Here is a 229,304-nt window from a genome sequence, read left to right on the forward strand (position 1 = left end):
CCCCCCCCCCCCCCCCCCCCCCCCCCCCCCCCCCCCCCCCCCCCCCCCCCCCCCCCCCCCCCCCCCCCCCCCGCCCCCCCCCCCCCCCCCCCCCCCCCCCCCCCCCCCGCCCCCCCCCCCCCCCCCCCCCCCCCCCCCCCCCCCCCCCCCCCCCCCCCCCCCCCCCACCGCGGCCACGTGCCGTCCCCTGTGGCGTGGAGCGCGTCCGTCGTGCCTGCGCGGGACCCTCCGGGCCCCACTCGGCACGACCTTGCAGAAAGGGGCGCTCCGCGCATCGCGGAGCGCCCCTTCCCCTGGAGCCTTGTGTCAGCTGCCGGTGCCGGCGATGAAGCCCACGCGGCGCTGGTCGGCCTGCGCGATCTCCACGTAGGCGATCCGGTCGACGGGGACGAGGACCTGGCGGCCCCGCTCGTCGACCAGGGTGAGCAGGCCGTCCTTGGTCGAGCCCGACATGGCCTTGGCCACCTCGGCCGCGATCTCGTCAGGGGTCTTGGGGCTGTCGATGACCAGCTCCCGGGGCGAGTGCTGGACGCCGATCTTGACTTCCACGTGGGCGATGCCTCCTCGTTGCGCGACTGACCCCAACGCTAGTGCAGACGGCGGCGGCGGGACCGGCCGAGCGGGTGCGCCGTCAGCGAAAACGAGGACCGCCTGCCCTCACCACGCGCGAGCTCGCGGCGGGACCCTGCAGGGGGCCGCTCAAGAACTGGCGTCGCCGTCCACGCGCGGGAAGCCGGAGATGCCGCGCCAGGCCAGGGCGGACATGAGCGAGACCGCCTCGTCGCGGGAGACGGTGCCCTTGCGCGGCAGCCACCAGCGGGCGCTGCTCTCGGCCAGGCCGGAGAGCCCCGAGGCCAGCAGGAGGGCGCGCTCGGGGTCGGCGCCCGTGTCGGCGGCGATGACGCCCGCGATCGCCTCGACGCACAGGGCCGAGCCGCGGTCGACGATCGCGCGCACGTCGTCGTCGTTGCGCAGGTCGGACTCGAACACCAGCCGGAACGCCTCGCCGTCGGCGTCGATGAAGTCGAAATAGGCGCCGACGGCGGCGTCGACCCGCGCCCGGTTGTCGGCGGTGCGGCCCATCGCCTCGCCCACGCGGCGGGCGAGCTCGGAGACGTGCTCCTCGAGCAGCGCCAGGTAGAGCTCGCGCTTGCCCGGGAAGTGCTGGTACAGCACCGGCTTGCTGACCCCGGCGCGGACGGCGATCTCGTCCATGGCGGCGGCGTGGAAGCCGTGCGCCACGAAGACGTCCTGCGCCGCGCGCAGCAGCTGGAGCCGCCGCGCGCTGCGCGGCAGTCGGGACGTGCGCCGGTTGGCCGCGGCGGGGGATGAGGGCTGCATGGCAGGGGGATGCTACCGACGGCTGCCCAGGTCGTTCGATGGACGGTACGCAGAGTTACCGTCGAGGGCGATGTCCGAGGCCGAGCTCTCCGCGACCCCGCTGCCGGCGCTGGACCCCACCCTCCCCCCGTGGCCGGGGGAGGAGGTGCCGGTCCGCGGAGGCTCGGTCTTCGTGCGCCGCACCCCGTGGCGGGGGCCGGTCGAGGAGGGCGGGGAGGCGGGTGCGCCTCGCGAGCGGGCGCTGTACGTGCACGGCCTCGGCGGCGCCTCCACCAACTGGACCGATCTCGCGGCACTGCTCGCGGTGCGGTTCGACGGCTGGGCGGTCGACCTCCCCGGGTTCGGCCGGTCCCGCCCCCCGGCCCGCGCCCGGTACTCCGTCCGCGGCCACGTGCGGGCCGTCATCGAGGTCCTCGAGCACGTCGCCGCCCAGCCGGGCCCGGGCACCGGCGACCCGGTGCACCTGGTGGGCAACTCCCTCGGCGGCCTGGTGAGCCTGCTCGTCGCCGCCCTGCGCCCCGACCTCGTGGCGACGCTGACTCTGGTGTCGCCGGCCATGCCCGTGTACCGGGTGCCGCCGGCGTTCAGCCGGGCGCTGCTGCTCCTGCTGGTGCCCGGCGTGCCGACGCTGGCGGAGCGCCGGCTGGCCGCCGTCACCCCCGACGAGAACGTCCGGTCGATGGTGCGCATGTGCTTCGGGGACCCGTCCGCCGTGCCGCGCGAGCGCCTCGAGCAGGCGGTCCGGGAGATGCGCGAACGGGCCGAGCAGCCCTGGGCCGACCGGGCGCTGGCCCGGAGCATGCGCGGCCTGATCACGTCCTACCTCCGGGTCGGCCCCGCCAACGCCTGGCGGGCGGCCCGGGGGCTGCGGATGCCGGTCCTGGTGGTCTGGGGCGGGCGGGACCGGCTCGTCGACCCCGCGCTCGCCCCGCGCCTGGCCGCGACCGTGCCGGACGGGCGGCTCCTGCTCCTCGACGGCGTCGGGCACGTGGCCATGCTCGAGGCCGCGGAGCCGACCACGCGGGCGGTGCTCGGCATGGTCGAGGGCCGGACCGCCCGGCCGGGCGTGGCGGACGGGCAGGCTGTCGCCGACGAGCCACGCAGCGTGAGACCCTGAGCCCACCGGGGGCGGAGCGAGCGAGCGGAGGGCGACCGGTGGGAGGACGTCTGACCGACGGCCGTCCCGTGCCTCGTCCGGGCCCGCCCGCCGAGCGCGGTCCGGCCCGCCCCGGGCGGCGCGACCCGCGGCTCCGCGGCCGGGTGCGCCGGTTCGTCCGCCGCCACGGGTGGCGCGCCTACGCGATCCCGCTCCTCGCGATCGCCACGGTCGCCGTCCTCGTCGACCTCGTCCTCCACCCCCCGGGGACGACGCCGACCACCGCCGCCGCGGATCCCACGTCCGCGCCCGCGGTCGCCACCACCGCCGCCGAGCCACCGCCCGCGGCCGAGCCGGTGGCCCCGGCCGAGGGGGACGCCGGCCCGTCGGAGACCGCCCCGGCGGAGGCGGTGGCGGAGGAGTACGTGCAGCACGGCGCGGGCAGCCTCTCCCTCGTCGACGGCGGCTCCGAGGTGCTCGGCACCGGCCCGCTGCAGCGGTTCATCGTCGAGGTCGAGGACGGCATCGGCGTGGACGGCGCGGAGTTCGCCGACGCGGTGACGGCGACGCTCGGCGACCCGCGCTCGTGGGGGAACGGCGGGCGCCTCTCCTTCCAGCGGGTCGGCGCGGGCGCCGCGTTCGACTTCCGGGTGAGCCTCGTCAGCCCCGGCAGCATGGAGACCTACTGCCCGGGGGTGGGCACCGGCGGCTACACCTCCTGCCGCTACGGCGACCGCGCCGTCATCAACCTGGCCCGGTGGGCGACCGCCGTCCCGCACTACGAGGGCGACATCGCCACCTACCGGCGCTACGTGGTCAACCACGAGGTCGGCCACGTGCTCGGGAACGGCCACGTGCGGTGCCCCGGGCCCGGGCAGCCCGCGCCGGTGATGCAGCAGCAGACCCTCGACCTGCAGGGCTGCGTGCGGAACGCCTGGCCCTACCCCTGACCGCCCTCCGCCGGGATCAGGGGACCTGATCGTGGGGCGTCCTCCCGCACCGTCTGCGGTGAGGGAGGACGCGCTGCGGCGGGGGAGGACCGCGGGTCCGGCCCGCCGCGGGAACCGGCCGGGGGCCGTGGGAATCCCGTTGCGTGTCACGCTGTTGTCCGCGTGAACGCTGGTCCTCCGGGGCCGCAGTCGAGAAGACCCGAGGAGCATCCGTGTCCCTGCCACCCCTGGTGGAGCCCGCCGCCGACCTCTCCGTCGAGGAGGTCCGCCGCTACAGCCGCCACCTGATCATCCCCGACGTCGGGATGGACGGGCAGAAGCGACTGAAGAACGCCAAGGTGCTCGCCGTCGGCGCCGGCGGCCTGGGCTCGCCCGTGCTGATGTACCTGGCTGCGGCCGGGGTCGGCACGCTCGGCATCGTCGAGTTCGACACCGTCGACGAGTCCAATCTGCAGCGCCAGATCATCCACGGGCAGTCCGACGTCGGCCGGTCCAAGGCGGAGAGCGCGCGGGACTCGATCAAGGAGATCAACCCGCTCATCGACGTGCGCCTGCACGAGACGCGGCTGGACAGCGACAACGTGCTCGACATCTTCGGCCAGTACGACCTGATCGTCGACGGCACCGACAACTTCGCCACCCGCTACCTGGTCAACGACGCGTGCGTGCTGCTCGGCAAGCCCTACGTGTGGGGCTCGATCTACCGCTTCGACGGCCAGGTGTCGGTCTTCTGGAACGACCACGGCCCGAACTACCGCGACCTCTACCCGGTGCCCCCGCCGCCCGGCATGGTCCCCAGCTGCGCCGAGGGCGGCGTGCTCGGCGTGCTGTGCGCGACCGTCGGCGCGATCCAGGCCACCGAGGCGGTCAAGCTGATCACCGGCATCGGCGAGACGCTGCTCGGCCGGCTGATGGTCTACGACGCCCTGGAGATGACCTTCCGCGAGATCAAGGTCCGCAAGGACCCCGAGGGTGAGCCGATCACCGGCCTCATCGACTACGAGGCCTTCTGCGGCGTCGTCTCCGAGGAGGCCCAGCAGGCAGCCGCGGGCTCGACGATCACCGTCGACGAGCTCAAGGACATGATGGACGCCGGCAAGGACTTCGAGCTGATCGACGTCCGCGAGCCGAACGAGTACGAGATCGTCTCGATCCCCGGTGCGAAGCTGATCCCCAAGGACGAGATCCTCTCCGGCCGGGCGCTGGCGCAGCTGCCGCAGGACAAGCCGATCGTGCTCCACTGCAAGACCGGCGTCCGCTCCGCCGAGGCGCTGGCCGCGGTGAAGAACGCCGGCTTCAGGGACGCCGTCCACGTCCAGGGCGGCGTGACGGCGTGGGCCACCCGCATCGACAAGGCCCTGCCCACGTACTAGGGGCCCCGTCCCAGTGCGTCGCCCGGCCCGGCCCGTTCCCCTCGGGGAGCGGGCCGGGCCGTCGTCGTCTTCACTGACGTCCATGTCCGACTTCTCCCCGGCGGAGCTCCTCGAGCTCTTCCAGCGCGCGCAGAACCAGTTCACCGACCGGGTCGACGCGGTGGCGCCGGACCAGTGGGAGGACGAGTCGCTCCCCGGGTGGACGGTCGGCGACCTGGTCGCGCACCTGGTCAACGAGGCGCTGTGGGTGCCGCCGCTGCTGGCCGGCGAGCCGGTGGACATGATCGAGGGACGCTTCCCCGACGGCACCGACGACCTGCTCGGGGACGATCCGCTCCTCGGCTGGGAGTCCGCCGCCGACGCCGCGCTGGCCGCCTTCGCCGCGGACGACGCCCTCCGGCACACGGTCCACCTCACGCGCGGGCCGACGCCGGCGGCCGAGTACATCTTCGAGATGTCCACCGACCTCACCGTGCACGCCTGGGACCTCGCCCGGGCCACCGGCGGGGACACCGAGCTGGACGGCGAGCTGGTGACCGCCGCCCTCGTCTACGCCGAACGGCTGCCCGACGGCGGCGTCCCCGGGCTGTTCGACCCGCCGCTGGACGTCCCGCCGTCGGCCGATCCGCAGACCCGGCTGCTGGCCCGGTTCGGCCGGAGGGGCTGAGCCGCCCGGGCGGTGGCCCCTGGCGCACATCCCGCGGCTGCGGGTGCCCGGCTGGAGGGCGGCGCTTGCCATGATCGGCGGGTGACCCCGGACCCCAGGGACGTCGACGAGGCGGTGTTCGACGTCGTCGAGCAGATCCCGCCCGGCCGGGTCAGCAGCTACGGCGCGATCGGCCGGCTGGTGGGCGTCGGGCCCCGCCGGGTGGCCCGGGCGCTGGCGCTGGGCGGCGCCGCGGTGCCCTGGCACCGCGTCGTCCGGGCCGACGGCTCGGCCGCGGAGCCCGTCCGCGCCCGGCAGCTCGAGCTGCTGGCCGCCGAGGGGGTGCCGGCGCGGGACGGGAAGGTCGACCTCGCGGCCGTCGGCTGGCCCGACCGGGCGGCGCCCGCGCAGCGCCGTCCTCCCGCGGGATGATCACCGCGGGCGGCGAGATCGCCCTGCGGGGCGATGTGCGCTGACCGGGGCGCGCGGTGGGCTGACCCGGTGATCCCGCAGCTCCGGCAGCAGCCCCCGTCCCTCACCCCGGCCGCGTCCCGACCCGTCCGGTCGCGCGGGGCCCGCGTGCGGCGGGCCGGCCTCCGGCTGGTGGCGGGGCTGCTCGTCCTCCTGTGCGTGGCGTTCGCCGTCGGCTGGGCGGCGACCCCCGGGGTGGCCGACGCCGAGCAGCGGGTGGCCGCCCGGCTCGACGCGTTCGGTGGCACGCCGTCGACGGGGGAGGTGCCCCCGCGGATCGCCGCAGCCCTGCTGGCGACCGAGGACAGCCGCTTCGGCTCGCACCCGGGCATCGACTGGCGCGGGGCGCTGCGGGCGCCGCTCGGCCTGGTCGTCGGCCGCGACCTGGGAGGCTCGACCATCCAGCACCAGCTGGCCCGCGTGCTCTACGAGGACGGTGCGACCGACGCCGGCGCCCGGGCGCGCTCCGTGGTGCTGGCCCTGAAGCTCGACCGGGCGTGGTCCGGCGAGCAGCTGCTGCGCATGTACCTGGACGCCGTCTACTTCGGCCACGGGTTCTACGGGGTGCAGGCGGCGGCCGAGGGGTACTTCGGGCTGGCCCCCGACGAGCTGGACTGGGCACAGGCGACCGTGCTCGTCGGACTGGTGCAGGCGCCGAGCGCGTACGACCCGCTCGTGCACCCCGACCTCGCGGCCGAGCGGCAGGCGCACGTGCTCGACCGGCTGGTGGCCGAGGGCGCCCTCTCGCGCTCCGACGCCGACCGGATCGCCGAGGAGGAGTGGCACCTCACGGGCTGACGGCTCCAGTTCCCGCCCGGACGTGCCGAGGACAAGGGCATGAACACGATGGCGTGCCGGGCCGTGGCCCAGGCCGGGCTGGTCGCGGGGACCGCGTCGCTCGACCACGAGCGGGCCTTCCCGCTCCTCCTCGTCGCCGGCTGGCTGACCACCGCGGCCGACCTGATGCTCGAGCAGTCCCTGCTGGACTCCCTGGCCTGACCCTCCCGCGCCACCCGCCCCGTCCGTCGCGGGATCGTCGTACCCCCGTGCTTCCATCGAGGGGTGGCGCAGCGCGGGGGTGAGAGCGGTCCGGTCTACCGGCTGCTGCCGGGCGACCCACCGCGCACCACCGCGCCGGTGCTCGACCCGACGCAGCAGGCCGTCGTCGACCACCCGGGCGGGCCGCTGCTGGTGCTCGCCGGCCCCGGCACGGGCAAGACGACGACGATCGTCGAGGCCGTCGCCACCCGCATCGACGCGGGCGTCGACCCGGAGCAGATCCTCGTCCTGACCTTCAGCCGCAAGGCCGCCGCCGAGCTGCGCACCCGCATCACCTCGCGGGTCGCCCGCACCATCCGCGAGCCGCTGGCCCGCACCTTCCACTCCTACGCCTACGGCGTGCTCCGCCGGGCCGCGGTGCTGCGGGGCGACCCGCCGCCCCGGTTGCTCACCTCCGCCGAGCAGGACGCCGTCGTGGCCGAGCTGCTGCGCGGTGACGCCGAGGGGGTCGGCACCGTCCGCTGGCCCGAGGACCTCGCGCCGGCGCTGGGCACCGAGGGGTTCCGCGCCGAGCTCCGCGAACTGCTCCTGCGGGCGACCGAGCGCGGTGTCGACGCCGAGCGGCTGGCCGCGTGGGGCCGGGAGACCGGCAACGAGCACTGGGTGCACGCCGCGGCGTTCCAGCAGCAGTACGAGAACGTCAGCGACTTCTGGGTCGCCTCCCGCGGCGACGCCTCCGGCTACGACCCCGCGGAGCTCGTGCGCCAGGCCATCCTCGAGCTGACCGGCGACCCGGAGCTCCTGCGCCAGGAGCGCGAGCGCGCCCGCTGGCTCTTCGTCGACGAGTACCAGGACACCGACCCCGCGCAGGTGGAGCTGCTCGAGCTGCTGGCCGGGGGCGGGGGGAACCTGGTCGCGGTCGGCGACCCCGACCAGTCCATCTACGCGTTCCGCGGCGCCGAGCCGCGGGGCATCGTCGAGTTCACCGAACGGTTCCGGCACACCGGTGGGCGGGCCGCGTCGCGGGTCTCGCTGGGGGTCTGCCGCCGTTCGGGCGCGGAGCTGCTGCGGATCAGCCGGCAGGTGGCCGAGGGGCTGCCCGGCCCCTGGGAGCACCGCCGCCTGGCCGCCGGGGAGGGGACACCTCCCGGCGAGGCCGAGGTGCACGTCTTCGGCTCGGCCGCGGTCGAGGCCGCCTACGTCGCCGACGTGCTGCGCCGGGCGCACCTGCTCGACGGCGTCCCGTGGTCGGGGATGGCGGTCGTCGTGCGCACCGCCGCGGTGCTCGGCCCGTTCCGGCGGGCTCTCGCCTCGGCCGGGGTGCCGGTCGCCGTCTCCACCGACGAGCTGCCGCTGGCCGCCCAGCCCGCCGTCGCCCCGTTCCTGCGGTCGCTCTCCGCCCTGCTCCCCGGGCCGGACGGCGAGCCCGCAGGCCTGGACGAGCCGGGCGCCGAGGCGCTGCTCTCCTCGCCGCTGGGCGGGGCGACCGTGCTCGACCTCCGGCGGCTCCGCCGCGCCGTCCGCATCGCGCTGGCCAAGCAGGGCGTCGACGCCGCCGAGCGAGGCGCCCCGCTGGCCGCCGCGCTCACCGACGAGGCCCTGCTGGGGGCGCTGCCCGAGCACGTCGCCCGCCCGGCCGCGCGGGTGGCCGCGGTCCTCGACGCCGGCCGGTTCGCGCTGGCCCAGGACGGCACCGCCGAGGACGTGCTGTGGGCGATGTGGCAGCGCAGCGGCCTGGCCACGCGCTGGGCCCGGTCCAGCGCCGCGGGCGGCCCCTCCGGTGCGGTGGCCGATCGCGACCTCGACGCGGTGGTGGCGCTCTTCGACGCCGCCGCGGGCTTCGTCGACCGGCTGCCGTCGGCCGACGTGCGGGCCTTCGTCGAGCACCTCTCCGCGCAGGAGCTGCCCGGCGACACCGGTGCGGCGCGGGCGGTCGCCGGGGAGACGGTCCGGCTGCTCACCGCGCACGCCGCCAAGGGGCTGGAGTGGGACCTGGTCTGCGTCTCCGGGGTGCAGGAGGGGCTGTGGCCCGACCTGCGCGAGCGCGCCTCGCTGCTCGGTGCGGAGCTGCTGGTCGAGAAGGCGGCCGGCATGGACGGCGCCGGCACCGACCGCCGCGCCCTGGCGCTGGCCGAGGAGCGGCGGCTGTTCTACGTCGCCTGCACCCGGGCCCGGCGGAGGCTGGTGGTCACCGCCGTCGAGGGCGCCCTCGACGGCGCCGACGCCGGGGCGACCGCCTCCCGCTTCCTCGACCTGGTGTCCCCGCCGCCCCCTGACGGCCGGCCGCTCACCGAGCTACCGCGGGCGCTCACCCTGCCCGCCCTGGTGGCGGAGCTGCGGCGGGCGGTCGCCGACCCGCACACGCCCCCGGCCCGGCGGTCGGCCGCCGCGGCGCTGCTGCGCCGGCTCGCCGACGAGGGCGTCCCCGGCGCGGCACCGGCCCGGTGGTGGGGGCTGGCGCCGCTGTCGGACGACGCCCCGCTGGTCGACGAGGAGCTGCCCGTGCGGGTGCGCCCGTCGGCGATCGAGACCTTCCAGCGCTGCCCGCTGAGGTGGGTGCTCGGCGCCGTGGGGGCCGAGGCGTCGCCCGATGCCACCCGCACCGTGGGGTCGGCGGTCCACGCGGTCGCGCAGCAGGTGGCCGAGGGGCTGCCCGCGCCCGACGCGCGCACCGTGCTCGACGCCGAGCTCGACCAGCTCGACCTCGGTCCCGGCTGGGCCGACCAACGGCAGCGGGTGCACGCCCACGACATGCTCGACCGCTTCCTGCGCTGGCACGCCGCCAACCCGCGGGAGCTGGTCGGCGCCGAGGTGGACTTCGACGTGGTCGTGGGGCGGGCGCGCATCCGCGGCCAGGTCGACCGGCTCGAGCGGGACGCCGAGGGGCGCCTCGTGGTCGTGGACCTCAAGACCGGGAAGACCGCGGCCAAGAACACCGAGGAGCACGGGCAGCTCGCGGCCTACCAGGTGGCGGTCGCGGCCGGCGCGTTCGAGGAGCACGGCACCGCTCCCGGGGGCGCCGCGCTGCTGCAGGTCGGCACCGGCGCGAAGGCCAAGGAGCAGCACCAGGAACCACTGCCGGCCGACGTGCCGCTGGAGGGCACCTGGGCCGGCGAGCTGGTCGCGGAGGTGGGCACCGGCATGGGCGGGGCGACCTTCGAGGTGCGCACCGGCTCGCACTGCGCGCGCTGCCCGGCGCGGCGCAGCTGCCCGCTGCAGGAGCCCGGCCGGCAGGTGACCGCATGACCCCGCACGAGCGGCCGCGTCCAGAGGCTCGCCGCGAGCGTGCGAGCGGAGAGGAGGACGAGGTCCTTCCGGGGGTCCTTCAACTGTCCTTCGACGAGCTCCTGGCCGAGGCGGCCGCGCCGGAGCCCGCGCCCCGCAAGCTGCTCACGCCCGCCGAGGTCGCGGCGCGGTGCGGGCTGTCCTACGCACCCTCCGACGAGCAGGCCGGCGTCGTCTCCGCGCCGGCCGACCGGCCGCTGGTCGTCGTCGCCGGGGCGGGCTCGGGCAAGACCGAGACGATGGCCGCGCGGGTCTCCTACCTGGTGGCCAACCGCATCGTCGAGCCCGAGGCGGTCCTCGGCCTCACCTTCACCCGCAAGGCCGCCAGCGAGCTGAACGAGCGCATCCGGCTGCGCCTGGGTGCACTGGCCCGCCACCCCGAGACCGAGGACGACCTGCGCGAGCGGCTGGCGATCGCCCAGCCCACCGTCTCGACCTACCACGGCTACGCCGCCGCGCTGGTCGCCGAGCACGGGCTGCGCATCGGCGTGGAGCCCGGCGCCGGGGTGCTCGGCCCCGCCATGTGCTGGGGGCAGGCGGCCACCGTCGTCGCGGCCTGGACCGGCGACATGGCCGACGTGCCGCTCACCCTGCTCACCACCGTCGAGGACGTGCTGGCGCTGGCCGCGGAGATGGGCGAGCACGACGTGACGCCCGCGGCGCTGCGGGCCTGGACGGCGCGGCTGGAGGCGCAGATCGCGGGCTACGCGGACGCCCCCAGGAAGAAAGGCCCCTACGCCGCGGTCGCCGAGATGCTCGCCCGGCAGAGGGCCCGCGTGGCGCTGCTGCCGCTGGTCGAGACGTTCGAGGCGCGCAAGCGGGCGCTGGGCTCCATCGACTACGCCGACCAGGTGGCCCACGCCGCGCGCATCGCCGTCGCCGCGCCCGAGGTCGGCCGGCGGGAGCGGGCCCGCTGGAAGGTGGTGCTGCTCGACGAGTACCAGGACACCAGCGTCGGGCAGCTCCGCATGCTGGAGGCGCTCTTCGGCGGGGCGAGCGGCCACCCGGTGCTCGCCGTCGGGGACCCCCGGCAGTCCATCTACGGGTGGCGGGGGGCCTCGGCCGGCACGATCGAGCGATTCGCCCGGACGTTCCCCGGGGGTCCGGGCCGTGCGGCCCAGCGGCTGACGCTGGCCACCAGCTGGCGCAACGACGAAGCGGTGCTGGCGGTGGCCAACGCCGTCTCCGCGATGCTGCCCGAGCCGGCCCAGCCGCTGCCCGACCTCGCCCCAGCGCCGACCGCCGGCCGCGGCTCGGTCACCGTCGGGCTGTACGAGACCGTCGCCGAGGAGACCGCCGCCCTGGCCGACCGCCTGGCGGCCTGCTGGAAGGGCGAGGACGCCGCGGTGCCGGCGAAGGACGACGGGCGCCGGCCGTCGGTGGCGGTGCTGGTGCGCACCCGCAAGCAGCTGCCGGGCATCGCCGCGGCCCTGCGCGAGCGCGGGCTACCGGTCGAGGTCGTGGGGCTCGGCGGCCTGCTGGAGGTGCCGGAGGTCTCCGACGTCGTCGCGACCCTCACCGTGCTGGTCGACCCGACGGCCGGCGACGCGATGGGCCGGCTGCTCACCGGTGCCCGCTGGCGGATCGGCCCGCGCGACCTCGCCGCGCTGGAGGCCCGCGCCCGTGCCCTGGTGCACGCGCGCCGGCCGGCCCGCCCGGCCGGGGGCGAGGAGGCCGGGGCGGTGGAGGCCCCGCAGGAGCGCGGCAGCATCGTGGAGGCGCTCGACGACCTCGGCGACGCCGGGCAGTACTCGCCCACGGGGTACCGGCGGCTGCGCCGGCTGGGCGCCGAGCTCGCCCACCTCCGGGGCCGGATCGGGGAGTCGCTGCCCGACCTGGTCGACGAGGTGGCCCGCACCCTCGGCCTGGAGACCGAGCTGGCCAGCGCGCCGGGGGTCAGCCCGGCCGGTGCCCGCGCCCACCTCGACGCCCTGCACGGTGTCGCCGCCGAGTTCACCGAGCTGGCCGAGCTGCCGTCGCTGCCGGCGTTCCTGGGCTACCTGCGCGACGCCGAGGAGCGCGAGCGCGGCCTCGAACCCGGCGAGGTGGCGGTCAACCCGGAGGCGGTGCAGCTGCTCACCGGGCACTCGGCCAAGGGGCTGGAGTGGGACGTCGTCGCCGTGCCCGGCATGACCGCCGACCAGTTCCCGGCGCGCACCAACGCCAGCGACTCGTGGATCAAGGATCCCGGAGCCGTCCCGGCCGACCTCCGGCTCACCGACCGGGCGGAGCTGCCGCGGCTGACGCTCCCGGTGCCCGGCTCCGGTGACCAGGCCGCGGTGCGCGACGCGCTGGAGGACTACGTCCAGGACTGGAAGGACTTCGGCCGCGACGAGGAGATCCGGCTCGGCTACGTCGCCGTCACCCGCGCCAAGCGGCTGCTGCTCTGCTCGGGCAGCTGGTGGCGCGACGGCGTGAAGCCGTGCGGTCCCTCGTCGCTGCTGACCACCGCCAAGGAGGCGTGCGAGGCCGGCGCCGGCACGGTCGTGCGCTGGGCACCGGCGCCCGAGGACGGCGCGACCAACCCCGCCCTGGAGGAGTGGCCGGTCGGCGTGTGGCCGGCCGACCCGCTCTCCGAGCCGCGCCGGCGCGCGCTCACCGCCGCCGCGCAGCTGGTCGAGGGGGCGGCGCCCCACCCGCTGGACCCCGACCGGACCCTCGGCGGGGACGACGAGCTGGTCGACCAGTGGGTGCGCGACGCCGACCTGCTGCTGCGCGAGCGGGCGCGGCAGGACAGCCCCACCGTCGACGTCCCGCTGCCCTCCCACCTGTCGGTGTCGGCGCTGGTCACGCTCCGCCGCAACCCGGCCGAGCTGGCCCGCCGGCTCCGCCGCCCGATGCCGGCCGCGCCCGCGCCGCAGGCGCGCCGGGGCACCGCGTTCCACGCGTGGCTGGAGGAGCGGTTCGGCGCCGCGCGGCTGGTCGATCTCGACGAGCTGCCCGGCTCCGGCGACGAGCTGGCCGCGCCCGACGACGCCCTCGAGGAGCTGCGCGAGGCCTTCCTGGCCAGCGAGTGGGCCGATCGGCAGCCGGTCGAGGTCGAGGTGCCGTTCGAGACGCCGCTGGGCCCCATCACGCTGCGCGGCCGGATCGACGCGGTGTTCCAGCGGGAGGACGGCGGTTACGAGGTCATCGACTGGAAGACCGGACCGCCGCCGAGCGGCGGTGAACTGGCCGCCGTGGGCGTGCAGCTGGCCGCGTACCGGCTGGGCTGGTCACGGCTGACCGGGGTGCCGGTCGAGCAGGTCAGCGCGGGGTTCCACCACGTCGCCGCGAAGGAGACCCTGCGCCCGGTCGACCTGCTGGACGAGGCGGGTCTGCTCGCCCTGATCACCGGGACGAGCTGAACGTCCGGAGCGGGGCGGGCTCCGCCAGGGGATCCCCAGCGCGCCCGGCGCACTCGGACCAGGATGGCGCCATGGACGTCCTGAGCAGCCGCATCCTGCTCCGCCCGTCGGACGCCCGGAGGTCGCAGGCCTTCTACCGCGACGTCCTCGGGCTGGCGGTGCACCGCGAGTTCGGTCCCGCCGAGCACCCGGGAGTGGTCTTCTTCCTGGGCAACGGGCTGCTGGAGGTCTCCGGCCGGTCGGAGGAACGCCCGGTGGGCCTGGCCCTGTGGCTGCAGGTCCGGGACGTCTCCGCCGAGCACCGGCGACTGGCGGCAGCCGGCGTCCCGGTGACCCGGCCGCCCCGCCGGGAACCGTGGGGGCTGGTCGAGATGTGGATCGAGGACCCCGACGGCGTGCGGATCGTCCTGGTCGAGGTGCCCGACGAGCACCCCCTGCGCCGCGACCAGCGCTGACGTCCGCGCCCGCGCTCGACACGTCTCCGCGGGAACGCCGGCAGGAGGTCAGGTGCTGGCGACCCGGTCCAGGACCGCGCGGGCGAGCTCCTCGGGTGCCTGCTCCGGGATCCAGTGGGTGACGCCGGGCAGCTCCACGAAGCGGTAGTCGCCGGTGACGAACTCCGCGCACGCCTCCGCCGCCGTCCGCCCGATCGCGACGTCGCCGTCGCTCCACACGTAGGTCGTCGGCACCTCGACCTTGTCCACCCGGATGTCGGAGCTCATCGCCCGGTACCAGTTCAGCGCCGCGGTGAGCGCACCCGGCGCCGACAGCACCGCCACGTACTCGTCGGCCGCCTCCGGCGAGACCCCGGTGTCGCCGTCGGCGCCCAGCAGCATCCGGCGCAGCCGCCGCGCGTCGTCGGCGAGGAGCACCTCCTCGGCCTTGCCGGGCTGCCAGAACAGCCGGATGTACGCCGAGCGCTCCTTCTGCTCGGGGTCGATCCGGAAGGCGGCGGTGTAGGCGGCCGGGTGCGGGACGGAGACCGCGGTCAGCGACCGCACCCGGTCGGCGTGCCATGCGGCGAGGGTCCAGGCGACGTTGGCCCCCCAGTCGTGGCCCACGACGTCGGCGACCGGGACCTCCAGCGCGGTCATGAGGTCCGCGGTGACCTGGGCCAGGTTCTGCATCGCGTACGCCTCGACCTCGGACGGCCGGGCGCCGGGGGAGTAGCCCAGCTGGTCGGGCGCGTAGGTCCGCAGGCCGGCCTGGGTGAGCAGCGGCGTCACCGCGGCCCAGGACGCCGAGGTCTCGGGGAACCCGTGCAGCAGCAGCACCGGCCGGCCGTCCTCGGGTCCGTCGACGCGCACGTCGAAGGTCAGGTTGCCGACATCGGTCCGCAGCAGCTCTCCGGGCATGCCCCGGACGCTAACGCTCCGCCCCCCCCGGGAACGCCCCGGCGACCCCGCGTCGTTGGACCTCTCATGTCGCTGACCCGACGACAGTTCCTCGCGGCAGCCGCAGGCGTCGGCGGGGCGGCCCTCACCGGAGGGGTGCTCGCCGACCAGGTCTGGCCGCTGCTGAGCCGCGAGGACCTCGTCCCCGGCCGCACGCCCGAGCTGGTCCTGCCCCGGCAGGCCTGGACCACCACGCCCGACCGGCTCACCTTCGCCGCGGTCGGGGACACCGGCACGGGCGGCCGGCAGGCGATCGCCGTGGCCACGCGGATGGCCCAGGGCTACGAGGAGAACCCGTACGGGCTGATCACCCACCTCGGCGACATCTGCTACTACGGCCGGATCGAGGACCGCTTCGAGGACGTCTTCCTGCGCCCCTACGGCCCGCTCGTCGACGCCGGGGTCGACGTGGAGCTCGCCATCGGCAACCACGACGGCGAGGTGCACTTCAGCGACTCCCGGCTCGAGGAGATCGAGACCGAGCTCCGGCTGCTCGGTACGCCGGCCCGCTACTACCGCAGCACCCACGGCCCGGTGGACTTCTTCTACCTGGACTCGAGCATGCCGGGCCTGTTCGGCCCCGGGGCGTCCGACCAGATCGACTGGCTGGACGACGCGCTGGCGACCTCGGCGAGCCAGTGGAAGGTCGTCTGCCTGCACCACCCGCCGTACTCCTCGGGGCGGCACGGGGACACGCCGGGCGCCGAGGAGAAGCTCGTCCCGGTGCTCGAGCGGCACGCCGTCGACCTGGTGCTGGCCGGCCACGACCACAACTACGAGCGGACCGTCCCCCTGGACGGCATCACCTACGTGGTCAGCGGCGGCGGCGCCAAGCTGACGCCGGTGCGCCCGGGCCGGATCACCGCCGCCGCGGCCTCGGTGCTGCAGTACCTGCACGTCGAGGTCGACGGCGACCGGCTGACCGCCCGGTGCATCCGCCCCGACGGCGGGCTGGTCGACCGGTTCGCGCTGCGGGCCCGCGAGGGCCGGTGAGCACCCGGTTCCGGCCGGCGCGCGCGGTGCGGGAGGGTGCCGCGGCGCTCTACGGGCTGGCCGCCCTCGCCGTCGTCGTGGCCCCGGCGCTCATCATCGACTCGACCGCCACCGGCGGCGGGGTCGCGCCCACGTGGCAGGCGCTGGACCTGCTGGCGGTCAGCGCGGTGCTGGGCCTCGGCTACGGGATCGTCTGCTTCCGGCGGCTGCGCCGGCAGTCGACCGAGACCAGGTCGCGCCCGAACGCCTGGATCGCCGCCGGCCACGCCCTGGTGGCCCTCGCGCTGCTCTCGTCCCTGCTGCTGGCCGTGGTGCTGCACGAGCTCGGCTCGCTGCAGGCCCCGCTCGCCGGACAGGAGTGGAGCCTGCTCGCGCTCTGGGGCGGGGTGCAGCTGGTGGCGATCGTGGTGGCCGAGGCGGTCGAGCGCGGGGTGTTCCGCTGGCTGGTGGGCCCCGAGCGGCGGGCGCAGGCGGCGGCACCGGGCGGCGCGGCTACCGTCGGGGACCGTGACCAGCGCCGAACGTGACTTCGTCCTCGACCACCTCGACGACCTGCACGCCGATCTGGACGCCTGGCTGCGCATCCCGTCGATCTCGGCCGACCCCGCGCACTCCCGCGACGTCGCCGCCAGCGCCACGTGGCTGGCCGACGCGCTCCGCCGCGTGGGCTTCCCGACCGTGGAGATCTGGGAGACCCCCGGCGCCCCCACCGTCTTCGCGGAGTGGCCCAGCGCCGACGCCGGTGCCCCGGTCGCCCTCGTCTACGGCCACCACGACGTGCAGCCGGTGGACCCGCTGGAGCTGTGGGAGCACCCACCGTTCGAGCCCACCCGCGTCGAGGGCCCCGACGGCCCCGAGCTGCACGCCCGCGGCGCCATCGACGACAAGGGCAACGTCGCCTTCCACCTGCTCGGCCTCCGCGCGCACCTGGCCGCCACCGGCCGCGACACCCCCGCCGTCACGGTCAAGCTCCTGATCGAGGGCGAGGAGGAGTCCGGGTCCCCGCACTTCGAGGCGCTGCTGGCGGAGAAGCGCGACCGGCTCGCCTGTGACGTCGTCGTCGTCAGTGACACCGGCATGGCCGCGCCCGACGTCCCCAGCGCGGTGACGGCGATGCGCGGCCTGGCCGACGCCGAGATCACGCTGCGCGGCCCCGCCGTCGACCTGCACTCCGGCTCCTTCGGCGGCGCCGTCCCCAACCCCCTGCACGCGATGGCGGAGCTGCTCGCGAAGCTGCACGACGAGCAGGGCCGGGTGACCATCCCGGGCTTCTACGACCGGGTGCGCCCGCTGTCCGATCGCGAGCGCGAGCTGATGAGCCGCGTGCCGTTCGACGAGCAGGCGTGGCTCGCCGGCCCCGCCGCCTCGCGGGCCACCTACGGCGAGGCCGGCTTCACCACCCTGGAACGCACCGGCGCCCGGCCGACCGCCGAGGTGAACGGCATGTGGGGCGGCTACACCGGTCCCGGCCACAAGACGATCATCCCCGCCGAGGCGCACGCCAAGGTCACCTTCCGCCTGGTCTCCGACCAGCGGCCGCAGGACATCGGCCCCATGCTGCGCGCGTGGGTCGAGGCCACCGTCCCCGAGGGCATCGAGGCCGAGGTGCACACCCCGCCCGGCGGGGTCGCGCCGTGCGCCAGCGACCTGGACTCCCCGCACATGGCGGCGCTGCTCGCCGCCATCGGCCAGGCGTTCGACACCGACCCGGCCGACGTCCTCTTCACCCGCGAGGGCGGCAGCGGCCCGGAGGCGGCGATCGTCGAGGCCCTCGGGGCCCCGCTGCTCTTCCTCGGGGCCGGCCTGCCGACCGACCGCATCCACTCCCCGAACGAGCGGGTGCTGCTGCCGATGCTCTACCGCGGTGCGGAGGCGGCGGCCCACCTGTGGCGGGAGCTGGCCGCCCGCCGCGTCGGCTAGGGCCGGGTGCCGACGACGACCGTGGCCCCGCGGTCGTCGTCGGTGACCAGCCGGGCCGCCAGGCCGGCTGCGGCGACCAGGTCCAGCGCGGCGGCGACCTGCCCCTCGCCGCACTCGAACAGCACCGCGCCGCCCGGCGCCAGCCACCCCGGCGCCTCCGCGGCCATCCGGCGGGCGAGCGCCAGCCCGTCGGCGCCGCCGTCGAGCGCGGTGCGCGGTTCGTGCTCCCGGGCCTCCGGGGGCAGCAGCGCGATCGCGGCGGTCGGCACGTAGGGCACGTTGGCCGTCAGCACGTCGACGCGGCCGCGCAGGCCGGGGGGCAGGGCGTCGAAGAGGTCGCCCTCGTGCACGGGAGTGCCGGGGAGGTTCAGCCGGGCACACGCCACGGCCGCGGGGTCGACGTCGGCGGCGTGCACGTCGATGCCGGGCACGGCGGCGGCCAGCGCCGCGGCGACCGCGCCGGTGCCGCAGCACAGGTCGACGACGACGGCGCCCGGCCGCGCGAGCGCCGCGGCCTCGTCCACCACCAGCCCGGTCCGGCGCCGCGGCACGAAGACCCCCGGCGCGACGGTGATCCGCAGGCCGCAGAACTCCGCCCAGCCCAGCACCTGCTCCAGCGGTGCACCGGCCACCCGCCGCGCGACCAGCCGCGCCAGGTGCTCGGCGTCGCCGGCCGCCGACGTCAACAGGGCCGCCTCGTCCTCGGCGAAGACGCACCCGGCGTCGCGCAGCCGGCGCAGGACGGCCGCCTCGAGGGAGTGCACGGCAGCCTCCTTCGACGGGCGCGTGATGGCGGGGACGCCGCGGGGCACGCCCTACGCTGGCGGCGTGACGGGAGTGGGCCACGACGCGGCGCCGGGCTGGTACCCCGACCCGGCCGGCGCCCCCGGCATGGTGCGCTGGTGGAGCGGGACCGCGTGGTCCGACGTGATGATGCCCGCGGGTCCGGGCGTCGAGGTGCACCGGGTCGCCACACGGCCGGCCGGTCAGCAGCAACCCGCTGGGCCCGAGGTCCCGGCGGGGCCCACCCGCCGCCGCGCCGCGGCCCGGCTGTGGGTCGCCGCGGGCGCGGTGCTGGTGCTGCTCGTGGCCGCCGTCGTCGCCGTGCTGGGCTCTGGCGGGGACGACGACGCCGGCGCGGCCATCGCGGAGGCCCCGGGTGCGGCGCCCGCCCCGGGGCAGGCCTTCCCGCCGGGCACGGTGCGGATCATCGACGAGGCCGCCGGCATCTCCTACCCCTACCTGGGCGAGGGCTGGTCGGAGTTCGACCTGGGCCGGCAACTGGAGACCAGCGCGACCGCCGGTCAGTACTTCACGACCCAGGAGGCGACGCCCGACGGCGGCATCTTCATCTCCCAGTGCACCTCCGGTCCGGTGGCCGAGGGGTACGGGTGGGCCGGCCCGTCGACCTTGCAGGGCACGGTCACGACCCTGGCGGCCAGCGTCCGCGCCAACTACTACCCGGGGCCGAACTCGATCGAGATCCGCCGGGACGAGCCCCGCACCGTCGACGGGCGCCCCGCCCACCTGCTGGAGTTCCAGCTGTCGTGGGACGTCGAGGGCTACGACGCCTCCGGGGAGCGGGCGGCGCTGCTGCTGATCGACGTCGGCCGGCCGGCGCCGGCGCTGCTGTACGTCTCGATCCCGAACACCCACGCCGAGCTCTACGGCGTCATCGACCGGGTCCTCGCCGACGTCGACGTGCTGTGACACCGCAGAACTCCGGACTGCACCGCGACCACGTGCCGTCCCCCCGGGGGCCCTGAGCGGGTCCGCGTCCCTCCTCGGGGACCCTCCGGGCCCCGCTCGTCGGTCGGCACCGCGACTCACCATCGCTGGGGACGCCGTCCGCCCGCGGTGCCACCCGGAGGGTGACGTCGTCGTAGTGTCGGGTGCGTGACTGCAGCCGGTACCGAACTGACCCTGCGGCACCCGATCGAACGATTCACGCTGGACAACGGCCTGCGGGTGGTCCTCGCCCCCGACCGCAGCGTGCCCGTGGTGGCGGTGAGCGTCTACTACGACGTCGGGATGCGCAACGAACCCGAGGGGCGGACGGGGTTCGCCCACCTCTTCGAGCACATGATGTTCCAGGGGTCGGCGAACGTCGCGAAGATGGAGCACGCCCGGTTGGTGCAGGCCGCCGGCGGCACGTTCAACGGCTCCACGCACCAGGACTACACGAACTACTTCCAGGCGCTGCCCGCCGAGGCGCTCGAGCGTGCCCTCTTCCTCGAGGCCGACCGCATGGCGGCGCCGGCGATCACCGAGGAGAACCTCCGCAACCAGATCGACGTGGTCAAGGAGGAGATCCGGGTCAACGTGCTCAACCGCCCCTACGGCGCCTTCCCGTGGCTGCAGCTGCCGCAGGTCGCGTTCGAGAGCTTCGCCAACACCCACGACGGCTACGGATCGTTCGTGGACCTCGAGTCCTCGACCGTCGCCGACGCCACCGACTTCTTCGACAAGTACTACGCGCCCGGCAACGCCGTGCTCTGCATCGGCGGCGACCTGGACGTCGCGGAGACCGAGGAGCTGGTGCGCCGCTGGTTCGGCCCGATCCCCGGCCGCCACGTGCCGTCCCTGCCCTACACCGGCGAGCCTTCGCCGACCACCGTCCGCTCCGCCGTCGTCGAGGACCCCTTGGCCACCGCGCCGGCGCTCGCCCTCGGCTGGCGGGTGCCCGACCCGGTGGGCGACTTCGACACCTACCTGGGCAGCGTGCTGCTGGCCGAGCTGCTCAGCGAGGGCGACGCCTCCCGCCTGGAGCGTCGGCTGGTCCACGACGATCGGATCGCCATCGCCCAGAGCAGCTACGTGGGCCTGTTCGGCGACCCCTTCGACGTCCGGGACGCCACCCTGCTCACCACCCAGGTGCACCACCCGGCCGCCGTGCCGGCCGAGCGCGTGATGTCCGCCGTGCACGAGGAGGTGGCCCGCATCGCCACCGACGGCGTCGACGCCGACGAGCTGCGCCGGGTGCAGGCCCGCATCGAGGCCCAGCTGCTGCAGCAGGCGGACTCCGTGCTGGGGCGCACGCTCGCCTTCGCCGCCGCCGAGCTGGTGCACGGGCGGGCGGAGCTCGCCGGCGAGCTCGCCGCCCGGCTGGCCGCCGTGACCCCCGAGGCGGTGCAGGGCGCCGCCCGCGGGCTCGATCCCGGCACCGTCGCGGTGCTGGAGCTGCGACCGGCTGGAGGCTCCCGATGACCGCCGCCCTGATCCCCCCGCTCGGAGAGCCGCGCCCCCAGCCCGCGCCGGAGGCCGTGGAGACGACACTGCCCAACGGCCTCCGCGTCGTCGTGGTGCCGCGTCCCGGGGTCCCCCTGGTCGAGCTGCGCCTGCGGGTGCCGTTCGCCGCGGCCGGCGCGCGCAACGCCGGCGTGCACGCCGCCCGCGGCGCCGTCCTCTCCGGGGCCGTGCTGCTCGGCACGCAACGGCACGACCAGGCCGAGGTGGCCCAGCTGCTCCAGAGCCACGGCGCCGAGCTCTCGGTGAGCACCGACGCCGACCGCCTGGTCTTCGGGACCACGCTGCTCCCCGGCGGGCTCACCCCGGTGCTGGGGCTGCTCGCCGAGCTGCTCACCGGCGCCAGCTACCCGGCGGGTCGCGTCGACGGCGAGCGGGACCGGCTCGCCGAGCGGATCGCGATCGCCCGCACCCAGCCGGGCACCATCGCCCGGTCCGCGCTGGCCGCCCGCCGCTACGGCAGCCACCCGTACGCCGTCCAGCTGCCCGACGCCGAGCTGGTGTCCGCCGTGCGCGCGCCGGCCCTGCGACGGCTGCACCGCGAGCGGGTGCTGCCGACCGGGAGCATCCTGGTCCTGGTCGGCGACGTCGACCCGGCGGCCGCCACGGACACCGTCGCCGCCGCGCTCGAGGTCTGGACCGGCAGCGGCAAGGCGGTGGAGACCCCGCCGGTCACCGAGCAGCCGGCGCACGGCATCGAGCTGGTGCACCGGGCGGGCGCGGTGCAGTCCAACCTCCGCCTGGGCGGTCCGGCCCCCGCCCGGACCGATCCCGACCTCCCGGCGGCCCGGCTCGCGGCGATGGTGTTCGGCGGGTACTTCTCCTCCCGCCTGGTGGAGAACATCCGCGAGCGGCGCGGCTACAGCTACAGCCCGCGCAGCGCGATCGACCACCAGCGCGCGGCCTCGTCCTTCCTGGTGGAGGCCGACGTCGCGACCGAGGTCACCGGCCCGGCCCTGCTGGAGACGCTCTACGAGCTGGGGCGCATGGCGCTGACCCCGGTCACGGAGGCCGAGCTCGACGCGGCCCGCCGGTACGTCCTCGGCAGCATGGCGCTGTCGACCTCCACGCACGCCGGCCTGGCCAGCACGCTGTCGGCGCTGCTCGGGGTGGGCCTGCCGGCGGACTGGCTCAGCACCCACCAGCGTGACCTGACCGCGGTCACCGTGGAGCAGGTGCAGGCGGCGGCCACCCGGTACATGGCACCCGAGGCCCTCACCGCCGTCGTCGTGGGCGACGCCGACCGGGTGGCCGCCGAGCTCGGCACCCTGGCGCCGGTCTCCGTCACCGGGGGCGGCGGGCAGGCGTGACCGCGGGCCCCGCCACCGGCGACGGCGGTCCGCTGCTGTCGCGCTCCGGGCACGACCGCGCGCACCTCGCCCGGTCGCTGACCGACCCCACCGGCGGCCGCCCGGTGCGGGTGCTGACGGTCGACGCCGCCCGCGCCGTGCCGGTGGAGGAGGGGCCGACCGGTCCCCGCCTGGTGTGGGACGAGCGGCCGTCCCTGCCCGCGGGCGCGATCTTCCTGGGCGAGGCCAGCGGGGTGCCCTACGCGGCGGTGCGCGGTGAGCGGTCGCTGACGGTCAACGGCCGGGCGGTCGACCGGTGGGCCGGCCTGCGCGAGGTCGGCGCGGACCTCGACGACCTGGACGCCGGGCTGCTGGCCCAGGCCGTCGGCATCCTGGAGTGGCACGAGCGGAACCGGTTCAGCCCCCTCACCGGCGTCGCGACGACGGTCGAGCGGGCCGGCTGGTCGCAGCGCGATCCCAGCACGGGAACCGAGTTCTTCCCCCGCGTCGATCCCGCGGTGATCATGCTGGTCCACGACGGCGGCGACCGCGTCGTGCTGGGCCGGCAGGCGACGTGGCCCCCGGGGCGGTTCTCCATCCTGGCCGGCTTCGTCGAGCCGGGGGAGTCCGCCGAGGCGGCCGTGGCCCGGGAGGTCGAGGAGGAGGTCGGGCTGCGCGTCACCGACGTCCGCTACGTCGCCAGCCAGCCGTGGCCGTTCCCGCAGTCCCTCATGCTCGGCTTCGTGGCCCGGGCCGACGCCGACCAGCCGCTGCGCCTGGACCCCCACGAGATCGAGGAGGCGCGCTGGTTCACGCGTGATGAGCTGCGCAGGCCCGACGGGCAGCTGGTGGTGCCGCCGTCGATCTCGATCGCGCGGCACATCCTCGACCTTTGGTTGAAGGACGAGCTTCCCCCCACGCCTCGCTAGCTCGGCGCGGGCCCCTGAAGCCCGCCGTTCCAGCACGTCACCGGAGTCGCCCCTGGAGGACCAGTGCGGGGCGGTCGGGGTGGTCGGCGAGCACGACCGCGTCCGCCAGCGCCACGGGGTCGACCTCGTCGTCGTAGCGGTCGAACGCCGGTAGCTCCCACGCCTGCTGCGGCGGGGTGCGGCGACCGCGCGCGGCGGGGCTCATCCGCAGGTGCACGACGACGTCGAAGGCCAGGCCGACCCCCTGCAGCAGCGAGCCGGGCACGAGCAGCACGCCGCCGGCCGGCGCAGGCCGCCGCGTCTCCCGGGCAGAGCGGTCCCGCGCCAGGTCCCACAGCACCGGCAGGTACTCCCCGGCGCCGCCCGGCCCGACCGGTCCGAGGACCTCGCGGCCGAGCGCGCCGGCGTCGAGCCAGTCGGTGTAGCGGGCGTCGGGGTCGGTGCGGCCGTGCTCCAGCCGCAGCGACGCCGGCCGGTAGAAGCCGGTGGCCGGGACGACGACGGCGGCGCGGCCCAGCATCGGCAGCCGCTCGGCGATCGAGCCCGCCAGCGCCTCGGGGGCGGCCGGCTCGGGGCCGTCGACGGCGACGCGCAACGCGGTGGCACCGGGCTCCGCGGGGAGGTCCGCCAGCAGGCCGGCCAGACGATCGGCCAGGGCGTCGGGGGAGAGCGGTTCCGGACGGGTCAGGAGCGGCCGTCCGCGGTGGCGACGGCGCCGCTGGCCACCGGCTCGAGGCGCGGGGCGGGCGGGGTCGCGAGCGGGGCGGGGGAGCCCGGTGCGACGGCGGGCGCGACCGGATCGGGAGCGAGGCTCTCGAGCACCTCGCGGGCCAGCTCCACCACGGGGCGGCCCTGCGTGCGAGCCTCCCGGCGCAGCCCCTCGAACGCCGTGCGCGGGCTCGTGCCCTGCCGCTCGGCGAGCACCCCGATGGCCCGCTCCGTGGACACCCGCGCGGCGAGCGCGTGCTCGAGCTGGGCGACCGTGCGCTGCAGGGCGGCGATCCGCGCGTCCACCGGGCTGCTCTCGCCGGGGGCGGTCACCGGGCCGCGGGCCGAGCGCCGCGCGGAGCGGTCCGGCTCGGGCAGCCCGCCGAGCTCGTCGGCCACCAGGTCGGCCAGGGTCATGCCCTCGACGACGTCGGCGACGGGGTCTCCGTCGACCGGGCGGCCGGTCAGCGGCACGACGACCCAGCCACGCTCGCCGCGGGTCAGCGCGACGCGCGGGCGGTCGGCGGTCCCCGGGCAGCCCGGGACCTCGGGTCGGGACGACGCATCGGTGGACACGCGCCCGTCGAGCTCGTCGGAGGGCCTGGGACCGGGGACCACGGGTGCTCACGCCTCCGGGGTGTGTGCGAGCTGGGCCTTGACCGCGTCGATGCTCGGGTTGGTGAGCGCGGTGCCGTCGGGGAAGAGCAGCGTGGGGACGGTGCGGTTGCCCCCGTTGGCCTGCATGACCAGCTCCGCCGCCTGCGGGTCGGTCTCGATGTCGACCTCGGCGAACGCGATGCCCTCACGCTGCATCAGCTTCTTGAGCCGCACGCAGTACCCGCACCAGGTGGTGGTGTACATCGTGACGGCGGCGCCGGGGGTCGTGGTCATCGCGGGGAGTCTCCCTGTTCGTGCGTGGTCGGTCCAGCCCCGGGTCGGGGTGGTGTGCGTGCGTGCATGCCAACGAGCCGCCCCTGGGGATGCTTCCCGCCGTCCGTCGTCGCCGGCTGGGAGGATCGTGCCGGGAGCCGACGGCTCCCGGGGACGACCGGACGAGGAACGCGGAGGGACGCCGGCGATGGCGCATGCGGACGCGGAGGCCGTGCTCGACGGCCTCGACGACGAGCAGCGCGAGGCGGCCCAGGCGGTGTCCGGGCCGGTCTGCATCCTGGCCGGTGCCGGCACGGGGAAGACCCGCACGATCACCCACCGCATCGCCTACGGCGTGCACACCGGCAGCTACGTCCCCGAGCAGGTGCTGGCGGTCACCTTCACCGCGCGGGCCGCGGGTGAGCTGCGTGCCCGCCTCGCCGCCCTCGACGTGGGCGGGGTGCAGGCCCGCACCTTCCACGCCGCCGCGATGCGCCAGCTGCGCTACTTCGCCCCGCGGGTGCTCGGCGGCCCGATGCCCGGCCTCATCGAGAACAAGCTGCGGGTGGTCGCCTCCGCCGCCACCCGCAACCGGCTCACCACCGACCGGGCCAGCCTGCGCGACCTCGCCAGCGAGATCGAGTGGGCCAAGACCACCCTCGCGACGCCGGAGGACTATCCGGCCCGGGCGAAGGCGGCCGGCCGCGAGGCGCCGTTCGAGCCCGCCGCCGTCGCCGCCGTGTACGCCAGCTACGAGCAGGCCAAGCAGCGCGACGGGGCGCTGGACTTCGAGGACCTGCTGCTGGTCACCGCCTACGCGCTCGAGGAGCACCCCGACGTCGCCCGGCAGGTCCGCGCGCAGTACCGGCACTTCGTCGTCGACGAGTACCAGGACGTCAACCCGCTCCAGCAGCGGCTGCTCGACGCCTGGCTGGGCGGCCGAGCCGAGATCTGCGTGGTGGGCGATCCCAACCAGACCATCTACTCCTTCACCGGCGCCGACCCCGACTACCTGCTCGGCTTCGCCGACCGCTATCCCGACGCCGCCGTGGTCAAGCTCGAGCGCGACTACCGGTCGACCCCGCAGGTCGTGGGCCTGGCCAACCGGCTGATCGGGCAGGCGCCGCCACGCAAGGGGCTGCCGGGGCTCCGCCTCCTCGGCCAACGGCCGCAGGGGCCCGAGCCGCGGTTCGTCGAGCACCCCGACGAGCCGGCGGAGGCAGCCGCGGTCGCGGCCCGGTGCAAGGCGCTCATCGACGACGGGACGCCGGCCGCGGAGATCGCGGTCCTGTTCCGCATCAACGCGCAGTCGCAGGTGTACGAGTCCGCGCTCGCCGACGCCGGCGTCCCCTACGTCCTCAAGGGCGGTGAGCGGTTCTTCGAGCGGCCCGAGGTGCGCGAGGCGGTGCTGCTGCTGCGCGGGGCGGCCGCCGGGGGCAACGACCCCGGCATGCTCGTGCCCGCGGTCCGCGACGTGTTGGCGTCCACCGGCTGGGTGGAGCACCGCCCGCCGGCCGGTGGGGCGGCGCGGGACCGCTGGCAGTCCCTCGCCGCGCTCGTCGACCTCGCCGTCGACCTGGTGGCCGAGACCCCCTCGCTGGACCTCGCCGGCTTCGTCACCCACCTCGCCGAGCGCGCCGACGCCCAGCACGCACCCACCGTCCAGGGGGTCACGCTCGCCTCGATGCACGCGGCCAAGGGCCTGGAGTGGGACGTCGTCTTCGTCGTCGGCCTGGTCGACGGGGTGCTGCCGATCGCCCAGTCGCTGAGCCGCCCGGACGCGGTGGAGGAGGAGCGGCGGCTGCTGTACGTGGCGGTGACCCGCGCCCGCGAGCAGCTCACCCTGTCGTGGTCGCTGGCGCGCAATCCGGGTGGCCGCCGCTCCCGGCCGCGCAGCCGGTTCCTCGACGGCCTGGCGCCGGGCTCCTCGCCGACCGCGCCGCCGGCCCGCCGGCCGGCCAAGCGACCCAAGGTGGTCCTCGAGGGGGAGGCCGGCGAGCTCTTCGAGCGGCTGCGGGCCTGGCGCACCCAGGCCGCCCAGGACGCCTCCGTGCCGGCCTACGTCGTCTTCTCCGACGCCACGCTGCAGGCCATCGCCGAGAGCCGGCCCGCCAGCCTCCGGGAGCTGTCGGGGCTGCCGGGCATCGGGGCCCGGAAGCTGGAGCTCTACGGCGCCGACGTGCTGGCCACCGTCAGCGGCTGAACGGGTGAGGATGCCGTCGCCGAGGGCGACGGCAGGCGGTTCCGAGACGCGGTAGGACCCCCACGCGGAGGAACCGCGTCTAATTCGATTGACCCGGATTCCGGGGCGCCCCTAGTGTCCCGTTCCACACGAGCCGCACCCCGTGGCGAGCCCGGCCGACCGGCCGGCGCGCGAGAGAAGGAAGGAGGGGGCATCCCGATGATCGACAACACCTGGACCACCGCTGCTGCCTCCGCCGACCTCCTCGGCCTGGGCGGCGCCGACGTGCACGTGGGTGGCCTGGTCATGACCGGTGTCGCCGCCCAGCACGAGGGCACCGGTCTGCCCACCGCCGCCCGTACCGGCGGCGCGGCCACCGCGCTCCTCGGCGGAGCTCTCGGCGTCGGCACGCCGCGCGTCGCCCCCGCCCTGGACCGGCGCCCGAAGTCGCCCTGCACCGTCGAGCGCAGCTTCGTGCCCACCTACCTGCCCCAGAACGACGGCACCACCCTCGGGATCCGATCCCCGGGGAGACCCTTGAGCTAGCCGCTCACCGGTCCTCCTCGAGGCCGCGGAACCCGAACCCCGGGATCCGCGGCCTCTCTCGTTTTCCGCCTCCGCGGCGCCCGGCCCCCCGACTTCGGTCGGCGGACCCCCGCCGGCCGTACCCGACGAGTACGAGGAGGAGCGGCAGTGCAGCAGACGATCGACCGCCCGACGTCCCACCGCCGGTCCGGGCTCCCCAGGACCGGTGGCCCCACCCCGCGGCGGCCCCGCCCGACCCTGCCCCCCGGACCGGTGCGGCGCCCCCTGCCGTGCCGGGTCCAGGACCCCGAGCTGTGGTTCGCCGAGAGCCCGGCTCAGCTGGAGCTCGCCAAGAGCTTCTGCGGCGACTGCCCGGTGCGAGAGGCGTGCCTGGCCGGCGCGCTCTCCCGCGCCGAGCCGTGGGGCGTCTGGGGCGGCGAGATCTTCGACCGAGGCGCGGTGATCGCCCGCAAGCGGCCACGCGGCCGTCCCCGGAAGGTCGTCGCGGCGTGAGCCCGCGGCCATCCGCGCCCCGTAAGCACGTGACCAGCAGTTCCGAGCTCCCGAGCGGGAGCCGACCAGGAGGATCAGCGATGTACATGCTCGAGCACGACATGGCCCGCAGTCGCATGAGCGAGTTGCAGGCCGAGGCGATGGCCGCGTCCCGCGCCCGCCGTCTCTACCTGGCACGGCGGGCCTCCCGCCGCGCCGAGCGCGCGGTCCGCCGGGCCGCACGCGCCAGCGCCGCCGTCTACTAGAAGGACCCCGTCCTCCTCACCCCTCGCACGCTCGGGGCGAGCCTCGGGACGGGGCCGCCGTCCTCCTCACCCCTCGCACGCTCGGGGCGAGCCTCGGGACGGGGCCGCCGTCCTCCTCACCCCTCGCACGCTCGGGGCGAGCCTCGGGACGACCCCTCCGCTGTCGGGGGCCGGACGATCGTCGTCCGGCCCCCGACCGCTACTTCTTGAACCCGGGAAGCCACTCCTCGAGGATCGCGCGCCAGTCGGCGGCCGCGTCGAGCTGGCAGAGCACCCCGATGGAGCCCATCGAGACCCGGTGGATGAGCAGGTAGGCCGGTGGCAGGTTGAGCTGCCGGCCCAGCCGGTTGGCCTCGGTCCGCGGGTCGCCGATCCGCATGGCCTGCTCCTGCATCCAGGCCCGGGTGAAGTGGAAGTGGTGGCCGGCGATCGGCTCCAGCAGGGGGCGCAGGTAGTCGAGCACCGCCTGGGGGTCGACGTCCACGCTGGGCCGCACGAACCCCTCGGTGCGCAGGTCGGCGAGCACCTCCGCCGCGCGGCCGTCCAGCGCCCAGTTCAGCAGCCGCCCGATCGGTTCGGGGTGCCCGTCGGGCAGCCGGGCGATCGCGCCGAAGTCGATGACGCCGAGGCGGCCGTCGGGCAGGATCCGGAAGTTGCCCGGGTGCGGGTCGGCGTGCAGCAGCCTGGCGCGCTGCGGCGCGGAGAAGTGCAGGGTGGCCAGCAGCCGGCCGGCGCGGTCGCGCTGCTCCCGGCTGCCCGTGGCGATGATCCGGGAGAGCGGGGTGCCCTCGATCCACTCGGAGACGACGACCTTGGGAGCGCTGGCCACCACCCGGGGGACGGCGATCTCCGCATCCCCGGCGTAGGCGGCGGCGAACGCCCGCTGGGCGTCGGCCTCCAGGCCGTAGTCCAGCTCCTCCACCACGCGGGCCTTGAGCTCGGCGATGAGCGGCTTGACGTCGAGCCCGGGGAAGACGGCGGCGAACAGCCGGGCGAACCGGGCCAGCTGGTTGAGGTCGCTCATCAGCGCCGTCGCCGCGCCGGGGTACTGGATCTTCACCGCGACGTCACGGCCGTCCCGCCACGTGGCCCGGTGCACCTGCCCGATGCTGGCGGCCGCGGCCGGGGCGTCGTCGAACTCGGCGAACCGCTGGCGCCACGTGCCACCCAGCTGCTGGGCGAGGACCGCGTGCACGGTCCGCACCGGCATCGGGGGCGCCTCCTCCTGCAGCTTGGTGAGGGCTTCCCGGTACGGCGCCGCCATCTCCTCGGGCACCGCGGCCTCGAACACCGAGAGCGTCTGGCCGAGCTTCATGGCGCCGCCCTTGAGCTGCCCCAGCACGGCGAACAGCTGCTCGGCGGTGCGCTGCTGCAGCTCGGCGTTCACCGTGTCCGCCGACTGCCCGGACAGGCGCTTGCCGAACCCCATCGTGGCGCGGCCCGCGGCCCCCAGGGGGAGGGACGCCAGCCGTGCCGTTCGCCCGACCGACCCCCGGGGCATCACCGGTCGCTCGTCGCTCACGCGTCCTCCTCGCCGGCGGCCGGGCGGAACGGCGCCGTGTCGTGTCCGGTGAGCCCGAGAGCTCGCTCGGTGACCATTGTCGCCCGACCGGCCGGGGTCCCGCCGGGAGGGCGGCCCGCACCCTTCTCGGACGGGTCGTCCGCGGCCGCCGCCGCGCCGCAGCCGCAGTCCGGGTGCGGGGGCCACCGCCGCAGGTGGGGCACCAGGTCGGGCGGGTGCAGCTCGACCGTGCCCCCGAGGGTGACCGGTGTGCCGCGCCCGTCGACGCAGGCCAGCACCTGGCCGGCGGCCAGCACGGCCGTGAGCAGGCAGGTGAGCGTGGCACCGCTGGGCGGGGGCTCGGTCGCGGTCAGCTGGGCGGCGAGCCGGGGCCAGCGCGGGTCGGCGTCCCGGCGGTGCAGGTCGCCGCAGCGCAGGCAACTGCTGGCGCCGGGGAACACGAGCGGCCCGACGACGCCGGTCTCCCCGCGGACCGTGGCGACCAGGTGGGGCCCCGGCACCTCGGGGACCAGCGGGTCGGAGGCCGCCCACGGTCGGGTGAGGACGACGACGTCGGGGCGGAGGCCGGGTGGGAGCGGCCCCAGATCGGTCTGCGGGCTGGCGCGGCGGACCGCGTCGGCCGCCGCCACCGCTCGGGGCCGCCCCTCGTCGGCGGCGGTCAGGCCACCGACGACGGCGTCGGCAGCGGTGACGACACCCGGGTCGCGGACCACGACACGGCCGATCCCGCTCGCGGCCAGGACGGCGGCCAGCGGGGTGCCGACGCGCGTGGCGCCCTCGACCACCACGGTGGCGCGCCGCCGTGCGCGCCAGCCGGCCGCACCGGGGGAGGAACCCGCCGCGGGGAGCTCCACCGCCGCGCGTGCGGCCGCGGCCGGGCCGGCCCCGATCGCGAGCAGGTCGGCCGGGTCGAGGTCGCGGACCAGCCCGGCGGACCTCAGCGCATCGACCGCCGAGTCCACGAGCCCGGGCGGCAGGCCCTCGACGGCGGCCTCGGCACGGACGGCCCGCCGCGACCGCCGCCCGTCCAGGGCGCGGAGCGCGGGCGCCAGCCCCGCGGCCGGCTGGAGGAAGAGCAGACCGTCGGTGGAGTCGACCCCGCCGACCTGGACGCTCCCGGCGTCGCCGGCGAGCAGCGGGATCGCCGCGGGGAGGAGGGGATGGACGTTGTCGGTCACCCCGGCAGGGTGGCAGCCCTCGGGCGGGGCGGGCGCCGTCGTCCACAGGCCCCCGGACGACGACGGCGGCGCCCCGCCCCGGGGCGCCGCCGCGGATGCCTCAGGCCTTGCCGAGGATCCGGTTCATCTTGGTGCCGCAGACGGGGCAGGTGCCCTGGGCCATGCGCCGACCGGACTCGCTCACCTTGACCTCGCCGTCGAAGTCGCGCTTCTCCTTGCACTTCACGCAGTAGCCGTTGTAGCTCTCCGCCACGGGATCTCCTCGTCTCCGGGGCGCCTCGGCTCGCACGCCGGGCACCGTTGGGCGGGAACGCTACCCGTGGGCCGCCGGCGCGGACCGTCGGCGGGCCCTCCGCCGCGGGGGCCGGGGCGGTCGGTGGCAGCACGTTCCCCACAGCTGTGGACGACGCTGTGGATGCCATGGGGACGGTGTGGCGTGTCGCTGTGCGGAACCGGGGGACGGGTCGGGGACGGGCCACCCGCGGTGACGCCCGGCACCGCGCCCACCAGCGCAGACGTCCCCGTGCGGGTGTGGATCTCCCCCATCCGGCCGCCCTCGTCACCGGCTGGAGCGGTGCCGATGTCCACCGTCCGTGCGACCTGCACCCGAGAGGGTGGCTCCGCGCAGGCGTCACGCACTGCGGGTGTCCTACGGTCTCCTCGTGCCCCGAACGACTCCTCATGCGAGCGCCCTGCCTGAACCGGCGGACGGCGACGTCGTGGAGGTCCGGCGGAGCAGCCGCCGGCGGCGCACGGTGACCGCCTACCGGGAGCTCGGGCGCACCGTGGTGCTCATCCCGGCCGCCTTCAGCCCGGCCGAGGAGCAGCGCTGGGTGGCCCAGATGGTGGCCAAGCTGCGTACCCGCGAGGAGCGGCGCAAGCGCTCCCTCGGGGGTGACGCCGAGCTGCTGGCGCGGGCGCGCGCGCTCTCGGCCGCCCACCTCGACGGCCTCGCCGAGCCGGCGAGCGTGCGCTGGGTGGACAACCAGCACCGTCGCTGGGGCTCCTGCACGCCGGCCGACCGGACCATCCGGCTCTCCAGCCGGCTGCAGTCGATGCCCGACTACGTCGTCGACTACGTGCTCGTGCACGAACTGGTGCACCTGGTCGAGCCCGGGCACGACGAGCGCTTCTGGGCGCTGGTGGCGCAGTACCCCCGCGCCGAGCGGGCGCGCGGCTTCCTCGAGGGCGTCGAGCTGGCCGCGACCGCGGGTGCGGCCGGGGCCGAACCCCCGTCCGACGTCGACGGGTGAGCGGCTAGCCCTCGCCGCCCAGCTCCCGCCGGTCCTCGCCCTCGTCGTCGCCCGGCCGCCTCGGCGCCCGCTCGGCGTCGTCGGCGTTCAGCGCGGCGAGCTCGTCGTCGAGACCCTGGCGGGCGACGAAGTCCAGCGGCTCGTCCAGGTCCTCCGACGTCGGCAGGAGGTCGGGGTGGGACCACAGGCGGTCGCGGTCCGCGCTGCCGTGCTGCTGACCCATGGCGCCCCAGACGGTCGCCGCGTCGCGCAGCCGGCGCGGCCGCAGCTGCAGCCCGACCAGCGTGGCGAAGGTCTGCTCCGCCGGGCCGCCGGAGGCCCGGCGGCGGCGCATCGTCTCGGCCAGGGCGTCGTGCCCCGGCAGCCGGTCGGAGGCGGCGGCCGCGACGACCGCGTCCACCCAGCCCTCGACCAGGGCGAGCAGCGTCTCCAGGCGGCGCAGCGCCATCTGCTGCTCGGGGGTCTCCTCCGGCTCGAGCACTCCGCTGCCGAGCAGGCGCTGGATGCTTTCGGGGTCGCCGGGGTCCAGGCCCGCGCCCATGCCACCGGCCATGGCCTCGTTGATGCCCCGCTCGATCGCCTCGCGATCGATGGTGATGCCGCGGGCGTAGGCGTGCACGGCGTCCTGCAGCTGCTGGCGCAGCCACGGGACGTGGGCGAACAGCCGCTGGGAGGCCGCCTCCCGCAGCGCAACGAAGAGCCGGACCTCGTCGGCCGGGCGGTCGAGGCCCTCGGCGAACGCGGCCAGGTTCTGCGGCACGAGCACGCCGGTGCCGGGGGGCGCGAGCGGCAGGCCGACGTCGGTGCTGGTGAGCACCTCGCCGGCCAGCGAGCCGAGGGCCTGGCCCACCTGGGCGCCGAACATCATGCCGCCCATGCGGCCCATGATCCCGGCGATCGGACCGAAGGACATCGCCGCTTCCTGCGGGAGGGCGCTGGTCATCGCCGCCACCACCCGTTCGGCCAGCGGGTCGATGAGCGCCGCCCACGCGGGCTGGGTCTGCTCCACCCACTCGACCCGCGACCACGCGGCGGTGCGCTCGATGCCCGAGGGCAGCTCGGTGACCTGGTCCAGCCAGAGGTCGGCGAGCCGCAGCGACTCCGCGGTCGCGGCGCGCTCCTGCTCCGACGACGGCTGGTGCCCGGCCGCGAGCTGGCTGATCGCACCCTGCCGGGCGAGGTCCCAGTTGACCGGGCCACCCGACCAGTTCATGAGTTTCTGCAGCTCGGCGAAGAGCGGCATCTTGCCGAGCACGTCCTCGGGGGAGCCGCCGCCGGCCATGCCCCCGAACAGGGCGCCCAGGCCGAACGGGTCGCCACCCTGGTCGCCGCGGCCGGGCTCCCGGCGCTCGGGGTCGCGGTCAGGAGGGCCGAAGCCGAACGGGACGTCGCTCATGCGTCCACGGTAGACGTGCGATCTTCCGCCGGGGGACCCGTTCGCCCCGGGCGGATGGCTCCCGGGGCGGGGCTGCCGGAGGGGGTCGAGGGCCTCCGGGCCGACGGCGTCGTCCAGGCAGGGGTTCTAGGCTCGCCCCTCGTGACCCGTCGCAACGCCGTCCTGAGCGTGGGTGCCGTGCTCCTGCTGCTGTTCGGCGTGCTGGGCACCAGCGTGCCGGTGCCCTACGTCGCGCAGGTCCCGGGCCCCACGTTCGACACGCTCGGCGAGATCGACGGCGAGCCGATCATCGCGGTGGAGGGCCGGGAGCGCAACGACGTCGAGGGCGACCTGGCCCTGACCACCGTCGGCGTGAGCCGCGGCGGCTTGAGCCTCGTGCAGGCCGTGCGCGGCTGGTTCGACGACGAGGTGAGCGTCGTCCCCGAGGAGTCGGTGTACCCGCCCGACCGGAGCGAGGAGGAGACCCGGGAGGTCAACCGGCAGGCGTTCCTCACCTCCGAGGCGGCGGCGGAGAGCGTCGCCCTGGGCGAGCTCGGCTACCCGCAGAAGGTCGTGGTGCGGCAGGTGCCCGAGGGATCCCCGTCGGAGGGGGCGCTGGCGGAGGGCGACGCCCTGGAGACGGTCGACGGCCGTCCGGCACCCGACACCGAGGTGCTGGCCGACGTCCTCGCCGGCATCCCGCCCGGGACGCCGGTCACGGTCGGCTACACCCGCCTGGGCGAGCCGGGCACCGCGACGGTCACCACGCAGGCGGCCGAGGGGCGCGAGGGGTCGATGCTGGGCATCAGCGTGCTCGACCAGCCGTACGCGCCGTTCGACGTCGACATCCAGGTCGCCGACGTGGGCGGCCCCTCCGCCGGCCTCATGCTCACCCTCGGCATCCTCGAGCTGGTGGGGGAGGAGGACCTGACCGGCGGCGCGGTGATCGCGGGCACCGGCACGATCGACCTCGACGGGAACGTCGGCCCCATCGGCGGGATCCCGCTGAAGATGGTCGCCGCCCGCGAGATCGGTGCCGAGCTCTTCCTGGTCCCGGCCGCCAACTGCGCCGAGGCGCTGGCCGCCCCTGACGCCGGCGTGCCGATGGCCCGGGTCGCCACGCTGGACGACGCGCTGGCGGCCCTGGCCGACGTCCGCGCCGGCCGGACACCGGAGGGCTGCTGAACCGGGGCATCCTGGTCCGTGCCGCGACGCACGCCCGGGAACCCCGGGGCGTCCGGTGCGTTGTCCATGAGGCCGGGCATGCCCGGCGCCGCACAACCCGACCCCCCGCGGTCGATCACCGCGTGGCCGATGGCCACGCCTGCAACTGAAGGAGACCGCTCGTGGCCATGCGGCCCCCCGTGCCGGTACCGGCGCTGTCGCGGCGCGCGAAGCTGGTCATCGGCGCCATCGCCGTGCTGCTGGTGCTGTTCACCGCCGTCGGCACCCTCACCAACGTCTACGTCGACTACCTGTGGTTCGACGAGACCGGCTTCACCGAGGTGTTCTGGACCGAGCTCCAGTCCCGCGCGCTCCTCTTCGCCGTCGCGGGCGTGGCCACCGGTGGGCTCACCGCGCTGGCCATGTACCTGGCCTACCGCTTCCGCCCCACGTTCCGGCCGATGTCGCTCGAGCAGCAGAACCTCGAGCGCTACCGCCAGTCCCTCGAGCCGCGCCGCGGCCTGGTGCTCACCGGCATCGCCGTCGTCCTCGGGCTCTTCGCCGGGTTCACCGCGCAGAGCAGCTGGGAGACGTGGCTGTCGTTCCGCAACAGCACCGACTTCGGGCGCACCGACCCGCAGTTCGGCGTCGACCTGTCGTTCTTCGTCTTCGACTACCCCTTCTACCGGCTGCTGCTCGGCTTCGGGTTCGCGATCGTCATCCTCGCGCTCATCGGCTCGTTGCTGACCCACTACGTGTTCGGCGGGCTGCGGCTGCAGACCCCCGGCCAGAAGCTGACCGGCGCCGCACGGGTGCAGCTCTCGGTGCTGCTGGGCGTCTTCCTCGCCCTCAAGGCCGTCGCCTACTGGCTGGACCGGTACGGGCTGGTCTACTCCAACCGCGGTGACGTCTTCACCGGCGCCAGCTACACCGACGTGAACGCGCTGCTGACGCCCAAGACGATCCTGGTCTTCGTGGCGGCCGTCTGCGCCGTGGCGTTCTTCGCCAACATCGTCGTCCGCAACTTCCTGCTCCCGGCCGCCGCCCTGGTCCTGCTCCTGGTCTCCAGCCTGGTGATCGGCGTCGCGTACCCGGCGATCGTCCAGCAGTTCGTCGTCGGCCCCAGCGCCAACGAGAAGGAAGAGCCCTACATCGAGCGGGCCATCACGGCGACGCGGGACGCCTACGACCTCGCCGAGATCGACTACGTCGACTACGCGCAGGACGCGACCGGCGACGAGGTCGACCCCGAGGCGGCACTGGCCGACCTGCGGGCGGACTCCGAGACCATCCCGAACGCCCGCCTGCTGGACCCGAACGTCCTCTCCGACACGTTCACCGCACGGCAGCAGATCCGCAACGTGTACGGCTTCCCGGAGAAGCTGGACATCGACCGGTACACGATCGACGGCGAGACCCGCGACTACGTGGTGGCGGTCCGCGAGCTGAACAGCTCGGGGCTGTCGGAGAACCAGGACACCTGGATCAACCGGCACACCGTCTACACGCACGGCAACGGCTTCGTGGCGGCGCCGGCGAACGAGGTCGTCGCAGGCCAGGAGGGCGGCGAGCCCCGGTTCACCACCCGCGACCTGCCGACCCGCGGCAACATCGACGTCGAGCAGCCGCGCATCTACTACGGCGAGCTGATCCAGATCAACGGCCAGGACGTGTACTCGGTGGTGGGGGCCCCCGAGGGCGCCGAGCCGCGCGAGTTCGACCTGCCCGAGGGCGGGTCCGACGAGCGGCAGATCAACAACACCTACGACGGCGAAGGTGGCGTCGAGATCGGCAGCTTCTTCCGCCAGCTGGCCTTCGCCATCCACTACCGGGAGCGGAACTTCCTGCTCTCCAGCGCGGTCAACGAGGAGTCCAAGGTCCTCTACGTCCGCGACCCGCGGGAGCGGGTGCAGAAGGTCGCGCCGTTCCTCGAGATCGACGGCGACCCCTACCCGGCGGTCATCGACGGCGAGATCCAGTGGATCCTCGACGGCTACACGACGTCGGACTCCTACCCCTACGCCGAGCAGATGCAGCTGGGCGAGGCCGCGGCCGACGCCCTCACCGGCACCGGGACGACGGCTCTGCCGAACGAGACCTTCAACTACATCCGCAACTCCGTGAAGGCGACGGTCGACGCCTACGACGGCACGGTGCGGCTGTACGAGTGGGACACCGAGGACCCCGTCCTCAAGACCTTCATGAAGGCTTTCCCCGGTGTCGTGCTGCCCAGGGACGAGATGCCCGACGGGCTGGTGGACCACATCCGCTACCCCGAGGACCTGTTCAAGGTGCAGCGGGACATCCTGACGCGCTACCACGTCGACGACCCGCAGAACTTCTACAGCGGCAACGACCGCTGGCAGATCCCGGACGACCCGACGCAGAACACCGACCAGGCCCAGCCGCCGTACTACATCCTGGCGGAGCGGCCCGGCGAGGAGGGGGCGTCGTTCCAGCTGACGAGCGCGCTGAACGCCTTCAACCGGCAGAACCTCTCGGCGTTCGTCTCGGCGTCCAGCGACGCGGACACCTACGGGCAGCTGCAGGTGCTGAGGCTCCCGGGCAACACGCCCTTCCGCGGGCCCCAGCAGGTGCAGCAGTCGTTCAACACCAACGACGAGGTCGCGCGTGACCTGAACCTGTTCCGCAGCGCGGACTCCACACCGGTGTTCGGCAACCTGCTCACCCTGCCGATCGGCGACGGCGGCCTGCTCTACGTCGAGCCGCTCTACGTCGAGGGCACCGGGGAGAACTCCTTCCCGCTGCTCCGCAAGGTGCTGGTGAACTACGGCGACCGGGTGGGCTACGCCGACACCCTCGCCCAGGCGCTGGACCAGGTCTTCGGGCCGGGGGCCGGGGAATCGGCCACCGACAACGACGACACCGGTGCCGACGGCGACGCGTCCGGCGATCTGCCCGAGACGCCGGCACCGGAGGACCCGGCGCCGGCCGAGCCGCCGGCGAACGGCGGCGGGGACACCCCGAACGCCACGGTGCTGGCGGACGCGGTGGCGGACATGAACGCGGCCCTGGCCGCGCTCGCGGACGCCCAGCGGGCGGGTGACTTCGCCGGTCAGGGTCAGGCGCTCGAGGACCTGCAGGAGGCCGTGACCGCCTACCAGGAGGCCCAGGCCGCAGCCGACGCCGTCGACTGACCCCCGTCTCGCGGGTGGGTGGGTGCCCCCGGGCGCCCGCCCACCCCGGGAGCTGGTAGGCTGGCTCTACCGACGCGGGGTGGAGCAGCTCGGTAGCTCGCTGGGCTCATAACCCAGAGGTCGCAGGTTCGAATCCTGTCCCCGCTACCACCACGAAGGCCCGGTCCCCCAGGGACCGGGCCTTCGTCGTGCTCGGGGCGGGGCGCCGGTTCAGCGCGGGCCGAGGCGCTCCCCGACGTCGAGAGGTTCGCGCGACCGGTGGTCCTCCTGCCGGGGCGTCCGGCGGTACGGCGTGGGGCGCGGCCGGCGGGCCGCGCCTGCGTCGTGTGCCCGACCCGGCGTCGGGACGACGGGCTCGGCGGCCGGCGGCGTGACCGCGTGCGCGGGCGGGCGGGGCCGGGTGGTCAGCGCGGCGAGGAGCGTGTGCGGTCGGGTGCGGTCCTGGTCGGGGACGGGTGCCCCGGCGGGCAGCGGCCGGGCCGGCGCCGCCGGGAACGGCTCTCGCCGCGGCGGGTGTGCCGGGTCGGGCAGGCGCAGCTCGGCGAGGTCCTTCCACGTCGAGTGCCGCAGCCCGTCGACGGTGCAGCGCACGCGCGCGGAGACCCGGCCGTCGGGCGTGTGCCGCCAGCCGAGCAGCTCGCCGGAGTACCAGATCCCGCGGTGGTGGATCTCCACCGGCTGCGGGTCACCGACGAACCTGCTCGCCGCCCCGTTCCCCGCCACGAGCCGGACTGTAGGTGGGGCGCGAGCGGCGGAGCCGGAGGCGCGCACGGCCCCCGCCGCGGCCTGTCCCACCGTTCACACGGGTCCGCGCAGTCAGGTCTGCGTCGTCTGGCCCGCGCGCTGCGGGCGGCTCCTCGGGCGTGCCGCGCGGGCCTGGACCAGGCCGGTCAGGCGCCGCTCGCCGGGCAGGCGGGTCCGCCGCAGGGCCTGCGCCACGTACTCGCCGAGCAGCGACCCCGCCGCGAGGGCCAGACCGATGGTGATCGCCGTCCCCAGCAGGGTGATCCCGCCGATCGTGTCGCCCTCGGTCAGCCGGCGGAGGCCTCGGTAGATCACCAGCCCGGGCAGCAGGGGGATGATCCCGGCGGCGACGTAGACCAGCGCGGGGACGCGCTGCCGGCCGGCCAGGGCGAACGCGCCCAGGCCGATGACGACGGCGGCGGCCGCGGTCGCGATGGTGACCGAGAGCCGCAGCGCGTCCAGCCCGACGAAGACCGCCCAGCCGAGCGCGCCAGCGGCCGCGGCCGGGGGCAGGGTGCGCCGGGGGGCGTGGTTGGCGACGGCGAAGGAGGCCGAGATCGCGGCCGCGGCGGCGAGCTGCAGCGGTACGTCGCCGAGGCCGCCGGACGGCGGGTCCCACATCGCGACCGGGACGCCGAGCCGCACGCCGATCGACAGGCCGACCGCGACCCCGCTGATGATCCCGGCCGTGAGCAGGAACGTCTCGAAGGCCCGCGCGCTCGCCGTCACGTAGAAGCCGGTGATGGCGTCGTGCACCGCGCCGACGAGCGTGACACCGGGCAGCAGCAGGACTATCCCGCCGGCGACGACGAGCGACGGGCGGACGCCGATGTCGGCGGCGACCAGCGCCAGGGCGACCGCCGTGGCGATCAGGCCCCCGACGGCGTTGAGGAAGAAGGCGGGCAGCCCGCGGCGGCCCAGCCGGTCGATGGCGAGGTCGACGAGCACGGTCGCCCCGAACGCCGCCGCCGTCACCGCGGGACCGGCGCCGAGCAGGACGGCCACCGCGGCCGCCAGCAGCGCCCGGGCTCCCGTGACCACCCAGCGCCGGTAGGGCTGCGGGCTGGCGGCGACCCGCTCGAGCAGGCGGTCGGCCTCCGCGGGGGTGACCCGCCCCGCGGCGAGGTCGCCGACCACGTTGTGGACGGCGGTGGCGCGGGAGTAGTCCAGCTCGCGCTGCTGGACCAGGCGCAACCCGCTGACGGGTCCTGCGTCCTGCGCGGCGTGGCCGGAGACGGTGATCGAGGTGAAGGTGATGTCGCACTCCACCCGCCGGAGGCCGCAGGACCGGGCCACGACCGTGCAGGTCGCGGTGACCTCGGCGGCGCTGGCACCCGCGGACAGGAGCAGCTCGCCTGCCCGGAGGGCCAGGTCGACGGCGCGGTGGGCGTCGTGGGGTGCGAGGGGCTGCGGCGGCACCCGTCCACGATCCCCGACGCGCCCCGTCCCGCGCTGGTGGGACTCGTCACCCGCGGGAAGATGCGTTTCCCGGTGCTTGCTGCAACTCTGGATGATCGTGCTGCCCCGGGGGTACTCCCTGCCGGGCGGCGCGGCCGGTCGTCGACCGGCTGTCCCGTCCCCTACCGAAGGAACCGCCCCTCGTGCGAAGAACCTCCGTCGTCTTCTGGGCCTCGCTGGCTGTCGTGCTCCCGTTCGTCCTCTGGGGAGCACTGTCACCTGCGTCCCTTGACTCCGCGGCCACATCGGCGCGCACCTTCGTCGTCGACCGGTTCGGCTGGTTCTACCTGCTGACCGCGACGATCGTGCTGATCGCCGTGATCGCGCTGGCGGCCTCGCGGTGGGGGCGGGTGCGGCTGGGCAAGGACGACGACCGGCCGGAGTACAGCACCCGGGCGTGGTTCGCGATGCTCTTCAGCGCCGGGATGGGCATCGGGCTGGTGTTCTGGGGCGTGGCGGAACCGGTGTCGCACTTCATCACCCCGCCGACGGCCACCCCGGAGAGCACGGAGGCCGCCCGTGACGCCCTGCGGTACTCGTTCTTCCACTGGGGCCTGCACCCGTGGGGCATCTACGCCGTCCTGGCGCTGGCGCTGGCCTACGCCCGCTTCCGCCGCGGCTGGAAGGCCACCATCAGCGGGGCGCTGCGGCCGCTCCTCGGGGACCGCGTCGACGGCCCGTTGGGGGCCGCGGTCGACACGATCGCGGTGGTGGCCACCGTCTTCGGCGTCGCGACGTCGCTCGGCCTCGGGGCCGCCCAGATCAACGGCGGTCTGAACTCCCTCGACGACGGCATCGCGATCGGCTCCGGCGTGCAGCTGGCGATCATCGCGGTGGTCACCGTCCTCTTCCTGATCTCCGCGCTGTCCGGCATCAACCGCGGGATCAAGTGGTTGTCGACCGCCAACGTCGTGCTCGCGATCGCGCTCTTCGCCTTCGTGCTCTTCACCGCCTCGTCCGGCCGGCTCGTCGGCGCGTTCACCACGACCCTCGGCAGCTACTTCGCCGAGCTGCCCACGATGAGCCTGCAGACCGGTCCCTTCGACCCCCAGCGCTCGGAGTGGATCAACGGCTGGACGATCTTCTACTGGGCGTGGTGGATCTCCTGGTCGCCGTTCGTGGCGACCTTCATCGCGCGGATCTCGCGCGGCCGCACCATCCGCGAGTTCGTCATCGGAGTGCTGGCGGTGCCCACGCTGGTCAGCGGGCTGTGGTTCTCGGTGTTCGGCGGGGCCGGCATCCTCGCCGAGCAGGAGGGCGCCGGGCTCGCGGGCCAGGCGACCGAGCAGCAGCTGTTCGCGCTGCTGGACACCCTGCCGGGCGGCGTGATCGCCGGGATCGGGGCGATGATCCTCATCGTCACCTTCTTCGTCACCAGCGCCGACTCCGCCACCTTCGTCCTCGGCTCGCTGAGCAGCCGCGGCGGGCAGGACCCGGCGCGCGTCGTCAGCGTGATCTGGGGTCTGGTCATCTCGGCCTCCGCCGCCGTGCTGCTGGTCAGCGGGGGTCTGGGCGGGGTGCAGACCGCGTCCATCGTCGCCGCGTTCCCGTTCGCGGTGGTGCTGCTCCTGGTCCTCGTCGCGCTGGTCAAGGGGCTCGGGCAGGAACCGCGCATGCCGCGCCGGGCGCCGGAGGAGCCGCTGCCGCCGGTCGCGTCGGCACCGGCCGAGGGCAGCCGGGGCAACGGGGCCACGGCCGCGCCCGCGCCGACCGGCACCTCCTGAGGTCCGCCGGTCCCGCGGGTCGAGCACCGGCCGTGGGACCGGCAGCAGGCCACCGGCGCCGATGCCGATGTCGATGCCGATGCCGATGCCGATGCGTGGTGGCACAGCGCGGGGTGGAGCAGCTCGGTAGCTCGCTGGGCTCATAACCCAGAGGTCGCAGGTTCGAATCCTGTCCCCGCTACGACCGCGTGGCCGAGGCCTCGCCCGCTCCCGGCAAGGGGTGGGCGAGGCCTCTGTCCCAGGTGGGCGGATCCGCCCGGGTCAGGGCAGCCCCGGTCGCCACCGCAGCCGCCTCGGTGCTCTGGTGTGCGATGCCCTCGACCCCGGCCGCGCGCTGCGCTGCGGCGGACCTGCCGAGCAGCCAGACAATCAGCAGCACGGCGAAGACGATCACGATGACCCCGACGGCGAGCGCGGCGATCCGCCGTCGGGCCGGCTTTCCGCTCCCGACGCGGGCCTGGGGGTCGTGCGGTCGACCCTCGCCGCGGTGGTCTCCTCCTGCGCTCATCGGTCCTCCTGGGACGGCCGGTGCCGCGCCCGCGGCCACCGGGTGGGGGCGCGCCTCAGCGCGCGTCGGGGTCGATCAGGGCGAGGCCGGACGCGGGGTCGGGTCGGCGCCGCAGGTACGTCGGGCTCGTGGTCACGACCATCTCCAGGGTCGGCCGGGTCACCGCGCGCAACAGGTGCCCGCCGACCGTGGACCCGTCCCGCAGCCCGCAGACCACGTGACCGTGCACCAGCCACCCGCCGTCCCCGTCCAGCGTGATGTCACCGGCCAGCGTCAGCACCTCCGCCTGGCTGTCCACGGGGATCTCGAGGTATCGCTGCTCCTCGAGGTCGTAGAAGCCCAACGTCGCCTCGGCGAAGGCGCCGATCGCGGTGAAGGACGCGGCCGGCAGATCCGTGCTGCGCGCCCATTCGGTCAGGCTCGAGACCACCTCGTCACCGGTCGCGAACACGAGCACCTGCTGACGAGGCGGGCCGTCGGTGAGCGTGGTCGCCTTCATGTCGTCCTCCCGGGGGCCGACGTCTGGTTCGAGCTCGGGCGGTCCGGTCCCGGACGGGGGACACGGTCATCCGATCGTAAAGTCATGCCTCGGTTCCACCCCCGCCCGCCGGGTAGCGCGAAGGGCGACGGTGCAACCCAACGGGAGGATCTCCCATGAGCCAGACTGTCGCCGACGTGCTCCTGGACCGGCTCCGGGAATGGGACGTCACCAAGGTCTTCTCCTATCCCGGTGACGGGATCAACGGCATCCTCGAGGCCTTCGGCAAGCAGGACGGGCTGCAGTTCGTCCAGTCCCGCCACGAGGAGATGTCCGCCTTCGAGGCGGTCGGGTACGCCAAGTTCACCGGCCGGGTGGGTGTCTGCCTGGCCACCTCGGGCCCGGGTGCGATCCACCTGCTGAACGGTCTCTACGACGCCAAGCTCGACCACGTCCCGGTGGTCGCGGTCGTCGGCCAGACCGACCGGAGCGCCATGGGCGGCTCCTACCAGCAGGAGGTCGACCTGCTGTCGTTGTTCAAGGACGTCGCCCACCACTACGTCCACGTGGTCAACACGCCCGAGCAGCTGCCCAACGTGATCGACCGGGCCATGCGGATCGCCGCCGCGGAGCACGCGCCCACCGCCGTGATCATCCCGGCCGACGTGCAGGAGCTCGAGTACAGCCCGCCGACGCACGAGCACAAGATGGTGCCCTCCAGCAGCGTGCACACCTCGACGCCCACGGTGGTCCCGGACGACCCGTCGATCCGGGCGGCGGCCGATCTGCTCAACAGCGGGAGCAAGGTCGCGATGCTGATCGGGCAGGGGGCGCGCGGCGCCCGCGCCGAGGTCGTCCAGGTCGCCGACATCCTCGGCGCCGGCGTCGCCAAGGCGCTGCTCGGCAAGGACGTGCTCCCCGACGACCTGCCGTTCGTGACCGGGTCGATCGGCCTGCTGGGCACCCGCCCGACCTGGGAGATGATGGAGAACTGCGACACGCTGCTGACGGTCGGGTCGAACCTGCCCTACAGCGAGTTCTTCCCCGAGTACGGCCAGGCCCGGGGCGTCCAGATAGACCACGACGCGACGTTCATCGGGATGCGGTACCCGTACGAGCTGAACCTCGTGGGGGACGCCGCCACGACGCTCCGCGCGCTGATCCCCCTGCTGGAACGCAAGTCCGACCGTTCCTGGCGCGACGGGATCGAGGACGGGGTCCGGCGCTGGTGGGAGACCATCCACATGCGGGCCATGACCGATGCGGACCCGGTCAACCCGATGCGGCTGTTCTGGGAGCTCAACGACCGGATGCCCGGGAACGCCATCATCACGGCGGACTCCGGGTCGGCGGCCAACTGGTATGCCCGGCACCTGCGGTTCGGTCCCGACAACCGGGGTTCGTTGTCGGGCACCTTGGCCACGATGGGGCCGGGCGTGCCCTACGCCATCGGTGCGAAGTTCGGCCATCCGGACCGGCCGGCCATCGCCTTCGTCGGCGACGGGGCGATGCAGATGAACGGCATGGCCGAGCTCATCACCGTCTCCCGCTACTGGCAGGAGTGGACCGACCCGCGGCTGGTCGTGGCCGTCCTGCACAACAACGACCTCAACCAGGTGACCTGGGAGATGCGGGCCATGGGCGGCTTCCCGAAGCTCGCCGAGTCGCAGACCCTGCCCGACGTCTCCTTCGCGGACTTCGCGGCGGGGCTGGGGTTCGAGGCCATCACCGTCGACGACCCCGACCAGATCGGTCCCGCGTGGGACCGGGCCCTCGCGGCGGGCCGTCCGGCGGTGCTGGACGTGCACTGCGACGCCGACGTCCCGCCGATCCCGCCGCACGCGACCCTCGAGCAGATGACGGAGACCGCGAAGTCGTTGTTCAAGGGCGACGAGGACGCCTGGGGAGTGGTCAAGACGGGGGCCAAGACCAAGATCCAGGAGTTCCTCCCGCGTCGGAGCTGACCCATGGCGGTCACCGACCTCCCACCGCCGACCAGCCGACCGCCGGACCCGGCCGGGCCCGACCGGGTCGACGTGGCGGGCCTCGAGGCGGACCTGCGCCGCCGGGTCGACGGCGGCGTGCGCTTCGACGACGGCACCCGCGGCGCCTACTCCACCGACGCGTCGAACTACCGGATCCCACCACTGGGCGTCGTGGAGCCGCGCACGGTGGAGGCCGCGGTCGAGGCGGCGGCGGTCTGCCGGGAGCACGGCGTCCCGCTGCTGTCCCGCGGCGGCGGCACGAGCCTGGCCGGGCAGACGACGAACGCCGCCGTCGTCCTGGACTGGAGCCGGCACTGCGACCGGCTCGTCTCGGTCGACACCGGGCAGCGGACCTGCGTCGTGGAGCCGGGGATGGTGCTGGACCACCTCGACGCCGAGCTGGCCGAGCACGGGCTCACCTGGGGACCGCAGCCGGCCACCCACTGGGCGTGCACGGTCGGCGGCATGCTCGGGAACAACGCCTGCGGCGCCTCGGCGCAGGTGTACGGCAAGGCGGTGGACAGGGTCTCCCGGCTGGAGGTGCTGCTGGCCGACGGCACGCGGATGTGGGTCGGCCCGACCAGCGACGAGGAGTACGCCGAGATCCTGCGCGCCGGCGGCCGCCCGGCCGTGGTCCACCGGGGGCTGCGCGAGCTGAGGGACCGGTACCTGGCCGAGATCCGCACGGGGTTCCCCCGCATCCCGCGGCGGGTGTCCGGCTACAACCTCGACGCGCTGCTGCCCGAGAACGGCTTCGACGTCGCCCGGGCGCTGGTCGGCAGCGAGGGCACCCTCGTGACCCTGCTGCAGGCGGAGCTGCAGCTGTCGGAGCTGCCCCGCGCCCGGCAGCTGGCGGTGCTGGGCTACCCCGACGTCGTCGCCGCCGGTCGGGACGTGCCCCGGGTGCTCCGGCACCGGCCGCACCGGCTGGAGGGCGTCGACGAGGTGCTGCGCCGCAACCAGGACGAGCTCGGGATGAACCCGCGGGCGCTGGAGAAGCTGCCGGACGGCGGCGGCTGGCTGCTGGTCGAGCTCGCCGGCGACGAGGACGACCTGGCCGGGCGGATGGCGCGGCTGGTCGAGGACGTGCGGTCCGCGGACGAGCCGCCGGAGGTCCTGGTGCTCGACGACCCCGGGGACCAGGCTGACATGTGGGCCTTCCGCGAGTCCGGGCTCGGCGCCACCGCCCATCCGCCGGACGCGCCCGACACCTGGCCCGGCTGGGAGGACTCCGCCGTCGCGCCGGAGCGGCTGGGGGACTACCTGGCCGACCTCGCCGCGCTCCTCGACCGGCACCGCCTCACGCCGTCCTCGCTGTACGGCCACTTCGGTCACGGCTGCGTCCACCTCCGGATCCCCTTCCCGCTCGGCGCGCCCGGCGGGGAGGAGACCTACCGGTCGTTCCTGGAGGACGCGGCCGACCTGGTCACGCGGTACGGCGGCTCGATGTCCGGCGAGCACGGCGACGGCCAGGTGCGCGGCGAGCTGCTGGCACGGATGTTCTCGCCGGAGCTGGTGACGGCCTTCGGGAAGGTGAAGGCGTTGCTGGACCCCGACGACCGGATGAACCCGGGGAAGGTCGTGGCGCCCTATCCCCTCGACTCGTACCTGCGCATGACCGCGGACTACCCGGCCTGGGAGCCCGAGGTGGCCTTCGGCTACCCCGAGGACGACGGGTCCTTCGCTCACGCAGCCGCGCGCTGCGTCGGCGTCGGCAAGTGCCGGTCCTCGCTGGACGTCACCTCCGGGCAGGTGATGTGCCCGAGCTACCAGGTCACCGGGGACGAGAAGCACTCCACCCGGGGTCGCGCCCGCCTGCTGTTCGAGATGATGCGGGGTGAGCTGATCCCGGACCGCTGGCGCTCGACCGCCGTCCACGACGCGCTGGACCTGTGCCTGGCCTGCAAGGGCTGCCGCAGCGACTGCCCGGTCGACGTCGACATGGCGACGTACAAGGCGGAGTTCCTCTCCCACCACTACGCGGGCCGGCTCCGCCCGCGGACCCACTACTCCCTCGGCTGGCTGCCGCTGGTCACCCGGGTCGCCGCGCTGGCCCCGCGCGCGGCGAACGCGCTGACGCACGCGCCCGGCCTGCGGGCGCTGGCCAAGGCGGTGGGCGGGGTGACCCCGGAGCGCGAGCTGCCGCTGTTCGCCCCGCAGCGCTTCACGCACTGGTACCGCGAGCGGGGGCCGCGCGGGTCGGGGGAGCGCGGGGAGGTGCTCCTGTGGCCGGACACCTTCACCGAGTTCTTCCAGCCGCACGTCGGCCACGCGGCGGCGACGGTGCTGGAGGACGCCGGCTTCACCGTCCGGGTGCCGGACCAGGAGCTCTGCTGCGGGCTGACCCTCATCTCCACGGGGCAGCTGGCGACCGCCGCCCGCGTCCTGCGACGGACCGCACGGGCGCTCGGACCAGCGTTGGCGGACGGCATGCCGGTCGTGGCCCTGGAGCCCAGCTGCACCGCGGTCTTCCGCTCCGACGCCCCCGAGCTCCTCCCGGACGACGAGCACGTCCGTCTGCTGGCCGACCGCACCCGGACGCTGGCCGAGCTCCTGGAGGAGCGCGCACCCGACTGGACGCCACCCGCGGCGGACCGCGCCGCGATGGTGCAGACCCACTGCCACCACCACTCGATCATGGGGTTCGACGCGGATCGCCGGCTGCTGGCGAAGGCCGGTTTCGACGCCGACGTGCTCCACTCCGGCTGCTGCGGGCTGGCCGGCAACTTCGGGTTCGAGCGCGGCCACTACGAGGTGTCGATGGCCTGCGGCGAACAGGTCCTGCTGCCGGCGGTGCGGGCCGGCGACCCCCGGGCGGTCGTGCTCGCCGACGGCTTCAGCTGCCGCACCCAGGTCGAGCAGGGGGAGACCGGCCGCCGGGCCGTGCACGTCGTCGAGGCCCTGGCCGGGCTGGTCTCCGGTGCGCGGCTCGAGGACCACCCGGAGCGGGCGCTCGCACCGACGGCGCGGCCGCCTGGCCGGCTCGCGCAGGCGGCCACGCTGGCGGCGGTGGGCGGGGTCGCCGGTGGGGTCGTGGCCTCGGCCGTGCGGCGCGCGCGGGCAGGGGCGCGGCCGTGACGGTCGTCCCGGAGGTACCCGTGCAGGCGGTGGACGTCGCCGTCTACCGGCTGCCGACCGACCGACCCGAGGCCGACGGCACGCTGCAGTGGGACTCGACGACGGCGATCGTGGTGCGCGCGCGTGCGGGGGGCCGCACCGGGACCGGCTGGACCTACGCCGATGCGGCGGCCGCGGCGGTGGTCCGGGGGCTGCTGGGCGGCGTGGTGGAGGGCAGGTCGGCGCTGCACCCGCAGGCCGCCGCGCACGCGATGGCCCGTGCCGCCCGCAACGCAGGCGTGCGAGGGCTGGTCGCCATGGGCATCTCCGCGGTCGACGTCGCCCTTTGGGACCTCAAGGCGCGGCTGCTCGACGTGCCGCTGGCGGTCCTCCTCGGCGCCGTGCGGGAGGAGTCGCCGGTCTACGCGAGCGGAGGGTTCACCAGCTACGACGACGCCGCCACCCGCGAGCAGCTCGAGGGCTGGCTGGATCGCGGCTTCGACCGGGTGAAGATCAAGATCGGGGAGTCCTGGGGGGAAGCGGTCGCCCGCGACCTGGCGCGCACCCGGCTGGCCCGGCAGATGGTCGGGGACGAGGTGGCGCTGCTCGTCGACGCCAACGGGGGATACACCGTGAAGCAGGCGGTCCGGGTGGGCCGCGCGCTGGACGAGCTCGGCGTCGTGTGGTTCGAGGAGCCGGTCTCCTCGGACGACCCCGACGGGTTGGCGCTCGTGCGCCGCAGCCTGGACTGCGACGTCGCCGCCGGTGAGTACGCCGCCCGGATCGAGGACTTCACCGTGCTCTGCGGCGGCGCCGTCGACTGCCTGCAGGTGGACGCCAGCCGCTGCGGCGGGGTGACCGAGTGGCTGCGCGCGGCCGCGCTCGCCGGGGGGCACGGGCTCGAGGTCTCCGCGCACTGCGTTCCCGCGCTGCACGCCCACCTCGGCCTGGCGACTCCCAACCTGCGCCACCTGGAGTGGTTCCACGACCACGAGCGCTTCGAGGCGCGCCTGTTCGACGGCGCTCCCGAGCCCCGCCGGGGACGGGTCCGCCCCGACCCGGGCGCACCGGGGCTCGGCCTGGCCCTCCGCGAGGCCGACCTCGAGGAGCTCCGGATCGGCTGAGTCACCGGCCCGTCGAGTCCTCCGGCGAGCGGCTCAGGCCGGTAGCTGCCCGGACCGCCGACGGGCGTACCAGTACGCGAGGAGGGCGAGCACCGGTGGTGCGGCCACGAACGCCACCCGCAGGATGGCGATCACGGTGGTGACGGGTGCGCCGGTGATCTGGGCGAGCACGTCGCTGGCCGCGCCCAGCGAGGTCAGCACCGTGACGGTCGCGAGCAGCGTGACGAAGGCGACCCGGACGGGGGCGCGGAACGGGTGCTCGCTGAGGTCCTGCTCGGCGGAGGGGCGGGGCCGGAACAGGTGCTCCAGCAGCGGGTAGAGCACGGCTGCTCCGCCGAGGACCACCGGCAGCAGCACCCCGCCGAGCAGGGGGTTGGTGATCGTCGCCCCGAGCACGGTGACCTCGACGGCGGGGAGCAGCAGGATCGCCCCCTCCATCGGGAACAGGTACCAGTCGGGGTACATGTCATTGCCCGCGACGCCGGGGAGGAACGGGCCGATGTGCGTGACGTCGCCGAAGGGCACCAGCGTGGCCGCGAGGACCACGAGCGCGCAGACGAGCACCGCCAGGAGCCCCGCGCGCGACCGCAGCCCCGCACCGCTGGGCACGACCACCACCAGCCGGCCGTCGTCCCCCCTGCGCTGCGGCAGCACGGTGTGCCGGTGCCGGACGACCAGCCACAGGTGGAGGGCCAGACCGAGGAGGAAGGCCAGCGGCAGGAGCAGGACGTGCAGCCAGAACAACCGGCCGACGACGTCGTCGACGTCGGGCCCGGCGAACGCCAGGTCGGCCAGCTCGGTGCCGACGTAGGGGATGCTCGCCGCGATCGTGTAGCCGATCCGGACGCTGCTGCCGGTGACCACGTCGTAGACGAGGTTCTGACCGGTCCAGCCCAGGCCCAGGGCCAGGGCCAGCAGCACGAGCCCGACCAGGTAGTTCGTGAACCTGCGCCCCCGGAACGCGCCGGCGAGCAGCACGCGCAGCACGTGCAGCAGGAGCGCGGCCACGAACAGGTAGCTGGCCGCGCGGTGCACCCGCCGCAGCAGCAGCCCCCCGGGCACGTCCTCGCTGATCGTGACCACCGAGGAGAAGGCCGCGGGCAGCTCCCGGCCGGCGTACAGGGCGGCCGAGCCGTCGTACTCCACGAGCTCGGTGGAGGGCTGGTAGAAGAACGTCAGCACCAGGCCGGTGAGCAGCAGGACCACGAAGGAGACCACCGCGACCGGGCCGAGCAGGAACGACCAGTGCGTCGGGACGATGAGCTCGCGCAGCCACCGCGGCCGGGCGGGGCTCTCCTGCACGCTCATCCGCGCACCGGCCCGATCGGCGTCCGGAACCCGCTCGTCGCCACGAGGAAGCCGTCGTCGTCCACCCCGAGAGGGAGCTGGGGGAGGGGGCGGGAGGCCGGGCCGAACGTCGGCACCGCCCCCCGCGCCGCGTCGAACGTCGCCTGGTGGCACGGGCAGAACAGCGAGTCGCTGTCCTCCTGGTACAGGCCGACGGGGCAACCGGCGTGGGTGCAGATCTTCGAGTAGGCGACGAGGCGGTCACCGACCACCCACTCCAACACCGTGGGGGGCTCCGCCTCCTGCGTCGCCAGGCGGACCAGCACCACGGCCGACAGGTCGGCGCGGACCGCACCCTCCGGCCACACCGTGCCGAAGCCGCCCACCGGCACGTCGGCGGCGCGGATGCGTTGCCCCTCCGCGGTGACCAGGTGGACCCCGCGCCGCCAGGCCGTCCCCGGTCCCCGGTCCCGCCCGGACCAGGCGAGGAGCCCGACGCCGGCGAGGGCGGCGACCACCAGGGCCCCGAGACCGCCGAGGACCCGGCGCCGGCGCACCGGGGTGCTCACGGCGGCCCCCGCGGCGGCCGCCACCGGCGCAGCGCCCGGCCGGCGCTCGTCCGGCCAGGCGAGTTCCTGCGCCGCCGGACCGCCGACCTGGCCGAACAGCAGGGCCGCACCCAGCAGGGCACCGGTCAGCGTCAGGCCCAGCGCCGCCGTCGACCAGCCCAGGAACACCCCGGCGACGAAGGCGACGAGCAGGCCGGCGGCGACGGCGCCCACGCCGATCGGCACGGGGCGGCGCAGCCGGTCCCGGCCGGTGCCGGGCGGAGCCTCGGTACCGGTCACGGCCTGGGTCCCTCCGTCTCCTCCGTCTCGTCCACCGGTGGCCCCTCGGACCGCACGGCCGGCCGCCGGCCCCGCCGGGCGACGAGGAACAACGCCCCCACCGTCGCCAGGGCCAGCAGCGCGGTGAAGGCGGCGCCGTACACCCGCCCGATGTCGGACATGCCCAGCGGCGTGGTCTCCGCGTCGGACAGGTCCTGCACGTAGGCGGCGATGTCGGCGGCGTCCTGCTCGCTGAGCACCTCGTCGCCGAACCTCGGCATCTCGAACGGGCCCACCCGGAGGGCCTCGACGATCCCGGTGGGGTCGACGCCGGTCACCTCCGGGGCGATCGTCCCGTCGGCCGAGATGCCGCCGTTGCCCGCGGCGCTGTGGCAGGGCGCGCAGTTGGTCAGCCAGAGCGGCTGACCGCGGCCGGGGTCGCCGTCGCCCACCTCGGGGACCGCGCCCTCCAACCCGAACTCCTCGGTCATCCAGGCCACCACCGCGACCCGCTGGGCGTCGGTGAGCCGCTCCTCCACGGCCCCCACCTCGCGGTGCAGGATCGGCATCCGCCCGGTGCGGATGACCAGGTCGACGTAGGCCACCGGCAGCCCGCGGAGGTCGGGTCCGGCCTCCACCCCGGTCCCGGGGATGCCGGTCCCGTCGTTGTTGTGGCAGATCCCGCAGTACCGCTGGTAGATCGTGCCGCCCGCCGTGAGCTCCTCGGCCGGTGGCTCCGGGGCGGGGGCGGCCTCGACCGGCGCCGTGACCAGGGTCAGCGCGGCGCAGGTGAGGACCAGCGCCAGCACCAGCACCCAGCGCGCCGGGCGCCCCGGCGGGTGCGCCCTCACGGTGACCCCAGCGAGTACAGGTAGGCGACGATGTCCTCGACGTCGTCGTCGGTGACGCCGAGGTCGGGCATCAGGCTGTCCGGTTCGATCTCCTGCGGATCCTGGATCCAGGCCCGGAGGTTCTCCGGCGTGTGGGGGAGCGTCCCGGCGACGGTCCGCCGGTCGACGATGGTGCCCAGCGGGGGACCGACCCTTCCCTGCGGGCCCGCGACGCCCGGCACCTGGTGGCAGGCGACGCACCCGTACTCGCCGAGCAGGACGCGACCGGCCTCCACGGAGCCCTCGGCATCCCCGGTGGTGCCGGTGCACGCGCTGAGGGCGGCGACCGCGACCGCGAGCGCCCCCAGCCGCGAGCCCGGCCGCCGGTGGCCGCTCACCAGCACGGTCCGTACGCGAGGACGGGCGGCAGCGCCAGCGCGATGAGCCCGATCGCCAGCAGGTTCATGGTGAGGCCGGTGAGCGCCAGCATCCGGTTGCGCGCGGGGCCGGGCACCGGGTCCCAGGCGCCGGCCGGGGGCGCCTCCTCCGGGTCCCTCCGCCGCCTCCACGGCAGCAGCGGCCGGGGCTCGGGACCCGGGACCGCGGCGGACTCCGCCTGGGGCGGCAGATGCCGCATCGCCCACCACGATGCCCACGTCGCCGCCGCGGCCACCGCCGTCAGCACCACGGTGAGCACGACGAGGAAGAGGGGGAGCGCGAGGCCCTCGGTGGGGCAGGTCGCCTCGATGGACCAGTAGCCGACGAGCAGGTGCGCCAGCCAGGCTGCCGTACCGCCACCGACCCCGAACCAGAAGAGGGCCGGGCGGCCGGCGGCTCGCTTCGTCTCGGGGGTCGCGGCGGTCACCAGAACCTCGGCGTCAGGTAGAGGGTGGCGGCGACGACGATCCAGGACCAGACGACGAAGTACCAGTAGTGCGCGGCCGTCACCGTCATCTCCTGCTCCCGCGGCCGCATGCCGCCCGAGCGGACGCGCAGGAGCACGATGCCGAGGCCGAGCAGCGCCAGGGCGGCGTTGAGGTGGTGGAAGCCGGCGAGGGCGAGGAAGAGGGAGCCGTAGACGTCGCGCTGCGGGTCGACGTCGTTCGCGGAGTAGTCGGCGAACTGCACGACCAGGAACGCCACCCCCAGGACGACAGCGGTGGCGAGGGCGGCGGCGCCCCGGCCGTCGGCGCGACCGGCCCGCGCCGCCAGGTGGACCGCGGCCACCGGGACGGCGCTGAGGACCAGCAGCCCGGTGGCGACCGCGGTCAGCCCCAGCGCCGGGGCGGGGGTCGGGTCCGGCGGCCAGGTGTCGAACCCGTCGCGCAGGTAGAAGTAGGAGAACTCCAGCGCCGCCAGCATGGACACCAGGACGAGCTGGAGCAGCAGCATCCCCCACCACCCGGTGCCCCGCGCGATGTGCGGGGCCGGACGGGGAGCGGCCTCACCGGCGTGCCCGCTGGTCCTCACGGCTGGTCCTGCCTGTCCCACACCCAGACCACGCCGACGACGACGGCGGCGAGCACGCCGGTGAGGGCGACGGGGTAGACGTCGATCATGGTGCCGATGAGCGCGAGGGTGAGCGCGGAGGCCATCAGCAGCGGCCACCACGACTTCTGCGGCAGCGTGACCAGCTCCTCGGGTGCGGCGTCGAGGACGCTGGTCAGCACGACCTGCCGCACGGGGGCGCGGGGCTCGCGCAGCTCGTCCTGCCAGGTGGCCGGGTCGTACTTCGGCCGGAACGGCCGTGTGTCCCACAGCGGCGACCGGCTCGCTACCTCCGGTATGCCGCGGAAGTTGTAGGCGGGCGGGGGCGAGCTCGCGTACCAGTCCAGGGTCTCCCCACCCCACGGGTCGTCGCCGGCGCGCTCCCCGCCGCGCGCCGACACGACCACGTTCCCGAGCGTCATGAGCAGGCCCAGCGTGAGCACGACCGTGCCCCACGTGGCGATGGCCTGCGTGGTCTCCCACCCCGTGTTCTCGGCGTAGGTGTAGACGCGGCGCGGCATGCCCTGCAGCCCGGTGATGTGCAGGGGGAAGAACGTCACGTTGAAGCCGATGAAGGTCAGCCAGAACCCGACCTTGCCGATGCGCTCGTCGAGCAGCCGGCCGGTCATCTTGGGCACCCAGAAGTGGATGGCGGCCAGCACCGGGAAGAGGATCCCGCCGATGAGCACGTAGTGGAAGTGGGCGACGACGAAGTAGCTGTCGTGCGCCTGGGTGTCGAAGGGGACGGAGGCGACCATCACCCCGGTGACCCCGCCGAGGACGAAGATCACGATGAACCCGACCACGTACATCATCGGTGTCTTCCACACCGCCCGGCCCTGCCAGATGGTGGCGATCCACGCCGAGATCTGGATGGCGCTCGGGATGGGGATGAAGAGGCTCGCCAGCGAGAAGAAGGCCAGCCCGAGCTGTGGGATGCCGGTGACGAACATGTGGTGCACCCACACGCCGAACGACAGGACGCCGATGGCGACCGTCGAGACCGCGATCAGGCTGTAGCCGACCATCCGGCTGCGGGCGAAGACCGGCACGATCGTGGAGACGATGCCCAGCCCCGGCAGCAGGATGATGTAGACCTCGGGGTGGCCGAAGAACCAGAAGAGGTGCTGCCAGAGCAGCGACTCGCCGCCGGCCGCCGGGTCGTAGAAGTGCGTGCCGATCTTGCGGTCGAGCTCGAGCAGCACGCTGGCGATCACCAGCGGCGGGAACGCGAAGATGACGGCGATCCCGGTGACCAGCACGTTCCACGCCAGCAGCGGCATCTGGCTGATCTTCATGCCCGGCGCGCGGTTGCGGAGGATGAGGACGACCAGCTCGATCGCGCCCGCGATGGTGGCGATCTCGACGAACGTCACGCCGAGCAGCCAGAAGTCGATCGAGGCGCTCGGGGAGTACTCCGGCCCGGTCAGCGGGGTGTAGGCGAACCAGCCCCCGTCGGGGACCTGGCCGAACAGGAAGCTGCTGTAGAGGAAGATCCCGCCGAGCACGTAGATGTACCAGCCGAACGCGGTCAGCCGCGGGAAGGGCAGGTCGCGGGTGCCCAGCATCAGCGGCAGGAAGTACATCGCGAACGCTTCGCCCACGGGCACGGCGAACAGGAACATCATCGTCGTGCCGTGCATGGTGAACAGCTCGTTGTAGGTCTGCGCGTCGAGGAAGGTGCTCTCGGCGCTCCCGAGCTGCCAGCGCATCAGCACCGACTGGATGCCGCCCAGGCCGAAGAAGACGAACGCGGTGACCAGGAAGCGCTGGGCCACCTGCTTGTGGTTCAGCGCCGTGAACCAGCCGGCTGCCCCGGGGGGCGTGGCCCAGGTCGCGGCCAGCCGGTCCTCGGTGGCGGGGGGATCCTGCAGCGCGGTCACTCGAGGCTCTCCAGGTAGGCCAGCAGCGCCTGCAGGTCTGCGCCGGAGAGGTTGTTCGGCGGCATGCGCACGCCCGGCTTGAGGCCCTGGGGGTCGAGGATCCAGCCGGCCAGGTTGCCGCGGGTGTTCTCCAGCATCCCGGCGGCGATGGTGTCGCGCGTGGCCAGGTGGGTCAGGTCGGGCGCGAAGTCGGCACCTTCGCTGACGTCCTCGATCCGGTGGCACTGGCCGCAGCCCGCCGCCAGGTACACCTCGCGGCCGGCCTCCGCCAGCTCGCCGACCGGCTCGGCGGTGGTGGCCTGCAGCGCGCGGAGGTGCTCGGCGAACTCCTCGGCGGGCTGGGCGACGAGGACGAACTGCATGCGGGCGTGCTGGATGCCGCAGAACTCGGCGCACTCGCCCAGGTACCTGCCGGGCTCGTCGACCCGGAACGAGAGCGTGTTGGTCCGGCCCGGGAGCAGGTCCAGCTTGCCGGCGACCGGTGGGATCCAGAGGCTGTGGATCACGTCGGCCGACGTCATCTCCAGCCGGACGGGCCGGCCGACCGGCACGTGGATCTCGTTCGCCGTCACGACGTCGGCCTCGGGGTAGCGCACCTCCCACCAGAACTGGTGGCCGACGACCTCCACCGTCAGCTCCCCGGGGGGCGGCGGGCGGGAGATGTCCACGCCGACCACGAGGCTGTAGGCGAAGACGATCGGCAGGACGACGATCGGGACCACCACGCCCCAGACAGCGATGAACGACTTGGCGCCACGGTCCGAGGCGCGCGGTTCCCGGTGCGCGCGGTGCCGCAGGGCCAGCACGAGGAAGACGACGGTGAGCAGCCACAGCAGCCCGCCCAGGGTGATCATGAACCAGGTGAGGCCGGCGATCTGCGCCGCCTCGGGACCCACCGGATCGAGCACCGAGCCCGGCTCCGGTGCCGCCACCGGAGCGAGTTCGGCAGGCACCATCGCGGACCTCCGTGGCGGGTGGACGGGCACGCCCCCCGGGCGCCCCCGCTGCGGTCCTCCCCGACCCTAGCGGCTCGGCGACGCCGCACAACCGCAGCACCGCGGCCCCGGGAGCGGGCCCGGTGGCACGATCCTGGCCACGATGACCCAGTCGAGCACCGACGGCCCCGGCGGCGTGCACCCGCCCGCGCTCGCCCTCCACGAGGTGACCCGCCGCTACGGGGGCCGGACCGCGCTGGCCCCCCTGACGCTGCGGCTCGCGGCCGGGGCGGTCTGCGTCGTCGCCGGGGGGAACGGTGCGGGCAAGACCACCCTGCTGCGGATCGCGGCCGGGTTGGTCGAGCCGACGTCGGGCACCCGCTCGGTCACCGGGCGGGCGCTCTACCTGCGACCCGGTGCGGCGGCGCGCCGCCGGCAGCGGGCGCTGGAGGCCGTGGCCTTCGCCGGCGCCCTGGCCGGGCGGGCGGACCCGGCGACCTCCGCGGCGGGCGCTCTGACCGCCTGCGGCCTCCCCGAGGAGGTGTGGCACCACGAGACCGGCCGCCTCTCGGCGGGCCAGCGCGCGCGGGTCACCCTGGCCGTCGCCCGCGTCGCCGCCCCGGCGGTGGTGTGCCTCGACGAGCCGATGGAGCACCTCGACGCCGATGGCCGGGAGGCGGTGCGCCGGACCGTCGGGGCGCTGGCCGTCGAGGGGTCGGCGGTGCTCGTCGCGGGGGCCGACGTCGCCGCGCACCTCGGCCCGGTCGACGCCCGCCTGGTGCTCGTCGGCGGCGCCGCGACGGTGCTCGGGTGAGCGGCCGAAGCGGAGCGCGGCACCGGGTGCTCCCCGCCGGCGCGCTGCGCACCCTCGCCGTGCTGGTCCGGCGGGATGCCCGGGTCGCCCTGGGCGGGGTCGACGGCTTCGCGTCGGTGCTGCCGTTCGTGGCGGCCGGCGTCGTCCTGGGGGGCCTGGTGCTCGGCCCCGACCCCGCAGCGCTGCGGACGGCGGCCCCCGGGCTGGTCTGGCTCCTGGTGCTCACCGCCGCCGTCCCGCTGGCCCGGCTGGTCGCGGCGGCGGAACGGGACGAGGACTCCTGGGACCTGCTGCGCGGCCTCGTCCCGCCCGGGGTGCTGCTGCTGGCCAAGGCGACCGTCGTCTGGACGGCGCTGGCGGTCACCTGGGCCACGGGGACCCTCCTCGCCGTCCTGCTGCTCGACGGGACGGTGTCCGCCGCCGGGTGCGTCGCCGCGGTGCTCGGTCTGGCGGGGGTCGCGGCGAGCACCACCGTCTTCGGCGCCCTGCTGACGGCGTCGGCGCGCGGGGCAGGGTTGCTCGCCGCGCTGGTCCTCCCCGCCGGGCTCCCCGCGCTCCTGGCGGGGACGCAGGCCGGACTCGCCGCGGAGCCCCTCCCGTGGCTCGCCCTGCTCGTCGCCTACGACCTGGTCGCCGGCGCGACCGCCTGGGCCGTCTTCCCCTTCCTCCTCGAGGAGTGAGAGGCTGGCCGTCGTCCCCGCCGACCCAGCCGTTCCCGGGCCCGCCCGATCGGGAGCCGCTCGACAGGAGGAGCGCGCGTGCGCAGGACCACGGTGCCCGGCGACGGGCTCCTCTCCGCGGCCGCCGGCGGGACCACCGTGGCCGCCCTGGTCCTGGCGCTGGTCGTGGCCCCCGAGGACGCCGTCCAGGGCCCTGCCCAGCGGCTGATGTACGTGCACGTCCCCGCGGCCTGGGTCGCCTACCTGGCGTTCGCGACCGTCCTGGTCTGCAGCACCGCCTACCTGGTGCGCCGTGAGCTCCGCTGGGACCGGTACGCCCAGGCCGCCGCCGAGCTGGGGGTGGGGCTGACGGCGCTGGCGATCGCGCTCGGCATGCTCTGGGGCCGCCCGGTCTGGGGGGTCTGGTGGACGTGGGACGCCCGGCTCGTGACGACGGCGGTGCTGCTGCTGGTCTACGTGGCCTACCTGGGCGTGCGCCGCATGGCCGACGACCCGCACGTCGCCGCCCGCCGGTCCGCGGCCATCGGCGTCGTCGCCTTCCTCAACGTGCCCGTGGTGCACTTCTCCGTGGTGTGGTGGCGCACGCTGCACCAGCCGCCCACCGTGCTCGGCCCCGACGGCAGCCCGCCGATCGACCCGACGATGGCCTGGGCGCTGGCGGCCGGTGTCGCGGCCTTCACCCTGCTGGCGGTCCTGGTGGTACGCCGCCGGGTGGCGGGGTTGCGGGCGGGTGCCTCCGAGCCGGCGGCCGAGCCGGCCGGCGGGTCCGCCCCGGTGATCACCGTCGTCCCCGGGGGGCGGCGGTGACCGGCGAGCTGGCGGTGGTCCTCGGCTTCCTGCTGACCGTGCTCGTCTGGGCGGGGTACCTGTGGGCCACCCGCCCCGGGCGGGAGCGCCGGTGACCCGGCCGGCGGCGCGGCGGCGCGCCCTCTCGGTGCGGCTCCTCGTCGTGGTCGGGGCCGTGGCCGGCGCGCTGGCCCTGCTGGGGGTGAGCGGCCTCGCCGACACGCTCGTCTACTACCGCACGCCGGCCGAGGTGCTCGCGGAGCCGCCGCCGGAGGACGAGCGGCTGCGCCTGGGCGGCCTGGTGCAGGTGGGCAGCCTCGAGCGCGTCGGCGCGGAGGCCCGCTTCACGGTGACCGACGGCGTCGGCACCCTCCCCGTCGTGTACACCGGCGCCCTGCCGGCCGTCTTCGCCGAAGGGCAGGGCGCCGTGGTGGAGGGCTGGCTGCGGGGGGACGGCGTCTTCGTCGGCGACGTCGTCCTCGTCAAGCACTCCAACGAGTACCGGCCCGCCGGGGAGGCCGGGTGACGGCGCTGCTCGGGACCGCCTCGCTGGCCTCCGGGCTCGTCCTCGCGGCCACGTCCGTCGCGGCCTGGGTGGGCGTCGCCTCCGGCCGCGCGTCGGCCGGCTCCGCGCGGCGGCTGACCTACGCCGTGCTCGGCGCGGCACTGGCGGCCGCGGCGGTGCTCGAGTGGGCGCTGCTGACGCACGACTTCGGCGTGCGGTACGTGGCCGAGAACGGCGGCCGCGCCGTCCCGCTGTACTACACGGTGACCAGCCTGTGGTCGGCGCTGGAGGGGTCGCTGCTGCTCTGGCTGGTCGTGCTCGCCGGTTACGCCGCCGCCGTCGCGCGCCGCCCGGACGCCCGGGCCGCCCGTCACCACCCCTGGGTGCTCGTGACGCTCTCGGTGGTCGCCGTCTTCTTCTTCGCGCTGGCGCTCTTCGGGGGCAACGCGTTCGAGCGGGTGTCCCCGGCGCCGGCCGACGGCCCGGGCCCCAACCCGCTGCTGCAGGACAACCCGCTGATGGGGGCGCACCCCCCGCTGCTGTACCTGGGCTACGTCGGGCTCGCGGTGCCCTTCTCCTACGCGGTCGCGGCGCTGGTCACCGGCGACACCGGGCGCGGCTGGCTGCTGGCCGTCCGCCGCTGGACGCTGGTGGCCTGGACCTTCCTGACCCTGGGCATCGTCCTGGGCGCGTGGTGGTCCTACGCGGTGCTGGGCTGGGGCGGCTACTGGGCGTGGGACCCGGTGGAGAACGCCTCCCTGCTGCCCTGGCTGACCGCCACGGCGCTGCTGCACTCGGCGATGGTGCAGGAGCGCCGGGCCACCCTCCGCGTGTGGAACGTCTGCCTGGCGGTGGCCGGCTTCGTGCTCGTGCTGGTCGGCACGTTCCTCACCCGCAGCGGGATCGTGGACAGCGTGCACGCCTTCAGCCGGTCGTCCCTGGGCGCGCTGCTCCTGGGGTTCATCGGCGTCGTCCTGGTCACCGTCGCGGTGCTGCTCGTGTGGCGCGCCGACCGGCTCGGGCCCGACGGGACCCTGCACGCCCGGCTCTCCCGGGAGACGGTGTTCCTGGGCAACAACGTCCTGCTGGTCGGGCTGGCCTTCACGGTGCTCCTGGGCACGCTGTTCCCGGTGTTCGCCCAGCTCGCCGACGGCAGCCAGGTCTCGGTCGGCCCGCCGTACTTCAACCAGATGGCGGTGCCGGTCGCGCTCGTCGTCCTGCTCCTCATGGCCCTCGGGCCGCTGGTGTCGTGGGGCGGTGACTCGGTGCCGGCGCTCGCGCGGCGGGCGGCGGGCCCGGTCGCCGTCTCCGTCTCGTCCGTGGCGCTGCTCGTCGTGCTCGGCGTCCACGGGGCCGCGGCGCTGACCTCCTTCGGCCTGGCCGCCCTGGTGCTCACCACCTCGGTCCAGCTGGTGGCCCAGGGCGCCCGCGTCGCGCGACGGACCACCGGCCGGTCGTGGCCGGGCTCCCTCCTGGAGGCCGTGCGCCGCCGGCGGCGGCTGCACGGCGGGCTGGTCGTGCACGTCGGGGTGGCGCTGGCCGCGGTCGCCGTCGCGGCGTCCTCGTCCTTCGCGACCGCCACGGAGCAGCGTGTCGACGTGGGGGAGGCCGTGGCGGCGGCCGGGTGGACGGCGCGGCTGGAGTCGGTCGGGCGCGAGCGCACCGCGCAGGAGATGCGCGTGGTCGCCCGGGTGGCGCTGGCCGAGGACGGGACGGCCCGCGGCACGGCCGAGCCGGAGCTGCGGACCTTCCCGGCGCACTCGATCACCGTGGCCTCGCCGGCGGTCCGCTCCACGCCCGCCGGCGACGTCTACCTGACCGTCACCGAGGTCGATCCCGACGGCGGGTGGGCACTCCTGCGCATCGCGGTGAACCCGCTGGTCTCCTGGCTCTGGATCGCCGGCGCGGTGATGGCCCTCGGGGCCGTGATCGCCGGGTGGCCCGCCCGCCGGGCCCGGCGCGACCGCGCACCGTCGGAGGCCCCCGTGCCGAGCCTGCCGTCGGGTGAGCGGTGAGCGGCCGGCGGCGGTGGCTGCTGCTGGTCCCCGCCCTGCTGGTGGGCCTGGCGCTGCTGGTCCCGCTGGCCCTCGCGCTCGACCGCCCCCGGGGGGCGTCGGCCACGGCGATGGTCGGCGGCCCCGCCCCGGCGTTGTCGGGCGCCACGCTCGACGGCGGGCACCTCGACCTCGCGGAGCTGCGCGGCTCGGTCGTGCTCGTGAACGTGTGGGCGTCCTGGTGCGCCCCCTGCCGGGAGGAGATGCCCCTGCTGGTCGAGACGGCGCGGCAGTGGGGGCCGGAGGGCCTCCGGCTCGTCGGGATCGACGTGAACGACGACGGAGCCGCCGCGCGGGAGTTCCTCGCCGGTGTCGGGGGGACCTCCTTCCCGAGCGTGGCCGACCCGGACGGCCGGCTGGCGGTCGAGTGGGGGACGACGGGCGTGCCCGAGACCTTCGTGGTCGACCGCGACGGCACGGTCGTCGCGCGGCGGGTGGGCCCGGTCTCGCCCGAGTGGCTGGCGGAGGAAGTGCTGCCGCGGCTGGAGGAGGGGTGAGCGGCCGGCTGCGGGTCCTGGCCGTGGTGCTGGCCGCCCTCGCCCTTGTCGCCGCCCTGTGGTGGCGCCAGGAGCCGGCGGGGCGCGCCGACCCGGCGGCGACCGCGCGCGAGGTCGCGGCCGGGCTGCGCTGCCCCACCTGCGCCGGTGAGTCGGCGGCGGACTCGGCGGCGCCGGCGGCCCGCGGGATGCGCGCGGTCATCGCCGAGCAGGTGGCGGCCGGCCGGAGCCCCGAGGAGATCCGCGCGCACTTCGCGGCCCGCTACGGCGAGTGGATCCTGCTCGACCCGCCGCGGGAGGGGGTGGGCTGGGCGCTGGTCGTGCTTCCCGGGGCGGCCCTGCTCGGCGGGGCGGTCGCGGTCGGCGTCCTGGTCTCCCGCCGCCGGCCGGCCGGCCGGCCGGTGCTGACCGACGCGGAGCGGAGTGCGGCCGAGGCCGCGGAGACGGCGGCCCTGGCCCGCCGGGACCGGCTGACCGGCTCCGGTGACGACGAGCGGCTGGAGGCGGCCCTGCAGCTGCTCGACGACGTCCGGTCCGGGCCGCGGGGTGCGCATGCCCGCACCGCCGAGGACGAGCTGCTGGCGGAGGTGCTGCGGCTGGCCTCGCCCGGGCCCGAGCGGGCGCGTACCGCGGCCGCGGAGGACGACGCGGCGCCCGTCCCGGCGCCGGATCGGCGGGCGTGGCTGCCGCGCCCCGCGGTCCTCGTCCCGGTGGTCGCCGTCGCGGCGGTGGCAGCGGTCGCCGTGGTCGCCGTCCCGCGGGTGCTCGCACCCGCCGCCGCCGGGCCGCAGCAGGCAGCCGTGCCGTCCGCCCAGGAGGGCGCGGTCGCCGCCGACCTCGCCGACGAGCTGCTCCGGCAGGCGCGGGCGCTGGACGACGCGGGCCGGTTCGCCGAGGCGGCGACCGCGTACCGGGCGGTGCTCGAGGAGCGCCCGCAGGACCTCGCGGTGGTGCTGTCGCTGGCGTTCGCGCTCCTCCGCGACGAGCGGCCGGACGAGGCCGTCCCCTTGGTGCGGACCGTCCTGGCCGCGGCGCCCGAGCACCCGGAGGCGCTCCTGATGCTCGGGTCCGCCGAGCACGCCCTCGGGGATCCGGCGGCGGGCCCCACCCTGCGGCGCTTCCTGGAGCTGGCCCCCGAGCACCCGGCCGCCGACGCCGTGCGGGAACTGCTGGGGGAGCCGTGACCGCGCGCCCCGCACGAGCCCTGCTCCCGCTCGTGCTCCTGGCCGCCGTCACCGGGTGCACGGCCGACGCCCCGCCGGCGGCACCGGGTCCACCGGGGGCCGAGCAGCGGGTCGGGCTGACCGAGTGGGACGTCCTCACCGAGGGCCGCCCGCTGGCCGCGGGGGAGATCCGGCTCGTCGTGACCAACACCGGCGCCGCGCCGCACGACCTCGCCGTCCGCGTCGACGGCGACGAGCGGGCCGTCACCCCGGTGCTCGACCCCGGTGAGGCGCACGAGCTGACCTTCGCGGTGTCGGCCGACGACCGCGTCGAGCTCTGGTGCACGGTGACCGGGCACCACGCCGCAGGTATGCACACGGTCGTCGACGTCGTCGACACCGAGGGCGCGCGGTGAGCGGCGTCCCGCTCCCGGCGAGCACGCTCGCCCACCCGCTGGGCGGGGACGGCGGCTGGTCCTGGGCGACGATCGCGGTGCTGGGCCTGGCCGCCCTCGGCTACGCGTGCCTGCTCGCCTGGTCCGCCCCCCGCCGCCGCTCCCCGTGGGCGGTCGCCGGCCCGGGTGCCGCCTGGTTGCTCGGGCTGGCCGCGCTCGGTGCCGCCCTGGCGTCACCGCTGGAGCAGCTCGCCGAGGACTCCCTCGCCGCGCACATGGTGCAGCACCTGCTGCTGACCATCGTGGCCGCGCCGCTGCTGGTGCTCGCCGACCCGGTCCCGCGCGTGCTCGCGGCGCTGCCGCCCCCGGCGCGCGAGGTCGTCGCGGCACCGTGGGCGGCGGTGGTCCGGTGGGCGCGCCGCCCGGCCGTGGTGCTCGGCGTTGCTGGTGGCTACCTCACCGTGGTCCTGCTGTGGCACCTGCCCGGGGCCTACGAGGCGGCCGTCCGCTCGGAGGTCCTCCACGTCGCCGAGCACCTGACGTTCCTCACCGCGGCCGCCGTCTTCTGGTGGTGCGTGCTCCGGGTGCCGCGCCGGCGGCTCGGCCAGCTGGTGGCCGGGCTGGTCGCCGTCCTGGTGCCGGCGTTCGGCGAGGCGGTGCTCGGCGGGGTCATGATGCTCTCGTCCACCCCCTGGTACGGGGTGTACGTGGGGACGGCGGCCGAGCACGGCTTCGACCCCGTCGCCGACCAGCAGGTCGCCGGCGCCGTCCTGTGGGCCGCCGGCACGCCGGTCTACCTGCTGGCCGCCGTCCTGCTGCTGCTGCGCCTGCTCCGCTCCGCACCGGAGGAGGACGCGCCGCCGGTCCCGCCCGTGCCCGACCGGTCCCGGCCGGCCCTGGACGCCGCGGGCCGCTGAGGCGCCCCGGAGGCTCAGCCGGCCGGGGGGCGCTCGGTGGCCGTGGCGGCGCGGAGGTCCTCGCGGAGACTGTCCACCACCTCGTCGGGGACGAGCGGCCACGCCCGGCGGAGCTCCGCCAGGGCGCCGGCGGTCAGCGCGCCGGCGCCACCGGCGAGCAGCCCGGTCGTCAGCGCGGCGGAGGTCGTGGGGCTGACGGTCCGGTCCAGGAGGCGCAGCAGCAGGGCGGCCGAGCTGCCGACGGCCATCGCCCCGAGGACGCCGGCGGCCCCGAGGAGCGCGCCGGCGCGGCCGGCCTGCCGCGCCTTCCCCGCGAGTTCGGCCTGGGCGTGCTGCAGCTCCTGCCGGACGAGGGTCGAGAGTTCGGCGCTCAGGGACTGGAGCAGATCGCTGGTGGAGGTGTTCCGGTTCGGCTCGCTCATGGGGTGCTCCTCGCGCTCGGGCGGGTGGACCGGTGCGGCACCACGTCCGCTACCCGGCGTCCCCGGGCCCCGAACCCGGGGCACCGAGCCGGGCCGTCAGGCCGCGGGCGGTCGCAGCGGCGGGGCCGTCCGCACCCCGAAGACCTCCCGCAGCGCGACGCGGGCCGCGTTGTCCCCGCACATGCCGTGCACGGCGGGCCCGGGCGGGGTGGCCGCCGACGCGAGGTAGGTGCCGGGGACCGGGGTCCGGTAGGGGTTCCAGCGGGGCACGGGGCGGGCGAGCATCTGCCACAGGGACGCCAGCCCGTTGGAGATGTCGCCGCCGACGTCGTTGGGGTTGTGCGCCTCCAGCTCCCGCGGGCTCGTGGTGTGCCGGTCGAGGACCGTGTCCCGGAAGCCGGGGGCGAAGCGTTCGACCTGCGCCTCGATGCGCTCGGTCATGTCGACCTCCGAGCCCGGGGGCACGTGCACGTAGGCCCACAGCACGTGCCTGCCGGCGGGCGCGCGCGTCGGGTCGACGACGGTGGGCTGGGCGGCCAGCACGAACGGTCGCTCCACGTGCCGCCCCTCGGCCGGCGCCGACTCGGCGGCGACCGTCTCCTCGAGGGTGCCCGCCAGGTGCACGGTGCCGGCGCGCCGGACGTCGGGGTCGGTCCAGGGCACCGGCTCCGACAGCGCCCAGTCCACCTTGAACACCCCGGGGCCGCCGCGGTACCTGCCGACCCACCGCCGGTAGCCCTCGTGCACGCGGTCACCGGCCATGCGGACGAACGCCGACGGCGTGGTGTCGAGCAGGACGGCGGGCACGCCGTCGAACTCCCGCAGGTCGGTCACCTCGTGCCCGGTGACCAGCTCGCCTCCCTGCTCCTCCAGCGCGTTCACCATGGCGTCGGCGAGGCGCTGCGAGCCGCCCTCCACCAGCGGCCAGCCCCGGTGGTGGGCGAGCATGCCCAGCAGCAGCCCGAGCCCCCCGGTGATCATCCGGTCGAGCTCCAGCATCCCGTGGGCCGCGGCGCCGGCGAGCAGGGCCCGTGGCTCGTCCGTGCGGAACCAGAGCCGCGTGAGCCGGCCGATGTCCGGCAGCCCGTTGGCGGCGAACCAGGCCAGTGCCGGGATGCCCTGGGTGGGCACCCGGCGGAAGGCGCTGCCGAGGACGTAGTCGACGACGTCGTCCGCGTGCTCGACCAGGGGCTCCAGGAGGCGGCGGTAGGCGGGGCCGTCCGGTCCGAGACCCGCGGCGGTCTCCTGCAGCGACGGGTGGGCGACCGCGGCGCGCCCCCCGTCAAACGGGTGCGCGTAGGGGATCTCCGGCGAGAGCAGCCGCACCCCCCGGGCGGCGAGGTCGAACTCCCGGAAGAAGGGCGCCGCGGCGGCCATCGGGTGCACCGACGCGCACACGTCGTGGGCGAAGCCCGGCCGGGTCAGCTCGGCCGTGCGGAGCCCGCCACCGGGCCGCGGGTTCCGCTCGACGACCTGCACGCGGAGACCGGCGGCGGCCAGCCGCAGCGCCGCCGCCAGCCCGTTGGGCCCCGAACCGACGACGACGGCATCCGGCTTCCCGCTCACCGACCCCATGCTGGGGGAGGGCCCCGCCACCGGCCAGCCGGCGACGGCGGGAGGGCGCGCGGACGTGCAGGTCCACGGGCCGGTGGCTAGGGTCGGGAGCGGCAGCCGAACGGGCCGAGGTGTGCGACCGGAGACCGTGCCTGCACACCCCGGCACCCCGTCCGCCTCCGGCCGGACGGGCCCTGCAGGAGGTGCTCGTGAAGACCTGGCTCGACGCGTGGCCGGTGGTCCGGCAGCTCACCGGCGATGACCCCCTCGGTCGCGGGGACGCCGTGCGCAGCAGGCGGACCGACGCCCTCACCCCTCGCACGGCCACCGCGGACCGGGTCGTGCAGAGCGTCTGCCCCTACTGCGCGGTGGGCTGCAGCCAGCGGGTGTTCGTGGAGGACGAGAAGGTCACCCAGATCGAGGGCGACCCCGACTCGCCGATCAGCCGCGGCCGGCTCTGCCCCAAGGGCGCGGCCAGCAAGAGCCTGGTCACCAGCCCCACCCGCCAGACCACGGTCCGGTACCGCCGGCCGCACGCGACGGAGTGGGAGGATCTCGACCTCGACACGGCGATGGACATGATCGCCGACCGGGTGATCCGCACCCGCCGCGAGACCTGGCAGGACGAGGTCGACGGCAAGCGGGTCAACCGGACCATGGGGATAGCGAGCCTCGGAGGGGCGACCCTCGACAACGAGGAGAACTACCTCATGAAGAAGCTCTACACCGCGCTGGGCGCGGTGCAGGTCGAGAACCAGGCGCGCATATAGCACTCCTCCACGGTCCCCGGTCTGGGGACCACGTTCGGTCGCGGCGGGGCGACGATGCCGCAGCAGGACCTGGCCAACTCCGACTGCATCGTCATCCAGGGCTCCAACATGGCCGAGGCCCACCCGGTGGGCTTCCAGTGGGTGATGGAGGCCAAGGCGCGCGGCGCGACGGTCATCCACGTCGACCCGCGGTTCACCCGCACCAGCGCGCTGGCCGACCTGCACGTCCCCCTCCGGGCGGGCAGCGACATCGCCTTCCTCGGCGGGTTGATCAACCACGTCCTGCAGAACGGCCTGGAGTTCCGCGAGTACGTCGCCGCCTACACCAACGCGGCGGCCATCCTGCGGGAGGACTTCCAGGACACCGAGGACCTCGACGGGCTGTTCTCCGGCTACGACGCGGAGAACGGGCAGTACGACGAGACGACGTGGCAGTACGAGGGCACGTCCGTGACCGCTGCCGCGGGGCAGCGGCAGGCACCCAAGCCGGGGGCGTCGGGCGCGTCGGGCGGCGGGCAGGCCGACGCGCCGGACGCCGAGGAGCACTCCGAGGGCGGCTCGGAGCAGGCGGGGAGCGGCGGGATCCCCGTGGGCGGGAAGCCCCGCCGGGACGAGACCCTGCAGCACCCGAGGTGCGTCTTCCAGGTGCTCAAGCGCCACTACGCGCGCTACACCCCGGAGCTGGTCCACGAGGTGTGCGGCATCGAGCCGGCCGTCTTCCTGAAGGTCGCCGACGCGCTCACCAGCAACTCCGGGCGGGAGCGCACCAGCGCCTTCGTCTACTCGGTGGGCTGGACGCAGCACACCGTCGGCGTCCAGTACATCCGCGCGGCCGGCGTGCTGCAGGCGCTGCTGGGCAACATGGGCCGCCCGGGTGGCGGCATCCTGGCGCTGCGCGGGCACGCGAGCATCCAGGGGTCCACCGACATCCCCACCCTCTACAACATCCTCCCGGGCTACATCCCCATGCCCCACGCCCGCGAGGACCGCGACCTCGACGACTTCGTCGCGGAGGCCTCGGGCTCCGTCGGCTACTGGGGCAACATGCGGACGTACACGGTCAGCCTGCTGAAAGCCTGGTGGGGCGACGCCGCGCAGCCGGAGAACGACTTCTGCTTCGACCACCTGCCCCGGCTGACCGGCGACCACAGCAACTACACGACGATCGCCGAGCAGATCCAGGGCAGCGTGCCCGGCTACTTCCTGGTCGGGGAGAACCCCGTGGTCGGCAACGCCAACGGCAAGATGTCCCGTCTCGGCCTGGCCAACCTCGAGTGGCTCGTCGTCCGCGACCTGCAGATGATCGAGTCGGCGACGTTCTGGCAGAACGGCCCGGAGATCGAGACCGGTGAGCTGGTCACCGAGCAGATCCCGACCGAGGTCTTCTTCCTGCCCGCGGCGGCGCACGTGGAGAAGGACGGCTCGTTCACCAACACCCAGCGGCTGCTGCAGTGGCACTCCCAGGCCGTGGAGCCGCCGGGGGACTGCCGCAGCGACCTGTGGTTCTACTTCCACCTCGGCCGGATCATCCGCGAGAAGCTGGCCGGCTCCACCGACCCCCGGGACCGGCCGATCCTCGAGCTCACCTGGGACTACCCGACCCACGGACCGCTGGACGAGCCCAGCGCGCACGCGGTGCTCCGGGAGATCAGCGGCACCGGGCCGGACGGCACGGCGGTCTCCGGGTACACCGAGCTCGCGGACGACGGGTCGACCAGGTGCGGCTGCTGGATCTACTCCGGCGTCTTCGCCGACGAGGTGAACCAGGCCAACCGCAAGAAGCCGCACACGGAGCAGGACCTGGTGGCGCCGGAGTGGGGCTGGGCGTGGCCGATGAACCGCCGCGTGCTCTACAACCGCGCCTCCGCCGACCCCGAGGGCCGGCCCTGGAGCGAGCGCAAGAAGTACGTCTACTGGGACGAGGATGCGCAGGAGTGGACCGGCCCCGACGTCCCGGACTTCCAGGCCACCAAGCGGCCCGACTTCGTACCCGACGAGGGCGCCACGGCCGAGGACGCGCTGGCCGGCACCGACCCGTTCATCATGCAGGGCGACGGGAAGGCGTGGCTCTTCGTGCCGGCCGGGCTGGCCGACGGGCCGATGCCGACCCACTACGAGCCGGCCGAGTCGCCGGTGCCCAACCCCTTGTACGAGCAGCAGGCCAACCCGGCCCGCAAGGAGCTGCGGGGTGCCTGGAACCGCGCCAACCCGGCGCTGGACGAGACCTTCCCGTTCGTCGTCACCACCTACCGGCTCACCGAGCACCACACGGCGGGCGGGATGAGCCGCACGCTGCCCTACCTCGCCGAGCTGCAGCCCGAGTTCTTCTGCGAGGTCAGCCCCCAGCTGGCCGCGGAGCGCGGCCTCGAGCACATGGGGTGGGCGACGCTGGTGAGCGCGCGCAACGCCATCGAGGCGCGGGTGCTGGTCACCGAGCGGATGCGCCCGTTGCGGGTCGCCGGCCGCGAGGTCCACCAGATCGGGATCCCGTACCACTGGGGCCAGAACGGCATCACGACCGGCGACTCCGCCAACGAGCTGCTCGGTGTGGTGATGGACCCCAACGTGCACATCCAGGAGTCCAAGGTGGCCACCTGCGACATCCGGCCCGGTCGCCGGCCCCGCGGCCCCGCGCTGGTCGAGTTCGTCGAGGAGCACCGCCGCCGGGCCGGGGTGGCGAGCGGACGGCTCGGCCCCAACGGGCGGGCCCCGATCGAGGAGCGGTCATGACGACGATCAGCTCGGCCAGCACCGCGTTCTCCGGCGACGACCCGCACAACCGGCTCTTCGGGCCGGTGCCGGACGTCGCCGGCGAGCGCGGCTACGGCTCTGGTGACGGGGCCGACGACCACCCGCCGCGGGTCGGCTTCTTCACCGACACGTCGGTGTGCATCGGCTGCAAGGCCTGCGAGGTGGCGTGCAAGGAGTGGAACACGCTCCCGATGGACGACGCGGAGGGCAACCGCGCCGAGCTCGGGCTGACCGGGGCGTCGTACGACAACACCGGCATGCTGGGCGCCAACAGCTGGCGGCACGTCGCCTTCGTCGAGCAGAGCCGTGCGGTCGACCTCCCGATGCCGACGGTGGGGGCGCCGGGGACGGCCGGCGGTCAGCGGCCGCTGGAGGACCCACCCGTCGTCCACTCGCGGGTGCCCGCCTCGGCGACCACGGCCGAGCAGAGCGCACCGCAGCAGACGCCGTCGGCGGACCGGGAGATCCGGTGGCTGATGAGCTCCGACGTCTGCAAGCACTGCACCCACGCCGCCTGCCTGGACGTCTGCCCCACCGGCTCGCTGTTCCGCACCGAGTTCGGCACCGTGGTGGTGCAGGAGGACATCTGCAACGGCTGCGGCTACTGCGTGCCTGCCTGCCCCTACGGCGTCATCGACCAGCGGCAGGACGACGGCCGGGTGTTCAAGTGCACCCTCTGCTACGACCGGCTGACCGACGGCCTGCAGCCCGCGTGCGCCAGCGCCTGCCCGACCGAGTCGATCCAGTTCGGCGACCTCGACCAGCTCCGGGCCCGTGCCGACGCGCGGCTGGCGGCGCTCCAGGACAAGGGCGTCGAGGGTGCCCGGCTGTACGGGCACGACGACGCCGACGGGGTCGGGGGAGCGGGCGCCTTCTTCCTGCTCCTCGACGAGCCCGAGGTCTACGGGCTGCCACCGGATCCGGTGGTGACCACGCGCGACCTGCCGTCCATGTGGCGGCACGTCGCCGCGGGCGCGGCGATGGTCGTGGGACTGGTGGCCTCGGCCTTCGCGGGGCGACGCCGGTGACCGCGGCCGAGGGCGTCCCGGGGGAGGGCTGGCGCCGGGCGGACGGCCCACCGGCGCAGGACCGGGAGCGGCGGCGCCGTGCGGGCGGCCGCCCGCCGCGGCCCGGCGAGTCCGTGGTGGGGGAAGCGGAGTTCACCTCCTACTACGGGCGACCGGTGATCAAGCCGCCGGTGTGGAAGACCCCGGACGTGCCGCTGTACCTCTTCCTCGGTGGGGCGGCGGGGACCTCGGCCCTGCTGGGGACGATGGCCGAGCTGACCGGCCGGCCGGCCCTCTCGCGGGCCGCGCACCTGACCGCAGGCGGTGCGGCGCTCACCTCGGTGGGTTACCTGATCCACGACCTGGGGCGACCCGCGCGCTTCCTCAACATGCTGCGGGTCTTCAAGCCGACCTCGCCGCTGTCGGTGGGCTCCTGGGTGCTGGCGCCGTTCAGCGCGCTCGCCACAGCCACGGCCGGCGCGCACCTGCTGGACCGCTTCCCGCGTCTGCGGCTGCTCACCGGGGTGGGCGCGGCGGTGCTCGGCGGGCCGATGACGACCTACACCGCGGCGCTGCTCGCCGACACCGCGGTGCCCTCCTGGCACGAGGCGCACCGGGAGCTGCCGTTCGCGTTCGCCGGCTCGGCGATGGCTGCGGGCGGCGGGATCGCCGCCGCCCTCACCCCCGCGGAGGAGTCCGGGCCGGCCCGGCAGGTGGCCGTGACGGGGGCGGTGATCGAGCTGGCGGCGATGCACCGGGTGGAGCACGGGCACGGCGTGGTGAGCGAGCCGTACCGCACCGGCCGCGCGGGGCGGCTGCTGGAGGTCGCGCGCGCCTGCACGGTGACCGGGACGGCGCTGACGCTGGCCGCCGGCCGACGGCGGGTGCCGGCGGTGCTCGGTGGGGCACTCCTGGCGGCCGGCTCGGCGCTCACCCGGTTCGGCGTCTTCGACGCCGGCATGGCCAGCGCGAAGGACCCCCGGTACACCGTCGAGCCCCAGCGGGCGCGCGCGGCCGCCCGGGACGCCGCGGCCGCCGACGCCGGGTCCTGAGCGGCGCGGTCGCCCCCGGGGACGGCCGCCGGCCTACCCCATCCCGGTGGGGTGCCCGTCGGGCTCCTCGGCCGGGTGGGTGCCGCTGAGGTGGCGCGCGGCGTTGACCAGCCCGACGTGGCTGAACGCCTGCGGGGTGTTGCCCATGTGGCGGCCGCACGCGGTGTCGTACTCCTCGCTGAGCAGGCCCACGTCGTTGCGCAGCCCCAGCAGGCGCTCGAACAGCTGCTCGGCCTCCGCGCGGCGACCGATCCCGGCAAGGGCGTCGACGAGCCAGAAGCTGCAGGCGAGGAAGGTGCTCTCCGCGCCAGGCAGGCCGTCCACCCCGCCGTCGGTGCCGGTCCGGTAGCGCAGCAGGAGACCGTCCTCGGACAGTTCCCGCTGCACGGCCTCCACCGTGCCGACGACGCGGGGGTCACCCCAGTCCAGGAAACCGAACCGCGGGATGAGCAGCAGGGCCGCGTCGAGCCCGCGCGAGCCGTAGAACTGGGTGAACGTCCCCCGCTCGGCGTCGTACCCCCGGGCGCAGACGTCGGCGTGGATCTCCGCCCGGAGGGCCCGCCAGCGGTCCAGCGGCCCGTCGAGCCCGAGGTCCTGCACCGCGTGGACGGCCCGGTCGACACCTGCCCAGGCCATGACCTTGCTGTGCACGAAGTGGCGAGGCCGCCCCCGGACCTCCCAGAGGCTGTGGTCGGGCTCGTCCCAGTGGGACTCCAGGAAGTCCATCAGCCCGCGCTGCAGCGCCCAGGCGTCCTCCGTGCTGGGCAGCCCGGCCAACCGGCCGAGGTGCAGCCCGACGAGGACCTCCCCCCAGACGTCCAGCTGGAACTGGCCCGCGGCGGCGTTCCCGACGCGGACCGGCCGGGAGCCCTCGTACCCGGCCAGCCAGGTCAGCTCCTGCTCGGGCAGCCTCCGGGTGCCGTCCAGGGAGTACATGATGCGGAGTTCGGCGGGGTCGCCGGCCACGGCCCGCAGCAGCCAGTCGCGCCACGCCCTGGCCTCGGCGACGTACCCGCAGCCGAGGAGCGCCTGCAGCGTGAAGGTCGCGTCCCGGAGCCAGGTGAAGCGGTAGTCCCAGTTCCGCACGCCCCCGAGCTCCTCGGGCAGCGACGTGGTGGCCGCGGCCACGATGCCGCCGCTCGGTGCGTAGGTCAGCGCCTTGAGGGTGACCAGTGAACGGCGGACGGCCTCCCCCCAGCGGCCGGTGTAGTTCGAGCGGGCGACCCAGTCGGCCCAGAAGGCCTCGGTGTCGGCCAGGGCCCGGTCGGCCGCGACCGGACGGGGGCGCGGCCGGTACGAGGGGCCGTGGCTCAGGACGAACGGCACCCGGTCCCCGCCGGCGACCTCGAACTCGGCGATCGCCGTCCCGCCCCGCCGTTCCTGCGCGATCGGTGTCCGCAGCCACACCGCATCGGGCCCGGCGATCGCCACCAGGTCGCCGTCGTCGTCCTCGTGAACCCAGGGCCGCACGTGCCCGTAGTCGAACCGGGGGCGCAGCTCCGACCGCATGCGGACCCGGCCGGACCGCCCCTCGACGAGCCGGACGACCTCGGCCCCCTCGCCGCGGACAGGCATGAGGTCGACGACGCGGACCGTGCCCTCGGCGGTCTCCCACACGGTCTCCAGGATCAGCGAGTCACCGCGGTAGCGCCGGTGGGTGCACGGTGCCCCGTCGGCCGGGCCGAGCTGCCAGCGCCCCGCCCGCTCGTCGTCGAGCATCGCGGCGAAGCAGGCGGGTGAGTCGAACCGGGGCAGGCACAACCAGTCCATCGACCCGTCGCGGCCCACGAGCGCAGCGGTCTGCAGGTCACCGATGACCGCGTAGTCCTCGATCCGTGGCGCCATCGTCAGCGGGTACGGCGCCACGCGGCCAGCCCCGAGGCGACTGCCCCGGCGCCGAGCGCGGCCAGCGTGCCGTGGTGTCGGCCGGCCCAGATCTGCGGGTCCCAGGAGCGGGTCCGGTGGCGGAAGCTGCCCTGCGCCCCGAAGTCCCGCCCATCGCGCCCGTCGGCCGGCTCCCACAGGTTCACCGGGTCGTCGGGCGAGGCCTTCTCGCCCCGCTGCTGCCCGTCGTAGCCGTTGCGGGCCAGGTAGCGGTCCAGGAACTGCGGCCAGACCTTGTTGCCGAGGATCGTCCACACCGTCGGGTTGCCGACCCACCACGCGCGCCGCCGCGGGTGCTCGCTGGCGTGGACGATCGCCTCGGCCATCATGTCGACGGGGTAGATCGGCGGCACCGGCTGGGGACGCTCGGGAAGCTTGTTGAGCACCCAGTCGAACTGCGGGGTGTTGACGCCGGGCAGGTTCACCATCGTCACGTGCACGTTGCTGCCGTCGTGCCGGAGCTCGGTGAGCAGCGACTCGGTGAAGCCCTTGATGGCGTGCTTGGCGCCGCAGTAGACGCTCTGCAGGGGGATGCCGCGGTAGGCGAGCGCCGAGCCGGTCTGCACGATGACGCCGCGGTCGCGGGGCTTCATCCGCCGCAGCGCCGACATCGTCCCGTGCACGAAGCCCAGGTAGGTGACCTGGGTGACGCGCTCCCACTCGGCGGCGGTGATCTGCTCGAACGGCGCGAAGACCGTGCTGAACGCGACGTTGCACCAGACCTCGATCGGCCCGAGTTCGTGCTCGACCCGGCTCGCCGCGGCGTCCACGGCGGCCGCGTCGGCGACGTCGACCGGGATCACCAGCGGGGTCCCGCCGGCGGCCCGGACGTCCGCCGCGGCTCCGGCCAGGCCGGTCTCGCCCCGTGCCAGCAGGGCCACCCGGTCACCCCTCCGGGCGAAGGCGACCGCGGTGGCCCGGCCGATCCCACCGCTGGCCCCGGTCACGACGACGACCCGGCCGCCCCCGGCTGCTCCCGTTCCGCGCACGGCAGACACCTCCCGCGTTCGGCGCGGCGCGGGCCGGGCCCGGCCGCACGATGTCGGCGCAGCGCTCCGCGGCGCCGTCGGTCCCCCTCCGATGTGTTCGACGGGCTCCGGCGGCAAACCCCGTTCCGGGGGCTCGGAGGACCTCCGTCAGTCGCCGGCGGCCTCGTCGGGGGCGTGGTCGTTGCCGCCGAACACCCGGGCGGCGACCTCGCGCCGGGTCGCGGTCAGCCAGCTGTGCTGCCGGTTGGCCTGCTCCACCAGGCCGTCGAGCAGCTCCTTGTCCAGGCGCTCGTCGGCGTCGGCGACTTCCCGGAGGGTCTCGAAGCCGCTGCGCTTGGCCCGGACGGCGGAGGCGAGGAACTCGAACTCCACGAGGTCGCTGAGGGGGGACCGGGTGAGGACCCGGCCGTTGAGCTTCAGCCGGGACACCTTCTCGCCGAGCCACAGCGCGACCTGCTTGTGCCGCTGGACCGGCAGCCCGAGGGCCTCCATGATCCCGCGCAGCGCGGCCTTCTCCTCGTGGAGCTCGGTGAGCAGCTGTTCCAGCCTCGGCGCGTACTCGGTCCCCTCGTGCACGCCCAGCATCCGCCGGACCAGTTCGATGCCCCCGGTGGAGGCGGCCAGGTGGTCGTTGCAGTAGATCGCCAGCAGATCGAGGTTGTGCAGGCCGGCGGGGGGGTGGGACACGGGACCTCCAGGGACGAGCGGCTCCCCACAGTGTCGTCGCCGACGTGGTGCCGCGCGCGAGGTCGCCGCAGGCGGGCCGCGGAGGCGTGTATGGTGGTAGCTACCGACGCGGGGTGGAGCAGCTCGGTAGCTCGCTGGGCTCATAACCCAGAGGTCGCAGGTTCGAATCCTGTCCCCGCTACCACCACGAAGGCCCGGTCACCCTGGTGACCGGGCCTTCGCGCATCTGCCCGCGGCGGTCTCGCGGAGGTGTGTTGTGTGTCACCACGACTCTCTCTAACGTGCGAGGCACGAACGCCGCCCAGGGAGGACCGCTCGTGTCCGTCGACGCCGCACCAGCACCGGGAACCGCTCCGCAGCCGCGCAGGGTGGGCGCCGCCGACCTCGGCATCGACCTGTCCGACCGCGACTTCTGGTCGCGCCCGCCGACCGAGCGGCACGCCGTCTTCGACCGGCTCCGCGCCGAGCGGCCGTTCGCCTTCTTCGCCGAGCCGGAGATCCCGAACCTGGCCAGCGGCCCGGGCTACCACGCGATCACCCGCTACGCCGACCTCGAGGCGATCAGCTCCCAGCCCGCCGTCTTCTGCTCGGGCGAGGGGGCGGTGTCCATCCAGGACATCCCTGCCGACCTCAACGAGTTCTACGGCTCGCTGATCAGCATGGACGACCCGCGGCACGCCAAGATCCGCCGCATCGTGGCCAAGACGTTCACGCCCCGGATGCTGGAGCGGGTCGTCGACTCGGTGGCGGGCATCGTCGACGAGGTCCTGGCGCAGGTCCGGCGGAAGGCGGCCGCGGGCGACGGCACCTTCGACGTCGTCGCCGACCTCGCCGCACCCATCCCGCTGCGGGTCATCTGCGACATGATGGGCGTGCCCGAGCAGGACCGGGCGATGGTGCTGGCCAGGTCCAACGTCATCCTCTCCGGCGGCGACCCGGAGCTCGTGGAGGACGAGGACGACCCGCTCACCGGCGTCCTGATGGCCGGCATCGAGCTGGCCGCGCTCATGGAGCGGCTGGCCGCGGAACGGGTGGAGCAGCCCAGGGACGACCTCACGACGGCCCTGGTGACCACCGACGTCGACGGCGAGCGGCTGACCCACCAGGAGATCGCCTCGTTCTTCATCCTGCTGCTGGTGGCGGGCAACGAGACCACCCGCAACGCCATCTCGCAGGGGCTGCTGGCGCTGCAGGAGCACCCGGACCAGCGGGCCCGCTGGGTCGCCGACCCGGGCCTGACCCGCACCGCGGTCGAGGAGATCGTGCGCTGGACCAGCCCGATCACCTGGATGCGGCGCACCGCCACCCGCGACGGGGAGCTCAACGGCTACCGGTTCGCCGCGGGGGACAAGTTCCTCCTCTTCTACGCCGCCGCGAACCGCGACCCCGCGGTCTTCGCCGATCCGCACCGCTTCGACCTGGCACGCGACCCCAACCCGCACGTCGGGTTCGGGTCGAAGGGACCGCACTTCTGCCTGGGCGCGCACCTTGCCCGGCGGGAGCTGGCGGTCACCTTCGCCCGGGTCTTCGAGCAGCTGCCCGACCTCGAGGTCACCGGACCGCCCGCCCAGCTCCGGTCGTCGTTCGTCAACGGGCTCAAGCGGCTCCCGGCCCGGCTCACGGAGCGCCCGTGAGCCGCCTGGAGGCCGACCTGGAGCGCTGCGTGGGGGCCGGCGCCTGCGAGGCGCTGGCGCCGGACCTCTTCGAGGTGGGCGACGAGGGGACGGTGACGGTCCTGCGGCCGCACCCGGAGGGCAGTGAGCTGCGCGACGCCGAGGAGGCGGTGCGGCAGTGCCCGACCCGCGCCCTGCAGCTCGTGGCGGAACAGCCGGCTCCCGCCCGAGGTTGACCGCGGGCATGGAGACCACCGTCACCGACGTCCCCGAGTCCGACCGCTTCGAGATCCGCGACGGCGACCGCGTGCTGGGCCTGGCCGCCTACGAGCGCCGCGGCGACACCCTGGTGTTCACCCACACCGAGGTGGACCCGGACGCCGGGCAGTCCGGCCTGGGCAGCACGCTGGTCCGGGCCGCCCTCGACGAGGTGCGCTCACGCGGCGGGTCGGTGGTGCCGCGCTGCTCGTTCGTCGCCGGCTGGATCGAGCGGCACCCCGACTACGCCGACCTCGTCGCCGATCCGGAGCGCTGACGGCCCCGTCCCGAGGCTCGCCGCGAGCGGTGAGGAGGACGGGGTCCTCCTTCACAGGACCTTGGTGCCGTACATCTCCCCGAGCGGGTCGGCGATGAGCTCGATGCGGGCGCCGTCGGGGTCGCGGAAGTAGACCGACACCCCGCTGTGCACCTCGTGCTCGACGCCGGTCTCGGTGAGCCGGCCGACGAGCTCCTCCCAGCGCTGCGGGTCGACGCTGATCGCCATGTGGTGCAGGCCGCCCAGCACCTCCGCGTAGGGCCCGACGTCCAGGCCGGGGAAGTCGAAGAACGCCAGCAGGTTGCCGTTCCCGATGTCGAAGAAGAAGTGCGAGGACCCCGGGTAGTCGCGGTTCTCGATCAGCTCCGTCAGCGGGAAGCCGAGCACGTCCTGGTAGAAGCGCACGGTCCGCTCGACGTCGCTGCTGATGAGCGCCGTGTGGTGCAGGCCGCGGGCGGTGGAGGCCGGGCGGGATCCGGCCGGGCGCAGGTGTGCGGCGCGGATCCGGTCGCGCTCGGCCTCGAGGGCCGGTAGGTCGCGGTCGCGGTCGGTGGTGGTCACGGCGGCTCCTCGTGGGTCAGGGGTGACCGGCACAACCCCTCGGACCCGCTTCCCCTTCCCAGCGGGTGCCGGCCGGGCGCCCGGCTGCGAAGGTGGAGGTCGTGCGTGTTCTGGTGGCGGGTTGGTTCAGTTTCGACGAGGTGATCGCCACCGTCGGCGACGAGCTGGGAGCCGATGCCGTCACCGGTTGGCTGACCGAGCTCGGCGTCGACCACGACGTGGCCTGGGCGCCCTACCTGGAGCGGGGGGTGCACTGGCGGGACGTCGACCCGGCCGACTACACCCACCTGGTCTTCACGACCGGCCCCATCGGCGACCTGCCGCCCCTGCCGGAGCTCACCGCGGCGTTCGCGGGCGTCCGGCGCTGGGCGGTCAACGTCTCCGTCGTCGACGACTCGGCCGGCGAGATGTTCGACGCCGTCTGGGAACGCGACGCCGCGGGGGTGACCCGGCCGGACCTCGCGATCGAGGTCCCGGTGGCCGATGCCCCGGTGCTCGCGGTGGCGTTCGCCCCGGTGCAGGGGGAGTACGGCGAGCGCAGCCGGGCCGACCGGGTCCGCGGCGTGATCGAGGAGTGGCTCGCGGCCCGGGCCCTGCCGTGGTTCCCGATCGACACCGACCTGTACGACAAACCGCATCCCCGCCGCCCCGCCCAGGTGGAGGCCCTGCTGCGGCGGTGCGACGCCGTCGTCAGCATGCGGCTGCACGGCCTGGTCCTCGGGCTCAAGCACGACCGACCGGTCATCGCGTGCGACCCGATCGCCGGCGGTGCCAAGGTCACCGGCCAGGCGCGCGCGCTGGAGTGGCCGCTGGTGCTGGACGCCGAGGAGGTCACCGCCGAGGTCCTGGACGAGGCGCTGTCCCGCTGCCTGTCCGGCGAGCTCGCCGGAGCGGTGGCCCGGTCCCGGAGCCGTGGCGCCGCTGGGAGCGAGGACGCGCGGCGGTGGTTCACCGAGCGGCTGGGGCGCTGAGCGGCCGCTGCGCCAGGGCGAACCGCCGCTCCACCTCCGCCGGGACGGGCCGCCGCTGCCGCAGCGCAGCGGGCAGCCGGCGGGCCCAGCCGCGCAGCGCTGCCCGCGCCGCGGGATCCGACAGCGCCCGCCGCGCCAGCCGGCCCGTCGCGGCCAGCGCCACCGGCAGCGGGCGGCGCAGCCAGTCGACGAGCAGGTCGTTGCGGGTCTGCAGCGCCCACCGCTGCGGCGCGACGACCGGGGGACCGGCCGGGTCGTGCCAGGCGGCGACGTCGTCGGCGTAGCTCTGCTGCCAGCCCGTCGCCGCGAGGTCCAGCGCCAGCAGGTGCTCCTCGCCGCCGAAGAACAGCAGCGGCGAGAACCCGCCGACCGACAGGTACGCCTCCCGGCGGACGACCGTGGCGAAGGCCGGGTAGCTCAGCACGTCGGGCCCCGGGCTGCCGGGCGTCGTCCCCAGCACCGCGGCCCGGTGCTTGCGGGTGACCGCGTCGAGCGACCCGTCGGCGGCCATCCGCACGCGGCCGGCGATCAGGGCGACCCGGGGGTGGTCGTCGAGCAGGTCGGCGGCGCGGTCGAGGGCGCCCGGCTCCCACCAGGAGTCGTCGTCGGCGAAGGCGACGTAGGGGCTGCCGGCCCGCTGGACGCCGACGGTGCGGGCCACCGCCCCGCGGTTCTCCGGCAGCTCCACCACGGTCACGCCCGGGTGCCCGGCGCGCACGGCGGCCGCCGTGCCGTCGGAGGAGCCGTTGTCGACGACGACCACCGGGTGGGCGTCGCCGTCGAGGCGGGCGAGCGACCGGAGCAGGGAGCCCCGCCGGTTCCGGGTGGCGACGACGACGGTCAGGCGCGGGGAGGTCACCCGCTCCTCCGTACCGTGCCGGCGTCGTCCTCGAACGCCCCCGACGGCGTGGGCTGCGAGGGCGGCCACCGGTTGCCCCCGGGCCAGTCGGTCTGTGCCCCGCCGGCGTGGGCAGAGAGCGACCGCTCCGGAGGGGCCTCTGGGCTCCTCACCCCCGTCCGATGGCTCGCGCGCTGCGTGCGAGGGGGACGACCACGGGGTCCTCGCCATGCCGGGATAGCTTTGCCGGGAGCACCCGAGGAGGACCACCGTGATCGAACTCCGCACCCCAGGCGAGCTGGACGCGATGCGCGCCGCCGGCGCGGTCGTCGCCGACATGCACGCCGCGGTGCGGGCGATCGCGGCGCCGGGCGTGCGGCTGACCCAGCTCGACGCCGTGGCCCGCGACGTCCTGGCCGACGCCGGCGCCACCTCGCCCTTCCTGGGCTACGCACCGCTGTCCACCACCCCGCCGTTCCCCGGGGTGCTGTGCCTGTCGGTGAACGACGTCGCGCTGCACGGCATCCCGACCCCCGAGGTCCTCGAGGACGGCGACCTGCTCAGCGTGGACGCCGGTGCGGTGCTCGACGGCTGGGTCGGCGACGCCGCGATCACCTTCCCGGTGGGCACGCCGCGGCCCGAGGACCTCGCGCTGGTGGCCACGACCGAGCGGGCGCTGGAGGCCGGGATCGCGGCGGCCGTCGTCGGAAACCGCGTGGGCGACATCTCCGCCGCGATCGGCGCGGTCGGCCGGGCCGGCGGGTGCGGCATCAACACCGACCAGGGCGGGCACGGGGTGGGGCGCACCATGCACGAGGCGCCCTCGGTGCCCAACGAGGGCCGCGCCGGCCGGGGCGTGCCGCTGCGCGCGGGGCTGGTCATCGCGATCGAGCCCTGGTTCCTCGCCGGCGGCTCCGACGACTACACCGTGGACGCCGACGGCTGGACCCTGCGCAGCGCCGACGGCAGCCGGGCCGCGCACGTCGAGCACACGGTCGCGGTCACCGAGGACGGCCCCAGGATCCTCACCGCCCCGCGCTGAGAGCCGCCGCCGCGGCGCTCCAGCGGGCCGTACGGTGCAGGCCGTGATCCTCGAGCACGCAGAGCTGTCCGTGACCCCTGGCCGCGAGGACGAGTTCGAGGCGGCGTTCCGGTCCGCAGCCCCGATCATCTCCGCCACACCGGGCTTCCGGCGGCTGATGCTGTCCCGGTGCGTGGAGCGGGAGAACGTCTTCCTCCTGCTCGTCGAGTGGACCAGGATCGAGGACCACACCGAGGGCTTCCTCGGCTCGCCGGGATACCAGGAGTGGCGGCGCCTGCTGCACTCCTTCTACGACCCGTTCCCCGTGGTCGAGCACTTCCACCCGCTGTTCATCGTCGGGCCGACCGCACCGGGGTCCTGAGGGTCAGCCCAGCGCCTGCTCCAGGTCGGCCAGGAGGTCGTCGGCGTCCTCGATGCCGACCGAGAGCCGCACGAGGTCGGCCGGCACCTCCAGCGGGGACCCGGCGGCGCTGGCGTGGGTCATCCGGCCCGGGTGCTCGATCAGCGACTCGACGCCGCCCAGGGACTCGGCGAGCGTGAAGAGCCCGGTGCGCTCGCAGACGGCCAGCGCCGCCTCCTCGCCGTCCCGCAGCCGGAACGACAGCATCCCGCCGAAGCCCGACATCTGCTTCGCCGCGATCGCGTGGCCGGGGTGCTCGGGCAGGCCCGGGTAGAGCACGGAGGCGACCGCCGGGTGCCCGAGCAGGAAGTCGGCGATCCGCGCGGCGTTGGCGCAGTGCCGGTCCATCCGGACGCCGAGGGTCTTGATGCCACGCATGAGCAGCCAGGCGTCGAAGGGGCCGTTGACCGCGCCCATCGCGTTCTGGTTGTAGGCCAGCCGCTCGCCGAGCTCCGCGTCGCCGGTGACCAGCGCCCCGCCGACGACGTCGGAGTGACCACCCAGGTACTTGGTGGTCGAGTGCACGACGACGTCGGCGCCGAGGGTGAGCGGCTGCTGCAGGTAGGGCGAGGCGAAGGTGTTGTCGACGACGAGGACCGTGCCGGTCTCGCGCGCGATCCCCGCCAGTGCGGCGACGTCGGCGAGGTTGAGCAGCGGGTTGGTGGGCGTCTCGCACCAGATCACCCGGGTGGTCTGCGGCGCGCAGGCCTCCCGGACGGCGTCGAGGTCGCCGAGGTCCATCGGCCGGTAGCCGACTCCCCACGGCTCCAGCACCCGGGAGATGAGCCGGAAGGTCCCGCCGTAGGCGTCCCCGCCCAGGACGATCGAGTCACCGGGCCGGCACACCGTGCGCAGCAGGGCGTCCTCGGCGGCGAGGCCGGAGGCGAACGCCAGCGCCGTGGTGCCCTGCTCGAGCGCCGCGAGCTGCGCCTGGAGCGCGTCGCGGGTCGGGTTGCCGCTCCGGCTGTACTCGTAGCCGCCGCGCAGCCCGCCGACGCCGTCCTGCTTGTAGGTGGTCGTGAGGTGCAGCGGGGGGATCACCGCGCCGGTGGCCGGGTCGGGCTCCTGCCCGGCGTGGATGGCGCGGGTGTTGAAGCCGGTCATGGCCCGACCGTAGGGGTGATCCCCGCCAGGTGCCCGAGCACGTCCTGCCGGGTGACCACGCCTGCCGGCTTGCCGTCGACGTGCACCAGGAGCGCGTCGGCCGACCCCAGCTGGGCCACCGCGGCGCTGACCGCCTCGCCCGAGCCGACGATCGGCAGCGGCGGGCTCATGTGCTTCTCCACGCGGTCGGCGAGGGAGGCGTGGCCGGTGAAGAGCGCGTCGAGCAGCGTCTTCTCGTCGATGGAGCCGACGACCTCACCGGCGGTCACCGGCGGCTCGGCCCGGACCACGGGCAGCTGGCTGACCCCGTACTCGCGCAGGATGTCGATGGCGTCGCGGACGGTCTCGTTCGGGTGGGTGTGCACCAGCGTCGGCGTCTCGCCGGACTTGGTGTGCAGCAGCTCGCCGACGGTCTCCCCGCCGGTGGCCTCGACGAAGCCGTAGTCGGCCATCCAGGCGTCGTTGAAGATCTTGCCCAGGTAGCCCCGGCCGCCGTCGGGCAGCAGCACCACGAGGACGTCGTCCTTCGTGAGCCGCTCGGCCACGCGCAGTGCGGCGACCACGGCCATGCCGCAGGAGCCGCCGACCAGCAGCCCTTCCTCGCGGGCGAGCCGGCGGGTCATGGCGAAGGAGTCGCCGTCGGAGACCGCGACGATCTCGTCGGCGACCTCCCGGTCGTAGGTGCTGGGCCAGAAGTCCTCGCCGACGCCCTCGACCAGGTACGGACGGCCGGTGCCGCCGGAGTAGACCGAGCCCTCGGGGTCGGCGCCGACGACCTGCACCCGGCCCGCCGAGGCCTCCTTGAGGTAGCGGCCGACGCCGCTGATCGTGCCGCCGGTGCCGGCCCCGGTGACGAAGTGGGTGATGCGGCCGTCGGTCTGCGCCCAGATCTCCGGCCCGGTCGTCTCGTAGTGCGAGCGCGGGTTGTTCGGGTTGGAGTACTGGTCGGGCTTCCAGGCTCCGGGGGTCTCCCGGCTGAGCCGGTCGGACACCGAGTAGTACGAGCGCGGGTCGGCGGGGTCGACGGCGGTCGGGCAGACCACCACCTCGGCGCCGTAGGCCTTGAGCACGTTGATCTTCTCCTGCCCGACCTTGTCGGGGCAGACGAAGATGCAGCGGTAGCCGCGCTGCTGGGCGACCAGCGCCAGGCCGATGCCGGTGTTGCCGCTGGTCGGCTCCACGATCGTGCCGCCCGGCTTCAGCTCACCGCTGGCCTCGGCGGCGTCGACCATCCGCACGGCGATCCGGTCCTTCACCGAGCCGCCGGGGTTGAGGTACTCGACCTTGGCCAGCACCAGCGGCGCGTCGGGGCCCAGGCCGCGGGTCACCGACGACAGCCTGACCAGCGGGGTGTTGCCGACCAGGTCGACGACGGACTCGGCGTACTGCACGGTGGCGTCCTCCTCGGAGCCGGGCCGGCCGCGTCGCCGGCCCGGTCTGGCGTCCATCCCACCAGACGGGGCGGGGTCAGGGCTTGAGGACCACCTTGGTGCAGTCGTCCTCCTTGTCCCGGAACATCCGGTAGCCCCGCGGCGCCTGGTCCAGCGGCAGCGTGTGCGAGATGAGGAAGGTGGGGTCGATCTCGCCGTCGCGGATCTTCTCGTACAGCGGCTTCAGGTAGCGGTGCACGTGGGCCTGGCCGGTGCGCACGGTCAGCGACCGGTTCATGAGCGAGCCGACCGGGAACTTGTCCATCAGCCCGCCGTAGACCCCGATGATCGAGACGGTGCCGCCGTTGCGGCAGGCCATGATCGCCTCGCGCAGCGCGTGCGGCCGCTCGGTCTCGGCCATCACCGCCGTCTTCGCCCGGTCGTAGGCGTCGACCGCGGCGGTGGGGTGGGTGGCCTCCAGCCCGGCCGCGTCGATGCAGCCGTCGGGCCCGCGGCCTGCGGTGAGCTCGTTCAGCGCATCCAGGACGTCGACCTCCTCGTAGTTCAGGACGTCGGTGGCGCCGGCCTCGCGCGCCTTGTCGAGCCGGTAGTCGAAGCGGTCGATGGCGATGATCCGCTCGGCGCCCAGCATCTTCGCGCTGGCCACCGCGAACAGGCCGACGGGCCCGGCGCCCCACACCGCGACGACGTCGCCGCCGGAGATGTCGCACATCTCCGCGCCCATGTAGCCGGTGGGGAAGATGTCGGTGAGGAAGAGGACCTGCTCGTCGGTCAGGTCGTCCTCGACCTTCAGCGGGCCGACGTCGGCGAACGGCACGCGCGCGTACTCGGCCTGGCCACCCGGGTAGCCGCCCACCAGGTGCGAGTAGCCGAAGATGCCGCAGGGTGAGTGGCCCCAGAGCTTCTCGGCCATGCCCGCGTTCGGGTTGGAGTTCTCGCAGACGGAGAACAGTCCGCGCTCGCAGGCGTTGCACGCGCCGCAGGCGATGGGGAACGGCACGACGACGCGGTCGCCGACGCGCAGGTTCGAGACGCCCTTGCCGACCTCGACGACCTCGCCCATGAACTCGTGGCCGAGGATGTCGCCCTTCTTCATCGTGGGGATGAACCCGTCGTACAGGTGCAGGTCGGAGCCGCAGATCGCGGTGGAGGTGATCTTCACGATCGCGTCGCGGTCGTTGAGCAGTACGGGGTCGGGGACCTCGTTGACCTCGACGTGGTTCTTGCCCATCCACTGGGTGGCGCGCACGGGGGTGGTCCTTCCGGGAGTCGGCGGGGTCAGGAGCGGGGCGCGGCGGGCTGCTGCTTCGCCATCCGGCGGGCCAGCGGCCCCTCGGGGGTGCCCTCGGAGCGGACCACCTGCCCGGTCTCGAGGATCTGCTTGAAGCGCGCCAGGTCGTCGCGGATCTGCTGGTCGGGGGCCTCGCCGAACAGCTTCGCCACGGCCTTGCCCGCCTTGCCGCCGGGCTGCGCGTAGGCCAGCCGCACGCGCACCTCGGTGCCCTGGTCCCCGGGGGCCGGGCGGAACTCGACGACGCCGGCGTTCTCGATGTCCGCGCCGGGCAGCGAGCGCCAGCGGATCCGCTCGCCGGGGGACTCCTCGACCACCTCGGCCTCCCACTGCACGGTGCGCCGGCCCGGCGCCTCGGCCACCCAGCGCCAGCGCCCGACGCCGGTGGTGCTCACCTCGCGCACGTGCGCCATGAACTCGGGCAGCCGGGAGAAGTCGTGCCAGCGCGCGTAGACGTCGTGCGGCGGCTTGTTCACCGTGGTGGCCGCGGAGACGTCGATCGCGCTCTTCCACGGGGCCGAGGTCGGCAGCAGCTCGCGGGCGTCGGTGCGGCTGCCCCGCCGCTTCGCGCGCACGGCGGTGAGCAGGTCGAGGACGGCGAGCCCGGCGACGGCGACCGTGGCGTTGCGCAGCCGGCGCCCGCGCTCCCCACCGCGGTGCGAGAGGGCCACCCCCATCGCCGTGAGGTCGACGGCGTCGCCGGCCACCCGGGTCCAGGCCCAGCCCGGCCGGCCGGCGAGCAGCGGCAGGGCGTGCAGCAGCTCGCGGGCGCCGACGAGCGGGATCACCGAGAGCGCGGTCGCCGAGTCGTCGACCCCGGAGAACCGGGCGACGCCCTTCGGGTCGCGCAGCATCGCGACGCCCAGGCCGGTGCTGGCGAGGCCCAGGACGCGGGCGCTGCGGCGCGGACCGGGACGGGTGCGGCTGGAACTCATCGGGGTCCTCCGGTTCGATCGGTGCCCGCTCCGGCTACCCGTCGACCCGGCAAAGAAACGGCGGCGGTGGCGGGCGCGACCGCGGACGGGCCAGGATGCGGGGCATGCCCGCCGCCCCGCCCTCCGCCGTCCCCACCCGCACGCTCGGCCGTGACGGGCTTCCCGTCTCCGCTGTCGGTCTGGGCTGCATGGGCATGAGCCAGATGTACGGCGCCGCCGACCGCGCGGAGTCGATCGCCACCGTGCACCGGGCGCTCGAGCTCGGCGTGACCTTCCTCGACACCTCCGACGTCTACGGCAGCGGCCACAACGAGGAGCTGGTGGGGGAGGCGATCGCCGGGCGCCGGGACGAGGTCCAGCTGGCGACGAAGTTCTCCCTGTCGCGCACGCCGGACGGCGGAGTGCGGATCGACGGCCGCCCCGAGAACGTGCGGGCCTGCGCGGAGGCGAGCCTCCGCCGGCTCGGCGTCGAGGTGATCGACCTCTACTACCAGCACCGGGTGGACCCGCGGGTGCCGATCGAGGACACCGTCGGTGCGATGGCCGAGCTGGTCGCCGAGGGGAAGGTGCGCCACCTCGGGCTGTCGGAGGCCAGCGCCGCGTCGATCCGCCGGGCGGTCGCCGTGCACCCGATCGCGGCGCTGCAGAGCGAGTGGTCGCTGTGGACCCGCGACCTCGAGGAGGAGGTGCTCGGGGTCGTGCGGGAGCACGGCATCGGGATCGTGCCGTTCAGCCCGCTCGGCCGCGGCTTCCTGACCGGGGCGATCCGCAGCCCCGAGGACTTCGGCGCGGACGACTGGCGGCGCGGCCACCCGCGCTTCACCGGCGAGGCGTTCGCGGCGAACCTCCGGCTGGTCGACGCCGTCCGCGAGCTCGCAGCGGAGAAGGGGGTGACGGCCGGCCAGCTGGCGCTGGCCTGGGTCCTCGCGCAGGGCGACGACGTCGTGCCGATCCCCGGCACGAAGCGCCGGTCCTACCTGGAGGAGAACGTCGCCGCGGCCGCCGTCGAGCTCTCGGCCGGGGACCTGGCCCGGCTCGACGCGATAGCCCCGCCGGGCGCGGCCGTCGGCGGGCGGTACGTCGACAGCAGCTACGCCTACGGCGACAGCCCGGAGCGCTGACCGGCGCCGTGGGCGGGGTGTTCCTCGGCGCGGACCTCGGGACCAGCGGGCTGAAGCTCGTCGCGCTGGACGACGGCGGCGCGGTGGTGGCCGAGGCCGAGTTCCCGTACGGCTACGACCGGCCGGCCCCGGACCGCGCCGAGATCGACGTGGCGGTGTGGCGGCGCGCCCTGGACCGGGCGCTCGCCGAGCTCGCCCCGGCGCTCGGGGGCGCGCGGGTGCGGGCGCTGGGGTTGTCGGGCCAGATGCACGGCACCGTGCTGGTCGACGCCGCCGGTGCGCCGGTGCGGCCGGCGGTGCTCTGGCCGGACGCCCGGGCGAGCGGTGAGCTGGCCGCCTGGCGGGCGCTCCCCGCGGCCGACCGCGCCGCGCTGGCCAACCCGCTCGTACCGGGGATGACCGGGCCGGTGCTGGCCTGGCTCGCCCGCCACGAGCCCGAGGTCCTCGACCGCGCCGCAGTCGTGCTGCTGCCCAAGGACGCGCTGCGACTCAGGCTCCTGCCGGGCAGCCCGCCGGTCACCGACCGCAGCGACGCCTCCGGGACGCTGCTCTGGGACGTCCCCGCGGACGGCTGGTCGCCCTCGGCGACCGCGGCCGCGGGGGTGCCGCCGCGGCTGCTCCCCGCGGTACGGCCCGGCAGCGAGGTGGTGGGCGTCGCGGCGCTGCCGCTCGGGGAGGTGCCGGTCGTCGTCGGTGCGGCGGACACCCCGCTGGCCCTGCTCGCGGCGGGCACGGTCACGGGGCTCCTGGTGAACCTGGGCACCGGCGCGCAGGTGCTGCGCCCGGACTGGTCCCCGCGTCCGGTCGAGGAGCCGGCGGTGCACGGCTACGCCGACGCGCAGGGCGGCTGGTACGCGATGGCGGCGCTGCGCAACGGGGGCTCGGCCTGGGCCTGGGTGTGCGGCGTCCTCGGCCTCTCCTGGCCGGAGCTGTTCGCGGCCGCGGCGTCGGTGCCCGACGCGGGAGGTGCGGTCTTCCGGCCCTTCCTCACCGGCGAGCGCGGCGGCGTGGCCGGGCCCGGGGACCGGGCCGGGTGGGACGGCCTGCACCCGGGGACCACGCGGGCGCACCTGGCGCGGGCGGCGGTCGAGGGCGTCGTCCGGGCGGTGGGCGCCGCGACGGCGCTGCTCGGGCCGCCCGACGACGGCGTCCCGGTGGTGGTCACCGGTGGCGGCGCCCGGACCGGGCTCGTGCAGCAGCTGCTCGCCGACGAGCTGCGGCGCCCGGTGCGCGTGCTGCACCTGCGCAGCGCGTCGGCCGTCGGCGCGGCGCTGCTGGCCGCCCGAGGTGCCGGCGCGGATGTCGTCCCCGCACGCGTGGCCGGCCCGGTGGTGGAGCCGTCCCGCGCCTGATCAGGACGGCGGGACCGGCGGGGACGAGGTCAGCTGGTGGACCGTCTCGGTCTGCCCCAGCCGCTCCAGGGCGGCGTCGTGCAGCCGGCCGTTGGTGGCCAGGGCGCTGCCGCCGGCGGGCCCGGGGACGCCGGTGACGTCGGTGAACCGGCCACCGGCCTCCCGGACGATCACGTCCAGCGCCGCCAGGTCCCACAGCGACACCTCGGGCTCGCAGGCGATGTCGACCGCGCCCTCGGCCAGCAGCACGTAGCTCCAGAAGTCGCCGTAGGCGCGGGTGCGCCACACCGAGCGGGTGAGGTCGAGGAAGCCGTCGAACCCGCCGCGCTCCTCCCAGCCCGAGAGGCTGGAGTAGCTGAGGCTCGCGTCACCGAGCTGCGACACCTCCGACACCCGGCAGCGGGTGGCCGACTCCAGCCGGCGCCCGGTCCAGGCGCCGACGTCCTTGGCCGCCCACCACCGCTTGTTCAGCGCGGGCGCCGAGACCAGGCCGACCACCGCCTCGTCGCCGTCGAAGAGCGCGATGAGGGTGGCCCAGACCGGCACCCCGCGGACGAAGTTCTTCGTCCCGTCGATCGGGTCGAGCACCCACCGGCGCGACCCGTGGCCGGTCGTGCCGAACTCCTCGCCGAGGACCGCGTCCCGGGTGCGTGCGCGGCCGAGCGTGATGCGCAGCTGCTCCTCGACGGCCCGGTCGGCGTCGGTGACCGGCGTCAGGTCGGGCTTGGTGTCGACCGTGAGGTCCTGGGCCTTGAACCTGTCCATGCTGATCGAGTCGGCCTGGTCGGCCAGCACGTGTGCCAGCCGCATGTCCTCTGAGAAGCCCCGACCCGACGTCATGGGCACCCAACCTAGCGGTGCGTCAGTCGAAGACGGCGGAACTGACCCCGCTGGGCCCTTCGTACTCGCGGTCCTCGATCTTCCTGAGCGCGTCCACGACCTCGCCGTCGCCCCCGTGCTGCTCGGCGTGCTTGACGATGTCGTCCTTGCTCGCGGGGTAGTCGATGCCGGCCAGGGCCTTCTGGATGTCGATCGGGCTCACCATGCCCCGCTCCCTACCCGGCGGTCCGCCGCCGATGCACCGATTACCGTCGGGGCGTGGACGCGGCGACGATCGCGGGGCTGCTCGCGGACCCGGTGCGGCTCAAGGTGGTCGCGGCCCTGGCGCTCGGCGCCGGCACGATCGAGGAGGTCGCCGAGGCCACCGGGCTGGGGCTCAAGGACGTCGCGCTCGCGGCCCGTCGGCTGGCGCGCGCGGGGCTGGTGCACCGCGACGGCCACGCCCTGGCGCTGCGCACCGAGCGGTTCGGCGCCGCCGCGCGGGCCGCCGCCGAGGCCGCGCCCGCACCCCAGCCGCTGTCGGACGACCCGGCGGAGGACGCGGTCCTCTCGGCGTTCGTGCGCGACGGCCGACTGGTGTCGATCCCCTCGCAGCGGAGCAAGCGGCTGGTCGTCCTCGACCACCTGGTGCGGGTCTTCGAACCCGGGGTGCGCTACCCGGAGCGCGAGGTCAACGCGCTGCTCGCCGTCTGGCACCCGGACGTCGCGGCGCTGCGCCGGTACCTCGTCGACGAGCAGTTCCTCACCCGCGAGGCAGGGATCTACTGGCGCAGCGGCGGCCGGGTCGAGGTCTGACCCGCGGTCGACACCTCGACGGGTCGACAGGCGGTGGTGGTGACAAGTCGTTCGACGCCGGAGCCGATCGGGCAGCAGACTCCTCCGGTGCTCCGCCCGTCACCCGACACCTTCGCCGCCCTCGCGCGCTCCTCACCGTGGCGCTGGTCGACGCTGCGGTTCTCCGTCAGCTGGCCTGAGGACCGGTGGAAGCCCGGTGCCGTCCGGGCGTGGCTGCGCCGTCCCGACCTGCTCCGCGTCGAGACGGTCGACGGCGCGCCGCTGCAGGTGGTCCGGGAGCCGGCGCGGGAGGCGGAACCGCGGCCCCGGCTCCGGCCGGACGGGCTGGTGGCGGAGCGGCGCGAGGCGTGGGACCACGCCCTCGACGACCCGATGCACCAGGACTACCACTGGGTGGCGATGCTCGACCCGGCGGAGCTCGCCGACGGTCGTGATCGGGACACCGACGCGCTGGTGGCTGCCCTGGACGTGCTGTCCCTGGCGGAGGTCGAGCACGCCGGGCGGGCGGCCTGGGAGGCCGTCGTCCGGCCGACCGACGCCTACGAGCCGCGCTGCGGCTGCTGCCCGTTGCTCCGCTCGCGGGAGGTGGACCTGGACGAGTACCGCGACCACCCGGAGCACATCCTGGACGAGTACCCGGGCGCCTACCGGGTGCGGCTGGACGTGCAGACCGGCGTCTGCGTGCTGACCGAGGCCCTCGGCGGCGACAACGCGGGACGGGGCCACGACCTGCGGATCGAGGCGGTCGACGAGCCGATGGCCGACGACCTGTTCGTCGAGCCCCGCCGGCGGCGCTGGTGACGTGCTGGAACGGCCGGCCTTCAGGGGCCCGTGCTGGAACGGCCCCGTCCGGAGGCTCGCGCCGAGCGGAGCGAGGGGTGAGGGGGACGGGGTCCTTTCAGTAGCCGGGGCCGACCTGGCCCACGGCGCCGAGCAGGACCCGCAGGGCGGCCAGCTGCTGCTCCCGGGCGGGCGGTCCCGCGGCCGCCCAGGCGTCCAGCGCGCAGTCCGGGTCCTCGGCGGTGTGCCCGCACCCGGGCGGGCACTCGGTCGCGGCCTCGGCGATGTCCTCGAAGGCGGAGAGGACGTCGTCGGCGGTGACGTGGGCCAGGCCGAAGGAGCGGATGCCGGGGGTGTCGATGACCGTCCCGCCGCCGGGCAGGTCGAACAGCACCGCCGACGACGACGTGTGCCGGCCCTTGCCGATCTTGCTGACGTCGCCGGTCGCCCGCAGCGCGTCGGGCACCAGCCGGTTGACCAGCGTGGACTTGCCGACACCGGACTGGCCGACGAAGACGCTCATCCGGTCGCGCAGCCGGCCGACGAGGTCCTCCAGCGGGAGCTCCCGGGACATCGGCACCGCGTCCAGGCTCAGCCCGGCGTAGCGGTCCAGCAGCGGCTCCGCCGACGCGAGGTCGGTCTTGGTGAGGCACAGCAGCGGCTCGAGCCCGCCGGCGTAGGCGGCCACCAGGCAGCGGTCGAGGAAGCCGTAAGCCGGCTCGGGGTCGGTGACCGAGGTGACGACGACCAGCAGGTCGGCGTTGGCCACGACCACGCGCTCGGTGGGATCGGTGTCGTCGGCGGTGCGGCGCAGCGACGTCGCCCGCTCCTCGATGACCACGATCCGGGCGAGGGTGTCCGTGCGCCCGCTGGTGTCGCCCACCACCCGCACCCGGTCGCCGACGACGACGCCGTGCCGGCCGAGCTCGCGGGCGCGCATCGCCGTGACGTCGACCGGCGCGCCGTCGGGCCCCTCGACCCGCACCGTCATCCGCCCGCGGTCGACCGCGATCACCAGGCCGGGGACGGCGTCGGCGTGCGTGGGCCGGGTGCGCGTGCGCGGGCGCGAGCCGCGAGGGCTGGGCCTGACCCGGACGTCGTCCTCGTCCATGCGCCGGGCCCCGCGCTGCGCGCTCAGGAGAGGGCCCCGATCGGCTCGCCCAGCAGGCCGGCCCAGCGTTCCCGGAAGTCGGGGAGGGTCTTGGTGACCGCGTCCGGGCCGGTGACCGCGACGCCCTCGACCGCCAGGCCGAGGACGGCGGCGGCCATGACCATGCGGTGGTCGGCGTAGGAGTCGAGCACCGCGGCCCGCGGGGGCCCGGGCTCGATCTCCAGCCCGTCGGGCAGTTGCCGCACCCGCGCGCCGACGGCGGTGAGGACCTCGTCGAGCGCCTGCAGGCGGTCGGTCTCGTGCCCCCGCAGGTGGGCGATCCCGGTGAGCCGGGACGGGCCGTCGGCGAGCGCGCACAGCGCCGCGAGCACCGGGGTGAGCTCTCCGACCTCGCCCAGGTCCGCGACCAGCGGCCGGATCGCCCCGGTGCCGGTGACCCGCAGGCCCTCGGGGGTCCGGGTCACCTCGGCTCCCATCGCCGGGAGCAGCCGGTCCAGGTGGGCGCCCGGCTGGGTGGTGACGTCGGGCCAGTCGCGCACGGTCACCCGCCCGCCGGTCACCAGCGCCGCGGCGAGGAACGGGGCGGCGTTGGAGAGGTCGGGCTCGACGACGCGGTCGAGGGCGGCGACGGTCCCGGGCGCGACGCGCCAGCCGCGGTCGGTGGCGGCGACGTCGACGCCGTGCTCGCGCAGCGTGGCCACCGTCATCTCGACGTGCGGCATCGAGGGCACCCCGCCGGTCAGCGCGAGGTCCAGGCCCTCGTCGAAGCGGGCCGCGGCCAGCAGCAGCCCCGAGACGATCTGCGAGGACTCGCCGGCGTCGACCTCGACCGGGCCGCCGCGCACCCGGCCGGTGCCGTGCACGGTGAACGGGGCGCGGCCGCGGCCGTCGTCGTCGACCCGCACGCCCAGGTCGCGCAGCGCGGTGATCAGCCCGCCGTTCGGCCGCTCGTGCAGCCGCGGGTCGCCGTCCACGCGGACCGCGCCGTCGGCCAGCGCCGCCACCGGCGGCAGGAACCGCAGGATCGTGCCGGCGAGCCCGGCGTCGACCGTGGCCGGGCCCCGCAGGGTGCCGGGGGTGACGACGACGTCCTCGCCGTCGTCGTCGACCCGCACCCCGAGGGCCCGCAGCGCCGCGGCCATGAGATCGGTGTCGCGCGCCCGCAGCGGGCGCACCAGCCGGCTCGGGCCGTCGGCGAGCGCCGCCAGCACGAGCGCGCGGGCGGTCAGCGACTTCGACCCCGGCAGGGTGACGACGGCGTCGACGGGGGACGGGTGGTGCGGCGCCGCCCAGGCATCGGTCACGAGGACCATCCTGCCCGGTCGCCCGCAACGCACCACCCGGCCCCGTTCGACGGCCCCCTGCAGGGTCCCGCCGCGAGCTTGCGAGTGGCGGGGGGCAGGGGTCCTTTCTCAGCCGGCCTGCGGCTTCTCGGCCTTCTTCACCGGCACCGTGCGGACCAGCCGCCGGTTGGCGAACTCGAACATGGCCAGCTCGGAGAGCTCGCGGCCGTAGCCGGAGCGCTTCACGCCGCCGAAGGGCAGCTCGGGGGAGGAGCCGGTGGGCTGGTTGATCCACACCATCCCGGCCTCGAGGCGGTCCGCCACCGACCGGGCGCGGTCCAGGTCACCGCTCATGACGGTGGCGCCCAGCCCGTAGGCGCTGGAGTTGGCCAGCTCGACCGCCTCCTCGGCGTCCTTCACCTTGTAGACGACGGCGGCGGGGCCGAAGAGCTCCTCGTGGTAGGCCCGCATCTCCGGGGTGACGTCGGTGAGGATCGTCGCCTCGACGAACGCGCCCGGGTGCTCGGGCCGCTTCCCGCCGGCGACCACGGTGGCGCCCTTGTCGATCGCGTCCTGGATCTGCGCGTGCAGGTCCTGGGCGGCCCGCTCGCTGGACAGCGGGGCCAGGGACGTCGACGGGTCGGCGGGGTCGCCGGGGGAGAACGTGGAGAAGGCCTGCTTGAGGCCCTCGACGAAGGGCTCGTAGAGCTCCTCGGTGACGATGAGCCGCTTGGAGGCGGTGCACGCCTGACCGGTGTTCTGCATCCGGCCCATGGTGGCGGCCTTGATCGTGGCGCCGAGGTCCTCGGCGTCGAGGACGATGAACGGGTCGCTGCCGCCGAGCTCGAGCACCGACTTCTTCAGGTGCTTGCCGGCCAGGGCGGCCACGGCGCTGCCGGCCCGCTCGCTGCCGGTCAGGGTCACGCCCTGGATGCGGGGGTCGGCGATGACCTGCTCGACGTCGGAGATGCGCAGGAAGGTGTTGGTGAAGACCCCTTCGGGGGCCCCGGCGTCGGCGAAGAGCTGCTCGATCGCCACCGCGCACTGCGGGGTGATCTCGGAGTGCTTCAGGATGACGGTGTTGCCCAGCACCAGGTTCGGGCCTGCGACGCGGACCACCTGGTAGAAGGGGTAGTTCCACGGCTCGATGGCCAGCAGGACCCCGACCGGCTGGGTCTCCACGACCGCCTCGCCCTTGCCCATCAGCGGCGTGATGGACGTCGGCTCGAGGAAGCCGGGGCCGTTGTCGGCGTAGTACTTGAGGATCATCGAGCACAGGTAGAGCTCGCCGCTGGCCTCGTCCCGGCGCTTGCCCATCTCCTGCGTGATGAGCGCGGCGAGCTCGTCGCGGCGCTCGTCCATGAGCTCGGCGGCGCGCCGGACGACGGCGGCGCGCTCCTCGACCGGCCGCCGGCGCCACTCCTGGTAGGCGGCGTGGGCGCGCTCGACGATCCCGTCGATGGCCTCGGTCGGGGTGAAGTCGAACTCCTTCTCCGTCTCACCGGTGAAGGGGTTGACCGTGGCGTAGCGCCGGTCGGCGCTGTCGCTGGCGGTCTTCGGGTGGTCGGTCGGTGGGGTCTGCGTCGCGGTCACGCGGTGATCCTCGTCTCTCGTCGGGCGTTGCGACAGTGGGCCCTACCCGGGGACCGCGCCCGCACGCGCGGGCACCGACCCGTCGGTGGGCGCACCTAGAGTGCGTGGGGAACAGCCCCGTGCCCTCGAGGAGGCGCCATGTGCGGTCGCTACGCGGCCAGCCGCAAGCCCGAGGACCTCGCCCTCGAGTTCGAGGCGGTCCCCGCCGGCGGGCAGCCCCCGCTGGCCGCCGACTACAACGTGGCGCCGACCAAGGACGTCTACGTGGTGCGGCACGCCCGGGAGCGCGACGCCGAGGGGGTGCCCACCGGCGGTGGCCACCGCGAGCTCCGGTCGGTGCGCTGGGGGCTGGTCCCCTCGTGGGCCAAGGACGTGTCGGTCGGCAACCGGATGCTCAACGCACGGGCGGAGTCGCTGACGGAGAAGCCCGCCTTCCGCAGCGCGGCGCGTTCCCGGCGGTGCCTGGTCCCGGCCGACGGCTGGTACGAGTGGGCCAAGCGCCTGGACTCCCCGGCCAAGCAGCCCTACTTCATCACCCCCGAGGACGGCTCGGTGCTGGCCATGGCCGGGCTCTGGGAGGTCTGGGGCACCGGCGAGGACCGGCTCTACACCTGCACCGTCGTCACCGCCCCGGCGACCGGTGCCCTCACGGAGATCCACGACCGGATGCCGCTGGTGCTGCCGCGGGAGCGCTGGGCCGAGTGGCTGGACCCGGCCCGCGAGGACGTCGCGGAGCTGGCCCGCCCCACCCCACCGGAGCTCGTCGAGGGCCTGGAGCTGCGGCCGGTGAGCCCGGCGGTGAACAGCGTCCGCAACAACGGCCCTGAGCTGCTGGCGCGTGCCGACGGCGTGGACGCGCCCGCCGACCAGCCCGCGCTCTTCTGACGTGGCAGCGGACGACGCCCGTACCACCGCCCCGGTCGACGCACCGCCGCCGGCCCCGCCGCCCGGCGGTGCGCTCCCGGCGTGGGTGGCCGCGGCGCTGACCTTCCTGAGCTCGGGCGCCGTCCTGGTGCTGGAGATCGTCGGCCTCCGGCTGATCGCGCCCTACGTCGGCGTCACGGTGCAGACGAGCACCGCGGTGATCGGGTTCGCCCTCGCGGCGATCGCCGTCGGCGCGTGGCTGGGCGGGGCGACGGCCGACCGGACCGACCCGCGCCGGCTGCTGGCGCCGCTGCTGGTGGCCGGCGGCGCGCTCATCGTGGCCGTGCTGCCGCTGGTCCGCTTCACCGGCTCGCTGCTCAGCGGCGCCGACGCGGGCGGGGTGCTGCTGCTGGCCGCGGTGGCGGTGGTCGTGCCGGCGGCGTTGCTGTCGGCCGTCCCGCCCATGGTGGTGAAGCTGCAGCTGGCCAGCCTCGACGAGACCGGCGCCGTCGTCGGCCGGCTCTCGGGCATCGGCACGCTGGGTGGCATCGCGGCGACGTTCGCCACCGGATTCGTGCTGGTCGCGCTGTTGCCGAGCAGCGTCATCCTGGTGGCCACCGGTGCGGTCACCGTGCTCACCGGGCTGGCGGTGGGCGTGGTCCTGCGGCGCGGCGGCGGGCCCCGGACCGTTCCGGCCGGGCTGCTCGTCCTGACCGTGGTGGGGGGCGGCCTCGCCGCGCTCGCCCCCACGCCCTGCGAGGAGGAGACCGCCTACCACTGCGCGCGGGTGGTGGCCGATCCGGAGCGGCCCTCCGGCCGGGTGCTGATGCTCGACACGCTGCGGCACTCCTACGTCGACCTCGCCGACCCCACCCACCTGGAGTTCGCCTACGTGCGGGCGATCGCCGCGGTCGCCGACGCCGCCTTCCCCCCGGGCGAGCCGGTCTCGGCGCTGCACGTGGGCGGTGGTGGGCTCACCCTGCCGCGGTACCTGGCCGAGGTGCGGCCGGGGACGGAGAGCCTCGTGGTCGAGGTCGACCCCGAGGTGGTGGACATGGACCGCGAGCAGCTCGGGCTGGAGACCTCGGAGCAGCTGCAGGTGCGGGTGGCCGACGGCCGGGTGGGGCTCGCCGAGGAGCCGGTGGGGGAGCGCGACCTCGTCGTCGGGGACGCCTTCGGCGGGCTCTCGGTGCCCTGGCAGCTCACGACCCGGGAGGCGCTCGAGCTGGTGGACCGGGCGCTGGCCGACGACGGTGTCTACGCGGTCAACCTGATCGACCACCCGCCGCTGTCCTTCGTCCGCGCGGAGCTGGCCACGATGCGCGAGGTGTTCGGCCACGTGGCCCTGCTGGCCCGCGCGCCGGTGCTGGCCGGGGAGGACGGCGGCAACGTGATCGCGGTGGCGTCGCAGCAGCCCCTCCCGGTGGAGGAGATAGCCGCGGCGCTGAGCGACCGGGAGCTGGTCTGGCAGGTCGCCGAGGGGGAGGAGCTCACCCGCTTCATCGGTGACGCCCCCCTGCTGACCGACGACTTCGCCCCCGTCGACCAGCTCCTCACGCCGTACGGCGCGCCCTGAGCTCAGCGCCCGATCGCAGCCGTCCGGGCCCGGGTCAGGCGCACCAGCTCGGCCGGGGGCAGCTCCAGCTGCAGCCCGCGCTTGCCGGCGCTGACCAGCACGGTGGGGAAGTCCAGCGCCGAGGAGTCCACCACGGTGGGCAGCAGCTTGCGCTGGCCCAGCGGGCTGATGCCGCCCAGCACGTAGCCGGTGGCGCGCTCCGCGTCGGCCGGCTCGGCCATCGCTGCTCTCCGCCCGCCGGCGGCCGCCGCCAGCGCCTTGAGGTCCAGGGTGCCGCTGACCGGCACGACCGCCACGGTGAGCGCGCCGTCGACGCGGGTGACCAGCGTCTTGAACACCTGGTGGGGATCGGCGCCCAGCGCGGCCACCGCCGCCTCGCCGTGCCCCTGGTCCGACGGGTGCTCAGGGTCGTAGGGGTGCAGGGAGTGGGCCACCTTCGCCTGCTCGAGGACCCGCACCGCCGGGGTTGCCGCCACGGCGGGGGAGCCTAGCGAGATCCGTCGCCCGGGAATGCGGTCGGCGGGCGGCGCCGTTGGACCGGCCGTGAGCAGCACCCTCTCCCCCCCTCGCGCCAGGGCCGCGCACCGACGTCCCCCGGGCCGTCCGGACGCCGCGCGGCTAGGATCGACCGATGTGGCGCCCCGCGTCCGGGGGCCCCAGAGAGGACGGTCGGTGCCTGAGGAGTCCGCGGTCGAGAACACCGGTCAGCTGCCCGAGGTGACCCCGGCGGAGGTGCCGGAGGCGCGGGAGGGCGGCAGCCGCACCGAGCTCGCCGAGACCCGCGCCGAGCGGGACGCCCGGTTCGAGCGGGACGCGCTGCCCTTCCTGGACCAGCTCTACCCGGCGGCCCTGCGGATGACCCGCAACCCGGCCGACGCCGAGGACCTGGTGCAGGAGACGTTCGTCAAGGCCTACTCCGCGTTCCACCAGTTCGCCGAGGGCACGAACCTCAAGGCGTGGCTGTACCGGATCCTCACGAACACCTACATCAACAGCTACCGCAAGAAGCAGCGGCAGCCGCAGCAGTACCCCACCGACCAGGTGCAGGACTGGCAGCTGTACGCCGCCGAGGAGCACACCTCCTCCGGCCTGCGGTCGGCCGAGATCGAGGCGCTGGACCACCTGCCCGACTCCGACATCAAGGAAGCGCTGCAGCAGCTCCCGGAGGACTTCCGGCTGGCGGTCTACCTGGCCGACGTCGAGGGCTTCGCCTACAAGGAGATCGCCGAGATCATGGGCACGCCCATCGGCACGGTGATGTCCCGGCTGCACCGCGGTCGACGCGGGCTGCAGAAGCTGCTGGCCGACTACGCCCGCGAGCGCGGATTCGTCCGCGCCGGGGCCGGTGAGGAGGCGACCCGCCCGTGAGCGACGAGCACGGGGCCGGCGAGCCCCTCGACATCAACTCGTGCGACGACGTCCTCACCCACGTCTTCGAGTTCCTCGACCACGAGACCTCCGACGAGCGCCGTGGCGTCATCGCCGAGCACCTCGACGAGTGCTCCCCCTGCCTGCGCCAGTTCGGCATCGAGCAGGAGTTCAAGGCGCTGGTGCGCCGGCGGTGCGGGGGCGACAAGCCGCCGACGGGCCTTCGGGACCGGATCAAGATGCAGCTGACCAGCGTCTCCTTCGAGGAGGACGGCACCCAGGTCAGCGTCGAGCGGTTGACGATCGAGCGCTCGCAGGAGCGCCCGATCGCCTAGCACCTGCAGACGCCAGAGGCCCAGAACCCGACGGGTTCTGGGCCTCTGGCACATGGCCCCCTGCAGGGTCCCGGCGCGAGCGTGCGAGCGACGGGGGGCAGGGGGTCCTTTCAGGCGTTGGGGCGCTTGCCGTGGTTGGCCTTGTTCCCCTTGCGGGAGCGACGCTTGCGTCCGCGCTTGGACATCGCTGCCCTCCTCTCATACTGCTGGTGGGCCGGGCGGCCCAGGATCGGTGCGGGGCCCGTGACCGGCGCACGCGGGGTGCGCGGCGCCGATGGACCCGCCAAGCTGACCCGACAAGCCTCTCACGGGAGGTCCCGGCCGTGCGCCGGGCAGGGCGAGCGCAGGAGGAGCAGCAGTGCCGCAGCTGGGGATCGAGACCGTCCTCGTCGCCGGACGGGGGCCGGCGGGGTGCGCCGCGATCCGCGCGTGCCAGCGGCTCGGTCTCAAGGCCGTGGCGGTGCACAGCGAGACGGAGCGCTCGGCCCGGCACGTCCGCCTGGCCGACGACGGTGTGCTGCTGGGTCCCGCGCCGGCCGCGGAGTCCTACCTGGCCGTCGACCGCATCGTCGAGGCGGCCCGGCGCCGCGGCGCGGACACGGTGCTGCCCGTTCCGCCGGCGCTCGCCGGCAACGCCCGCCTGGCCGGCGCGGTCATCGGTGCGGGGCTGCGCTGGGCCGGCCCCGACCCGGAGGTTCTCGAGCGGCTGGGCGGGGACGGCGTGGAGCCGGCCAGCGAGCGCGGCTTCCTGGCCTGGGTGACCGCCGAAGGGTTGCGGTTCACCACCCCGGTGGCCCGGGACCGCGCCGCGGGCATCGCGCGGGTGTCCTGGACCCCCCGCGAGCCCGGCCGGCTCCCGGTGGCGGCGCACCGCCTCGCCGAGGTCGGCTGGCGGGGGCCGGTCACCGTCGGGATCGCGCCCGACGGCGAGCTGGCCGAGGTCGCCGCCGGCTTCTCGCTGGACATGGCGGTGCTCGAGCGGTCGCACGGCGTGGACGCCGTCGAGCTCGCGCTGCGCAGCGCGGCCGGCCCCCGGGACGACGACCCGGGCCCCGACGCCCGCCCCGCGCCCCGGGCGGCGGTGGTCGCGCAGCTGCGGTCCACGCTGCCGCCGGGGACCGCCGGGCGGATCAGCGGTCGCCTTCCGGGATCCGGCCGGGCCCCGGTGGCCGAGGGCGGTGCCGAACTCGCCGCGGTCAGCGGCTACGACCCCGGCGACCGGCTGGACGGCTGGTACGACGCGTTGCTGGCCACCGTCAGCGCCGGGGCGGACGACGTGGCCGCGGCCGCCGGCCTCGTCCGGTCGGCGCTCTCCGGTCTGCCGGAGACCGGCGTGCCGCACGACGGGTCGGAGGTGTGCGCGGTGCTCAGCCGGCTCGCCGAGGGTCGTGCCGTCCCGGCGTCCTGACGTCCGCGCCGCGTGCTTGGATGGGCCCTCACGGTCGAACGGGCGCGGGAGGTACCGGTGGCGGTGGAGGAGATCCACGCGGAGATGGTCTCCAGTGTCTGGAAGGTGCTCGTGCAGCCCGGTGCGCAGGTGTCCGCCGGTGACACGCTGGTGATCCTGGAGTCCATGAAGATGGAGATCCCCGTGCTCAGCGAGCACGCGGGCACCGTGCAGGAGCTCCACGTGGTGGAGGGCGAGGTGCTGCAGGAGGGCGACCTCATCGCGATCGTCGCCCAGTCCTGAGGAAGGACCCCGTCCCTCCACCCCTCGCAGGCTCGGGACCGGTCCCCTGGACGGGGCCTCACACCTCGCGGGCGTAGACCAGCAGGTCGATGCCGGGGACGGGCGTCCAGTCCCGCTCCGGCAGGCGGGTGAAGCCCAGCCGCTCGTACAGCCGGTGCGCCGCGGTCATGCGGGTGCCGGTGGAGATGACCACGCGCCGCCGGCCGGCCGCGCGGGCCCGGGCGAGGCACTCCTCCACCAGAGCCGCGCCGACCCCGCGCCCCTGCGCCCGCGGGTCGACCACCAGCATGCGGAATCCGGCCTCGTCGGGGGACTCGAGCACCTCGCCGAACTCGCCGCCCGGCACGAACGCCACGCTGCCGACCAGCCGGCCGGCCCCGTCCCGGGCGACCAGCAGGTCGGCCACCCGGGCGCGACCGGCGACGTCGGCCAGTTCGGCCGCGTAGCCCGCCGACGCCAGCCCGCCGTCGACGTATACCTGCACGGTCAGCGCGGCGATCCGGTCGTGGTCGGCGGGGACGGCCGGCTCGATGCGCACGGCGGGGAGGGAGAGCACGGGCACCAGGCTAGGGACCGGACGGCGTCCCCCTCGCCCGCCGGGGGCGGGGCCCGGGCCGCGTCCTAGGCTCGGGCCACCATGAGCAGCCTCTCCGAGCGCCTCACCCGCGGAACGGCGTCGAGCCCCGCGAAGATCGACCACGCGCGGCGCCTGGTGGCCGACTGGCAACTGCTCGCCGACCTGGCCTTCGCCGACCTCACGCTGTGGGTGCCGCTGTCCTCGGGGTCGTGGTGGTGCGTGGCCCAGGTCCGGCCGCTCACCGCACCGACCAGCCGGCCGGAGGACATGGTCGGCGTCGAGGTGGGCGCCGAGACCGCGGGCCCGTTCGTCGTGGCGCTCCGCGAGGGCCGGCCAGTGACCGACGGGGACCCCGACTGGTCGGGCCCCACGCCGCGCCGCCGCGAGGTCATCCCGGTGCGGCACGAGGGCGTCGGCGTCGCGGTGCTGGCCAAGGAGACCAACCTCGCGGTGACGAGGTCGCCGTCCACGCTCGAGCTCACCTACCTCGACATCGCCGCCGACCTCTGCCTCATGGTGTCGGCGGGGACCTTCCCGCCGGCCAAGCTGCAGGACGCGGAGATGAGCCCGCGCGTCGGGGACGGGCTGGTCCGCCTGGACAAGGCCGGGCGGGTGACCTATGCCAGCCCGAACGCCCTCTCCGCGTACCGCCGCATCGGCGTGGTCGGCGACCTCGCCGGGGCCGTCCTCGCGGAGGTGACGTGCCGCGCGGTCACCGACCGCGTCGCGGGGGAGGCGGCGGCCGCGGGCATCACCGCGGCGCTCGGCGGGCGCCACCTCGACCCCGTGGACGTCGAGGGCGCCAGCGCGACGCTGCTGCTGCGGGCCCTGCCGCTGGAGCCACCCGGCGCCGAGCACGGCGCGCTGGTGCTGGTCCGCGACGTGACCGACGTGCGGCGGCGGGACCGGGCGCTGCTCACCAAGGACGCGACCATCCGGGAGATCCACCACCGGGTGAAGAACAACCTGCAGACGGTCGCGGCGCTGCTGCGTCTGCAGGCCCGCAGGATGACCGAGCCCGCGGCCCGGGCGGCGCTGGAGGAGTCGGTGCGCCGGGTGACCTCGATCGCCGTGGTCCACGAGACCCTCGCGGGCAGCCGGGAGGACGTCGTCGACGTCGACGACGTCCTGGACCAGGTGCTCCCGATGCTCGGCGACCTGACGAGCGTGGGGCCGGCGGCCCGCACGCGGCGGACCGGCTCGTTCGGGGAGCTCCCCGCGGTGGCGGCGACCCCGCTGGTCCTCGCGGTGACCGAGCTGCTGCACAACGCGGCGGAGCACGCCTTCCCCGAGGGGGAGCTGGGCGTGATCGAGCTGGTCGCCGAGCGGGACGGGGACGACCTGCGGGTGCTGGTCCGCGACGACGGCCAGGGGCTGCCCCCCGACTTCGACCCCGCGGCGAGCGACGGGCTGGGCCTGCAGATCGTCCGCACACTGGTCATCAGCGAGCTGGGCGGGAGCCTGGCGATGGGCCCGCTGGAGGGCCGGTCGGGTACCGAGGTCGTGCTGACGCTGCCCGGGAGCGCCTGGCCGCGCCGCTGACCCGCACCGGCCCCGGACGCCGCCGAGGCCGGCCCGGGAGGTCCCGGACCGGCCTCGTGGCGGTCGGTGCGACAGCGGTGGTGCGGTCGCCGCCGGGTGTGCCGGCGGCGCGGTCGTGCCCGGTCGTCAGGCGGTGGTGACCCGGGTGCGAGCCTGGCGCCGCTTCAGCGCGCGCCGCTCGTCCTCGGAGAGCCCACCCCAGACACCGGAGTCCTGGCCGGAGCGCAGGGCCCAGTCCAGGCACGACGAGACCACCGGGCAGCGCTGGCACACGGCCTTGGCCTGCTCGATCTGGACGAGCGCGGGGCCGGTCGTCCCGATCGGGAAGAACAGCTCCGGGTCCTCGTCCCGGCAGAGCGCGCGGTGGCGCCAGTCCATGGCGTTGTACTCCTCGATGTCGTCTGCGGTCGGTACGTCAGTCGCATGTGCTCGGTCGGCCATCGCCGAGCCCCACACCGGTCACCCAGCGCCACGGCGGCAGCGACTATCTGCTTTGTTACCGGCAGGTTGCGTTCCAGCAGCGATGTTTTCACGTGCCGGACGCCTGTCAAGCGATTCGGGGTCGACGCTGACCCCCGCGTGAGCAACCTCACCACGGCCGTGCTAGGCCCGCCACCCGGCAGGAGGAAAACGTCGCGCGGATGCTCAAGAAAGGTGTGTCACGCGATGACGCGCAGCGCGTCGGGGACGTTCCGGATCCGGACCCCCGTGGCGGTTCCCAGGTGGTCGCCGTCGACCTGCCATCCCTGCGGCCGGACGGCGGTCACGGTGAGCTGCTGGAGGTCGTGCCACCGGTGCAGGCCGCGCCCACGCAGGTCCGGCTCCGGGCGCATGGTCTGGCGCAGGGCGCGCAGCATCCGCCCGGTGGTGGTGCGGCCGAGGGCGAAGACGTCCAGCCCGCTGTCGAAGGACGCCTGCGGCGTCGGGTTCACCGGCCGGGCGCCCAGGTAGGTCCAGGGGCTGACGTTGGACACCAGGCAGAGGAACAGCCCTTCGACGGGCGGTTCTCCCGGCACGTGGACGGTCATGGCCGGGCGGCGCCGCTCCCGGCCGAAGAGGAACGCGTTCGTCCCCTCCCGGACGTACAGCGCGCCGGTCGACCGCCGCCCCCGGGACCGGTGGGCCTCGACCCGGGCGATCACCTCGGCGTCGAACCCGAAGCCGGCGGCGAACACGAACCACCGGGGGGCGCTCCACCCCGGGCCGTCGGCGTCGGCCTCGGCCCGGGCGACCGCCTCGGCCGCCGCCGGCGCGACCCCGGTCACCGCCGCGGTGCTGGTGCCGGTGGCGCTCGCGGTGCCGAGCGACACCGAGCGGGTCCGCCCCGCGCGCAACGAGGCGAGGATCTCCGCCGTCGCCTCCACCGGGTCCCGCGAGCGGCCCAGCGCCCGGGAGAAGACGTTGGTCGACCCGCCGGGCACCACGGCCAGCGCGGGCACACCCGGTCCGGGTCCGTCGGCGAGCAGGCCGTCGACCACCTCGTTGACGGTGCCGTCGCCGCCCAGCGCGACGACCACGTCGATGCCGTCGGCGGTGGCCCGGGCGCCGAGTTCCCGGCCGTGCCCGCGGTGCGTGGTCTCGGCGACGTCGACCTTGAGCTCGCTGGCCAGCGCGCCCACCAGCACGTTGCGCGTCTTGGCGGTGGTCGTCGTCGCCGCAGGGTTGACCACCACGAGCGCGCGCATGCCGCCAGGCTAACCAGCGGGTCGCGGCGCACGGGGGAGGGAGCCGGTGCGGACCGGGGGGGACGGCCGGCCGCGTAGTCTCGCCGTCGTGACCGAGGACTGCGGCACGCCCACCCCGCCGCCCCGTCGCCTCGCCGACCGGCTGTTCGGCGCCACGGCGGCGCAGCCCGCGCCGCGCCCCGCCGGGCCGGTGACGCACGCGCCGCCGTCGTTGCGCCGGGCGGCGCTCGTGGTGGCCCTGGAGGGGGCGATCCTCGGCGTCCTCGCGCTGGTGCTGCTCTACCTCACGCTGACCGGCGACCCGGACAGCGTCGCCCGGGCCCTCGCCGAGGTGGTGCTGGCGACGCTGGCCGCGGGGGTGCTCCTCGCCGGCGCGCGCGGGCTCTGGCGGGTGGCTGCCTGGGCCCGCGCGCCGGTGATCGCCCTGCAGCTGTTCCTGGGGCTGACCGGCTTCACCTTCGCCTTCTCGGCCCAGCAGCCGCTGATCGGGCTGCCGATCCTCGCGATGGTGGTCGCGGTGCTCTACCTGCTGGCCGCCCCCGACTCGCGGCTGGCCTACGAGGACAGCTGAGCGAGGACCGGCCCGCTCACACCAGGTCGATCACGTCGGCGATCGAGTCGCAGACCCGGCTCGGCCGGAACGGGAAGCGGCTGACCTCGCTCGCCGCGGTGGAGCCGGAGAGCACCAGCACCGTCTCCAGGCCGGCCTCGATGCCGGCGACGACGTCGGTGTCCATCCGGTCCCCGATCATCATCGTGGACTCCGAATGGGCCTCGATCCGGTTCATCGCGCTCCGGAACATCATCGGGTTGGGCTTCCCGACGAAGTAGGGCTTCGCGCCGGTCGCCGCGGTGATCATCGCGGCCACCGAACCGGTCGCCGGGAGCGGGCCCTCGGGGGAGGGGCCGGTGACGTCGGGGTTGGTCGCGATGAACCGGGCGCCGTTGCCCACCAGCCGGATCGCCCGGGTGATCGCCTCGAAGGAGTACGTGCGCGTCTCGCCGAGGACGACGTAGTCGGGGTCGGTGTCGGTGAGGGTGTAGCCCGCCTCGTAGAGCGCCGTGGTGAGCCCGGCCTCACCGATGACGTACGCCGAGCCGCCCGGCAGCTGCGTGGTGAGGAAGTCCGCCGTCGCCAGCGCCGAGGTCCAGATCGCCTGCTCGGGGACCAGCAGGCCGCTGCGGCTCAGCCGGGCCGCCAGGTCGCGCGGCGTGAAGATGGAGTTGTTGGTCAGGACGAGGAAGCGCCGCCGCCGCTCGACCAGCCGGTCGAGGAACTCCTTGGCCCCGGGCAGGGCGTTCCCCTCGTGGACGAGGACGCCGTCCATGTCGGTCAGCCAGCACTCGATCGGTCCGCGCTCGGTGGTCACGGGGAGAACGCTAGCGGCGCGGTCCCGATCGGTCATCCGAGGCGAACGACGCGAGCGCGTCGTCGGTCAGGCGGAAGACGGTCCACTCGTCCATGGGGACGGCGCCGGCGGCCGCGTAGAACGCGATCGACGGGGTGTTCCAGTCCAGGACGGACCACTCCAGCCGCGAGTAGCCGCGGTCGACGCAGACCTGGGCGAGCGTCCGCAGCAGCTCCCTGCCGAGGCCCGTGCCCCGGTGCCGGGGCTGCACGTAGAGGTCCTCGAGGTAGATGCCGTGGGTGCCCCGCCAGGTCGAGAAGTTGAGGAACCACAGCGCGGTGCCGACCACCTCGCCCCCGACCTCGGCGACGTGGCCGAAGAGGGCGGGGGAGTCGCCGAAAAGGCAGGCGGTGAGCTGCTCCTCGGTGAGCCGCACCTCGTGCAGGGCCTTCTCGTACTCGGCGAGCTCCCGCACCAGGCCGACGACGGCGGGCACGTCCTCGGGTCGGATCGGCCGCACGCTCACGACAGCCCCCGTTCGCTACCGCGGGACGCTCCGCTCCTCGGTCGCTGTCCCCCGCAAGCGGGAGGTGCCTCCAGCCTGCGGCGATGCTCACGTCCCTGTCCGCTCACGACAGCGCCTCCTTCAGGCGGTCCGGCACCAGCCGGCTCAGCGGCGAGAGCACCGGCACCAGCACGGGGGCGAGCAGGTAGCCGTAGGCGAGCACGCAGCCGGTCACGACGGGGGCCACCGCGAAGCCGATCACCAGCAGCACGGCGGTGGCGACCAGCCCGTAGGGGCGCCCGCTCCTGGGGCTGACCAGCGACCGGAAGGAGCGGAACCGGATGTTGGTCACCATCAGCACCGCCGGGACGGCGACGACGAGCAGCACCCAGAGCCGGTCGCGGCCCTGCATGTCGTCGCCGAAGGCGAACACCGAGGCCAGCACGACCCCCGCTGCACCGGGGCTGGGCATGCCGGTGAAGTACCGCTTGTCGGCGGTCGGGTCGATCGTGGTGTTGAAGCGCGCCAGCCGGATCGCCGCGCACGCCACCCACAGGAAGCAGACGACCCAGCCCAGCGGGTCCCACTCGTCGCGGCCCTCGGAGAAGAGGGTGAAGGCCAGCAGCGCCGGGGCCAGGCCGAAGGAGACGAGGTCGGCCAGCGAGTCGAACTGCAGGCCGAAGGGCGTCACCGCCCCGACCAGGCGGGCGACGGCGCCGTCGGTGATGTCGAACAGCACCGACAGGCCGATCAGCACCGCGGCCAGGGTGTACTGGCCCCGGATGGACACGAGGATCGCGGCGAAGCCGCAGAGCATGTTGGCGAGCGTGAACAGGCTCGGCAGCGTCGCCAGCGCCCGGCGCCGGGAGCCCCGGACCGAGCCCCGGACGAACTCCACGGTGGCCGTGCGGCGGGTCTGGGGCGGGCGTTCACCGGATGCGGAGCTGGGCACGGAGCCTCCCTCAGCGGGCCGAGGGCCAGCGGGCGATGACGGTCTCGCCGCCGCGCACGCGCTGCCCCTCGGTCACGGTGATCGTGCACTCGCGCGGCACGAACACGTCCATGCGGGAGCCGAACTTCATCAGACCCATCCGCTGGCCGGTGGCGAGGTGCTGCCCGGGGCCGGTCCGGGTGACGATCCGCCGCGCGAGCACGCCGACGATCTGGCGGAAGACGACCGTGCGCTCGCCGTTGCGCAGCCACAGCTCGCTGCGCTCGTTCCGGTGCGCCGACTCCTTGCGGTAGGCCGCGAGGAAGCTGCCCTTGGTGTAGGAGCTCTGCACGACCTCCCCGGAGTACGGCGAGCGGTTGACGTGCACGTCGACCACCGAGAGGAAGACGCTCACCTGCTGCCAGTCGCCCTCGGGGGCGACCCCCTCCTGCGGCTCGCCGGCGACCATCACCACGCCGTCGGCGGGCGAGAGGACCTCGTCGGGCGACGGCGGCGCGGTGTCGCAGCGCCGGTCGGGGTCGCGGAAGAACAGCGCCATGTACGCCGAGACGGCCAGGAACGGCCAGACGGCCCGTCGGCGTCCGGCCACGCCCAGGGCAGCGGCGGGGAATAGGGGTCCGGTGATGAAAGGCCACCCGGCCCGGTCGATGCGCATCGTGTCCGAACGGTACCGGGCCACCCTGGACCGCCCGGGTCAGGCGGGCGGGGAGGCGCGGTCGGGGTCGGCGCCGAAGGCGGTGGTGCGTACGCGGGGAGGGCCGCCGTACCAGTCCAGGCACACCATCGTGGCGTCGTCGCGCAGGTCACCGCCGGTGGCCCTCAGCACTGCGGCGCCCAGCTCCTGGACGACCTCGCGGGGGTGCAGGGCCGCGCTGCCGGCCAGAGCGGCCGCGACGTCGAGGGAGGCGGCGTTGCGCTCCAGCATCCCGTCGGTCAGGAAGACGATCCGGTCGCCGGGCTCGAGCGGGAAGGACTGCACGGTGAAGGCCCTGCCCGGGACCACGCCGAACGGCGGCTCCACGGCCAGCTCGACCTCCGTCACCTGCCCGCCGCGGAGGCGCAGGGGGAGCGTGTGCCCGGCGTTGACGATCGCCGCGGCACCGGTGTCGAGCTCCACCCGCAGGAGCTGCCCGGTGACGAACTGCCCCGGGTCGAAGCTCTCGGCGAGCGACTCGTTGGCGTACCGAGCCTGGCCCGCCAGGTCCAGGCCCCTGCGGCGCCCGTTCCGGAGCGCCCCGACCAGCAGGGTCGCCAGGAGCGCGGCCTCGACCTGGTGCCCGACCGCGTCGGTGATGGACAGCTGCAGGAAGTGCCGGTCCAGCGTGTAGTCGAAGGTGTCGCCACCCACCGAGCTGGCCGGCTCGAGCCACCCGGCGAGGGTGAACTGGCCCGCCTCGCAGGTGTAGGAGGCCGGCAGCAGCCGGCGCTGGATCTCCGCGGCGAGCGCGAAGGGCGTGGAGCGCTGTCCCCACTCGAAGACGTCGGTGTGCCGGCGCGCGGCGATGAGCACGTAGGCCAGGGCGTGGGCGGCGCTGCTGATGTCGGCGACCTCGTCGCTCGACGGGTACCGCGGGACGTCGAGCTCCAGCAGACCGATGGCGTCGCCCCGATCGGTCACCGGGACGATCAACCGGGCCCCGTCGTCCATCGGCTCGACGTCGGCCAGCTGGGTGCGCAGCACCCGCTCGTACCGCGTGCCGGGCAGCGGTAGCGTCTCGGCCTGCTCCGCGCCGTGGCTGCGGGCGCCCTCGACCCGGCCGGCCGCCGTGAGGCGGACGACGGCCCGTCCGCTGACGTCGGCCAGGAGGAGCGCCACCGCACTCGCGTCGACCATCTCGCCCAGCTCGGCGGCGACCACCTCGACGGCCTCGATGGGGGCTGCCGCCTCCACCTTCTGCAGCACCGCGCCGACGTCGATCACAGAGCCTCCTGGTGTCGGCGGTGGACCAACCCGTTCGTTCGTCCACCGCTGATCGTCTGTGCCCCGCGGCTCCCCGGAGCGAACGTGCTGCTCACCACGGGCGCCGGGCCGCCCGGCGACCCCGTCGGGGGGCGCCCCGGACGACGGACGGCGCCGGCCGACGGGTGTCGACCGGCGCCGTCCGAGGCGGTGGGGGGTCAGGCAGCGGCCTTGGTCTCCCAGAAGATCTTGTCGATCTCGGCGATGTAGTCGAGCAGCTTCTGACCCTCGGCGGGGTCCATGCTGCCCTTGCCGCCGGCCGCGCCCGCCTGCTTGGTGGCCTTGTTGAACAGCTCGTGCAGGTGCGGGTACTTCTCGAAGTGCGGGGGCTTGAAGTAGTCGGTCCACAGCACCCACAGGTGGTGCTTGACCAGGTCGGCGCGGGCTTCCTTGATCAGGACGCACCGCTGGCGGAAGACCGGGTCCTCGTTGCCCTGGTACTTCTCCTGGATGGCCTTGACCGACTCGGCCTCGATCCGGGCCTGGGCCGGGTCGTACACGCCGCAGGGGAGGTCGCAGTGCGCGGTGGCCTCCACGGCGGAGAACATGCGGAACAGACGCATGGGGGTGCCTCCGGTGTCGTGGGGTGGTGTCGTCTGCGACCCTACTCGCGGTGATCGACGGCGACAGTTCGGGAGAGATCGCAGCTCCGCTGCCCAGCGCCTGGGTCCTGGTGCGGGTCAGCGGCCCCTCGATGTCGCCCACCCTCCGCGACGGCGACCGGCTGCTGGCCCGGCGGGTGCCGCCGGGCGGGCACGTCCGTCCGGGTGACGTCGTCCTCGCGCGCTTCCCCGCCCGCCCGGAGCTGCTGACTGTCAAGCGGGCCCGGCGGGCGGTCGACGGCGGGCACTGGGTCGAGGGCGACAACCCGTTCCTGACCGACGACAGCCGCGCCTTCGGGGCCGCCGTCGTCGTGGGCCGGGTGCTGGGGCGGCTGTGGCCGCGCCCCGGCCGGCTGGCCCTTCCCCCGGACCTCGGCTCAGGCCCCGCGTAGCTGCGCGTACCGCTCCACGTGGGCAGCAGCGCGGGACCTGTCGTGGACGGCGAGCCAGCGGATCGCCACGTGCGCACCGCAGCGGCCGACCGCGGTCGGGCCGGGTTTACGCTGCTGTGCCCATGAGCGGAAATGCGGCCACCGGGGACCACGTCGGCACCGACCGGTTCGCCTCCGACCCGGCGTTCGCGGTGCACGAGGGCGGCAAGCTCTCGATGTCCTCGACCCGCTCCATCGGCTCCACCGCCGACCTCGCCCTCACGTACACCCCGGGGGTCGCCCGGGTGTCGAGCGCGATCGCCGCCGAGCCGGAGCTCGCCCGGCGGTTCACCTGGGCGCCCCGCGTCGTCGCCGTCGTCTCCGACGGCACCGCCGTGCTCGGCCTGGGCGACATCGGTCCGGTCGCCTCGCTCCCGGTCATGGAGGGCAAGGCCTGCCTCTTCAGCGAGTTCGCCGGGCTCTCCTCGGTGCCGATCGTCCTCTCCACCACCGACGTCGACGAGATCGTCGAGACGGTGGCGGCGATCGCGCCGTCGTTCGGGGGGATCAACCTCGAGGACATCAGCGCGCCGCGCTGCTTCGAGATCGAGGCGCGGCTGCGCGAGCGCCTCGACATCCCTGTCATGCACGACGACCAGCACGGGACGGCGATCGTCGTCCTCGCCGCGCTGCGCAACGCCGCGACGGTGGTCGGCCGCGAGCTGGGGGACCTGCGGGTGGTCGTCTCCGGCGCGGGCGCCGCCGGCGTCGCCTGCACCAAGATCCTGCTCGAGGCGGGCGTCGGGGAGATCGCCGTCGCCGACTCCCGGGGGGTCCTGCACACCGGTCGGGAGGGGCTGACCGGTACCAAGCGCTGGCTGGCGGAGAACACCAACGCCTCGGGCTTCGCCGGCTCGATGGTGTCGGCGCTGCGCGGGGCCGACGTCTACCTGGGGGTCTCCGGGGGATCGGTGCCCGAGGCGGCGATCGCGTCGATGGCCGAGGACTGCATCGTCTTCTCGCTCGCCAACCCGACGCCCGAGGTGGACCCGGAGATGGCGGCGAGATACGCCGCGGTCGTCGCCACCGGCCGCAGCGACCTGCCCAACCAGATCAACAACGTGCTGGCGTTCCCCGGCGTCTTCCGCGGCGCCATCGACGCCGGCGCGAGGCGCATCACCGAGGAGATGAAGCTGGCCGCGGCGACCGCGATCGCCGGCGTCGTCGGTGACGAGGTGCGGGCCGACTACATCGTGCCCAGCCCCCTGGACCGCCGCGTCGCGACCGCCGTCGCCGAGGCCGTGGCCGCCTGCGCGAGGGAGCAGGGCGTCACCCGCTGATCGTGGGCCGGTAGACCCGGCCCAGCACGCCGGCGAGCAGCCGCTCGGCGACCGGCCGGGGGAGCGCGGCGACGAGGGCGTGCACCGGCGCCATGCGCACGGGCAGCGATCCGCCGGAGACCCCCGCCAGCTCCAGCAGCGCCTCGACCTCGGCGACCGTCAGCGCCGCCGGGTCGATCGTGGCCGCCGCGGCCACCAGCCCGGGGTCGGGCACCGGTGGGGGCAGCGCGGCGGCGGCGCGCGCGGCGTCGCGGAGGTCGGCGAGCAGGGCCTCCACCCGGTCGGCGGCGGCCGCCGTCACGGTGAGGTGCAGGGTGGCGGGCAGGTCGCCGCCGTCCTGGGCGAAGGGCGGCTGCGGCTGCAGCAGCCAGCCGCGCGCCGTCATCTCGTCGGCGAGGTGGAGGACGTCCACGCCGTCGGGGCCGTCCGTGGCCAGGGCGACCAGCGTCGCGACCGGCCGGCCGACCACCCGGAGACCGTCGACCGCGGCGGCACCGTCGGCGAGCCGCAGCGCGGCCTCCCGCGCCCGGCGGGCCAGCTCCCGGTACCCGTCGGTGCCCAGCCAGCGGTGCACCGCCCAGGCGGCCGCCATCGCCCCCGCGGGACGGGTGCCGGCCAGCGTCGGGTTCACCACCGGGTATCCCGGCCAGCCGGCGGTGCTGAACCAGTGCGCGTGCCGCAGCTCCGGGGTGGCGGTGAGCAGCACCGAGACGCCCTTGGGCGCGTAGCCGTACTTGTGCAGGTCCACCGACAGCGACGTCACCCCCGGCACGGAGAGGTCGAAGGGCTCGGGGACGTCGTCGAGGTAGGGGAGCACCCACCCGCCGATGCAGGCGTCCACGTGGCAGGGGACACCGGCCGCGGCCGCGAGCCCCGCGATCCGGCCCACCGGGTCGAGCACCCCGTGCGGGTAGGAGGGCGCGCTGACGACCACCAGGACCGTCCGCTCGTCCAGCTGCCGCTCCACCGCCGACGGCTCCGCCCGGCAGGTCTCCGGATCGACGGGGAGGTCCACGACCTCGACGCCGAACAGGTGCGCGGCCTTGCGGAAGGCCGCGTGCGCGGTGACCGGCAGGAGGAGCCGCGGCCGCCCCGAACCGCCGCGGGCGCGCCACTGCTCGCGGGCGGCGAGGACGGCGAGCGCGCAGCTCTCGGTGCCGCCGCTGGTCAGCGTCCCCACCGCGTCCGGACCGCCGCCGAGCAGCCCGAGCGCGGCGCCGACGAGGTCGTTCTCGATGCGGGCCACGCTGGGGAAGGCGGTGGGGTCGAGGGCGTTGGTCCACTGGAACGCCGCCTGCGCGGCGGCGGCGAGCTCGTCGACCTCGGCGCGGCCGGAGTCGTAGACGTAGGCCATGGTGGCGCCGCCGTGGGTGGGCACGTCCCCGGCCTGCAGCGCGGCGAGCTCGGCGAGCACCTCGGTCGGGTTCACGCGGGGACCTCCTGGGTCGGGACGGCGTCGAGCCGGTAGCGGGCGAGCACGGGGACGCTGGCCAGGACGAGCAGTGCAGGCACGACGGTGAAGCCGAGCCGGACGGCGAGGACGGCGCCGCTGGACTGCGCGACGACCTGGTCCCCGGTGGAGGAGACGTAGCCGGCGACCGCGAGCAGGCCCCCGAGCAGGCCGGGGCCGACGGCCAGGCCGAGGGTCTCGGCCGCGGTCCAGACGCCGGTGAACACCCCCGCCCGGCGCTCGCCGGAGGACGCCTCGTCGACGGCGATGACGTCGGGGAGCATCGCCAGCGGGAACATCTGCATCCCCGCGTAGCCGATGCCGACCAGCACCACCAGTGCGACCGCCGCGTCCGTGCCGCCCTCGGGGACGACGGCGAGCGCGGCCGCGGCGCAGGCGAACAGCAGCGACGCGGCCAGCAGCGCGGTGCGCTTGCCGACCCGGCGGCCGACCCGCAGCCACACCGGCATGACCAGGATCGCCGGGCCCACCAGCGCGGCGAACAGCAGCGTCCCGGCGGCGGGGTCGCCCAGCACCTGCTCGGAGAAGTAGGGGACGCCGGCCAGCATGACCCCGATGCCCAGCGCCTGGACGACGAAGCCGGTGAGCAGCACCCGGAACGGTCGCGCCCGCCACGCCAGCCGGAGCGTGGCGAGCAGCCGGCCCTCGCTGCGCACCCGGGTCAGCGTCGGCGCGTTGCTGGTGCCGACGACGGCGCCGAGCATCCCGAGGGCGAGCAGGACCGCGACGAACACCGCCATGGCCAGGTAGCCGCCGCGGCCGTCGCCGAAGGCGTCGACGACGGCGGGCGCGCCCGCGCCGGCCAGCAGGATGCCGAGCGCGAGCGCCGCGACGCGCCAGGACATCAGCGTCGACCGCTCGTCGGGGTCATCGGTGATCTCGGCCGGCTGGGCCACGTAGGGCACCTGGAAGCAGCCGTAGGCGGTGGCGGCGAGCAGGAAGGTGACCGCCACCCACGCCGCTGCCGCCGCCGGCGGGGCGCCGGGCCCGGCGAAGACGAGCACGAAGAGCGGGGGCAGGGCGACCCCGCCGGCCAGCATCCACGGTCGGCGGGGCCCCCAGCGACTGCTCGTCCGGTCCGAGCGGCTGCCGATCCAGGGGTTGAGCAGCACGTCCCACGCCTTGGGTGCGAAGACCACGAGGCCGGCGATCCCGGCGGCCACGCCGAGCACGTCGGTCAGGTAGTACAGGAGCAGCAGCCCGGGCACGGTGCCGAACGCGGCCGTCGCGATCGAGCCCGTGGCGTAGCCCAGGTGGGTGCCCCGGGAGAGCCGGGACCTCGATGAGACGGCGGTCACAAGATCAGGACCGTAGCGGTTCAGTCGCCCTTCACGTTCACCAGCTGGCGCAGCGTGTGCCGAACCTCGACCAGGTCGGCGGCGTCGGCCATGACGACGTCCACGTCCTTGTAGGCGGCGGGGATCTCGTCGAGGAACGCGTCGCTGTGCCGCCACTCGATGCCGCGCATCGACTCCTCGAGCTGGGCGCGGGTGAAGGTCCGGCGGGCCTTGCTCCGCGAGTAGACCCGGCCGGCGCCGTGCGGCGAGCTGTTCAGCGACTCCGGGTTGCCGAGGCCGGTGACGACGTAGCTCGCCGTCCCCATCGACCCGGGGATCAGCCCGGCCTGCCCCCTCCTGGCCTCGATCGCGCCCTTCCGGGACACCCACAGCTCTTCGCCGACGTGCCGCTCGTGCTGGCTGAAGTTGTGGTGGGCGTTGATCCGTTCGAGCTCGGGGGTGGCGTCGGCGCGCATGTGCCGGGCCAGGGCGTCGGCGACCCGGTCCATCATCTCCTCGCGGTTGAGGAGCGCGAAGTGCTGGGCCCACCGGAGCTCGGCGATGTACCGGTCGAACTCCGGGGTGCCCTCGTCCAGCCAGGCGAGGTCGCGGTCGGGTAGGTCGAGACCGTCGCGCCGCGCCCGCTCCTGGGCGATCGCGATGTGCTTCTGGGCGATCTTGTTGCCCACCCCGCGGCTGCCCGAGTGCAGGAAGAGCCACACCTGGTCGCGCTCGTCGGCGGTCACCTCGATGAAGTGGTTGCCGGATCCCAGGCTGCCCAGCTGCAGCGCCCAGTTCGGCGCCGTCGTCGTCACCGAGTGCAGCACGCGGTCGCCGAGCTCCTCGGCCGTCGCCTCGAGCTCGGCGACCCGGCGGCGGGCGGTCGCGGTCAGCTTCTTGTTGTACCGGCCGGCCGACAGCGGGACGGCCCGCTCGATGTCGCCGCGCAGCGGTGCCAGGGGGCCGCGCGCCCGCACCTCGTCCACCGACCACGGCGTGCGGACGGCGATCATGCCGCAGCCGATGTCGACGCCCACCGCGGCCGGGATGATCGCGGCCCGCGTCGGGAGCACGGAGCCCACGGTGGCCCCCTTGCCCAGGTGCGCGTCGGGCATCAGCGCCACGTGCGGGTGCACGATGTCGAGGGAGGCGGTGCGCTCGGCCTGCCGGCGGGTCTCGTCGTCGAGGATGCTGGCCCAGTTCAGCAGCTTCTCCGCAAGTCTCTCCACCCCTGGATTCTGCGGGGACCGGTGACCTCCGGCGACCTGTTTGCCGCACCCCCGGTCCGCGGGTACCTGCTCCCCATGGCGAGCGTTGCGGCGACGGGTCAGTGGGTCGACCCCGACGACGGCATCCGGTACCCCGCCGGGGAGGTCCACGCCTGGGAGCGCGGGCGCAACGAGACCGTGTGCGGGCTGGCGCTCAGCCGGTCGAGGCTCGCCCGCTTCCCGCACGTCGGTTGGCCCGACGTGCAGCCGGAGTCCGGCCGGCACGCCGAGGAGGTGCAGTCGGTGTGCCGCCGCTGCCGGGCCGGTCAGGGCGCCCGGCGCGACGACCGCGGCTGGACGCGGACCAACCCGCGCCCGTGAGGGCGCGGCTCAGCCGGAGGTGAGCAGCCGGTCGACCACCGGGGCGAGCGCCGTGTGCAGCCCGGTGTTGCTGTACGAGAACACCACCGTGGCGACGACGAACAGCGGCACGAGGGCGACCTTCTCGATCGTGGCCCCGGTGCGGATGGGGGAGAGGGCCAGCCGCCTGCGCTTGACCAGCCACAGGAGCGGCACGGGCACCCCCGCGGTGGTGATCGCGTCGCCCAGCACGTGGGTCAGCACGCCCGCCGCGACGGCCCACGGCAGCCAGGCCGGCGGTGCCATGTGCCCGAGCAGCAGCCAGGCGCCGCCCCAGGAGAGCAGCAGGTTGCCCAGGATGGTCGTCTCGGTGCGGCCCGGGATGACGAAGTGCAGCGCCCGCAGCGCCAGCCCGATCCCCAGCGCCATCAGCAGCAGGCTCGACCAGTAGGCGCCGGCCGCGGCGAGGGCCAGCGCCCCGAACGCCAGCGGCGCGAGGACCGCGTCGTGCGTGCCCCAGCGGTGGCCGCCGGCGAGCGCGCCGATCGCCCCCGCCGGCACGTCGGTGACCGGGCCCCACATGTCGGAGACGGTGGAGCTGCGGTGGTCGAGGTCGGGCAGCATCGCGAACCCGCCGACGGCAGCGATCCAGGCGCCCTGGGCGACGGGGCCCTGCACGGGTGCCCAGGGCAGGGTGGCGGCGCCGACGGCGAGTCCGGAGAGCGCGTGCGAGTGACCGAGCACCTACGGAGGGTGCCTGGCGAGCGGGGTGCAGCGGCGCAGGCTCGCGGAGGGGCCGGCGGAACCGGCCCGCTGCGACGAATTCGTGGGATCAGCGGGTGGTGGCCACGAGTGCGTCGCGCTCGGCGCGCGAGCTCCCCGTCCGTCGTCCCTCAGTCGTCCAGGTCGTCGTCGTCCGTGCCCCCGCGGGCCAGCCAGGTGGCCAGCCGCTCGACGGGGACCTCGAAGTCGGGGTGCTGGTCCACGAACGCCTGCATCTGGTCGGCCAGCCAGGCCAGGGTGACCTGCTCGGTGCCGCGCCGCTCGGCCAGTTCCTCCAGGCCCCGGTCGGTGAAGTACATGCCGGAGAACCTACGACGCCCGGCCCCCGTGGTGTTCGGGGGCCGGGCGCGGAAGGGGGACGCGAGCGTCCGCGGGGTCAGTCGGCGAAGGCCTCGGCGACCAGCTTGCGCTGCTCGACCTCGTGGACCTTGGCCGAGCCGACGGCGGGGCTGGCCGACGCGCGGCGGCTGACCCGCCGGAGCGTGCGGCCCTCGGGCAGCTCCTCGGGCAGGTTGACCGCCATGAACTGCCAGGCGCCCATGTTCGCCGGCTCCTCCTGCACCCAGACCACGTCCGTGGCCTCCGGGTAGCGCTCGAGCTCCGCCCGGATCTGCTCGGCCGGCAGCGGGTAGAGCTGCTCGACGCGGACGATCGCGGTGTCAGCGGTGCCCTCGTTCTCCCGCTGCGCCATCAGGTCGTAGGCGACCTTGCCGCTGCAGAGCAGCACCCGGCGCACCGCCGAGGCCTCCAGCGGCTCGCCACCCACCCCGGTGTCGGGGAGCACCGGCCGGAAGTTCTCCTCGGTGAAGTCCTCCACGGGGCTGACCGCAGCCTTCGCCCGCAGGAGCGACTTCGGCGTGAACACCACCAGCGGGCGGTGCACGTCGGAGAGCGCCTGGCGCCGCAGCAGGTGGAAGTAGTTGCCGGGGGTGGTGCAGTTGGCGACGGTCATGTTGTTCTCCGCCGACAGCTGCAGGAACCGCTCGATCCGACCGCTGGAGTGGTCCGGGCCCTGGCCCTCCATGCCGTGCGGCAGGAGCAGGACGACGCCGGAGCGCTGGCCCCACTTCGCCTCACCGGAGCTGATGAACTCGTCGATGACCATCTGCGCCCCGTCGACGAAGTCGCCGAACTGGGCCTCCCACAGCACGAGCGCCTTGGGGTTGGCCACGGAGTAGCCGTACTCGAAGCCGAGCGCGGCGTACTCGCTGAGCAGCGAGTCGTAGACGAAGAACTTCGCCTGCTCCTCGGTCAGGTTGGCCAGCGGCGTGTACTCGGCGCCGTTCTCCCGGTCGATAAGGACCGAGTGGCGCTGCACGAAGGTGCCGCGGCGGGAGTCCTGGCCGGCCAGCCGCACCGGCACCCCCTCCATGAGCAGCGACCCGAACGCCAGCAGCTCACCCATGGCCCAGTCGATGCCGCCCTCGCTGGCCATCGCGGCCCGCCGCTCGAGCATCTTCTGCAGCTTCGGGTGGGGCGTGAAGTCCGTCGGGAAGGAGACGTGCGCGTCGCCGATGGTCTTGAGGACCTCCTGCGTGATCGCCGTCTGCACCGTGGACTCCTGCGGCGTGCGCGGGTCCATGACCGGCTCGGGCTTCGAGGAGTCCTGCGCGTCGTGGGTCTCGGCGAAGGCGCGCTCGAGCTGGCCGCGGTAGTCCTTGAGGGCCTCCTCGGCCTCCTCGAGCGTGATGTCGCCGCGACCCACCAGCGCCTCGGTGTACAGCTTCCGCACCGAGCGCTTGCGGTCGATGATGTCGTACATCTGCGGCTGGGTCATCGAGGGGTCGTCGCCCTCGTTGTGGCCGCGGCGGCGGTAGCAGACGAGGTCGATGACGACGTCCTTCTTGAACGTCTGCCGGTACTCGACCGCCAGCCGGGCCACCCGGACGCAGGCCTCCGGGTCGTCGCCGTTGACGTGGAAGATCGGCGCGTTGACCATCCGCGCGACGTCGGTGGAGTACAGCGTCGAGCGCGCCGAACCGGGGCTGGTGGTGAAGCCGACCTGGTTGTTGATGACGACGTGCACGGTGCCGCCGGTGCGGTAGCCGCGCAGCTGGGAGAGGTTCAGCGTCTCCTGGACCACGCCCTGGCCGGCGAACGCCGAGTCCCCGTGCAGCAGGACGGGGAGGACGGTGAAGCCCTGCTCGCCCTTGTCGATCATGTCCTGCTTGGCGCGGACGATGCCCTCGAGGACGGGGTTGACCGTCTCCAGGTGGCTGGGGTTGCTGGCCAGGGAGACGGCGATCTCCGCGTCCTCGCGGAACGGGTTGCGGAACGTGCCCGTGGCCCCGAGGTGGTACTTCACGTCGCCGGAGCCCTGGACGGTGCCCGGGTCGATGTTGCCCTCGAACTCGCCGAAGATCTTGGCGTAGCTCTTGCCGAGCACGTTGGCCAGGACGTTGAGCCGGCCGCGGTGGGCCATGCCGATCGCGACCTCGTCCAGGCCGTGGTCCGTGCCGGCGATGAGCACCTCGTCGAGGATCGGGATGACCGACTCCCCGCCCTCGAGGCTGAACCGCTTCTGCCCGACGTACTTGGTCTGCAGGAAGGTCTCGAACGCCTCCGCGGCGTTGAGCCGGCCGAGCACGTGCTTCTGCTTCTCGCGGTCGGGTTGCGCGTGCTTGAGCTCGATCCGCTGCTGGAGCCACTCGCGCTCCTCGGGATCGGTGATGTGCATGTACTCCACGCCGACCGTGCGGCAGTAGGAGTTGCGCAGCACGCCGAGGATGTCCCGCAGCGGCATGAGGCGCTCACCGGCGAAGCCGCCGACCGGGAACTTCCGGTCGAGGTCCCACAGGGTCAGCCCGTGCTGGAGGATGTCCAGGTCGGGGTGGGTGCGGACCTTGAACTCGAGCGGGTCGGTGTCGGCCATGAGGTGGCCGTTGCGCCGGTAGGACTCGATGACCTCGATGACCCGGGCTTCCTTGTCGATCTGCCCCTCGCGCGTGACCCGCACGTCCGGCATCCAGCGCACCGGCTCGTAGGGGATCCGCAGCGAGCGGAAGACCTCGTCGTAGAAGCCGTCCTCGCCCAGCAGCAGCGAGTGCAGCTTGCGCAGGAAGTCGCCCGACTCCGCGCCCTGGATGATCCGGTGGTCGTAGGTGGAGGTGAGCGTGATGATCTTCGAGACGCCCATCTCGGTGAGCACCTCGGGGCTCATCCCCTGGAACTCGGCGGGGTACTCCATCGCGCCCACGCCGATGATCGCGCCCTGCCCGGCGGTCAGCCGCGGCACCGAGTGGTTGGTGCCGATGGTGCCGGGGTTGGTCAGGCTGATCGTGGTGCCGGAGAAGTCCTCCATCGTCAGCTTGTTGTTCCGGGCGCGGCGGATGATGTCCTCGTAGGCGGCCCAGAAGCCGGCGAAGTCCAGCTCCTCGGCGCCCTTGATGGAGGCCACGACCAGCGACCGCGAGCCGTCGGGCTTGGGCAGGTCGATCGCCAGCCCGAAGTTGACGTGCTCGGGCGCCACCAGCACCGGCTTGCCGTCGATCTCGGCGAAGGCGCTGTTCATGTTGGGGAACGAGTCCAGCGCCCGGACCAGCGCGTAGCCGATCAGGTGCGTGAAGGAGATCTTGCCGCCACGCGCGCGGGCCAGGTGGTTGTTGATGACGATCCGGTTGTCGACCAGCAGCTTGGCCGGCACCGCCCGCACGCTCGTCGCCGTGGGCACGGTCAGCGAGGCGTTCATGTTCTTGACCACCGCCGCGGCGGCGCCCCGCAGCGGGGACTGCTTGCCCTCGCCCGCCGGCGGCTTGGGTGCGGGGGGAGCGGCCTTGGCGGTGGCAGGAGCGGCCTTGGCGGCGGGGGGAGCGGCCTTGGCGGCGGCAGGGGCGGCGGGCTGGTCGGTCTTCTGCACGGGCGGGCTCCCCGTCGGCTGGGACCCGGCGGCCGGGCGCTGGACGTCGGGCTTCTTGGCGGCGGGGGCCGCGGGCGCGGGGGAGGCCGGGGCCTCGGCGGGGGCCGCCTCCTTCGCGGCCGGCGCCGCGTTCCCCGACGGCGCGTGCTCCCGGTCGCCACCGGCCGGCGGACCGGGACGGTAGTCGGCGAAGAACTCGTGCCACGCCTGATCGACGCTGGACGGGTCGGCGAGGAACTGCTGGTACATCTCCTCGACCAGCCACTCGTTGGTGCCGAAACCGGCGACCGGGGACGAGTTGGACGACGGTCGGGATGAACTCACGCTTGACACGGGGTCGAGTGCCTTCTTCGTCTCGGGGCTGCGTCTGAGGGGCGCGTCGCTGGACCGGGTGTCGAGTCTACGCCCGTCCCCGGTCGCCGACCGGGTGCAGAGCCGGATCCGCGCGCCCGTCCCACGTCGGGGTCAGTGGGTGGCGCCGTGGGCGACCAGGAGATCGACCAGGGCGTCGTTGCCACTGGCCTGGTCGTCGTCCTCCTGCCGGTGCCTGGCCGCCGCCACGCGGCTGATGTCGAGCGCGCTGGCACCGTCGTGCGTGGTGGCGTTGACGTCGGCCCCCGCGTCCAGCAGAGCCCGGACGATCTCCGGTGCGTCCCCCGTCGCGCCCGCCGCCACGGCGGTGTGCAGCGGGGTGCGCCCGGTGTCGGGATCCCGGCGGTCCACGTCGGCGCCGGCGTCCAGGAGCAGGCGCACCAGCTCCGCGCTGCCGCCGGCGGCCGCGGCGTGCAGCGCGCCCCCGTCGGCGTCGGCCCCGCGCGCCAGCAGCAGCCGCGCGGCGCCCGCGGCGCCCCCGTACGCGGCCCAGGCCAGCAGGTCGACCCCCGTGGCCGGGTCGGTCAGCGCCGCCCCGCCGTCCAGCTCCGCGGTGAGCCGGTCGACGTCGTCGAGGTAGGCGGCGCTGGGGGCGTCGACGACCGCCCCGAGCTCCACCAGCACCGGGACCAGATCGGGCGCGTGCTCCAGCGCCACGTGCAGCGGTGTGCGGTGCTGGTCCGTGCGCGCGGCGAGGTCCGCCCCGGCCGAGGCGAGGACGCGGACGACCTCGACCCGGTCGCAGGCGACCGCCAGGTGCAGGGGGGTCCAGCCGTCCTGGCCGTCCCGTTCGACGGAGCCCTCGAGCAGCTGGGGCGAGTCGGCGACCGCCGACCGGACGGCATCGGTCTCGCCGTCGGCGATCAGCCGGCCGAGTCGTTGGACGGTCATGCGAGTGGTCACGCGTTCTCCGTTCTGCGTTCGCGGCTGCCCGGCGCGTGCTCTCGACCGGGGCGGGGGCGTGGGACGAGCCCCCGGCCGTCTCAGGCGATGTCGCGGCGGACGGCCAGGAAGGTGCCCAGCAGGGCCGCCACGAGACCGTAACCGAGCAGCAGGAGACCGCCCTGCCACGCCTCCAGGAGCTCGGGGCCCTGGAAGGTCGCGGTGAGCGCCTCCAACGCACCTCCCGGCATCCACTTGTACGCCCCCGAGGTGGCCGGGATCGACCGGATGATCGGCTCGATGACGAACAGGTAGACCAGCCCGCCGACGATCGCCCCGACCTGGTTGCGCAGCAGAGCACCGAGCCCCACGCCGATGACCGCGTAGATGATCAGCGCCAGCCCGGAGCTGCCCAGCGTGCCGAGGTTGTCCGCGTCCAGCGCCGGCGCCGCGCCGCGCGCCCCGGCGTGGATCGCGACGGTCGCGTAGTTGACGACCAGCACGACCAGCGCGAACAGCGTCGCCGCCAGCGCGTAGGCCAGCAGCTTGGCGATCACGACGCGGCCGCGGCGCGGGGTGGTCAGGAACGTCGGCGTCGCCGTCCGGTGCCGGTACTCCTGGGTCATCCCGATGATGCCGACGATGAGGAAGAGGACGTTGACGTTCACGGCGTTCGCCATCGCCAGCGCTTCGTAGATCGGCGTGCCCACGGCCGGGATGCCCGACTCGGGGTTGCCGGCGAAGGAGGTGAGCAGGACGGCGAAGCCGATCACCATGACGCAGGCGCCCAGCAGCAGGCCCAGCCACACCCTGGTCGTGAACAGCTTGGTCCACTCGGCGCGGATCAGGTGGGTCATCGCGAGAGCTCCGGGGTCGTCGCGCCGGCGGCGTACTGCTCCTGGCCGGCGGTGAGCTGGAAGTAGATCTCCTCCAGGCCGCTGGTGCGCGAGCGCAGCTCGTGCAGCTCCACCCCGGCGGTGAAGGCGCGGGCGCCGACCTCGGCGGTGGTGCGGCCGGTGACGGTCAGGGAGTCGCCGTCGAGCGTGACGGACGTGCCGTCGGCGCGCAGCGAGTCGGCCAGCCGGGTCGCCTCGGGACTGCGCACCAGCACCGAGCCGGCGCCGTCGGCCCCGGCGCGCAGCTGCGCCATCGAGCCCTCGCGGACCAGCCGGCCGGCGCCGACGATGACGACGCGGTCGACGGTCTGCTCCACCTCCGAGAGCAGGTGGCTGGAGACCAGCACCGTGCGGCCCTGGTCGTGGGCGAGGTGGCGGAGGAAGCCTCGCAGCCACTGGATGCCCTCGGGGTCCAGGCCGTTGGCCGGCTCGTCGAGCACCAGCACGGAGGGATCGCCGAGCAGCGCCGTGGCCAGCCCGAGCCGCTGGCGCATCCCGAGGGAGTAGCCGCCGGCGCGCCGTCCCCCGGCGTCGGCCAGCCCGACCTGGGCCAGCACCGCGTCGGCGCGCTCGACCGGCAGCCCGGCCGCGCGGCAGTAGACGCGCAGGTGGTTGCGGCCGGACCGGGCCGGGTGGAAGGCGGTCTCCAGGACCGCGCCGACGGTGCGGACCGGCTCCCGCAGCGCCGTGTACGGGGTGCCGTCGAACGTGGCGGTGCCCGCGTCGGGGCGGACCAGCCCGAGCAGCATGCGCAGCGTGGTGGTCTTGCCCGCGCCGTTGGGGCCGAGGAACCCGGTGACCGTGCCCGGCTCGACGGTGAAGCCCAGGTCGCTCACCGCCCGGACGGAGCCGAAGGACTTGGTGAGCCCCCGGACCTCGACCCGCACGGGGTCGGTCACGGGGGAGTGGGGGGTGGCGATGTCGCGCCTCCGATCTGGTGGCCCGTGTCCCGCCCATCCAAGCGCACCGGCACGACGTTCCGGCACCCCGCGGGCACGTTTTCCACCGCTCCGTTGCCCGCGCGCCCGGTGTGCGTGACCCCGGGCACACGGCCGCGCGCCGTCCCTTAGAGTGCGCGCCGTGAGCGAGCCCGCGAACGCCTACACCACGGTCGTCGTCGGAACCGACGGGTCGGAGTCCTCGCTGCGCGCGGTCGCCCGGGCCGGGGCACTGGCCGGCGCCTGCGGCGCGACGCTGGTGGTCGCCTGCGCCTACCTCCCCACGGAGACCGACGACCGGGAGCTCGCCCGGGCGCAGGACGTGCTGGGGGACGAGGCCTACCAGGTGGTCGGGTCCCACCCCGCCGAGGAGACCGTGCGCACCGCCGCCGAGCGCGCACTGGCATCCGGCGCCTGCGACGTGCGCACCGTGGCGGTGATGGGATCACCGGTCGAGACGCTGCTGGAGGTCGTCCGCCGGGAGAAGGCGGACCTGCTCGTCGTCGGCAACCGGGGCCTCAACAGCATCAAGGGCCGGCTGCTGGGCTCGGTCCCGGCCGACGCCACCCGCCGGTCGGGGTGCGACGTGCTGGTCGTCCACACCACGGACTGAGGTCCGGGGCGCATGGACGACGCCGGGGCGGGTCCTGAGCCGGGCGCCCGCGAGGCGCTGGAGCGGCTGCTGCTCGGCGGCCCCCGGCGCTACACCCGCCTGGACGTCGGCCGGATGGCCGGCATGCCACCGGAGCGGACGCAGCGGCTGTGGCGGGCGCTCGGCTTCCCCGACGCCGCCGACGACGACCCCGCTTTCACCGACGCCGACATCGCCGCGCTGGGCGTCCTCTCGACCCTGATCGACTCCGGCTTCGTCGACACGGAGAGCGAGGCCTCCATCGCCCGGGCGATGGGGCAGTCGCTCTCCCGGTTGGCCGACTGGCAGACCGACATGCTGGCCGACGCGCTGCTGCGCGGGGCGCGGGCCGACGAGGACCCGGCCGCGACCACGGAGCGGGCGGTGGCCGCCGCCCAGGCGCTCCTGCCCCGGCTGCGCGAGGTGCAGGACTACGTCTGGCGCCGGCACCTGGTGGCCAACGTCGACCGCCTGCTGGCCGCGACCGGGCCCGGCGACCGCCGGGAGCTGGCGGTGGGCTTCGCCGACCTCGTCGGCTACACCTCGCGCAGCCGCGGCATGGGTGGCCGCGAGCTCGGCGCGATGGTCGAGGACTTCGAAAGCACCGCCGCCGAGGTGATCGCCCGGCACCACGGCCGGGTGGTGAAGACCGTCGGCGACGGCGTCCTCTTCACCGCGTGGTCGGCGACGGACGCCGCGGACATCGGCCTGGAGCTCCCCGACGCCTGGGCGGCCGACGACCGCCCGCCCCTGCGGGTCGGCGCCGCCTACGGCGCGGTCCTCACCCGGCTCGGCGACGTGTACTCGCCGGTGGTCAACCTCGCCAGCCGGCTGACGTCGCTGGCCCGACCGGGCGCCCTGCTGGTCGACCGGGACCTCGCCGACCGGTTGCGCGCGGTGGGCGACTACCGGGTCCGGCCGCTGCGGCGGGTGTCGGTGCGCGGCTACGACCACCTGCAGCCGTGGCTCGTGCGGCGGGCGAGGGTGGTCGCGGAGGACGCCGGCAGCGGCTACGGGGAGGACGCCTTCGACGTCGACGACGACCCGTCGGCGAGCCGGGACTGAGCGCCTCGCGGGCGCTTGGCAGGCTGCAGGGGTGAGCGCCACCCTCGTCGCCCGCGGACTGGCAGCCGGTCACGGCGCCCGCGTGCTCTTCGCCGACCTCGATCTCGTCGTCGCCCCGGGCGACGTCGTCGGCCTGGTCGGGGTGAACGGCGCCGGCAAGTCGACCCTGCTGCGCACGCTGGCCGGGGAGCTCCCTGCCGAGTCCGGGAGCATCTCCCTCAGCCCGCCGACGGCGACGCTCGGCTACCTGCCGCAGGAGCACGAGCGCCGCCCGGGGGAGACGGTCCTCGCCGCGCTGGCGCGCCGCACCGGTGTCGCCTCGGCGCAGGCGGAGCTCGACGCCGCCACCGAGGCGCTCGCGGCGGGGCAGGCCGGCGCCGACGACGCGTACGGCGACGCCCTGGAGCGCTGGCTGGCCCTGGGCGGGGCCGACCTCGACGAGCGGGCCGCCGAGGTCGTCGCCGAGGTGGCGCCGGGGGTCGCGCTCCACGCGCCGACCACCGGGTTGTCCGGTGGCCAGGCCGCCCGCGTCGGGCTGGCCGCGCTGCTGCTGAGCCGCTACGACGTCCTGCTCCTCGACGAGCCGACCAACGACCTCGACCTCGCCGGCCTGGACCAGCTGGAGCGGTTCGTCGCCGGCTCCCGGTCCGGCGTGGTCGTGGTCAGCCACGACCGCGAGTTCCTCGCCCGCACGGCCACCCGGATCGTCGAGCTGGACCTGGCCCAGCAGCTCGTGCGGGTGCACGACGGCGGTTACGAGGCCTACCTGGTGGAGCGCGAGATCGCCCGGCGGCACGCGCGCGAGGAGTTCGAGGAGTTCGCCGACACGAAGGCCGGGCTCGAGGCGCGCGCGCGGATGCAGCGCAACTGGATGGCCAAGGGCGTCCGCGACGCGGTCAAGAAGTCGAAGGACCCCGACAAGCACATCAAGAACTTCAACCGGGCGTCGGCAGAGAAGCAGGCCGCGAAGGCGAAGCAGACGGAGCGGCTGATCGAGCGGCTCGACGTGGTCGAGGAGCCGCGCAAGGAGTGGGAGCTCCGCATGGAGATCGCCGCCGCCCCCCGCGCGGGGGCCGTCGTGGCGACCCTGCGCGGTGCGGTCGTGCGGAGGGGTCCCTTCACCCTCGGGCCGGTGGACCTCCAGGTGGACTGGGGTGACCGCATCGCCATCACCGGCGCCAACGGCTCCGGCAAGTCGACGCTGCTGGCGGCGCTCCTCGGCCGCCTGCCGCTGGACGAGGGCGCGGCGTCGCTGGGGCCGTCGGTCCGCATCGGCGAGATCGACCAGGCCCGCGGGCGGTTCCTCGGCACCGAGCAGTTGCTGGACGCCTTCGGCGCGGAGGTGCCCGACTGGCCGACGGCGGAGGTGCGCACGTTGCTGGCCAAGTTCGGGCTCACCGCCGACCACGTCACGCGCCCCGCGGTCACCCTCTCGCCGGGGGAGCGGACGCGCGCGGCGCTGGCGCTGCTGCAGGCGCGTGGGATCAACGTCCTCGTGCTCGACGAGCCGACCAACCACCTGGACCTGCCGGCGATCGAGCAGCTGGAGCAGGCGCTCGCCGGCTACTCCGGCACCCTGCTGCTGGTCACCCACGACCGGCGGATGCTCGCCGCCGTCGCCACCGACCGGCTGCTCGAGGTCGACGGCGGACGCGTCACCGAGCGCTGACCCGGGGCCTCAGCCGGCCGGCGCCCCCAGCTCGTCGGCGATGCCGACGGTGTCCATGCCCGACCAGGTGTCGGAGACGTGGTGGGCCAGCACCATGAGGTCGCGCAGCTCGCCGTCGCGGTCGCGGATGTGGTCGCGCAGGAGCGCCTCCCCGGAGAAGCCGAGGTCGCTGAAGAGCGCCAGCGCCGACCCCTGCTCGGCGACGACCTCCACGACCAGCTTGGACAGCCCGGAGGAGACCGCGCCGACCAGCGCCTGCCGGGCCAGCGCACGCCCGAGCCCGCTGCCGCGGCGGGACGGCGCGACGACCAGGCGCACCTCACCCACGTGGTCCGACCAGCCCGGGAGCGGCCGGACGGCGACGTAGCCGGTCACGTCGTCGCCCTCGACCGCCACCCAGCGACCGCCCGACGACTCGCCGCTGGCCCACGAGCGCACCGTCTCGGGGTCGGTGACCTCCTCCTTGATGAACGTCAGGTCACCGGCGGGCAGGTCGCCGAAGAAGCGGAGCAGCGCGTCGCAGCGCTCCGGTCCCAGTTCCACCACCGTCACGTCAGGCCTCCCGGCTGGTCTCGTCGGCGTCGATCGCGTCGCTGCGCCGGCGGACGAAGTCGATGATCGTGGGCACCGTCGTCTTCGCCGCGGTGCGCCCCACCACGAGCCCCATGTGGCCGGCGTCGAGGCACAGCTCGTGCTTGTCGGGGGACCCGACCAGGTCGATCAGCGGCGCCGTCGCGTCCGGCGGCACGATGTGGTCGCGGTTGGCGCGCACGGTCAGGAACGGCACCTGAATGTCGGAGAGGTGAACCGGGTCCCCGCCCACGGAGAGCCGGTCGTTGACCATGCCGTTGGCCCGCACGAGCATCTCCGCCGTCTGCCGTGCCGCGACGCCGGGGAAGGGCACGTGGTCGTCCGACCAGCCGGTCATGGCCTGGTAGGACGCGACGTACTCGTCGTTCCAGAGCCGCTCCCAGAGGGTGACGTACCGGGTGACCTCCGCCGTGGGGGTCAGCGCGCGGAAGCCCTGGACGACGACCGAGGGCGGGACGTTGCCGTCCGGACCGAGGACCGAGCCGACGTCCATGCCCCCGACGGCGAAGATGTCGGCGAGCGGGCCCATGTGCCGGAAGTCCACGGGCGTGGCCAGCACGGTGAGGCTGCGCAGCGGCGCGTCGGGGTGGTGCGCGGCGTAGAGCAGCGCGAGGTTCCCGCCGAAGCAGTAGCCGAACAGGTTGACCTCGTCGGCGCCGGAGAGCTCCAGGACCCGGTCGACCCCGGCGGGGATGTAGTCGTCGGCGTAGTCCTCGAGCCCGTTGCCCGCATCGCGCTCGTCGGGCTCGCCCCAATCGAGCATGTAGACGTCGAAGCCGGCCTCGAGCAGTTGCTCCACGAAGCTGTTGCCCGGCGTCAGGTCGAGGATGTAGCTCTTGCTCACGAGGCTGAAGACGATGAGCAGCGGCGGGCCGTAGCGGACGCCCCCGTAGGTGTCGGGGTCGTTGCGGTAGTGCCAGAGCTGGGTGCGGCCGCGCTGCCAGACGACGTCCTTGGGGGTCTGCCCGACGCCGGGCCGGTCGACGCCGGCGACGAGCTTGATGCCGTTACGGGCGCGCAGGGTGTTGCGCTCGACGTCGCGCCGGACGCGGTCGAGCACCGTCTGCGGGCTGGGCACCGTCGGCATCGCTGTCCTCCGTGGTCGGGGCGGTGGTCGGTCGAGGGCGGTCCGGGCGGGACGCGGAGCTGCGTCGCCGTTCCTTCTCCAGCTGGATGGTCAGCCGGCGCACCTCGCGGTCGAGCGAGCCGATCTGCGCGCGCAGGCGGCTGACGTCGCTGCCGGCGGGCAGGTTGAGCAGGTGCCAGGCGCGGGCGCTGAGCCCCTGCGCCGAGCTGCCCGCCACGGTCTGCGCGCGCCGCAGCAGAGCGGTGGCCAGCGCGAAGTACTCGCTGCGCACCACGTCCTCGGCGCGGGGCGCGATCGCCCGCTCGGCGGCGTCGAAGGCCTGCCGCCACAGCGGCGGCGACGGCGGTGCCTTGCGGGGCGCGGGGGGCTGGCTCATCGGGCCCCCACCTCCTGCGGGATCTCCACGGCGCGGCGCAGGATCTTCCCGGTCGGGCCCTTCGGCAGACTGTCCACCAGCCAGAGGTGGCGGGGGTACTTGTAGGCGGCCACCCGCGCCTTGACGAACTCGCGCAGCTCCTCGACCTCGGCGGTCATGCCGGGCTTGAGGGCGACCGCCGCGGCCACCTCCTCGCCGAGGTCGGGGTGCGCGACCCCCACGACAGCGGCCTCGGCCACCGCCGGGTGCTCGTACAGCGCCTCCTCGATCTCCCGCGGGTAGACGTTGTAGCCGCCGCGGATGATCATCTCCTTCTTGCGGTCGACGATGAAGAAGTAGCCGTCCTCGTCGGTGCGGGCGAGATCGCCGGTGCGGAACCAGCCGTCGGGGATCGCCTTCGCCGTCTCCTCCGGCCGCTCCCAGTAACCGCGCATCACGTTCTCGCCGCGGATGGCGATCTCGCCGACCTCGCCGCCGCCCACCTCGTTGCCGTCGTCGTCGACCAGGCGCATCTCCACACCGCGGATCGGGGTCCCGATCGAGCCGGGCTTGCGCTCCGCGTGCGGGTGGTTGAACGAGGCGACCGGCGAGGTCTCCGACAGACCGTAGCCCTCGAGGATCATGCAACCGAAGCGCTCCTCGAAGGAGCGCATGATCTCGACCGGCATCGCCGAGCCGCCGGAGACGCACAGCCGGAGGCTCGAGAGGTCGTGCCGGTCGGCGTCGGGCTGGTGCAGCATCGCGGCGAACATCGTCGGGACGCCTTCGAAGATGGTGACCCGGTCTCGCTCGATCACCTCCAGCGCCTTCGCGCCGTCGAACCGGGGGACGAGCGTGAGCAGGGAGCCCCGCACGACGGCGGTGTTGAGGCCGCAGGTCAGACCGAAGACGTGGAACAGCGGCAGGCAGCCCATGATCACGTCGTCGGCGGTGTTCTCGGCGAGCGTCTCGGCGGTGGTGAGCGCGTTGCGGCCCATGTTCGCGTGGGTCAGCTCGGCGCCCTTGGGCTGCCCGGTCGTCCCCGAGGTGTAGAGGACGACGGCCAGGTCGTCGTCGGACCGCTCCACCGCCGCGCCGAGCGGCTCGGCGGTCATGAGCTCGTCGGGGGAGGCGGGCCCCACCACGACGGCCTCGGCGCCGACCACGTCCGCCGCCTCGCGCACCGGCCCGGCCGTGCTCTCCAGCGTGACGACGACCCGCGCGCCGGAGTCCTCGAGGAAGTACTGCACCTCCCGCGCCTTGAGCAGCGGGTTCATCGGCACGACGGCGGCACCGGCGAGCAGGGCCCCGTAGAAGACGACCGGGAACGAGAGGACGTTGGGCAGCACCAGCCCGACGCGGTCGCCCGGCCGCACGCCGCGGGCCTGCAGCGAGGCGGCGACGCGGAGCGCGGCGTCGCGGAACCCGCCGTAGGTGAGCTCGGCGTCGTCCATCCGCAGCGCGGGACGGTCGGCGCCCTCGTCGGCGGAGTCGAGCAGGTTCTGCGCGAGGTTGGTCACGGTCGTCCCCCTGGTCCCCGTTGGCTGGACCCGGGGCCCCTACCCGGCTCGATCGGTGATCTACCGCACAGGGCCGATACGGTGGCCCGACAGCCCGCCGAACCCGAGGAGAACCCCGCTCATGCCCGACCGCTCGATCCTCGACCTGTTCCGCCTCGACGACCGCGTCGCCATCGTCACCGGGGCCTCCTCCGGCCTGGGCGCCGTCTTCGCCCGCACCCTGGCCGAGGCCGGCTGCGACGTCGTCCTGGGTGCCCGCCGGGTCGACCGCCTGGCCGAGACCCAGCGTGCGGTGGAGGAGGCCGGGCGGCGGGCGATCAGCGTGGCCACCGACGTCTCCCGGCCCGAGGACTGCCAGGCGCTCGTCGACGCCGCCATGGCCGAGTTCGGCAAGGTCGACGTCCTGGTCAACAACGCCGGGGTCGGCACCGCCGCGCCGGCCACCCGGGAGACGCCCGAGCAGTTCCGGCAGGTCATCGACGTCAACCTCAACGGCTGCTACTGGATGGCGCAGGCCTGCGGCCGGGTCATGCAGCCGGGCAGCTCGATCGTGAACATCTCCAGCGTGCTCGGGCTGACGACGGCCGGCCTGCCGCAGGCCGCCTACGCCGCCAGCAAGGCGGGGCTGATCGGGCTGACCCGCGACCTCGCCCAGCAGTGGACCGGGCGCAAGGGGATACGGGTCAACGCCCTGGCGCCCGGCTTCTTCACCTCCGAGATGACCGACCAGTACCCCGAGGGCTACCTGGAGTCGCAGCTGTCCCGGGTCCTCGTGGGGCGGAAGGGCGAGCCCGAGGAGCTCGCCGCCGCCCTGGTCTTCCTGGTCAGCGACGCGGGCGGCTACGTCACCGGCACGACCATCCCCGTCGAGGGCGGGATGCTCACCAGCTGAGCGAACCGTCGATGGTGGCGCGGTCGGTCCGTGCGATGCGCATCCGCACCCGGCCGGCCTCGTCCGGGACCGGCCGCGCCCCATCGCGCGGAGGGTGCCGTCGACGGGGCTGGCGGCTGCCGCCTGCCGCCGCCGTGGGGGTGGACCAGGACGCCGTCCACCGGGTCGGGGGCGGCGTCGTGATCAGCTCGGAGGCCACGAGCGATGGCCTGCCCCCGGACGGCCCGCCGGGGTGGCCGTGACGCTGGGCGCCCGGCCCCCTCGCTCCGTGGGCAACGGGGTCAGAGGTCCCGGCGCAGGTTCTCGCCGCGGTCCTCGACCGCGCCGTGGCGCATCAGGCTGGCGACGGCCAGCGCGAGGCCGCCCCAGATGACGAGCATCGCCACCACCATCATCGCGATCGCCTCGGCGCTCATCGCCGGCCTCCCTCGTCGTTCCCGGTGACCGGACGGCCTCCGGGGGTCGGTCCCGCGGCAGCGGGGGCGTGCAGCGGCGCCGTCGGATCGGAGCCGGGTGGCGGCCCGTCCAGGTGGGTGCCGGCACGCCACGGCAGCCGGGCGATCAGGAACCCGGCGACGGGCAGCGCCACCACCAGCAGCCAGCCCAGCGACACCAGCAGCCAGGTGGGGTAGTCCCCGTAGGGCGCGTCCAGGTCGTCCCGCAACGCGAGGACGAGCACGATCGCCAGACCCGCCGGGGCGACGACGCTCGTCAGCAGCCGCCAGGCCGTGCCGAGCCTCGGCCGGCCGTGGACGTTGAGGTGGTCGGCGAGCCGGGGCAGGGCCCGGAGCCCCCACGCGACGACCAGCATGCTCAGCAGCGCCACGACGAGGATGCCGTACTGGTTGACGAAGTGGTCGACCACGTCGAGGACGTAGATGCCGCTGGTCGTGCTGAAGAGGACCAGGCTCAGCACCGCGGTGGGCACGACGACCGCGAGGGTCGCGGTGAGCCGGCCGGTGTCCAGCTTGTCGCGGACCGCGGAGATCACCACCTCGATCACGCTGATCAGCGAGGTGATCCCGGCGATCACCAGCGACCCGAAGAACAGGACGCCGAGGAGCGTGCCCCCCGGGGCCTGGCTGATGATCGTCGGGAAGGCGATGAACGCCAGGCCGATCCCGTCGCTGGCGACCTCGTCGACGGCGACCCCGCCGGCCTGGGCCATGAAGCCGAGAGCGGCGAAGACGCCGATGCCGGCGAGCAGTTCGAAGCTGGAGTTCGAGAAGCCGACGACGAGGCCGGAGCCGGTCATGTCCTCGCGGCGGCTCACGTACGAGGCGTAGGTGATCATGATGCCGAAGCCGATCGACAGCGAGAAGAAGATCTGGCCGAACGCGGCGGCCCAGACCGAGGGCACGGCGAGGGCCGACCAGTCGGGTGTGAACAGCGCGTCGAGGCCGGCACCCGCTCCCGGCAGCAGCAGCGCCTGCACCACCAGTGCGGCGAAGGCGAGCACGAGCACCGGGATGAAGACCAGCGAGACCACGCCGATCCCGCGCTGCACGCCGAGCGCCATGACCGCCAGGACGGCCAGCCAGACGAACGCGAGCGGCACGAGCACCCCGGGCACCACGTCCGCGGTGACCTCGACGTCACCGGCCTGCAGGTACTCGCCGAAGAAGAAGCCCTCGGGGTCGGCGCCCCAGGCCTGGTCGAACGAGAAGAAGGTGTAGCTCAGCGCCCAGGCGAGCACCGCCGCGTAGTAGACGGCGATGACGAAGCAGATGGCCACCTGCCACCAGCCGAGCCCCTCGACCCCGCGGCGCAGCCGGGCGAAGGAGAGGGGTGCCGAGCCGCGGTGGCGGTGGCCGATCGCGTAGTCCAGCAGGAGGAAGGGGATGCCGGCGGTCAGCAGCGCGACCAGGTAGGGCACCACGAAGGCGCCGCCGCCGTTCTCGTACGCGACGTAGGGGAACCGCCAGATGTTGCCGAGGCCGACCGCCGAGCCGATGGCCGCCAGGATGAAGACGCGGCGGGAGCTGAAGCCGCCCCGCCGGCTCTCCGCGTGGGCCTGCGCGCCCTCTGCCGTGCTCATCCGACCTCCCGCGCCGTGGTCCGCCGGCCCCGCGAGCACCCCGAGCACCGGACCGCGACGGGCCGTCGATGGAAACGTGCCAGAACTCACGCCATGTCGCACGCCCGGCGGGCACGCTGCGTCCCCCGGATGCGCGACAGGCCCCGTCGGCACCCGGTGAGCGGCCACGGGGCCTGGCATGAGCCGGGGGGCCCGCAGGGGGACCGGGACGCGGCTCGTGGTGGTGCCCCCGGCAGGATTCGAACCTGCGCACCCGCCTCCGGAGGGCGGTGCTCTATCCCCTGAGCTACGGGGGCTCGGTGGTGGGGCAGGGAAGAAACTACCAGCCCCCCGCCGCGGCCCGGGATGCGGCTCCCGGGCCGCGGGTCACGGCTCCGGGAGGGGGGTCCCGCCCCGGGCGGCGAGCATCGCGGTCATCGTCTCGACCTCCGCGCCCTGCGACCGCACCATCGACCGCGCGAGGTCCCGCACGGCCTGCACCTCGGCGTTCTCGGCCGCGTAGGCGGCCATGTCGAAGCCGCCCTGGTGGTGCCGGATCATCAGCCGGAGGAACTCCACGTCGAAGGCGGTGCCCGAGAGGCTCCGCAGCTCCGCGAGCTCGTCGTCGGTGGCCATACCGGGCATCAGCGCGCCCGCGGCCATCTCCGTGCCGGCCATGTCGTGCCCGGCGTGGGCGTCCGCCCCGGCCATCCAGGCCATGGTGTCGCCGCCCGAGACGGGGATGTCCCAGAGCGCCAGCCAGCCCTGCATGCGCCCGGCCTGGTTGGTCTGGGTGGCGGAGATGTCGAACGCCAGCTGCTCGACCTCCGGGTCGTCGCTGCGCTCGGCGACCAGGTTGGCCATCTCGACGCCCTGCAGGTGGTGGCGGGACATGTCCCGGGCGAAGCCGGCGTCGACGGAGTCGGCCGTGGGCTGGGCGTCCCGGCCGATGCCCAGCGCGACGGCCAGCCCCCCGCCGAGGACGAGCAGCCCGACGCCGATGACCGCGAGCAGGGCGGTGCGCAGCGGGCTGTGCCGGGACGCACTGCCTGCGGTCACGAGGTCACCTCCCGGGAGACGGTCCTCACTGGGTGACGGGGGCGTCGTCGCTCTCGAGCGGCGGGTCGGCCAGGAAGGTCGGGCTCTCGCACGTGGCGCCGGGCTCCGGGAAGCTGTCGGCCTTGTAGGTCATGAGGTCGGCGAACTGCTTGATCCGCTCGTCCTCGGCGCTGTCCACCTTCAGCTGCTCGCCCCACGACTGGACGCTGATGGGGGAGTCCTGGCCCTCGTACGGGGAGAGCATGCGGCCGGAGACACCCTCGACCAGCCCGGCGAGGGTCTCGACGTCGGCGTCGGAGACCTCGTCGGGGTTGTAGGTGATCCAGACGGCGCCGTGCTCCAGGCTGTGCACCGCGTTCTCGTGCCGGATGTCGACGTCGTACACCGTGCCGGTGCAGTCGGCCCACAGGTTGGCGTGCTCACCGCCGACCGGCGGGGACTCGGTGTACTCGATCGGGCCGTCGTCGTGCAGGCCGCCCTCGTACTCGAAGGTCTGCGCGCCGGCGATCTCGTCGATCGACTCCACCCGCGAGGCGTCGGCCGCCCGCACCTGCGCCACGGCGTAGGTGATGACCGCCGCGGCGAAGACGACGACGGCCACGGCGGCGGCGATCAGGCCCCAGGGCCGCTGCTGCGCCACGACCTGCGTCGGAGGCCGGGTGCGCCCTCCCGTCGCCCGCCCGCCGGACCGGGTGGCCCCACCGCCGGTGGCTCGGCTCTTGTCGGGCTTGCGGTCCTTGGCCAAGGCCTCTCCTCGTTCACGGGGGCGCGTCCGCGCCGCTGCGGTGGGGGCCGGGCGGGCCCCGCTCACCGGGAGCGAGTCTAGGTCGGCTCCCTGTACGGGAGCTGGGAGCCGGGCGGGGGCGGCGGGTGGCTGCACCGCGATCAGTACGCTCGCCCGGTGACACCGGAGCAGCTCCAGGACCTCGTCCGCACCGCCGTGGCCGCGGTCGTCGAGCGAGGCGCGCTGCCCGTCGAGGTACCTGCGGACGTCGTCGTCGAACGGCCGAAGAACCCCGAGCACGGCGACTACGCGACCAACGTGGCCCTCCGCCTGGCCAAGCCCGCCGGCCGGCCGCCGCGCGAGGTGGCCGGGCTGCTGGCCGAGGAGCTGCGCGCCCACCCGGGGGTCGCGCGGGTCGACATCGCCGGGCCCGGCTTCCTCAACGTCACCCTCGCGCAGGGCGCGCTCGGCAAGATCGCCGTCGACGCCGTCACGGCGGCGGAGGCCTACGGGCGCACCGCCACCCTGGCCGGGCAGCGGCTCAACCTGGAGTTCGTCTCGGCCAACCCCACCGGCCCGGTGCACATCGGCGGCACCCGCTGGGCCGCTGTCGGCGACGCCATCGCCCGGCTGCTCCAGGCCAGCGGCGCCGACGTCACCCGCGAGTACTACCTGAACGACGCCGGGGCGCAGATCGACCGGTTCGCCCGGAGCCTGCTCGCCGCCGCGAACGGCCGCGAGGTGCCCGAGGACGGCTACGCCGGCAGCTACATCGGTGACATCGCGGCGCAGGTCGTGGCCGCCGAGCCGGGCCTGCTCGACCGCCCCGAGGACGAGCAGCTGCCGGTGTTCCGCGCCCGGGGCGTGGAGCTCATGGTCGACGAGATCCGCAGCACGATGGAGGCGTTCGGCGTCCACTTCGACGTCTGGTTCTCCGAGACGTCGCTGCACCGGGCCGGGGCCCTCGAGAAGGCCGTGGCGCGGCTGCGCGAGCAGGGGCACGTGTACGAGTCCGAGGGCGCGGTGTGGCTGCGCACGACGACCTTCGGCGACGACAAGGACCGGGTGCTGGTCAAGGCCGACGGCGAGCCCACCTACTTCGCCGCCGACTGCGCCTACTACCTGGACAAGCGCGAGCGCGGCTTCGACAAGGTCGTGATCATGCTCGGGGCCGACCACTCCGGCTACGTCGGGCGGTACAAGGCCCTGGTGGCCGCCGCCGGTGACGACCCCGCGGTGCACCTGCAGATCCTGCTCGGCCAGCTGGTGAACCTCCTGCGCAACGGCGAGCCGGTGCGGATGAGCAAGCGCGCCGGCACCGTGGTCAACCTGGAGGACCTCGTCGACGCGATCGGCGCGGACGCAGCCCGGTACGCCCTGGCCCGGGCCTCGGTCGACCAGCAGATCGACATCGACATCGACCTCTGGACGCGGAAGACCAACGACAACCCGGTCTTCTACGTCCAGTACGCGCACGCCCGCATCTCGTCGGTGCTGCGCAACGCCGCCGACCTCGGGATCGGGCTGGGCGAGGCCGCCGGCGTCGACGTCGGCGCGCTGGTGCACGAGCGCGAGAACGACCTGCTGCGGGCGATCGGGGAGTTCCCGCGGGTGCTCACCTCGGCCGCCGAGCTGCGCGCCCCGCACCGGGTGGCCCGCTACCTCGAGGAGCTGGCCGGGACCTACCACCGCTTCTACGACGCCTGCCGGGTGCTGCCCCGCGGCGACGAGGAGACCACGCCGCTCACCACCGCCCGGCTCTGGCTGTGCGCCGCGACCGCGGTGGTGCTCCGCAACGGCCTCGGGGTCCTCGGTGTGACCGCGCCGGAGCGGATGTGAGGGCGCACCCCGCGGGGCCGCTGCACGGCACGATCACCCCGCCCACGGCCGCCGGAGCCCCGCCGGAGGAGCTCGGGGCGCTCGACCCGCACGTCTGGCCGCGTTCGGCCACCCGCGTGGACGGTGAGCTCCACCTGGGCGGCCGCGCGGTGACCGACCTGGCGCGCGCGCACGGCACCCCGTTGTTCGTGCTCGACGAGGAGGACTTCCGCGGACGGGCCGCGGAGTTCGCCCTGGCCTTCGCCGACGCCGACGTGCACTACGCCTCCAAGGCGTTCCTCTGCGGCCAGGTGGCCCGGTGGATCGCCGACGACGGCCTGCACCTGGACGCGTGCAGCGGCAACGAGCTGGCCCTCGCACTGGCGGCCGGGTTCCCGGCGGAGCGGATCGCGCTGCACGGCAACAACAAGTCGCTCGTCGAGCTGCAGCTGGCCGTCGACTCGGGCATCGGCCACGTCGTGCTGGACTCCTTCGACGAGATCGAGCGGCTCGTCCCGATGGCCGAGAAGCGGGTCGCCGACGGCGGGTCGCCGGTGCCGGTGCTCATCCGCGCGACCGTGGGCATCGAGGCGCACACCCACGAGTTCATCGCCACCGCGCACGAGGACCAGAAGTTCGGCTTCTCGCTGGCCACCGGTGACGCGCTGACCGCCGCCGTGCGGGTCATCCGCGAGCCCGCGTTGCGGCTGGCCGGGCTGCACAGCCACATCGGCTCGCAGATCTTCGACACGGCCGGCTTCGAGGCCGCCGCGCACCGCGTCGTCGGGCTCCTGGGCCAGGTGCACCAGGCCACCGGGGAGGTGCTGCCCGAGCTCAACCTGGGCGGCGGCTTCGGCATTGCCTACCTGTCCGAGGACGACCCGGTGAGCCCGGCGGACGTCGCCACGCGGCTGCGCGCCGTCGTCGCCGCCGAGTGCGCGCAGCTGGGCCTGCCCGTGCCGCGCCTGGCGGTCGAGCCCGGCCGCGCCATCGCCGGGCCGGGCACGGTGACGCTCTACGAGATCGGCACGATCAAGCCGGTGCGGCTGGGCGCCAGCGGTGCGCCCGGCACCCCGATGGTGCGCAACTACGTCTCGGTCGACGGCGGGATGAGCGACAACATCCGCACCGCCCTCTACGACGCCGCCTACACCTGCGTGCTGGCCAACCGCGTCTCCCAGGCCCCGCCGGCGCTGTGCCGGGTCGTCGGCAAGCACTGCGAGAGCGGCGACATCCTGGTGCGCGACCTGTGGCTGCCCTCGGACGTGCAGCCGGGCGACCTGCTCGCCGTCGCCGCCACCGGCGCCTACTGCTGGTCGATGGCGAGCAACTACAACTACCTGCTCAAGCCCCCGGTGGTCGCCGTCCGGGACGGCGCCGCCAGGGAGATCGTGCGACGGCAGACCCTGTCGGACGTGTTCGCCCTCGACGCGGTCCTCGCCGACCGACCCGCCCCCTCGCCGGCCATCGACCAGCCGGCGCCCGAGCACCCCGCGGGAGCGACCTCGTGAACCGACCCCTCAAGGTGGCGCTGCTCGGCTGCGGCACCGTCGGCAGCGCGGTGCTGCGCGCGCTGCAGGAGCAGGCCGACGACCTCGGCGCCCGCGTCGGCCGCGCCGTGGAGGTGGCGGGCGTCGCCGTCCGCCGCCCGGACCACCACCCGGACGTGCCCCCGGACCTGCTCACCACCGACGCGCACGCCCTGGTCACCCGGGACGACGTCGACCTCGTCGTCGAGGTGATCGGCGGCATCGAGCCCGCACGGTCCCTGATGCTCGCCGCCTTCGAGACGGGCAAGTCGGTGGTCAGCGCCAACAAGGCGCTGCTCGCCGAGGACGGCGTGGCCCTGCACGCGGCGGCGGCCAAGGCCGGTGTGGACCTGTACTACGAGGCGGCCGTCGCCGGGGCGATCCCGATCCTGCGCCCGCTCCGCGAGTCGCTGGTCGGCGACCAGCTGTCCCGCATCGTGGGCATCGTCAACGGCACCACCAACTACATCCTGTCGCGGATGGCCGAGACCGGCGCCGGCTTCGGCGAGGCCCTGGCCGAGGCCACGGAGCTGGGGTACGCCGAGGCCGACCCCACCGCCGACGTCGACGGCTTCGACGCCGCCGCCAAGGCCGCCATCCTCGCCTCCCTGGCGTTCCACACGCCGGTCTCGGCTGCCGACGTGCACCGGGAGGGCATCTCCACGGTGACCGCCACCGACGTCGCCCGGGCCGCGGAGATCGGCTGCACGGTGAAGCTGCTGGCCATCTGCGAGCGGGTGGACGGGAACGGGGACGGCGACTCGGTCTCCGTGCGGGTGCACCCGGCGATGATCCCGACGACCCACCCGCTGGCGTCGGTCGGCGGGGCCTTCAACGCCGTCTTCGTCGAGGCCGAGGCCGCCGGGCAGCTGATGTTCTACGGCCAGGGCGCCGGGGGGGAACCCACCGCGAGCGCCGTCCTGGGCGACCTGGTGGCGGTCGCCCGCAATCGGGTGGCCGGCGCCGCCGGGCAGGGCCCCACGGGCTACGCCGACCTCGCCGTCCGGCCCATGGCCGAGACCCCGACGCGGTACCACGTGAGCCTCGACGTCGCCGACAAGCCCGGTGTGCTCGCCGCCGTCGCGCAGGAGTTCGCGCAGCACGGCGTGAGCATCTCCACGGTCCGCCAGACCGGCCGCGGCGACGCCGCCACGCTGGTCATCGTGACCCACAGCGCCCCGGACGCGGCGCTGTCGGCCACCATTGCCGCACTGCGGGAGATGCCCGCCGTCCGGGGAGTCACCAGCGTGCTGCGCGTGGAGGGTCTGCAATGACGGTCTCGTCGGTCGTGTCCCCGGGCTGGCCCGGCCTCATCGAGGCCTACCGGTCCCGCCTGCCGGTCTCGGACACCACCCCGGTGGTCACGCTGCAGGAGGGCGCCACCCCGCTGGTGCCCGCGCGGGAGCTCTCCCGGCGCACCGGCTGCGAGGTCTACCTCAAGGTCGAGGGCGCCAACCCGACCGGGTCGTTCAAGGACCGCGGCATGACGATGGCCATCACCAAGGCCCTGGAGGAGGGTGCGCAGGCGGTCATCTGCGCCTCCACCGGGAACACCAGCGCCAGCGCCGCGGCCTACGCCGCCCGCGCAGGCATGACCTGCGCCGTCCTCGTCCCCCAGGGCAAGATCGCGATGGGCAAGCTGGCCCAGGCGCTCGTGCACGGCGCCAAGCTGCTGCAGGTCGACGGCAACTTCGACGACTGCCTCGCGCTGGCCAGCAAGCTGGCCATCGACTACCCGGTCAGCCTGGTCAACAGCGTGAACCAGTTCCGCATCGAGGGGCAGAAGACCGCCTCGTTCGAGATCGTCGACGTGCTCGGCGACGCCCCCGACGTGCACTGCCTCCCCGTGGGCAACGCCGGCAACATCACCGCCTACTGGCAGGGCTACCGCGAGTACGCCGCCGACGGCACCGCCTCGCGCACCCCGCGCATGTTCGGCTTCCAGGCCGCCGGCGCCGCCCCGATCGTCAGCGGTCAGGTGGTGGAGAACCCGAGCACGATCGCCACCGCCATCCGCATCGGCAACCCCGCGTCCTGGACCAAGGCGCTCGCCGCCCGCGACGAGTCGGGCGGGCGCATCGACGCGGTCACCGACCGGGCGATCCTCTCGGCCTACCGGCTGCTGGCCCGCAGCGAGGCGGTCTTCGTCGAGCCGGCCTCGGCGGCCTCGGTCGCCGGCCTGCTGCAGGTCGCCGACGCCGGCGAGCTCGAGCCCGGCCAGCGGATCGTCTGCACCGTCACGGGAAACGGCCTCAAGGACCCGGAGTGGGCGATCTCCGGCGCGCCGGCGCCGCTGACCATCCCGGTCGACGCGGCCGCGGCCGCAGCGCAGCTCGGCCTGTGACCGGGGTCGTCCGGATCCGGGTCCCCGCCACGAGCGCCAACCTGGGCCCTGCCTTCGACTGCGCCGGGCTCGCGCTCGCGTGCCACGACGTCCTCGAGTTCTCGCTGGTCGAACGCGGGTCGACGGAGATCGTCGTGCGCGGGGAGGGCGCCGGCACGCTGGCCGCCGACGAGTCGCACCTGGTGGCGCGGGCCTTCCGTGCCGGGGCCGCGGAACTGGGGTGGGACGCTCCGGGGCTTCGCATCGAGGCGGACAACGGCATCCCCCAGGGGCGCGGGATGGGGTCCTCGGCGGCCGCGGTCATCGCCGGGCTCCTCGCCGCCTGGTCGCTGTGCCCCGACGTCGATGCGATCGACGGCGACGCGGTCCTGCGGCTCGCCGACGCCCTGGAAGGGCATCCCGACAACGTCGCCCCGTGCCTCCTGGGCGGTGCCACCCTCTCGTGGTCGACGGCGGGTGGTGCCCGGGCCGACCGGCTGGACGTGTCCGACGAGGTGCTCGCGGTGGTGGTCGTGCCGGAGACCGTGCTCCCCACCCACGTGGCCCGCACCCTCCTGCCGGAGTCGGTGCCCCACGGCGACGCCGCCTTCAACGCCGGTCGCGCCGCTCTCCTGGTGCACGCGCTCACCCGGGAGCCGGGGCTGCTCCTCGAGGCCACCGAGGACCGGCTGCACCAGCGGCAGCGCGCCGCGGCGATGCCGGAGTCGCTGGCCCTGGTCGACCGGCTGCGCGACGCGGGCCACGCGGCCGTCGTCTCCGGGGCCGGTCCGAGCGTCCTCGTGCTGACGCGACGGCATCCCGACGACCCGTCCGGTGACCTCGCCGCCGCGGTGCGGGTGCGGGAGGTCGCTGGCCTGGTGCCGGCCGGCTGGCGCGTGCTCCCGCTGCCGATCGACCAGGGCGGGGCCCGGGTGCTGCCCGCCCGCCAGGTATCGTCTCGGTAACGGGGAACACGCCGAGATCATCCGGTGTTGTCGTGTCCGTGAGCTGCGACTAGGCTCACGGCGTAGCCGCCCACTCGGGCGAGCCTCGCGCGGGGCCGAAGCAGATGTCCGAACCTCTTCGCCGCTGATCCGCCTCGCACCTCTCGACCTGTCTCCTGACGCGCATCCGCCCTCCGGGCCGGTCCGCCGGGGACCGGGCACCCCCTGCGCTGAGACGCGCAGGTCACCGCAGGGAAGGACCTGTACGTGAGCGAAACCACCGACCTCGGCCGGAACGGCGCGCCCGATGCCGCCGCAACCGCCGAGGGCACTGCCGCTTCTGGGCAGGCTGGGCGTCCCCGCCGCCGCGGCAACGGGCTGTCGGGCATGCTCCTGCCCGAACTCCAGCGCCTGGCCGGCGAGCTGGGCATCCCCGGCACCGGCCGGATGCGCAAGAGCGACCTGGTCGCGGCCATCTCCGAACGCCAGGTGGGCGCCGGCTCCGAGGGTGGCGCACCCGCGCCGCGCGCGGAGAACGGCTCCACCGGGGGCGCCGAGGCCGCGCGCGGCGTCGCCGCGTCGGCCGCACCCCTCGAGGCGCCCGTCAGCGGGGGCGCGAACGGCGGCCCGCTGACCGGTGAGGCACCCGTGCGCACCCGCCGGGCGGCGAGCCGACCGGCCGGCTCGCCGGGCGCCGCCACCGAGAGCACTCCGGCGGCGGCCGCCGCCCCGGCTGAGGCCCCTGCCCAGGAGCAGGCCCCCGCGCAGGAGCAGGCCCCCGCGCAGGACACCGCCCCCGCCGAGCCGCGCGAGGACGAGCAGCGCGGTGGCGACCGGCCGCAGCGCGGCCGCGACCGCAACCGCAACCGCGGTGAGCGGGACGGCAACCGTGACGGCGGCGAGCGCGCCGAGCGGGGCACCCCGCGCGACGGCGGCGAGCGCACCGACCGCAGCGGGACCCAGGACGGCGGCGAACGCGCCGAGCGGGGGAACCGCGACGGCGGCGCCCGTGACGGGGCCGGCCGTGACGGCAACCGCGGCCCCGACCGGGACCGCAACGACCGCGGCGGCCGTCCGGACAACCGGAACGACAACCGCACCGACAACCGCACCGACGGCGGTCGGAACGACCGCCCCGCCGAGGAGGACGACGACGACTTCGAGGGCGGCCGCGGCCGCCGGGGGCGTCGCTACCGCGACCGCAACAAGCGGGGCGGGAACACCCGGGACCGCTTCGAGCCGAGCGAGCCGACCGTCAGCGAGGACGACGTCCTGCTGCCCGTCGCCGGCATCCTCGACGTCCTGGACAACTACGCCTTCGTCCGCACCTCGGGCTACCTGACCGGGCCGAACGACGTCTACGTGTCGCTGTCGCAGGTGCGCCGCTACGGCCTGCGCCGCGGTGACGCCATCACGGGCGCCGTCCGGCAGCCGCGCGAGGGCGAGCGCAAGGACAAGTACAACGCACTCGTCCGCCTCGACACGGTCAACGGCCTGGACCCCGAGCAGGCGCGCAACCGGCCGGAGTTCACCAAGCTGACCCCGCTCTACCCGCAGGACCGCCTGCGGCTGGAGACCGAGTCGCACCTGCTGACCACCCGCGTCATCGACCTGGTCATGCCGATCGGCAAGGGGCAGCGCGCGCTCATCGTCAGCCCGCCCAAGGCCGGCAAGACGATGGTGCTGCAGTCGATCGCCAACGCGATCACGACGAACAACCCCGAGTGCCACCTCATGGTCGTCCTCGTCGACGAGCGCCCCGAAGAGGTCACCGACATGCAGCGCTCGGTGAAGGGCGAGGTCATCGCCTCGACCTTCGACCGGCCGCCGGCCGATCACACCACGGTCGCCGAGCTCTCCATCGAGCGGGCCAAGCGCCTGGTCGAGATGGGCCACGACGTCGTCGTCCTGCTGGACTCGATCACCCGCCTGGGCCGCGCCTACAACCTGGCGGCCCCCGCCAGCGGGCGCATCCTCTCCGGCGGTGTCGACTCCACGGCGCTGTACCCGCCCAAGCGCTTCCTCGGCGCGGCCCGCAACATCGAGAACGGGGGCTCGCTCACGATCATCGCCTCGGCGCTGGTCGAGACCGGTTCCACGATGGACACGGTGATCTTCGAGGAGTTCAAGGGCACCGGGAACGCGGAGATCAAGCTGGACCGCCGGCTGGCGGACAAGCGGGTCTTCCCGGCCGTCGACGTCAACGCGTCGGGCACGCGCAAGGAGGAGATCCTCATGTCGCCCGACGAGTTGGCCATCGTCATCAAGCTGCGCCGGGTGCTCGCCGCGCTCGAGCCGCAGCAGGCGCTGGAACTTCTGCTCGACAAGCTGAAGAAGACCCGCAACAACGTCGAGTTCCTCATGCAGATCCAGAAGACGACGCTGGGCCCCGGCCAGGACTAGGAGGACCCCGCTGCCCCGGCCCTCGCTGTCCCCCGCCAGCGGGAGGTGCCCCCAGCTCGGGCCGGGACCCTGCAGCGGGGCCGTTCCAGCCCCTCATCGGGGGCCGTTCCAGCACCTCCCGACCGATCTGGGAGACTGGTCGGCCGAGGCCCGCTGGCGCGGCCGGAAATAGTCGTCCGGCCCCCGGCGTTCTGACCGACTGAACGACACAGACTTCGTAGAAGAGGCAGCAGCCATGAAGCCCGACATCCACCCGGCCTACAACGTCACCACCGTGACCTGCGGCTGCGGCAACACCTTCACGACCCGCAGCACCGCCCCGAACGGTCAGCTGACCGTCGAGACCTGCTCCGCCTGCCACCCCTTCTACACCGGCAAGCAGCGCATCCTCGACACCGGCGGCCGCGTCGCCCGCTTCGAGAAGCGGTTCGGCAAGCGCAGCACGGGCGCCTCGACCGACGCCCAGTAGCACCCCCGACGGCGCCCGTCCCACCCTCGCGGTGGGGCGGGCGCCGTCGTCATGTCCGGCCCCGAAGCCCCGCAGGAGAGAGCGATGAGCAGCACCGAGACGTCGGCGCCCGACCGGCTGGCCGGGCTGCTCGCCGAGCACGCCCGCCTGGAGCAGGAGCTGGCCGACCCCGCCGTGCATGCAGACCAGGCGCGCGCCCGCCGCATGGGTCGCCGCTACGCCCAGCTGGCGCCGCTGGTGGAGACCGCGCGGGCGCTCGACCAGGCCCGGGACGACCTCAGCGCCGCCCGGGAGCTCGCCGCGGAGGACGCCTCCTTCGCCGCGGAGGCCACCGCGCTCGAGCAGCGGATCGCCGAGCTGACCGACCGGCTCCGCGAGCAGCTGCTGCCCAAGGACCCCGACGACGACAAGGACGTCATCCTCGAGATCAAGGCCGGGGAGGGCGGCGCGGAATCCGCCCTCTTCGCCGGCGACCTGCTGCGCATGTACCTGCGCTACGCCGAGCGGCGCGGCTGGGCGACGGAGGTCCTCGACGCCGTCGACGCCGAGCTCGGTGGGTACAAGGACGTCGCCGTCGCGATCAAGTCGCGCACCGACGAGGGGATCTGGTCGCGGCTGAAGTTCGAGGGCGGCGTGCACCGGGTGCAGCGGGTGCCGGCGACGGAGAGCCAGGGCCGCATCCACACGTCGGCCGCCGGCGTCCTGGTGCTCCCCGAGGCCGAGGAGGTCGACGTCACCGTCGACCCGAACGACCTGCGGATCGACGTCTTCCGCTCGTCCGGGCCGGGCGGGCAGAGCGTCAACACGACCGACTCGGCCGTCCGCATCACCCACCTGCCCAGCGGCATCGTCGTCAGCTCGCAGAACGAGAAGAGCCAGCTGCAGAACCGCGAGTCGGCGCTGCGCGTGCTCCGTTCCCGGTTGCTGGCCGCCGCCCGCGAGGAGGCCGCGGCGACCGCGAGCGACCAGCGGCGCAGCCAGGTCCGCACGGTGGACCGCAGCGAGCGGGTGCGCACCTACAACTTCCCGGAGAACCGGATCTCCGACCACCGCGTCGGCTACAAGTCGCACAACCTCGACCAGGTGCTGGACGGCGAGCTCGACGGCGTCATCGACGCGCTGGTCGCCGCGCACACCGCCGAGCTGCTGGCGGCCGGCTCCTGATCGCGCGGCTCCTCCTGAGGGGGGCGGTCACCCGCCTCGCCGAGGCCGGCGTCGAGAGCCCGCGGGTGGACGCCGAGCTCCTGCTGGCCCACGCCCTCGGCGTCCCGCGCGCCCGGCTGCTCACCCTCGACGTGGTCGACGACGCGGCCGCCACCCGGTTCGAGCAGCTGGTCGCCCAGCGCGCCGACCGGGTGCCGCTGCAGCACCTCACCGGCCGCGCCCCCTTCCGGTACCTGGAGCTGGCGGTAGGCCCGGGGGTGTTCGTGCCCCGCCCGGAGACCGAGCAGCTGGCGGGCTGGGCCCTCGAGCGGCTGGCCGGCATCGCGGAGCCCGTCGTGGTCGACCTCGGCTCGGGCTCCGGGGCCATCGCGCTCTCCCTCGCGCACGAGCACCCCGGGGCGCGGGTGACGGCGGTGGAGCGCGATCCCGGCGCCATCGAGTGGACCCGGCACAACGCGGCCGCCCGCGCCGCCGCGGGGGACACCCCGGTCGACGTCGTCGCGGGCGACATGACCGACCCGGCGCTGCTGCGGGAGCTCGACGGCGGCGTCGACCTCGTGGTCAGCAACCCGCCCTACGTGCCCGACGGCGCCCGGGTGCCCCGCGAGGTCGCCGACCACGATCCGCCGCTCGCGCTCTGGGGCGGACCGGACGGGCTGGACGTCGTGCGCGGGCTGCTGGTGACCGCCGCCCGGCTGCTGCGACCCGGCGGCGGCCTGGGCATCGAGCACGCCGACCAGCAGGGGGAGTCCCTGCCCGCCGTCGTCCGCGCGCACGGCGGGTTCACCGCTGTCGACGACCACCGGGACCTCGCCGGACGACCCCGCTACACCACCGCCCGCCGCTGCGGTTGAGCCCTGCGGAAGACTGCTCCTCCGTGGCCGACTTCTACGACTGCTCCGACGCCGAGACGCGCGCCGCCGGACTCGACGCCGCGGCGGCGGCGATCGGCCGGGGTGAGCTGGTGCTGCTCCCGACCGACACCGTCTACGGCGTGGCCGCCGACGCCTTCTCGCCCGCCGCGGTCGCCCGCCTGCTGGAGGCCAAGAACCGCGGCCGGGCGATGCCGGTGCCGGTGCTCGTCGGCGAGGCCTCGACGCTGGCCGGCCTCGTCCTGCAGACCCCTGCGGTCGCGACGCAACTCGCGCAGGAGTTCTGGCCCGGCGGCCTCACCCTCGTGGTCGAGCACGCGCCGTCGCTGGCCTGGGACCTCGGCGACGCGCAGGGCACGGTGGCCGTCCGGCTGCCCGACGACGAGCTGGCCCGCGACCTGCTGCGCCGTACCGGGCCGCTGGCGGTCTCGAGCGCCAACCGATCCGGGCGGCAGGCGGCGACCACCGCGGAGCAGGCGGTGCAGCAGCTCGGTATGCATGCCGCCGTCGTCCTGGACGGCGGCCCGCGCACGAGCTCGGCGGCGAGCACCATCGTCGACTGCACCGGGCGCCCACCGCGGGTGCTCCGGGTGGGTGCCGTGCCGGTCGAGCGGCTCCGCGAGGTCGTCCCCGAGCTCAGCGACTGACGAAGGACCCCGTCCTCCCACCGTCCGCACGCTCAGGGCGGGCTCCGGGACGGGGCTGCTCCTCGGGTCCCCTCTCCGCCCGGCCCGGAGCGATACCGTGGGCCCCTGACCGCCGCGCGCCCGGACACGGGTACCGCGGGCGCCCGCACGGATCTGGAGCGCGACGAGATGAGCACGCCCTACTGGGGACCGGACTTCGCGGCCCTCGCCGCCTTCGATCCCGACATCGCCGGCGTGGTCACCGGGGAGCTCGACCGGCTGCGCGGCGGGCTGCAGCTGATCGCCAGCGAGAACTTCACGAGCCCCGCCGTCCTCGCCGCGCTGGGCAGCACGCTGTCGAACAAGTACGCCGAGGGGTACCCGGGCCGGCGCTACTACGGCGGCTGCGAGGTCGTCGACCGCGCCGAGGAGATCGGCATCGAGCGGGCCAAGGAGCTCTTCGGCGCGGAGCACGCCAACCTCCAGCCGCACTCCGGGGCGAACGCCAACCTGGCCGCCTACGGCGCCTTCCTCTCGCCGGGCGACACCTTCCTGGGCATGGCGCTGCCGCACGGCGGCCACCTCACGCACGGCACGAAGGTGAGCTTCAGCGGCAAGTGGTTCCAGGCCGTGCAGTACGGCGTCGACCCGCGGACCGAGCACATCGACTACGACCAGGTGCGCGACCTCGCCCGCGAGCACCGGCCCAAGCTCATCGTCGCCGGGGGGTCGGCCATCCCGCGGCTGATCGACTTCGCCGCCTTCCGCCGGATCGCCGACGAGGTGGGCGCGATCTTCATGGTCGACGCCGCGCACTTCATCGGCCTGGTCGCCGGCAAGGCGATCCCGAGCCCCGTGCCGCACGCCGACGTGGTCACCTTCACCACGCACAAGGTCCTGCGCGGCCCGCGCGGTGGGGCGATCGTCTGCAGGGCCGAGCACGCCAAGGCCATCGACAAGGCCACCTTCCCGATGATGCAGGGCGGCCCGCTCATGCACGCCGTCGCCGCCAAGGCGGTGAACTTCAAGGAGTGCCTCCAGCCGGAGTACCAGGACTACGCCCGCCAGGTCGTCGCCAACGCGCAGGCGCTGACCGAGGGGCTGGCCGCCGAGGGGCTGCGGCCGGTCGCCGGCGGCACGGACACCCACCTCGCCCTGCTCGACCTGCAGGGGACCGGCGTGACCGGTGCCGACGCCGAGAAGCGGTGCGACGCCGCGGGCATCGTGCTCAACAAGAACGCGATCCCGTTCGACCCCCAACCGGCCTCCGTGGCCTCCGGCATCCGGGTCGGCAGCCCCGCCGTCACCACCCAGGGCATGGCCGAGCCGGAGATGCGGTCGATCGCCTCGCTCATCGGCGCCGCCATCCGCGACGCCGACGGCAGCCGCACCGCCGAGGTCGCCGCGGCCGTCCGCGACCTGGTGTCCGCGCACCCCGCTTACCCCCACCCGACCCGGCCGACTGCCCACCCCCAGCCGGCGCGGACCGCCTGATCCCGTGCGCGAGTACGTCGTCGTCCTGCTCACCGCCGCGCTGGTCACCTTCCTGGCCACGCCGGTGGTGCGGATGATGGCGATCCGGCTGCGGATGATGGCCGCGCCGCGGGAGCGCGACGTGCACGTCATCCCGACCCCGCGGGGAGGCGGCGTCGCCATGTACCTGGGGGTGGTCGCGGCCGTCCTGGTGGCCTCCCGGCTGCCCGCCCTGCAGCGGACGTTCGACGACACGCAGGTCTACGCGGTGCTGGTCGCCGGCGGGCTCATCTGCCTGCTGGGGGTGCTCGACGACAAGTGGGGCCTGGACGCGCTGACGAAACTCACCGGGCAGATCGCCGCGGCCGGCGTCATGGCGCTGCTCGGGGTCCAGCTGGCGTTCCTGTTCCTCCCGGTCGCCGACATCGGGACGGTCTCGCTCGGCCCGGACGTCGGCGTGCCGCTGACCATCCTGCTGACCGTGTTCGCGGTCAACGCGCTCAACTTCATCGACGGGCTCGACGGGCTGGCCGCCGGCGTCTCGGCGATCGCCGCCCTGGCCTTCTTCGCCTACAGCTTCCACCTGGGGCTCACCGGCTACGTGGCCACCGCCAGCGCCCCGGCGCTGATCACCGCTGTCCTCGCCGGAGCCTGCTTGGGCTTCCTGCCGCACAACTTCAGCCCGGCGCGGATCTTCATGGGCGACTCGGGCTCCATGCTCGTCGGGCTCATGCTCTCGGCCGCCGCGGTGACCGCGACCGGGGGAGTGGACGCCCAGACCTTCGACTCGGCGGCCAGCCTGCTGCCGCTGACGCTGCCGCTGCTCGTGCCGATCGCGATCCTGTTCATCCCGTTCACCGACCTGGTGCTGGCCGTCGTCCGGCGGACGAGGAAGGGGCAGTCCCCGTTCTCGCCGGACAAGATGCACCTGCACCACCGGCTGCTCTCCATCGGGCACTCGCACAAGCGCGCGGTCCTGGTCATGTACTTCTGGGCGGCGCTGCTCTCCTTCGGCGCGGTGGGGTTCTCGATCACCGGCGGGCGGGTCGAGCTCGTCGTGGCGGTCGGGGTGCTGCTCGTCGTCGGTGTCGTCGTGGTGCTCAGCCCGCGGGCACGCCGGGCGGCGCGGGAGGCGCGCGCCGCGGAGCTGGAGGCGCAGCGCCTGCGCAGCCGCGCCGACCACCCCACGGCGCGGGGGCACCGCACCGGGAGCCAGGAGCCGGCGCCGCCGCCTGCGGGTGCCGAGCGCGTCCCGCTCTGACCGGGCCCCGTGCCGGTAGGGCGGCAGGGTCCTTCCAGGTACCGTGAGGCGTGCATTCGCAAGGAGAACCGGCCACGAGACCCGATCCCTACGGCGCCATGCTCCGCGGTGGGCTGGTCCCCGCGACCGTCGTCGGAGTCGTCGCGTTCGCCGTCTTCACGGCGGTCGACGGCGCGCTCGGCGCGGCGGGCAGCGCCCTGGCCGTCGCCGTCGTCCTGGTGAGCACCGTCTCCACCCTGGTGCTCCTGCGCAGGATGGCCGGCCTCGACCCGCGCGTGGTCTTCATGGGTGCCCTCGTCGGCTACTTCTTCAAGGTCATGCTGCTCGGGGTCTTCCTCGTGCTGTTCCGCGACGCGGAGTGGCTCTCCCCGATCGCCTTCGCCGTCACCGCGATCGTCGTGTCGCTGGCCGGCACCATCGGTGAGGTCGTCGCCTTCACCCGGGTCAAGACCTACATCTACGACGAGCCGGGGGCGGCGTCCGGGGCGGCGCGTTGACCGAGCCCGGCGGCACCGAGCGGCCGGCGCCGGTCCACCACCAGATGGTGGCGGGCGCCCACCTGCGCGAGGCGTGGGACGCGCTCGGCATGCTCCTGTCCGGCGTGCTGGTCTTCGGGCTGCCGGCGTGGTGGCTCAGCGAGGCCATCGACCAGGTCTGGGTGCTGCCCGTGGCCCTCGTCCTGGGGATGGCCGCTTCGATCTCCGCGATCTGGGTCCGCTACGCTCACCACGGCCCGTGAGGCGTGCCACGCCGCAGATGCGGAAGGCGGCCCCCCGGGCCGCAGTACGAAACCACCCAGAAGTTCGTGACGGAGGCTGAGTAGTGACGACCGTGGTCTCGGCCGCCGAGGAGTTCGTACCGCCGAGTGCGCCGGACTTCTGGCAGCCGCTCGTCGGCGACGGCGCCTTCGCCATCACGCGTTCGATGATCGTGATGGTCCTGGTGACCATCGGTCTCGCGGTCGTCATGATGCTGGCCACGCGTCGCCTGTCGGTGGTCCCCGGGCGCGGGCAGTACCGGCTCGAGGGCGTGTACGGCCTGGTCCGCAACTCGATCGGCCGGGACATCATCGGCTCGGACCACTTCCGGCCCTACGTCCCGCTGCTGTTCACCCTGTTCACGCTCATCCTGGTGAACAACCTGATGGGCATCATCCCGCCCGTCCAGTTCCCCACGATGAGCCGGATCGGCTTCCCCCTCGCCCTGGCGCTCGGGGTCTACGTCGTCTACCTGGTCGCCGGCGTCCGCCGTCGCGGGCTGGGTGGCTTCCTCAAGAACCTGGTGCCCAGCGGTCTGCCCTTCTGGGTGGTCCCGGTCGTCTTCGTCCTGGAGCTGGTGACGTTCCTCGTCACCCGTCCGGTCACGCTCACGCTGCGGCTCTTCGGCAACATGTTCGCGGGCCACATCCTGCTGCTGCTGTTCGCGCTGGGCGGGGAGTACCTGCTGCTCCACGGCGAGGGTCTGCTGAAGCTGGTCTCGATCCCGGCCTTCGTGATGTTCTTCCTGTTCAGCGCGTTCGAGATCCTGATCGCGTTCCTGCAGGCCTACGTCTTCATCCTGCTGGCCTCTGTCTACATCGCAGAGATCTACGCGGACGACCACTGACGTCCGCGGAGCACCGGCTCCGAGCTGTACCACCGATGTGCGCCACCCGGTAGCACAGACCGACTGAGAGGAACGGACACACCCAATGGAAGGCAATCTCGCGATCATCGGCTACGGCCTGTCGGCCATCGGGCCGGGTGTGGGCATCGGCCTGATCTTCGCTGCCTACGTGGCCGGCGTGGCCCGTCAGCCCGAGGTCCGCGGTGTGCTGCAGACCATCGCCATCCTCGGCTTCGTGCTCTGCGAGCAGCTGGCCATCTTCGGCATCGCCCTCGCCTTCGTCTTCTCGGGCTGACCGAGGACCGGAAGGAGCACACGTGATGGGCGCGATCGACAACGCGGCCGACGTCCTGGCCGCCGAGAGCGGCGAGGGCGGCTTCTGGGAGGACGCCTACCCGGTCATCCCGCACCCGGGTGAGCTGATCGTCGGCATCATCTCGTTCGCCATCCTGTACCTCCTCTACAAGCGCTTCGTCGTGCCGCGGCTCGAGGCGATGCTGGCCGAGCGCCAGCGCGCCATCGAGGGCGGCATCGAGCGCGCCGAGGCCATGCAGGCCGAGGCCAAGGCGGCGCTCGAGCAGTACCGCGCGCAGCTGGCCGAGGCCCGCAACGAGGCCGCGCAGATCCGTGACCAGGCCCGCGCCGAGGGTCAGCGGATCCTCGAGGACCTGCGGGCCCAGGCGCAGGAGGAGTCGGCGCGGATCGTCGCCCGTGGCGAGGAGCAGATCGTTGCTGCCCGCCAGCAGGTGGTCAACGAGCTGCGCGGGCAGGTCGGTGGCCTCGCCGTCGAGCTCGCGGGCCGGGTCGTCGGGGAGTCCCTCGCCGACGAGGCCCGCCGGCAGGGGACGGTGGACCGCTTCCTCGACGAGCTCGACCAGATGGCCGCCGGCGCCCCCGACGGTCGGAGCGGCAGCACCGTCGCCGGAGGCACCCGCTGATGGATGCCTCGAGCCGCGCGGCGCTCCTCGCCGCCCGGGAACGGCTGGACGAGCTGACCCGGGACCCCTCCGGGTTCCTGGGCAAGGCCAAGGACAAGCTGACCGGTCAGGCCCGCGCCACCGCCGCCGAGGACCAGCTCGCGCTGGCCGAGGAGCTGTTCGCGGTGGCGCGGCTGCTGGACGCCCAGCCCTCGCTGCGCCGGGCGCTCACCGATCCGTCGGGCAAGCCCGAGGAGCGGGCGGCGCTGGCGCAGCGGCTGTTCGGCAGCCGCCTCTCCGCGGTCGCGCTCGACATCGTCGAGTTCAGCGTCCGGCAGCGCTGGTCGCGGCCGTTCGACCTGATCGAGGCCGCGACGTCCCTGGCCACCGAGGCGGCTCTCGACGCCGCGGGTGCCCGCGGTGAGCTGGACGGCGTGGAGGACGAGCTCTTCCGCTTCGGCCGGATCATCGAGGGCGACCGGGAGCTGTCCCGGATCCTCAGCGACCGCAAGGCCCCGGCCGCGGGCAAGGCGGCGCTGCTCGACCAGCTGCTGTCGGGCCGGGTCAGCCCGGTGACCGAGCTCCTGCTGCGCAACGTGCTCACCACGTCCCACGCCGGTACGGCGGGGGTCGCGGTCGAGCGGCTCTCGGACGTCGCCAGCCGTCGCCGGGGCCAGTACGTGGCCCGGGTGACGACGGCGGCGCCGCTCACCGCAGCCCAGGAGCAGCGCCTGGTCGACGTGCTCACCCGCCTCTACGGGCGGACCATCGGGTTGCAGGTCACCGTCGACCCGACGGTGCTCGGCGGTCTCCTCGTCCAGGTGGGCGACGAGGTCATCGACGGCAGCATCGCCCACCGGCTGGAAGCCGCCCGACGGCAGCTCGCCGGCTGACCCGCCCACCACCACAGATCACGACCCCGCAGGGAAGAGGACTCAGAGCCATGGCCGAGCTGACGATCTCCGCAGAAGAGATCCGCAGTGCCATCCAGAACTACGTCACCGAGTACTCGCCTGACGTGTCCCGCGAAGAGGTCGGGATCGTCACCGAGGCCGGCGACGGCATCGCCCGGGTCGAGGGCCTGCCCTCGGTCATGACCAACGAGCTGCTCGAGTTCGAGAGCGGTGTCCGTGGTCTGGCGCTGAACCTGGACGTCCGCGAGGTCGGTGTGGTCGTCCTGGGTGACTACTCCGGCATCGAGGAGGGCCAGCAGGTGCGGCGCACCGGCGAGGTCCTCTCGGTCCCCGTCGGCGACGGCTACCTCGGCCGCGTCGTGGACCCGCTGGGCAACCCGATCGACGGCGCGGGCCCGATCGAGACCACCGGACGCCGCGCGCTCGAGCTGCAGGCGCCCACGGTGGTCCAGCGGCAGTCGGTGCACGAGCCGCTGCAGACCGGCATCAAGGCCATCGACGCCATGACGCCGATCGGCCGCGGCCAGCGCCAGCTGGTCATCGGTGACCGGCAGACCGGCAAGACCGCGATCGTGACCGACACGATCATCAACCAGAAGGAAGCCTGGGCGACCGGCGACCCGCAGCAGCAGGTGCGCTGCATCTACGTCGCCGTCGGCCAGAAGGGGTCGACGATCGCCGCGATCCGCTCCGCCCTCGAGGACGCCGGCGCGATGGAGTACACGACCATCGTCGCCGCCCCGGCATCCGAGGCCGCCGGCTTCAAGTACATCGCCCCCTACACCGGCTCGGCCATCGGCCAGCACTGGATGTACGAGGGCAAGCACGTCCTCATCGTCTTCGACGACCTGTCCAAGCAGGCCGAGGCCTACCGCGCCGTCTCCCTGCTGCTGCGCCGCCCGCCGGGCCGCGAGGCCTACCCGGGCGACGTCTTCTACCTCCACTCCCGCCTGCTGGAGCGCTGCGCGAAGCTCTCCGACGAGCTCGGCGCGGGCTCGATGACCGGCCTGCCGCTCATCGAGACCAAGGGCAACGACGTGTCGGCCTACATCCCGACCAACGTCATCTCGATCACCGACGGGCAGATCTTCCTCGAGACGGGTCTGTTCAACTCCGGTGTCCGCCCCGCCATCAACGTCGGCATCTCGGTGTCCCGAGTGGGTGGGTCCGCCCAGATCAAGGCGATGAAGTCGGTCGCCGGCCGCCTGCGCCTGGACCTGGCCCAGTACCGCGAGCTCGAGGCGTTCGCCTCGTTCTCCTCCGACCTGGACGCCTCCAGCCGCGCGACGCTGGAGCGCGGTCAGCGCCTGGTCGAGCTGCTCAAGCAGGGCCAGTACTCGCCGTACTCCGTGGAGCGCGAGGTCGTCTCGCTGTGGCTCGGCACCACCGGCAAGCTCGACGTCGTCCCGGTGAGCGACGTGCGCCGCTTCGAGTCGGAGTTCCTCGACTACGTGTCCCGGAGCCACGGCGGCATCTTCGACACCATCCGGACGTCGAAGAAGCTCGAGGACGACACGGTGCGGAACCTGGAGCAGGCGGTCGACGCCTTCTACGGCCAGTTCACCACCGGCGACGGTGAGTCGCTCAAGGTGAACGAGCCCGAGGTCGAGGCCATGGACGCCTCGGAGCGGGGTCAGGAGCGCGTCCAGGTCAAGAAGAAGGGCTGAGGCGATGGCTGCCTCTCTCCGCGCGCTGCGGCGCCGCATCCGCTCCACGCAGTCGACGAAGAAGATCTTCTCGGCGCAGGAGCTGATCGCCGGTGCCCGCATCGTGCGCGCCCAGGCCCGGGTGGAGGCGTCCAAGCCCTACGCCCGGGAGATCACCCGCGTCCTGTCGGCGCTGGCGTCCTCGGCGTCCCTGGACCACCCGCTCCTGACCGAGCGGGAGAGCGCGCGGCGGGCCGCCGTCCTGGTGATCACCTCCGACCGCGGTTTCGCCGGCTCGTACAACGTCAACGTGCTCCGGCGGACCGAGGAGCTGCTCTCCCTGCTCCGGCAGGAGGGCAAGGAGCCGGTCCTCTACGTCGTCGGCCGGAAGGGGGAGACCTACTACTCCTTCCGCAACCGCGAGATGGCTGACACCTTCACGGGCTTCTCCGAGCAGCCCAAGTACTCCGACGCCCAGAGCGTGGGCGAGGAGCTGATCGCGGCCTTCACCGCCGGTCAGGACGACGACGAGAGCGGGTCGGGCGCCGACGGCGTCCTCGGGGTCGACGAGCTGCACATCGTCTACACCGAGTTCCGCTCCCTGCTCTCGCAGATCCCCGTCGCCAAGCGGATGGCTCCGCTGGAGGTCGAGGAGGTCGAGGAGTTCGACTACGAGCGGGAGGACCGGGAGCAGGGCACCGCTGCCGACAACGGTCTCCCGACCGCGTACGAGTTCGAGCCCTCGGCGGAGGGGCTGCTCGACGCGCTGCTGCCGAAGTACATCACCACGCGCATCTACGCGGCGATGCTCGAGGCGGCCGCGTCCGAGTCGGCCTCGCGCCGCCGGGCGATGAAGTCGGCGTCCGACAACGCCGAGGAGCTGGCGAAGAACCTCTCGCGGCAGGCCAACCAGGCCCGCCAGGCGGAGATCACCCAGGAGATCAGCGAGATCGTCGGTGGCGCCGACGCGCTGGTCTCGGCCGGCTCGAACGACTGACCCACCGAACAGCAGACCACCGAGCCCCAGGGCAGGAGAGCAGTACAGATGACCGTCACCGAGGACCGTCCGACCACCTCGCAGACCACCGGCTCCGGCCGCGTCGTGCGGGTCACCGGGCCGGTCGTCGACGTCGAGTTCCCGCGCGACGCGATGCCCGACCTGTTCAACGCCCTGAAGGTCGACGTCACGCTCGCCGACCTCGGCAAGACCCTCACCCTCGAGGTCGCCCAGCACCTGGGTGAGAACGTCGTGCGCACCATCTCGATGGCGCCGACCGACGGTCTCGTCCGCGGCGCCGAGGTCACCGACACCGGGAACCCGATCATGGTCCCCGTCGGCGACGTCACCAAGGGTCACGTCTTCAACGCCCTCGGGGAGTGCCTGGACACCCCCGGCTATGCCGAGGACGCCACCCGCTGGTCCATCCACCGGCACGCGCCGCGGTTCGACCAGCTCGAGGGCCGCACCGAGATGCTGGAGACCGGCATCAAGGTCATCGACCTGCTGACCCCCTACGTGGCCGGCGGGAAGATCGGTCTGTTCGGCGGTGCCGGCGTCGGCAAGACCGTGCTGATCCAGGAGATGATCCGCCGCGTCGCCCAGGAGTTCGGTGGTGTGTCGGTGTTCGCCGGTGTCGGCGAGCGCACCCGTGAGGGCAACGACCTCATCACGGAGATGACCGAGTCCGGCGTCATCGAGTCGACCGCGCTGGTCTTCGGCCAGATGGACGAGCCGCCGGGCACCCGCCTGCGCGTCGCCCTCTCGGCCCTGACGATGGCCGAGTACTTCCGCGACGAGCAGAACCAGGACGTGCTGCTCTTCATCGACAACATCTTCCGGTTCACGCAGGCCGGCTCCGAGGTCTCCACGCTGCTGGGCCGCATGCCCTCGGCCGTGGGGTACCAGCCGACCCTGGCCGACGAGATGGGCGAGCTGCAGGAGCGGATCACCTCGACCCGTGGCCGCTCGATCACCTCGCTGCAGGCGATCTACGTGCCCGCCGACGACATCACCGACCCGGCGCCGCACACCACGTTCGCCCACCTCGACGCGACGACCGTGCTCTCGCGGCCGATCTCGGAGAAGGGCATCTACCCGGCCGTGGACCCGCTGGACTCCACCAGCCGGATCCTCGACCCGCAGTACGTGGGCCAGGAGCACTACGACATCGCCCAGCGGGTGAAGCAGGTGCTGCAGCGCTACCAGGAGCTGCAGGACATCATCGCGATCCTCGGCATCGACGAGCTCTCCGAGGAGGACAAGGTCACGGTCAACCGGGCCCGTCGCGTCGAGCGCTTCCTCTCGCAGAACATGTTCGTCGCCGAGGCCTTCACCGGGCAGCCGGGGTCGTTCGTGCCCCTGGCGGAGACCCTCCAGGCGTTCAAGGCCATCACCGAGGGCGAGTACGACAACGTCCCCGAGCAGGCCTTCTTCATGTGCGGTGGCCTCGAGGACCTCGAGAAGAACGCCTCGAAGCTCAAGAAGTAGAAGGACCCCGCTGCCCCCGCGCCGCGCACGCTCGGCGCGGGGCTCTGCAGCGAGGCCACCCCGGGACGTTCCGTCGGCCGGGTCTCCGCGAGGAGGCCCGGCCTTCGGCGATCCGGGGATCTCGTCCGATCGGGTGAATCGGGGCCACCGGCTCTGCGGGCCGGGGGCGGAGCTGTCGACCATTGCTCCAGGCGCGCCCGGGAGACGGGTGCCGGCGCGAGGGGCGAGCGTGGAACGGGACGGCGCGGTACCGCGGTCCGCAGACCGGGTCGCGGACTGGACGTGGCCGCCGCTGGCCCCCGTGGACGTGCGGGTCGCCGACTTCGACACCGAGCGCTGGGCGTCGGCCACCTGCGTGCGCCACCCCTGGGTCCGCGTGGGGCGCTGGACCCTGCCATACCGCCGCGCGGCCTGAAAGAGGGCCACCCTTCCCTCCCATGCCCCGCACGCTCGGCGCGGGCCCCTGAAGGGTGGCCGTTCCAGCTCGTCGCTGCGTGGCTAGAGTGAGGGTTCCGTTCCGTGGACCCCGAGGAGTGTCGTGGCGACCCTGCAGGTCGAGTTGGTGGCCGTCGAGCGCAAGATCTGGTCCGGCGAGGCCACGAGCGTCATCGCCCGCACCACGGAGGGCGAGCTCGGTGTCCTGCCGGGGCACACCCCCCTGCTGGGTCAGCTGGCCGACGGCGGCGTCGTGACGATCCACACCGAGTCCGGCGAGGACATGGTCATCGCCGCCCACGGCGGCTTCCTCTCCGTCACCGAGCGAGGCGTCTCGATCCTCGCCGAGACGGCGGAGATCTCCACGGAGATCGACGTCGAGCGGGCCCGGGAGGCCCTGCGCCGCGCCGAGAGCGAGGGCGACGACCCCGAGGCGGTCGCCGCCGCACGCCGCGCCCAGTCGCGGCTGAGGGCGGCCGGCGCGAGCGACTGACGGGGCCGGCGAGCGCGCGGGATGACCACCGCCCTGTGGGTGCTGATCGGCGTCCTGCTGCTGCTCGTCGTCGTGGTCTTCCTGCTGCGCCGCCGGTTCCTGCTCTCGGGGCTCGGCGCGGTGACGATGTGGCTGCGCCCGGAGGGCGCGCCCCGCTGGTCGGTGGGCGTCGCCTGGTACGGCGGTGACGTCCTGCTCTGGTACCGCGCGCTGTCGCTGTCGGTGCGCCCGCAGCAGCGGCTGACCCGCGCCGGGTTCCGCGTGCTGGCCCAGCGCCCGCCCGGGCGGGATGACCTCGCGCTGCCCGGTGACGTCCACGTCCTGGAGTGCAGCACCGCCCAGGGGCGGCGCGAGCTGGCCATGGACCGCTCGACGGTGACCGGTTTCCTGTCCTGGGTGGAGTCGGCGCCGCCGGGCAGCTGAGGCCGCCGGGCTCAGCCGTCCCGGCGAGCGGCCGCGCGCTGGGCGTGGACGCCGCTGTGCGCGCCGGGCTCCCAGAGGATGTCGCCGCCGGGGTTGGCGACCCGCCCGAGGATGAACACCAGGTCCGACAGGCGGTTCAGGTAGCGGGCCGTCTCCGGGTTGGTGCGCTCGGCGTCGCTCTCTAGCAGCGCCCAGACGCTGCGCTCGGCCCGGCGGACGATCACCCGCACCTGGTGCAGCAGCGCCGCGAGCGGGGTGCCGCCGGGGAGGATGAAGCTGTCGAGCTTGGGCAGCGTCTCGTTGTAGGCGTCGCAGGCCGCCTCGAGCCGCTCGGTGTAGGCGGCCGTCACCCGCAGCGGCGGGTACTCCGGCTCCGGGACGATCGGCGTGCACAGGTCGGCGCCCACGTCGAACAGGTCGTTCTGGATGCTGCGGAGCAGGTCGGCCAGCGACGGCTCGGGGGCGCCGAGGGCGATCGCGACGCCGATCGCGCTGTTGGCCTCGTCCACGTCGGCGTAGGCGACGAGCCGCGCGTCGGTCTTGGCCACCCGGCTCATGTTGCCCAGGTGGGTCTGACCGGCGTCGCCGGTCTTCGTGTAGATGCGGGTGAGCCGGACCGTCATGCCCGAAGCCTAGGAGAAGGACCCTCCTGCCCCCCACTCCTCGCTGCGCTCGGAGCGGGTCCCTGCAGGAGGGCCGTTCCAGCGCGTCACGGGGCGCGCGGCGGGTTCGTGCAGCGGGGCCGTCGCCAGATGCGGTCCGCCGTAGGCTGCCCCGGTGGAGTGCTTCGAGGTGGCCGGGGGAGCGAGGCTCGCGGGCCGGGTGCGGGTCACCGGTGCCAAGAACAGCGCGTTGAAGCTGATGGCGGCGACGCTGCTCGCCTCCGGGCGGTCGACGATCGACGAGGTCCCCGACATCCTCGACGTCGCCATCATGGGCGAGGTGCTGCGCCGGCTGGGCTGCGCCGTCTCCTACGAGCGGACCCCCGGCAGCGGGGGTGGCGGCCGGCTGACCATCGACGTCCCGGAGGCGCCCTCCACCGAGACCGACTACGACCTGGTCCGCCGCATGCGCGCCTCGATCAGCGTGCTGGGCCCGCTGGTCGCCCGCTGCGGCAGCGCGCGCGTGGCGCTCCCGGGCGGGGACGCCATCGGCTCGCGCGGACTGGACATGCACATCTCCGGCCTGGAGCGGCTGGGCGCCACCATCATCAGCGAGCACGGCTTCCTCGTCGCGACCGCCCCGCGGCTGACCGGCACCTCGATCTGGCTGGACTTCCCCTCGGTCGGTGCCACGGAGAACCTCGTCATGGCGGCGGTCCTCGCCAGGGGCACCACGGTCGTCGACAACGCGGCGCGCGAGCCCGAGATCGTCGACCTCTGCCGGATGCTGGGCGAGATGGGGGCCCGCATCGAGGGCGCCGGGACCTCCACGATCACCGTCGAGGGCGTGGACGCGCTGCAGCCGGTCGAGTACACGACGGTCCCCGACCGCATCGTGACCGGCACCTGGGCCATCGGCGCGGTGATGACCCGGGGGGACGTCGTCATCGAGCGGGGCGTCGCCGAGCACCTCACGGTGGCCCTGGACAAGCTGACCGACGCCGGGGCCGTCGTCGAGTCGCTGCCCGACGGCCTCCGGGTGGCCATGGAGGGCCGCCCGCGCTGCGTCGACGTCGTCACCCTGCCCTTCCCCGGGTTCCCGACCGACCTGCAGCCGATGGCGGTGGCGCTGGCCGCGGTCTCCACCGGGACCGCGCTGATCACGGAGAACGTGTTCGAGGGCCGGTTCATGTTCGTCAACGAGCTCGTGCGGCTGGGGGCCGACGTCCGCATCGACGGGCACCACGCCGTGGTCCGCGGCCGCGAGCGGTTCTCCAGCGCTCCCGTGCTGGCCACCGACATCCGCGCCGGAGCCGGGCTCGTGCTGGCCGGCCTGTGCTCCGACGGGGTGACGGAGGTGCAGGACGTGCACCACGTCGACCGCGGCTACCCCGACTTCGTCGACCAGCTCCGTGGCCTGGGCGCCGACGTCCGGCGCACGGAGCGCCCGGACTAGGGCGGCCCGCCGCCGAACGACGCGGCCAGCTGCCGCGCACGGTCGGCGTCCTCCGGGAACACCAGCACCTCGGCGCGGTAGGCCTCCGGGAAGCGCACCGTGGACCGGATCCCGGCGTCGGACAGCACCGCCCGCAGGGCCAGGGCCGACTCGCGGCGGCTCAGCGTGGCCACGTGGGTGAGCAGCCCGTCCTCGATCGGCCCGCCGCGCCGGCGCCCGCCGTCGCTGCCGAAGGCCCAGCGGGTGAAGAGCGCCAGCAGCGCGAACGCCGCCAGGGCCACCACCGGCCCCCCGGCGTGCAGCAGGCTGTCCGCGACCGCCACGGCTCTCCTCCTCCCGGGTTCACCCTTGGCGAGTGTCCCACCGCACACCTTCCCGGGCGGGGCTGCTACCGGCGGGTAACCGCCCTACACTCCGCCGGTATGCCGTTCCCGCAGAAGCCGACGGAGCGCGACCGACCCTGGGTCATGCGCACCTACGCCGGCCACTCCTCGCCGGCCGAGTCCAACGCCCTCTACCGCCGCAACCTGGCGAAGGGCCAGACCGGTCTCTCGGTGGCCTTCGACCTGCCGACGCAGACCGGCTACGACCCCGACGACGAGCTCGCCCGCGGGGAGGTCGGGAAGGTCGGCGTGCCGGTGACCCACATCGGTGACATGCGTGCCCTCTTCGACGGCATCCCGCTCGACGAGATGAACACGTCCATGACGATCAACGCCACCGCCATGTGGCTGCTCGCGCTCTACCAGGCGGTCGCCGAGGAGCAGGGGCACGACGTCGCCACGCTGGCCGGGACGACGCAGAACGACATCATCAAGGAGTACCTCTCGCGGGGGACCTACGTCTTCCCGCCGGCGCCCTCGATGCGGCTGATCACCGACATGGTCGCCTACACGGTGACGGCGATGCCCAAGTGGAACCCGATCAACATCTGCAGCTACCACCTGCAGGAGGCCGGGGCCACGCCGGTGCAGGAGATCGCCTACGCCATGAGCACGGCGATCGCGGTCCTGGACTCCGTGCGCGACTCCGGCCAGGTGCCGGAGGAGCGCTTCGGCGAGGTCGTCGCGCGCATCTCCTTCTTCGTCAACGCCGGGGTCCGGTTCGTCGAGGAGATGTGCAAGATGCGGGCCTTCACCCAGCTCTGGGACGAGCTGACCGAGGAGCGCTACGGCGTGCAGGACCCCAAGCACCGCCGCTTCCGCTACGGCGTCCAGGTCAACTCCCTGGGCCTCACCGAGGCGCAGCCGGAGAACAACGTCCAGCGCATCGTCCTCGAGATGCTCGCCGTGACCCTGTCCAAGGACGCCCGCGCCCGCGCCGTGCAGCTGCCGGCGTGGAACGAGGCACTCGGGCTGCCCCGGCCGTGGGACCAGCAGTGGTCGCTGCGGCTGCAGCAGGTGCTCGCCTACGAGACCGACCTGCTGGAGTACGACGACCTGTTCACCGGCTCGGTCGTCGTCGAGAAGAAGGTGGCCGAGCTCGTCGATGGCGCCCGCGCCGAGATCGCCCGTGTGCAGCAGATGGGCGGGGCCGTCGCGGCCGTCGAGTCCGGCTACATGAAGGGCGAGCTGGTGGCCTCCCTGGCCGAGCGCCGGCGCCGGATGGAGAGCGGCGAGGACGTCGTCGTCGGCGTCAACAGGTTCGACACCACCGAGCCGAACCCGCTGACCGCCGACCTCGACGCCGCCATCATGGTCGTGGACCCGGCGGTCGAGAACGCCGCGCAGGAGGCCGTCCGGAAGTGGCGGGCCGAGCGGGACCAGGAGGCGGCCGACAAGGCCCTGGACGCCCTCCGTGAGGCCGCGTCCTCCGACGTGAACCTGATGCCGGCCACCCTCGACTGCGCCCGCGCCGGCGTGACCACAGGGGAGTGGGCCGGCGTGCTGCGCGAGGTCTTCGGGGAGTACCGGGCCCCCACCGGCGTCGCCGCCGCCAGCGGGGGCGGGGAGGCCGACGAGGCCCTCACCGAGGTCCGGGAGCGGGTGCGCGCCACCGGTGCGGAGCTCGGTGGCCGGCTGCGCTTCCTCGTCGGCAAGCCGGGGCTCGACGGCCACTCCAACGGCGCCGAGCAGATCGCCGTGCGCGCCCGCGACGCCGGGTTCGAGGTGATCTACCAGGGCATCCGGCTGACGCCGGCCCAGATCGTGAGCGCCGCCGTGGAGGAGGACGTGCACGTCGTCGGCCTGTCGGTGCTCTCCGGCTCCCACCTGCAGGTGGTGCCGGCGGTCCTGCAGGGGCTCCGCGAGGCCGGGCTGGACGACGTGCCGGTCGTGGTCGGCGGGATCATCCCCGACAGCGACGCCCGGCGGCTGCGCGAGCAGGGCGTGGCCCGCGTCTTCACCCCGAAGGACTTCGGGTTGAACGACATCATGGGGCAGGTCGTCGACGTGGTCCGCGAGGCCAACGGCCTCCCGGACCGGGTCCCCGCCCCGGCGTGACCACCGGGCCGAACCGGACGTCGACGCCGGGGGAGAACAGGACGCTGTCCGGCGGGCCCGGCAGGTCGGCCAGGCCGGCGGCGGCGAGCAGGGAGTCGTCGAGCTCGGCGACCTCCGCCCGGTGCAGCGGCCACTCCGGGTGCTCGTTGGGCCAGTACGCCGGACCGCCTCGTCCGGGCCGGTGCAGCCCCCACCGGGCGGTCAGGAAGTGCTCCAACGGGCCCGGCCGGTCCAGCCGGCGGCCCACGTCGACGGTGAGCGTGCTGCGCGCACCGGCGGGGCCGGGCCAGCGCCGGCGGCAGCGGTAGGTGACGCGGTCGCCGGCGCGGTCGATCCGCATGTGCGACCACGCGTACGGCAGCCGTGCCACCCAGCGCGCGGTCACCACGGGGAGCAGGCGCTCGGCGTCCAGCGACCGGAAGACGACGCCCCGCCGGCCCTGGGCGTCCACCGAGTAGAGCCGCACGTTCGTCTCGGCGAACGAGCCGAGGTAGGGGATGCCCGGCGTCCCGAACAGCCCGATCCGCACCATGCGGAACGGGATGAGCCCGACGTAGGTGGCGCCGTCCAGCACGTCGGGGCGGGTCCCGGCCGGGAGCAGCGGAGCGACCCGCGCGGGGTCCACCGCCCAGTGGAGGAACGCGACGTCGCGCCAGCCCTGGGTGAACACGGTACGGCCGGCCGGTCGCGGCGCGGTCGGGCTGAGCGGTTCGACGTCGGGCACGGACCCAGCGTCCCCCCTCGCGCGGCGATCGTCGTTGCCGACCGGGGCCGGGCATGGTGGGGTCGGGGCATGGCTGACGGTGCACCCCGGGTCGAGCGCGACGGCGACGTCGTCCGCATCACGATGACGCGCGCGGGGAAGCGCAACGCGCTCTCCCGCGAGCACCTCACGCAGCTGCTCGCCGCGGTCACCGAGGCGGGCGAGAGCGACGCCGCGGCCGTCGTGCTCGGCGCCGAGGGTCCGGTGTTCAGCGCGGGCCACGACTTCGCCGACGTCGCCGGGGCCTCGCTGCCCGAGGTGCGCAGCCTGCTGCAGCTGTGCACCGAGCTGATGCAGACCGTCCAAGACGTGCCGCAGGTCGTCGTGGCGCGGGTGCACGCCCTCGCGACGGCGGCCGGCTGCCAGCTGGTGGCCTCGTGCGACCTCGCCGTCGCCGCAGAATCCGCGGGCTTCGCCGCCCCCGGCGGCAAGGGCGGCTGGTTCTGCCACACGCCCATGGTGGCGATCGCCCGCAACGTCGGCCGCAAGCGCGCCATGGAGCTGGCGCTGACCGGCGACGTCATCGACGCCGCGACGGCGCTGGACTGGGGGCTGGTGAACCGCGTGGTGCCCGACGCCGAGCTGGACGCCGCCGTCGACGAGCTGGTGGAGCGGGCCACCCGTGGCTCGCGGGCGAGCAAGGCCTGGGGCAAGCAGACGATGTACGCCCAGCTGGACCGCCCCGAGCGCGACGCCTACGCGACCGCGATCGAGGTCATGGCGGCGGCGAGCCAGCTGCCCGGCGCGCGCGAGGGCATGGCCTCCTTCCTGGAGAAGCGCCGCCCCGTCTGGCCGGACTGAAGAAGGACCACGGTGAAGCCGGCCACAGCGCGGAATGCGCGGGCGCCGGGAAGCCCTGACCCACGCGTGCAGAACATCTGGTGCCTGACGCGGCGGCGGACCGTCGACTTCGGCCGCGTGACGGTGGACCGCTGTCGGGGCTGACGCGCCCCGCCCGGTCATCTCTCATCCAGAACGGAAACACCCCCGTGCTCGCTCGTCTCCGCCGCGTGCCCTTCGCGGCGCAGGTCCTCCTCGCCCTGGTCGTGGGCGTCGCCCTCGGCTTCGTCGCCCGTGAGATCGGTCCCGTCGCCGACGGCTCGCCCAACTGGCTCACCAGCACCCTCCAGACCATCGGCGGCACCTTCGTCACGCTGCTGAAGACCCTCGTCCCGCCGCTGATCGTCACCGCGGTGATCGTCAGCATCGCGAACCTCAAGCAGGTCTCCAACGCCGCGAGGCTCGCCGCCCAGACGCTGCTCTGGTTCGCGATCACCGCGCTGATCGCCGTCGCCATCGGGATCGGGCTCGGCCTGCTCACCCAGCCCGGCCGCAACAGCTCGGTCGACGCCGCGGCGCAGGCCGACCCCGGCCGCACCGGCTCCTGGTTCGACTTCCTCAACGGCATCGTCCCCGGCAACATCCTGGGCCTGCAGGGCTCCGCGGAGGGTGCCCTGTCGTTCAACGTCCTCCAGCTGATCGTCATCGCCGCCGTCATCGGCATCGCGGTGCTCAAGGTCGGCGAGGCAGCCGAGCCCTTCCTCGGCGTCGTCCGATCGGCGCTCGCCGTCGTCCAGAAGGTGCTGTGGTGGGTCATCCTCCTGGCGCCGCTGGGCACCGTCGGCCTGATCGGCAACGCCGTCGCCAGCTACGGCTGGGAGTCCCTGGGCTCGCTCGGCGTCTTCGCCGGGGCCGTCTACGCGGGTCTGGCGATCGTGCTCTTCGTCGTCTACCCGGTGCTCCTGCGCGCCCACGGCCTCTCGCCGCTGCGCTGGTTCGCGGGCGCCTGGCCGGCGATCCAGCTGGCCTTCGTCTCGCGCTCCTCGATCGGCACGCTGCCGGTGACCGAGCGGGTGACCGAGCAGAACCTCGGCGTCCCGCGGTCCTACGCCTCGTTCGCCGTCCCGCTGGGCGCGACGACGAAGATGGACGGCTGCGCGGCGATCTACCCCGCGCTCGCGGCGATCTTCGTCGCCCAGTTCTTCGGGGTGGACCTGGGCCTCACCGACTACCTGCTCATCGCCCTGGTGTCGGTCATCGGCTCGGCCGCCACCGCGGGCGTCACCGGCGCGGTGGTCATGCTGACCCTCACGCTCTCCACCCTCGGCCTGCCCCTGGCCGGCGTGGGCCTGCTGCTGGCCGTCGACCCGATCCTCGACATGGGGCGCACCGCGGTCAACGTCGCCGGTCAGGCGCTGGTGCCCACGATCGTGGCCCGGCGGGAGGGCATCCTCGACCTCGAGCGCTACCGCTCGACGAGGACGGTCGACCCGCTGGCCCCGGCCGAGGAGCGCGGCGGCGTCGACGCCGACCTGCGGGAGCCCGCGACCGCCTGAGAACACTCCTGCACGGGCCCGGACCTCCCAGGAGGTCCGGGCCCGTCGCTCATCCCTCGGTCAGGTCCGCGCAGCCGGACTCGTGCGGCAGCAGCGGCCGCAGCTGCGCCGACCACCGCGACCCGTCGTCCCCGACCCACGGGGTGGCCGAGCTGCCCTCCGCCGCCGCCTCGAGCACCGCCTGCGCCTGCTCGCCGGTGGCCGTCACGCAGGTGATGCCCGGCCCGATCGGCTCGCCCGGGAGCTCCGGCCCCGGCCACGGCAGCTCCGGCTGGGCCGGGTCCACGTCGACGTAGGGGCTCACCACCGCCGCGACGGCGTCGGGCTGGTACGGCTCGGGGCCGGACACCCGGTCGGCACCCAGCGCGGCGACCGGGTCGCGCAGCGCCTCGGCGAGCTCCGCGAGCCGGGCGCGCGCGGCCGCCTGCTCCTCGGTGATCCCGGTGTCGAACCCGGTCGGCAGCCCGCCGTCCGGCTCCCGCTCGGGCCCCACGCCGAGGGCGTACACCTCGCGGGTGACCGTCTCCCCGCCGGTGCGGACGGTGAACCGGGTGCTGGTCACGTCCGCGACCGGCGGGCTGCCGAGGTCGCCGGTCTCGGTGACACCGGCGGCCACCGCCCGGTCGACGAGGTCGCGCACCCCGCCGTCCCCGAGCCGGTACACCTGCAGGTTGGGCAGCGCCGGGGCGGGCCAGATGGCGATGACCGGCCCGTCGGTGATGAGCCGGCCGTCGGCGTAGAGGGTCGCCGACGGCAGTCGGCCGGCCAGCATGGCCGGCGTGGTGAAGCCACCGACCTCGCTCACCTGCAGCACGACGGTGGCGTCCTCCTCCGCGGGGGACGGCGACGGATCGGCGGCGGGCGCACCGCCGGCGCCACCGCCCGCGGCGTCGGCGCAGGCGCTCAGGAGCAGGGCCAGGACCAGCAAGGTGACGGCGCGCAGGGGACGGGTGCTCATACCGCGTACGACGGGTAGGGGCGCCCGGGAGGTTCCGCGTGGGGGTTCACGCCGGGAGGCTCTGGAGGACCTCGGCCGCCGGTCGAACAGGTGGCCCTGCCCGTAGCGGACCCCGCGGGTGACCAGGGCATTGCGCTCGGCGGCGTGCTCGACGCCCTCGGCGGCCGCGTAGTCGTCGACCGCTCGGTGAAGAGCCAGACCCACGCGACCTCCGTGCCCAGGCGGGCGCGAGCGGCGTCAGGAGCCAGTGCACCCAGTCGCCGGCGGTGGTCTGCTCACGGGCGGCACCCGCCCATTCTCCATCGGTGCGCCCCGTGCCAGCGCGAGATCGGCCCGCCCATCCCCGTGACTGCCGACGGCGGCGCCGGCGCGGGCCGGTACCGTCGGCGCCCGTGCGTCTGGTCATCGCCCGCTGCTCCGTCGACTACGTCGGCCGGCTCACCGCCCACCTGCCCATGGCGACCCGCCTCCTCCTGGTCAAGGCCGACGGCTCGGTGTCGGTGCACGCCGACGACCGCGCCTACAAGCCGCTGAACTGGATGAGCCCGCCGTGCCGGCTGGACGAGGCGCTCTCCGACGGCGCGGGCACCTGGACGGTGACGAACAAGGCGGGCGAGCAGCTGATCATCAGCATCGACGAGGTGCTGCACGACCACGCCCAGGAGCTCGGCGTCGACCCCGGGCTGCAGAAGGACGGCGTCGAGGCCGAGCTGCAGCGGCTGCTGGCACTGCACGTGGAGACCTTCGGGCAGGGCTGGACCCTGGTGCGGCGGGAGTACCCGACGGCGATCGGCCCGGTGGACCTGCTCTGCCGGGACGCCGACGGCGGGGTCGTCGCGGTGGAGGTCAAGCGGCGGGGCGAGATCGACGGCGTCGAGCAGCTCACCCGCTACCTGGACCTGCTCAACCGCGACCCGCTGCTGGCCCCGGTGAAGGGCGTCTTCGCCGCGCAGGAGATCAAGCCGCAGGCGCGCGTGCTGGCGCAGGACCGGGGGATCGACTGCGTCACCGTGGACTACGCCGTCCTCAAGGGCACCGACGACCCCTCCCAGCGGCTGTTCTGACCGGGGCCCCTCCGCCCCCACCGAGCCGGAGCAGAGGGGCCGGGGAGCGCTGGTCGTCGTGATGAGAGACTTCCCGCGATCACCGGCGATGGGAGACGGCAACGTGGCCAGGGAACTGAACGAGGTCGGCGTCGTGGGGCTGGGCACCATGGGTGCCGGCATCACCGAGGTGCTGGCACGGGCGGGGCTGTCGGTCACCGCCGTCGAGGTCACCGACGAGGCGCTCGAGCGCGGTCGCGGGCACCTGGAGCAGTCGACCGACCGGGCGGTCGCCCGCGGCAAGCTCGACCCGGCCGACCGCGACGCCATCTTCGAGCGCATCCGCTTCTCCACCTCGCTGGAGGACCTCGCGACCGCGGAGCTGGTGATCGAGGCCATCCCCGAGCGCATGGAGCTCAAGGCCGACACCTTCGCCAAGCTGGACAAGATCTGCCCGCCGGACACGATCCTGGCGACCAACACGTCCAGCCTCTCGGTGACCGAGCTCTCGGTGGTCACCGGCCGGCCGAGCAAGGTCATCGGGATGCACTTCTTCAACCCTGCCCCGGTGATGAAGCTCGTCGAGGTCGTCCGCACCGTGGTCACCGAGCCCGAGGTCGTCGAGACCGTCGAGGCGCTGGCCGAGCGACTGGGCAAGGTCGACGTCACCATCGGCGACAAGGCCGGGTTCATCGCCAACGCGCTGCTGTTCGGCTACCTCAACCACGCGGTCTCGATGTACGAGAACCGCTACGCCTCCCGCGAGGACATCGACGCCGCGATGCGCCTGGGCTGCGGGCTCCCCATGGGGCCGCTCTCGCTCATGGACCTGATCGGCATCGACACCGCCTACGAGATCCTCGACACGATGTACAAGCAGTCGCGGAACCGGCTGCACGCGCCCAGCCCGGTCATCAAGCAGATGATGACCGCGGGGCTGCTGGGCCGGAAGTCCGGTCGCGGCTTCTACACCTACGCAGAGCCCGGTTCGGCCGAGGTCGTCGCGGACGCGCAGACCCCGACGCCGGGCGGCGCCGCTGCGGGCGCCCGCGACGTGCGGACCGTAGGCGTCGTCGGCTCGGGCACGATGGCCACCGGCATCATCGAGGTCGTCGCCAAGGGCGGCTACGACGTGCGCTTCGTCGCCCGCTCGCCCGAGAAGGTCGAGGGCGTCACGAAGGCGCTCACCAAGTCCCTGGACAAGCAGGTCGTGCGCGGCCGCCTCGAGGAGGCGGCCAAGGAGGAGATCCTCGGCCGGGTCACCGGGACGACGTCGCTGGACGACCTCGCCGACCGCGACCTGGTCATCGAGGCCGTGATCGAGTCGCTGCCGGTGAAGGAGGCGCTCTTCGCCAACCTCGGCGAGATCGCCAAGCCCGGCGCGGTGCTCGCCACCACCACCTCGAGCCTGCCGGTCATCGAGTGCGCCAAGGCCAGCGGCCGCCCGGCCGACGTGGTGGGCATGCACTTCTTCAACCCCGCGCAGGTCATGAAGCTGGTCGAGGTGGTCTCGACGATCTCCACCGCTCCCGACGCGGCCGCGACGATCCACGCGGTGTCGGCGAAGCTCGGCAAGCACGCCGTCTCCTGCACCGACCGCGCCGGGTTCATCGTGAACGCGCTGCTCTTCCCGTACCTGAACGACGCGGTGAAGATGCTGGAGGCGCACTACGCCACCGCCGACGACATCGACGCCGCCATGAAGGTCGGCTGCGGTTACCCGATGGGTCCCTTCGAGCTGCTGGACGTCGTCGGCCTCGACGTCTCGCTCGCGATCGAGCGGGAGCTCTACACCGAGTTCCGGGAGCCCGGGTTCGCGCCGGCGCCCCTGCTGGAGCACCTGGTCACCGCCGGATACCTCGGCCGCAAGACCGGTCGCGGGTTCCGGGACTACGCCGCCCGCTGACGGGTGCCCCGTCGCCGTCCACGGACCGGGTCGCGTCCTCCGGGACGCGACCCGGTCCGTCGTTCCGAGCAGGTCGAGGAGGCCTCCGACGGCGACTGGGTCGTCCGGGCCATCACCGGCGCCGCCACCGGGAAGTCCTACCGCTGCCCGGGCTGCGACCAGGAGATCCGCCCCGGCACGCCGCACGTGGTGACCTGGCCCGCCTTCGTCCGGGACTCCGACCTCGAGCCCTGGGACGTCGACTCGGCGGCCGACCGGCGCCGGCACTGGCACACGGCCTGCTGGCGCTCCCGCACCCGCCGCCGCTGAAGAAGGACCCCCCCACGCTCGCGAGCTCGGCGCGGGCCCCTGCAGCGAGGCCGTTCCATCAGGTCACGAGCTCGGCCGAGACCACCACGTTGTCGAGGTAGCTCCCCGCCGCCGCGTCGAACGCGCCGCCGCAGGTGATCAACCGGAGCTCCGCGGCCGGGGTCGGCGCGTAGACGGTCGTCCCCGGGAAGGCCGCCTTGGCGTACCGCTCGGTGGCGGTGACGCGGAAGCGGGCCACGCTGCCGTCGGCCCGGTCGACGAGCACCTCGTCGCCGGGGGAGAGCCCGGCGAGCGCGCCCAGCGCCCCCGCGCGCCCGCCGCCGTCCACGTGCCCGGCGAGGACCGCGGGACCGGGGGAGCCCGGGACGGGGCCGCCGGTGAACCAGCCGACCCTCGAGGGGTCCGCCGGCGGGACGAGGGCGCCCGCGTCGTCGAGGCCGGCGCCGACCACGGGCGCCTCGATGCCCGCGGCGGGGACGCGCAGGCGCACGGGAGCGGCGGTCGGCAGCCGCTCGACGGCGAGCCGCGGGGCCGCCGTCGCGACGGCGACCGCGCGGGGCAGCCAGCCGGTGAGGAGCCCGGCCGGGCCGCCCCCGGCCTCCACCGCACCCACGGGCCGGACGGCGGGCCCCGAGGCGTCGGCCACCACCCGCAGCTCCACGCCGCCCCCGGGGCGCTCCAGGGCGAGCACCGTGCGCACCGAGCCGGCGGGCAGGTCGAGCTCGGCCTCGTCGCCGGTCGTCGGCACGAGGGCTCGGTAGCGACCGCCGGGGACGGTCACGGCGGGGCCGGCGCCGGGCGAGGCGAGCCCGGCCGAGAGCCGCGGCCCACCGGGCACCAGGACGTCGAGCGGGCCGGCGGCGGGTGCGGCCGCGAGCACCCGGACGCGGGCCTCCCCGGCCGGTGGGGCGCTCAGGTCGTCCTCGACCGGTTGCAGGGCGAGGTCGGCGAAGGCGCCGGCGAGCACGACGGTCCGCGCCTGCCCGGGGGAGAGGTCGAGGCGTGTGGAGAGCACCGGCGGGGTGGACGCCGGTGCGCCGGCGGCCCGGATGCTGACCGCGTAGGCGCCCGAGGGCAGCTGCGTGTACGCGTCCACCTCGCCGTACCGCAGCCCGGGCGCGACCACCGGGCCCGGGTCGGTGAGGACCTCCCCGGGCGGCGCGGCGGGGGTCAGCGCGACATCCACCGCGGGAGTGTCGGGGGAGAGGTGGGCGACCCGCAGCAGCCCCTCGCCGGGCTCCTCGGCCGCGGCGCGTACCGGCGCGGCGAGGAGGCCCAGCAGCAGCGCGAGGGTCAGGGCCACGACGGGCCAGAGCCCGCGCCGGCCCCCCGGGCTCAGGAGCGGCCCACCGGCTCGTCCACCGACTCCGTCGTCGACTCGTCCTGCGCGGCCGGGGTTCCGCCCGTGGTGGGCCGCGGCGGCAGCGGCAGCGCCCGGGTGGTCGGCTCGGCGCGCTGGACCGCCGGGAAGGTGGCGGTCACCGGGTCGATGCGGGTGGGCTGGCGGGCCGCCGCGGCCTCGCCCTCGCCCCGGGCGACGGCCGGCTGCTGACCCGTCTGGGGGCCGGCGACCTGGGCGGGGGACTGATCAGCGGTCGCCTCCGGGCGGTCGGCCTGCGCGGCCGGAGCCGTCTGCGGGGCGGTCGTCGGCTGGGCCGGGGCCTGCTGCGGTGCCGCCTGCTGCGGCCGGTCGCCCGGCCGGGCGGGCTGCTGGGGAGCGGCCTCGGCGGTGCGCGCGGTCGGCTGCGGGCGGCGCTCGGCCTCGGCGTCGTCACGGGACTGCTGGGCCCGGTCGCCCAGGTCGGGCAGGCTGTCGAGCAGGCGGCGGGCCTGCACGAGCCGGCTGGTCAGCTCGTCGCGGACCTCGCGGATGGCCTCGGCGCGGGCCTCGGCGTCGGCGACCAGCTGCGCGGCGTGCTGCTCGGCGGCGGAGATCCGCTGGCGGGCGGCCTGGGTGGAGACGCGCTCGCGCTCCTCCTCGACCCGCGCGGCCTCGGCCCGGCGGGCGCGCTGCGCGATGTCGAAGTCCTCCTCGACCTTGGCGCGGCGGGCCTGGGACTCGGCGTCGAGCCGGGCGACCCGCTCCTGGGCCTTGGCGACCAGCTCGTCGGCCCGCTGCTGGGCCTTCTGCGCGATCTGCTCGGCGCTGTGCCGCGCCTCGGCGATCATCCGCTCGACCTCGGCCTGCCCGGCGGCGTGGCGCTCCAGCAGCGCCCGCTCCTCGGCGGCGGTCTGCTCGCGCACGGCCATCGCGTCGACCTCGGCGGCGCGGCGGATCTCGCCCGCCTCCTCCTCGGCCAGCTGCAGCATGTGCTGGATGCGCTCGCTGATGTTCTCGAACGTGGGAGCGGCGGCGCTGGCGGCCTTGCGGCGCAGCGACTCGATCTCGCCGTGGAGCGCCGAGAGCTGGCTGGCCAGGTCGCTGGAGCGGGCGACGGCGGCGTCGCGGTCGGCGAGCGCGATGCGGAAGTCCGCCTCCAGCCGCTCGATCGTGTCGGCGACCTGGCTGCGGTCGTACCCCCGCAGGACCACGTCGAACGAGTGCTGGGCCTCGTGCATCGGCATATCACGGCGGGGGTCGCTCATGGGTTCATCCTCGCAGAAGGGCAGGGGCACGTCATCGTCCTGGGCCTGGTGCGCCACAGGTGTCCCGGCGGCCCGGGTGACACGCCGGGTGACGCGCAGGGGGCCGGGCCGCAGCGCGGCCCGGCCCCAGGCGACCGGAACGGCCCCGTCCAGAGGCTCACCCCGAGCCTGCGAGGGGTGAGGGGGACGGGGTCCTTCGTCAGACCCCGCGGAAGCGGTTGATCGCGTCGATGTGCTTGGCGCGCTTCTCGGCGTCCTTGACCCCGAGCCCTTCCTGGGGGGCGAGGGTCAGGACGCCGACCTTGCCCTGGTGGGCGTTGCGGTGGACGTCGAGGGCGGCCTGGCCGACCTCCTCCATCGGGTAGACCTTCGACAGGGTGGGGTGGATGAGGCCCTTGTCGATGAGCCGGTTGGCCTCCCACGCCTCCTTGTAGTTGGCGAAGTGCGAGCTCAGGATCTTCTTGAGATTCATCCACAGGTACCGGTTGTCGTACTCGTGCATGTATCCCGTGGTCGAGGCGCAGGTGATGATCGTCCCGCCCTTCTTGGCCACGTAGACGCTGGCGCCGAAGGTCTCCCGGCCCGGGTGCTCGAAGACGATGTCGACGTCCTCACCACCGGTCAGCTCACGGATCCTCTTCCCGAAGCGCTGCCACTCCTTGGGGTCCTGGGTGTCGTCGTCCTTCCAGAACTGGTAGCCCTCGGCGGATCGGTCGATCACCAGCTCGGCGCCCATCTTCCGGACGATCTCGGCCTTCTCCGGGCTGCTGACCACGCACACCGGGATCGCGCCGCCGTTGAGCGCCATCTGGGTGGCGTAGGACCCCAGGCCGCCCGAGGCGCCCCAGATGAGCACGGTGTCGCCCTGCTTCATGTTGGCGCCGTTCTTGCTCACCAGCTGGCGGTAGGCGGTCGAGTTGACCAGGCCGGGGCTGGCGGCCTCCTCCCAGGAGAGGTGGGCGGGCTTGGGCATGAGCTGGTTGCTCTTGACCAGGGCCAGCTCGGCGAGACCGCCGAAGTTGGTCTCGAAGCCCCAGATGCGCTGCTGCGGGTCCATCATCGTGTCGTCGTGGCCGGCCGGGTCCTCGAGCTCCACGGAGAGGCAGTGCGCGACGACCTCGTCGCCCGGCTTCCACTTGTTCACGCCGGGGCCCACGCGCAGGACGACGCCGGCCAGGTCGGAGCCGACCACGTGGTAGGGCAGGTCGTGCCGCTTGGTGAGCTCGGAGACGCGGCCGTAGCGCTCGAGGAAGCCGAAGGTGGAGACCGGCTCGAAGATCGACGTCCAGACGGTGTTGTAGTTCACCGAGGACGCCATGACGGCCACGATCGCCTCGCCCGGGCCGAGCTCCGGGGTGGCGACCTCCTCGACGTGGAGGGACTTGCGCGGGTCCTTCTCCTTCGTGGTCAGGCCCACGAACATGTCCTGCTCGTCCTTGCGGACCAGCACGGCGCGGTAGGACTCCGGCACGGCCAGGCCGCCGAGGGCGTCCAGCTGGTCGGCGAGGATGGCGTCCCTGATCTCGTTCACGCGAACTCCTGGGTCATAGGTGGCCGTCGTCGGCCAGGCTCGGAGGGCGGTGCGGGTGCGGAGAGGTTACCGATGGGTAACCGGGCGGCTCGGGGTGGTCAGCGCGCGGAGGTCGGGGCCGGCTCGACGAGCTCGACGAGGACGCCGCCGGCGTCCTTGGGGTGGACGAAGTTCACGCGGCTGTCCGACGTGCCGCGCTTGGGCGTGTCGTAGAGCAGCCGCAGTCCGCGCTCGCGCAGCGTGGCGCTCACCGCCTCGACGTCGTCGACCCGGAAGGCCAGCTGCTGCAGGCCGGGGCCGGAGCGGCCGATGAACTTGGCGATGGTGGAGTCCGGGGTCAGCGGCGCGAGCAGCTGGATCCTGGTCTCGCCGGTGCCGACGGCGAGCATGGCCTCGCGCACGCCCTGCTCCTCGTTCGTCTCCTCGTGCACCGAGTGCACCCCGAAGGCGCGGGCGTAGAAGGCGATCGCCTCGTCCAGGTCGGGGACGGCGATGCCCACGTGGTCGATGGTCGTCAGCAGGCCCTCGGGCAGGCCGGGGCGGGCGGCGTCGTTGCTCACCCGACGCATATTGCCGCCAAGACGTCTGAGACGACAGGTCGATGTGGCGCGCCTCACCCCGGGGACGTGACCGCGGCCACTCGTCCGGCCCTGCCGCCGGTCCGGCGCCCGTCCTATCCTTCCCGGGAGGCCCGACGCCGCGCCGGTACCACCGTCGCGGTGCGTCCCGACAACGTGGTCGCCACCGGCGGCGGCCCGGCACTGGAGGCAGCATGTCCCGCTCGGTCATCGTCAGCGGCGCCCGCACCCCGATGGGGCGGCTCCTCGGCTCGCTCAAGGACTTCTCGGCGGCCGACCTCGGCGGTGTCGCCATCAAGGCCGCGCTCGAGCGCGCCGGCATCTCCGGCGACCAGGTCGACTACGTGATCATGGGTCAGGTCATCCAGGCCGGCGCCGGGCAGAACCCCGCCCGCCCGGCGGCGGTGGCCGGCGGCATCCCCATGTCGGTGCCGTCGCTGACCATCAACAAGGTCTGCCTCTCCGGCATGAACGCCATCGCGCTGGCCGACCAGCTCATCCGCGCCGGTGAGTACGACGTGGTCGTCGCCGGTGGCATGGAGTCGATGACGCAGGCCCCGCACCTGCTGGCGGGCTCCCGCACGGGCACCAAGTACGGCGACACGACGCTCATCGACTCGATGGCCCACGACGGCCTCTCGGACACCTTCGACCAGGTGGCGATGGGCGCGCTCACCGAGCAGGCGAACAGCCGCTACGACCTGACCCGCGAGGAGCAGGACGAGTTCGCCGCGGCGAGCCACCAGAAGGCCGCCCGCGCCGCGAAGGACGGCATCTTCGACGAGGAGATCACCCCCGTCCTCATCCCGCAGCGCAAGGGCGACCCGATCGAGTTCCGCGAGGACGAGGGCATCCGCCCGGACACCACCGCGGAGAGCCTCTCCAAGCTCAAGCCGGCCTTCGCGAAGGACGGCACGATCACGGCCGGCACCGCCTCGCAGATCTCCGACGGCGCCTGCGCGGTCGTGGTCATGAGCGCCGAGAAGGCCGCCGAGCTCGGTTGCACCGTGATCGCCGAGATCGGTGCGCACGGCGTCGTCGCCGGGCCGGACGCCACGCTGCAGAGCCAGCCGTCGCGGGCGATCCAGAAGGCCTGCGAGCGCGAGGGCATCGACCCGAAGTCCCTCGACCTGGTCGAGCTGAACGAGGCCTTCGCGGCCGTCGGCATCGTCTCGACCCGCGAGCTCGGCATCGACCCGGAGAAGGTGAACCCCAACGGTGGTGCCATCGCCCTGGGCCACCCGATCGGCATGAGCGGCGCCCGGATCGTCCTGGACCTCGCGCTGGAGCTGCGCCGCCGCGGTGGCGGCGTCGGCGCGGCCGCGCTCTGCGGTGGCGGTGGCCAGGGCGACGCGCTGATCCTGCACGTGCCCGCGAAGGCGTGACGACAGAGGGGACCGCGGTCCAGACGCCGGCTCCGGGCGCCCCTCGCGGGCGCCGCTCCCGGCGGTCCACCGACGTCCCGACCCTGGTCGAGCGCGCCCGCGAGGGCGACGCCCGGTCGGTGGCCCGGCTGATCTCCCTGGTGGAGGACGCGAGCCCTGCGCTGCGCGAGGTGGCCGCCGCGCTGACCCCGCACACCGGCCACGCGCAGGTCATCGGGCTCACCGGGTCCCCGGGCGTCGGCAAGTCGACGTCGACCACCGCGCTGGTCCGCGCGCTGCGGCAGGCCGGCAAGCGGGTCGGGGTCCTCGCCGTCGACCCGTCGTCCCCCTTCTCCGGGGGCGCGCTGCTCGGCGACCGCGTGCGCATGCAGGACCACGCCGGCGACAGCGGCGTCTTCATCCGCTCGATGGCCTCCCGCGGCCACCTCGGCGGGCTGTCGTGGGCCACCCCGCAGGCGCTGCGGGTCCTCGACGCGGCCGGCTGCGACGTCGTGCTCGTCGAGACCGTGGGCGTCGGCCAGTCCGAGCTGGAGATCGCCTCGCTCGCCGACACCACGCTCGTGCTCGTCGCGCCGGGCATGGGCGACGGCATCCAGGCCGCGAAGGCCGGCATCCTCGAGGTCGCCGACGTCTTCGTGGTGAACAAGGCCGACCGGGACGGCGCGGACCAGACCGTCCGCGACCTGCGCTACATGCTCTCCCTCGGCGGGCGGCACTCCGAGGCCGGGCACTGGCGCCCGCCGATCTGCCGCACGGTGGCCGCCCGCGACACCGACAACGGCATCGACGAGGTCCTGGTGAGGATCGAGGAGCACCGGCAGTGGCTGGAGTCCTCGGGCGAGGGGCACCGCCGGCGCAGCGAGCGGGCCGCCCGCGAGATCGAGGCGATCGCGCTGGCCACCCTGCGGGAGCGGATGGGCGACGTGCGCGGCTCGGCGGCGCTCGGCGCCCTGGCCGACGCGGTGGTCGGCGGCGGGACCGACCCGTACCGCGCCGCGGACGAGCTGCTCGGCCAGCTGTAGCCGCTGACCGGGCGGCTCCGACGCGGGGCGGCCAGGATGGACGGGTGAACGGGAAGCCGGACGCCGTCGTCGTCGGAGCGGGACCCAACGGCCTGGCCGCGGCGCTCCGGCTGGCAGCCGCGGGCCTGCGGGTGCAGGTGGTGGACGCGGGCGAGCGCCCCGGCGGCGGCATGCGCACCGAGGAGCTCATGCGCCCGGGCTTCCACCACGACGTCTGCTCGACGGTGCAGCCGCTGGCCGTCGCGGCGCCCTTCTTCCGCGAGTTCGACCTGCCGTCGCGCGGGGTGCGCCTCGTGCACCCGGAGGTCAACTACGCCCACCCCCTGGACGGCGGGCGGGCGGCGGTCTCGCACCGCTCCCTGGAGGAGACCGCAGCCGGCCTCGGCGTGGACGCGGCGGCCTACCGGCGGCTGTTCGAGCCGCTGGTGGAGCACGGCACCGACGTCGTCGACTTCTTCCTCACCAGCCGGCTGCGGAGCCTGCCGACCCGCAGCGTGCCGCAGATCGCGCGGTTCGGGCTGACCGGCCTGCCGAACGTGAGCTGGCTGGCGCACCGGTACTTCGAGACCGACGAGGGGCGAGCGCTGCTCGGGGGCGCCGCCGCCCACGGCATGCTCGACCTCAGCCAGCCGCTCACCTCGGCCCTGGGCATGCTGCTGACGATGCTGTCCCACCACGTCGGCTGGCCGCTGATCGAGGGTGGGTCGCAGCGGCTCGCCGACGCCATGGTGACGGCGCTCGAGGAGCAGGGCGGCGAGGTGGTCACCAGGCACCTGGTCACCGACCTGCGCGAGTTCGAGGACGTGCCCGCCGTCCTTCTGGACACCACCCCCGAGGCGTTCGTCCGCATGGCCGGCGACCGGGTGCACGAGGGCTACCGACGCTGGGTGCGGCGCTACCGGCACGGACCGGGGGTGTTCAAGATCGACTGGATCCTCTCGGAGCCGGTGCCGTGGACCAACCCCGACGTCCGGCGGGCCGGGACGATCCACGTCGCCGGCGACCTCGAGGAGACGATCGCGGGGGAGCGGGCGCCCAACGAGGGCCGGCTCACCGACCGCCCCTACGTGCTCGCCGTGCAGCCGACCGTGCCGGATCCCAGCCGTGCGCCCGAGGGCGGGCACATCTTCTGGGCCTACGTGCACGTGCCGCACGCCTCCGACGCCGACATGACGGAGGCGATCGAGCGGCAGGTGGAGCGGTTCGCACCCGGGTTCCGGGACACCGTCGTCGAGCGCGCCACCAAGACCGCCGTGCAGATGGAGCGGTGGAACCCCACCTACCGGGGCGGCGACATCTCCAACGGCCAGGCCACCCTGCGCCAGATGCTGGCCCGCCCGGTGCCGCGCTGGAACACCTACAAGACGCCGGTGCGCGGGGTGTACCTCGCGTCGTCGGCCACCCCGCCCGGGCCCGCCGTCCACGGGGCCTGCGGCGACAACGCCGCCCGCGTGGCGCTGCGCGAGGTGTTCGGCGTGCGGCACGTCCCGCCGCTGCGCCCACCGCTGCGCTGATCGAGGCAGCGGTGGGCCACAGCCGCCGGACCCCGCCACCGGCGGCCCCCAGGGGTCCGCCGCGTGGCTGCCCCGGTCGCCGACGGGTCCGTCGGGTGACTACTTGCGCACGGTGACCGTCGACTGCATCCACGGATGGATGAGGCACTCGAACTTGTGCACCCCGGGCTCCAGGTGCTCGACCACGTGGTGCCCGCCCGGTGGCACGCCGGTCTCGACGAAGCCGCGGGGAACGGACACCCCGGGCTGCACTTCCACGAGGTCGGCGCACTCGGCGACGGGGGTGAGTCCCAGCAGCGCGTTGACGTCGTCCACGCAGCCCCCGCCGAAGCGCTCGACCTCGGTGAAGGTGTGGAACTCCCCGCCGACGCCCACGACGTGCAGCGAATCGCCGTGGCGCACCGTGGTCCGGTCCGGGTGGAACCGCCACTTCCCGTGCTCGCCGTCGTCGAGCAGTTCCTCGACGAACTCGTCGAACGTGGTGTCGCCGTCACCGACGCAGGTGCCTGGTCCCACCGCCTCGTCGAAGCTGGCCGGGTCGCAGTCGTCCTGCGCTTCGATCACTTCCACGTGGCCGCCGCCGTGGCCGCCGCCGTGGGCGCCTGCCGTCGCCGGTACCGCCAGCAGGCCCGCGGCGCTCAGAGCCACCGCGCCTGTCAACAGCTTGGACCTCATCGAAGCCTCCCGGGGTGGGTGTCCCCCCGCGGAGAGGAAACCTAGGGACTCGGCGTGCCCCTGGGCCGGGTCGCCGGCGCGGCGCGCGTCGCCGGTCTCGGCGATGCGGAGGGTCGCCACCGTGCGCAACCCTCGCGCACTGGCGGCGGTGACGGGGAGCCGTCGGGCCACGCCGGGATCCCCGCCCATCGAGCGGTACCGTGCGCCGCATGGTCCGACCGCTGGGGCTGCCGTTCGACCCGATCGAACGCGCCGGGGAGAGGTGGGAGGAGCACTTCGGCCCGTCGTCGGCGATGCGGGCGGCGACGTCGGTGTTCCGCGTCCAGCAGATCCTGCTCGCCCGCTTCGACGCGGTCCTGCGACCGCTGGAGCTGACCTTCGCCCGCTACGAGGTGCTCGTGCTCCTCACCTTCAGCCGGTCGGGGGAGCTGCCGCTGAAGGTGATCGGCAGCCGGCTGATGGTCCACCCGACCAGCGTCACGAACGCCATCGACCGGCTGGTGGCCGCCGGGTACGTCGACCGCCGCCCCAACCCCGCGGACGGCCGCGGTGTCCTCGCGGCGATCACCGCACGCGGCCGCGCCGTCGTGGAGGACGGGACGCGGGCGCTGACCGATCTCGAGTTCGGGCTGGGGGACCTCGCGGAGGAGGAGCACGAGGTGCTGTTCACGACGTTGCGCCGGGTACGGCTCGGGGCCGGGGACGTCGCGGACGACGCGCCGTGACGCTCGACACACGATAGTTGGACGTCCTAGCATCTCGGCATGAGCGACGACGCCCGGCAGCGGTGGCAGCAGCGGTACGACGCGGCGCTCGCCGCGGGGCGGGTCCGGGACGCGGACTTCACCACGCTCTCCGGCGTCGAGGTCGACCCGGTGTACGGCCCGGCCGACGAGAGCGCCGTCGAGGGGTTCGAGCGGATCGGCTACCCGGGGGAGTTCCCCTTCACCCGGGGGCTGCACGCCACCGGCTACCGCGGCCGGGCCTGGACCATCCGGCAGTTCGCGGGGTTCGGGAACGCCCAGCAGACCAACGAGCGCTACAAGATGATCCTGGCCGAGGGCGGCGGCGGCCTGTCCGTGGCCTTCGACATGCCCACGCTCATGGGCCGCGACTCCGACGACCCCCGCAGCCTCGGCGAGGTCGGGCACTGCGGCGTCGCCGTGGACTCCGCCGTCGACATGGACGCGCTCTTCGACGGCATCGACCTCGAGGCGACGACGACGTCGATGACCATCAGCGGCCCCGCCGTCCCGGTTTTCTGCATGTACCTGGTGGCCGCCGAGCGCCAGGGGGCCGACATCGGCCGGCTCAACGGCACGCTGCAGACCGACATCTTCAAGGAGTACATCGCGCAGAAGGAGTGGCTCTTCCCCCCGGAGCCGCACCTGCGCCTGATCGGCGACCTCATGGAGTACTGCGCCGAGCACATCCCGGCGTACAAGCCGATCAGCGTCTCGGGCTACCACATCCGCGAAGCCGGCTCGACCGCCGCGCAGGAGCTCGCCTACACGCTGGCCGACGGCTTCGCCTACGTGGAGCTGGGCCTGGACCGGGGGCTGGACATCGAGACCTTCGCGCCCGGCCTCTCCTTCTTCTTCGACGCGCACATCGACTTCTTCGAGGAAATCGCCAAGTTCCGGGCCGCCCGCCGCATCTGGGCGCGCTGGCTGCGCGACGTCTACGGCGCACGGACGGAGAAGGCTCAGCAACTGCGCTTCCACACCCAGACGGCGGGGGTGAGCCTGACCGCGCAGCAGCCGGACAACAACATCACCCGGACGGCGGTGGAGGCGCTCGCGGCCGTCCTCGGGGGCACGCAGTCGCTGCACACCAACGCCCTCGACGAGGTGCTCGCGCTGCCCAGCGCCAAGGCGGCGCAGATCGCGCTGCGCACCCAGCAGGTGATCGCCGAGGAGACCGGCGTCATGAACGTCGCCGACCCGCTCGGCGGGTCCTGGTACGTCGAGGCGCTCACCGACGACCTCGAGCGGCAGGCCGAGGAGATCTTCGCCCGCATCCGCGACATGGGCACCGACGGGACGATCACCTCGGGCATCCTGCGCGGCATCGAGGACGGCTGGTTCACCGGCGAGATCGCCGAGGCGGCGTTCGTCTACCAGCGGGCGCTGGAGAAGGGCGACAAGAAGGTGGTCGGCGTGAACACGCTCACCGGCTCCGTCGATGCCCACGACAAGCTGGACATCCTGCGGGTCAGCCACGAGGTGGAGGTCGAGCAGAAGGCCGAGCTGGCCGGCCGCCGGCGGCAGCGGGACGACGACGCCGCCCGCGCGGCCGTCGCGCGGATGGTCGAGGTGTCGCGGACGGAGGCGAACATGGTCCCCGCGATGCTCGACGCCGCGCGCGCGGAGGCGACGCTCGGCGAGATCTGCGACGCCCTGCGCGCCGAGTGGGGTGGCTACACCGAGCCCGCCCGGTTCTGACGAGCGGGGCCCGGAGCGTCCCCGAGGAAGAACCGGGGGCCGCTCCGCGAGGGTCGTCCCGCGGGGCCGGGCCGGAGTCTCCCCGCGTGGGGCGACGGGACGGCTCCACGCAGGTCCGGAGGGCACCTGGCCGCGGTCGGCGCCCGAAGGGCGACAATAGGTGCATGCAGCCCACCCGCCCCGGACGTCCCGACCCGCGCGCGCAGGCACAGCAGGCCCAGATGGCCGCCGCCATGGCCGGCGCCGTCGACCTCGCCGCCGTCAAGGCCCGCTCGGAGGCCGCGGCGCGCGCCCAGGCCGCCCCGCCGCCGAGCGCCGCCGCCCCGGCGGGCGCACCGGGCGGTGCGGTCGTCGACGTCACCGAGGCCACCTTCCAGGCCGAGGTGCTGGACCGGTCGTTCCAGGTGCCGGTCGTGCTCGACCTGTGGGCCGAGTGGTGCGGGCCGTGCAAGCAGCTCTCCCCGGTGCTCGAGCGGCTGGCCGTCGAGGGTGGCGGCTCCTGGGTGCTGGCGAAGGTCGACGTCGAGGCCAACCCGGCGCTGGCGCAGGGGCTGCGCGTCCAGGGGATCCCCGCCGTCAAGGCGGTGTGGCAGGGGCAGCTGGTCGCCGAGTTCACCGGCGCGATCCCCGAGGAGCAGGCCCGCCAGTTCGTCACCGAGCTGGTGCAGGCCACCACCGGGGGCGCGGTCCCCGGCGCCGAGGCGCAGGAGGAGGCGGAGGACCCGCGACTGGACGCCGCCGAGGCCGCCCTCGAGCGCGGAGACCTCGCCGCGGCCGAGGCCGCCTACGAGGCGATCCTGGCCGAGGAGCCCGAACACCCCGACGCCGGCATCGCGCTGCGCCAGGTGCAGCTGTTCCGCCGGGCCGAGGAAGCGGGCCCGGACGCGCTGGCCGCCGCTGACGCCGCGCCCGACGACGTCGCCGCGCAGACCCGGGCCGCCGACTTCCTCCTGGGCACCGGCAACATCGAGGCGGCCTTCGACCGGCTGCTCGACGTGGTCCGCCGCACCGGGGGCGAGGACCGGGACGCGGCGCGCAAGCACCTGGTCGAGCTCTTCGCCGTCGTCGGCGACGCCGACCCCCGCGTCGCGTCGGCCCGCCGTCAGCTCACCGCCGCGCTCTTCTGACGGCGGGGCTCAGCCCGCGATCCCGCAGGCCCCGCCGCCCTCCAGGAAGCCGGACCGGAAGGCGCCGACCAGCTCGAACCCCGAGGCGTCGGCGTCGGGGAAGACCTGCTCCTCGACGCCGTACCGCAGCAGGAACTGGACGGCCTCGTCGAGGTCGCCGGGGCTGATCTCGGCCTCGACGACGTCGACGAACTCGGCGTTGTACCACTGCGCCTGGTACCAGCCGGTGAGGCAGACCGCCGACCGGGTCGCCTCGGCGTCGTCGACCGAGAGCCCGGCCTGCTCCCGCACCGCCATCGCGTAGGGCAGCGCCATGGCGGTGGCCAGGGCGAAGTCGCCGATCTCGTCGTAGGCCGGCACTGCCAGGTCGCTCTCGCTGATGTAGACGGTGAGCTCCTCGGCGCAGTAGCCCAGGTCCCGGTCGCGGAGCCCGTCGCAGCCCGGCGCCCGGCCGTCGAACCCGGCGATCGCGGGCTCCTGGAACTCCTCGCCGAAGGCGGTGGGGAAGACCTCGCCCCAGAAGGCGGGCAGGGTGGCGCCGACCCAGTCGACGATGTCGGCGAACTCCGCGTTCCCCTGGTTGAGGTCCGTCGGGGTGAACTCGGCGGCGGTGAACAGCCGGTCCTCGCCGAAGGCGTCGCGGCAGACACCCAGGCCGCTCTCGAACCCGTCGTAGAACGCCGAGACCCGGTCGAAGTACGAGCCGTGCGCCTCGACGTCGTCGGGGTCGCTGCCCACGTCGTCGCGGAGCAGGAGGAACCCCCGGACGACGTCGTCGAGCTCCGGCTCGCGCAGCGAGAGGTGGTCCGCCTCCCCCTCGGCGACCCAGCGCGTCCACGCACCGGCCAGGCAGTCGGCCTGGGTCTCGTCCTGGATGCTCCGGCCGGACTCGGCGAACCCGAACCGCCCCTGCATCGCGTGCCCGAACTCGTGGGCCATGATCACCGGCACGAGGAAGCGGCCGTAGTCGTCGGAGAGCTCCTGCAGCAGCGCGCGGTCGTAGGCGATCACGTCGCAGACCGGGTCGTAGAAGGCGTTGCCGGCCACGTCCTCCGGCGCGGTGTACGAGCCCTCGCAGCCGATGCCGGTCTCCGGGTAGGCGCTCTCGTCGAGGTTCTCGGAGTCGACCGAGAAGTAGCCGCCCTCCAGCGGCGTGTACTCCCCGCCGAAGTACTCGGGGTAGGCCTGCGTCCAGAAGGTCTCGAGGTCGGCGAGGGCGTTGCGGGCGAACTGGTCGATCGGCTGCTCGCCCACCCCGGTGATCGGGAACTCGTCGGCGCCAGCGTCGGTCGGGGCACCGCCCGGGGGCATCGCCTGACCGCGCACCGTGCCGGTGGCGCAACCGGTGAGCACGAGCCCCGCGACGACCACAGGGGCCACCCGGTGCAGCAGCCGTCTCATCCGGTGCTTCCTCCAGGTGCCCTGTGCTCGCGCGTCCGGGAGGCCGCGCGAGCACAGCATGCCCCGTGACGTTCTGAAGGGTGGTCCTTCTACTCGTGCAGGAACCAGACGGTGCCCAGCGGGGGAGCGGCGATCGTCGCCGAGTAGGGCTGGCCGTGCCACGGCTCCGGCTCGGCCTCCACGCCGCCGTAGTTGCCGACGCCGGAGCCGCCGTAGCCCTCGGCGTCGGTGTTGAGCACCTCGCGCCACTGGCCCGGGCGGGGCAGCCCGATGCGGTACTCGTGGTGCGGGGCCCCGGAGAAGTTGACGACGCAGGCCAGCGCCGACCCCTGCGGCGGGCTCCCCGCCGTCTCCTCGCCACCGTCCCCGGCGGGGACGGTGCCCTGCGGCGCGGCCCCGTACCGCAGGAAGGAGAGCACATTGCCCGAGGCGTCGTTGGCGTCGATCCACTGGAACCCGGCCGGGTCGACGTCCTGGGACCAGAGGGCGTCGCACTCCTTGTACCGGCCGTTGAGGTCGGTGACCAGCTGCAGGATGCCGCGGTGCGCGGGGTCGTCGAGGTGCCACCAGTCCAGCGAGCGGCTCTCGGCCCACTCCGCGTCCTGCGCGAACTCCGACCCCATGAACAGCAGCTGCTTGCCCGGGTGGGCCCACATGTAGGCCAGGTAGGCGCGCAGGTTGGCCAGCTGCTGCCAGCGGTCGCCGGGCATCTTCCGCAGCATCGAGCCCTTGCCGTACACGACCTCGTCGTGGCTGATCGGCAGGACGTAGTTCTCGGTGTAGGCGTAGTGCATCGAGAACGTGAGCTGACCGTGGTGGTAGCTGCGGTAGATCGGCTCGCGCTCGACGTAGGCCAGCGAGTCGTGCATCCAGCCCATGTTCCACTTGAACCCGAAGCCCAGGCCGCCGAGGTGGGTGGGCCGGGTGACCCCCGGCCAGGCGGTGGACTCCTCGGCGATCGTCATGACGCCGGGGACCTCGCGGTAGACCGTCGCGTTGAACTCCTGCAGGAAGGCGACGGCCTCCAGGTTCTCCCGCCCGCCGTACTTGTTGGGCAGCCACTCGCTGCGGGAGTAGTCCAGGTAGAGCATCGAGGCCACCGCGTCGACGCGGATGCCGTCGACGTGGAACTCCTTGCACCAGTACAGGGCGTTGGCGACCAGGAAGTTGCGGACCTCGGACCGGCCGAAGTCGAAGACGAGGGTGCCCCAGTCCAGCTGCTCGCCCCGGCGCGGGTCACCGTGCTCGTAGAGCGGCGTGCCGTCGAAGCGGGCCAGCGCCCACTCGTCCTTGGGGAAGTGGGCGGGCACCCAGTCGACGATGACCCCGATGCCGGCCTGGTGCGCCCGGTCGATCAGGTAGCGCAGGTCGTCCGGGCTCCCGTAGCGGGACGTCGGCGCGTAGTACGAGGTGACCTGGTAGCCCCAGGAGCCGCCGAACGGGTGCTCGGCCAGCGGCATGAACTCGATGTGGGTGAACCCGGCGTCGCGGACGTAGTCGACGAGCTCGTCGGCCATCTCGCGGTAGGACAGCCCCTGCCGCCATGAGCCGGCGTGCACCTCGTAGACGCTCATCGGGCGCTGGTGCCAGCCGGCCTCCGCCCGCTGCTCGAGCCAGGTGTCGTCGGCCCACTCGTAGGTGGACTCGGTGACCACGGAGGCGTTCAGCGGCGGCACCTCGGTGGCGAAGGCGAGCGGGTCGGACTTCTCGCGCCAGGTGCCGTCCGCGCCGAGCACGTGGTACCGGTACCGCGTCCCGACCTGCACGCCCGGGATGAAGATCTCCCAGACGCCGGAGGACCCGAGCATGCGCATCGGGTAGGCCCGGGCCTGCCAGTAGTCGAAGTCGCCGGTGACCTTCACGCCCTGGGCGCTGGGTGCCCAGACGGCGAACGAGACGCCCTCGACCGTGCCGCGCGGCGTCTCGTAACGGCGGACGTGCGCGCCGAGCACCTCCCACAGCCGCTCGTGGCGTCCCTCGCGGATGAGGTGCTCGTCCAGGGACCCGAGCGTGGGCAGCCAGCGGAAGGGGTCGTCGACGGTGTGTGTGGTCGTCCCGCCCTCGCCGCCGCCGTAGACGACCTCGATCCGGTAGTCCCCGGGCTGCCGGGGGAGCACCGCCTCGTAGATGCCGCCGGCGTGCAGGGGCGCGGCCTCGTACCGGCTGCCGTCCTCGTCGAGGACGGCGACGCTGACGGCGTCCGGGCGCAGCGTCCGCACGGCCCAGCCCTCGGCGGTGCGGTGCGCGCCGAGGATCCGGTGCGGGTCGCGCGACCAGCCCTCGGCGATCGCCCGCAGGTCGTCCTCCGCGAACTCCTCGATCGCGGCATCCTCCGCGACGCCGGCGGTGGTGCCGCCCGCGGGGGAGCCGTCGTCGGAGGTTGCGCTGTCGGCAGGGGATGCGTCGGCCCTCGGGACCGGCGCCGCGGGCTCCGCGGAGCCGTCGGAGCCCGCCCGGTCCTCGGTCGGGGCCTGCGGGGTGGGCGGCGTCGCCGGGTCGGGGTCGGGCGCCTCCGGCTGACCGGCCGGCGCACCGGAGGGGGAGCCGGGCTCGGCGATCGGCGCGGGGGCGACCACCGGGTTGGCGGTCACCTCGGTCTCCTCGCTGCCCGGCTCCGGGGTGGCCTCGGTGGCCGTGGGCGCCGCGGCGACCTTCTTGGCGGTCGCCCGCTTCGCGGCGGCGGGCTTGCTGTCGCCGGAGGGCTCGCTGTCAGCGGCAGCCTTCGCCGGCGCAGCCTTCTTCGCCGGGGCGGCCTTCTTGGCGGCCGGGGCCTTCTTCGCCGGCGCAGCCTTCTTCGCCGCGGCCCGCTTGGTGCTCTTCCTGGCCGGCTCGGCGTTCACCGGCGGCTCGCTACCGGCGGCCGCCTCCGCCTGCGCCACCCGTTCCTCCACGGCGCGCTGCAGATCGTCCTTGCCGGCCACGGGGCTCTCGCCTCGGTCGTCGGTCGTCATGGTCTCGCCGTCCTCGTCCGTTCTCGGTGCTCTGGTCCGTCGGTTCGGGAGCTCAGTCGCGACCGGCGAGCCGGGCGATCGACTGGAGCGGGATCATCAGCCAGTGCGGACGGTTCCTCGCCTCGTAGACGCATTCGTAAACCGCCTTGTCGGCCTCGAACGCCCGAAGGAGTGGTGAGTCCCCGCACGGGTCCATCCCGCTGGCCTCGGAGTACCCGGCGCAGAAGGCGGCGCGGTTGCGCGCCGCCCACTCCTGGGCGCGGTACTCGCGCTGGGTGTCCTCGGGCTGCTCGACGAGCAGGTGCCGGGCGGCGTAGTCGAAGCTCCGCAGCATGCCGGCGACGTCCCGCAGCGGGCTGTCGAGCTCGCGACGGGCGGCCAGCGGGCGGGCCGGCTCGCCCTCGAAGTCGAGGATGATCCAGCCGGTGGCCGTGCGCAGCACCTGACCCAGGTGGAGGTCACCGTGCACCCGCTGGCGCACGACCGGCTCCTCGCTCTCGCTCACCGCGGTGTACACCTCCCGCAGCGCCTCGGCGTGCTCCTGCAGCTGCGGCACGATCTCGATGGCGGCGTCCAGACGTTCCGACATCTGCCGGGCGACGTTGGCCAGCCACCCGGGGTCGGCCTGTTCCGTGGGCAGGACCGCGGCCAGGTCGGCGTGCACCGACGCGGTCGCCGCCCCCAGCCGCTCGCTGTCGGCGGCGAAGTCGCCCCCGACCTCGTCGGCGTGCAGGTCGCCCTCGGCGTAGAGGTCGCGGACGCTGGCGGTGGCCAGCCGCCAGCCGTCGCTGGCGTTGGGGACGAAGGTCTGCAGCATCGCGACGGTGGCGGGGGCGTCGCCCTGCGGGTCGTCAATCTCGATGTGGCCCAGCAGCGCGGCGATGTGCGGGTTGTCCGCCCGGCGCAGCGCGTCGTGAATCTCGACGTCGGGGTTGAGCCCCGGCTCCAGCCGGCGGAAGAGCTTGAGGATCGCCTCCTGGCCGTAGACCAGGGAGGTGTTGCTCTGCTCGGTGGAGACGATGTCGCCGGGCAGCCCCTCGGGGATGTCCCCCTCGCCGGCGGGGGAGAAGCGCATCGGCCCGATCGACGAGCCCTGGGCCAGGTGGATCAGCCAGGGCGCGGTGGACTCGCGGTCGCGCATCGCGTCGTAGGCGTAGGTCTCCCGGCCCTCGTTGGACACTGCGCCGACGAGCGCGGTCTCCAGGTCCTCGGCCGGGTGGTCCCGCCACGACAGCGGGACCAGGTAGGTCTCGGTCACGTCGTCGGCGTACCGGATGCGGACCCGGTGCACGGAGAGGACGGGGTTCCCGCGGTCGAGGAAGAAGCCGTCCTCGGTCACCTCGGCCCACTCGCGGCCCTTGCCGCCGAACCAGCGCTGGTGGGGGATCCAGTCGCGGAACAGCTCCGTCAGTGCGCTCATCGGGGGTCTCCGGACTCGTCGGACGGCTCGTCGGCGGCGCTGACCACGCCGGCGGCCAGCAGGGAGTCGGCCACGGCGCTGGACGTGGCGCTGGCCCAGTCCTCGTGCTCGTCGGGGACCGGCTCGTTCGGCTTGGAGAGCTCGAACCAGTAGAAGCCGTGCCCGGCGAGCGTGAGCATGTACGGCAGGACGCCGATCTGCGGGAACTCGACCCGCCCGGTGAGCTCGATCGGCGTGTAGCCCTCGAACTCGCGCAGGTCCAGCTCCACCGGCTGCGGGAAGCGCGAGAGGTTGTTGACGCACAGCACGACGTCGTCCCCGAACCGGCGGACGAACGACAGCACCGTCGGGTTGCGGGAGCCGACCTCCTCGAAGGTGCCCAGGCCGAACGTCGGGTGCTGCCCGCGGACCTGGATCATCCGCCGCAGCCACTGCAGCAGCGAGTTGGTGTTGCGCAGCTGCGACTCCACGTTGGTGACCTGGTACCCGTAGACGGGGTCCTGGTTGAGCGGCAGGTACATGCGCTGCGGGTCGGCGGTGGAGAAGCCGCCGTTGCGGTCGGGGGTCCACTGCATCGGCGTGCGGACGCCGTCCCGGTCACCGAGCCAGATGTTGTCGCCCATGCCGATCTCGTCGCCGTAGTACAGGACCGGCGAGCCCGGCAGCGACAGCAGCAGCGCGTTGAACAGCTCGAGGGTGTTGACGTCGTTGTCCAGCAGCGGGGCCAGCCGCCGGCGGATGCCGATGTTGGCCTTCATGCGGGGGTCCTTGGCGTACTCGCCCCACATGTAGTCGCGTTCCTCGTCGGTGACCATCTCGAGCGTCAGCTCGTCGTGGTTGCGGAGGAAGACCCCCCACTGGCAGTTGTCCGGGATGTCGGGCGTCTGCGCCATGATCTCCGAGATCGGGAACCGCTGCTCCCGGCGCACCGCCATGAACAGGCGCGGCATGACCGGGAAGTGGAACGCCATCTGGCACTCGTCGCCGTCCTCGCCGAAGTACTCCACGACGTCGGCCGGCCACTGGTTCGCCTCGCACAGCAGCACCCGGTCGGGGTAGTCCGCATCGACGACCTTGCGCACCTCCTTGAGGAACTCGTGGGTGCGCGGCAGGTTCTCGCAGTTGGTGCCCTCCTCCTCGAAGAGGTAGGGCACCGCGTCGAGCCGGAAGCCGTCGATGCCCAGGTCCAGCCAGAAGCGGAGGGCGTCGATGATCGCCTCACGCACCTTCGGGTTCTCGAAGTTGAGGTCGGGCTGGTGGGAGAAGAAGCGGTGCCAGAAGTACTGCTTGCGCACCGGGTCGAAGGTCCAGTTGGAGCTCTCGGTGTCGACGAAGATGATCCGCGCGTCGGCGTAGCCGGTGTCGTCGTCGGCCCAGACGTAGAAGTCGCCGTACGGGCCCTCCGGGTCGCTGCGGCTGGCCTGGAACCAGGGGTGCTGGTCCGAGGTGTGGTTCATGACGAAGTCGATGATCACGCGCATGCCACGGGCGTGGGCCTCGTCGAGGAACTCCTTGAAGTCCTCGATCGTGCCGAACTCGGGCAGCACCGCGGTGTAGTCGCTGACGTCGTAGCCGCCGTCGCGCAGCGGGGAGGCGAAGAACGGCGGGAGCCAGAGGCAGTCGACGCCGAGCCACTGCAGGTAGTCGAGCTTGTCGCGCATGCCGCGGAGGTCGCCGACGCCGTCGGCGTTGCTGTCGGCGAAGCCGCGGACGAGGACCTCGTAGAAGACCGCGCGCTTGTACCACTCGGGATCGGTGCCCGGCGGCGGCAGGGCGGAGCGGTGCGCGGGTGCGTCGGGGACGGGAACGGTCATCGGGAGCGGGTTCCCCTCTCGGGAGAAGGACCCCGTCCTCCCCACCCTTCGCAGGCTCAGGGCGGGACCCGGGACGGGGCCGGAGATCGATCTCTTCAGGAGACGGGCGGGGGGAACTGCACGGATCGCGGGAAGCTCAGCGCGAACACGTGGGCCGGCTCCCGGTGGGGGTCGAGCTCCACGTAGTTGAACTGGCCCCAGTCGTAGCGGGCACCGGTGAGCTCGTCGGTGACCCCGAAGCGCTCGTGCCAGTCCAGCCCGAGGGCGGGCAGGTCCAGCGCCGTCGTCCCGATCTGTGTGTCCCGGCTGGACAGGTTCACGACGACGAGGACGGCGTCGTCGGACCCCGGGTCGGTCTTGGTGAAGCAGAGCAGGTTCGGGTTGTCGACCTGGTGGAAGCGCAGCGTGCGCAGCTGCTGCAGCGCCGGGTGGGCGCGCCGCACCTCGTTGAGCCGCCGCAGGTAGGGCGCCAGGCTCCGCCCGGACGCCTCGGCGCCGGCCCAGTCGCGGGGGCGCAGCACGTACTTCTCGCTGTCCAGGTACTCCTCGCTGCCCGGCTTCACCGCCACGTGCTCGAACAGCTCGAAGCCGGAGTAGACGCCCCAGGTCGGGCTCATCATCGCGGCGAGCACGGCCCGGATCTTGAACATCGGCGGGCCGCCGAACTGCAGCGACTCGTGGAGGATGTCCGGGGTGTTCACGAAGAAGTTCGGCCGCATGTAGTGGCTGTTGGCGGCCAGCTCGCGGCCGTACTCCTCGAGCTCCTCGCGCCCGGTCCGCCAGGTGAAGTACGTGTAGGACTGGGTGAAGCCGAGCCGGGCGAGCTGGTGCATCATCGCCGGCCGGGTGAACGCCTCCGCGAGGAAGAGCACGTCCGGGTCGGTCTTCTTGACCTCCCAGATCAGCCAGTGCCAGAAGTTCAGCGGCTTGGTGTGCGGGTTGTCGACGCGGAAGATGCGGACGCCGGCGTCCATCCAGACCCGGACCACCCGCAGGCACTCGGCGTAGATGCCCTCGGGGTCGTTGTCGAAGTTGACCGGGTAGATGTCCTGGTACTTCTTCGGCGGGTTCTCCGCGTACGCGATCGTCCCGTCGGGCTTGGTGGTGAACCACTCCGGGTGCTCCTTCACCCACGGGTGGTCGGGGGCGGCCTGGAGCGCGAAGTCGAGGGCCACCTCCATGCCCAGCTCACGGGTGCGGGCGACGAAGGCCCGGAAGTCCTCCATCGTGCCCAGCTGCGGGTGGACGGCGTCGTGCCCGCCCTCGTCGCTTCCGATCGCCCACGGCGAGCCCACGTCGTCCGGCCCCACGTCGTGCGGGTTGCCGCCGGGGAACTGGCTCGAGTTCGGGCCCTTGCGGTTCACCTTGCCGATCGGGTGGATCGGCGGCAGGTAGACGACGTCGAAGCCCATGTCCGCGACCGCGGGCAGCCGGTCGGCGGCCGTGGTGAAGGTGCCGTGGGTGGGCGCCCCGGCGACCACCGGGCCCTCCGACCGCGGGAAGAACTCGTACCAGGAGCCGAACAGGGCCTCCTTGCGGTCGACCCACACCTCGTACCGCGGGGAACGGGTGACCAGCTCGCGCACCGGGTGCTCGTGCAGGTAGCGCTGCAGGCCGGCGGCCAGGGCCGGGGCGATCCGGACGGTGAGCTCCTGCGAGGTGTCCCGCAGGGCGGCGGCCGCGGCCTCGACGCGCCCGCGCCAGTCCTCCTCGGCCTCGGCGGCCACCCGGTCGAGCAGCCGGGCGCCCTCCTCCAGGTCGTTGGCGAGCTCGTCGGCCCCCTGGCCGGCCTCGACCTTGACCTCGACGTGGTGCCGCCAGGTGGCCAGCGGGTCGCTCCACGCCTCGACGCAGAAGGTCCACCGCCCCTCGCGGTCGGGCACGACCGTGGTCAGCCACCGGTCGGGCTCCGGTGGCAGCTTCGCCATGCGCAGGAAGGGCGCGCTCGCGTCGTCGCCGTCCGGGGGCGTCCAGACGACGTTCGCGGCGACGGCGTCGTGGCCCTCGCGGAAGACGGTGGCGGTGACGGGTACGTGCTCCCCGACCACCGCGCGGGCCGAGAAGGACCCGCAGGACACGACGGGGGCGACATCGGTGATGCCGAGGCGGAGATCAGGGCGGCCAGTCATCGCCGACCACGCTACTGAGCTGCCGCCTCACCAGCATCTCGGCAGGCGTTCTGCGCTCGGCGGCTCACCCGTCCGGGCCGGGTGCTCCTGGTGGTCACCGCGCGGAGCCCTGCCCGGGGGCCCCGGAGTCGATAGGCTCCCCGGGTGCGAGCACTCCGTCGGTTCACCGTCCGCGCGGCTCTGCCGGAGCCGCTCCTGCCCCTCTCCCAGCTGGTGATGAACCTCCGCTGGTCCTGGCACGCCGAGTCCCGCGACCTCTTCGAGGCGCTCGACCCCGATCTCTGGCAGCGCTGCGGAGGGGACCCGGTGCGCGCCCTCGGTGAGGTGTCGGCCGAGCGGCTGGCCACCCTCGCCAAGGACCGGCGCTTCGTCCGGCGGCTGACCGACGCCGTCGACGACCTGGAGGAGTACCTCGGCACCCCGCGCTGGTACCAGTCGCTGGGCGACGAGGCGCCGCGCAGCATCGCCTACTTCTCCGCCGAGTTCGGCATCAGCGAGGTCCTCCCGCAGTACTCCGGGGGCCTGGGCATCCTCGCCGGCGACCACCTGAAGGCCGCCTCCGACCTCGGCGTCCCGCTGATCGGCGTGGGGCTGCTCTACCGCGCCGGCTACTTCAGCCAGGGCCTGTCCGCCGACGGCTGGCAGCTCGAGCGCTACCCCTCGCTCGACCCGCACGGCCTGCCCATCAAGCTGCTGCGCCGGTCCGACGGCTCCGCCGTCGTCATCACCGTGCCGCTGCCCGAGGGACGCAGCCTGCACGCCCACGTCTGGCGCGCCCAGGTGGGCCGGGTCTCGCTGCTGCTGCTCGACAGCGACATCGAGGAGAACGCCCCCGGCGAGCGGCTGGTCACCGACCGGCTGTACGGCGGCGACGAGGACCACCGCCTCCGCCAGGAGATGCTCCTGGGCATCGGCGGTGTGCGGGCCGTGCGCGCCTACTGCTCGCTGACCGGCACCCCCCAGCCGGAGGTCTTCCACGCCAACGAGGGGCACGCCGGCTTCCAGGGCGTCGAGCGCATCCGAGAGCTCACCGAGGCGCACGGCCTCACCTTCCCCGAGGCGCTGCAGGCGGTGCGCGCGGGCACCGTCTTCACCACGCACACCCCCGTGCCGGCCGGTATCGACCGGTTCCCCAAGGCGCTCATCGAGCGCTACTTCGCCGGCTTCGGCGTGCCGATGGACCAGCTGCTGCCGCTGGGCGCCGAGGAGGACCCGGCGAAGTTCAACATGGCCCACATGGGCCTGCGCCTCGGGCAGCGGGCCAACGGCGTGAGCCAGCTGCACGGGCACGTCAGCCGGGGGATGTTCAAGGGCCTGTGGCCGGGCTTCGACGAGGCCGACGTGCCCATCGGCTCGATCACCAACGGGGTGCACGCGCCGACCTGGACCGCCCGCGAGCTGGTCGAGATGGGCACCCAGTCCTCCAGCCAGGGCGACCCGGTCGAGGTCGACGGCGACGTCCACTTCGACGGCGTCGACCGCATCCCGGCCGCCGAGCTGTGGGGGACCAGGCGCGTGCTGCGCGCCCGCCTGGTCGAGGAGGTGCGCCGGCGGGTCCGCGAGACGGCGCTCTCGCGCGGGGCCACCGAGGCCGAGGTGGGCTGGACCGACGGCGTCTTCGACCCCGACGTCCTCACCATCGGTTTCGCCCGCCGCGTGCCCTCCTACAAGCGGCTCACCCTGATGCTGCGCGACCCGGAGCGGCTCAAGGCGCTGCTGCTGGACCCCGAGCGGCCGATCCAGCTGGTCATCGCCGGCAAGAGCCACCCGGCCGACGACGGCGGGAAGAAGCTGATCCAGCAGATGGTGGCTTTCGCGGACGACCCGGAGATCCGGCACCGCATCGCGTTCCTGCCCGGCTACGACATCGGGATGGCGCGGTACCTCTACTGGGGCTGCGACGTCTGGCTGAACAACCCCCTGCGCCCGCTGGAGGCCTGCGGCACGTCGGGGATGAAGGCGGCGCTCAACGGCGGGCTGAACCTCTCCATCCGGGACGGCTGGTGGGACGAGTGGTTCGACGGCCAGAACGGCTGGGCGATCCCGACCGCCGACGGCGTCGCCGACCCCGACCGCCGCGACGAGGTCGAGGCGCGGGCGATCTACGACCTCCTCGAGAACCAGGTGCTGCCGCGGTTCTACGAGACCGACCGCGACGGCATCCCGGGCCGGTGGGTGGAGATGGTGCGGCACACGTTGCGCGAGACCGGCCCCAAGGTGCTGGCCACCCGGATGGTCCGCGACTACGTCCGCGCCCTCTACGTCCCGGCCGCGGGGTCGGCCCGCGCGATGGCCGCCGACGGCTACGCGCCGGCGCGCAGCGAGGCCTCCTGGCGCTCGCAGGTGCTGCACCACTGGCACGACGTCCGGGTGGCCCACGTCGAGGCGACCGGCGCCGGGGACACCCCGGAGATCGGGTCGACGCTGGCGCTGCGCGCCGAGGTGGAGCTGCCCGGGCTGCAGCCCGGTGACGTCGAGGTGCAGGCCGCCTACGGCCGGGTCGACGACGCCGACGGGCTGCACGAGGTGACCACCGTGCCGATGGCGCACGAGCACACCGACGGGTCGCGGCACTGGTTCACCGCCACCGTGCCGCTGGAGCGCACGGGCGCCTTCGGCTACACGGTGCGCGTGCTGCCGCACTCGGAGCACCTCGCCGATCCGGCGGAGCTCGGCGTGGTGAGCACGGCCTGACGGTGAACCAGCGGGCACTCGGGCCACGCCGGCCACAGTGACCTCGTGTGACGTCGTCACGCCCCGGCGTGGCGGCGGCCCGCGGCCAGCCAGAACGCTCGCCCTTCACTAGGCTGGACGCCATGCCCGACCGCTGTGAAGTGCTCCCCGGAGATGCCGTCGTCGCCCGCCGTGGCGGCGGCCTGCTGTGGGTCGACGCTCCCGGCTCGCCCGCCCTCGTGTCGGCTCTGCACGCCTGCCTGGGCGTGACGGGCCCCGGCGCCGACCGCGTGCTGGCCGCCGTGGCCGGTGAGGTGAGCTCCCTGGCCTCCGGTGGCGTCTCGTTCGCCCTCGTCGTCACCGGCGACGCCGGTAACGGCGTCGCGCTCTGGGCGGGCAAGGGTCAGCCGGCCGTCGACGGCGTCCCGCTCTCCGGCTCGTCCGTCGAGGGGGGCACGCTCGCCTCCGGCTTCTCGCCGGGGCAGTCGCTGTACGTGGGCCCCGGCCAGTCCGCGCCGCGCACACCGCCGGGCGTGAGCTACGACCTGGTCGAGGGCACCGTGCCCGGTGGCGGCGCCACGCTGCACCTGGCCGGGGCGGCCCCGGCCGCCGCGGCCCCGGTGGCGGCGGCGTCGTCCTTCGCGGCGAGCACGGACTCCGGCTTCGGCGCCGGCCGCGGCTCCTCCGCGTCGGCGGCCCAGCCCGACTCGGGCGAGCAGACCGCGTTCTGGCGCCCCGAGTCGACCGAGGCCACGCCGATCCTGCGCTTCGACGACGGCATGGTCGTCACCATCGACGAGGACCTGGTGCTCGGGCGGCGTCCCGACAACCACGAGATGGTCTCCAGCGGCTCGGCGCGCGCGGTCCCGATCGCCGACACCCAGAACGTGCTCTCCTCGGCCCACGCGGCGCTGACCCGCAACGGCCGCGAGGTCTCGCTCGTCGACCTGGGCTCGCTCAACGGCACCCACGTCGCCGGCCCCGAGGCCACCGAGTGGACCCAGCTCGAGCCGGGCGTGGCCCACCCGCTCTCCGACGGCGACCGCCTGCTCCTGGGCTGGACGGTCATCACCTTCGAGCAGCCGCAGGAGTAGAAGGACCACCCTTCCCCCCACGCCTGACGAGCTCGGCGTGGGGCCCTGAAGGGTGGCCGTTCCAGCACCTCACCTGTCGGGCCGGCGCTCGACCCGCAGCAGCCAGACGCAGCGGCCGGGCAGCTCCACCGGCCCCGGCGGCAGGAACGTGATCGCCGGCGGGGCGCCGCGGGCGTACTCGGTGGAGACCACCAGCTCGTAGCCGTCCGCCCACGGCGGCCCGGGCAGCTCGACGGTCACCGGGTCGGGGCCGGCGTGCAGCTGCACCAGGTAGGAGTCGTCGACGACGGGGTGGCCGTGCTCGTCGCGGTGCCGGATGCCCCGGCCGTCGAGGTACATGCCCACGGTCTGCAGCCCGGTGTCGAACCAGTGCGCGGTGGTGAGCTGGCCGCCGCCCGGGGCGAACCAGGCGAGGTCGCGGGTGCCCTCGGTGCCAGCCAGCTCGTGGCCCTCGAAGAACGCCTCCTGCCGCAGCACCGGGGCGCCGCGGCGCAGCCGGACCAGCCGGGTGACGAAGGCGAGCAGGTCCTCGTCGGCGGCCGCCCAGTCCAGCCAGGAGATCTCGTTGTCCTGGCAGTAGGCGTTGTTGTTGCCCTGCTGGGTGCGGCCCAGCTCGTCGCCGGCGGTCAGCATCGGCACCCCGGTGGAGAGCAGCAGGGTGGCCAGCAGGTTGCGCACCTGGCGCGCGCGCAGGGCGAGCACCTCGGGGTCGTCGGTGGGCCCCTCGACGCCGCAGTTCCAGTTCCGGTTGTGGCTCTCGCCGTCCCGGTTCTCCTCGCCGTTGGCCTCGTTGCGCTTCTGCTCGTAGGCGACCAGGTCGGCGAGGGGGAAGCCGTCGTGCGCGGTGACGAAGTTGATGCTGGCGAACGGGCGCCGGCCGTCGGAGCGGTAGAGGTCCGAGGAGCCGGTCAGCCGGTAGGCGAGGTCGCGCACGCCGACGTGCGCGCCCGACCAGACGTCGCGCACGGTGTCGCGGTACTTGCCGTTCCACTCCGTCCACGGCGGCGGGAAGTTGCCCACCTGGTAGCCGCCCGGACCGACGTCCCAGGGCTCGGCGATCAGCTTCACCTGGCTGACCACCGGGTCCTGGTGCACGACGTCGAAGAACGCCGACAGCCGGTCGACGTCGTGCATCGAGCGGGCCAGCGCCGAGGCGAGGTCGAAGCGGAAGCCGTCGACGTGCATCTCGGTGACCCAGTAGCGCAGCGAGTCCATGAGCAGGCCCAGCACGGCCGGCCGGCGCACGTCGAGGGTGTTCCCGCAGCCGGTGTAGTCGGTGTAGCGGGAGGGGTTGGCGCCGTCGAGCCGGTAGTAGCCGGGGTTGTCGATGCCCTTGAACGACAGCGTGGGCCCGGTGTGGTCGCCCTCGGCCGTGTGGTTGTAGACGACGTCGAGGATCACCTCGATGCCGGCGGCGTGCAGCTCCTTGACCATCGTCTTGAACTCGGTCACCTGCTGGCCGCCGCTGCCGGCGGCGCTGTAGGCGGCGTGCGGCGCGAAGTAGCCCAGCGTGTTGTAACCCCAGTAGTTGGTCAGCCCGCGGCGCAGCAGGTGAGGCTCGCTGACGAAGTGGTGCACCGGGAGCAGCTCGACCGCTGTCACGCCGAGCGCCAGCAGGTGCTCGACGAAGGCGGGGTGGGCCAGCCCCGCGTAGGTGCCCCGCAGGTGCGGCGGGACGCCGGGGTGCCGGGCGGTGGCCCCCTTGACGTGCACCTCGTAGATGACGGTGTCCGACCACGAACGGCGCAGGGGGCGGTCGCCGTCCCAGGGGAACGGGTCGTGGACGACGACGCCGCGGGGGACGTGGGGAGCGGAGTCCTGGCCGTCGGGGACGGCGGAGTCCGGGTGCTCGACGGGGTGGCCGAACAGCGCGGCGTGCAGCTCCAGCTCCCCGTCCACGGCCCTGGCGTAGGGGTCCAGCAACAGCTTGGCCGGGTTGTACCGGGAACCGGAGAACGGCTCGTAGCCGCCGTGGACGCGGTAGCCGTAGCGCTGCCCGGGGCCGACGCCGGGCAGCCGGCCGTGCCACACCTGGTGGGTGGTCTCCTCCAGCCGGTGCCGGTGCTCGGTCCCGTCGGGGTCGAACAGGCAGAGGTCGACGGCGGAGGCGCCGGCCGACCACAGCGCGAAGTTGGTCCCGCGGCCGTCCCAGACCGCACCCAGCGGTGCGGGGGCGCCGGGCAGCACGTCGGGGAGCGGGCGTCCGGCCGCTGTGTGTTCGGTCACCAGGCGATCGTGCCAAGCCGCCGACCGGAGCGGGCGCACCGACCGGCGCGACGGTTGGTTGGATGGGGGCGTGCCGAACCCTGACGCCCCCGGAGGGGCGGTCGTACGGATGACCGGAGTCGACGTCGTCCGGGGCGGGAACCACCTGCTCCGCGGCGTCGACTGGGCCGTGGAGGAGGACCACCGCTGGGTGGTGCTCGGTCCCAACGGGGCGGGCAAGACCACGCTCCTGCAGCTCGCGGCCGCGCAGCTGCACCCGACGCGGGGCGAGGTGCGGTTGCTCGGCGAGACGCTCGGCGCCGTCGACGTCTTCGAGCTGCGGCCCCGCATCGGGCTGACCAGCGCCTCGCTGGCCCAGCGGATCGGGCCCGCGGAGAAGACCGGGGACGTCGTCGTCTCGGCCGGGTACGCCGTCGTCGGCCGGTGGCGGGAGCGGTACGACGTCCACGACCTCACCCGGGCCGGGATGCTCATGGCGCAGTGGGGCGTGGCCCAGTACGCGCACCGCCCTTTCGGCACCCTCAGCGAGGGCGAGCGCAAGCGCACCCAGATCGCCCGCGCGCTGATGCCCGACCCGGAGCTGCTGCTGCTCGACGAGCCCGGGGCCGGTCTCGACCTGGGCGGTCGCGAGGACCTCGTCGCCCGGCTCTCGGACCTGGCGAGGTACCACTACGCGCCCGCCCAGGTGCTGGTCACCCACCACGTCGAGGAGATCCCGCCGGGCTACACCCACGCGCTGCTGCTGCGCGAGGGGGAGGTCGTCGCCTCCGGCGCGGCCGACGACGTCCTCACCTCCGAGCACCTCTCGGACACCTTCGGCCTGCCGCTGGACCTCGCCCGCACCGACGGCCGGTTCACCGCCAGGCGCGCTTCCTGAGGCGGCCCCTCCCGAGGCGCGGCCCGAGCGGAGCGGGGGTCGAGGGGGAGGCGGTCCTTATAGGGTGCCGTCCATGGCATCGACCCCCGAGTTCGTGACCCTGCAGGTGGACGACGGGGTGGGCACCATCCGCCTCGACCGGCCGAAGATGAACGCGATCGACGAGCAGCTGCACCTGGAGGTCCGGGCGGCCGCGCTCGAGGCCGGTGAGCGGTCGGACGTGCGCGCCGTCGTCCTCTACGGCGGGGAGCGGGTCTTCGCCGCGGGCGCCGACATCAAGGCGATGTCGCAGCTGGACGGGCGGTCGATGGTCGCCTGGGGCCGCGAGCTGCAGAACTCCTTCCGCGCGGTCGCGCGGATCCCGAAGCCGGTCATCGCCGCCGTCACCGGCTACGCCCTCGGCGGCGGCTACGAGCTGGCGCTGTGCGCGGACTTCCGCGTGCTCGGCGCGGGCGCGAAGGTCGGCCAGCCCGAGATCCTGCTCGGCGTGATCCCGGGCGCCGGCGGGACCCAGCGGCTGGCCCGCCTCGTCGGCCCGGCCCGGGCCAAGGACCTGGTCTTCACCGGCCGGCACGTCGGCGCCGAGGAGGCCCTGGAGATGGGGCTGGCCGACGCCGTCGTCCCCGACGCCGAGGTGTACGACACCGCCCTCGCCATGGCGCGCAAGCTCGCCGCCGGCCCGCCGCTGGCGCTCGCGGCGGCCAAGCGGGCGATCGACGAGGGGCTGGACCTGCCCCTGGAGCAGGGGCTGGACCTGGAGAGCCGGCTGTTCGCCGAGCTGTTCGACACCGAGGACCAGGCTGCCGGGATGCGCTCGTTCCTGGAGAGCGGCCCGGGCAAGGCCGAGTTCTCCGGCCGCTGAGCCCGGTGGAGGGTGTGGTCGACCGGTCGGGCCCCGGCGGCCGGGCGTGGGTGGACCGGGCCGTCGCCGCCGTCGAGGCCGACGCCCGGCGCAGCGCGGACACGCACCTGCTGGTCTACCCCCTGCCGCCGGAGTGGGGGGTGGACCTCTACCTCAAGGACGAGTCCACCCACCCCACCGGCAGCCTGAAGCACCGGCTCGCGCGGTCGCTCTTCCTGTACGGGCTGTGCTCCGGGCAGATCACCGAGGGCAGCACCGTCGTCGAGGCCTCGAGCGGGTCGACGGCGGTGAGCGAGGCCTACTTCGCCCGGATGCTGGGCCTGCCGTTCGTCGCCGTCATGCCGCGCTCGACCAGCCCCGAGAAGGTCGCGCTCATCGAGTTCCACGGCGGCCGGTGCCACTTCGTCGACCGGGTGGCGGAGATCTACGAGGAGGCCCGGCGGCTGGCCGCCGAGTGCGGCGGGCACTACCTGGACCAGTTCACCTACGCCGAGCGGGCCACGGACTGGCGGGGCAACAACAACATCGCCGAGTCGGTCTTCGAGCAGCTCGCCGCCGAGCGGTACCCGGTGCCGGAGTGGGTCGTGGTCGGCGCCGGCACCGGCGGCACGAGCGCGACGATCGGGCGGTACATCCGCTACCGGCGGCACCCCACGCGGCTGGCCGTCGTCGACCCGGAGAACTCCGCGTTCTTCCCGGGGTACGCGGCCGGGGACCCGGGGTGGACGACCGGGGCGCCGTCACGCATCGAGGGGATCGGGCGGCCGCGGGTGGAGCCCTCGTTCGTGCCGACCATCGTCGACCGTATGGTCGCCGTCCCCGACGCCGCCTCGCTGGCCGCGATGCGGCACCTGGAGCAGGTCACCGGACGCCGGGCCGGCGGCTCCACCGGCACGAACCTGTGGGGGGCCTTCGGACTGGTCGCCGAGATGGTCGCGGCGGGGCGCACGGGGAGCGTGGTGACGCTGCTCTGCGACGGCGGAGAGCGGTACGCGCGGACGTACTACTCCGACGACTGGGTGGCCGCCCAGGGGCTGGACCTGGCGCCGTACACGGCGGTCCTGCGCCGGTTCGCCGCGACGGGGGAGTGGCCGGGCCCGCCGGCGTGACGTGCCTCACCCGCCCCTCGTACCGCGGCGGCGTTACTCCGCAGTAGCCTCCATGATCGGAGCCAGGCGGGCCTCGTGCCCGCATCCTGAACGCGTCCTGAGGAAGGTTCAGCGCGATGAACATCGTCGTTCTTGTCAAGCAGGTCCCGGACTCGGGAAGTGAGCGCAAGCTGGACCCGGCCGACAACACCGTCGACCGTGCGTCCGCCGACAACGTGATCAATGAGATGGACGAGTACGCCATCGAGGAGGCGCTCACCATCAAGGAGGCGCAGGGCGGCGAGGTCACCGTGCTGACCGTCGGGCCCGACTCCGCCACCGACGCCATCCGCAAGGCGCTCTCCATGGGCGCCGACAAGGCCGTGCACGTCGTCGACGACGCCATCCACGGCTCCTGCGCGGTGCAGACCTCCGCGGTGATCGCCGCGGCCCTGGGCCAGATGGAGTTCGACCTGGTCATGTGCGGCGCGGAGGCCACCGACGCCCAGCTGTCGGTCATGCCCGCCCTGCTCGCCGAGCGCCTGGGTCTCCCGCAGCTCTCCGGTGCCCGCAAGGTCACCATCGAGGGTGGCGTCGCCAAGGTGGAGCGGCAGACCGACGGCGGCTACTGGGCCCTCGAGGCCCCGCTCCCGGCGATCATCTCCACCTGGGACACGATCAACGAGCCGCGGTACCCCTCGTTCAAGGGGATCATGGCCGCGAAGAAGAAGCCGGTGGAGACGAAGTCCCTGGCCGACCTGGGCCTCGACGCCGGCAGCGTCGGCCTGGCCACCGCCACCAGCAAGGTGCTCGACTTCGCCGGCCGCCCGCCGAAGGGCGAGGGCGTCAAGGTGACCGACGAGGGCGACGGCGCGCAGAAGTTCGTCGACTACCTCGCCGCCCAGAAGATCGTCTGACCCCGCCCGGATCCAAGGAAGAGGAGAACATCCCATGGCAGAGGTCCTGGTCCTTGCCGAGCTCGACCCGGCCGGCGGCGGTGTCCGCAAGACCACGCTGGAAGCCCTGACCGCGGCGCGCGCACTCGGTGAGCCGTCGGCCGTCGTCCTCGGTGCCCCCGGCACCGCCGCCGGCGTCAAGGACGCCCTCGCGGAGTACGGCGCCGCCACCGTCTACGTCGCCGAGTCCGAGGACGTCGACGCCTACCTGGTGGCCCCCAAGGCCGAGGTGCTGGCGCAGCTGGTGAGCGAGAAGTCGCCCGCCGCCGTCGTCATCCCCTCCTCGCCGGAGGGCAAGGAGATCGCCGCCCGCCTGGCCATCAAGACCGGCAGCGGTTTCCTCACCGACGTCACCGAGATCGCCCCCGACGGCACCGCCACGCAGGCGGCGTTCGCCGGGGCGACGATCGTGCACTCGCAGGTGACGGTCGGCACCCCGATCTACACGCTCCGCGGCAACTCGGTCACCCCCGAGCCGGCCCCCGCCGCCGGTGCCGAGCAGACCGTCGACGTCTCGGTGAGCGACGCGGCCAAGCAGGTCCGGGTCGTCGAGCGGGTCGTGGAGCAGAAGAGCAACCGCCCCGAGCTCACCGAGGCCTCCATCGTCGTCTCCGGTGGTCGCGGTGTGGCCAGCGCCGAGAACTTCTCGATCATCGAGGGCCTGGCCGACTCGCTCGGTGCGGCCGTGGGCGCCTCGCGCGCCGCGGTCGACTCCGGCTTCTACCCCCACAGCTTCCAGGTGGGGCAGACCGGCAAGACCGTCTCGCCGCAGCTCTACGTGGCCGTCGGCATCTCCGGCGCCATCCAGCACCGCGCCGGCATGCAGACCAGCAAGACGATCGTCGCCATCAACAAGGACCCCGAGGCGCCGATCTTCGAGCTGGCCGACTTCGGCGTGATCGGTGACCTGAACACCGTCGTGCCGGCCGCCACCGAGGCGATCAACGCCCGCAAGTAGCGGCACCCGTCGAGGGCCGGTTCCCGTGCAGGGGGCCGGCCCTCGACGCATGTCCGGGGACGGGAAGCAGGCGGGAGGTCCGGTGGTTGGGCACCGCGTGAGCACCGGAGCGCCGCCGACGCTGTTCGACCGGGCGCACCGGCTGACCACCGCGGGGCTGCTGATGCTGGTCACCTTCGTCGCCTTCGAGGCGATGGCGGTGGCGACCGCGATGCCGACCGCGGTCGCGGAGCTCGACGGCCTTGCCTGGTACGCCTGGCCCTTCAGCGCCTTCCTCGTCGCCTCGGTGGTCGGGATGGTGCTCGGCGGGGACCTCGGTGACCGCCGCGGGTCACGGGTCGCGCTCCTGACCGGGGTGGCGGTCTTCGCCGCGGGGCTGCTCGCCGCCGGCGTCTCGGGGAGCATGGCGCTGTTCGTCGCCGCCCGGGCGCTGCAGGGCATCGGCGGGGGCGCGATCGCCGTCTCCCTGTACGTGGTCGCCGGGCAGGCTTTCGCGCCCGGGCTGCGTCCGCGGCTCTTCGGCGCGTTCGCCGCCGCGTGGGTGCTCCCGGCGCTGATCGGCCCCGTCGTCGCCGGCCTGCTCACCACCCACCTCACCTGGCGGCTGGTCTTCCTCGCCCTCCTGCCGCTCATCCTGCTCGGCCTGGGCCTGGTCCTGCCCGCGGTCCGCGCGCTGCCCCGGCCCGCCCCGGTCGCGGCCCCCGCCTCGGCGCGGCGCTGGTGGGCGCTGCTGGCGGGCGTGGGCATCGCCGCCCTGCAGTACGCGGGGCAGCGCCTCGACCTCCTGGCGGCCGGGATCGCCGTCGCCGGGCTGCTGGCACTGGTCCTCGGCCTGCGCCCGCTGCTGCCGACCGGGACCGCCGTCGCCCGCCCGGGTCTGCCCGCGGTGGTCGCCGGCCGCGGGCTGCTGGCCGGTGCCTTCTTCGGCATGGACGCGCTGCTGCCGCTGGCCCTCACCGAGCTGCACGGCTACTCGGCCACCGCCGCGGGGATCCCGCTCACCGCCGGCGCCCTGGGCTGGGCGACCGCCTCCCAGCTGCAGGGCCGCCACCCGCACTGGTCGCGGGTGCGCCTGCTGCGCCTCGGGTTCGCCGTACTCACGGCCGGGCTGCTGGCCACGGCCGCGATCGCCGTCCCCGGGGTGGGCGGGTGGCCGGCCTACGTGAGCTGGGCGGTCGCCGGCCTCGGCATGGGCCTGGGCATGCCGAGCCTCAGCGTGCTGCTGCTGGACCGCTCGTCGGACGCGACCCGGGGCGCGGACTCCGCGGCGTTCCAGATCGCCGACGTCACCGGCGCCGCGGTCTGCATCGGGCTCGTCGGCGTGCTGGTTGCCGCCGCGGCGGGCGGAGCGCTCTCCCTCGAGGTCGCGGTGCTGGCCGGTGTGGTGCTGCTCTCCGCCGTCGCGGTCGGCGGCGCGGTGCTCGCCCCGCGTGCGGGTGGTCCTCCGGCGGCGGCGACCGGCCCGGCCGTGCCCGCGACTACCCTGAGCGCGTCATGACCTACTCGGAGCCGGTCTACCTCGACCACGCGGCGACCACGCCGATGCTGCCCGAGGTGCTGGCCGCGATGACCGGCCAGCTCGGCCGCGTGGGCAACGCCTCCTCCTTGCACGCGAGCGGCCGGGCGGCCCGCCGCGCCGCGGAGCAGGCCCGCGAGCGGCTGGCCGAGGCGCTGGGCGCCCGGCCGTCGGAGGTGCTGTTCACCGGCGGCGGCACCGAGAGCGACAACCTGGCGATCAAGGGCCTGTTCTGGGCCCGGCGCGAGGCGGACTCCCGCCGTCGCCGCATCGTCGTGAGCCCCGCCGAGCACCACGCCGTCCTGGACAGCGTCGAGTGGCTGGCCAAGCACGAGGGCGCCGAGGTCACGTGGTTGCCGGTGGAGCCCTCGGGTCGGGTCACCCCCCGGGCGCTGGCCGAGGCGCTGGGCGACGGCACCGACGTCGCCGTCGCGAGCGTGATGTGGGCCAACAACGAGATCGGCACGGTGAGCGACGTCGCGGCGCTCGCGGCCACCGCGCACGACGTGGGGGTCCCCTTCCACACCGACGCGGTGCAGGCGGTCGGGCAGGTGCTGGTCGACTTCGGCGCCAGCGGGGTCGACGCGCTCACCATGACCGGCCACAAGCTCGGCGGACCGATGGGCGCCGGCGCGCTGCTGCTGCGCCGCGACGCCGAGTGCACGCCCCTGCTGCACGGTGGGGGCCAGGAGCGCGACGTCCGCTCCGGCACCCTGGACGTCGCCGCCATCGTCGGGCTGGCGGTCGCGGCGGCCGCGGCGGTGCGGGGCCGCGTCGAGCGGGCCGCCGAGCTGGCGCGGCTGCGCGACCGGCTGGTGGCCGGGGTCGTGGAGCAGGTGCCCGATGCCCAGCTCAACGGCGCCCCGCTCGACGACGTCGTCCGCTCTGGGCCCGGCCGGTTGCCCGGCAACGCCCACCTCTCCTTCCCCGGCGCCGAGGGCGACGCGCTCCTCATGCTGCTGGACGCCCGCGGCATCGAGTGCTCGACCGGATCGGCGTGCAGCGCCGGGGTGGCCCGCCCCAGCCACGTGCTGCTCGCGGTGGGCGCCGACCCCGACCGGGCCCGCAGCTCGCTGCGCTTCAGCCTCGGGCACACCAGCACCGACGCCGACGTCGACGCGCTGCTCGGCGTGGTGGCACCGGTGGTCGAGCGGGCCCGGCGGGCCGGGACGGGGCGCCGATGAGGGTGCTGGCCGCCATGAGCGGGGGAGTCGACTCCGCCGTGGCCGCGGCCCTCGCCGTCGACGCCGGGCACGACGTCACCGGCGTCCACCTCGCGCTCTCGCAGAACCGGCAGACGCTGCGCAGCGGCTCCCGCGGGTGCTGCAGCGTCGAGGACTCCCACGACGCCCGGCGGGTGGCCGACGAGCTCGGCATCCCCTTCTACGTCTGGGACATGGCGGACCGGTTCACCGAGGACGTCGTCGAGGACTTCGTCGCCGAGTACGCGGCCGGCCGCACACCCAACCCGTGCCTGCGCTGCAACGAGAAGATCAAGTTCTCCGCCGTCCTCGACCGGGCCGTCGGGCTGGGCTTCGACGCGGTGGTCACGGGGCACCACGCGCGCCTGGCCGGCGGCGAGCTGCGCCGCTCCGTCGACGCCGCCAAGGACCAGTCCTACGTGCTCGGCGTGCTCACCGCGCAGCAGCTGGCCGCGGCGGTGTTCCCGCTGGGCGGCATGACCAAGGAGCGGGTGCGGGAGATCGCCGCCGAGCGCGGGTTCGCCGTCGCCACGAAGCCCGACTCGCACGACATCTGCTTCATCCCGGACGGCGACACCCGCGGCTTCCTGGCCCGCCGGCTGGGCAGCCGCCCGGGACCGGTGGTCGACGCCGCAACCGGCGCGACCGTCGGCGAGCACGAGGGCACCTACGGCTTCACCGTCGGCCAGCGCCGCGGTCTCGGGGTCAGCGCCGGGGACTCGCGGCCCCGCTACGTGCTGGGCATCCAGCCGGTGACCCGGACGGTGACCATCGGCACCGCCGACCTCGCCGGCGTGGACCGCGTCGTCACCGCGGCTCCCACCTGGACCCGGGCGGCGCCGGAGCTGCCGCTCCGGGCGGAGGTGCAGCTGCGGGCGCACGGCACCCCGGTGCCGTGCGAGGTGACCGGCGACGACGCCGGTGGGCTGCACATCCTGCTCGAGGAGGAGCAGCGCGGGGTGGCCGCCGGCCAGTCCGCCGTGCTCTACACCCCCGACCCGGAGCGCGGTGACCTGGTGCTCGGGCAGGCCGCGGTCCGGGCCACCGGCGACCGTGCCGGGATGCCCGCATGAGTGACGCCGGGGTTCTCTGGGGCCCCGCCTGCGGCGTCGGGTCGTTGCCGGGCACCGAGCCGGCGGAGGCGGTCCGCACCGTGGTCGGCGAGCTGCCGGGGTTCGCGCACCTGCCCGAGCTCCCCGGTCGCGGGGCGGGTGCGGACATGCTCGGGCGCAGCGCCGCCCTGCTGGTCGACCTCGCCGTCGACCTCACCCCGGCGGGCTGGCGGCTCGTCCCGCGGCCGGGGATCGACCAGCAGCGGGCCGAGGAGTTCCTCGCCCGCGACCTCGATGCCGTGCACGACGTCGCCGCCGACTGGACGGGACCGTTCAAGGTGCAGGCCACCGGCCCGTGGACCCTCGCCGCCGGGCTGGAGCGCGCCCGGGGCGACCGTGCGGTCGTGGACCCGGGAGCCCGCCGCGATCTGGGGCAGTCGCTGGCCGAGGGGCTCGCCGCGCACGTGGCGGCCGTGCAGGCACGGCTCCCCGGGGCGCGGATCGTGGTGCAGCTCGACGAGCCCTCGGTCCCCGCCGTCCTGCAGGGCGCGCTGCCGACCGTGAGCGGGTTCGGGAAGCTGCCGGCGGTCGCCGAGGACGTCGTCGAGCAGGAGCTCGCGGCCGTCGTGCGGGCGCTGCCCGGACCGGTGGTCGTGCACTGCTGCGCGCCGCGCACGCCGCTGGGGCTGTTCCGTGCCGCCGGTGCGGCGGGGCTCTCCTTCGACCTCGGCCTGGTCCAGGACCTCGACGCGGTGGGGGAGGCGGTCGACGCGGGGGTGCACCTGCTGCCCGGTGTCGTCCCCGGCACCGACGCCGCGCTCCCGGCCCCGGAGGCGACGGCGTCGCGGGTGCAGGCGTGGTGGCGCGAGCTCGGCTTCACCGCCGACCGGCTGCCCGAGGCGGTGACCCTCACCCCCGCCTGCGGTCTGGCGGGGGCGACGCCGTCCTACGCCCGGGCCGCGATGCGCCAGGTGCGCGAGGCCGCGAAGTACCTGCTCCCGGAGTGAGGCGCCCGGCCCCGACCGGGTGAGCGCCGGTTGACCGTCGTAGCCGCCGGATACCGTTCGACCGTGAGCACCGACGCCGACCTCGTCGAACCGTCCGTCACCCCGGTGGCCGACCGCGAGGACCTCACCGAGGTCCCCGACGACGTGCGCACCCGGCACCGCGACCTCTCCGAGGAGCTGGACCGGTACGCGTTCGCCTACTACGTGCGCGACGAGCCGCTCATCAGCGACGGCCAGTACGACGAGCTGATGGGTGAGCTCAAGGCACTGGAGGCCGCGCACCCGGCGCTGGTCACGCCCGACTCGCCGAGCCAGAAGGTCAACGGCGGGTTCACCGCCACCTTCGCGCCGGTCCAGCACCTCGAGCGGATGCAGAGCCTGGACAACGCCTTCACCAGCGACGAGCTGTCGGCCTGGGCGGCGCGGGCCGAGCGGGAGGGCGCGGCCGGGGGGAGCTACCTCTGCGAGCTGAAGGTGGACGGGGTCGCCGTCGACCTGGTCTACGAGCAGGGCCGCCTGGTGCGGGCCGCCACGCGGGGCGACGGCGTCACCGGCGAGGACGTCACCGCCAACGTCCGCACGATGCGCGACGTCCCGCAGCAGCTCACCGGCGATGACGTCCCCGAGCTGCTCGAGGTCCGGGGCGAGATCTACTTCCCGGTGGCGGCGTTCGCCGACGTGAACGCCGCCATGGTCGAGCAGGGGCGGCCGCCGTTCGCCAACCCGCGAAACGCCGCGGCGGGCTCGCTGCGCCAGAAGGACCCGAAGGTCACCGCCTCGCGGCCCCTCCGGCTGGTGGTGCACGGCCTGGGTGCCCGGAGGGGGTTCGAGCCCGAGCGCCAGTCGGCGGCCTACGACGGGCTGCGGGCGCTGGGGCTGCCGGTGAGCGACCGCTTCGAGGTCGTGCCCGACCTGGAGGGCGTGCGGGCCTACATCGAGCGCTACCGCGAGCAGCGCCACTCGGTGGGGCACGAGATCGACGGCGTCGTGGTGAAGGTGGACCAGGTGGCGCTGCAGCGGCGGCTGGGCTCGACCTCCCGGGCGCCACGGTGGGCCATCGCCTTCAAGTACCCGCCGGAGGAGGCGACGACGAAGCTCGTCGACATCCGGGTCAACGTGGGGCGCACCGGCCGGGTGACGCCGTTCGCCTTCATGGAGCCGGTCAAGGTCGCGGGCTCCACCGTGCAGCTGGCCACCCTGCACAACGCCAGCGAGGTGAAGCGGAAGGGCGTGCTGATCGGGGACACCGTCGTCATCCGCAAGGCCGGCGACGTGATCCCCGAGGTGCTCGGCCCGGTGGTGGCGGCCCGCACGGGCGACGAGCGCGAGTTCGTCATGCCGACCCACTGCCCCGAGTGCGGCACCGAGCTGCGACCGGAGAAGGAGGGCGACGCCGACATCCGCTGCCCCAACGCCCGGTCCTGCCCCGCACAGCTGCGGGAGCGGGTCTTCCACGTGGCCGGTCGCGGCGCCTTCGACATCGAGAACCTCGGCTACGAGGCGGCGATCGCGCTGCTGCAGAGCGGTCTGCTCCAGGACGAGGGCGACCTCTTCTTCCTCGACGAGGAGGCGCTGTGCCGCAGCGCGTTCTTCACGAAGAAGGACGGCGCCCTGTCGGCCAACGGGCGCAAGCTGCTGACCAACCTGCAGACCCGGAAGGACGTCCCGCTCTGGCGGGTGCTGGTCGCCCTCTCCATCCGGCACGTGGGCCCGACCGCCGCCCAGGCGCTGGCGCGTGACTTCCGGTCGATGGACCGCATCATGGCCGCGACGGAGGAGGAGCTCGCTGCCGCCGACGGCGTCGGGCCGACGATCGCGGCGTCGATCCGCGACTGGTTCGCCGTCGACTGGCACCGCGAGGTGGTCCAGAAGTGGCGGCAGGCCGGTGTCTCGCTGGCCGATGCGGGCGAGGACGCCGGCCCGGGCCCGCTCACCGGGGTCACCGTCGTGGTCACCGGCTCGCTGCGCGACTTCAGCCGCGACCAGGCGATCGCGGCGATCCAGGAGCGCGGCGGCAAGGTGACGGGTTCGGTGTCGAAGAAGACCGGCTTCGTGGTCGTCGGCGCCGACCCGGGCAGCAAGTACGACAAGGCCGTGCAGGTGAAAGCGCCGATCCTGGACGACGACGGCTTCCGCGTGCTGCTCGAGCAGGGCCCGGACGCCGCCCGCGAGGTCGCGACGATCGGTGACGGCACCGAGGAGTAGCCGCTCAGAACGGTGGGGGAGTGGTCGTCGCGACCAGGCCGGTCGGGGCGGTCACGGTGAGTCGGCCGTCGGGCGCCAACTCGTGCCGCCAACCGGGCGCCTGGTGCTTGCCGCGGTGGTGACCGGTGCAGAAGCCGACGAGGTTCTGCGCGCTGGTGGGCCCCTCGGGCCAGGGACGGTCGTGGTCCAGCTCCCCGCCGAGCCGCACGCGCCTGCGGCAGCCGGGGAAGCGGCAGCGACGGTCGCGGGCACGGACGTACCGGTCGAGGGCGGCGCCGGGGCGGTACCCGTCGGTCGGGCCGGGTGGGCCGAGCCCCGGGCGGCCGGTGAGGTCGTGCGTGCAGCGGGCCGGCGCGCGGCGGCAGGCGGCGTCGTCGCAGCGGGCCAGGCGGCGGAGCTCACGGCTGTCGGTCAGCGCGAGCAGGGCGCCGGAGAGTTCGTCGACCACCGCGATGCGCGGCCGGTCGACCAGCGTGCCGCCGCCGCTCACGTCGAGAAGTGCGGCGAGGGCCGCCCGGCGGGACTCCCCGGCCGCGGCGCACGCGTCCAGGTCGCTCGGCGCACCGGTGACCCGCCCAGGGGCGCTGCGGAGCCAGGTGGCCTCGTCCGCACGGTCGGCCCGCTGGGCGTCGACGACCATCCGTCGGGCGTGACCGATCGCCCGATCCAGGCCCAGCAGCGCATCCGCGGCAGCTTGCATCGACCCGTGGGCGGTCGCCCAGCGAGCGGATCCGCCGCTGTCGTCGTCCTCCGTCGTGGGCGCTGGGCATGTCGCGGGCCGCTGGTCGGGTGCTGTTCCAGGTTGGACGTCGGAGCCGTGTCCTGAATCCCGGCTGGCATCGGGGTCGCATCCCGAACCCCGGCTGGCATCGGGGTCACGTTCGGAACCGGGGCTGAGATCGGGGCCGCGTCCTGAGCCGGAGCCGGGATCGGGGTCGGAGGGCGGCGCCGGGTCGGCGAAAGCACCGACGCGCTCCAGCCAGGCCTCGACGGGTGCCTCCTCGGCCCACCGGCGGAGCAGCTCGTCCTCCGGGGTGTAGTCCTCCCCGCCCCACTCACCTCGGAGGGCGCGGGCCTCGACCTCCGCCCACCACCGCTCGTCGGCCTCTCGCCACTCCCTGGGCCAGGTGTCCAGCGGCCAGGCGCCGGTGGAACCGAAGTCGTCCGGCCAGGAGTCCGTGGGGCAGAGGTCGTCCGGCCAGACGTCGGTGGCGCCGGCGTCCCGCGGCTGATCGTCGGCCCGGCGTTCCGCTGCGGGTAGCAGGCCCAGGGCGCGGGCGAGGGCGCGGACCACTTCGGCGGGTACCGGCTCGTTGCCGATCTCACCGGGCTGATCGCCCCCGAGGAGGGACCGCACCCCGGCCACCACGGTCAGCTGCGCCTGGACGGCGGGGAGGTCGTTCTCCTCCGGCCGCAGGACCAGGTCGAGCAGGCAGTCGGCCATCCTCTGGCCGCGGGTCCTGCGGTCCTCCGGCTCGTCGAGCGCATCGGCGTACCGGCTCAGCGCGTCGAGCAGCGCCTGGGCCTCGGGCACCGTGAGGAGAGCGCCGAAGGAGGCCATGCCCTCGCGCCGGTCGGAGCGGATCGAGATACCCCGTTCCCGCAGCGACGCGGCCAGCCGGGCGGCCTCGTCGCGCGCGTCCCGGGCCAGACCGAGGCGGCGAGCCTTGGCGCCGAGCTGCGCCGGGGTGGTCACCCGGCCGGACATCCACGCGAGCAGATCGCGCTCCACGGCGGCTCGCCGCGCCGCGTCGGCGATGGGCGCCACCCGCTCGAGCATCGGCCACAGGTGCCCCGGGTGGATCTCCCCGCGCTCCAGCGCGGCCAACGTCGCGGGGAGCCGGTGCACCAGCGTCAGCGACCGGGCGAGCAGCTGCTCGGCGGCCTGGGCGGAGAGGGACAGCGCCACCACGAGTTCCTGCGCCGCCCACTCGCTGACCTCGGCCAGCACCTCCGGCCGGGCGGCCCGACGTGCCTCGCTCATCGCCCCGGCCTGACCGGCCGGGCGATCGGCCGACGCGGGACGGGTGGTGGCGAACTCGGCCACCGCCCGGGCGCGGAGAGCGGTGTGGCGGGCGATCTCGCGGTCGGCAGCCTGGACGGTGCCCAGCGGACCGGTGGCCCACCCGGCCGCAGGAGCGACGGGCCCGACGGGGAACGCCGCCATCTCCCGTTCCGCCACCTCCGCCACGCATTCGATCATACGTTCGAACAGGCATGGCAGCAACTGGTTCTCCTGCGAACGCGCAGTTCAGCAGCGCGCCCGGCCTCGAGAGGGACTCGGCATCGGCTTCACCGGGCCGCCCGGGTCCGGTTCGCGCGCCCGTGGGGCGACGCCGGTCAGGCCCGGCGTGACCTCGGCAGGAGGCGTCGACGCGGTGGGTGGAAGTCCGCTGCGGCCGGTCGACCCGGGCGTGCATGTGCGGCCGGCCGGCGTGCCCGTCAGCCCACCTCCCACCCGCCGGCGAGCCGGTCCAGCAGTTCGCTCGCCAGCTCGTCGACCGGTCGCGCCGCGTCCATGCGCAGGACCGCAGCCTCCGCCCAGGGCGCGTACGCCGCCGCCCGTGCACGCACCTCCGCCCAGGAGGGCTCGGCTACGTGCGCCAGGCCCCGACGACGGCTCTCCAGTCGTCGGCGGTGCTCGACCTCGTCACGGAGCGTCAGCAGCACGAACGCGAGGTCGGCCCCGGCGTGGGCCGACGCGGCCCGCCACGTGTCGCGGGCCGGCTCGCTGTCGTCGACCGCATCCACCACCACGGATCTCCCGAGCGCGAGGTTCTGCTCGGCCACGACCCGCGCTGCCTCGTACGCAGCCACCCCGGTCTCCCAGGAGCGCGGCAGCCCTGCGCCCAAGAGCGCGTCCTCGATCGGATCGACGGACAGGTGGACCCACCCCGACCGGGTGGCCAGTGCGGCAGCGACCGCGGTCTTCCCCGTGCCGGGCAGCCCCGAGACGACGACGAGCACCGTCTCAGGCCGGCGGGAGGTGGGCGACCGTCGTCGCGATGCCGGTGACGTGGGCCAGGCGGAGGAGCTCGGACCGGCGGAAGGCCGGGCCGCCGGAGCGCCCGAGCACGATCGCCCGGCCGGCGCCGTAGGGCACCGCCATCATCTCGATGGCCATCTCCTGCCACCGCTCGGGCAGCCACGGCTCGTCGCTGGGCAGCAGCCGCGGCCCCGCCAGCGGCAGCCACGGCAGGGTCAGTCCGAGGAAGGCGGGCGCGGCGTCCGACGCGGCGAGCACCGCCCGCTCGGCCAGGGGGGCGGGCTGGCCGGAGTCGTCGAGGACCACCGCCCAGCCGCTGTGGAACACGCGGGGGAGCGAGTCGGTGAGCAGCTCGGTCGGCGGCCGGTCACCGCGCGCCAGCGCGTCCAGCAGGTCGAGCTCCCGGTGGGTGTCCAGCGGCCCGGCGAAAGGGCGCAGCGACTCCACCTGCACCCCGGGCACGGTCTGGGCCGCGGTGATCAGGCTGTCGGGCAGCCGGTCACCGGGCAGGTCCACGACGACGTCGTCGACCGCGATGCCGTTGCCCCGTTCCAGCACGTCCAGCGACACGATGTCGATCCCCGCCGTGCCGAGCGCCGTGGCCACGGCCCCGAGGACGCCGGGGCGGTCGGGCACGACGAGGCGCAGGAGATAGGACACGGTTCCTCCGGGGGAGTGCTCGCCGGTTCGGGCCGATCTCCGTCGATCGCGGTCGGGGGCAGCCTCTCACGCTGACCAGCGCCGGGAGGGCTGCACGTACAGTGACCCGGTCACGTCCCGGTCCGAGAGCGGGCCGCCGGGCACTGCCGAAGTGGAGTTCCACCGCAGCATGAGCACCCCCTCCCCGAAGGGCCAACTGACCCGTGACGAGGTGGCGCACCTCGCCCACCTCTCCCGGCTCGCGGTGAGCGACGAGGAGCTGGACCTCTTCGCCGGTCAGCTCGCCGCCGTGCTGGACGCCGTCGCGCAGGTCGGCAAGGCCGACGTCGCCGACGTGCCGCCGACCACGCACGCGGTGCCGATGACCAACGTCATGCGCCCCGACGTCGCCCGGCCCAGCCTGCCCCGCGACGTCGTCCTCGCCGGGGCCCCGGCCGCGGAGGACGACCGCTTCCGGGTCCCGCGCATCCTGGGGGAGGAGGCGTGACCGCCACCGACCTCACCACCACCAGCGCCGCCGCGCTCATCGAGGCGCTTCAGTCGGGCGACCTCAGCTCCGTGGAGGTGACGCGCGCCTACCTCGACCGGATCGAGGCCCAGGACGCCACGATCGGCGCCTACCTGCACGTCGACGCCGACGCCGCGCTTGAGTCCGCCGGCGCCGTCGATGACGCCCGCGCGGCCGGCGCCGAGCTCGGCCCGCTGGCCGGCGTCCCGCTCGCGCTCAAGGACGTCGTCGTCACCGAGGGCGTGCCCACCACCAGCGGCTCGCGCATCCTCGAGGGCTGGCGACCGCCGTACGACGCCACCCTGGCCGCCCGGCTGAAGGCCGCCGGCACGGTGCTGCTCGGCAAGACCAACATGGACGAGTTCGCGATGGGCTCCTCCACCGAGAACTCGGCCTACCGGGTCACCCGCAACCCCTGGGACACCGACCGCATCCCGGGCGGCTCCTCGGGCGGCTCCTCGGCCGCGGTCGCCGCCGGCCTCGCCCCGTGGGCCATCGGCACCGACACCGGCGGGTCGATCCGCCAGCCGGCCGCCGTCACCGGGCTGGTCGGCCACAAGCCCACCTACGGGTCGGTCTCCCGGTACGGGCTCATCGCCTTCTCCTCCAGCCTCGACCAGGCCGGCCCCATGACGCGGACGGTCCTGGACGCCGCGCTGCTGCACGAGGCCATCGCCGGGCACGACCCGCTGGACTCCACCAGCATCGACGCGCCGGTGCCCGTGCTCGCCGAGGCCGCTCGCCGCGGCGCCGGGGGCGACCTGTCCGGCCTGCGGGTCGGCGTCGTCACCGAGCTCGGCGGGGACGGCCACACCGACGGGTACGACCCCGGTGTCCTGGCGCGCGTCGCCGAGGCGGTCGCCCTGCTCGAAGGCATGGGCGCCGAGGTCCGGCAGGTCTCCTGCCCCGCCTTCGACCTGGCCCTGCCGGCGTACTACCTGATCGCGCCGAGCGAGGCGTCGTCCAACCTGGCCCGCTTCGACGGCGTCCGGTACGGCGTGCGGGTCGGCGACGACGGCAGCCGCGACCTCGACGAGGTCATGGCGCTGACCCGGGAGCAGGGCTTCGGTCCCGAGGTCAAGCGCCGCATCATCCTCGGCACCTACGCGCTGTCCAGCGGCTACTACGACGCCTACTACGGGCAGGCGCAGAAGGTCCGCACGCTCATCACGCGTGCGTTCACCTCCGCCTGGGACGACGTCGACGTGCTGGTCAGCCCGACCAGCCCCACGGTCGCCTGGTCGATCGGCGCCCGCGTGGACGACCCGATCTCCATGTACGCCGCCGACCTCTGCACGCTGCCGGCGAGCCTCGCGGGCGTCCCGGCGATCTCGGTGCCGTGCGGCCTCTCCGAGGGGCTGCCCGTCGGCTTCCAGATCATGGCGCCGGCCCTCGCCGACGACCGCTGCTACCGCGTCGCCGCCGCGCTGGAGGCGGCTCAGGACGCCGCCCGCGGGCACGCGCTGCTGGCCGCGATCGGCTCGAAGGAGAACGCCCCCTCATGACCGACACCCTCGTGGACTTCGACGAGGTCCTGACCCGCTACGAGCCGGTCATCGGCCTGGAGACCCACGTCGAGCTGGGCACCGCGTCGAAGATGTTCTGCGGCTGCTCCACGACCTTCGGGGCCGAGCCCAACACCCAGACCTGCCCGGTCTGCCTGGGGCTGCCGGGTTCCCTGCCGGTGGTCAACGCCGACGCCATCGAGTCGACCATCCGCATCGGCCTGGCGCTGGGCTGCCGGATCGCGTCCTGGTCGCGGTTCGCCCGCAAGAACTACTTCTACCCGGACATCCCCAAGGGCTTCCAGACCAGCCAGTACGACGAGCCGCTGTGCACCGCCGGTCACCTGGACGTCGAGGTCGACGGCGAGACGCACCGCGTCGAGATCGAGCGGGTGCACATCGAGGAGGACACCGGCAAGAACCTGCACGTCGGTGGCGCCACCGGGCGCATCCACGGCGCCGACCACTCGCTGGTCGACTACAACCGCGCCGGCATCCCGCTGGTCGAGATCGTCACCCGCCCGATCCCGGGGACCGGCGCCAAGGCGCCGGAGGTCGCGAAGGCCTACGTCACCGAGCTGCGGGAGATCCTGCTCGCCCTCGGGGTCTCCGAGGTCCGGATGGAGCAGGGCAACCTGCGCTCGGACGTGAACACCTCGCTGGCGCCGATCGGCAGCCTGGAGTGGGGCACGCGCACCGAGACCAAGAACGTGAACTCGCTGCGCTCCGTGGAGCGTTCCGTGCGCTACGAGATGCGCCGGCAGGCCGCCGTCCTGGACGCCGGCGAGCGCGTGGTCCAGGAGACCCGGCACTTCCACGAGGACACCGGCTCGACGTCCGAGGGGCGCAGCAAGGAGGAGGCGACCGACTACCGGTACTTCCCCGAGCCCGACCTCGTGCCGATCGCGCCCGACGAGGAGTGGATCGAGAAGCTCCGCGCCGCCCTGCCCGAGCTCCCGGCGGCCCGCCGGGCGCGGCTCTCCGACGAGTGGGGCATCTCGCCGACGGAGATGGGCTGGCTGGTGAACGCCGGCGCCGTCGAGCTGGTCAGCGACACCGTCGCCGCCGGCGCCTCGCCGAGCGATGCCCGGAAGTGGTGGCTCGGTGAGCTGGCCCGCCGGGCCAACGACGCCGGGACGGAGCTGGGTGAGCTGGCCGTGACCCCGGCGCAGGTCGCCGAGCTGATCGGGCTGGTCTCCGCCGGCACCCTCAACGACCAGCTGGCGCGGCAGGCGCTGGACGGCGTGCTGGCCGGCGAGGGGGACCCGGCGGCGGTCGTGGAGTCCCGCGGGCTGGCGGTCATGGGCGAGTCCGACGAGCTCGTGGCCGCGGTCGACGCCGCCATCGAGGGCAACCCCGACGTCGCCGAGAAGGTGCGCGGCGGGAAGGTCCAGGCGATCGGCGCGCTGGTCGGGGCGGTCATGAAGACCACCCGCGGCAAGGCCGACGCCGCCACCGTCAAGCGCATGCTGGAGGAGCGCCTGGTCGGCTCCTAGCCCTGACCGGGTGGAGCTGCCGGCGGTGCGGCTGCTGGAGCTGAGCCGGCGGGCGCGCGTCGTGCACCGGGTCCGTGCGCCGACCCCTCAGAGCGGGGAGTTCGGCTGACCGCCGGGCGGGCGGATCCGCAGCACCTTGTCGTCGTCCTCGGCGGGGGAGCCGGCGTCGTCACGGTTCGACGTCGTCACCCAGAGCGCGCCCTCGGCGTCCAGGACGACGGTGCGCAGCCGGCCGTACCGGTCGCCGAGCACCTCGTCGACGGCACCCTCGATCGGGACGCCGCTCTCGTCCAGCGTGACCACGTGCACCTGCTGCCCGTCCAGCGCGCCCAGGAACACCGTGCCGTTGGCGACCGCGCAGCCGCCCAGGCCGCCCTCCTCGGCGGGGATGGTCAGCAGGGGGACGCCCACGCCCTCCTCCTGCACGCGGTCGACCTCGTCGGGGCCCTGGCGCGCCTGGTCGGTCGCGTACACCCGGTCGCCGTCCTGGCAGAGCGCCGTGACGTCGCGGTAGCCCCAGCTGTGCACCGGGTCGCCGCCGTCGGCGCCACGGCCGAAGACGTCGATGCGGAGCACCTTGCCGGCCAGCGACGCCGGGTCGGCCGCGAGCGCGGCGTCCCCGGTGTCACCGGTGCCGACGTAGAGGTGGCCGTCGGCGCCGGTCATCAGGCCGCCGCCGTTGCCGGTCGCACCGCGCGGGATGCCGGTGAGCACCGGGTTCGGCGTCCCCCCGATCGGGAACCGCACGACCCGGTTGTCGGTCGCCGTGGTGACGTAGGCGAACAGCAGCCCGTCCTCCGCGAACGTGGGGGAGAGGGCCAGCCCCAGGAGCCCGCCGTCGCCGCTGGTGTCCAGCCCCGGCAGGGTCATGAGCTCCTTGGCCGGCGACCGGTCGGGGAAGACCTGCAGCAGGCGCCCGGTGTCCCGCTCGCCGACGATGGCCGTGCCGTCGGGCAGCAGCACCAGGCCGGTGGGCACGCTGAGGTCGGTGGCGACCACGTTCGGATCGCCCTCCTCCTCGCCGGAGCCCGGCTGCGCCGGGTCCGCGGGCGGCGGCAGGGTCTGCGTGGGCGGGCCCACCTGCGGCGGCGGCCCCTCGGGCAGCGGCCGGAACGGGCCGGCGGGCTCGTAGCCGCCGCCACCGCAGCCGGCGAGCAGCAGGGCGGCGAGCACGGCGGCGACCGCCCGCGGTGCGCCCCCCGCCCTCGTCGGCCTCACCCGGCCCAGAGTACGTGCGGTGGACGGGCGGCCGGCCCGCGCGCGCGGAGGCGGGGCTGGCTAGCGTGAGGCGGTGACCACCCTGGAGCTCGCGGCGGACGAGACGCTGCACGTGCTGGTCCCGTCCCGCCGGCTGGCCGACGCGGTCGAGGCGCTCTCCCCGCGGGTGCGGGCACACCGGGTGCCGCCGGCGGAGGGGCCGCCCCGCGGGGAGCCCGCGCAGGCCCAGGTCTGGGTGGCCGGCGGTGGCTCGGCCGCGCCGCCCGACGGCTTCCTCGACGCGCTCCCGCGGCTGCGGCTGGTGCAGTTGACCAGCGCCGGCGCCGAGGGCTTCGCGGGGCGGATGCCCGAGGGCGTCGTCCTCTGCAACGCCCGCGGCGCGCACACCCCGGCCACCGCCGAGTGGGTGATGGCGGCGACGCTCGCGGCCCAGCGCGGGCTGCCGTTCTTCGTCCGCGAGCACGACGCCGGCCGGTGGACCTTCACCACCCAGCACTCCCTGGTCGGCGCGCGGGTGCTGGTGATCGGTGCCGGCGACATCGCCGCGACGGTGGGCCGGATGCTCGAGGGGTTCGACGTGCGGCTCACCTACGTGGCCCGCCGCCCGCGGGAGGGGGTGCGCACGGTGGCCGAGCTGCCCGAGCTGCTGCCCGAGGCCGACGTCGTCGTGCTGCTCGTGCCCCTGACGCCCGAGACCACCGGGATGGTGGACGCGCGCTTCCTGGCCGCCATGCCCGACGGCGCCCTGCTGGTGAACGCCGCCCGCGGGCCGGTCGTGGACACCGCGGCGCTGCTGGCCGAGCTCGCCTCGGGGCGCCTGCGCGCCGCGGTCGACGTCACCGACCCCGAGCCGCTCCCCGAGGGCCACCCGCTCTGGCGCGCGCCGAACCTGCTGCTCACCCCGCACATCGGCGGCGAGGTGCCGGGGACCCGGGAGCGGGCGACGGCGGCGGTCACCGAGCAGATCGGCCGAGTCCTCGCGGGCCGGCCGCTGGAGAACGTCGTCGGCGACTACTGACCCGAAGGGCGGGCGGAGGGGTCGGCGAGGCGGCCGCCCGAGGCGGCGGCCAGGCGCGGCAGGTCCCGCACCCGCAGCACGGGGAGGCGGACCTCGGTGCCGGCCGTCGTCACCAGCCACAGCCTGCCGCGCTCCCCGAGGCGGATGCCGGAGAGCTCCGGCCAGGCCACCGTGCGGGATCCGAGCAGCGAGCGCGCGGTGATCCCGTCCTCGCCGACGTCCACCCCGGCCCGCAGCACCCACGCGGTCACCACGGCGGGGATCAGCAGGAGCAGCAGCGTCCAGGCGCTGACCAGCGCCGTGGGAAGGACGCAGAGGGCCAGCAGGACCACGGGGATGAGCGCGCTCCGGGTCATGCGGAAGCGGCTGGGAGGGCTCACGGACGTCGATCCTCCCAGACCGCTCAGCCGGCGAGCCGGGCCAACCGGGCGGCGCTGTCCGCCTGGGCCGCGGTGTAGACGACCAGCTGCAGACCCGGGGCGTCGGCCGGGGTGAGCTGGTGGTGCTCGAGGACCAAAGTGCCCACCTCCGGGTGCTCGAACCGGCGCTCGGTGGACGTGAACCGGTCGACGTCGCGGCTCGCCCACCCCTCGCGGAACGTGGGGCTCGCCGCCTTCAGCCGCGTCACGAGGTCCGCCACCTCCGGGTCGGCCAGCCGGGGACCGACCTCCGCGCGGAACTGGGCGAGGAAGCGCCGGCTGTCGGTGGTCCAGTCGCCGAGGAGCCGGCGCACGGCCGGATCGGTGAAGACCAGCCACAGCAGGTTCCGGTCCCCGGCCGGCACCCGGGCCACTCCCGGGTACAGGCGGGCGTAGGCCGCGTTCCAGCCGGCGATCGACCAGCGCGAGGTGATCGCGTACGCGGGCGAGGCGCCGAGGGAGTCCAGCAGCCGCTGCAGGTGGGCGGGCATGGCGTCGACCGCCTCGTGGGTGCGCACCGGGTCGTTGCCGGAGAGCCGCAGGACGTACTCGCGCTCAGCCGCCGACAGCTGCAGCGTGCGGGCGAGGGCGTCCACCACCTGCGGGGACGGCCGGATGTCGCGCCCCTGCTCCAGCCACGTGTACCACGTGTGGCTCACCCCGGCGAGCAGTGCCACCTCCTCCCGGCGGAGGCCGGGCGTGCGCCGGTTGCCACCGGAGGGGAGGCCCACCGCCGCCGGGGCGAGCTGCCGCCGTCGCGAGGTGAGGAACTCGCCCAGCTCCCGGCGTGCGGCGACGGTCATGCGCTCCCCGTTCGGTCGCGGCTCGGTGGTGGTGCCGGTACTAGTACCACGGCAGTCTCCGGGATGCTGGACCCGCGGCCTAGCATCGCTTCCCGTGACGATCGGCGAGGACCTCATCCCCGGAAACGAGCCCGCGGGCGCGACCCACAGCCCGCTCAAGCCCCGCAGCCACGAGGTGACCGACGGGCTGGCCAAGGCCCCGGCGCGCGCGATGCTGCGCGCGGTCGGCATGGGCGACGAGGACTTCGCCAAGCCGCAGATCGGCGTGGCGTCCTCCTGGAACGAGATCACCCCGTGCAACCTCTCGCTGGACCGGCTGGCCAAGCGAGCCAAGGAGGGCGTGCACGCCGCCGGTGGCTTCCCGCTGGAGTTCGGCACCATCTCCGTCTCCGACGGCATCTCCATGGGTCACGAGGGCATGCGGGCCTCGCTGGTCTCCCGCGAGGTGATCGCCGACTCGGTCGAGACGGTCATGTTCGCCGAGCGGCTGGACGGCTCGGTGCTGCTGGCCGGCTGCGACAAGTCGCTCCCCGGCATGCTCATGGCCGCCGCACGGCTGGACCTGGCCAGCGTCTTCCTCTACTCGGGCTCCACGCTGCCGGGCAAGCTCGGCGACCGTGATCTGACCATCATCGACGTCTTCGAGGGCGTCGGCGCGTGCGCCCGCGGGCTCATCACCCAGGACGAGCTCGACGCGATCGAGCGGGCGGCCTGCCCGGGCATGGGCTCGTGCGGCGGCATGTACACCGCCAACACGATGGCCAGCGTCGCCGAGGCGATCGGCATGGCGCTGCCGGGCAGCGCCGCGCCGCCCGCCCCCGACAGCCGCCGCGACGCCTACGCGGTCGCCTCCGGCGAGGCGGTGGTCAACCTGCTCCGCAAGGGCATCACCGCCCGGCAGATCATGACCCGCGAGGCGTTCGAGAACGCCATCACCGTCGTCATGGCGCTGGGCGGCTCGACCAACGCCGTCCTGCACCTGCTCGCCATCGCCCACGAGGCCCAGGTCGAGCTGACCCTCGACGACTTCAACCGCATCGGCGACCGCACCCCGCACCTGGCCGACGTCAAGCCCTTCGGCAAGTACGTCATGACCGACGTCGACCGGGTCGGCGGCGTGCCGGTCGTCCTGCGCGCGCTGCTCGACGCCGGGCTCCTGCACGGCGACACGCTCACCGTCACCGGGAAGACGATGGCCGAGAACCTGGCCGACATCGCCCCGCCCGACCTCGACGGCACGATCGTGCACGCCATGAACGACCCGATCCACCGGACCGGCGGTCTGAGCATCCTGCGCGGCTCGCTCGCCCCCGAGGGGGCGGTCGTGAAGTCCGCCGGCTTCGACGCCGACGTCTTCGAGGGCACCGCCCGGGTGTTCGACGGCGAGCAGGGCGCCATGGACGCCGTCACGGACGGCACCCTGCAGCCCGGCGACGTCGTCGTCATCCGCTACGAGGGCCCGCGCGGAGGCCCGGGCATGCGGGAGATGCTCGCCGTCACCGGGGCGATCAAGGGTGCGGGGCTCGGCAAGGACGTCCTGCTGCTGACCGACGGCCGGTTCTCCGGAGGCACCACGGGCCTGTGCATCGGGCACGTCGCACCCGAGGCGACCGACGGCGGCCCGATCGCCTTCGTGCGGGACGGCGACCGGGTCCGGCTGGACCTGACCACCCGGACCCTCGACCTGCTCGTCGACGCCGACGAGCTCGCCCGCCGGGCCGAGGGCTGGGAGCCGCTCCCGCCGCGCTACACCACCGGTGTGCTCGGCAAGTACGCCAAGCTGGTCGGGTCGGCGGCGCAGGGCGCGATCTGCGGCTGACACCCGATCGGGTGAGGCCGGGGCGGGGCGGAGTCCACAGCCCCGGCCGGGGTGCCGACCAGAGGGTCGTGGACCTGGCCGCGCAGCGACGGGACGACGAGGCTGCGGCCCCGGCCGTCCCGCTGCCCGCCGTCCCCCCGTTCGCCGCCCCGCCGCGCACCGGCTCGGCCCCCGGGCTCCCGCCTGCCGCGTCCCCGGCGGAGCGGCGCGAGTCGCGGCTCCTCCACGTCCTCCTCGCCGTCCTGGCCGTGTCCGGGGCGGCCGTGGGGCGGGCCCTGGGCGCGGCCGCCGCCGCGGGGCTGTTCAGCGTGCTGCTGGCGGTCGGTGCCCTCGCCACCGCCGCCGTCGTCGTCCGGCACGCGGCCCGGCTGGACCGCACCGCGCGGCGGCCGTGGCAGGCGTTCTCGGCGGTCGCCGTGCTGCTCGCCGTGGGTCGCCTGGCGAGCGTCGTGGACGGCGGGGCGGGCACGGTCGCGCACGCCGCGCAGGTGCTGGCGCTGCCCCTGGGGCTCGCCGCGTGCTGGCTGCTCCTGCCGCCGCGGAGCGAGCGGGCCGGTGTGCGGGAACTCCTCGACGGCGCCATCGTGGTGATCGCGGGGCTGCTGCTCGCCGGCCTGGTGCTGTCGCGGTCGGGTGCCCCCAGCGGCGGCGGGTACGTCGCGGTGCTGCACGCGATGGGCTACCCAGCCGGCGGCACGCTGCTCTGCGCGGTGGCGCTCCTGACCGTCTCCCGTGCGCCGGCGTCCCGCCGAGAGCCGGCGGTGTGGCTCCTGGTGTCGATGCTCGCGACCGCGGGCATGGCCGTCGTCGGGGCGCTCACCCGGGTGCTGGGCGAGACCCCCTCCGAGCTGCTCGTCAGCATCGCCTGGTCGGCGATGCTGGCGGCCGCCGTCCGGGCCGTCGACACCGATCGCGGGCACCACCGGGAACCCCGCCAGGACGCCGACGGCCTGCCGCTCTTCGGGCTCGCCGTCAGCCACGCGACCGCCTACGGCGTCGCGGGTGTGGTCATCTGGTTCCTCGTCACCGGGCACTCGTTCACGACGCCCGAGCAGGTGGCGATCGGGGTGCTGGTCCTCTGCACCTCGCTGCGCAGCCTGGTCTGGGTCGTCGACGGCGGCCGGCTCACCCGCCGGCTCCAGCGGGCCGAGGCCTACTTCCGGGCGCTCTCAGCCAGCGCCGAGGACGTCACCGTGGTGCTGGACGGCGACGGTCGGGTGCGCTGGGTCTCCGGCGCGGCCGACGGCCAGCTCGGCTGGTCCGAGCGGGAGCTGACCGGCCGCCGGCTGGCCGACCTGGCCGACCCCGACGACCGCGCGGTGCTCGAGGGCGTCCTGCGCGGGGGCGTCCCCGCGGGCCCTGCCGCCCTGCCGCCCACCGTCCGGCTGGCCACCCGCGCCGGCGACCACCGTGACGTCGAGCTGTCGGGCGCCGCCCGCGCCGGCATCCCGGGGAGCGCGCTGGGCTCGGGTCTGGTGCTGCACCTGCGCGACGTCACCGCCCGCCGGTCCACCGAGCGCGAGCTCGAGCGGATGGCCTACACCGACTACCTCACCGGCCTGCCGAACCGGGCCCGGTTCCTCACCGCCCTCGAGGACGCGCGGGCAGCGGCCACCGAGGGCCGCCCGGGCTGCGTGCTGCTGGTCGACCTCGACGGCTTCAAGGCCGTGAACGACGTGGCCGGTCACGACGCCGGCGACCAGCTGCTGGTCCAGGTGGCCGACCAGCTGCGCTCCGGGGCGCGGGAGCAGGACCTGGTCGCCCGTCTCGGTGGCGACGAGTTCGCGCTGCTGGTGCCCGGCGGCCTGGAGGAGGCCACCGGGCTGGCCGAGCGGCTGGTCGTGGCCCTCGACCGGTCGTTCCAGGCGCCGTCCCCCGGCGGGGAGGGCGCCGGTCCGCGATTCGTGGTCTCGGGCAGCATCGGCCTGGCCGAGCTGGACCCTGCCGCGGAGGCGTCCGCGACCGTCCGCCAGGCCGATCTCGCGCTGCGCGCCGCGAAGGCCGCGGGGAAGCGCTGCGTGCGCTCCTCGGGCGAGGCGATCGACGAGGCCGTGGGACGGCGCACCCGGCTGGCCCGCGACCTGCCCGCGGCGCTCGCCGAGGGGCAGCTGCGTGTGCTGTACCAGCCCGTCGTCGGCGTGCACGACCGCCGCGTGCTGGGCCTCGAGGCGCTGGTGCGCTGGGAGCACCCGCTGCTGGGCACCGTGCCCCCGGACGAGTTCATCGCGCTGGCCGAGGAGGACGGCCTGATCGTCCCGCTCCAGCGCTGGGTGCTCGGGGAGGCGACCGAACGGGCGGCCGTGCTGCTGGCCGACGGCTGGGACGTGCAGATGGGCGTCAACGTGTCGGTGCGCCACCTGCAGGCCGGGTGCCTGGCCCCGGACGTGGCCGCCGCGCTCACCGCCGCCCGGCTGCCCGCGAGCAAGCTGATCCTGGAGATCACCGAGTCCGTCCTCCTGGACGTGCACGACGGGGTGCTCAGCGACCTGGAGACGCTCCGTGGCATGGGCGTCGTCCTCTCGCTCGACGACTTCGGCCAGGGGTGGTCGTCGCTGGCCTACCTGGCCCGGTTGCCGGTGCAGATCCTGAAGATGGACCGGGCCTTCGTCGCCGGCATCGACACCGACCCGCGCGGTCGCGCGCTCGTGGCCAGCGTCGTGGAGCTCGGCCGCGCGCTCGGGATGGACGTCGTCGCCGAGGGTGTCGAGACCGAGGCCCAGCTGGCCGAGCTGCAGGCCATGGACTGCCGCTACCTCCAGGGCTACCTGTTCGGCAGGCCCATGCCGTTCACCGAGCTGCGGGCGCTGCTGGCGAGCTTCGACGACTCGGTCCTGGACGTCCCGCAGCCGAGCCGCTCGAAAATGGACCGGGGTGTCCACCTAGTGGGACGCGACGGTTGACGACGGGCCGCCTGCGGGCGCACAGTGTCCCCGTGCCTCGCACCAGCATGCTCGCCGACGCCCGAACCCACGGCGTCCTCGTAATCGCCTAGCGCGTCCGGTCACCGACCGACGCGCTGACCCTTCGTGCCTGCGGCACGAGGGGTTTTTTGTTGGCCGTGATCCGCCGCACAGCGAGCACGCCGCCCGTCGCACCAGCCCGTACCACGCCGCAAGGCACAGGAGACCCGCGCGATGACCAGCACCCCCCACGAGGCCCCCGACCCCGAGGCCACCACCCGCGAGGCCGCCGCGTCGCTGACCGGCGTCGAGACCACGGCCCGCTCGGTCGCCGAGGCCGCCGCCCAGCCGGCCACCGGCATCACGGGCGCGCAGAGCCTCGTCCGGTCCCTCGAGGCGGTGGGCGTCGACGTGGTCTTCGGCATCCCCGGCGGCGCGATCCTCCCGGCCTACGACCCGCTCTTCGACTCCCACGTGCACCACGTGCTGGTCCGCCACGAGCAGGGCGCCGGCCACGCCGCCACCGGCTACGCCCAGGCCACCGGCCGCGTCGGGGTCTGCATGGCGACGTCGGGCCCGGGCGCGACCAACCTGGTCACCCCGCTGGCCGACGCCTACATGGACTCGGTCCCGATCGTCGCGATCACCGGGCAGGTGCCCAGCGCCGCCATCGGCACCGACGCCTTCCAGGAGGCCGACATCCGCGGCATCACGATGCCGGTCACCAAGCACAACTTCCTGGTCACCAGCGCCGCGGAGATCCCGCAGCGGATCGCGGAGGCGTTCCACCTGGCCGCCACCGGCCGGCCCGGCCCGGTCCTGGTCGACATCCCCAAGGACGTCCTGCAGGCGACCACCGACTTCTCCTGGCCGCCGCGGCTGGACCTCCCCGGCTACAAGCCGACCACCCGCCCGCACGGCAAGCAGGTGCGCGAGGCGGCGGCGCTCGTCGCCGGCGCCCGCCGGCCGGTCCTCTACGTCGGCGGTGGCGTGCTCAAGGCGCGGGCGACCGACGAGCTGGCCGCGCTGGCCGAGCTGACCGGGGCGCCGGTGGTCACCACGCTCATGGCCCGTGGCGCGTTCCCGGACAGCGACCCCCAGCACCTGGGCATGCCCGGGATGCACGGCACCGTCGCGGCGGTCACCGCGTTGCAGAAGGCCGACCTGATCGTCGCGCTGGGCGCGCGCTTCGACGACCGGGTGACCGGGGAGCTGTCCAGCTTCGCGCCCGAGGCACAGGTCATCCACGCCGACATCGACCCGGCCGAGATCGGGAAGAACCGCAAGGCCGACGTCCCGATCGTGGGCGACGCGAAGGAGACCATCGCCCAGCTGGTCGAGGCGCTGCGCGCCGAGCACGCGGCCGGCCGCACGCCGGACCTGGCGGCCTGGTGGGCCCAGCTGGACGACTGGCGCGAGCGCTACCCGCTCGGCTACGACTGGCCCGAGGACGGTGCGCTGTCGCCGCAGTACGTGATCGAGCGGCTCGGCGCCATCTCCGGGCCGGAGGCGATCTACACCTCCGGCGTCGGCCAGCACCAGATGTGGGCCGCGCAGTTCATCAAGTACGAGCTGCCGGGCACCTGGCTCAACAGCGGGGGCCTCGGGACCATGGGCTACGCCGTGCCCGCGGCGATGGGGGCCAAGTACGGCCGCCCCGAGGCCACCGTCTGGGCCATCGACGGCGACGGCTGCTTCCAGATGACCAACCAGGAGCTCGCCACCTGCGCGATCGAGGGGATCCCGGTCAAGATCGCCGTCATCAACAACGGCAACCTCGGCATGGTCCGGCAGTGGCAGACCCTCTTCTACGAGGGCCGCTACTCCAACACCAAGCTGCACGCGCGGAACGCCGACGGCACCCCGAAGCCGGTGCGCATCCCCGACTTCGTCGCCCTCGCCGAGGCGCTGGGCTGCGTGGGCCTGCGGTGCGAGACCAAGGAGGAGGTCGACGCGGTCATCCAGAAGGCGATGGAGATCGACGACGCCCCGGTGGTCATCGACTTCGTCGTGGGGGCCGACGCCCAGGTGTGGCCGATGGTGGCCGCGGGCGCCAGCAACGACGCGATCCTGGCCGCGCGCGACCTGCGCCCGGTCTTCGGCGACGGACAGGTGTAGGGCCCCCTCCCTCCCCACCACCTCGCTCCGCTCGGCGGTGGGCCCCTGGGAGGGGGCCGCCGCTGGTGACGACTTCCTGGAAAGGAACCGTGAGATGTCGCGCCACACCCTGTCGGTCCTGGTCGAGAACAAGTCCGGTGTCCTGGCCCGCGTCTCGGCGCTGTTCAGCCGCCGCGGGTTCAACATCGAGTCCCTCGCCGTCGGGCCGACCGAGAACCCCGACCTGTCCCGCATGACGATCGTCGTCGACGCGGAGAGCCAGCCGCTCGAGCAGATCACCAAGCAGCTGAACAAGCTCATCGAGATCATCAAGATCGTCGAGCTGGACGGCGAGGCCGCCGTGCAGCGCGAGCTCCTGCTCGTGAAGGTGCGCGCGCCGATGGCCGAGCGCACCCAGGTGCTGCAGACCGCGGAGCTCTTCCGGGCCCGCGTCGTCGACGTCAACCCGGACACGGTGACGCTCGAGGCGACCGGGACGCCCGACAAGCTGCAGGCGCTGCTGGCGGTGCTCGCACCGCTCGGCATCAAGGAGATGGCCCAGTCGGGCACCGTGGCCCTGGGCCGGGGCCCGCGCGCCATGAGCGGCGCCGGTACCTTGCGGCCGGTCGAGCGCACCGCCTGAACCCCTACCGCACTCGTACAGACCAACCGAAGGGAACAACCACAGCATGGCCGCCGAGATCTTCTACGACGACGACGCCGACCTCTCGATCATCCAGGGGCGGACCGTCGCCGTCCTGGGCTACGGCAGCCAGGGTCACGCCCACGCGCTGTCGCTGCGCGACTCCGGCG

Annotated in this window: 210 protein-coding genes, 4 tRNA genes and 1 pseudogene (1 of these 215 running past the window's edge); 126 read left to right on the forward strand and 89 right to left on the reverse strand. The window is 74.5% G+C overall.

Translation table 11 applies throughout. The features are described from left to right. Positions 1-306 precede the first annotated feature (306 nt). Both ACI792_RS07350 and ACI792_RS07355 read right to left on the reverse strand, forming a co-directional pair. Entirely contained in the window at positions 307-549 is a 243-nt protein-coding gene (locus ACI792_RS07350) for a DUF3107 domain-containing protein (RefSeq protein ID WP_346619940.1), read from the reverse strand. Between the two features lie 150 nt (positions 550-699). Then, entirely contained in the window at positions 700-1,341 is a 642-nt protein-coding gene (locus tag ACI792_RS07355; RefSeq protein WP_456602019.1) for a TetR/AcrR family transcriptional regulator, read from the reverse strand. A 70-nt stretch (positions 1,342-1,411) separates the two neighbouring features. Here ACI792_RS07355 and ACI792_RS07360 point away from each other — a divergent pair, with 70 nt between their 5' ends. From ACI792_RS07360 to ACI792_RS07405, 10 genes are all read left to right on the forward strand, one after another. Then, positions 1,412-2,458, forward strand: coding sequence for an alpha/beta fold hydrolase (locus tag ACI792_RS07360; RefSeq protein ID WP_456602020.1), 1,047 nt, complete (start codon positions 1,412-1,414; stop codon positions 2,456-2,458). 38 nt (positions 2,459-2,496) lie between these two features. After that, positions 2,497-3,387 carry a DUF3152 domain-containing protein gene (locus tag ACI792_RS07365; protein ID WP_456602021.1) on the forward strand — a complete coding sequence of 297 codons (891 nt, stop codon included), beginning with the start codon at positions 2,497-2,499 and terminating at the stop codon, positions 3,385-3,387. Between the two features lie 212 nt (positions 3,388-3,599). Then, a complete protein-coding gene (gene moeZ / locus ACI792_RS07370) occupies positions 3,600-4,760 on the forward strand; it encodes an adenylyltransferase/sulfurtransferase MoeZ (RefSeq protein ID WP_456580582.1) in 1,161 nt (386 codons plus the stop codon). An 82-nt stretch (positions 4,761-4,842) separates the two neighbouring features. Continuing rightward, positions 4,843-5,427 carry a TIGR03086 family metal-binding protein gene (locus ACI792_RS07375; RefSeq protein ID WP_456602022.1) on the forward strand — a complete coding sequence of 195 codons (585 nt, stop codon included), beginning with the start codon at positions 4,843-4,845 and terminating at the stop codon, positions 5,425-5,427. 81 nt (positions 5,428-5,508) lie between these two features. Then, positions 5,509-5,838, forward strand: a complete 330-nt coding sequence (locus ACI792_RS07380; RefSeq protein WP_456602023.1) for an MGMT family protein — start codon at positions 5,509-5,511, stop codon at positions 5,836-5,838. Between the two features lie 69 nt (positions 5,839-5,907). Continuing rightward, positions 5,908-6,675 (forward strand): biosynthetic peptidoglycan transglycosylase, encoded by a 768-nt coding sequence (locus tag ACI792_RS07385; RefSeq protein WP_456602024.1) that lies wholly within the window; start codon positions 5,908-5,910, stop codon positions 6,673-6,675. Between the two features lie 39 nt (positions 6,676-6,714). Further along, positions 6,715-6,876, forward strand: a complete 162-nt coding sequence (locus tag ACI792_RS07390) for a hypothetical protein (RefSeq protein ID WP_456602025.1) — start codon at positions 6,715-6,717, stop codon at positions 6,874-6,876. 63 nt (positions 6,877-6,939) lie between these two features. Beyond that, positions 6,940-10,122 carry an ATP-dependent helicase gene (locus tag ACI792_RS07395; RefSeq protein ID WP_456602026.1) on the forward strand — a complete coding sequence of 1,061 codons (3,183 nt, stop codon included), beginning with the start codon at positions 6,940-6,942 and terminating at the stop codon, positions 10,120-10,122. After that, complete coding sequence (locus ACI792_RS07400; RefSeq protein WP_456602027.1) at positions 10,119-13,508, forward strand: ATP-dependent helicase; 3,390 nt, start codon at positions 10,119-10,121, stop codon at positions 13,506-13,508. The genes ACI792_RS07395 and ACI792_RS07400 overlap by 4 nt, the downstream gene beginning before the upstream one ends. 71 nt (positions 13,509-13,579) lie before the next feature. Then, complete coding sequence (locus tag ACI792_RS07405) at positions 13,580-13,963, forward strand: VOC family protein (RefSeq protein ID WP_456602028.1); 384 nt, start codon at positions 13,580-13,582, stop codon at positions 13,961-13,963. A gap of 48 nt (positions 13,964-14,011) precedes the next feature. Here ACI792_RS07405 and ACI792_RS07410 read toward each other — a convergent pair whose 3' ends face one another. Continuing rightward, entirely contained in the window at positions 14,012-14,863 is an 852-nt protein-coding gene (locus ACI792_RS07410) for an alpha/beta fold hydrolase (protein ID WP_456602029.1), read from the reverse strand. 66 nt (positions 14,864-14,929) lie between these two features. On the opposite strand from ACI792_RS07410, the gene ACI792_RS07415 reads away from it, so the two are divergent. Genes ACI792_RS07415 through ACI792_RS07425 form a run of 3 tightly spaced genes read left to right on the forward strand, consistent with a single transcriptional unit; the run spans position 14,930 to position 17,815 of the window. Further along, positions 14,930-15,895: a metallophosphoesterase family protein gene (locus ACI792_RS07415; protein WP_456602030.1), complete on the forward strand. Its 966-nt coding sequence runs from the start codon at positions 14,930-14,932 to the stop codon at positions 15,893-15,895. Continuing rightward, the gene (locus tag ACI792_RS07420) at positions 15,892-16,422 is read left to right on the forward strand and encodes a hypothetical protein (RefSeq protein ID WP_456602031.1); all 531 of its coding nucleotides are present in this window, start codon (positions 15,892-15,894) and stop codon (positions 16,420-16,422) included. Before ACI792_RS07415 ends, ACI792_RS07420 begins: the two co-directional genes overlap by 4 nt. Further along, positions 16,403-17,815: a dipeptidase gene (locus ACI792_RS07425; RefSeq protein WP_456602032.1), complete on the forward strand. Its 1,413-nt coding sequence runs from the start codon at positions 16,403-16,405 to the stop codon at positions 17,813-17,815. The genes ACI792_RS07420 and ACI792_RS07425 overlap by 20 nt, the downstream gene beginning before the upstream one ends. Here ACI792_RS07425 and ACI792_RS07430 read toward each other — a convergent pair. Further along, positions 17,812-18,579: a putative protein N(5)-glutamine methyltransferase gene (locus ACI792_RS07430; protein ID WP_456602033.1), complete on the reverse strand. Its 768-nt coding sequence runs from the start codon at positions 18,577-18,579 to the stop codon at positions 17,812-17,814. The genes ACI792_RS07425 and ACI792_RS07430 overlap by 4 nt on opposite strands. A 64-nt stretch (positions 18,580-18,643) precedes the next feature. Between ACI792_RS07430 and ACI792_RS07435 the strand changes: the two genes are divergently transcribed. From ACI792_RS07435 to nudC, 4 genes are all read left to right on the forward strand, one after another. Next, complete coding sequence (locus tag ACI792_RS07435; protein ID WP_456602034.1) at positions 18,644-19,525, forward strand: DUF2510 domain-containing protein; 882 nt, start codon at positions 18,644-18,646, stop codon at positions 19,523-19,525. Between the two features lie 186 nt (positions 19,526-19,711). Next, a complete protein-coding gene (locus ACI792_RS07440) occupies positions 19,712-21,022 on the forward strand; it encodes a M16 family metallopeptidase (RefSeq protein WP_456602035.1) in 1,311 nt (436 codons plus the stop codon). Continuing rightward, positions 21,019-22,371: a M16 family metallopeptidase gene (locus tag ACI792_RS07445; RefSeq protein ID WP_456602036.1), complete on the forward strand. Its 1,353-nt coding sequence runs from the start codon at positions 21,019-21,021 to the stop codon at positions 22,369-22,371. The genes ACI792_RS07440 and ACI792_RS07445 overlap by 4 nt, the downstream gene beginning before the upstream one ends. Beyond that, entirely contained in the window at positions 22,368-23,279 is a 912-nt protein-coding gene (gene nudC / locus ACI792_RS07450) for an NAD(+) diphosphatase (RefSeq protein ID WP_456602037.1), read from the forward strand. The genes ACI792_RS07445 and nudC overlap by 4 nt, the downstream gene beginning before the upstream one ends. A gap of 37 nt (positions 23,280-23,316) precedes the next feature. On the opposite strand, the gene ACI792_RS07455 is transcribed toward nudC, so the two are convergent. From ACI792_RS07455 to ACI792_RS07465, 3 genes are all read right to left on the reverse strand, one after another. Next, positions 23,317-23,874: a uridine kinase gene (locus ACI792_RS07455; RefSeq protein ID WP_456580566.1), complete on the reverse strand. Its 558-nt coding sequence runs from the start codon at positions 23,872-23,874 to the stop codon at positions 23,317-23,319. A gap of 89 nt (positions 23,875-23,963) precedes the next feature. Continuing rightward, complete coding sequence (locus ACI792_RS07460) at positions 23,964-24,563, reverse strand: ANTAR domain-containing protein (RefSeq protein WP_456602038.1); 600 nt, start codon at positions 24,561-24,563, stop codon at positions 23,964-23,966. Between the two features lie 48 nt (positions 24,564-24,611). Then, positions 24,612-24,878, reverse strand: coding sequence for a mycoredoxin (locus ACI792_RS07465; protein WP_456602039.1), 267 nt, complete (start codon positions 24,876-24,878; stop codon positions 24,612-24,614). A 187-nt stretch (positions 24,879-25,065) separates the two neighbouring features. On the opposite strand from ACI792_RS07465, the gene ACI792_RS07470 reads away from it, so the two are divergent. From ACI792_RS07470 to ACI792_RS07485, 4 genes are all read left to right on the forward strand, one after another. Beyond that, the gene (locus ACI792_RS07470) at positions 25,066-27,060 is read left to right on the forward strand and encodes an ATP-dependent helicase (RefSeq protein WP_456602040.1); all 1,995 of its coding nucleotides are present in this window, start codon (positions 25,066-25,068) and stop codon (positions 27,058-27,060) included. A 198-nt stretch (positions 27,061-27,258) separates the two neighbouring features. Then, complete coding sequence (locus tag ACI792_RS07475; protein WP_456602041.1) at positions 27,259-27,585, forward strand: hypothetical protein; 327 nt, start codon at positions 27,259-27,261, stop codon at positions 27,583-27,585. Positions 27,586-27,837: 252 nt separating this feature from the next. Continuing rightward, positions 27,838-28,077: a WhiB family transcriptional regulator gene (locus ACI792_RS07480; protein WP_456602042.1), complete on the forward strand. Its 240-nt coding sequence runs from the start codon at positions 27,838-27,840 to the stop codon at positions 28,075-28,077. An 80-nt stretch (positions 28,078-28,157) separates the two neighbouring features. Further along, the gene (locus tag ACI792_RS07485; RefSeq protein ID WP_456580560.1) at positions 28,158-28,322 is read left to right on the forward strand and encodes a hypothetical protein; all 165 of its coding nucleotides are present in this window, start codon (positions 28,158-28,160) and stop codon (positions 28,320-28,322) included. A gap of 199 nt (positions 28,323-28,521) precedes the next feature. On the opposite strand, the gene ACI792_RS07490 is transcribed toward ACI792_RS07485, so the two are convergent. From ACI792_RS07490 to ACI792_RS07500, 3 genes are all read right to left on the reverse strand, one after another. After that, positions 28,522-29,844 (reverse strand): ABC1 kinase family protein, encoded by a 1,323-nt coding sequence (locus ACI792_RS07490; protein ID WP_456602043.1) that lies wholly within the window; start codon positions 29,842-29,844, stop codon positions 28,522-28,524. Further along, positions 29,841-31,022 (reverse strand): ThiF family adenylyltransferase, encoded by a 1,182-nt coding sequence (locus ACI792_RS07495; protein ID WP_456602044.1) that lies wholly within the window; start codon positions 31,020-31,022, stop codon positions 29,841-29,843. Before ACI792_RS07495 ends, ACI792_RS07490 begins: the two co-directional genes overlap by 4 nt. Before the next feature lie 100 nt (positions 31,023-31,122). After that, a complete protein-coding gene (locus tag ACI792_RS07500) occupies positions 31,123-31,275 on the reverse strand; it encodes a DUF5679 domain-containing protein (protein ID WP_012950213.1) in 153 nt (50 codons plus the stop codon). A gap of 409 nt (positions 31,276-31,684) precedes the next feature. Between ACI792_RS07500 and ACI792_RS07505 the strand changes: the two genes are divergently transcribed. Beyond that, positions 31,685-32,275 (forward strand): M48 metallopeptidase family protein, encoded by a 591-nt coding sequence (locus ACI792_RS07505; RefSeq protein ID WP_456602045.1) that lies wholly within the window; start codon positions 31,685-31,687, stop codon positions 32,273-32,275. Between the two features lie 4 nt (positions 32,276-32,279). Here ACI792_RS07505 and ACI792_RS07510 read toward each other — a convergent pair whose 3' ends face one another. After that, the gene (locus ACI792_RS07510) at positions 32,280-33,671 is read right to left on the reverse strand and encodes a zinc-dependent metalloprotease (protein ID WP_456602046.1); all 1,392 of its coding nucleotides are present in this window, start codon (positions 33,669-33,671) and stop codon (positions 32,280-32,282) included. 141 nt (positions 33,672-33,812) lie between these two features. On the opposite strand from ACI792_RS07510, the gene ACI792_RS07515 reads away from it, so the two are divergent. The 3 genes from ACI792_RS07515 (at position 33,813) to ACI792_RS07525 (ending at position 38,122) form a co-directional block, all read left to right on the forward strand. Then, on the forward strand, positions 33,813-34,835 hold the full coding sequence (locus ACI792_RS07515) for a YlbL family protein (RefSeq protein ID WP_456602047.1): 1,023 nt from the start codon (positions 33,813-33,815) through the stop codon (positions 34,833-34,835). Positions 34,836-35,002: 167 nt separating this feature from the next. After that, positions 35,003-37,972, forward strand: coding sequence for a UPF0182 family membrane protein (locus tag ACI792_RS07520; protein WP_456602204.1), 2,970 nt, complete (start codon positions 35,003-35,005; stop codon positions 37,970-37,972). 73 nt (positions 37,973-38,045) lie between these two features. Continuing rightward, positions 38,046-38,122, forward strand: a tRNA-Met gene (locus ACI792_RS07525). Positions 38,123-38,182: 60 nt separating this feature from the next. Here ACI792_RS07525 and ACI792_RS07530 read toward each other — a convergent pair. Beyond that, positions 38,183-38,695 carry a hypothetical protein gene (locus ACI792_RS07530; RefSeq protein WP_456602048.1) on the reverse strand — a complete coding sequence of 171 codons (513 nt, stop codon included), beginning with the start codon at positions 38,693-38,695 and terminating at the stop codon, positions 38,183-38,185. Positions 38,696-38,788: 93 nt separating this feature from the next. Then, the gene (locus ACI792_RS07535; protein ID WP_456602049.1) at positions 38,789-40,135 is read right to left on the reverse strand and encodes a threonine/serine ThrE exporter family protein; all 1,347 of its coding nucleotides are present in this window, start codon (positions 40,133-40,135) and stop codon (positions 38,789-38,791) included. Positions 40,136-40,317: 182 nt separating this feature from the next. Here ACI792_RS07535 and ACI792_RS07540 point away from each other — a divergent pair, with 182 nt between their 5' ends. Beyond that, positions 40,318-41,898 carry a BCCT family transporter gene (locus ACI792_RS07540; protein WP_456602050.1) on the forward strand — a complete coding sequence of 527 codons (1,581 nt, stop codon included), beginning with the start codon at positions 40,318-40,320 and terminating at the stop codon, positions 41,896-41,898. A gap of 107 nt (positions 41,899-42,005) precedes the next feature. Next, positions 42,006-42,079 (forward strand) — tRNA-Met (locus tag ACI792_RS07545). Here the strand turns inward: ACI792_RS07545 and ACI792_RS07550 are convergent. Together ACI792_RS07550 and ACI792_RS07555 are read right to left on the reverse strand one after the other, a co-directional pair. After that, complete coding sequence (locus ACI792_RS07550) at positions 42,077-42,406, reverse strand: hypothetical protein (protein ID WP_456602051.1); 330 nt, start codon at positions 42,404-42,406, stop codon at positions 42,077-42,079. The genes ACI792_RS07545 and ACI792_RS07550 overlap by 3 nt on opposite strands. A gap of 55 nt (positions 42,407-42,461) precedes the next feature. Continuing rightward, positions 42,462-42,905: a PPC domain-containing DNA-binding protein gene (locus ACI792_RS07555; RefSeq protein ID WP_456602052.1), complete on the reverse strand. Its 444-nt coding sequence runs from the start codon at positions 42,903-42,905 to the stop codon at positions 42,462-42,464. Positions 42,906-43,060: 155 nt separating this feature from the next. Between ACI792_RS07555 and ACI792_RS07560 the strand changes: the two genes are divergently transcribed. The 3 genes from ACI792_RS07560 to ACI792_RS07570 are packed head-to-tail and all read left to right on the forward strand — an operon-like array spanning position 43,061 to position 49,050. After that, entirely contained in the window at positions 43,061-44,848 is a 1,788-nt protein-coding gene (locus ACI792_RS07560; protein WP_456602053.1) for a thiamine pyrophosphate-requiring protein, read from the forward strand. Positions 44,849-44,851: 3 nt separating this feature from the next. Further along, positions 44,852-47,947, forward strand: coding sequence for an FAD-binding and (Fe-S)-binding domain-containing protein (locus ACI792_RS07565; RefSeq protein ID WP_456602054.1), 3,096 nt, complete (start codon positions 44,852-44,854; stop codon positions 47,945-47,947). Beyond that, on the forward strand, positions 47,944-49,050 hold the full coding sequence (locus ACI792_RS07570) for an enolase C-terminal domain-like protein (RefSeq protein WP_456602055.1): 1,107 nt from the start codon (positions 47,944-47,946) through the stop codon (positions 49,048-49,050). The genes ACI792_RS07565 and ACI792_RS07570 overlap by 4 nt, the downstream gene beginning before the upstream one ends. A 33-nt stretch (positions 49,051-49,083) precedes the next feature. Here the strand turns inward: ACI792_RS07570 and ACI792_RS07575 are convergent, their stop codons facing one another. From ACI792_RS07575 to coxB, 8 genes are read right to left on the reverse strand one after another with little or no spacing between them, the layout of a single operon-like run. Then, complete coding sequence (locus ACI792_RS07575; RefSeq protein ID WP_456602056.1) at positions 49,084-50,358, reverse strand: cytochrome b N-terminal domain-containing protein; 1,275 nt, start codon at positions 50,356-50,358, stop codon at positions 49,084-49,086. After that, complete coding sequence (locus ACI792_RS07580) at positions 50,355-51,185, reverse strand: QcrA and Rieske domain-containing protein (protein WP_456602057.1); 831 nt, start codon at positions 51,183-51,185, stop codon at positions 50,355-50,357. Before ACI792_RS07580 ends, ACI792_RS07575 begins: the two co-directional genes overlap by 4 nt. Then, positions 51,182-52,015 carry a c-type cytochrome gene (locus ACI792_RS07585; RefSeq protein ID WP_456602058.1) on the reverse strand — a complete coding sequence of 278 codons (834 nt, stop codon included), beginning with the start codon at positions 52,013-52,015 and terminating at the stop codon, positions 51,182-51,184. Before ACI792_RS07585 ends, ACI792_RS07580 begins: the two co-directional genes overlap by 4 nt. Continuing rightward, positions 52,012-52,392: a c-type cytochrome gene (locus ACI792_RS07590; RefSeq protein WP_456579262.1), complete on the reverse strand. Its 381-nt coding sequence runs from the start codon at positions 52,390-52,392 to the stop codon at positions 52,012-52,014. The genes ACI792_RS07585 and ACI792_RS07590 overlap by 4 nt, the downstream gene beginning before the upstream one ends. Next, positions 52,389-52,859: a hypothetical protein gene (locus ACI792_RS07595; RefSeq protein ID WP_456602059.1), complete on the reverse strand. Its 471-nt coding sequence runs from the start codon at positions 52,857-52,859 to the stop codon at positions 52,389-52,391. The genes ACI792_RS07590 and ACI792_RS07595 overlap by 4 nt, the downstream gene beginning before the upstream one ends. Continuing rightward, positions 52,856-53,464 (reverse strand): cytochrome c oxidase subunit 3, encoded by a 609-nt coding sequence (locus tag ACI792_RS07600; RefSeq protein ID WP_456602060.1) that lies wholly within the window; start codon positions 53,462-53,464, stop codon positions 52,856-52,858. Before ACI792_RS07600 ends, ACI792_RS07595 begins: the two co-directional genes overlap by 4 nt. Then, positions 53,461-55,365, reverse strand: a complete 1,905-nt coding sequence (gene ctaD, locus ACI792_RS07605; RefSeq protein ID WP_456602061.1) for a cytochrome c oxidase subunit I — start codon at positions 55,363-55,365, stop codon at positions 53,461-53,463. Before ctaD ends, ACI792_RS07600 begins: the two co-directional genes overlap by 4 nt. After that, on the reverse strand, positions 55,362-56,321 hold the full coding sequence (gene coxB, locus ACI792_RS07610; RefSeq protein ID WP_456602062.1) for a cytochrome c oxidase subunit II: 960 nt from the start codon (positions 56,319-56,321) through the stop codon (positions 55,362-55,364). The genes ctaD and coxB overlap by 4 nt, the downstream gene beginning before the upstream one ends. A gap of 142 nt (positions 56,322-56,463) precedes the next feature. On the opposite strand from coxB, the gene ACI792_RS07615 reads away from it, so the two are divergent. From ACI792_RS07615 to ACI792_RS07655, 9 genes are all read left to right on the forward strand, one after another. After that, on the forward strand, positions 56,464-57,114 hold the full coding sequence (locus ACI792_RS07615; protein WP_456602063.1) for an ABC transporter ATP-binding protein: 651 nt from the start codon (positions 56,464-56,466) through the stop codon (positions 57,112-57,114). After that, positions 57,111-57,794 (forward strand): heme exporter protein CcmB, encoded by a 684-nt coding sequence (locus ACI792_RS07620; RefSeq protein WP_456602064.1) that lies wholly within the window; start codon positions 57,111-57,113, stop codon positions 57,792-57,794. The genes ACI792_RS07615 and ACI792_RS07620 overlap by 4 nt, the downstream gene beginning before the upstream one ends. A gap of 78 nt (positions 57,795-57,872) precedes the next feature. After that, complete coding sequence (gene ccsA, locus ACI792_RS07625) at positions 57,873-58,601, forward strand: cytochrome c biogenesis protein CcsA (protein ID WP_456602065.1); 729 nt, start codon at positions 57,873-57,875, stop codon at positions 58,599-58,601. Between the two features lie 91 nt (positions 58,602-58,692). Then, positions 58,693-59,106 carry a cytochrome c maturation protein CcmE gene (locus tag ACI792_RS07630; RefSeq protein ID WP_456579254.1) on the forward strand — a complete coding sequence of 138 codons (414 nt, stop codon included), beginning with the start codon at positions 58,693-58,695 and terminating at the stop codon, positions 59,104-59,106. Then, positions 59,103-61,100, forward strand: a complete 1,998-nt coding sequence (locus ACI792_RS07635) for a heme lyase CcmF/NrfE family subunit (RefSeq protein ID WP_456602066.1) — start codon at positions 59,103-59,105, stop codon at positions 61,098-61,100. Before ACI792_RS07630 ends, ACI792_RS07635 begins: the two co-directional genes overlap by 4 nt. Beyond that, positions 61,097-61,636: a TlpA family protein disulfide reductase gene (locus ACI792_RS07640; RefSeq protein ID WP_456602067.1), complete on the forward strand. Its 540-nt coding sequence runs from the start codon at positions 61,097-61,099 to the stop codon at positions 61,634-61,636. The genes ACI792_RS07635 and ACI792_RS07640 overlap by 4 nt, the downstream gene beginning before the upstream one ends. Continuing rightward, positions 61,633-62,820, forward strand: coding sequence for a cytochrome c-type biogenesis protein CcmH (locus tag ACI792_RS07645; RefSeq protein WP_456602068.1), 1,188 nt, complete (start codon positions 61,633-61,635; stop codon positions 62,818-62,820). The genes ACI792_RS07640 and ACI792_RS07645 overlap by 4 nt, the downstream gene beginning before the upstream one ends. After that, the gene (locus tag ACI792_RS07650) at positions 62,817-63,215 is read left to right on the forward strand and encodes a hypothetical protein (RefSeq protein WP_456602069.1); all 399 of its coding nucleotides are present in this window, start codon (positions 62,817-62,819) and stop codon (positions 63,213-63,215) included. The genes ACI792_RS07645 and ACI792_RS07650 overlap by 4 nt, the downstream gene beginning before the upstream one ends. Further along, positions 63,212-64,111, forward strand: coding sequence for a cytochrome c oxidase assembly protein (locus ACI792_RS07655; protein WP_456602070.1), 900 nt, complete (start codon positions 63,212-63,214; stop codon positions 64,109-64,111). The genes ACI792_RS07650 and ACI792_RS07655 overlap by 4 nt, the downstream gene beginning before the upstream one ends. 14 nt (positions 64,112-64,125) lie before the next feature. On the opposite strand, the gene ACI792_RS07660 is transcribed toward ACI792_RS07655, so the two are convergent. Together ACI792_RS07660 and ACI792_RS07665 are read right to left on the reverse strand one after the other, a co-directional pair. Then, the gene (locus ACI792_RS07660; RefSeq protein WP_456602071.1) at positions 64,126-64,533 is read right to left on the reverse strand and encodes a phage holin family protein; all 408 of its coding nucleotides are present in this window, start codon (positions 64,531-64,533) and stop codon (positions 64,126-64,128) included. 96 nt (positions 64,534-64,629) lie between these two features. Further along, on the reverse strand, positions 64,630-66,108 hold the full coding sequence (locus tag ACI792_RS07665) for a phytoene desaturase family protein (RefSeq protein ID WP_456602072.1): 1,479 nt from the start codon (positions 66,106-66,108) through the stop codon (positions 64,630-64,632). Between the two features lie 182 nt (positions 66,109-66,290). Here ACI792_RS07665 and fdh point away from each other — a divergent pair. The 3 genes and pseudogenes from fdh (at position 66,291) to nrfD (ending at position 71,667) form a co-directional block, all read left to right on the forward strand. Beyond that, a pseudogene (gene fdh, locus ACI792_RS07670) lies at positions 66,291-69,587 on the forward strand (formate dehydrogenase). Continuing rightward, on the forward strand, positions 69,584-70,636 hold the full coding sequence (locus ACI792_RS07675; RefSeq protein ID WP_456602073.1) for a 4Fe-4S dicluster domain-containing protein: 1,053 nt from the start codon (positions 69,584-69,586) through the stop codon (positions 70,634-70,636). The pseudogene fdh and the gene ACI792_RS07675 overlap by 4 nt, the downstream one beginning before the upstream one ends. Continuing rightward, the gene (gene nrfD, locus ACI792_RS07680; RefSeq protein WP_456602074.1) at positions 70,633-71,667 is read left to right on the forward strand and encodes an NrfD/PsrC family molybdoenzyme membrane anchor subunit; all 1,035 of its coding nucleotides are present in this window, start codon (positions 70,633-70,635) and stop codon (positions 71,665-71,667) included. The genes ACI792_RS07675 and nrfD overlap by 4 nt, the downstream gene beginning before the upstream one ends. A gap of 33 nt (positions 71,668-71,700) precedes the next feature. Here nrfD and ACI792_RS07685 read toward each other — a convergent pair whose 3' ends face one another. The 3 genes from ACI792_RS07685 to ACI792_RS07695 form a co-directional block, all read right to left on the reverse strand. Continuing rightward, positions 71,701-73,512, reverse strand: coding sequence for a glycoside hydrolase family 15 protein (locus ACI792_RS07685; RefSeq protein WP_456602075.1), 1,812 nt, complete (start codon positions 73,510-73,512; stop codon positions 71,701-71,703). Positions 73,513-73,514: 2 nt separating this feature from the next. Next, positions 73,515-74,540 carry an SDR family oxidoreductase gene (locus ACI792_RS07690; RefSeq protein WP_456602076.1) on the reverse strand — a complete coding sequence of 342 codons (1,026 nt, stop codon included), beginning with the start codon at positions 74,538-74,540 and terminating at the stop codon, positions 73,515-73,517. Positions 74,541-74,687: 147 nt separating this feature from the next. Next, positions 74,688-75,227, reverse strand: a complete 540-nt coding sequence (locus tag ACI792_RS07695; RefSeq protein ID WP_456602077.1) for a hypothetical protein — start codon at positions 75,225-75,227, stop codon at positions 74,688-74,690. Between the two features lie 107 nt (positions 75,228-75,334). Between ACI792_RS07695 and ACI792_RS07700 the strand changes: the two genes are divergently transcribed. The 4 genes from ACI792_RS07700 to ACI792_RS07715 all read left to right on the forward strand — a co-directional run bounded on the left by ACI792_RS07700 (position 75,335) and on the right by ACI792_RS07715 (position 77,375). Beyond that, positions 75,335-75,411: transfer RNA gene (locus tag ACI792_RS07700), tRNA-Met, on the forward strand. A 184-nt stretch (positions 75,412-75,595) separates the two neighbouring features. Then, a complete protein-coding gene (locus ACI792_RS07705) occupies positions 75,596-76,861 on the forward strand; it encodes a cytochrome P450 (RefSeq protein ID WP_456602078.1) in 1,266 nt (421 codons plus the stop codon). Continuing rightward, complete coding sequence (locus ACI792_RS07710) at positions 76,858-77,076, forward strand: ferredoxin (protein WP_456602079.1); 219 nt, start codon at positions 76,858-76,860, stop codon at positions 77,074-77,076. Before ACI792_RS07705 ends, ACI792_RS07710 begins: the two co-directional genes overlap by 4 nt. Before the next feature lie 8 nt (positions 77,077-77,084). After that, the gene (locus ACI792_RS07715) at positions 77,085-77,375 is read left to right on the forward strand and encodes a GNAT family N-acetyltransferase (protein ID WP_456602080.1); all 291 of its coding nucleotides are present in this window, start codon (positions 77,085-77,087) and stop codon (positions 77,373-77,375) included. Positions 77,376-77,426: 51 nt separating this feature from the next. Here ACI792_RS07715 and ACI792_RS07720 read toward each other — a convergent pair whose 3' ends face one another. Continuing rightward, positions 77,427-77,936 (reverse strand): VOC family protein, encoded by a 510-nt coding sequence (locus ACI792_RS07720; RefSeq protein WP_456602081.1) that lies wholly within the window; start codon positions 77,934-77,936, stop codon positions 77,427-77,429. Between the two features lie 101 nt (positions 77,937-78,037). Here ACI792_RS07720 and ACI792_RS07725 point away from each other — a divergent pair, with 101 nt between their 5' ends. Beyond that, positions 78,038-78,907, forward strand: coding sequence for a polysaccharide pyruvyl transferase family protein (locus ACI792_RS07725; RefSeq protein ID WP_456602082.1), 870 nt, complete (start codon positions 78,038-78,040; stop codon positions 78,905-78,907). Here ACI792_RS07725 and ACI792_RS07730 read toward each other — a convergent pair. Then, entirely contained in the window at positions 78,885-79,766 is an 882-nt protein-coding gene (locus ACI792_RS07730; protein ID WP_456602083.1) for a glycosyltransferase family 2 protein, read from the reverse strand. The two genes, ACI792_RS07725 and ACI792_RS07730, sit on opposite strands and share 23 nt — an antisense overlap. Before the next feature lie 250 nt (positions 79,767-80,016). On the opposite strand from ACI792_RS07730, the gene map reads away from it, so the two are divergent. Next, a complete protein-coding gene (map, locus tag ACI792_RS07735; RefSeq protein ID WP_456579235.1) occupies positions 80,017-80,787 on the forward strand; it encodes a type I methionyl aminopeptidase in 771 nt (256 codons plus the stop codon). 43 nt (positions 80,788-80,830) lie between these two features. Then, complete coding sequence (locus ACI792_RS07740; protein WP_456602084.1) at positions 80,831-81,148, forward strand: antibiotic biosynthesis monooxygenase family protein; 318 nt, start codon at positions 80,831-80,833, stop codon at positions 81,146-81,148. Positions 81,149-81,151: 3 nt separating this feature from the next. Here ACI792_RS07740 and ACI792_RS07745 read toward each other — a convergent pair whose 3' ends face one another. Genes ACI792_RS07745 through ACI792_RS07760 form a run of 4 tightly spaced genes read right to left on the reverse strand, consistent with a single transcriptional unit; the run spans position 81,152 to position 85,908 of the window. After that, a complete protein-coding gene (locus tag ACI792_RS07745) occupies positions 81,152-82,291 on the reverse strand; it encodes a cystathionine gamma-synthase (RefSeq protein ID WP_456602085.1) in 1,140 nt (379 codons plus the stop codon). Then, entirely contained in the window at positions 82,288-83,739 is a 1,452-nt protein-coding gene (locus tag ACI792_RS07750; RefSeq protein ID WP_456602086.1) for a cystathionine beta-synthase, read from the reverse strand. The genes ACI792_RS07745 and ACI792_RS07750 overlap by 4 nt, the downstream gene beginning before the upstream one ends. Positions 83,740-83,758: 19 nt before the next feature. After that, positions 83,759-84,931 (reverse strand): zinc-dependent alcohol dehydrogenase, encoded by a 1,173-nt coding sequence (locus ACI792_RS07755; RefSeq protein ID WP_456602087.1) that lies wholly within the window; start codon positions 84,929-84,931, stop codon positions 83,759-83,761. 29 nt (positions 84,932-84,960) lie between these two features. Continuing rightward, positions 84,961-85,908, reverse strand: a complete 948-nt coding sequence (locus tag ACI792_RS07760; RefSeq protein ID WP_456602088.1) for an SRPBCC family protein — start codon at positions 85,906-85,908, stop codon at positions 84,961-84,963. 104 nt (positions 85,909-86,012) lie between these two features. Between ACI792_RS07760 and ACI792_RS07765 the strand changes: the two genes are divergently transcribed. Continuing rightward, positions 86,013-87,029: an aldo/keto reductase gene (locus ACI792_RS07765; RefSeq protein ID WP_456602089.1), complete on the forward strand. Its 1,017-nt coding sequence runs from the start codon at positions 86,013-86,015 to the stop codon at positions 87,027-87,029. Positions 87,030-87,037: 8 nt separating this feature from the next. Further along, entirely contained in the window at positions 87,038-88,381 is a 1,344-nt protein-coding gene (locus ACI792_RS07770) for an FGGY family carbohydrate kinase (RefSeq protein WP_456602090.1), read from the forward strand. Here the strand turns inward: ACI792_RS07770 and hisN are convergent, their stop codons facing one another. Together hisN and ACI792_RS07780 are read right to left on the reverse strand one after the other, a co-directional pair. Then, on the reverse strand, positions 88,382-89,191 hold the full coding sequence (hisN, locus tag ACI792_RS07775; protein WP_456602091.1) for a histidinol-phosphatase: 810 nt from the start codon (positions 89,189-89,191) through the stop codon (positions 88,382-88,384). Positions 89,192-89,243: 52 nt separating this feature from the next. Next, positions 89,244-89,426, reverse strand: a complete 183-nt coding sequence (locus tag ACI792_RS07780; protein WP_456602092.1) for a DUF2795 domain-containing protein — start codon at positions 89,424-89,426, stop codon at positions 89,244-89,246. 53 nt (positions 89,427-89,479) lie between these two features. Between ACI792_RS07780 and ACI792_RS07785 the strand changes: the two genes are divergently transcribed. Both ACI792_RS07785 and ACI792_RS07790 read left to right on the forward strand, forming a co-directional pair. Continuing rightward, on the forward strand, positions 89,480-90,016 hold the full coding sequence (locus ACI792_RS07785) for a DUF2087 domain-containing protein (protein WP_456579225.1): 537 nt from the start codon (positions 89,480-89,482) through the stop codon (positions 90,014-90,016). An 87-nt stretch (positions 90,017-90,103) separates the two neighbouring features. Further along, positions 90,104-90,817, forward strand: a complete 714-nt coding sequence (locus tag ACI792_RS07790) for a hypothetical protein (RefSeq protein WP_456602093.1) — start codon at positions 90,104-90,106, stop codon at positions 90,815-90,817. Positions 90,818-90,914: 97 nt separating this feature from the next. Here the strand turns inward: ACI792_RS07790 and rsgA are convergent, their stop codons facing one another. From rsgA to ACI792_RS07805, 3 genes are all read right to left on the reverse strand, one after another. Next, complete coding sequence (gene rsgA / locus ACI792_RS07795; protein ID WP_456602094.1) at positions 90,915-91,907, reverse strand: ribosome small subunit-dependent GTPase A; 993 nt, start codon at positions 91,905-91,907, stop codon at positions 90,915-90,917. A 23-nt stretch (positions 91,908-91,930) separates the two neighbouring features. Then, positions 91,931-93,211: a 3-phosphoshikimate 1-carboxyvinyltransferase gene (gene aroA / locus ACI792_RS07800; protein WP_456602095.1), complete on the reverse strand. Its 1,281-nt coding sequence runs from the start codon at positions 93,209-93,211 to the stop codon at positions 91,931-91,933. Positions 93,212-93,319: 108 nt separating this feature from the next. Next, positions 93,320-94,783 carry an NAD-dependent succinate-semialdehyde dehydrogenase gene (locus ACI792_RS07805; protein ID WP_456602096.1) on the reverse strand — a complete coding sequence of 488 codons (1,464 nt, stop codon included), beginning with the start codon at positions 94,781-94,783 and terminating at the stop codon, positions 93,320-93,322. Between the two features lie 138 nt (positions 94,784-94,921). On the opposite strand from ACI792_RS07805, the gene ACI792_RS07810 reads away from it, so the two are divergent. Both ACI792_RS07810 and ACI792_RS07815 read left to right on the forward strand, forming a co-directional pair. Further along, a complete protein-coding gene (locus tag ACI792_RS07810) occupies positions 94,922-95,668 on the forward strand; it encodes an SOS response-associated peptidase (RefSeq protein ID WP_456579220.1) in 747 nt (248 codons plus the stop codon). A gap of 1 nt (position 95,669) precedes the next feature. Further along, a complete protein-coding gene (locus ACI792_RS07815; protein ID WP_456602097.1) occupies positions 95,670-97,223 on the forward strand; it encodes a fused MFS/spermidine synthase in 1,554 nt (517 codons plus the stop codon). A gap of 2 nt (positions 97,224-97,225) precedes the next feature. On the opposite strand, the gene ybaK is transcribed toward ACI792_RS07815, so the two are convergent. Further along, positions 97,226-97,699 (reverse strand): Cys-tRNA(Pro) deacylase, encoded by a 474-nt coding sequence (gene ybaK / locus ACI792_RS07820; RefSeq protein ID WP_456602098.1) that lies wholly within the window; start codon positions 97,697-97,699, stop codon positions 97,226-97,228. A gap of 196 nt (positions 97,700-97,895) precedes the next feature. Here ybaK and ACI792_RS07825 point away from each other — a divergent pair, with 196 nt between their 5' ends. Then, positions 97,896-98,591: a sigma-70 family RNA polymerase sigma factor gene (locus ACI792_RS07825; protein ID WP_456579217.1), complete on the forward strand. Its 696-nt coding sequence runs from the start codon at positions 97,896-97,898 to the stop codon at positions 98,589-98,591. Then, positions 98,588-98,926 (forward strand): mycothiol system anti-sigma-R factor, encoded by a 339-nt coding sequence (gene rsrA, locus ACI792_RS07830; protein ID WP_456602099.1) that lies wholly within the window; start codon positions 98,588-98,590, stop codon positions 98,924-98,926. The genes ACI792_RS07825 and rsrA overlap by 4 nt, the downstream gene beginning before the upstream one ends. Before the next feature lie 110 nt (positions 98,927-99,036). Here rsrA and ACI792_RS07835 read toward each other — a convergent pair whose 3' ends face one another. Next, positions 99,037-99,111: a 50S ribosomal protein bL37 gene (locus ACI792_RS07835; RefSeq protein WP_014377707.1), complete on the reverse strand. Its 75-nt coding sequence runs from the start codon at positions 99,109-99,111 to the stop codon at positions 99,037-99,039. A 173-nt stretch (positions 99,112-99,284) separates the two neighbouring features. On the opposite strand from ACI792_RS07835, the gene ACI792_RS07840 reads away from it, so the two are divergent. Together ACI792_RS07840 and ACI792_RS07845 are read left to right on the forward strand one after the other, a co-directional pair. Next, positions 99,285-100,334, forward strand: a complete 1,050-nt coding sequence (locus ACI792_RS07840; protein ID WP_456602100.1) for a biotin carboxylase N-terminal domain-containing protein — start codon at positions 99,285-99,287, stop codon at positions 100,332-100,334. Between the two features lie 57 nt (positions 100,335-100,391). Next, entirely contained in the window at positions 100,392-100,616 is a 225-nt protein-coding gene (locus ACI792_RS07845) for a biotin/lipoyl-binding carrier protein (RefSeq protein ID WP_456602101.1), read from the forward strand. A gap of 58 nt (positions 100,617-100,674) precedes the next feature. On the opposite strand, the gene ACI792_RS07850 is transcribed toward ACI792_RS07845, so the two are convergent. Then, positions 100,675-101,172 carry a GNAT family N-acetyltransferase gene (locus tag ACI792_RS07850; protein WP_456602102.1) on the reverse strand — a complete coding sequence of 166 codons (498 nt, stop codon included), beginning with the start codon at positions 101,170-101,172 and terminating at the stop codon, positions 100,675-100,677. Positions 101,173-101,253: 81 nt separating this feature from the next. Here ACI792_RS07850 and ACI792_RS07855 point away from each other — a divergent pair, with 81 nt between their 5' ends. After that, a complete protein-coding gene (locus ACI792_RS07855; RefSeq protein WP_456602103.1) occupies positions 101,254-102,735 on the forward strand; it encodes a sensor histidine kinase in 1,482 nt (493 codons plus the stop codon). A 126-nt stretch (positions 102,736-102,861) separates the two neighbouring features. On the opposite strand, the gene ACI792_RS07860 is transcribed toward ACI792_RS07855, so the two are convergent. Both ACI792_RS07860 and ACI792_RS07865 read right to left on the reverse strand, forming a co-directional pair. Then, complete coding sequence (locus tag ACI792_RS07860; RefSeq protein ID WP_456602104.1) at positions 102,862-103,113, reverse strand: WhiB family transcriptional regulator; 252 nt, start codon at positions 103,111-103,113, stop codon at positions 102,862-102,864. Between the two features lie 281 nt (positions 103,114-103,394). Continuing rightward, complete coding sequence (locus tag ACI792_RS07865) at positions 103,395-104,420, reverse strand: diacylglycerol/lipid kinase family protein (RefSeq protein WP_456602105.1); 1,026 nt, start codon at positions 104,418-104,420, stop codon at positions 103,395-103,397. Between the two features lie 88 nt (positions 104,421-104,508). On the opposite strand from ACI792_RS07865, the gene ACI792_RS07870 reads away from it, so the two are divergent. Beyond that, positions 104,509-104,991 carry a hypothetical protein gene (locus tag ACI792_RS07870; RefSeq protein WP_456602106.1) on the forward strand — a complete coding sequence of 161 codons (483 nt, stop codon included), beginning with the start codon at positions 104,509-104,511 and terminating at the stop codon, positions 104,989-104,991. A gap of 16 nt (positions 104,992-105,007) precedes the next feature. Here the strand turns inward: ACI792_RS07870 and ACI792_RS07875 are convergent, their stop codons facing one another. The 6 genes from ACI792_RS07875 to sodN all read right to left on the reverse strand — a co-directional run bounded on the left by ACI792_RS07875 (position 105,008) and on the right by sodN (position 109,749). Beyond that, on the reverse strand, positions 105,008-105,790 hold the full coding sequence (locus ACI792_RS07875; protein ID WP_456602107.1) for an HAD-IIA family hydrolase: 783 nt from the start codon (positions 105,788-105,790) through the stop codon (positions 105,008-105,010). 10 nt (positions 105,791-105,800) lie between these two features. Next, positions 105,801-106,295, reverse strand: coding sequence for an N-acetyltransferase family protein (locus ACI792_RS07880; protein ID WP_456602108.1), 495 nt, complete (start codon positions 106,293-106,295; stop codon positions 105,801-105,803). 103 nt (positions 106,296-106,398) lie between these two features. Continuing rightward, on the reverse strand, positions 106,399-107,226 hold the full coding sequence (gene pssA, locus ACI792_RS07885) for a CDP-diacylglycerol--serine O-phosphatidyltransferase (RefSeq protein ID WP_456579206.1): 828 nt from the start codon (positions 107,224-107,226) through the stop codon (positions 106,399-106,401). A 10-nt stretch (positions 107,227-107,236) separates the two neighbouring features. Continuing rightward, positions 107,237-107,881 carry a phosphatidylserine decarboxylase gene (locus ACI792_RS07890; protein ID WP_456602109.1) on the reverse strand — a complete coding sequence of 215 codons (645 nt, stop codon included), beginning with the start codon at positions 107,879-107,881 and terminating at the stop codon, positions 107,237-107,239. Between the two features lie 39 nt (positions 107,882-107,920). Continuing rightward, positions 107,921-109,147 carry a PP2C family protein-serine/threonine phosphatase gene (locus tag ACI792_RS07895; RefSeq protein ID WP_456602110.1) on the reverse strand — a complete coding sequence of 409 codons (1,227 nt, stop codon included), beginning with the start codon at positions 109,145-109,147 and terminating at the stop codon, positions 107,921-107,923. Between the two features lie 197 nt (positions 109,148-109,344). Further along, positions 109,345-109,749, reverse strand: coding sequence for a superoxide dismutase, Ni (gene sodN, locus ACI792_RS07900; protein WP_456579203.1), 405 nt, complete (start codon positions 109,747-109,749; stop codon positions 109,345-109,347). Between the two features lie 50 nt (positions 109,750-109,799). Here sodN and ACI792_RS07905 point away from each other — a divergent pair, with 50 nt between their 5' ends. Further along, entirely contained in the window at positions 109,800-110,180 is a 381-nt protein-coding gene (locus tag ACI792_RS07905; protein WP_456602111.1) for a S26 family signal peptidase, read from the forward strand. A 122-nt stretch (positions 110,181-110,302) separates the two neighbouring features. Beyond that, on the forward strand, positions 110,303-111,499 hold the full coding sequence (locus tag ACI792_RS07910; RefSeq protein ID WP_456602112.1) for an NAD(P)-dependent malic enzyme: 1,197 nt from the start codon (positions 110,303-110,305) through the stop codon (positions 111,497-111,499). On the opposite strand, the gene ACI792_RS07915 is transcribed toward ACI792_RS07910, so the two are convergent. Genes ACI792_RS07915 through ACI792_RS07925 form a run of 3 tightly spaced genes read right to left on the reverse strand, consistent with a single transcriptional unit; the run spans position 111,489 to position 115,476 of the window. Then, positions 111,489-112,928, reverse strand: coding sequence for a pyridoxal phosphate-dependent decarboxylase family protein (locus tag ACI792_RS07915; protein ID WP_456602113.1), 1,440 nt, complete (start codon positions 112,926-112,928; stop codon positions 111,489-111,491). The genes ACI792_RS07910 and ACI792_RS07915 overlap by 11 nt on opposite strands. Next, positions 112,925-114,268, reverse strand: coding sequence for an MFS transporter (locus ACI792_RS07920; RefSeq protein ID WP_456602114.1), 1,344 nt, complete (start codon positions 114,266-114,268; stop codon positions 112,925-112,927). Before ACI792_RS07920 ends, ACI792_RS07915 begins: the two co-directional genes overlap by 4 nt. 20 nt (positions 114,269-114,288) lie before the next feature. Beyond that, positions 114,289-115,476 (reverse strand): RtcB family protein, encoded by a 1,188-nt coding sequence (locus ACI792_RS07925; protein WP_456602115.1) that lies wholly within the window; start codon positions 115,474-115,476, stop codon positions 114,289-114,291. A 75-nt stretch (positions 115,477-115,551) separates the two neighbouring features. Between ACI792_RS07925 and ACI792_RS07930 the strand changes: the two genes are divergently transcribed. Further along, complete coding sequence (locus ACI792_RS07930) at positions 115,552-115,836, forward strand: hypothetical protein (protein ID WP_456579197.1); 285 nt, start codon at positions 115,552-115,554, stop codon at positions 115,834-115,836. A gap of 9 nt (positions 115,837-115,845) precedes the next feature. Here ACI792_RS07930 and ACI792_RS07935 read toward each other — a convergent pair whose 3' ends face one another. The 6 genes from ACI792_RS07935 to ACI792_RS07960 all read right to left on the reverse strand — a co-directional run bounded on the left by ACI792_RS07935 (position 115,846) and on the right by ACI792_RS07960 (position 123,503). Then, positions 115,846-116,559: a metal-dependent hydrolase gene (locus tag ACI792_RS07935; RefSeq protein WP_456602116.1), complete on the reverse strand. Its 714-nt coding sequence runs from the start codon at positions 116,557-116,559 to the stop codon at positions 115,846-115,848. Positions 116,560-116,708: 149 nt separating this feature from the next. Continuing rightward, positions 116,709-116,897, reverse strand: coding sequence for a DUF6104 family protein (locus ACI792_RS07940; RefSeq protein WP_456602117.1), 189 nt, complete (start codon positions 116,895-116,897; stop codon positions 116,709-116,711). Positions 116,898-116,974: 77 nt separating this feature from the next. Further along, on the reverse strand, positions 116,975-120,778 hold the full coding sequence (locus ACI792_RS07945; RefSeq protein ID WP_456602118.1) for a multifunctional oxoglutarate decarboxylase/oxoglutarate dehydrogenase thiamine pyrophosphate-binding subunit/dihydrolipoyllysine-residue succinyltransferase subunit: 3,804 nt from the start codon (positions 120,776-120,778) through the stop codon (positions 116,975-116,977). A 141-nt stretch (positions 120,779-120,919) separates the two neighbouring features. After that, on the reverse strand, positions 120,920-121,729 hold the full coding sequence (locus ACI792_RS07950) for an ankyrin repeat domain-containing protein (protein ID WP_456602119.1): 810 nt from the start codon (positions 121,727-121,729) through the stop codon (positions 120,920-120,922). Between the two features lie 80 nt (positions 121,730-121,809). Further along, positions 121,810-122,565, reverse strand: a complete 756-nt coding sequence (locus ACI792_RS07955; RefSeq protein WP_456602120.1) for an ABC transporter permease — start codon at positions 122,563-122,565, stop codon at positions 121,810-121,812. After that, complete coding sequence (locus ACI792_RS07960; protein WP_456602121.1) at positions 122,562-123,503, reverse strand: ABC transporter ATP-binding protein; 942 nt, start codon at positions 123,501-123,503, stop codon at positions 122,562-122,564. Before ACI792_RS07960 ends, ACI792_RS07955 begins: the two co-directional genes overlap by 4 nt. Positions 123,504-123,684: 181 nt before the next feature. On the opposite strand from ACI792_RS07960, the gene ACI792_RS07965 reads away from it, so the two are divergent. The 3 genes from ACI792_RS07965 to ACI792_RS07975 are packed head-to-tail and all read left to right on the forward strand — an operon-like array spanning position 123,685 to position 126,907. Continuing rightward, a complete protein-coding gene (locus ACI792_RS07965) occupies positions 123,685-124,155 on the forward strand; it encodes a universal stress protein (protein WP_456602122.1) in 471 nt (156 codons plus the stop codon). Positions 124,156-124,167: 12 nt separating this feature from the next. Further along, entirely contained in the window at positions 124,168-125,238 is a 1,071-nt protein-coding gene (locus tag ACI792_RS07970) for an adenylate/guanylate cyclase domain-containing protein (protein ID WP_456602123.1), read from the forward strand. 31 nt (positions 125,239-125,269) lie between these two features. Next, positions 125,270-126,907 (forward strand): ABC-F family ATP-binding cassette domain-containing protein, encoded by a 1,638-nt coding sequence (locus ACI792_RS07975; RefSeq protein ID WP_456602124.1) that lies wholly within the window; start codon positions 125,270-125,272, stop codon positions 126,905-126,907. A gap of 9 nt (positions 126,908-126,916) precedes the next feature. Here ACI792_RS07975 and ACI792_RS07980 read toward each other — a convergent pair whose 3' ends face one another. From ACI792_RS07980 to ACI792_RS07995, 4 genes are read right to left on the reverse strand one after another with little or no spacing between them, the layout of a single operon-like run. Continuing rightward, positions 126,917-127,459: an N-acetyltransferase family protein gene (locus tag ACI792_RS07980; RefSeq protein WP_456602125.1), complete on the reverse strand. Its 543-nt coding sequence runs from the start codon at positions 127,457-127,459 to the stop codon at positions 126,917-126,919. A gap of 1 nt (position 127,460) precedes the next feature. Next, the gene (locus ACI792_RS07985; RefSeq protein WP_456602126.1) at positions 127,461-128,585 is read right to left on the reverse strand and encodes an alpha/beta fold hydrolase; all 1,125 of its coding nucleotides are present in this window, start codon (positions 128,583-128,585) and stop codon (positions 127,461-127,463) included. Then, positions 128,506-128,961, reverse strand: coding sequence for a hypothetical protein (locus ACI792_RS07990; RefSeq protein WP_456602127.1), 456 nt, complete (start codon positions 128,959-128,961; stop codon positions 128,506-128,508). Before ACI792_RS07990 ends, ACI792_RS07985 begins: the two co-directional genes overlap by 80 nt. Beyond that, complete coding sequence (locus ACI792_RS07995; protein WP_456602128.1) at positions 128,958-130,460, reverse strand: long-chain-fatty-acid--CoA ligase; 1,503 nt, start codon at positions 130,458-130,460, stop codon at positions 128,958-128,960. Before ACI792_RS07995 ends, ACI792_RS07990 begins: the two co-directional genes overlap by 4 nt. A 121-nt stretch (positions 130,461-130,581) precedes the next feature. Here ACI792_RS07995 and ACI792_RS08000 point away from each other — a divergent pair, with 121 nt between their 5' ends. Next, on the forward strand, positions 130,582-131,352 hold the full coding sequence (locus ACI792_RS08000) for an SDR family NAD(P)-dependent oxidoreductase (RefSeq protein WP_456579183.1): 771 nt from the start codon (positions 130,582-130,584) through the stop codon (positions 131,350-131,352). A gap of 281 nt (positions 131,353-131,633) precedes the next feature. Here the strand turns inward: ACI792_RS08000 and ACI792_RS08005 are convergent, their stop codons facing one another. The 5 genes from ACI792_RS08005 to ACI792_RS08025 form a co-directional block, all read right to left on the reverse strand. Beyond that, positions 131,634-131,768, reverse strand: a complete 135-nt coding sequence (locus tag ACI792_RS08005; protein ID WP_456579182.1) for a methionine/alanine import family NSS transporter small subunit — start codon at positions 131,766-131,768, stop codon at positions 131,634-131,636. Then, positions 131,765-133,390 (reverse strand): sodium-dependent transporter, encoded by a 1,626-nt coding sequence (locus tag ACI792_RS08010; protein WP_456602129.1) that lies wholly within the window; start codon positions 133,388-133,390, stop codon positions 131,765-131,767. Before ACI792_RS08010 ends, ACI792_RS08005 begins: the two co-directional genes overlap by 4 nt. Before the next feature lie 221 nt (positions 133,391-133,611). Next, a tRNA-Arg gene (locus ACI792_RS08015) sits at positions 133,612-133,686 on the reverse strand. A gap of 70 nt (positions 133,687-133,756) precedes the next feature. Further along, a complete protein-coding gene (locus tag ACI792_RS08020; RefSeq protein ID WP_456602130.1) occupies positions 133,757-134,428 on the reverse strand; it encodes a DUF305 domain-containing protein in 672 nt (223 codons plus the stop codon). Positions 134,429-134,453: 25 nt separating this feature from the next. Further along, a complete protein-coding gene (locus ACI792_RS08025; RefSeq protein WP_456602131.1) occupies positions 134,454-135,173 on the reverse strand; it encodes a DUF3105 domain-containing protein in 720 nt (239 codons plus the stop codon). 156 nt (positions 135,174-135,329) lie between these two features. Here ACI792_RS08025 and argS point away from each other — a divergent pair, with 156 nt between their 5' ends. The 24 genes from argS to ACI792_RS08145 all read left to right on the forward strand — a co-directional run bounded on the left by argS (position 135,330) and on the right by ACI792_RS08145 (position 158,955). Beyond that, entirely contained in the window at positions 135,330-136,991 is a 1,662-nt protein-coding gene (argS, locus tag ACI792_RS08030) for an arginine--tRNA ligase (protein ID WP_456602132.1), read from the forward strand. Then, entirely contained in the window at positions 136,988-138,481 is a 1,494-nt protein-coding gene (lysA, locus tag ACI792_RS08035; protein ID WP_456602133.1) for a diaminopimelate decarboxylase, read from the forward strand. The genes argS and lysA overlap by 4 nt, the downstream gene beginning before the upstream one ends. Beyond that, the gene (locus ACI792_RS08040; RefSeq protein ID WP_456602134.1) at positions 138,478-139,773 is read left to right on the forward strand and encodes a homoserine dehydrogenase; all 1,296 of its coding nucleotides are present in this window, start codon (positions 138,478-138,480) and stop codon (positions 139,771-139,773) included. Before lysA ends, ACI792_RS08040 begins: the two co-directional genes overlap by 4 nt. Continuing rightward, the gene (thrC, locus tag ACI792_RS08045; RefSeq protein ID WP_456579175.1) at positions 139,770-140,843 is read left to right on the forward strand and encodes a threonine synthase; all 1,074 of its coding nucleotides are present in this window, start codon (positions 139,770-139,772) and stop codon (positions 140,841-140,843) included. The genes ACI792_RS08040 and thrC overlap by 4 nt, the downstream gene beginning before the upstream one ends. Beyond that, on the forward strand, positions 140,840-141,787 hold the full coding sequence (thrB, locus tag ACI792_RS08050) for a homoserine kinase (RefSeq protein ID WP_456602135.1): 948 nt from the start codon (positions 140,840-140,842) through the stop codon (positions 141,785-141,787). Before thrC ends, thrB begins: the two co-directional genes overlap by 4 nt. Before the next feature lie 246 nt (positions 141,788-142,033). Next, on the forward strand, positions 142,034-144,169 hold the full coding sequence (gene rho / locus ACI792_RS08055; protein WP_456602136.1) for a transcription termination factor Rho: 2,136 nt from the start codon (positions 142,034-142,036) through the stop codon (positions 144,167-144,169). 235 nt (positions 144,170-144,404) lie between these two features. Further along, positions 144,405-144,638 carry a 50S ribosomal protein L31 gene (gene rpmE / locus ACI792_RS08060; RefSeq protein ID WP_456579172.1) on the forward strand — a complete coding sequence of 78 codons (234 nt, stop codon included), beginning with the start codon at positions 144,405-144,407 and terminating at the stop codon, positions 144,636-144,638. A gap of 84 nt (positions 144,639-144,722) precedes the next feature. Further along, complete coding sequence (prfA, locus tag ACI792_RS08065) at positions 144,723-145,802, forward strand: peptide chain release factor 1 (RefSeq protein WP_456579171.1); 1,080 nt, start codon at positions 144,723-144,725, stop codon at positions 145,800-145,802. 14 nt (positions 145,803-145,816) lie between these two features. Next, on the forward strand, positions 145,817-146,656 hold the full coding sequence (prmC, locus tag ACI792_RS08070; RefSeq protein ID WP_456602205.1) for a peptide chain release factor N(5)-glutamine methyltransferase: 840 nt from the start codon (positions 145,817-145,819) through the stop codon (positions 146,654-146,656). A 23-nt stretch (positions 146,657-146,679) separates the two neighbouring features. After that, positions 146,680-147,321 (forward strand): L-threonylcarbamoyladenylate synthase, encoded by a 642-nt coding sequence (locus tag ACI792_RS08075; protein ID WP_456602137.1) that lies wholly within the window; start codon positions 146,680-146,682, stop codon positions 147,319-147,321. Between the two features lie 168 nt (positions 147,322-147,489). After that, positions 147,490-148,794, forward strand: a complete 1,305-nt coding sequence (locus ACI792_RS08080; RefSeq protein WP_456602138.1) for a serine hydroxymethyltransferase — start codon at positions 147,490-147,492, stop codon at positions 148,792-148,794. A 4-nt stretch (positions 148,795-148,798) separates the two neighbouring features. Next, on the forward strand, positions 148,799-150,034 hold the full coding sequence (locus tag ACI792_RS08085) for a glycosyltransferase family 4 protein (protein WP_456602139.1): 1,236 nt from the start codon (positions 148,799-148,801) through the stop codon (positions 150,032-150,034). 50 nt (positions 150,035-150,084) lie between these two features. Next, positions 150,085-150,531 (forward strand): hypothetical protein, encoded by a 447-nt coding sequence (locus tag ACI792_RS08090; RefSeq protein WP_456602140.1) that lies wholly within the window; start codon positions 150,085-150,087, stop codon positions 150,529-150,531. After that, positions 150,528-150,773 (forward strand): hypothetical protein, encoded by a 246-nt coding sequence (locus ACI792_RS08095; RefSeq protein WP_456579166.1) that lies wholly within the window; start codon positions 150,528-150,530, stop codon positions 150,771-150,773. Before ACI792_RS08090 ends, ACI792_RS08095 begins: the two co-directional genes overlap by 4 nt. An 83-nt stretch (positions 150,774-150,856) precedes the next feature. Beyond that, on the forward strand, positions 150,857-151,639 hold the full coding sequence (gene atpB, locus ACI792_RS08100) for a F0F1 ATP synthase subunit A (RefSeq protein ID WP_456602141.1): 783 nt from the start codon (positions 150,857-150,859) through the stop codon (positions 151,637-151,639). Between the two features lie 85 nt (positions 151,640-151,724). Continuing rightward, entirely contained in the window at positions 151,725-151,934 is a 210-nt protein-coding gene (locus tag ACI792_RS08105; protein ID WP_456579164.1) for a F0F1 ATP synthase subunit C, read from the forward strand. 25 nt (positions 151,935-151,959) lie between these two features. Next, the gene (locus ACI792_RS08110; protein WP_456602142.1) at positions 151,960-152,577 is read left to right on the forward strand and encodes a F0F1 ATP synthase subunit B; all 618 of its coding nucleotides are present in this window, start codon (positions 151,960-151,962) and stop codon (positions 152,575-152,577) included. Next, entirely contained in the window at positions 152,577-153,449 is an 873-nt protein-coding gene (locus ACI792_RS08115) for a F0F1 ATP synthase subunit delta (RefSeq protein ID WP_456602143.1), read from the forward strand. The genes ACI792_RS08110 and ACI792_RS08115 overlap by 1 nt, the downstream gene beginning before the upstream one ends. 50 nt (positions 153,450-153,499) lie before the next feature. Beyond that, on the forward strand, positions 153,500-155,137 hold the full coding sequence (gene atpA / locus ACI792_RS08120) for a F0F1 ATP synthase subunit alpha (protein WP_456602144.1): 1,638 nt from the start codon (positions 153,500-153,502) through the stop codon (positions 155,135-155,137). A 4-nt stretch (positions 155,138-155,141) separates the two neighbouring features. Beyond that, the gene (locus ACI792_RS08125; RefSeq protein ID WP_456602145.1) at positions 155,142-156,113 is read left to right on the forward strand and encodes a F0F1 ATP synthase subunit gamma; all 972 of its coding nucleotides are present in this window, start codon (positions 155,142-155,144) and stop codon (positions 156,111-156,113) included. A gap of 48 nt (positions 156,114-156,161) precedes the next feature. Beyond that, the gene (atpD, locus tag ACI792_RS08130) at positions 156,162-157,604 is read left to right on the forward strand and encodes a F0F1 ATP synthase subunit beta (RefSeq protein ID WP_456579159.1); all 1,443 of its coding nucleotides are present in this window, start codon (positions 156,162-156,164) and stop codon (positions 157,602-157,604) included. 229 nt (positions 157,605-157,833) lie between these two features. Beyond that, complete coding sequence (locus ACI792_RS08135; RefSeq protein WP_456602146.1) at positions 157,834-158,019, forward strand: hypothetical protein; 186 nt, start codon at positions 157,834-157,836, stop codon at positions 158,017-158,019. Between the two features lie 123 nt (positions 158,020-158,142). Beyond that, the gene (locus ACI792_RS08140) at positions 158,143-158,532 is read left to right on the forward strand and encodes a F0F1 ATP synthase subunit epsilon (RefSeq protein WP_456579157.1); all 390 of its coding nucleotides are present in this window, start codon (positions 158,143-158,145) and stop codon (positions 158,530-158,532) included. 21 nt (positions 158,533-158,553) lie between these two features. Further along, positions 158,554-158,955 carry a DUF2550 domain-containing protein gene (locus ACI792_RS08145; protein ID WP_456579156.1) on the forward strand — a complete coding sequence of 134 codons (402 nt, stop codon included), beginning with the start codon at positions 158,554-158,556 and terminating at the stop codon, positions 158,953-158,955. An 11-nt stretch (positions 158,956-158,966) separates the two neighbouring features. Here the strand turns inward: ACI792_RS08145 and ACI792_RS08150 are convergent, their stop codons facing one another. After that, positions 158,967-159,578: a cob(I)yrinic acid a,c-diamide adenosyltransferase gene (locus ACI792_RS08150; RefSeq protein WP_456602147.1), complete on the reverse strand. Its 612-nt coding sequence runs from the start codon at positions 159,576-159,578 to the stop codon at positions 158,967-158,969. A gap of 154 nt (positions 159,579-159,732) precedes the next feature. On the opposite strand from ACI792_RS08150, the gene murA reads away from it, so the two are divergent. Further along, positions 159,733-161,013 carry a UDP-N-acetylglucosamine 1-carboxyvinyltransferase gene (murA, locus tag ACI792_RS08155; protein WP_456602148.1) on the forward strand — a complete coding sequence of 427 codons (1,281 nt, stop codon included), beginning with the start codon at positions 159,733-159,735 and terminating at the stop codon, positions 161,011-161,013. Here murA and ACI792_RS08160 read toward each other — a convergent pair. Next, on the reverse strand, positions 161,010-161,336 hold the full coding sequence (locus ACI792_RS08160) for a hypothetical protein (RefSeq protein WP_456602149.1): 327 nt from the start codon (positions 161,334-161,336) through the stop codon (positions 161,010-161,012). The genes murA and ACI792_RS08160 overlap by 4 nt on opposite strands. A 99-nt stretch (positions 161,337-161,435) precedes the next feature. On the opposite strand from ACI792_RS08160, the gene ACI792_RS08165 reads away from it, so the two are divergent. After that, positions 161,436-163,454 (forward strand): protein meaA, encoded by a 2,019-nt coding sequence (locus ACI792_RS08165; RefSeq protein WP_456602150.1) that lies wholly within the window; start codon positions 161,436-161,438, stop codon positions 163,452-163,454. On the opposite strand, the gene ACI792_RS08170 is transcribed toward ACI792_RS08165, so the two are convergent. Continuing rightward, entirely contained in the window at positions 163,384-164,178 is a 795-nt protein-coding gene (locus tag ACI792_RS08170) for a YqjF family protein (protein ID WP_456602151.1), read from the reverse strand. The two genes, ACI792_RS08165 and ACI792_RS08170, sit on opposite strands and share 71 nt — an antisense overlap. 69 nt (positions 164,179-164,247) lie before the next feature. On the opposite strand from ACI792_RS08170, the gene ACI792_RS08175 reads away from it, so the two are divergent. Beyond that, positions 164,248-165,018 carry an enoyl-CoA hydratase-related protein gene (locus tag ACI792_RS08175; protein WP_456602152.1) on the forward strand — a complete coding sequence of 257 codons (771 nt, stop codon included), beginning with the start codon at positions 164,248-164,250 and terminating at the stop codon, positions 165,016-165,018. Between the two features lie 188 nt (positions 165,019-165,206). Next, positions 165,207-166,553 carry a dicarboxylate/amino acid:cation symporter gene (locus tag ACI792_RS08180; protein ID WP_456602153.1) on the forward strand — a complete coding sequence of 449 codons (1,347 nt, stop codon included), beginning with the start codon at positions 165,207-165,209 and terminating at the stop codon, positions 166,551-166,553. A gap of 49 nt (positions 166,554-166,602) precedes the next feature. Here the strand turns inward: ACI792_RS08180 and ACI792_RS08185 are convergent, their stop codons facing one another. Then, positions 166,603-167,511, reverse strand: coding sequence for a hypothetical protein (locus ACI792_RS08185; RefSeq protein ID WP_456602154.1), 909 nt, complete (start codon positions 167,509-167,511; stop codon positions 166,603-166,605). A 392-nt stretch (positions 167,512-167,903) separates the two neighbouring features. Here ACI792_RS08185 and nucS point away from each other — a divergent pair, with 392 nt between their 5' ends. The 3 genes from nucS to ACI792_RS08200 all read left to right on the forward strand — a co-directional run bounded on the left by nucS (position 167,904) and on the right by ACI792_RS08200 (position 170,769). Further along, entirely contained in the window at positions 167,904-168,575 is a 672-nt protein-coding gene (gene nucS / locus ACI792_RS08190) for an endonuclease NucS (protein ID WP_456602155.1), read from the forward strand. A gap of 103 nt (positions 168,576-168,678) precedes the next feature. Continuing rightward, positions 168,679-170,460, forward strand: coding sequence for a 3-hydroxyacyl-CoA dehydrogenase family protein (locus ACI792_RS08195; protein WP_456602156.1), 1,782 nt, complete (start codon positions 168,679-168,681; stop codon positions 170,458-170,460). A gap of 3 nt (positions 170,461-170,463) precedes the next feature. Continuing rightward, positions 170,464-170,769: a hypothetical protein gene (locus ACI792_RS08200; RefSeq protein WP_456579145.1), complete on the forward strand. Its 306-nt coding sequence runs from the start codon at positions 170,464-170,466 to the stop codon at positions 170,767-170,769. A gap of 58 nt (positions 170,770-170,827) precedes the next feature. Here the strand turns inward: ACI792_RS08200 and ACI792_RS08205 are convergent, their stop codons facing one another. The 4 genes from ACI792_RS08205 to mce form a co-directional block, all read right to left on the reverse strand. Next, positions 170,828-172,072, reverse strand: coding sequence for a class F sortase (locus ACI792_RS08205; protein ID WP_456602157.1), 1,245 nt, complete (start codon positions 172,070-172,072; stop codon positions 170,828-170,830). Between the two features lie 32 nt (positions 172,073-172,104). After that, positions 172,105-173,355, reverse strand: coding sequence for a hypothetical protein (locus ACI792_RS08210; protein ID WP_456602158.1), 1,251 nt, complete (start codon positions 173,353-173,355; stop codon positions 172,105-172,107). 199 nt (positions 173,356-173,554) lie between these two features. Then, complete coding sequence (gene ccrA / locus ACI792_RS08215; RefSeq protein ID WP_456602159.1) at positions 173,555-174,886, reverse strand: crotonyl-CoA carboxylase/reductase; 1,332 nt, start codon at positions 174,884-174,886, stop codon at positions 173,555-173,557. Positions 174,887-174,984: 98 nt separating this feature from the next. Then, a complete protein-coding gene (mce, locus tag ACI792_RS08220) occupies positions 174,985-175,455 on the reverse strand; it encodes a methylmalonyl-CoA epimerase (protein WP_456602160.1) in 471 nt (156 codons plus the stop codon). A 203-nt stretch (positions 175,456-175,658) separates the two neighbouring features. Between mce and ACI792_RS08225 the strand changes: the two genes are divergently transcribed. From ACI792_RS08225 to ACI792_RS08235, 3 genes are read left to right on the forward strand one after another with little or no spacing between them, the layout of a single operon-like run. Beyond that, positions 175,659-176,849, forward strand: coding sequence for an acetyl-CoA C-acetyltransferase (locus ACI792_RS08225; RefSeq protein ID WP_456602161.1), 1,191 nt, complete (start codon positions 175,659-175,661; stop codon positions 176,847-176,849). Continuing rightward, positions 176,846-177,871, forward strand: coding sequence for a methylmalonyl Co-A mutase-associated GTPase MeaB (gene meaB / locus ACI792_RS08230; RefSeq protein WP_456579139.1), 1,026 nt, complete (start codon positions 176,846-176,848; stop codon positions 177,869-177,871). Before ACI792_RS08225 ends, meaB begins: the two co-directional genes overlap by 4 nt. A gap of 44 nt (positions 177,872-177,915) precedes the next feature. After that, positions 177,916-179,385: a phytoene desaturase family protein gene (locus tag ACI792_RS08235; protein ID WP_456602162.1), complete on the forward strand. Its 1,470-nt coding sequence runs from the start codon at positions 177,916-177,918 to the stop codon at positions 179,383-179,385. Positions 179,386-179,484: 99 nt separating this feature from the next. On the opposite strand, the gene ACI792_RS08240 is transcribed toward ACI792_RS08235, so the two are convergent. Next, a complete protein-coding gene (locus ACI792_RS08240) occupies positions 179,485-180,060 on the reverse strand; it encodes a cupredoxin domain-containing protein (RefSeq protein WP_456602163.1) in 576 nt (191 codons plus the stop codon). Between the two features lie 209 nt (positions 180,061-180,269). Here ACI792_RS08240 and ACI792_RS08245 point away from each other — a divergent pair, with 209 nt between their 5' ends. The 3 genes from ACI792_RS08245 (at position 180,270) to ACI792_RS08255 (ending at position 183,631) form a co-directional block, all read left to right on the forward strand. Beyond that, complete coding sequence (locus ACI792_RS08245) at positions 180,270-180,785, forward strand: MarR family winged helix-turn-helix transcriptional regulator (protein WP_456602164.1); 516 nt, start codon at positions 180,270-180,272, stop codon at positions 180,783-180,785. A 39-nt stretch (positions 180,786-180,824) separates the two neighbouring features. Then, positions 180,825-182,504, forward strand: a complete 1,680-nt coding sequence (locus ACI792_RS08250; protein WP_456602165.1) for an acyl-CoA mutase large subunit family protein — start codon at positions 180,825-180,827, stop codon at positions 182,502-182,504. A gap of 164 nt (positions 182,505-182,668) precedes the next feature. Continuing rightward, entirely contained in the window at positions 182,669-183,631 is a 963-nt protein-coding gene (locus tag ACI792_RS08255) for a tetratricopeptide repeat protein (RefSeq protein ID WP_456602166.1), read from the forward strand. Positions 183,632-183,640: 9 nt separating this feature from the next. Here the strand turns inward: ACI792_RS08255 and ACI792_RS08260 are convergent, their stop codons facing one another. The 5 genes from ACI792_RS08260 to ACI792_RS08280 all read right to left on the reverse strand — a co-directional run bounded on the left by ACI792_RS08260 (position 183,641) and on the right by ACI792_RS08280 (position 193,346). Further along, a complete protein-coding gene (locus ACI792_RS08260; protein ID WP_456602167.1) occupies positions 183,641-185,032 on the reverse strand; it encodes a neutral zinc metallopeptidase in 1,392 nt (463 codons plus the stop codon). An 89-nt stretch (positions 185,033-185,121) separates the two neighbouring features. Then, positions 185,122-187,983 carry a 1,4-alpha-glucan branching protein GlgB gene (gene glgB / locus ACI792_RS08265; RefSeq protein ID WP_456602168.1) on the reverse strand — a complete coding sequence of 954 codons (2,862 nt, stop codon included), beginning with the start codon at positions 187,981-187,983 and terminating at the stop codon, positions 185,122-185,124. A 52-nt stretch (positions 187,984-188,035) separates the two neighbouring features. After that, complete coding sequence (locus tag ACI792_RS08270) at positions 188,036-189,403, reverse strand: maltokinase N-terminal cap-like domain-containing protein (protein WP_456602169.1); 1,368 nt, start codon at positions 189,401-189,403, stop codon at positions 188,036-188,038. After that, positions 189,400-191,217 (reverse strand): maltose alpha-D-glucosyltransferase, encoded by a 1,818-nt coding sequence (gene treS, locus ACI792_RS08275; protein WP_456602170.1) that lies wholly within the window; start codon positions 191,215-191,217, stop codon positions 189,400-189,402. Before treS ends, ACI792_RS08270 begins: the two co-directional genes overlap by 4 nt. A 95-nt stretch (positions 191,218-191,312) precedes the next feature. Continuing rightward, positions 191,313-193,346: an alpha-1,4-glucan--maltose-1-phosphate maltosyltransferase gene (locus tag ACI792_RS08280; RefSeq protein ID WP_456579129.1), complete on the reverse strand. Its 2,034-nt coding sequence runs from the start codon at positions 193,344-193,346 to the stop codon at positions 191,313-191,315. A 144-nt stretch (positions 193,347-193,490) separates the two neighbouring features. Here ACI792_RS08280 and glgP point away from each other — a divergent pair, with 144 nt between their 5' ends. Together glgP and ACI792_RS08290 are read left to right on the forward strand one after the other, a co-directional pair. Continuing rightward, entirely contained in the window at positions 193,491-196,040 is a 2,550-nt protein-coding gene (glgP, locus tag ACI792_RS08285) for an alpha-glucan family phosphorylase (protein WP_456602171.1), read from the forward strand. A gap of 122 nt (positions 196,041-196,162) precedes the next feature. Then, a complete protein-coding gene (locus tag ACI792_RS08290; protein ID WP_456602172.1) occupies positions 196,163-197,113 on the forward strand; it encodes an FHA domain-containing protein in 951 nt (316 codons plus the stop codon). Positions 197,114-197,182: 69 nt separating this feature from the next. Here ACI792_RS08290 and glgX read toward each other — a convergent pair whose 3' ends face one another. Continuing rightward, positions 197,183-199,339: a glycogen debranching protein GlgX gene (gene glgX / locus ACI792_RS08295; protein WP_456602173.1), complete on the reverse strand. Its 2,157-nt coding sequence runs from the start codon at positions 199,337-199,339 to the stop codon at positions 197,183-197,185. A gap of 109 nt (positions 199,340-199,448) precedes the next feature. On the opposite strand from glgX, the gene ACI792_RS08300 reads away from it, so the two are divergent. The 10 genes from ACI792_RS08300 to ligA all read left to right on the forward strand — a co-directional run bounded on the left by ACI792_RS08300 (position 199,449) and on the right by ligA (position 211,062). Then, positions 199,449-200,216 (forward strand): ABC transporter ATP-binding protein, encoded by a 768-nt coding sequence (locus tag ACI792_RS08300; RefSeq protein WP_456602174.1) that lies wholly within the window; start codon positions 199,449-199,451, stop codon positions 200,214-200,216. A 73-nt stretch (positions 200,217-200,289) separates the two neighbouring features. Then, positions 200,290-201,078 carry an enoyl-CoA hydratase/isomerase family protein gene (locus tag ACI792_RS08305; protein ID WP_456602175.1) on the forward strand — a complete coding sequence of 263 codons (789 nt, stop codon included), beginning with the start codon at positions 200,290-200,292 and terminating at the stop codon, positions 201,076-201,078. Between the two features lie 14 nt (positions 201,079-201,092). Next, positions 201,093-202,187, forward strand: a complete 1,095-nt coding sequence (gene cds1, locus ACI792_RS08310; protein WP_456602176.1) for an L-cysteine desulfhydrase Cds1 — start codon at positions 201,093-201,095, stop codon at positions 202,185-202,187. A 116-nt stretch (positions 202,188-202,303) separates the two neighbouring features. Continuing rightward, positions 202,304-203,083 carry an electron transfer flavoprotein subunit beta/FixA family protein gene (locus ACI792_RS08315; RefSeq protein WP_456602177.1) on the forward strand — a complete coding sequence of 260 codons (780 nt, stop codon included), beginning with the start codon at positions 202,304-202,306 and terminating at the stop codon, positions 203,081-203,083. Between the two features lie 34 nt (positions 203,084-203,117). Beyond that, the gene (locus tag ACI792_RS08320) at positions 203,118-204,080 is read left to right on the forward strand and encodes an electron transfer flavoprotein subunit alpha/FixB family protein (RefSeq protein ID WP_456602178.1); all 963 of its coding nucleotides are present in this window, start codon (positions 203,118-203,120) and stop codon (positions 204,078-204,080) included. Between the two features lie 97 nt (positions 204,081-204,177). Further along, complete coding sequence (locus ACI792_RS08325; protein WP_456602179.1) at positions 204,178-205,578, forward strand: MFS transporter; 1,401 nt, start codon at positions 204,178-204,180, stop codon at positions 205,576-205,578. Beyond that, positions 205,575-206,780 (forward strand): cysteine desulfurase family protein, encoded by a 1,206-nt coding sequence (locus ACI792_RS08330; protein WP_456602180.1) that lies wholly within the window; start codon positions 205,575-205,577, stop codon positions 206,778-206,780. The genes ACI792_RS08325 and ACI792_RS08330 overlap by 4 nt, the downstream gene beginning before the upstream one ends. Further along, complete coding sequence (mnmA, locus tag ACI792_RS08335) at positions 206,777-207,871, forward strand: tRNA 2-thiouridine(34) synthase MnmA (protein WP_456602181.1); 1,095 nt, start codon at positions 206,777-206,779, stop codon at positions 207,869-207,871. The genes ACI792_RS08330 and mnmA overlap by 4 nt, the downstream gene beginning before the upstream one ends. After that, entirely contained in the window at positions 207,868-208,857 is a 990-nt protein-coding gene (locus tag ACI792_RS08340) for a methionine synthase (RefSeq protein WP_456602182.1), read from the forward strand. Before mnmA ends, ACI792_RS08340 begins: the two co-directional genes overlap by 4 nt. A gap of 63 nt (positions 208,858-208,920) precedes the next feature. After that, positions 208,921-211,062 (forward strand): NAD-dependent DNA ligase LigA, encoded by a 2,142-nt coding sequence (gene ligA, locus ACI792_RS08345; protein ID WP_456602183.1) that lies wholly within the window; start codon positions 208,921-208,923, stop codon positions 211,060-211,062. 4 nt (positions 211,063-211,066) lie between these two features. On the opposite strand, the gene ACI792_RS08350 is transcribed toward ligA, so the two are convergent. The 3 genes from ACI792_RS08350 to ACI792_RS08360 form a co-directional block, all read right to left on the reverse strand. Beyond that, complete coding sequence (locus tag ACI792_RS08350) at positions 211,067-213,253, reverse strand: DUF222 domain-containing protein (protein ID WP_456602184.1); 2,187 nt, start codon at positions 213,251-213,253, stop codon at positions 211,067-211,069. A 251-nt stretch (positions 213,254-213,504) separates the two neighbouring features. After that, a complete protein-coding gene (locus ACI792_RS08355; protein ID WP_456602185.1) occupies positions 213,505-214,029 on the reverse strand; it encodes an AAA family ATPase in 525 nt (174 codons plus the stop codon). 4 nt (positions 214,030-214,033) lie between these two features. Beyond that, positions 214,034-214,708 (reverse strand): ACT domain-containing protein, encoded by a 675-nt coding sequence (locus ACI792_RS08360; protein WP_456579113.1) that lies wholly within the window; start codon positions 214,706-214,708, stop codon positions 214,034-214,036. 169 nt (positions 214,709-214,877) lie between these two features. On the opposite strand from ACI792_RS08360, the gene gatC reads away from it, so the two are divergent. From gatC to gatB, 3 genes are read left to right on the forward strand one after another with little or no spacing between them, the layout of a single operon-like run. After that, positions 214,878-215,195, forward strand: a complete 318-nt coding sequence (gene gatC, locus ACI792_RS08365; RefSeq protein WP_456579112.1) for an Asp-tRNA(Asn)/Glu-tRNA(Gln) amidotransferase subunit GatC — start codon at positions 214,878-214,880, stop codon at positions 215,193-215,195. Further along, a complete protein-coding gene (gene gatA / locus ACI792_RS08370) occupies positions 215,192-216,721 on the forward strand; it encodes an Asp-tRNA(Asn)/Glu-tRNA(Gln) amidotransferase subunit GatA (RefSeq protein WP_456602186.1) in 1,530 nt (509 codons plus the stop codon). The genes gatC and gatA overlap by 4 nt, the downstream gene beginning before the upstream one ends. Beyond that, positions 216,718-218,217, forward strand: coding sequence for an Asp-tRNA(Asn)/Glu-tRNA(Gln) amidotransferase subunit GatB (gene gatB / locus ACI792_RS08375; RefSeq protein WP_456602187.1), 1,500 nt, complete (start codon positions 216,718-216,720; stop codon positions 218,215-218,217). Before gatA ends, gatB begins: the two co-directional genes overlap by 4 nt. An 87-nt stretch (positions 218,218-218,304) precedes the next feature. On the opposite strand, the gene ACI792_RS08380 is transcribed toward gatB, so the two are convergent. Next, positions 218,305-219,435 (reverse strand): PQQ-dependent sugar dehydrogenase, encoded by a 1,131-nt coding sequence (locus ACI792_RS08380; protein ID WP_456602188.1) that lies wholly within the window; start codon positions 219,433-219,435, stop codon positions 218,305-218,307. A 73-nt stretch (positions 219,436-219,508) separates the two neighbouring features. Here ACI792_RS08380 and ACI792_RS08385 point away from each other — a divergent pair, with 73 nt between their 5' ends. Next, positions 219,509-220,453 (forward strand): 2-hydroxyacid dehydrogenase, encoded by a 945-nt coding sequence (locus ACI792_RS08385; protein ID WP_456602189.1) that lies wholly within the window; start codon positions 219,509-219,511, stop codon positions 220,451-220,453. On the opposite strand, the gene ACI792_RS08390 is transcribed toward ACI792_RS08385, so the two are convergent. Then, a complete protein-coding gene (locus ACI792_RS08390; RefSeq protein WP_456602190.1) occupies positions 220,447-220,833 on the reverse strand; it encodes a PH domain-containing protein in 387 nt (128 codons plus the stop codon). The two genes, ACI792_RS08385 and ACI792_RS08390, sit on opposite strands and share 7 nt — an antisense overlap. 23 nt (positions 220,834-220,856) lie before the next feature. Further along, positions 220,857-221,675 (reverse strand): helix-turn-helix transcriptional regulator, encoded by an 819-nt coding sequence (locus tag ACI792_RS08395; protein ID WP_456602191.1) that lies wholly within the window; start codon positions 221,673-221,675, stop codon positions 220,857-220,859. A gap of 94 nt (positions 221,676-221,769) precedes the next feature. Here ACI792_RS08395 and ilvD point away from each other — a divergent pair, with 94 nt between their 5' ends. The 5 genes from ilvD to ilvC form a co-directional block, all read left to right on the forward strand. Further along, positions 221,770-223,494 (forward strand): dihydroxy-acid dehydratase, encoded by a 1,725-nt coding sequence (ilvD, locus tag ACI792_RS08400; RefSeq protein ID WP_456579105.1) that lies wholly within the window; start codon positions 221,770-221,772, stop codon positions 223,492-223,494. 68 nt (positions 223,495-223,562) lie between these two features. Beyond that, the gene (locus tag ACI792_RS08405; protein WP_456602192.1) at positions 223,563-226,394 is read left to right on the forward strand and encodes a putative bifunctional diguanylate cyclase/phosphodiesterase; all 2,832 of its coding nucleotides are present in this window, start codon (positions 223,563-223,565) and stop codon (positions 226,392-226,394) included. A gap of 234 nt (positions 226,395-226,628) precedes the next feature. Next, complete coding sequence (locus ACI792_RS08410) at positions 226,629-228,512, forward strand: acetolactate synthase large subunit (RefSeq protein WP_456602193.1); 1,884 nt, start codon at positions 226,629-226,631, stop codon at positions 228,510-228,512. Between the two features lie 94 nt (positions 228,513-228,606). Further along, positions 228,607-229,134 carry an acetolactate synthase small subunit gene (gene ilvN / locus ACI792_RS08415; protein ID WP_091933248.1) on the forward strand — a complete coding sequence of 176 codons (528 nt, stop codon included), beginning with the start codon at positions 228,607-228,609 and terminating at the stop codon, positions 229,132-229,134. A gap of 46 nt (positions 229,135-229,180) precedes the next feature. After that, positions 229,181-229,304, forward strand: the 5' portion of a protein-coding gene (gene ilvC, locus ACI792_RS08420) for a ketol-acid reductoisomerase (protein ID WP_456602194.1). The gene runs 905 nt beyond the window's last position; only the first 124 of its 1,029 coding nucleotides appear in the window; it begins with the start codon at positions 229,181-229,183; its stop codon lies off the right edge, out of view.

Source organism: Blastococcus sp. SYSU DS0669 (assembly GCF_054050895.1).

What these genes read in the sequence shown, in the direction of transcription:
- treS (WP_456602170.1), bottom strand. Translation starts at nt 191,217, where the DNA reads ATGACCGTTCCCGTCCCCGACGCACCCGCGCACCGCTCCGCCCTGCCG.
- ACI792_RS08110 (WP_456602142.1), top strand. Translation starts at nt 151,960, where the DNA reads ATGGGCGCGATCGACAACGCGGCCGACGTCCTGGCCGCCGAGAGCGGC.
- ACI792_RS08005 (WP_456579182.1), bottom strand. Translation starts at nt 131,768, where the DNA reads ATGAGCGCCGAGGCGATCGCGATGATGGTGGTGGCGATGCTCGTCATC.
- ACI792_RS07985 (WP_456602126.1), bottom strand. Translation starts at nt 128,585, where the DNA reads ATGCCGACGGTGCCCAGCCCGCAGACGGTGCTCGACCGCGTCCGGCGC.
- ACI792_RS08000 (WP_456579183.1), top strand. Translation starts at nt 130,582, where the DNA reads ATGCCCGACCGCTCGATCCTCGACCTGTTCCGCCTCGACGACCGCGTC.
- ACI792_RS07890 (WP_456602109.1), bottom strand. Translation starts at nt 107,881, where the DNA reads ATGCGCATCGACCGGGCCGGGTGGCCTTTCATCACCGGACCCCTATTC.
- ACI792_RS07565 (WP_456602054.1), top strand. Translation starts at nt 44,852, where the DNA reads ATGGCGGTCACCGACCTCCCACCGCCGACCAGCCGACCGCCGGACCCG.
- ACI792_RS07465 (WP_456602039.1), bottom strand. Translation starts at nt 24,878, where the DNA reads ATGACCACGACCCCCGGCGCCGCCGTCACGATGTACACCACCACCTGG.
- ACI792_RS07970 (WP_456602123.1), top strand. Translation starts at nt 124,168, where the DNA reads ATGGACGACGCCGGGGCGGGTCCTGAGCCGGGCGCCCGCGAGGCGCTG.
- ACI792_RS07410 (WP_456602029.1), bottom strand. Translation starts at nt 14,863, where the DNA reads ATGCCCGGAGAGCTGCTGCGGACCGATGTCGGCAACCTGACCTTCGAC.
- rpmE (WP_456579172.1), top strand. Translation starts at nt 144,405, where the DNA reads ATGAAGCCCGACATCCACCCGGCCTACAACGTCACCACCGTGACCTGC.
- ACI792_RS08260 (WP_456602167.1), bottom strand. Translation starts at nt 185,032, where the DNA reads ATGAGACGGCTGCTGCACCGGGTGGCCCCTGTGGTCGTCGCGGGGCTC.
- ACI792_RS08255 (WP_456602166.1), top strand. Translation starts at nt 182,669, where the DNA reads ATGCAGCCCACCCGCCCCGGACGTCCCGACCCGCGCGCGCAGGCACAG.
- mce (WP_456602160.1), bottom strand. Translation starts at nt 175,455, where the DNA reads ATGCGTCGGGTGAGCAACGACGCCGCCCGCCCCGGCCTGCCCGAGGGC.
- ACI792_RS08315 (WP_456602177.1), top strand. Translation starts at nt 202,304, where the DNA reads ATGAACATCGTCGTTCTTGTCAAGCAGGTCCCGGACTCGGGAAGTGAG.
- ACI792_RS08145 (WP_456579156.1), top strand. Translation starts at nt 158,554, where the DNA reads ATGACCACCGCCCTGTGGGTGCTGATCGGCGTCCTGCTGCTGCTCGTC.
- ACI792_RS07550 (WP_456602051.1), bottom strand. Translation starts at nt 42,406, where the DNA reads ATGAGCGCAGGAGGAGACCACCGCGGCGAGGGTCGACCGCACGACCCC.
- atpD (WP_456579159.1), top strand. Translation starts at nt 156,162, where the DNA reads ATGACCGTCACCGAGGACCGTCCGACCACCTCGCAGACCACCGGCTCC.
- ACI792_RS08270 (WP_456602169.1), bottom strand. Translation starts at nt 189,403, where the DNA reads ATGAGCGCACTGACGGAGCTGTTCCGCGACTGGATCCCCCACCAGCGC.
- ACI792_RS07375 (WP_456602022.1), top strand. Translation starts at nt 4,843, where the DNA reads ATGTCCGACTTCTCCCCGGCGGAGCTCCTCGAGCTCTTCCAGCGCGCG.
- ACI792_RS07555 (WP_456602052.1), bottom strand. Translation starts at nt 42,905, where the DNA reads ATGAAGGCGACCACGCTCACCGACGGCCCGCCTCGTCAGCAGGTGCTC.
- ACI792_RS08280 (WP_456579129.1), bottom strand. Translation starts at nt 193,346, where the DNA reads ATGACTGGCCGCCCTGATCTCCGCCTCGGCATCACCGATGTCGCCCCC.
- ACI792_RS07685 (WP_456602075.1), bottom strand. Translation starts at nt 73,512, where the DNA reads ATGGCGCCACGGATCGAGGACTACGCGGTCATCGGTGACCTGCAGACC.
- ACI792_RS07575 (WP_456602056.1), bottom strand. Translation starts at nt 50,358, where the DNA reads ATGAGCGTGCAGGAGAGCCCCGCCCGGCCGCGGTGGCTGCGCGAGCTC.
- gatB (WP_456602187.1), top strand. Translation starts at nt 216,718, where the DNA reads ATGACCGACACCCTCGTGGACTTCGACGAGGTCCTGACCCGCTACGAG.
- ACI792_RS08290 (WP_456602172.1), top strand. Translation starts at nt 196,163, where the DNA reads ATGCCCGACCGCTGTGAAGTGCTCCCCGGAGATGCCGTCGTCGCCCGC.
- ACI792_RS07780 (WP_456602092.1), bottom strand. Translation starts at nt 89,426, where the DNA reads ATGGTGAGCCCGATCGACATCCAGAAGGCCCTGGCCGGCATCGACTAC.
- ACI792_RS07865 (WP_456602105.1), bottom strand. Translation starts at nt 104,420, where the DNA reads ATGCGCGCGCTCGTGGTGGTCAACCCTGCGGCGACGACGACCACCGCC.
- ACI792_RS07415 (WP_456602030.1), top strand. Translation starts at nt 14,930, where the DNA reads ATGTCGCTGACCCGACGACAGTTCCTCGCGGCAGCCGCAGGCGTCGGC.
- ACI792_RS08080 (WP_456602138.1), top strand. Translation starts at nt 147,490, where the DNA reads ATGAGCACGCCCTACTGGGGACCGGACTTCGCGGCCCTCGCCGCCTTC.
- ACI792_RS07520 (WP_456602204.1), top strand. Translation starts at nt 35,003, where the DNA reads ATGCGGCCCCCCGTGCCGGTACCGGCGCTGTCGCGGCGCGCGAAGCTG.
- glgB (WP_456602168.1), bottom strand. Translation starts at nt 187,983, where the DNA reads ATGACGACCGACGACCGAGGCGAGAGCCCCGTGGCCGGCAAGGACGAT.
- ACI792_RS07405 (WP_456602028.1), top strand. Translation starts at nt 13,580, where the DNA reads ATGGACGTCCTGAGCAGCCGCATCCTGCTCCGCCCGTCGGACGCCCGG.
- ACI792_RS08245 (WP_456602164.1), top strand. Translation starts at nt 180,270, where the DNA reads ATGGTCCGACCGCTGGGGCTGCCGTTCGACCCGATCGAACGCGCCGGG.
- ACI792_RS08125 (WP_456602145.1), top strand. Translation starts at nt 155,142, where the DNA reads ATGGCTGCCTCTCTCCGCGCGCTGCGGCGCCGCATCCGCTCCACGCAG.
- ACI792_RS07750 (WP_456602086.1), bottom strand. Translation starts at nt 83,739, where the DNA reads ATGGACGCCAGACCGGGCCGGCGACGCGGCCGGCCCGGCTCCGAGGAG.
- ACI792_RS07470 (WP_456602040.1), top strand. Translation starts at nt 25,066, where the DNA reads ATGGCGCATGCGGACGCGGAGGCCGTGCTCGACGGCCTCGACGACGAG.
- ilvN (WP_091933248.1), top strand. Translation starts at nt 228,607, where the DNA reads ATGTCGCGCCACACCCTGTCGGTCCTGGTCGAGAACAAGTCCGGTGTC.
- ACI792_RS07360 (WP_456602020.1), top strand. Translation starts at nt 1,412, where the DNA reads ATGTCCGAGGCCGAGCTCTCCGCGACCCCGCTGCCGGCGCTGGACCCC.
- ACI792_RS07715 (WP_456602080.1), top strand. Translation starts at nt 77,085, where the DNA reads ATGGAGACCACCGTCACCGACGTCCCCGAGTCCGACCGCTTCGAGATC.
- ACI792_RS07485 (WP_456580560.1), top strand. Translation starts at nt 28,158, where the DNA reads ATGTACATGCTCGAGCACGACATGGCCCGCAGTCGCATGAGCGAGTTG.
- ACI792_RS07990 (WP_456602127.1), bottom strand. Translation starts at nt 128,961, where the DNA reads ATGAGCCAGCCCCCCGCGCCCCGCAAGGCACCGCCGTCGCCGCCGCTG.
- ACI792_RS08210 (WP_456602158.1), bottom strand. Translation starts at nt 173,355, where the DNA reads ATGAGCGACCCCCGCCGTGATATGCCGATGCACGAGGCCCAGCACTCG.
- ACI792_RS08395 (WP_456602191.1), bottom strand. Translation starts at nt 221,675, where the DNA reads ATGACCGTCGCCGCACGCCGGGAGCTGGGCGAGTTCCTCACCTCGCGA.
- ACI792_RS08305 (WP_456602175.1), top strand. Translation starts at nt 200,290, where the DNA reads ATGGCATCGACCCCCGAGTTCGTGACCCTGCAGGTGGACGACGGGGTG.
- ACI792_RS08410 (WP_456602193.1), top strand. Translation starts at nt 226,629, where the DNA reads ATGACCAGCACCCCCCACGAGGCCCCCGACCCCGAGGCCACCACCCGC.
- ACI792_RS08105 (WP_456579164.1), top strand. Translation starts at nt 151,725, where the DNA reads ATGGAAGGCAATCTCGCGATCATCGGCTACGGCCTGTCGGCCATCGGG.
- ACI792_RS07400 (WP_456602027.1), top strand. Translation starts at nt 10,119, where the DNA reads ATGACCCCGCACGAGCGGCCGCGTCCAGAGGCTCGCCGCGAGCGTGCG.
- ACI792_RS08320 (WP_456602178.1), top strand. Translation starts at nt 203,118, where the DNA reads ATGGCAGAGGTCCTGGTCCTTGCCGAGCTCGACCCGGCCGGCGGCGGT.
- thrC (WP_456579175.1), top strand. Translation starts at nt 139,770, where the DNA reads ATGACGGTCTCGTCGGTCGTGTCCCCGGGCTGGCCCGGCCTCATCGAG.
- ACI792_RS08300 (WP_456602174.1), top strand. Translation starts at nt 199,449, where the DNA reads ATGACCGGAGTCGACGTCGTCCGGGGCGGGAACCACCTGCTCCGCGGC.
- ACI792_RS08165 (WP_456602150.1), top strand. Translation starts at nt 161,436, where the DNA reads ATGCCGTTCCCGCAGAAGCCGACGGAGCGCGACCGACCCTGGGTCATG.
- ACI792_RS07860 (WP_456602104.1), bottom strand. Translation starts at nt 103,113, where the DNA reads ATGGACTGGCGCCACCGCGCGCTCTGCCGGGACGAGGACCCGGAGCTG.
- ACI792_RS08340 (WP_456602182.1), top strand. Translation starts at nt 207,868, where the DNA reads ATGAGTGACGCCGGGGTTCTCTGGGGCCCCGCCTGCGGCGTCGGGTCG.
- mnmA (WP_456602181.1), top strand. Translation starts at nt 206,777, where the DNA reads ATGAGGGTGCTGGCCGCCATGAGCGGGGGAGTCGACTCCGCCGTGGCC.
- ACI792_RS08010 (WP_456602129.1), bottom strand. Translation starts at nt 133,390, where the DNA reads ATGAGCACGGCAGAGGGCGCGCAGGCCCACGCGGAGAGCCGGCGGGGC.
- ACI792_RS07355 (WP_456602019.1), bottom strand. Translation starts at nt 1,341, where the DNA reads ATGCAGCCCTCATCCCCCGCCGCGGCCAACCGGCGCACGTCCCGACTG.
- ACI792_RS07510 (WP_456602046.1), bottom strand. Translation starts at nt 33,671, where the DNA reads ATGAGCGACGTCCCGTTCGGCTTCGGCCCTCCTGACCGCGACCCCGAG.
- prfA (WP_456579171.1), top strand. Translation starts at nt 144,723, where the DNA reads ATGAGCAGCACCGAGACGTCGGCGCCCGACCGGCTGGCCGGGCTGCTC.
- ACI792_RS07955 (WP_456602120.1), bottom strand. Translation starts at nt 122,565, where the DNA reads ATGACCCACCTGATCCGCGCCGAGTGGACCAAGCTGTTCACGACCAGG.
- ACI792_RS08250 (WP_456602165.1), top strand. Translation starts at nt 180,825, where the DNA reads ATGAGCGACGACGCCCGGCAGCGGTGGCAGCAGCGGTACGACGCGGCG.
- ACI792_RS08175 (WP_456602152.1), top strand. Translation starts at nt 164,248, where the DNA reads ATGGCTGACGGTGCACCCCGGGTCGAGCGCGACGGCGACGTCGTCCGC.
- ACI792_RS07675 (WP_456602073.1), top strand. Translation starts at nt 69,584, where the DNA reads ATGACGACGATCAGCTCGGCCAGCACCGCGTTCTCCGGCGACGACCCG.
- ACI792_RS07445 (WP_456602036.1), top strand. Translation starts at nt 21,019, where the DNA reads ATGACCGCCGCCCTGATCCCCCCGCTCGGAGAGCCGCGCCCCCAGCCC.
- ACI792_RS07745 (WP_456602085.1), bottom strand. Translation starts at nt 82,291, where the DNA reads ATGACCGGCTTCAACACCCGCGCCATCCACGCCGGGCAGGAGCCCGAC.
- ACI792_RS07390 (WP_456602025.1), top strand. Translation starts at nt 6,715, where the DNA reads ATGAACACGATGGCGTGCCGGGCCGTGGCCCAGGCCGGGCTGGTCGCG.
- rsgA (WP_456602094.1), bottom strand. Translation starts at nt 91,907, where the DNA reads ATGGACGAGGACGACGTCCGGGTCAGGCCCAGCCCTCGCGGCTCGCGC.
- ACI792_RS07475 (WP_456602041.1), top strand. Translation starts at nt 27,259, where the DNA reads ATGATCGACAACACCTGGACCACCGCTGCTGCCTCCGCCGACCTCCTC.
- hisN (WP_456602091.1), bottom strand. Translation starts at nt 89,191, where the DNA reads ATGCGGCTGGCACACGTGCTGGCCGACCAGGCCGACTCGATCAGCATG.
- ACI792_RS07760 (WP_456602088.1), bottom strand. Translation starts at nt 85,908, where the DNA reads ATGAGTTCCAGCCGCACCCGTCCCGGTCCGCGCCGCAGCGCCCGCGTC.
- ACI792_RS07930 (WP_456579197.1), top strand. Translation starts at nt 115,552, where the DNA reads ATGGCGAGCGTTGCGGCGACGGGTCAGTGGGTCGACCCCGACGACGGC.
- ACI792_RS07560 (WP_456602053.1), top strand. Translation starts at nt 43,061, where the DNA reads ATGAGCCAGACTGTCGCCGACGTGCTCCTGGACCGGCTCCGGGAATGG.
- ACI792_RS07765 (WP_456602089.1), top strand. Translation starts at nt 86,013, where the DNA reads ATGCCCGCCGCCCCGCCCTCCGCCGTCCCCACCCGCACGCTCGGCCGT.
- ACI792_RS08330 (WP_456602180.1), top strand. Translation starts at nt 205,575, where the DNA reads ATGACCTACTCGGAGCCGGTCTACCTCGACCACGCGGCGACCACGCCG.
- ACI792_RS07615 (WP_456602063.1), top strand. Translation starts at nt 56,464, where the DNA reads ATGACCCAGTCGAGCACCGACGGCCCCGGCGGCGTGCACCCGCCCGCG.
- ACI792_RS07855 (WP_456602103.1), top strand. Translation starts at nt 101,254, where the DNA reads ATGAGCAGCCTCTCCGAGCGCCTCACCCGCGGAACGGCGTCGAGCCCC.
- ACI792_RS08225 (WP_456602161.1), top strand. Translation starts at nt 175,659, where the DNA reads ATGTCCCGCTCGGTCATCGTCAGCGGCGCCCGCACCCCGATGGGGCGG.
- ACI792_RS07660 (WP_456602071.1), bottom strand. Translation starts at nt 64,533, where the DNA reads ATGAGCGAGCCGAACCGGAACACCTCCACCAGCGATCTGCTCCAGTCC.
- ACI792_RS07910 (WP_456602112.1), top strand. Translation starts at nt 110,303, where the DNA reads ATGAGCGGAAATGCGGCCACCGGGGACCACGTCGGCACCGACCGGTTC.
- ACI792_RS07810 (WP_456579220.1), top strand. Translation starts at nt 94,922, where the DNA reads ATGTGCGGTCGCTACGCGGCCAGCCGCAAGCCCGAGGACCTCGCCCTC.
- sodN (WP_456579203.1), bottom strand. Translation starts at nt 109,749, where the DNA reads ATGCGTCTGTTCCGCATGTTCTCCGCCGTGGAGGCCACCGCGCACTGC.
- ACI792_RS08240 (WP_456602163.1), bottom strand. Translation starts at nt 180,060, where the DNA reads ATGAGGTCCAAGCTGTTGACAGGCGCGGTGGCTCTGAGCGCCGCGGGC.
- ACI792_RS07665 (WP_456602072.1), bottom strand. Translation starts at nt 66,108, where the DNA reads ATGGGGTCGGTGAGCGGGAAGCCGGATGCCGTCGTCGTCGGTTCGGGG.
- ACI792_RS08115 (WP_456602143.1), top strand. Translation starts at nt 152,577, where the DNA reads ATGGATGCCTCGAGCCGCGCGGCGCTCCTCGCCGCCCGGGAACGGCTG.
- atpA (WP_456602144.1), top strand. Translation starts at nt 153,500, where the DNA reads ATGGCCGAGCTGACGATCTCCGCAGAAGAGATCCGCAGTGCCATCCAG.
- ACI792_RS08185 (WP_456602154.1), bottom strand. Translation starts at nt 167,511, where the DNA reads ATGAGCACCCGTCCCCTGCGCGCCGTCACCTTGCTGGTCCTGGCCCTG.
- ACI792_RS07940 (WP_456602117.1), bottom strand. Translation starts at nt 116,897, where the DNA reads ATGTACTTCACCGACCGGGGCCTGGAGGAACTGGCCGAGCGGCGCGGC.
- coxB (WP_456602062.1), bottom strand. Translation starts at nt 56,321, where the DNA reads ATGGTGCCTGCCGAACTCGCTCCGGTGGCGGCACCGGAGCCGGGCTCG.
- gatC (WP_456579112.1), top strand. Translation starts at nt 214,878, where the DNA reads ATGAGCACCCCCTCCCCGAAGGGCCAACTGACCCGTGACGAGGTGGCG.
- ACI792_RS08150 (WP_456602147.1), bottom strand. Translation starts at nt 159,578, where the DNA reads ATGACGGTCCGGCTCACCCGCATCTACACGAAGACCGGCGACGCCGGT.